Annotated in this window: 216 protein-coding genes, 1 tRNA gene and 2 pseudogenes; 124 read left to right on the top strand and 95 right to left on the bottom strand. The window is 71.3% G+C overall.

Going from position 1 to position 229,062, the window contains the following annotated elements; genetic code table 11:
* Positions 1–1,357, bottom strand: a pseudogene (locus HP445_RS04430) (hypothetical protein); the annotation flags it as partial.
* 86 nt (positions 1,358–1,443) lie between these two features.
* On the opposite strand from HP445_RS04430, the gene HP445_RS04425 reads away from it, so the two are divergent.
* Both HP445_RS04425 and HP445_RS19110 read left to right on the top strand, forming a co-directional pair.
* Positions 1,444–1,740, top strand: coding sequence for a hypothetical protein (locus HP445_RS04425; protein WP_128781505.1), 297 nt, complete (start codon positions 1,444–1,446; stop codon positions 1,738–1,740).
* Between the two features lie 105 nt (positions 1,741–1,845).
* On the top strand, positions 1,846–2,991 hold the full coding sequence (locus HP445_RS19110) for a class I SAM-dependent methyltransferase (protein WP_128781506.1): 1,146 nt from the start codon (positions 1,846–1,848) through the stop codon (positions 2,989–2,991).
* A 61-nt stretch (positions 2,992–3,052) separates the two neighbouring features.
* Here HP445_RS19110 and HP445_RS04415 read toward each other — a convergent pair whose 3' ends face one another.
* The gene (locus tag HP445_RS04415) at positions 3,053–3,883 is read right to left on the bottom strand and encodes an aldo/keto reductase (RefSeq protein ID WP_128781507.1); all 831 of its coding nucleotides are present in this window, start codon (positions 3,881–3,883) and stop codon (positions 3,053–3,055) included.
* Between the two features lie 73 nt (positions 3,884–3,956).
* A complete protein-coding gene (locus HP445_RS04410; protein WP_027464885.1) occupies positions 3,957–4,376 on the bottom strand; it encodes a hypothetical protein in 420 nt (139 codons plus the stop codon).
* 238 nt (positions 4,377–4,614) lie between these two features.
* Here HP445_RS04410 and HP445_RS04405 point away from each other — a divergent pair, with 238 nt between their 5' ends.
* From HP445_RS04405 to HP445_RS04330, 17 genes are all read left to right on the top strand, one after another.
* Positions 4,615–7,293, top strand: coding sequence for a glycoside hydrolase family 2 protein (locus HP445_RS04405; RefSeq protein ID WP_128781508.1), 2,679 nt, complete (start codon positions 4,615–4,617; stop codon positions 7,291–7,293).
* A gap of 148 nt (positions 7,294–7,441) precedes the next feature.
* Positions 7,442–7,729 (top strand): twin-arginine translocase TatA/TatE family subunit, encoded by a 288-nt coding sequence (gene tatA, locus HP445_RS04400; protein WP_372496361.1) that lies wholly within the window; start codon positions 7,442–7,444, stop codon positions 7,727–7,729.
* Between the two features lie 104 nt (positions 7,730–7,833).
* Entirely contained in the window at positions 7,834–9,252 is a 1,419-nt protein-coding gene (locus HP445_RS04395) for an MFS transporter (protein WP_128781509.1), read from the top strand.
* A 53-nt stretch (positions 9,253–9,305) separates the two neighbouring features.
* Positions 9,306–11,474 carry an ATP-dependent Clp protease ATP-binding subunit gene (locus HP445_RS04390; RefSeq protein WP_084740532.1) on the top strand — a complete coding sequence of 723 codons (2,169 nt, stop codon included), beginning with the start codon at positions 9,306–9,308 and terminating at the stop codon, positions 11,472–11,474.
* Between the two features lie 74 nt (positions 11,475–11,548).
* On the top strand, positions 11,549–12,103 hold the full coding sequence (locus HP445_RS04385) for a DUF2231 domain-containing protein (protein WP_128781510.1): 555 nt from the start codon (positions 11,549–11,551) through the stop codon (positions 12,101–12,103).
* A gap of 45 nt (positions 12,104–12,148) precedes the next feature.
* The gene (locus tag HP445_RS04380; RefSeq protein ID WP_128781511.1) at positions 12,149–12,802 is read left to right on the top strand and encodes a response regulator transcription factor; all 654 of its coding nucleotides are present in this window, start codon (positions 12,149–12,151) and stop codon (positions 12,800–12,802) included.
* Positions 12,799–14,007, top strand: coding sequence for a sensor histidine kinase (locus tag HP445_RS04375; RefSeq protein ID WP_128781512.1), 1,209 nt, complete (start codon positions 12,799–12,801; stop codon positions 14,005–14,007). The genes HP445_RS04380 and HP445_RS04375 overlap by 4 nt, the downstream gene beginning before the upstream one ends.
* Entirely contained in the window at positions 14,004–14,522 is a 519-nt protein-coding gene (locus HP445_RS04370) for a hypothetical protein (RefSeq protein ID WP_128781513.1), read from the top strand. Before HP445_RS04375 ends, HP445_RS04370 begins: the two co-directional genes overlap by 4 nt.
* The gene (locus HP445_RS04365; protein WP_128781514.1) at positions 14,519–15,637 is read left to right on the top strand and encodes a peptidoglycan-binding protein; all 1,119 of its coding nucleotides are present in this window, start codon (positions 14,519–14,521) and stop codon (positions 15,635–15,637) included. Before HP445_RS04370 ends, HP445_RS04365 begins: the two co-directional genes overlap by 4 nt.
* Positions 15,634–16,344: an ABC transporter ATP-binding protein gene (locus tag HP445_RS04360; RefSeq protein ID WP_128781515.1), complete on the top strand. Its 711-nt coding sequence runs from the start codon at positions 15,634–15,636 to the stop codon at positions 16,342–16,344. Before HP445_RS04365 ends, HP445_RS04360 begins: the two co-directional genes overlap by 4 nt.
* Entirely contained in the window at positions 16,341–17,525 is a 1,185-nt protein-coding gene (locus HP445_RS04355) for an ABC transporter permease (protein ID WP_241660477.1), read from the top strand. Before HP445_RS04360 ends, HP445_RS04355 begins: the two co-directional genes overlap by 4 nt.
* 287 nt (positions 17,526–17,812) lie before the next feature.
* A complete protein-coding gene (locus tag HP445_RS04350; protein WP_206647633.1) occupies positions 17,813–19,138 on the top strand; it encodes a sugar ABC transporter substrate-binding protein in 1,326 nt (441 codons plus the stop codon).
* A gap of 3 nt (positions 19,139–19,141) precedes the next feature.
* The gene (locus HP445_RS18340) at positions 19,142–20,167 is read left to right on the top strand and encodes a carbohydrate ABC transporter permease (RefSeq protein ID WP_206647634.1); all 1,026 of its coding nucleotides are present in this window, start codon (positions 19,142–19,144) and stop codon (positions 20,165–20,167) included.
* Positions 20,164–21,051, top strand: coding sequence for a carbohydrate ABC transporter permease (locus tag HP445_RS04345; RefSeq protein WP_241660478.1), 888 nt, complete (start codon positions 20,164–20,166; stop codon positions 21,049–21,051). The genes HP445_RS18340 and HP445_RS04345 overlap by 4 nt, the downstream gene beginning before the upstream one ends.
* Positions 21,052–21,163: 112 nt before the next feature.
* A complete protein-coding gene (locus HP445_RS04340; RefSeq protein WP_071404329.1) occupies positions 21,164–21,952 on the top strand; it encodes a DeoR/GlpR family DNA-binding transcription regulator in 789 nt (262 codons plus the stop codon).
* Complete coding sequence (locus tag HP445_RS04335) at positions 21,949–22,944, top strand: 1-phosphofructokinase family hexose kinase (RefSeq protein WP_128781517.1); 996 nt, start codon at positions 21,949–21,951, stop codon at positions 22,942–22,944. The genes HP445_RS04340 and HP445_RS04335 overlap by 4 nt, the downstream gene beginning before the upstream one ends.
* 79 nt (positions 22,945–23,023) lie before the next feature.
* Positions 23,024–25,111, top strand: coding sequence for a PTS fructose transporter subunit IIABC (locus HP445_RS04330; RefSeq protein WP_111053861.1), 2,088 nt, complete (start codon positions 23,024–23,026; stop codon positions 25,109–25,111).
* 96 nt (positions 25,112–25,207) lie between these two features.
* On the opposite strand, the gene HP445_RS04325 is transcribed toward HP445_RS04330, so the two are convergent.
* Positions 25,208–26,242 (bottom strand): UDP-N-acetylglucosamine 4,6-dehydratase family protein, encoded by a 1,035-nt coding sequence (locus HP445_RS04325; RefSeq protein ID WP_110864239.1) that lies wholly within the window; start codon positions 26,240–26,242, stop codon positions 25,208–25,210.
* Positions 26,243–26,303: 61 nt separating this feature from the next.
* Positions 26,304–28,001, bottom strand: a complete 1,698-nt coding sequence (locus HP445_RS04320; protein ID WP_128781518.1) for a beta-N-acetylhexosaminidase — start codon at positions 27,999–28,001, stop codon at positions 26,304–26,306.
* Between the two features lie 62 nt (positions 28,002–28,063).
* On the opposite strand from HP445_RS04320, the gene HP445_RS04315 reads away from it, so the two are divergent.
* Together HP445_RS04315 and HP445_RS04310 are read left to right on the top strand one after the other, a co-directional pair.
* On the top strand, positions 28,064–29,215 hold the full coding sequence (locus tag HP445_RS04315; protein ID WP_164941271.1) for an ROK family transcriptional regulator: 1,152 nt from the start codon (positions 28,064–28,066) through the stop codon (positions 29,213–29,215).
* Between the two features lie 51 nt (positions 29,216–29,266).
* Positions 29,267–30,037, top strand: coding sequence for a DedA family protein (locus tag HP445_RS04310; protein ID WP_241660479.1), 771 nt, complete (start codon positions 29,267–29,269; stop codon positions 30,035–30,037).
* A gap of 3 nt (positions 30,038–30,040) precedes the next feature.
* On the opposite strand, the gene HP445_RS04305 is transcribed toward HP445_RS04310, so the two are convergent.
* The gene (locus tag HP445_RS04305; protein WP_071404335.1) at positions 30,041–30,244 is read right to left on the bottom strand and encodes a hypervirulence associated TUDOR domain-containing protein; all 204 of its coding nucleotides are present in this window, start codon (positions 30,242–30,244) and stop codon (positions 30,041–30,043) included.
* 198 nt (positions 30,245–30,442) lie between these two features.
* Here HP445_RS04305 and HP445_RS04300 point away from each other — a divergent pair, with 198 nt between their 5' ends.
* On the top strand, positions 30,443–31,495 hold the full coding sequence (locus tag HP445_RS04300; protein ID WP_111022754.1) for a serine/threonine-protein kinase: 1,053 nt from the start codon (positions 30,443–30,445) through the stop codon (positions 31,493–31,495).
* 55 nt (positions 31,496–31,550) lie between these two features.
* The gene (locus HP445_RS04295; RefSeq protein ID WP_111099870.1) at positions 31,551–32,171 is read left to right on the top strand and encodes a phosphoribosylanthranilate isomerase; all 621 of its coding nucleotides are present in this window, start codon (positions 31,551–31,553) and stop codon (positions 32,169–32,171) included.
* A gap of 100 nt (positions 32,172–32,271) precedes the next feature.
* On the opposite strand, the gene HP445_RS04290 is transcribed toward HP445_RS04295, so the two are convergent.
* The 3 genes from HP445_RS04290 to HP445_RS04280 all read right to left on the bottom strand — a co-directional run bounded on the left by HP445_RS04290 (position 32,272) and on the right by HP445_RS04280 (position 34,226).
* Positions 32,272–33,030 carry an HAD-IIB family hydrolase gene (locus HP445_RS04290; RefSeq protein WP_128781520.1) on the bottom strand — a complete coding sequence of 253 codons (759 nt, stop codon included), beginning with the start codon at positions 33,028–33,030 and terminating at the stop codon, positions 32,272–32,274.
* A gap of 82 nt (positions 33,031–33,112) precedes the next feature.
* Positions 33,113–33,547: an acyl-CoA thioesterase gene (locus tag HP445_RS04285; RefSeq protein ID WP_017886352.1), complete on the bottom strand. Its 435-nt coding sequence runs from the start codon at positions 33,545–33,547 to the stop codon at positions 33,113–33,115.
* An 82-nt stretch (positions 33,548–33,629) separates the two neighbouring features.
* Positions 33,630–34,226: a nitroreductase family protein gene (locus tag HP445_RS04280; RefSeq protein ID WP_027464865.1), complete on the bottom strand. Its 597-nt coding sequence runs from the start codon at positions 34,224–34,226 to the stop codon at positions 33,630–33,632.
* Between the two features lie 84 nt (positions 34,227–34,310).
* On the opposite strand from HP445_RS04280, the gene HP445_RS04275 reads away from it, so the two are divergent.
* Both HP445_RS04275 and HP445_RS04270 read left to right on the top strand, forming a co-directional pair.
* The gene (locus HP445_RS04275; protein ID WP_128781521.1) at positions 34,311–35,234 is read left to right on the top strand and encodes an AEC family transporter; all 924 of its coding nucleotides are present in this window, start codon (positions 34,311–34,313) and stop codon (positions 35,232–35,234) included.
* 365 nt (positions 35,235–35,599) lie between these two features.
* Positions 35,600–36,007 carry a four-helix bundle copper-binding protein gene (locus HP445_RS04270; RefSeq protein WP_128781522.1) on the top strand — a complete coding sequence of 136 codons (408 nt, stop codon included), beginning with the start codon at positions 35,600–35,602 and terminating at the stop codon, positions 36,005–36,007.
* A 33-nt stretch (positions 36,008–36,040) separates the two neighbouring features.
* On the opposite strand, the gene HP445_RS04265 is transcribed toward HP445_RS04270, so the two are convergent.
* On the bottom strand, positions 36,041–36,289 hold the full coding sequence (locus HP445_RS04265) for a hypothetical protein (protein ID WP_027464862.1): 249 nt from the start codon (positions 36,287–36,289) through the stop codon (positions 36,041–36,043).
* 157 nt (positions 36,290–36,446) lie between these two features.
* Complete coding sequence (locus tag HP445_RS04260; protein ID WP_110864246.1) at positions 36,447–37,283, bottom strand: exodeoxyribonuclease III; 837 nt, start codon at positions 37,281–37,283, stop codon at positions 36,447–36,449.
* A 115-nt stretch (positions 37,284–37,398) separates the two neighbouring features.
* Between HP445_RS04260 and HP445_RS04255 the strand changes: the two genes are divergently transcribed.
* From HP445_RS04255 to HP445_RS04230, 6 genes are read left to right on the top strand one after another with little or no spacing between them, the layout of a single operon-like run.
* Complete coding sequence (locus HP445_RS04255) at positions 37,399–37,905, top strand: Asp23/Gls24 family envelope stress response protein (protein ID WP_128781523.1); 507 nt, start codon at positions 37,399–37,401, stop codon at positions 37,903–37,905.
* Positions 37,902–38,093 carry a DUF2273 domain-containing protein gene (locus HP445_RS04250; protein ID WP_128781524.1) on the top strand — a complete coding sequence of 64 codons (192 nt, stop codon included), beginning with the start codon at positions 37,902–37,904 and terminating at the stop codon, positions 38,091–38,093. Before HP445_RS04255 ends, HP445_RS04250 begins: the two co-directional genes overlap by 4 nt.
* Positions 38,090–38,461, top strand: a complete 372-nt coding sequence (locus HP445_RS04245) for a hypothetical protein (protein ID WP_111089400.1) — start codon at positions 38,090–38,092, stop codon at positions 38,459–38,461. The genes HP445_RS04250 and HP445_RS04245 overlap by 4 nt, the downstream gene beginning before the upstream one ends.
* Complete coding sequence (locus HP445_RS04240; protein ID WP_128781525.1) at positions 38,458–39,072, top strand: hypothetical protein; 615 nt, start codon at positions 38,458–38,460, stop codon at positions 39,070–39,072. Before HP445_RS04245 ends, HP445_RS04240 begins: the two co-directional genes overlap by 4 nt.
* Positions 39,069–39,671, top strand: coding sequence for a hypothetical protein (locus HP445_RS04235; protein ID WP_128781526.1), 603 nt, complete (start codon positions 39,069–39,071; stop codon positions 39,669–39,671). Before HP445_RS04240 ends, HP445_RS04235 begins: the two co-directional genes overlap by 4 nt.
* A gap of 10 nt (positions 39,672–39,681) precedes the next feature.
* On the top strand, positions 39,682–40,491 hold the full coding sequence (locus HP445_RS04230) for a phosphotransferase (RefSeq protein ID WP_308201636.1): 810 nt from the start codon (positions 39,682–39,684) through the stop codon (positions 40,489–40,491).
* Here the strand turns inward: HP445_RS04230 and HP445_RS04225 are convergent.
* Both HP445_RS04225 and HP445_RS04220 read right to left on the bottom strand, forming a co-directional pair.
* Entirely contained in the window at positions 40,488–41,840 is a 1,353-nt protein-coding gene (locus HP445_RS04225; RefSeq protein WP_128781527.1) for a M23 family metallopeptidase, read from the bottom strand. The two genes, HP445_RS04230 and HP445_RS04225, sit on opposite strands and share 4 nt — an antisense overlap.
* Positions 41,841–41,914: 74 nt before the next feature.
* The gene (locus HP445_RS04220; RefSeq protein ID WP_128781528.1) at positions 41,915–43,582 is read right to left on the bottom strand and encodes a hypothetical protein; all 1,668 of its coding nucleotides are present in this window, start codon (positions 43,580–43,582) and stop codon (positions 41,915–41,917) included.
* A gap of 96 nt (positions 43,583–43,678) precedes the next feature.
* On the opposite strand from HP445_RS04220, the gene pyrE reads away from it, so the two are divergent.
* Positions 43,679–44,230 carry an orotate phosphoribosyltransferase gene (pyrE, locus tag HP445_RS04215; protein ID WP_071404348.1) on the top strand — a complete coding sequence of 184 codons (552 nt, stop codon included), beginning with the start codon at positions 43,679–43,681 and terminating at the stop codon, positions 44,228–44,230.
* A complete protein-coding gene (locus HP445_RS19105; RefSeq protein ID WP_128781529.1) occupies positions 44,227–46,503 on the top strand; it encodes a septum formation family protein in 2,277 nt (758 codons plus the stop codon). Before pyrE ends, HP445_RS19105 begins: the two co-directional genes overlap by 4 nt.
* 235 nt (positions 46,504–46,738) lie before the next feature.
* Here the strand turns inward: HP445_RS19105 and HP445_RS04205 are convergent, their stop codons facing one another.
* Positions 46,739–47,692 (bottom strand): aldo/keto reductase, encoded by a 954-nt coding sequence (locus tag HP445_RS04205; RefSeq protein ID WP_111029748.1) that lies wholly within the window; start codon positions 47,690–47,692, stop codon positions 46,739–46,741.
* A gap of 108 nt (positions 47,693–47,800) precedes the next feature.
* On the opposite strand from HP445_RS04205, the gene HP445_RS04200 reads away from it, so the two are divergent.
* A complete protein-coding gene (locus HP445_RS04200) occupies positions 47,801–48,445 on the top strand; it encodes a HEAT repeat domain-containing protein (protein WP_128781530.1) in 645 nt (214 codons plus the stop codon).
* Between the two features lie 416 nt (positions 48,446–48,861).
* Here HP445_RS04200 and HP445_RS04195 read toward each other — a convergent pair whose 3' ends face one another.
* Positions 48,862–49,551: a metal-dependent transcriptional regulator gene (locus tag HP445_RS04195; protein ID WP_128781531.1), complete on the bottom strand. Its 690-nt coding sequence runs from the start codon at positions 49,549–49,551 to the stop codon at positions 48,862–48,864.
* A gap of 37 nt (positions 49,552–49,588) precedes the next feature.
* On the opposite strand from HP445_RS04195, the gene HP445_RS18485 reads away from it, so the two are divergent.
* Positions 49,589–50,479, top strand: a complete 891-nt coding sequence (locus HP445_RS18485; RefSeq protein ID WP_164941272.1) for a CPBP family intramembrane glutamic endopeptidase — start codon at positions 49,589–49,591, stop codon at positions 50,477–50,479.
* A 221-nt stretch (positions 50,480–50,700) separates the two neighbouring features.
* On the opposite strand, the gene HP445_RS04185 is transcribed toward HP445_RS18485, so the two are convergent.
* The 4 genes from HP445_RS04185 to HP445_RS04170 form a co-directional block, all read right to left on the bottom strand.
* On the bottom strand, positions 50,701–52,683 hold the full coding sequence (locus HP445_RS04185) for a phospholipase C (protein WP_241660480.1): 1,983 nt from the start codon (positions 52,681–52,683) through the stop codon (positions 50,701–50,703).
* Between the two features lie 94 nt (positions 52,684–52,777).
* Positions 52,778–54,217 carry an iron uptake transporter deferrochelatase/peroxidase subunit gene (gene efeB / locus HP445_RS04180; RefSeq protein WP_241660481.1) on the bottom strand — a complete coding sequence of 480 codons (1,440 nt, stop codon included), beginning with the start codon at positions 54,215–54,217 and terminating at the stop codon, positions 52,778–52,780.
* The gene (locus tag HP445_RS04175; RefSeq protein WP_128781533.1) at positions 54,214–55,407 is read right to left on the bottom strand and encodes an EfeM/EfeO family lipoprotein; all 1,194 of its coding nucleotides are present in this window, start codon (positions 55,405–55,407) and stop codon (positions 54,214–54,216) included. The genes efeB and HP445_RS04175 overlap by 4 nt, the downstream gene beginning before the upstream one ends.
* A gap of 199 nt (positions 55,408–55,606) precedes the next feature.
* A complete protein-coding gene (locus HP445_RS04170) occupies positions 55,607–56,404 on the bottom strand; it encodes an HAD-IIA family hydrolase (RefSeq protein ID WP_128781534.1) in 798 nt (265 codons plus the stop codon).
* A gap of 178 nt (positions 56,405–56,582) precedes the next feature.
* On the opposite strand from HP445_RS04170, the gene HP445_RS18480 reads away from it, so the two are divergent.
* Both HP445_RS18480 and HP445_RS04160 read left to right on the top strand, forming a co-directional pair.
* The gene (locus tag HP445_RS18480; protein WP_163343243.1) at positions 56,583–57,281 is read left to right on the top strand and encodes a TetR/AcrR family transcriptional regulator; all 699 of its coding nucleotides are present in this window, start codon (positions 56,583–56,585) and stop codon (positions 57,279–57,281) included.
* A 64-nt stretch (positions 57,282–57,345) separates the two neighbouring features.
* Positions 57,346–57,993 (top strand): TrmH family RNA methyltransferase, encoded by a 648-nt coding sequence (locus HP445_RS04160; protein WP_128781536.1) that lies wholly within the window; start codon positions 57,346–57,348, stop codon positions 57,991–57,993.
* Between the two features lie 103 nt (positions 57,994–58,096).
* On the opposite strand, the gene HP445_RS04155 is transcribed toward HP445_RS04160, so the two are convergent.
* Complete coding sequence (locus tag HP445_RS04155; RefSeq protein ID WP_128781537.1) at positions 58,097–59,086, bottom strand: LacI family DNA-binding transcriptional regulator; 990 nt, start codon at positions 59,084–59,086, stop codon at positions 58,097–58,099.
* Positions 59,087–59,351: 265 nt separating this feature from the next.
* Here HP445_RS04155 and HP445_RS04150 point away from each other — a divergent pair, with 265 nt between their 5' ends.
* Both HP445_RS04150 and HP445_RS04145 read left to right on the top strand, forming a co-directional pair.
* Entirely contained in the window at positions 59,352–60,248 is an 897-nt protein-coding gene (locus HP445_RS04150; RefSeq protein ID WP_128781538.1) for an endonuclease domain-containing protein, read from the top strand.
* A gap of 10 nt (positions 60,249–60,258) precedes the next feature.
* A complete protein-coding gene (locus HP445_RS04145; protein ID WP_128781539.1) occupies positions 60,259–61,080 on the top strand; it encodes an NAD-dependent epimerase/dehydratase family protein in 822 nt (273 codons plus the stop codon).
* A 64-nt stretch (positions 61,081–61,144) separates the two neighbouring features.
* Here the strand turns inward: HP445_RS04145 and HP445_RS19100 are convergent, their stop codons facing one another.
* Genes HP445_RS19100 through HP445_RS04130 form a run of 3 tightly spaced genes read right to left on the bottom strand, consistent with a single transcriptional unit; the run spans position 61,145 to position 64,817 of the window.
* Positions 61,145–63,379, bottom strand: coding sequence for a YhgE/Pip family protein (locus tag HP445_RS19100; protein ID WP_128781540.1), 2,235 nt, complete (start codon positions 63,377–63,379; stop codon positions 61,145–61,147).
* The gene (locus HP445_RS04135) at positions 63,376–64,164 is read right to left on the bottom strand and encodes a hypothetical protein (RefSeq protein WP_128781541.1); all 789 of its coding nucleotides are present in this window, start codon (positions 64,162–64,164) and stop codon (positions 63,376–63,378) included. Before HP445_RS04135 ends, HP445_RS19100 begins: the two co-directional genes overlap by 4 nt.
* Positions 64,161–64,817, bottom strand: a complete 657-nt coding sequence (locus HP445_RS04130; RefSeq protein WP_128781542.1) for a TetR/AcrR family transcriptional regulator — start codon at positions 64,815–64,817, stop codon at positions 64,161–64,163. The genes HP445_RS04135 and HP445_RS04130 overlap by 4 nt, the downstream gene beginning before the upstream one ends.
* A 160-nt stretch (positions 64,818–64,977) precedes the next feature.
* Here HP445_RS04130 and HP445_RS04125 point away from each other — a divergent pair, with 160 nt between their 5' ends.
* Positions 64,978–68,649, top strand: coding sequence for a S8 family peptidase (locus tag HP445_RS04125; RefSeq protein ID WP_164941273.1), 3,672 nt, complete (start codon positions 64,978–64,980; stop codon positions 68,647–68,649).
* A 163-nt stretch (positions 68,650–68,812) separates the two neighbouring features.
* Positions 68,813–68,977, top strand: a complete 165-nt coding sequence (locus HP445_RS04120) for a hypothetical protein (protein ID WP_156155336.1) — start codon at positions 68,813–68,815, stop codon at positions 68,975–68,977.
* Positions 68,978–69,081: 104 nt separating this feature from the next.
* Here HP445_RS04120 and HP445_RS04115 read toward each other — a convergent pair whose 3' ends face one another.
* Positions 69,082–69,255, bottom strand: a complete 174-nt coding sequence (locus tag HP445_RS04115) for an antitoxin (RefSeq protein ID WP_071404361.1) — start codon at positions 69,253–69,255, stop codon at positions 69,082–69,084.
* Between the two features lie 210 nt (positions 69,256–69,465).
* On the opposite strand from HP445_RS04115, the gene HP445_RS04110 reads away from it, so the two are divergent.
* The 6 genes from HP445_RS04110 to HP445_RS04085 all read left to right on the top strand — a co-directional run bounded on the left by HP445_RS04110 (position 69,466) and on the right by HP445_RS04085 (position 75,273).
* Positions 69,466–70,800: an adenylosuccinate synthase gene (locus HP445_RS04110; RefSeq protein ID WP_017886319.1), complete on the top strand. Its 1,335-nt coding sequence runs from the start codon at positions 69,466–69,468 to the stop codon at positions 70,798–70,800.
* Positions 70,801–70,802: 2 nt separating this feature from the next.
* Positions 70,803–71,363 carry an arsenate reductase/protein-tyrosine-phosphatase family protein gene (locus HP445_RS04105; protein ID WP_239001418.1) on the top strand — a complete coding sequence of 187 codons (561 nt, stop codon included), beginning with the start codon at positions 70,803–70,805 and terminating at the stop codon, positions 71,361–71,363.
* A gap of 255 nt (positions 71,364–71,618) precedes the next feature.
* The gene (locus HP445_RS04100; RefSeq protein ID WP_111033706.1) at positions 71,619–72,110 is read left to right on the top strand and encodes an SRPBCC family protein; all 492 of its coding nucleotides are present in this window, start codon (positions 71,619–71,621) and stop codon (positions 72,108–72,110) included.
* 154 nt (positions 72,111–72,264) lie between these two features.
* Positions 72,265–73,239 (top strand): CPBP family intramembrane glutamic endopeptidase, encoded by a 975-nt coding sequence (locus HP445_RS04095; RefSeq protein ID WP_111099893.1) that lies wholly within the window; start codon positions 72,265–72,267, stop codon positions 73,237–73,239.
* Entirely contained in the window at positions 73,226–74,605 is a 1,380-nt protein-coding gene (locus HP445_RS04090) for a sensor histidine kinase (RefSeq protein ID WP_128781545.1), read from the top strand. The genes HP445_RS04095 and HP445_RS04090 overlap by 14 nt, the downstream gene beginning before the upstream one ends.
* Complete coding sequence (locus HP445_RS04085; protein WP_128781546.1) at positions 74,602–75,273, top strand: response regulator; 672 nt, start codon at positions 74,602–74,604, stop codon at positions 75,271–75,273. Before HP445_RS04090 ends, HP445_RS04085 begins: the two co-directional genes overlap by 4 nt.
* Before the next feature lie 31 nt (positions 75,274–75,304).
* Here HP445_RS04085 and HP445_RS04080 read toward each other — a convergent pair whose 3' ends face one another.
* Together HP445_RS04080 and HP445_RS18845 are read right to left on the bottom strand one after the other, a co-directional pair.
* Positions 75,305–75,799, bottom strand: a complete 495-nt coding sequence (locus HP445_RS04080) for a hypothetical protein (RefSeq protein ID WP_128781547.1) — start codon at positions 75,797–75,799, stop codon at positions 75,305–75,307.
* Positions 75,800–75,831: 32 nt separating this feature from the next.
* Positions 75,832–76,683: a GDSL-type esterase/lipase family protein gene (locus tag HP445_RS18845; protein ID WP_128781548.1), complete on the bottom strand. Its 852-nt coding sequence runs from the start codon at positions 76,681–76,683 to the stop codon at positions 75,832–75,834.
* Between the two features lie 206 nt (positions 76,684–76,889).
* On the opposite strand from HP445_RS18845, the gene HP445_RS04070 reads away from it, so the two are divergent.
* Complete coding sequence (locus HP445_RS04070; protein ID WP_128781549.1) at positions 76,890–77,528, top strand: TetR/AcrR family transcriptional regulator; 639 nt, start codon at positions 76,890–76,892, stop codon at positions 77,526–77,528.
* 177 nt (positions 77,529–77,705) lie between these two features.
* On the opposite strand, the gene HP445_RS04065 is transcribed toward HP445_RS04070, so the two are convergent.
* Together HP445_RS04065 and HP445_RS04060 are read right to left on the bottom strand one after the other, a co-directional pair.
* Positions 77,706–78,989, bottom strand: coding sequence for a PP2C family protein-serine/threonine phosphatase (locus HP445_RS04065; RefSeq protein WP_128781550.1), 1,284 nt, complete (start codon positions 78,987–78,989; stop codon positions 77,706–77,708).
* Between the two features lie 74 nt (positions 78,990–79,063).
* Positions 79,064–79,786 carry a CPBP family glutamic-type intramembrane protease gene (locus tag HP445_RS04060; RefSeq protein WP_111024275.1) on the bottom strand — a complete coding sequence of 241 codons (723 nt, stop codon included), beginning with the start codon at positions 79,784–79,786 and terminating at the stop codon, positions 79,064–79,066.
* Positions 79,787–79,938: 152 nt separating this feature from the next.
* Here HP445_RS04060 and HP445_RS04055 point away from each other — a divergent pair, with 152 nt between their 5' ends.
* The 10 genes from HP445_RS04055 to HP445_RS04010 all read left to right on the top strand — a co-directional run bounded on the left by HP445_RS04055 (position 79,939) and on the right by HP445_RS04010 (position 91,473).
* Positions 79,939–81,390: a tyrosine-protein kinase domain-containing protein gene (locus tag HP445_RS04055; protein ID WP_110864273.1), complete on the top strand. Its 1,452-nt coding sequence runs from the start codon at positions 79,939–79,941 to the stop codon at positions 81,388–81,390.
* A 14-nt stretch (positions 81,391–81,404) separates the two neighbouring features.
* Positions 81,405–82,352, top strand: a complete 948-nt coding sequence (locus tag HP445_RS04050) for a beta propeller repeat protein (RefSeq protein ID WP_128781551.1) — start codon at positions 81,405–81,407, stop codon at positions 82,350–82,352.
* Positions 82,336–83,832, top strand: coding sequence for a sugar transferase (locus tag HP445_RS04045; RefSeq protein ID WP_128781552.1), 1,497 nt, complete (start codon positions 82,336–82,338; stop codon positions 83,830–83,832). Before HP445_RS04050 ends, HP445_RS04045 begins: the two co-directional genes overlap by 17 nt.
* A gap of 47 nt (positions 83,833–83,879) precedes the next feature.
* Positions 83,880–84,647: a WecB/TagA/CpsF family glycosyltransferase gene (locus HP445_RS04040; protein WP_128781553.1), complete on the top strand. Its 768-nt coding sequence runs from the start codon at positions 83,880–83,882 to the stop codon at positions 84,645–84,647.
* Positions 84,648–84,649: 2 nt separating this feature from the next.
* Positions 84,650–85,744: a glycosyltransferase family 4 protein gene (locus HP445_RS18840; protein ID WP_128781554.1), complete on the top strand. Its 1,095-nt coding sequence runs from the start codon at positions 84,650–84,652 to the stop codon at positions 85,742–85,744.
* Between the two features lie 4 nt (positions 85,745–85,748).
* On the top strand, positions 85,749–86,315 hold the full coding sequence (locus tag HP445_RS04030) for a serine O-acetyltransferase (protein ID WP_128781555.1): 567 nt from the start codon (positions 85,749–85,751) through the stop codon (positions 86,313–86,315).
* On the top strand, positions 86,312–87,463 hold the full coding sequence (locus HP445_RS19095) for a glycosyltransferase (protein WP_128781556.1): 1,152 nt from the start codon (positions 86,312–86,314) through the stop codon (positions 87,461–87,463). Before HP445_RS04030 ends, HP445_RS19095 begins: the two co-directional genes overlap by 4 nt.
* A 3-nt stretch (positions 87,464–87,466) precedes the next feature.
* Positions 87,467–88,738, top strand: a complete 1,272-nt coding sequence (locus HP445_RS04020) for an oligosaccharide flippase family protein (protein ID WP_128781557.1) — start codon at positions 87,467–87,469, stop codon at positions 88,736–88,738.
* A 194-nt stretch (positions 88,739–88,932) separates the two neighbouring features.
* Positions 88,933–90,234, top strand: a complete 1,302-nt coding sequence (locus HP445_RS04015) for an O-antigen ligase family protein (RefSeq protein ID WP_164941274.1) — start codon at positions 88,933–88,935, stop codon at positions 90,232–90,234.
* Between the two features lie 135 nt (positions 90,235–90,369).
* Positions 90,370–91,473 carry an acyltransferase family protein gene (locus tag HP445_RS04010; protein WP_128781559.1) on the top strand — a complete coding sequence of 368 codons (1,104 nt, stop codon included), beginning with the start codon at positions 90,370–90,372 and terminating at the stop codon, positions 91,471–91,473.
* Here the strand turns inward: HP445_RS04010 and HP445_RS04005 are convergent.
* Positions 91,441–92,325 (bottom strand): glycosyltransferase family 2 protein, encoded by an 885-nt coding sequence (locus HP445_RS04005; protein WP_128781560.1) that lies wholly within the window; start codon positions 92,323–92,325, stop codon positions 91,441–91,443. The genes HP445_RS04010 and HP445_RS04005 overlap by 33 nt on opposite strands.
* Before the next feature lie 276 nt (positions 92,326–92,601).
* Between HP445_RS04005 and HP445_RS04000 the strand changes: the two genes are divergently transcribed.
* From HP445_RS04000 to HP445_RS03980, 5 genes are all read left to right on the top strand, one after another.
* Positions 92,602–93,513 carry a polysaccharide pyruvyl transferase family protein gene (locus HP445_RS04000; protein ID WP_164941275.1) on the top strand — a complete coding sequence of 304 codons (912 nt, stop codon included), beginning with the start codon at positions 92,602–92,604 and terminating at the stop codon, positions 93,511–93,513.
* Between the two features lie 109 nt (positions 93,514–93,622).
* Positions 93,623–94,651 carry a GDP-mannose 4,6-dehydratase gene (gene gmd / locus HP445_RS03995; protein WP_128781562.1) on the top strand — a complete coding sequence of 343 codons (1,029 nt, stop codon included), beginning with the start codon at positions 93,623–93,625 and terminating at the stop codon, positions 94,649–94,651.
* A complete protein-coding gene (locus HP445_RS03990; RefSeq protein WP_128781563.1) occupies positions 94,651–95,622 on the top strand; it encodes a GDP-L-fucose synthase family protein in 972 nt (323 codons plus the stop codon). Before gmd ends, HP445_RS03990 begins: the two co-directional genes overlap by 1 nt.
* Before the next feature lie 35 nt (positions 95,623–95,657).
* Complete coding sequence (locus tag HP445_RS03985) at positions 95,658–97,478, top strand: DUF4012 domain-containing protein (protein ID WP_128781564.1); 1,821 nt, start codon at positions 95,658–95,660, stop codon at positions 97,476–97,478.
* A 379-nt stretch (positions 97,479–97,857) separates the two neighbouring features.
* Entirely contained in the window at positions 97,858–98,421 is a 564-nt protein-coding gene (locus HP445_RS03980) for a hypothetical protein (protein ID WP_111024264.1), read from the top strand.
* A 69-nt stretch (positions 98,422–98,490) separates the two neighbouring features.
* Here the strand turns inward: HP445_RS03980 and HP445_RS19090 are convergent, their stop codons facing one another.
* The gene (locus tag HP445_RS19090) at positions 98,491–98,955 is read right to left on the bottom strand and encodes a VanZ family protein (RefSeq protein WP_128781565.1); all 465 of its coding nucleotides are present in this window, start codon (positions 98,953–98,955) and stop codon (positions 98,491–98,493) included.
* Positions 98,956–99,214: 259 nt separating this feature from the next.
* On the opposite strand from HP445_RS19090, the gene HP445_RS03970 reads away from it, so the two are divergent.
* From HP445_RS03970 to HP445_RS03960, 3 genes are all read left to right on the top strand, one after another.
* The gene (locus HP445_RS03970; RefSeq protein WP_071248415.1) at positions 99,215–99,544 is read left to right on the top strand and encodes a hypothetical protein; all 330 of its coding nucleotides are present in this window, start codon (positions 99,215–99,217) and stop codon (positions 99,542–99,544) included.
* A 101-nt stretch (positions 99,545–99,645) separates the two neighbouring features.
* A complete protein-coding gene (locus HP445_RS03965) occupies positions 99,646–99,975 on the top strand; it encodes a hypothetical protein (protein ID WP_217499688.1) in 330 nt (109 codons plus the stop codon).
* 300 nt (positions 99,976–100,275) lie between these two features.
* Positions 100,276–105,876 (top strand): Ig-like domain-containing protein, encoded by a 5,601-nt coding sequence (locus tag HP445_RS03960; RefSeq protein ID WP_128781567.1) that lies wholly within the window; start codon positions 100,276–100,278, stop codon positions 105,874–105,876.
* 86 nt (positions 105,877–105,962) lie between these two features.
* On the opposite strand, the gene HP445_RS03955 is transcribed toward HP445_RS03960, so the two are convergent.
* The 3 genes from HP445_RS03955 to HP445_RS03945 all read right to left on the bottom strand — a co-directional run bounded on the left by HP445_RS03955 (position 105,963) and on the right by HP445_RS03945 (position 108,137).
* Positions 105,963–106,694, bottom strand: coding sequence for an SOS response-associated peptidase (locus tag HP445_RS03955; protein ID WP_128781568.1), 732 nt, complete (start codon positions 106,692–106,694; stop codon positions 105,963–105,965).
* 108 nt (positions 106,695–106,802) lie between these two features.
* Positions 106,803–107,447: a hypothetical protein gene (locus HP445_RS03950; RefSeq protein WP_128781569.1), complete on the bottom strand. Its 645-nt coding sequence runs from the start codon at positions 107,445–107,447 to the stop codon at positions 106,803–106,805.
* A gap of 3 nt (positions 107,448–107,450) precedes the next feature.
* Entirely contained in the window at positions 107,451–108,137 is a 687-nt protein-coding gene (locus tag HP445_RS03945) for a hypothetical protein (protein WP_128781570.1), read from the bottom strand.
* A 237-nt stretch (positions 108,138–108,374) separates the two neighbouring features.
* Between HP445_RS03945 and HP445_RS03940 the strand changes: the two genes are divergently transcribed.
* Together HP445_RS03940 and HP445_RS03935 are read left to right on the top strand one after the other, a co-directional pair.
* Positions 108,375–108,800, top strand: a complete 426-nt coding sequence (locus tag HP445_RS03940; protein ID WP_071404380.1) for an organic hydroperoxide resistance protein — start codon at positions 108,375–108,377, stop codon at positions 108,798–108,800.
* Positions 108,801–108,810: 10 nt separating this feature from the next.
* On the top strand, positions 108,811–109,197 hold the full coding sequence (locus tag HP445_RS03935; protein ID WP_128781571.1) for a YchJ family protein: 387 nt from the start codon (positions 108,811–108,813) through the stop codon (positions 109,195–109,197).
* A gap of 52 nt (positions 109,198–109,249) precedes the next feature.
* Here HP445_RS03935 and HP445_RS03930 read toward each other — a convergent pair whose 3' ends face one another.
* On the bottom strand, positions 109,250–110,116 hold the full coding sequence (locus HP445_RS03930; RefSeq protein WP_164941276.1) for a shikimate dehydrogenase family protein: 867 nt from the start codon (positions 110,114–110,116) through the stop codon (positions 109,250–109,252).
* A gap of 58 nt (positions 110,117–110,174) precedes the next feature.
* On the opposite strand from HP445_RS03930, the gene HP445_RS03925 reads away from it, so the two are divergent.
* Positions 110,175–111,182, top strand: a complete 1,008-nt coding sequence (locus HP445_RS03925; RefSeq protein WP_071404382.1) for an iron-siderophore ABC transporter substrate-binding protein — start codon at positions 110,175–110,177, stop codon at positions 111,180–111,182.
* A gap of 114 nt (positions 111,183–111,296) precedes the next feature.
* Here the strand turns inward: HP445_RS03925 and HP445_RS03920 are convergent, their stop codons facing one another.
* Positions 111,297–111,701 (bottom strand): DUF1304 domain-containing protein, encoded by a 405-nt coding sequence (locus tag HP445_RS03920; RefSeq protein ID WP_111099921.1) that lies wholly within the window; start codon positions 111,699–111,701, stop codon positions 111,297–111,299.
* A gap of 60 nt (positions 111,702–111,761) precedes the next feature.
* On the opposite strand from HP445_RS03920, the gene HP445_RS03915 reads away from it, so the two are divergent.
* Both HP445_RS03915 and HP445_RS03910 read left to right on the top strand, forming a co-directional pair.
* Positions 111,762–112,085 carry a chorismate mutase gene (locus HP445_RS03915; RefSeq protein WP_111024253.1) on the top strand — a complete coding sequence of 108 codons (324 nt, stop codon included), beginning with the start codon at positions 111,762–111,764 and terminating at the stop codon, positions 112,083–112,085.
* A complete protein-coding gene (locus tag HP445_RS03910; RefSeq protein ID WP_128781573.1) occupies positions 112,082–113,170 on the top strand; it encodes a lactonase family protein in 1,089 nt (362 codons plus the stop codon). Before HP445_RS03915 ends, HP445_RS03910 begins: the two co-directional genes overlap by 4 nt.
* A 16-nt stretch (positions 113,171–113,186) precedes the next feature.
* On the opposite strand, the gene HP445_RS03905 is transcribed toward HP445_RS03910, so the two are convergent.
* From HP445_RS03905 to purS, 4 genes are read right to left on the bottom strand one after another with little or no spacing between them, the layout of a single operon-like run.
* The gene (locus HP445_RS03905; RefSeq protein ID WP_128781574.1) at positions 113,187–114,107 is read right to left on the bottom strand and encodes a 2-hydroxyacid dehydrogenase; all 921 of its coding nucleotides are present in this window, start codon (positions 114,105–114,107) and stop codon (positions 113,187–113,189) included.
* Between the two features lie 13 nt (positions 114,108–114,120).
* On the bottom strand, positions 114,121–116,502 hold the full coding sequence (gene purL / locus HP445_RS03900; RefSeq protein WP_241660482.1) for a phosphoribosylformylglycinamidine synthase subunit PurL: 2,382 nt from the start codon (positions 116,500–116,502) through the stop codon (positions 114,121–114,123).
* 17 nt (positions 116,503–116,519) lie between these two features.
* A complete protein-coding gene (gene purQ, locus HP445_RS03895; RefSeq protein ID WP_027465024.1) occupies positions 116,520–117,215 on the bottom strand; it encodes a phosphoribosylformylglycinamidine synthase subunit PurQ in 696 nt (231 codons plus the stop codon).
* A gap of 5 nt (positions 117,216–117,220) precedes the next feature.
* On the bottom strand, positions 117,221–117,472 hold the full coding sequence (purS, locus tag HP445_RS03890) for a phosphoribosylformylglycinamidine synthase subunit PurS (RefSeq protein WP_017886272.1): 252 nt from the start codon (positions 117,470–117,472) through the stop codon (positions 117,221–117,223).
* A 178-nt stretch (positions 117,473–117,650) separates the two neighbouring features.
* Between purS and HP445_RS18825 the strand changes: the two genes are divergently transcribed.
* The gene (locus HP445_RS18825; protein ID WP_164941277.1) at positions 117,651–118,259 is read left to right on the top strand and encodes a PadR family transcriptional regulator; all 609 of its coding nucleotides are present in this window, start codon (positions 117,651–117,653) and stop codon (positions 118,257–118,259) included.
* Complete coding sequence (locus tag HP445_RS03880) at positions 118,256–119,800, top strand: DHA2 family efflux MFS transporter permease subunit (RefSeq protein ID WP_027465025.1); 1,545 nt, start codon at positions 118,256–118,258, stop codon at positions 119,798–119,800. The genes HP445_RS18825 and HP445_RS03880 overlap by 4 nt, the downstream gene beginning before the upstream one ends.
* A 73-nt stretch (positions 119,801–119,873) precedes the next feature.
* Here the strand turns inward: HP445_RS03880 and HP445_RS03875 are convergent, their stop codons facing one another.
* On the bottom strand, positions 119,874–120,695 hold the full coding sequence (locus HP445_RS03875; protein ID WP_128781577.1) for a cytochrome c oxidase assembly protein: 822 nt from the start codon (positions 120,693–120,695) through the stop codon (positions 119,874–119,876).
* Positions 120,696–120,861: 166 nt separating this feature from the next.
* Positions 120,862–122,175: an acyltransferase family protein gene (locus HP445_RS03870; RefSeq protein WP_128781578.1), complete on the bottom strand. Its 1,314-nt coding sequence runs from the start codon at positions 122,173–122,175 to the stop codon at positions 120,862–120,864.
* Positions 122,176–122,344: 169 nt separating this feature from the next.
* On the opposite strand from HP445_RS03870, the gene HP445_RS03865 reads away from it, so the two are divergent.
* Complete coding sequence (locus tag HP445_RS03865; RefSeq protein WP_175330780.1) at positions 122,345–122,851, top strand: Fur family transcriptional regulator; 507 nt, start codon at positions 122,345–122,347, stop codon at positions 122,849–122,851.
* Positions 122,852–122,946: 95 nt separating this feature from the next.
* On the top strand, positions 122,947–124,464 hold the full coding sequence (locus tag HP445_RS03860; protein WP_128781579.1) for a catalase: 1,518 nt from the start codon (positions 122,947–122,949) through the stop codon (positions 124,462–124,464).
* 78 nt (positions 124,465–124,542) lie between these two features.
* On the opposite strand, the gene HP445_RS03855 is transcribed toward HP445_RS03860, so the two are convergent.
* The 3 genes from HP445_RS03855 to HP445_RS03845 form a co-directional block, all read right to left on the bottom strand.
* Positions 124,543–125,109, bottom strand: a complete 567-nt coding sequence (locus tag HP445_RS03855; protein WP_071405850.1) for a GNAT family N-acetyltransferase — start codon at positions 125,107–125,109, stop codon at positions 124,543–124,545.
* Positions 125,110–125,219: 110 nt separating this feature from the next.
* Positions 125,220–126,089, bottom strand: coding sequence for a VOC family protein (locus tag HP445_RS03850; RefSeq protein ID WP_128781580.1), 870 nt, complete (start codon positions 126,087–126,089; stop codon positions 125,220–125,222).
* A gap of 68 nt (positions 126,090–126,157) precedes the next feature.
* Complete coding sequence (locus HP445_RS03845) at positions 126,158–126,943, bottom strand: SDR family oxidoreductase (RefSeq protein WP_128781581.1); 786 nt, start codon at positions 126,941–126,943, stop codon at positions 126,158–126,160.
* A gap of 127 nt (positions 126,944–127,070) precedes the next feature.
* On the opposite strand from HP445_RS03845, the gene HP445_RS03840 reads away from it, so the two are divergent.
* The 4 genes from HP445_RS03840 to HP445_RS03825 are packed head-to-tail and all read left to right on the top strand — an operon-like array spanning position 127,071 to position 130,001.
* On the top strand, positions 127,071–127,646 hold the full coding sequence (locus HP445_RS03840; RefSeq protein WP_128781582.1) for a hypothetical protein: 576 nt from the start codon (positions 127,071–127,073) through the stop codon (positions 127,644–127,646).
* Entirely contained in the window at positions 127,643–128,290 is a 648-nt protein-coding gene (lepB, locus tag HP445_RS03835; protein WP_128781583.1) for a signal peptidase I, read from the top strand. Before HP445_RS03840 ends, lepB begins: the two co-directional genes overlap by 4 nt.
* On the top strand, positions 128,266–129,105 hold the full coding sequence (locus HP445_RS19085; RefSeq protein WP_128781584.1) for a helix-turn-helix transcriptional regulator: 840 nt from the start codon (positions 128,266–128,268) through the stop codon (positions 129,103–129,105). Before lepB ends, HP445_RS19085 begins: the two co-directional genes overlap by 25 nt.
* A gap of 38 nt (positions 129,106–129,143) precedes the next feature.
* A complete protein-coding gene (locus HP445_RS03825) occupies positions 129,144–130,001 on the top strand; it encodes a helix-turn-helix domain-containing protein (RefSeq protein ID WP_128781585.1) in 858 nt (285 codons plus the stop codon).
* Positions 130,002–130,052: 51 nt separating this feature from the next.
* Here the strand turns inward: HP445_RS03825 and HP445_RS03820 are convergent, their stop codons facing one another.
* Complete coding sequence (locus tag HP445_RS03820) at positions 130,053–130,592, bottom strand: MmyB family transcriptional regulator (protein WP_111029819.1); 540 nt, start codon at positions 130,590–130,592, stop codon at positions 130,053–130,055.
* A 282-nt stretch (positions 130,593–130,874) separates the two neighbouring features.
* On the opposite strand from HP445_RS03820, the gene HP445_RS03815 reads away from it, so the two are divergent.
* Positions 130,875–131,606 (top strand): alpha/beta fold hydrolase, encoded by a 732-nt coding sequence (locus tag HP445_RS03815; RefSeq protein ID WP_128781586.1) that lies wholly within the window; start codon positions 130,875–130,877, stop codon positions 131,604–131,606.
* 81 nt (positions 131,607–131,687) lie between these two features.
* Positions 131,688–133,307 carry an MFS transporter gene (locus tag HP445_RS03810; protein ID WP_164941278.1) on the top strand — a complete coding sequence of 540 codons (1,620 nt, stop codon included), beginning with the start codon at positions 131,688–131,690 and terminating at the stop codon, positions 133,305–133,307.
* A 22-nt stretch (positions 133,308–133,329) separates the two neighbouring features.
* Here HP445_RS03810 and HP445_RS03805 read toward each other — a convergent pair whose 3' ends face one another.
* Positions 133,330–133,647, bottom strand: a complete 318-nt coding sequence (locus HP445_RS03805; protein ID WP_071405843.1) for a hypothetical protein — start codon at positions 133,645–133,647, stop codon at positions 133,330–133,332.
* A gap of 88 nt (positions 133,648–133,735) precedes the next feature.
* Here HP445_RS03805 and HP445_RS03800 point away from each other — a divergent pair, with 88 nt between their 5' ends.
* Positions 133,736–134,959, top strand: a complete 1,224-nt coding sequence (locus HP445_RS03800; protein ID WP_128781588.1) for a PP2C family protein-serine/threonine phosphatase — start codon at positions 133,736–133,738, stop codon at positions 134,957–134,959.
* Positions 134,960–135,595: 636 nt separating this feature from the next.
* Here the strand turns inward: HP445_RS03800 and HP445_RS03795 are convergent.
* Both HP445_RS03795 and purD read right to left on the bottom strand, forming a co-directional pair.
* On the bottom strand, positions 135,596–136,465 hold the full coding sequence (locus HP445_RS03795) for a phosphoribosylaminoimidazolesuccinocarboxamide synthase (RefSeq protein WP_111024227.1): 870 nt from the start codon (positions 136,463–136,465) through the stop codon (positions 135,596–135,598).
* Positions 136,462–137,730 carry a phosphoribosylamine--glycine ligase gene (gene purD / locus HP445_RS03790; RefSeq protein WP_110864321.1) on the bottom strand — a complete coding sequence of 423 codons (1,269 nt, stop codon included), beginning with the start codon at positions 137,728–137,730 and terminating at the stop codon, positions 136,462–136,464. Before purD ends, HP445_RS03795 begins: the two co-directional genes overlap by 4 nt.
* 57 nt (positions 137,731–137,787) lie before the next feature.
* Here purD and HP445_RS03785 point away from each other — a divergent pair, with 57 nt between their 5' ends.
* A complete protein-coding gene (locus tag HP445_RS03785; RefSeq protein WP_111033718.1) occupies positions 137,788–138,159 on the top strand; it encodes a sterol carrier family protein in 372 nt (123 codons plus the stop codon).
* Positions 138,160–138,479: 320 nt separating this feature from the next.
* Here the strand turns inward: HP445_RS03785 and HP445_RS03780 are convergent, their stop codons facing one another.
* The gene (locus HP445_RS03780) at positions 138,480–141,068 is read right to left on the bottom strand and encodes a helix-turn-helix transcriptional regulator (RefSeq protein ID WP_128781589.1); all 2,589 of its coding nucleotides are present in this window, start codon (positions 141,066–141,068) and stop codon (positions 138,480–138,482) included.
* A 108-nt stretch (positions 141,069–141,176) separates the two neighbouring features.
* Between HP445_RS03780 and HP445_RS03775 the strand changes: the two genes are divergently transcribed.
* On the top strand, positions 141,177–141,578 hold the full coding sequence (locus tag HP445_RS03775; RefSeq protein ID WP_110858851.1) for a hypothetical protein: 402 nt from the start codon (positions 141,177–141,179) through the stop codon (positions 141,576–141,578).
* Positions 141,579–141,662: 84 nt separating this feature from the next.
* On the opposite strand, the gene purF is transcribed toward HP445_RS03775, so the two are convergent.
* Positions 141,663–143,120 carry an amidophosphoribosyltransferase gene (gene purF / locus HP445_RS03770; RefSeq protein WP_042539088.1) on the bottom strand — a complete coding sequence of 486 codons (1,458 nt, stop codon included), beginning with the start codon at positions 143,118–143,120 and terminating at the stop codon, positions 141,663–141,665.
* 74 nt (positions 143,121–143,194) lie between these two features.
* Between purF and purM the strand changes: the two genes are divergently transcribed.
* On the top strand, positions 143,195–144,310 hold the full coding sequence (purM, locus tag HP445_RS03765; protein ID WP_128781590.1) for a phosphoribosylformylglycinamidine cyclo-ligase: 1,116 nt from the start codon (positions 143,195–143,197) through the stop codon (positions 144,308–144,310).
* A gap of 528 nt (positions 144,311–144,838) precedes the next feature.
* Here purM and HP445_RS03760 read toward each other — a convergent pair.
* Entirely contained in the window at positions 144,839–145,057 is a 219-nt protein-coding gene (locus HP445_RS03760; RefSeq protein WP_017886249.1) for a DUF3073 domain-containing protein, read from the bottom strand.
* 158 nt (positions 145,058–145,215) lie between these two features.
* On the opposite strand from HP445_RS03760, the gene HP445_RS03755 reads away from it, so the two are divergent.
* Positions 145,216–146,361, top strand: a complete 1,146-nt coding sequence (locus HP445_RS03755) for an NAD(P)-binding domain-containing protein (protein WP_128781591.1) — start codon at positions 145,216–145,218, stop codon at positions 146,359–146,361.
* A gap of 135 nt (positions 146,362–146,496) precedes the next feature.
* Here the strand turns inward: HP445_RS03755 and HP445_RS03750 are convergent, their stop codons facing one another.
* The 4 genes from HP445_RS03750 to HP445_RS03735 all read right to left on the bottom strand — a co-directional run bounded on the left by HP445_RS03750 (position 146,497) and on the right by HP445_RS03735 (position 150,451).
* Positions 146,497–146,937, bottom strand: a complete 441-nt coding sequence (locus HP445_RS03750; RefSeq protein WP_071405836.1) for a DoxX family protein — start codon at positions 146,935–146,937, stop codon at positions 146,497–146,499.
* Between the two features lie 120 nt (positions 146,938–147,057).
* On the bottom strand, positions 147,058–147,333 hold the full coding sequence (locus HP445_RS03745; protein WP_017886246.1) for a DUF3072 domain-containing protein: 276 nt from the start codon (positions 147,331–147,333) through the stop codon (positions 147,058–147,060).
* 107 nt (positions 147,334–147,440) lie between these two features.
* Complete coding sequence (locus tag HP445_RS03740; protein ID WP_111033655.1) at positions 147,441–148,196, bottom strand: hypothetical protein; 756 nt, start codon at positions 148,194–148,196, stop codon at positions 147,441–147,443.
* Positions 148,197–148,207: 11 nt separating this feature from the next.
* The gene (locus tag HP445_RS03735) at positions 148,208–150,451 is read right to left on the bottom strand and encodes an APC family permease (protein ID WP_111033654.1); all 2,244 of its coding nucleotides are present in this window, start codon (positions 150,449–150,451) and stop codon (positions 148,208–148,210) included.
* A 130-nt stretch (positions 150,452–150,581) separates the two neighbouring features.
* Here HP445_RS03735 and HP445_RS03730 point away from each other — a divergent pair, with 130 nt between their 5' ends.
* A complete protein-coding gene (locus HP445_RS03730) occupies positions 150,582–151,034 on the top strand; it encodes a MerR family transcriptional regulator (protein WP_128781592.1) in 453 nt (150 codons plus the stop codon).
* Positions 151,035–151,174: 140 nt separating this feature from the next.
* Here HP445_RS03730 and HP445_RS03725 read toward each other — a convergent pair whose 3' ends face one another.
* The 3 genes from HP445_RS03725 to yczE form a co-directional block, all read right to left on the bottom strand.
* A complete protein-coding gene (locus tag HP445_RS03725) occupies positions 151,175–151,756 on the bottom strand; it encodes a PadR family transcriptional regulator (protein WP_071405831.1) in 582 nt (193 codons plus the stop codon).
* Entirely contained in the window at positions 151,753–152,622 is an 870-nt protein-coding gene (locus tag HP445_RS03720) for a DUF4097 family beta strand repeat-containing protein (protein WP_111033652.1), read from the bottom strand. The genes HP445_RS03725 and HP445_RS03720 overlap by 4 nt, the downstream gene beginning before the upstream one ends.
* 156 nt (positions 152,623–152,778) lie before the next feature.
* Positions 152,779–153,459, bottom strand: a complete 681-nt coding sequence (gene yczE / locus HP445_RS03715; protein ID WP_128781593.1) for a membrane protein YczE — start codon at positions 153,457–153,459, stop codon at positions 152,779–152,781.
* Between the two features lie 61 nt (positions 153,460–153,520).
* Between yczE and yczR the strand changes: the two genes are divergently transcribed.
* The 3 genes from yczR (at position 153,521) to HP445_RS03700 (ending at position 159,436) form a co-directional block, all read left to right on the top strand.
* Positions 153,521–154,972, top strand: a complete 1,452-nt coding sequence (gene yczR / locus HP445_RS03710; RefSeq protein ID WP_241660483.1) for a MocR-like transcription factor YczR — start codon at positions 153,521–153,523, stop codon at positions 154,970–154,972.
* Positions 154,973–155,150: 178 nt separating this feature from the next.
* Entirely contained in the window at positions 155,151–155,825 is a 675-nt protein-coding gene (locus HP445_RS03705; protein WP_128781594.1) for a DUF6518 family protein, read from the top strand.
* A 113-nt stretch (positions 155,826–155,938) separates the two neighbouring features.
* Positions 155,939–159,436 carry an efflux RND transporter permease subunit gene (locus HP445_RS03700; protein WP_128781595.1) on the top strand — a complete coding sequence of 1,166 codons (3,498 nt, stop codon included), beginning with the start codon at positions 155,939–155,941 and terminating at the stop codon, positions 159,434–159,436.
* Here the strand turns inward: HP445_RS03700 and HP445_RS03695 are convergent.
* Positions 159,433–159,729 (bottom strand): hypothetical protein, encoded by a 297-nt coding sequence (locus tag HP445_RS03695; RefSeq protein ID WP_111034007.1) that lies wholly within the window; start codon positions 159,727–159,729, stop codon positions 159,433–159,435. The genes HP445_RS03700 and HP445_RS03695 overlap by 4 nt on opposite strands.
* 165 nt (positions 159,730–159,894) lie before the next feature.
* Positions 159,895–160,911: an alpha/beta hydrolase gene (locus tag HP445_RS03690; RefSeq protein ID WP_128781596.1), complete on the bottom strand. Its 1,017-nt coding sequence runs from the start codon at positions 160,909–160,911 to the stop codon at positions 159,895–159,897.
* Between the two features lie 106 nt (positions 160,912–161,017).
* Here HP445_RS03690 and HP445_RS03685 point away from each other — a divergent pair, with 106 nt between their 5' ends.
* Both HP445_RS03685 and HP445_RS03680 read left to right on the top strand, forming a co-directional pair.
* Positions 161,018–161,872 carry a polyphosphate kinase 2 family protein gene (locus HP445_RS03685; RefSeq protein ID WP_084741266.1) on the top strand — a complete coding sequence of 285 codons (855 nt, stop codon included), beginning with the start codon at positions 161,018–161,020 and terminating at the stop codon, positions 161,870–161,872.
* Positions 161,873–162,142: 270 nt separating this feature from the next.
* Positions 162,143–164,272, top strand: coding sequence for a DEAD/DEAH box helicase (locus HP445_RS03680; protein ID WP_111088703.1), 2,130 nt, complete (start codon positions 162,143–162,145; stop codon positions 164,270–164,272).
* A 141-nt stretch (positions 164,273–164,413) separates the two neighbouring features.
* On the opposite strand, the gene HP445_RS03675 is transcribed toward HP445_RS03680, so the two are convergent.
* Positions 164,414–164,923, bottom strand: coding sequence for a mycothiol transferase (locus HP445_RS03675; RefSeq protein ID WP_111024957.1), 510 nt, complete (start codon positions 164,921–164,923; stop codon positions 164,414–164,416).
* A gap of 36 nt (positions 164,924–164,959) precedes the next feature.
* Positions 164,960–165,538 carry a MarR family winged helix-turn-helix transcriptional regulator gene (locus tag HP445_RS03670; protein WP_111034011.1) on the bottom strand — a complete coding sequence of 193 codons (579 nt, stop codon included), beginning with the start codon at positions 165,536–165,538 and terminating at the stop codon, positions 164,960–164,962.
* Between the two features lie 208 nt (positions 165,539–165,746).
* On the opposite strand from HP445_RS03670, the gene HP445_RS03665 reads away from it, so the two are divergent.
* The 4 genes from HP445_RS03665 (at position 165,747) to HP445_RS03650 (ending at position 171,826) form a co-directional block, all read left to right on the top strand.
* On the top strand, positions 165,747–166,346 hold the full coding sequence (locus HP445_RS03665) for a M73 family metallopeptidase (protein WP_110864334.1): 600 nt from the start codon (positions 165,747–165,749) through the stop codon (positions 166,344–166,346).
* Between the two features lie 68 nt (positions 166,347–166,414).
* Positions 166,415–167,611 carry a S24/S26 family peptidase gene (locus tag HP445_RS03660; protein ID WP_164941279.1) on the top strand — a complete coding sequence of 399 codons (1,197 nt, stop codon included), beginning with the start codon at positions 166,415–166,417 and terminating at the stop codon, positions 167,609–167,611.
* A 61-nt stretch (positions 167,612–167,672) separates the two neighbouring features.
* Positions 167,673–168,836 carry a metallophosphoesterase family protein gene (locus tag HP445_RS03655; RefSeq protein ID WP_128781597.1) on the top strand — a complete coding sequence of 388 codons (1,164 nt, stop codon included), beginning with the start codon at positions 167,673–167,675 and terminating at the stop codon, positions 168,834–168,836.
* The gene (locus HP445_RS03650; RefSeq protein WP_128781598.1) at positions 168,836–171,826 is read left to right on the top strand and encodes an AAA family ATPase; all 2,991 of its coding nucleotides are present in this window, start codon (positions 168,836–168,838) and stop codon (positions 171,824–171,826) included. Before HP445_RS03655 ends, HP445_RS03650 begins: the two co-directional genes overlap by 1 nt.
* Positions 171,827–171,848: 22 nt before the next feature.
* Here the strand turns inward: HP445_RS03650 and HP445_RS03645 are convergent, their stop codons facing one another.
* Positions 171,849–172,025, bottom strand: coding sequence for a hypothetical protein (locus tag HP445_RS03645; RefSeq protein WP_156463787.1), 177 nt, complete (start codon positions 172,023–172,025; stop codon positions 171,849–171,851).
* Entirely contained in the window at positions 172,022–172,831 is an 810-nt protein-coding gene (locus HP445_RS03640) for a class E sortase (RefSeq protein WP_241660484.1), read from the bottom strand. The genes HP445_RS03645 and HP445_RS03640 overlap by 4 nt, the downstream gene beginning before the upstream one ends.
* Before the next feature lie 94 nt (positions 172,832–172,925).
* Here HP445_RS03640 and HP445_RS03635 point away from each other — a divergent pair, with 94 nt between their 5' ends.
* The gene (locus HP445_RS03635) at positions 172,926–173,405 is read left to right on the top strand and encodes a GNAT family acetyltransferase (RefSeq protein ID WP_128781599.1); all 480 of its coding nucleotides are present in this window, start codon (positions 172,926–172,928) and stop codon (positions 173,403–173,405) included.
* A 175-nt stretch (positions 173,406–173,580) separates the two neighbouring features.
* On the opposite strand, the gene HP445_RS19080 is transcribed toward HP445_RS03635, so the two are convergent.
* A complete protein-coding gene (locus HP445_RS19080) occupies positions 173,581–174,504 on the bottom strand; it encodes an EamA family transporter (RefSeq protein ID WP_128781600.1) in 924 nt (307 codons plus the stop codon).
* A gap of 36 nt (positions 174,505–174,540) precedes the next feature.
* Between HP445_RS19080 and HP445_RS19075 the strand changes: the two genes are divergently transcribed.
* From HP445_RS19075 to HP445_RS03600, 6 genes are all read left to right on the top strand, one after another.
* The gene (locus tag HP445_RS19075; protein ID WP_128781601.1) at positions 174,541–175,689 is read left to right on the top strand and encodes a CPBP family intramembrane glutamic endopeptidase; all 1,149 of its coding nucleotides are present in this window, start codon (positions 174,541–174,543) and stop codon (positions 175,687–175,689) included.
* 9 nt (positions 175,690–175,698) lie between these two features.
* Complete coding sequence (recQ, locus tag HP445_RS03620; protein WP_128781602.1) at positions 175,699–177,567, top strand: DNA helicase RecQ; 1,869 nt, start codon at positions 175,699–175,701, stop codon at positions 177,565–177,567.
* 87 nt (positions 177,568–177,654) lie between these two features.
* A complete protein-coding gene (locus HP445_RS03615) occupies positions 177,655–178,401 on the top strand; it encodes a lysophospholipid acyltransferase family protein (RefSeq protein WP_111030846.1) in 747 nt (248 codons plus the stop codon).
* Positions 178,402–178,536: 135 nt separating this feature from the next.
* Positions 178,537–178,893, top strand: a complete 357-nt coding sequence (locus HP445_RS03610) for a hypothetical protein (RefSeq protein WP_111030844.1) — start codon at positions 178,537–178,539, stop codon at positions 178,891–178,893.
* Between the two features lie 229 nt (positions 178,894–179,122).
* Entirely contained in the window at positions 179,123–179,833 is a 711-nt protein-coding gene (locus tag HP445_RS03605) for a M23 family metallopeptidase (protein WP_128781603.1), read from the top strand.
* A gap of 61 nt (positions 179,834–179,894) precedes the next feature.
* On the top strand, positions 179,895–180,743 hold the full coding sequence (locus HP445_RS03600; protein WP_259555915.1) for an NAD(P)-dependent oxidoreductase: 849 nt from the start codon (positions 179,895–179,897) through the stop codon (positions 180,741–180,743).
* Between the two features lie 54 nt (positions 180,744–180,797).
* On the opposite strand, the gene HP445_RS03595 is transcribed toward HP445_RS03600, so the two are convergent.
* Positions 180,798–181,001, bottom strand: a complete 204-nt coding sequence (locus tag HP445_RS03595) for a hypothetical protein (RefSeq protein ID WP_027465064.1) — start codon at positions 180,999–181,001, stop codon at positions 180,798–180,800.
* Between the two features lie 10 nt (positions 181,002–181,011).
* Positions 181,012–181,530: a MarR family winged helix-turn-helix transcriptional regulator gene (locus HP445_RS03590; RefSeq protein ID WP_111030838.1), complete on the bottom strand. Its 519-nt coding sequence runs from the start codon at positions 181,528–181,530 to the stop codon at positions 181,012–181,014.
* Positions 181,531–181,661: 131 nt separating this feature from the next.
* On the opposite strand from HP445_RS03590, the gene HP445_RS03585 reads away from it, so the two are divergent.
* Positions 181,662–182,555 (top strand): alpha-E domain-containing protein, encoded by an 894-nt coding sequence (locus HP445_RS03585; RefSeq protein WP_128781604.1) that lies wholly within the window; start codon positions 181,662–181,664, stop codon positions 182,553–182,555.
* Between the two features lie 196 nt (positions 182,556–182,751).
* On the opposite strand, the gene HP445_RS03580 is transcribed toward HP445_RS03585, so the two are convergent.
* The 5 genes from HP445_RS03580 to HP445_RS03560 all read right to left on the bottom strand — a co-directional run bounded on the left by HP445_RS03580 (position 182,752) and on the right by HP445_RS03560 (position 187,236).
* On the bottom strand, positions 182,752–184,089 hold the full coding sequence (locus tag HP445_RS03580; RefSeq protein WP_372444931.1) for an MFS transporter: 1,338 nt from the start codon (positions 184,087–184,089) through the stop codon (positions 182,752–182,754).
* Positions 184,086–184,496: a MarR family winged helix-turn-helix transcriptional regulator gene (locus HP445_RS03575; protein WP_128781605.1), complete on the bottom strand. Its 411-nt coding sequence runs from the start codon at positions 184,494–184,496 to the stop codon at positions 184,086–184,088. The genes HP445_RS03580 and HP445_RS03575 overlap by 4 nt, the downstream gene beginning before the upstream one ends.
* Before the next feature lie 219 nt (positions 184,497–184,715).
* Positions 184,716–185,660, bottom strand: coding sequence for an acetamidase/formamidase family protein (locus tag HP445_RS03570; RefSeq protein WP_128781606.1), 945 nt, complete (start codon positions 185,658–185,660; stop codon positions 184,716–184,718).
* A 137-nt stretch (positions 185,661–185,797) separates the two neighbouring features.
* Positions 185,798–186,067 carry a hypothetical protein gene (locus HP445_RS03565; RefSeq protein ID WP_128781607.1) on the bottom strand — a complete coding sequence of 90 codons (270 nt, stop codon included), beginning with the start codon at positions 186,065–186,067 and terminating at the stop codon, positions 185,798–185,800.
* Between the two features lie 11 nt (positions 186,068–186,078).
* On the bottom strand, positions 186,079–187,236 hold the full coding sequence (locus HP445_RS03560) for an inorganic phosphate transporter (protein ID WP_071406018.1): 1,158 nt from the start codon (positions 187,234–187,236) through the stop codon (positions 186,079–186,081).
* A gap of 105 nt (positions 187,237–187,341) precedes the next feature.
* Here HP445_RS03560 and HP445_RS03555 point away from each other — a divergent pair, with 105 nt between their 5' ends.
* The 3 genes from HP445_RS03555 (at position 187,342) to HP445_RS03545 (ending at position 189,887) form a co-directional block, all read left to right on the top strand.
* Positions 187,342–188,211, top strand: coding sequence for an alpha/beta hydrolase (locus tag HP445_RS03555; RefSeq protein ID WP_175330779.1), 870 nt, complete (start codon positions 187,342–187,344; stop codon positions 188,209–188,211).
* A 131-nt stretch (positions 188,212–188,342) separates the two neighbouring features.
* Complete coding sequence (gene lplAB / locus HP445_RS03550; protein WP_128781608.1) at positions 188,343–189,392, top strand: lipoate-protein ligase LplAB; 1,050 nt, start codon at positions 188,343–188,345, stop codon at positions 189,390–189,392.
* A gap of 165 nt (positions 189,393–189,557) precedes the next feature.
* Entirely contained in the window at positions 189,558–189,887 is a 330-nt protein-coding gene (locus tag HP445_RS03545) for a hypothetical protein (RefSeq protein ID WP_111024936.1), read from the top strand.
* A 37-nt stretch (positions 189,888–189,924) separates the two neighbouring features.
* On the opposite strand, the gene HP445_RS03540 is transcribed toward HP445_RS03545, so the two are convergent.
* Positions 189,925–190,161, bottom strand: coding sequence for a GNAT family N-acetyltransferase (locus HP445_RS03540; protein ID WP_258727626.1), 237 nt, complete (start codon positions 190,159–190,161; stop codon positions 189,925–189,927).
* A 169-nt stretch (positions 190,162–190,330) separates the two neighbouring features.
* Between HP445_RS03540 and HP445_RS03535 the strand changes: the two genes are divergently transcribed.
* Positions 190,331–191,221, top strand: coding sequence for a DNA-methyltransferase (locus HP445_RS03535; RefSeq protein WP_111234079.1), 891 nt, complete (start codon positions 190,331–190,333; stop codon positions 191,219–191,221).
* Between the two features lie 211 nt (positions 191,222–191,432).
* Here the strand turns inward: HP445_RS03535 and HP445_RS03530 are convergent, their stop codons facing one another.
* From HP445_RS03530 to HP445_RS03495, 8 genes are all read right to left on the bottom strand, one after another.
* Positions 191,433–193,898: an MDR family MFS transporter gene (locus tag HP445_RS03530; protein ID WP_128781609.1), complete on the bottom strand. Its 2,466-nt coding sequence runs from the start codon at positions 193,896–193,898 to the stop codon at positions 191,433–191,435.
* A gap of 222 nt (positions 193,899–194,120) precedes the next feature.
* Positions 194,121–195,740 (bottom strand): phosphoglucomutase (alpha-D-glucose-1,6-bisphosphate-dependent), encoded by a 1,620-nt coding sequence (gene pgm, locus HP445_RS03525; RefSeq protein ID WP_128781610.1) that lies wholly within the window; start codon positions 195,738–195,740, stop codon positions 194,121–194,123.
* A 145-nt stretch (positions 195,741–195,885) separates the two neighbouring features.
* Positions 195,886–196,131 carry a hypothetical protein gene (locus tag HP445_RS03520; protein ID WP_128781611.1) on the bottom strand — a complete coding sequence of 82 codons (246 nt, stop codon included), beginning with the start codon at positions 196,129–196,131 and terminating at the stop codon, positions 195,886–195,888.
* Between the two features lie 126 nt (positions 196,132–196,257).
* A complete protein-coding gene (locus HP445_RS03515; protein ID WP_071406012.1) occupies positions 196,258–196,920 on the bottom strand; it encodes a class I SAM-dependent methyltransferase in 663 nt (220 codons plus the stop codon).
* Positions 196,917–197,576 (bottom strand): TIGR04282 family arsenosugar biosynthesis glycosyltransferase, encoded by a 660-nt coding sequence (locus HP445_RS03510; RefSeq protein ID WP_128781612.1) that lies wholly within the window; start codon positions 197,574–197,576, stop codon positions 196,917–196,919. Before HP445_RS03510 ends, HP445_RS03515 begins: the two co-directional genes overlap by 4 nt.
* The gene (locus tag HP445_RS03505) at positions 197,573–198,322 is read right to left on the bottom strand and encodes a glycosyltransferase family 2 protein (RefSeq protein WP_027465082.1); all 750 of its coding nucleotides are present in this window, start codon (positions 198,320–198,322) and stop codon (positions 197,573–197,575) included. Before HP445_RS03505 ends, HP445_RS03510 begins: the two co-directional genes overlap by 4 nt.
* Positions 198,323–198,602: 280 nt before the next feature.
* Positions 198,603–199,673, bottom strand: coding sequence for an NAD-dependent epimerase/dehydratase family protein (locus tag HP445_RS03500; RefSeq protein WP_128781613.1), 1,071 nt, complete (start codon positions 199,671–199,673; stop codon positions 198,603–198,605).
* Positions 199,670–200,602: an MTAP family purine nucleoside phosphorylase gene (locus HP445_RS03495; RefSeq protein ID WP_128781614.1), complete on the bottom strand. Its 933-nt coding sequence runs from the start codon at positions 200,600–200,602 to the stop codon at positions 199,670–199,672. Before HP445_RS03495 ends, HP445_RS03500 begins: the two co-directional genes overlap by 4 nt.
* A 106-nt stretch (positions 200,603–200,708) precedes the next feature.
* Here HP445_RS03495 and HP445_RS03490 point away from each other — a divergent pair, with 106 nt between their 5' ends.
* From HP445_RS03490 to HP445_RS03455, 9 genes and pseudogenes are all read left to right on the top strand, one after another.
* Positions 200,709–201,953, top strand: a complete 1,245-nt coding sequence (locus HP445_RS03490) for a molybdopterin molybdotransferase MoeA (protein WP_241660487.1) — start codon at positions 200,709–200,711, stop codon at positions 201,951–201,953.
* A complete protein-coding gene (gene moaC, locus HP445_RS03485; protein WP_276340779.1) occupies positions 201,950–202,465 on the top strand; it encodes a cyclic pyranopterin monophosphate synthase MoaC in 516 nt (171 codons plus the stop codon). Before HP445_RS03490 ends, moaC begins: the two co-directional genes overlap by 4 nt.
* Complete coding sequence (locus HP445_RS03480) at positions 202,462–202,974, top strand: MogA/MoaB family molybdenum cofactor biosynthesis protein (RefSeq protein WP_071406005.1); 513 nt, start codon at positions 202,462–202,464, stop codon at positions 202,972–202,974. Before moaC ends, HP445_RS03480 begins: the two co-directional genes overlap by 4 nt.
* Positions 202,971–203,411, top strand: a complete 441-nt coding sequence (locus tag HP445_RS03475) for a molybdenum cofactor biosynthesis protein MoaE (protein WP_128781616.1) — start codon at positions 202,971–202,973, stop codon at positions 203,409–203,411. Before HP445_RS03480 ends, HP445_RS03475 begins: the two co-directional genes overlap by 4 nt.
* The gene (locus tag HP445_RS03470) at positions 203,408–204,085 is read left to right on the top strand and encodes a hypothetical protein (protein WP_128781617.1); all 678 of its coding nucleotides are present in this window, start codon (positions 203,408–203,410) and stop codon (positions 204,083–204,085) included. Before HP445_RS03475 ends, HP445_RS03470 begins: the two co-directional genes overlap by 4 nt.
* Positions 204,082–204,480 (top strand): PLDc N-terminal domain-containing protein, encoded by a 399-nt coding sequence (locus tag HP445_RS03465; RefSeq protein ID WP_042537802.1) that lies wholly within the window; start codon positions 204,082–204,084, stop codon positions 204,478–204,480. Before HP445_RS03470 ends, HP445_RS03465 begins: the two co-directional genes overlap by 4 nt.
* A gap of 2 nt (positions 204,481–204,482) precedes the next feature.
* Positions 204,483–205,157, top strand: a complete 675-nt coding sequence (locus HP445_RS03460) for a hypothetical protein (RefSeq protein ID WP_128781618.1) — start codon at positions 204,483–204,485, stop codon at positions 205,155–205,157.
* A gap of 204 nt (positions 205,158–205,361) precedes the next feature.
* Positions 205,362–205,830 (top strand): annotated as a pseudogene (locus HP445_RS19305) (ATP-binding cassette domain-containing protein); the annotation flags it as partial.
* 56 nt (positions 205,831–205,886) lie between these two features.
* Entirely contained in the window at positions 205,887–207,209 is a 1,323-nt protein-coding gene (locus HP445_RS03455; protein ID WP_411913885.1) for an ABC-F family ATP-binding cassette domain-containing protein, read from the top strand.
* 6 nt (positions 207,210–207,215) lie between these two features.
* Here HP445_RS03455 and HP445_RS03450 read toward each other — a convergent pair whose 3' ends face one another.
* A complete protein-coding gene (locus HP445_RS03450) occupies positions 207,216–207,692 on the bottom strand; it encodes a VOC family protein (RefSeq protein ID WP_128781620.1) in 477 nt (158 codons plus the stop codon).
* A 47-nt stretch (positions 207,693–207,739) separates the two neighbouring features.
* Positions 207,740–208,234 carry a MarR family winged helix-turn-helix transcriptional regulator gene (locus tag HP445_RS03445; RefSeq protein ID WP_027465090.1) on the bottom strand — a complete coding sequence of 165 codons (495 nt, stop codon included), beginning with the start codon at positions 208,232–208,234 and terminating at the stop codon, positions 207,740–207,742.
* A 79-nt stretch (positions 208,235–208,313) separates the two neighbouring features.
* Between HP445_RS03445 and HP445_RS03440 the strand changes: the two genes are divergently transcribed.
* Positions 208,314–208,385: transfer RNA gene (locus tag HP445_RS03440), tRNA-Gln, on the top strand.
* Positions 208,386–208,588: 203 nt separating this feature from the next.
* Here the strand turns inward: HP445_RS03440 and HP445_RS03435 are convergent.
* The gene (locus tag HP445_RS03435) at positions 208,589–209,449 is read right to left on the bottom strand and encodes an Abi family protein (protein WP_164941280.1); all 861 of its coding nucleotides are present in this window, start codon (positions 209,447–209,449) and stop codon (positions 208,589–208,591) included.
* 196 nt (positions 209,450–209,645) lie between these two features.
* Positions 209,646–210,689, bottom strand: coding sequence for a hypothetical protein (locus HP445_RS03430; protein WP_128781622.1), 1,044 nt, complete (start codon positions 210,687–210,689; stop codon positions 209,646–209,648).
* A 324-nt stretch (positions 210,690–211,013) separates the two neighbouring features.
* Here HP445_RS03430 and HP445_RS03425 point away from each other — a divergent pair, with 324 nt between their 5' ends.
* Entirely contained in the window at positions 211,014–214,886 is a 3,873-nt protein-coding gene (locus HP445_RS03425) for a P-loop NTPase (RefSeq protein WP_164941281.1), read from the top strand.
* A 397-nt stretch (positions 214,887–215,283) separates the two neighbouring features.
* On the opposite strand, the gene HP445_RS03420 is transcribed toward HP445_RS03425, so the two are convergent.
* The 4 genes from HP445_RS03420 to HP445_RS03405 form a co-directional block, all read right to left on the bottom strand.
* Complete coding sequence (locus HP445_RS03420; RefSeq protein ID WP_128781624.1) at positions 215,284–216,750, bottom strand: SDR family oxidoreductase; 1,467 nt, start codon at positions 216,748–216,750, stop codon at positions 215,284–215,286.
* A gap of 30 nt (positions 216,751–216,780) precedes the next feature.
* Positions 216,781–217,236, bottom strand: a complete 456-nt coding sequence (locus HP445_RS03415; protein ID WP_241660488.1) for a GNAT family N-acetyltransferase — start codon at positions 217,234–217,236, stop codon at positions 216,781–216,783.
* A 61-nt stretch (positions 217,237–217,297) separates the two neighbouring features.
* Positions 217,298–218,275 (bottom strand): SDR family NAD(P)-dependent oxidoreductase, encoded by a 978-nt coding sequence (locus HP445_RS03410; RefSeq protein ID WP_128781626.1) that lies wholly within the window; start codon positions 218,273–218,275, stop codon positions 217,298–217,300.
* Positions 218,272–219,246 carry an alpha/beta hydrolase family protein gene (locus HP445_RS03405; RefSeq protein ID WP_128781627.1) on the bottom strand — a complete coding sequence of 325 codons (975 nt, stop codon included), beginning with the start codon at positions 219,244–219,246 and terminating at the stop codon, positions 218,272–218,274. Before HP445_RS03405 ends, HP445_RS03410 begins: the two co-directional genes overlap by 4 nt.
* A 155-nt stretch (positions 219,247–219,401) precedes the next feature.
* Between HP445_RS03405 and HP445_RS03400 the strand changes: the two genes are divergently transcribed.
* Both HP445_RS03400 and HP445_RS03395 read left to right on the top strand, forming a co-directional pair.
* Positions 219,402–220,004 carry a TetR/AcrR family transcriptional regulator gene (locus HP445_RS03400; RefSeq protein WP_128781628.1) on the top strand — a complete coding sequence of 201 codons (603 nt, stop codon included), beginning with the start codon at positions 219,402–219,404 and terminating at the stop codon, positions 220,002–220,004.
* 155 nt (positions 220,005–220,159) lie between these two features.
* Entirely contained in the window at positions 220,160–220,453 is a 294-nt protein-coding gene (locus HP445_RS03395; protein ID WP_128781629.1) for a hypothetical protein, read from the top strand.
* Between the two features lie 8 nt (positions 220,454–220,461).
* On the opposite strand, the gene HP445_RS03390 is transcribed toward HP445_RS03395, so the two are convergent.
* The 4 genes from HP445_RS03390 to HP445_RS03375 all read right to left on the bottom strand — a co-directional run bounded on the left by HP445_RS03390 (position 220,462) and on the right by HP445_RS03375 (position 223,239).
* Positions 220,462–220,653, bottom strand: a complete 192-nt coding sequence (locus HP445_RS03390; protein ID WP_128781630.1) for a hypothetical protein — start codon at positions 220,651–220,653, stop codon at positions 220,462–220,464.
* Complete coding sequence (locus HP445_RS03385) at positions 220,650–221,672, bottom strand: arsenic resistance protein (RefSeq protein ID WP_164941282.1); 1,023 nt, start codon at positions 221,670–221,672, stop codon at positions 220,650–220,652. Before HP445_RS03385 ends, HP445_RS03390 begins: the two co-directional genes overlap by 4 nt.
* The gene (locus HP445_RS03380) at positions 221,672–222,799 is read right to left on the bottom strand and encodes an NAD(P)/FAD-dependent oxidoreductase (RefSeq protein WP_164941283.1); all 1,128 of its coding nucleotides are present in this window, start codon (positions 222,797–222,799) and stop codon (positions 221,672–221,674) included. The genes HP445_RS03385 and HP445_RS03380 overlap by 1 nt, the downstream gene beginning before the upstream one ends.
* 107 nt (positions 222,800–222,906) lie before the next feature.
* Positions 222,907–223,239: a hypothetical protein gene (locus tag HP445_RS03375; protein WP_111025009.1), complete on the bottom strand. Its 333-nt coding sequence runs from the start codon at positions 223,237–223,239 to the stop codon at positions 222,907–222,909.
* Positions 223,240–223,305: 66 nt separating this feature from the next.
* Between HP445_RS03375 and HP445_RS03370 the strand changes: the two genes are divergently transcribed.
* Positions 223,306–224,262, top strand: a complete 957-nt coding sequence (locus HP445_RS03370) for a serine hydrolase domain-containing protein (RefSeq protein ID WP_128781632.1) — start codon at positions 223,306–223,308, stop codon at positions 224,260–224,262.
* A 57-nt stretch (positions 224,263–224,319) separates the two neighbouring features.
* Entirely contained in the window at positions 224,320–225,027 is a 708-nt protein-coding gene (gene mtnN / locus HP445_RS03365) for a 5'-methylthioadenosine/S-adenosylhomocysteine nucleosidase (protein WP_110864380.1), read from the top strand.
* A gap of 41 nt (positions 225,028–225,068) precedes the next feature.
* On the opposite strand, the gene HP445_RS03360 is transcribed toward mtnN, so the two are convergent.
* Positions 225,069–225,947 (bottom strand): serine hydrolase domain-containing protein, encoded by an 879-nt coding sequence (locus HP445_RS03360; RefSeq protein WP_128781633.1) that lies wholly within the window; start codon positions 225,945–225,947, stop codon positions 225,069–225,071.
* Positions 225,948–226,133: 186 nt separating this feature from the next.
* Between HP445_RS03360 and HP445_RS03355 the strand changes: the two genes are divergently transcribed.
* Positions 226,134–226,289 (top strand): hypothetical protein, encoded by a 156-nt coding sequence (locus tag HP445_RS03355; protein WP_155896774.1) that lies wholly within the window; start codon positions 226,134–226,136, stop codon positions 226,287–226,289.
* Positions 226,290–226,343: 54 nt separating this feature from the next.
* On the opposite strand, the gene HP445_RS03350 is transcribed toward HP445_RS03355, so the two are convergent.
* Positions 226,344–228,767, bottom strand: coding sequence for an excinuclease ABC subunit UvrA (locus tag HP445_RS03350; protein ID WP_128781634.1), 2,424 nt, complete (start codon positions 228,765–228,767; stop codon positions 226,344–226,346).
* Between the last annotated feature and the right edge of the window lie 295 nt (positions 228,768–229,062).

Raw genomic sequence — 229,062 nt, 5'->3', positions numbered from 1 at the left:
TGACGATGTCGAGCTTGGCGGCGCCCTTGGAGACGACGCGGTCGAACGACCAGGAGCCGTCGGTGGCGACCGTGTGGGTGCCCGGGACGATCTGGGTGCCGCTCGGGTTGAGGACGCGGAAGGTCGCGCCGGGGGTGGCGGCGCCGGTGATGTGGTTCGAGATGCCCGCGGTCACCGTCTTCGTGGTGACCGTGACCGGCTCGACGGTCTGCGCCTCGGCGTCGAACGCGATGTTCCGCATCACCGACGTCCGGCCGTCGGCGGTCTTCTGCGTGAAGGTGAGCTCGTACCCGGCTGCGCTGGTCAGGTCGGCCGAGGCCTTCCATGTCCCGACGCCGGAGCGGGTACCGGTCACCGGTGCCGTGAAGAGCTCGCGGCCGCGCTGGTCGGTCGCGGTGATCGTCGCGCCCGCCTCGGCGGTGCCGGCGAAGGCGCGTGCGCCCGGCGTGTAGGTGTTGTTGTTGGCGAGGCCGTCGACCTGCAGGAGGCGGGGGAGTGCCACACGCTCGGACAGGGACGAGAAGCCCTTGCCGTCGAAGCCGACGTTGGCGATCTCGAGCTGCTTGCCGGTCTCCTGCGCACGGATGACGTAGCTCCAGATCTCGTTGTGCCCGACGCCGGCGACGACGCGGTCGCCGTCGAGGATCCAGAGCGCCGCAGCGCCGTCCGGTTCGCCGACGACCTGCACCCGGCCGTCGGTGTGGACGTACACGGAGCTCACCGTCGGCTTCGGCACCGAAGTGTCGGTGGGGAGCTGCGCCAGCGGGGCTGCGGTTCGGCTCGAAGGCGTGCCGTCGGCGGCCTTCGCGACGACGTAGACGGTCGAGCCGAGGCGGTCCTGGGGGACCCGGGCGATGTAGCCGGTCTCCTCGAGCGTCGCATCGGCGATCGTGGCACCGGCAGCGTCCTGGACGACGACCGAGTCCACCGAGTCGTCGTACTTGCCGGTCAGCACGAACGAGCCGTCGAGCCGTCGTTCGGTCGTCTGGAGCGTGGGGGCGGTCGGCCCGTCGGACGCGGCCGGCGAGAAGCGGACGTCGCGGAGCTCGTTCGTGCGGCCGTCGGTCGTCGTCTGCGTGAGGGTGATCACGTGGTCGGCGTCGGCGAGGTCGGCATCGGCGCTCCAGGTGCCGGTCCCGGTGCGGGCTCCGCTGACCTCGGTCGTGAACAGGGTGGCGCCCGAGGTGGTGTCCTTCGCGACGATGGTGGCACCGGCGGTCGCGCTGCCGGCGAAGTGGGTGGTGCCGGGCGTGAACGTGTTCTGCTGCTGTAGTCCGTCGACACGGATGCTCCGCGGCATCGGGATGCGCTCACCGCGGGTCTGGGTGCCGTCGGCGGCGGTGTGGACCCGGATCACCTCGAGTCCAGCGTCCTGGTGTCGGTCCTGCACGTTCAGGAAGAACAGACCGCCCCCCCGTGGAGCGGTCGTAGGCGGTGTTGCCGATGACGAGCCAGACGTCGTCGCCGCCGGCATCCCCGACGACGATGCGGGAGCCGAACGGCGTGCTCCAGTCCTGGTGGAACTTCGGGGCTGTCAGCGAGGGATCGACGGGGATGGAGTCGAAGTCGGGATTGGCCTCCTGCGCCGTGGAGTCCGACGACGACGCGGCTGCGGGGGTCGTGGTGGCTGCGGTCGCGACGGCCGGCGTCAGCAGGCCGAAACCGAGTGAGGCGGTCAGGACACCGCAGACGACTGCAGCGCTCCGGAACGAGGTGGATGCCATTGGGGGCTCCTTCTGATGGGGGACTCCCAGTGTATTGACATGTGAAATACACAGCCTGTTCACATCGTGAGTGCGATGACGCCGTGCTCCGGCGCCGATCGCCGCCGGGTACGCTGACGCGGTGCCAGACTTCGCCGACCTCTTCCGCCGACGCGACGACGACGCGCCCGACCTCATCGCGATCGACGGCACCGACCGCTTCCTGCTCGACGAGGCCCCGCATGTGCACGGCGACGCACTCCGGCAGCCCGGCGAGGTCGCGGTCGTCGACGACCGCTACGGGGTGCTGACGCTCGGCCTCATCACGCAGTACGGCGCGAGCGACATCCGGGTCATCCAGGACTCCCTGGTCGGGGAGCGGGCGCTCGAGGCCAACGCCGGCACGTTCGGGCTGCGCGGCTTCCACCACCCCGACTCGCTCGAGGACGCCTTCCGCGACGTGCGGCTCGTGGTGCTGCGGCTCTCGAAGTCGCACGACCGGCTCGACGAGATCGCCCGCGCGGTCGCCCGGTTCGCGGCGCCCGACGTGGTGCTGCTCTGCGGCGGCAACGTGAAGTACATGCACGTGACGCAGAACGACGTGCTCCGGCGCTCGTTCGGCGAGGTCACGGCATCACGAGGCCGTGGCAAGTCGCGACTGCTCATCGCGCAGGACCCGCTCCGCGCACAGGCGAACCGCGCCGCGACGACGAACCCCTGGCCCCGGTCGGTGCACGTCGACGACCTGGGCATGACCCTGGTCGCCCACGGGGGTGTGTTCGCCGGGACGTCGCTCGACCAGGGCACGCGGGTGCTGCTCGACGCGATGGACCAGGCGGTCCCCACCGCGCGCACGATCGTCGACCTGGGGAGCGGCAACGGCGTCATCGCGACTGCGGTCGCTCGTCGGCGACCGTCGGTTCGGGTGATCGCCACCGACGTGTCCCGGATCGCGGTCGAGTCGACGCGCGCGACGGCGGAGGCCAACGGCGTTGCCGACCGGGTGACGGTGCTGCGGACCGACGCGGGCGACGAGCTGGCTGAGGGGTCCGCACAGCTCGTCCTCTGCAACCCGCCGTTCCACGCGGACACCACGGTGACCACGGACACGGCCGAGGCGATGTTCCGGAACGCGGCCACGATCCTCCAGGCCGGTGGTGAACTGTGGTGCGTCTGGAACACGCACCTGCGCTACCGGCCGGTGCTCTCGCGCCTGGTCGGTCCGACCCGCGAGGTCGTCCGGACCCCCAAGTTCACGGTCACGGCCTCGGTCGCGACCAACCGCTGACGGCGAGAGCCGCCCGGGCTGACCCGGACGGCTCTCGCGACGTGGTGCGGTGGGGGACCGATCAGGCCGGCACGTAGTCGAACGTGTCGGGGTCGGGGCCCGTGCGGTGACCCTTGTCGAGGGCCGTGATGTCCGTCATGTCCTCGTCCGAGAGCTCGAAGTCGAAGATCGCGAAGTTCTCCTCGACGCGGGCACGGGTGACCGACTTCGGGAACACGATGTCGCCGCGCTGGATGTGCCAGCGGAGGACGACCTGGGCCGGGGACTTGCCGACCGACGCGGCGACGCGGGTGATGGTCTCGTCGTCCAGGACGAGACCCTGCGCGATCGGGGACCACGCCTCGGTCGCGATGCCGTGCTCACGGTTGTAGGCGCGGAGCTCGTCCTGCGCCAGGTACGGGTGCACCTCGATCTGGTTCACCGCCGGGGTGATGGTCGCCTCGGCGGCGAGGCGGTTGAGGTGGTTGGTCTGGAAGTTCGAGACGCCGATCGACCGCGCGGTACCGGCGGCGTAGAGCTCCTCGAGGGCCTTCCACGTCGGGACGAAGTCCGAGACGGTGGGCAGCGGCCAGTGGATGAGGAACAGGTCGGTGTAGCCGCCGAGCAGGTCGGCCGACTTCTTGCCGTTCTCCAGCGCAGCCTCGGGGGCGTGGAAGCCGTTGTTGAGCTTGGAGGTGACGAAGATCTCGGAACGGTCGATGCCGGACTCGGCGATCGCCTCACCGACCTCCTTCTCGTTGCCGTACATCTCGGCGGTGTCGATGTGGCGGTAGCCGACCTCGAGCGCGGCCAGTGTGGCGGCCTTCGTCTCGGAGGGGTCGATCTGGAAGACACCGAAGCCGAGCTGCGGGATGGTCTTGCCGTCGTTCAGGGTGATGTTCGGAACGGTCATGGTGTCATGCAACCAAACGCCCCTCAGCGCCCATTCCGCCAATACCCAGGAACGGCGACCCCGGGCGCGCCGTTCAGGCGAGCGCAGCCGTGATGTAGGCCTGGAGCGCCTGGCCGTACGCGATCGCCGGGACCTCGGACGCGAAGCTGCGGTCGGCCCCGCCGATCGTCGCCGTCACGGTGAAGACCACGCGACCGCCGACCTGCACGCGGGTCAGTCCGATGAACGACGGCCCGAGCAGTTCGCGCAGCTGGTCCTCACGGGGCAGCCAGAGCGACTCGGTGGCGGTGACCGAGTCGAGCGCCCACTCGGTGGTGCCGTTGAAGCCGAGGATCGTGCCGGTGGGGGAGTCGTGCCGTTCGACGGTCATCTCGGACACCGTGTAGACGTCGTCGTCGATGCCGGGCTTGTCGATCACGAACCGGTCCCCGGTCTCGGGGTGCCAGCGGAGGCCGGCGTCACGGAGGGACCTGGCGAGTTCGACGGTGATCACGTTCCCACCTTGCCCGCGCGACCCGCCCCTGTCACCACCTAGGTTGCCGAAAGCATCCCGTACTAGCATCGCCGAGCACCCCTCGCGCGAGCGCAACCCGTTCGTGCGCGCGACGTGACGACGCCCGGGCAACCGGTGCCGTGCCTCCAGGCCGTGGGAACCGGCCGCGGGTCGGACCGCCGGTCGACGTCCCCGACCGAGGCTGACGGACACCCTGCCGCCGAAGAGAAGGACCCGCATGACCCTCGAACGCGAGGAACTCCGCGACGACTGGACCGTGACGATGGCCGGAGGAACCGGTGCGCCGGACGGCGTCGCGGGCCGCACCATCCCGGCGACGGTGCCGGGTCAGGTCCACACCGACCTGGAGCGGGAGGGGCTGCTGCCCGACCCGACGTTCCACCTGAACGAGCAGGCCGCGAAGTGGGTCGGCCGCGCCGACTGGGCCTACCGCCGCACGGTCGACGTCGACCCGCGGGGCCACGAGCGCGTCGACCTGGTCTGCGACGGCCTGGACACGGTCGCGGAGCTCAGCCTGGACGGCGTCGTCGTGGGCACGACCCGCAACATGCACCGCCGGTACCGGTTCGACGCCCGCGTGCAGACGGGGTCCGGCGGCACCACGAAGGACCTCGAGATCCTGTTCGAGTCGCCCTACCGCGAGGCCGGCCGGGTCGCGGCGAAGGCCGGCAGCATGCCCGGTCCGTACGACGAGCCGTTCCCGTACGTCCGCAAGATGGCGTCGAACTTCGGCTGGGACTGGGGTCTGACGGCGGTCACGAGCGGCCCCTGGCGGCCGGTCGCGATCGAGCGCTGGTCGACCGCGCGCCTGCGCGAGGTCCGCCCGCTCGTCGACGTCGAGGCCGGCGAGGGCGTGCTCGATGCGCACATCACCGTCGAGCGCTCGGGCATGAACGACCTGGACCAGGACGGCGAGGACGACGACCTCGTGCTCGTCGTCACCGTGAGCGGCGAGACCGAGGACGGCGGCACCACGCGCCAGCGGTCCCGCGCGCAGCTGACCCCGAAGGACGACGAGACCGTCGTCACCGTGCGCGTCCCCGAGGCGCGGCGCTGGTGGCCGCGCGGCTACGGTGCGCAGCCGCAGTACGACGTCGTGGTCGAGCTGCAGACCGTCGACGGCGAGGTGCTCGACCGCGACACGTTCCGCACCGGGTTCCGGTCCACCCGCATCGAGACCCAGGTCGACGGCATCGGCCGCCCCTTCGCCGTGCACGTCAACGGCACGCTCATCGACGTCCGGGGCGTCAACTGGATCCCCGACGACGTCATCGTCTCGCGCGTCGACCGTGCCCGACTCGAGTCCCGGTTGGGTGCCGCGGCCTCGCTCGGCACGAACCTCGTGCGCGTCTGGGGCGGCGGCGTGTACGAATCGCGCGACTTCTACGAGGTCTGCGACGAACTCGGTCTGCTCGTCTGGCAGGACTTCCCGTTCGCGTGCTCGGCCTACCCGGAGGTCGAGCCGATCCGCAGCGAGGTCATCGCCGAGGCACGCGACAACGTCGCCCGGCTCGCCCGCCACCCCTCGCTGGTGGTCTGGAACGGCAACAACGAGAACATCTGGCTGCACGACGCCGACGGCTGGGGCGCGGAGCTGGGCGATCGGGGCTGGGGACTCGACTACTACCTCGACCTGCTGCCGACCATCGTCGACGCGGTCGACCCGTCGCGCTTCTACACGGTCGCGTCGCCGTGGTCCGGCTCCGAGTCGCTGCCCGCGAACGAGGTCGACCACGAGACGCACCACTCGTGGGACGTCTGGAACCGGCTGCCCGACACCGCCTACCGCGAGTCGGTGCCGCGGTTCGTGTCGGAGTTCGGCTGGCAGGCGCCGCCCGCCTGGCGCACGCTGCGCGACGCGGTCACGGACGCGCCGCTGCGGGTCGACTCGCCCGGTGTGGTCCACCACCAGAAGGCCGCGGACGGGATGGCCAAGCTGGCCCGCGGGCTGGAGCCGCGCTTCGGCGCGGTCGACCCGGCCGCGTTCGACGCGTGGCACTACCTGACGCAGCTGCAGCAGGCGCGGGCGATCGCGACCGGCATCGAGCACTGGCGCACGCACTGGCCGCGCAACACGGGCGTCGTGGTGTGGCAGCTGAACGACCTGTGGCCGGTGTCGTCGTGGTCGGCGATCGACTCGGCGGGGCGGCTGAAGCCGCTGGCGCACGAGCTGCGCCGCCTGTACGACGACGTGCTGCTGACGATCCGTCCGGTGTCGTCGGTGGCGGTGACGCCGGGTGCGGCCGGTACCGCTGGTGCGTCGGGTGCGGAGCGGACTGGAGGCCCGGATCACCCGGGTGCGTCGCCTGCGGTCGGCGAGACGGCCGACCTGGGCGAGCTCGCGGACACGCTCTCGCTGGGCGTCTCGCCCGGTGCGTTCGGGTCCTCGCCCGTCGAGGTGGCCGTCCGGTCGACCCGCACCGGGCACGACAGCGTGGTGCGGGTGCGCCGGATCACCACGGCCGGCACGATCCTGGCCGAGGCGTCGCTGCCGGTCCGGCTGTCGTCCGCCGGCGTCGCGGTCGTCGCCCTGCCCGAGTCGGTCGGTGTCGTCGACGACCCGGCCAACGAGCTCGTCATCGCGGACATGGACTGGCGCCGCGCGGTCTGGACCCCTGGTCCCGACGCCGCGATGCGGTGGGAGCCCGCGCGCTACCGGACCTCGTTCGCGGTGGTCGACGGTGGTCTGGACCTGACCGTCGAGGCCGACTCGCTCGTCCGCGACCTGCTGGTGCAGCCCGACCGGGTCGCGGCCGGTGGAACGGTCGACCGCGGGTTCATGACGCTGCTGCCCGGCGAGCGGGTGGTGTTCCGGCTCGGCGGTGTGACCGAGGCCGACATCCCGGCGCTCCGTGAGGCGCCGGTGCTGTGGAGCGTCGACGGCGTCCTGCGGTGACCGGAGCGCTTCCCTGGGCGAACGGTGTCCGTTCCGGGGACCGGCCTGGGCATCCGGGGGCGGGGGAGTTACCATGGGGGGACACGGACTTCCGCCGCGGTGATCGACGACGATCAGCGGACGGCGACCAGTTCCAGATCAAGGAGTCATGATGATTGGTAACCTGACCGGCCTTCACCTGCTGATCATCCTCGGGATCGTCATCCTGCTGTTCGGCGCGACCAAGCTCCCGGCGCTCGCCAAGGGCCTCGGCCAGTCGATCAACATCTTCAAGAAGGAGATGTCCGACGACGAGAAGAAGGCCCAGGCCAACGGCACGGCTCCGGACGGCACGGTGCAGAACAGCACCGTCCAGAACGTCCCCGCCGAGCCCGCCGCCGGTCCGGTCCTGAACCCGGGGCCGACCGCGCAGCCGAACACCGACTCCCGGCGTTAGGACACCCAGCCCCGTCCTGTCGGCAGCCCCCGCGACCACTTCGGTCGCGGGGGCTTCGTCGTGCGGGATCGACCGCGGGGTACCCGGTGCCGCAGGATGAGCACATGACCGCTCCCGTTCCCGTTCCGGCGCCCGTGCCGCACGGTGTCGCGCCGCTCCGGGACGACCGGCGGATCGTGCTGGTGGTGGCGATCCTGGCGTCGTTCGTCGTCGGGCTCGACTCGAGCGTCGTGAACGTCGCACTCCCCGCGATCCGGCAGGAGCTCGGCGGCGGACTCGTCGTGCAGCAGTGGGTCGTCGACGCGTACCTGGTCACTCTCGGCTCGCTCATCCTGGTCGCCGGCAGCCTGTCCGACCTGTTCGGCCGCGTCCGGATCATCACGTGCGGGCTCGTGGTCTTCGGCATCGCGTCCGTGGTGTGCGCGATCGCCCCGACCGGCGAGGTGCTCATCGTCGCCCGGGCGCTGCAGGGCGTCGGCGGGGCGCTCGTCATGCCGAGCGCGCTCGCCCTCATCGTCGCGGCGTTCCGTGGAGCGGCGCAGGCGAAGGCCATCGGCACGTGGACGGCGTGGTCGAGCGCGGCAACGATCCTCGGCCCCGTGGTCGGCGGGCTCGTCGTGGACGGCATCGGGTGGCGGTGGGTCTTCGTGCTCACCGCGGTGCCGATCGCCGTGACGATCCCGCTGGTCCTGCGCATCACCGGTGACGTGCACCCCGCTGTCCGCCCGCGCATCGACGTCGCCGGGGCCGTGCTCGCCGTGGTGGGTGTCGGTGGTGTCGTGCTCGGGCTCATCGAGCAGGAGCGGTTGGGGTGGGGTGCGCCCGTGGTGGTCGGCGCGCTCGTGCTCGGCGCCGCCGCACTGGTGGCGTTCGTGCCGTGGGAACTGCGGGTGACGCGGACCGCGGGTTCGCCGCTCGTGCCGCTCGAGCTGTTCCGGGCGCGGAACTTCACGGTCGGCAACCTCGCGACGCTGTCCATCTACGGGGCGCTCGGCATGGTGTTCTTCGTCGTCACCCTGTTCCTGCAGGAGGTCTGGCGGTTCCCGGCCTGGCTCGCCGGCCTCGCGACGCTGCCGCCGACGATCATGCTGCTCGCGCTGTCCACCGCCGTCGGGTCCTTCGCCGGTCGGTACGGCCCGCGGTGGTTCATGGCCGCGGGTCCGGCGGTCGGCGCGGTCGGGGCGCTCCTGCTGCTGCTCGCCGGCGACGACCCGACCGGTTACTGGTGGTCGGTGTTCCCCGGACTGGTGCTGATCGGCGTGGGCATCGCCCTGATGGTCACACCCCTGACCAGTGCGGTGCTCGGATCGGTGCCGCAGTCCGAGGCCGGGTCCGGTTCGGCCGTGAACAACGCGGTCGCGCGGATCGCCGGACTCGTCACGGTGGCACTGGCCGGCGTGGTGCTCGGCGGTGAGGTGAGCGTCGACGGGCTGCACCGGGCCATGGTGGTGATGGCGCTCCTGCTGGCGGCCGGTGCCGTCGTCTGCGCCGTCGGGATCCGGAATGTCCCGGAGCGCACGTAAGTTGAGTGGAGTAGACTCAACTCCAGGACCACCGCAACGAAAGGACGGAACGCATGGCGAACCTCCAGGGCGCTCCTGACTCGCAAGAACGACAGAAGACCGCCCTCGAGCAGTACGGCATCGACCTCACGGCGATCGCCCGCAGCGGCAAGCTCGACCCCGTGATCGGCCGCGACTCCGAGATCCGACGCGTCTCCCAGGTGCTGACGCGCCGCACCAAGAACAACCCCGTGCTCATCGGCGAGCCCGGCGTGGGCAAGACCGCCGTCGTCGAGGGGCTCGCGCAGCGCATCGTCGCCGGGGACGTCGCCGACTCCCTCAAGGACAAGCGGCTCATCTCGCTCGACATCTCCGCCCTCATCGCCGGCGCCAAGTACCGCGGCGAGTTCGAGGAGCGGCTCAAGGCCGTGCTCAAGGAGATCAACGACTCCGACGGGCAGGTCATCACGTTCATCGACGAGCTGCACACCCTGATGGGTGCCGGTGGCGGCGAGGGGTCCGTCGCGGCGTCGAACATGCTCAAGCCGATGCTCGCCCGCGGTGAGCTCCGGCTCATCGGCGCGACGACCCTCGACGAGTACCGCGAGTACATCGAGAAGGACGCCGCGCTCGAACGACGCTTCCAGCAGGTCTACGTCGGTGAGCCGAGCGTCGAGGACGCCGTGGCGATCCTCCGTGGGCTCAAGGAACGCTACGAGGCGCACCACAAGGTGACGATCAACGACTCCGCACTGGTCGCGGCCGCGAGCCTGTCGAACCGGTACATCTCCGGCCGTCAACTGCCCGACAAGGCCATCGACCTGATCGACGAGGCCGCGAGCCGACTCCGCATGGAGATCGACTCCAGCCCCGTCGAGATCGACGAGCTGAAGCGGAACGTCGACCGTCTGCGTGTCGAGGAGTTCGCGCTCAAGCAGGAGAAGGACGACGCCTCGAAGGCCCGCCTCGAGACCCTGCGCAACGAGCTGCGCACCCGCGAGGAACGGCTGGCCGAGCTCGAGCAGCGCTGGCAGGCCGAGCGCGCGAGCCTGAACCGGATCGGTGAGCTCAAGCAGCAGCTCGACGACCTGAACATGCGGTCGCAGCGAGCCCAGCGCGAGGCCGACTACGAACTCGTCTCCCGGCTGGAGTACGGCGAGAAGCCCCGCATCGAGGCCGAGCTCGCCGCCGCCGAACAGGCCGAGAGCGCAGACCGGATGGTGAACGACAGCGTCACCGACGAGGACATCGCCGCCGTCATCGCGCAGTGGACGGGCATCCCGCTCGGCCGACTGCTGCAGGGTGAGACCGAGAAGCTCCTGCACCTCGAGAGCGAGCTCGGCCGCCGCATCATCGGGCAGCGCACCGCCGTGACCACCGTGTCCGAGGCGGTCCGTCGCACCCGCGCCGGCATCTCCGACCCCGACCGCCCGACCGGTTCGTTCCTGTTCCTCGGCCCGACGGGCGTCGGCAAGACCGAGCTGGCCAAGGCGCTCGCCGAGTTCCTGTTCGACGACGAGAAGGCCCTCGTCCGCATCGACATGAGCGAGTACGGCGAGAAGCACTCCGTGGCCCGCCTGATCGGTGCCCCGCCCGGGTACGTCGGGTACGAGGCCGGTGGACAGCTCACCGAGGCGGTCCGCCGCCGTCCGTACTCGGTGATCCTGCTCGACGAGATCGAGAAGGCCCACCCCGAGGTGTTCGACGTGCTGCTGCAGGTACTCGACGACGGGCGACTGACCGACGGCCAGGGGCGCACGGTCGACTTCCGGAACACGATCCTCGTGCTCACGTCGAACCTGGGATCGCAGTTCATGACCGACCTGTCCCTGAGCGACGCGCAGCGGGAAGAGGCGGTCCGTGAGCTCGTGCAGCAGGCGTTCCGGCCGGAGTTCATCAACCGCCTCGACGACATCGTTGTGTTCCAGGCCCTGACGGCCGACGACCTCGGGCAGATCGTGTCGCTCTACGTCGACCGGCTGGCCCGTCGGCTGACCGACCGCCGACTCGAGCTCGCCGTCACTCCCGAGGCACGCGGCTGGCTGGCCGAGCGCGGGTACGACCCGCTCTACGGTGCGCGGCCGCTCCGCCGCCTGATGCAGCGGCAGATCGACGACCGGTTGGCGCGCGCCATCCTGTCGGGTGACGTCCGCGACGGTGACACCGTCCGGGTGGACGTCGCGGCGGACGGCGACGGCCTGACGGTCGAGCCCTTCGAGCTGGCCGAGATCGTCGAGGAGTAGCCCACCAAGACAGACAGGAGGCCCGTCACCGGTTCCTGGGACCGGTGACGGGCCGGTCGTCTACCGTCCACGGCATGCCTGAGATCCGCGCGATCCGTCGCCTCACCGACGCCGTCGAGCACGCGAGCGTGCTCGACAAGGCCGTCGACATCGACCGTGCCGTCGTGAACGCCCTCGCCAAGCCGAAGGCCCTGCGCCAGCTGCTGCACGGCGTGCCGTTCGGTCACCCGATCCACCCGCTCATGGTGCAGGTGCCCCTCGGTGCCTGGATCTCCGCCGCGGTGCTCGACCTGGTCGGCGGGAAGGGCAACGCGAAGGCCGCCAAGACCCTGGTCGGCGTCGGGGTCGTCTCGGCGAGCAGTGCCTCGGTCGCCGGCTACGTCGACTGGTCCGAACTGAACCGCGAGCAGCTCCGCACCGGATGGGTGCACCAGGCCGTGAACTGGACCGGTCTGTCGCTGTACGGCCTGTCGTGGCTGCAGCGGAAGCGCGGCAACCACGGTGCCGGCAAGCTGCTCGGCTTCGCGGGTCTCGCCGTCGTCAGTGTCGGCGGGTACCTCGGTGGGCACCTGTCCTACCGCCGGCGCGCCGGCGTGAGTGACCACGGCGAGGTGCCGTTCGACGCCTGATTCGGCTCCCAGGTCCGGCAGAGGTACGTCACGTGTGATGTATCGATGCGCGTACTCGTGGTGGACGACGAACGAGCCCTCGCCGACTTGATCGCGACGGGCCTGACACGGCAGGACATGGCGGTGGACGTCGCCTATCGCGGCGACGACGCCGACGAGCTGCTGGCGGTGCACGACTACGACGTCGTCGTGCTCGACCGTGACGTCCCCGGGCTGCACGGCGACGAGGTCGCACGGCGGCTCACCGCACGCGGAGCCCTCACACGGATCCTCCTGCTCACGGCCGCGACGACGGTGAACGACCGTGTGCACGGGCTCGAGCTCGGTGCCGACGACTACCTGACCAAGCCGTTCGAGTACCCGGAACTCGTCGCCCGGGTCCGCGCACTCGGTCGGCGGAGCGTCGCACCCGTCGCCCCGGTGCTCGAGCGTGCGGGGTTCGTCGTCGACACGAACCGGCGGATGGTCACGCGCGACGGACGGCCGCTCGATCTGACCTCGAAGGAACTCGGGGTGCTCGAGACCCTGCTCCGCGCGGACGGTCGGATCGTCTCCGCCGAACACCTGCTCGAGAAGGTCTGGGACGTGAACACCGACCCGTTCACCGCTGCGGTCCGCGTGACGATGTCGAAGCTCCGCCGGAAGCTCGGGGACCCGGACCCGATCCGGACGGTGCCCGGCCAGGGCTACGCGCTGTGAGCCGGTGGGCCAAGGGCTGGAGCATCCGGACCCGGACGGCCCTGACGTTCGCGCTCGCGGCCATGGCGCTGGCGACCGGGGTCGTCGTCTTCACGAACACCATGTCGCTGGCCGGTGTCGGGGCCGGCCTCGACACCGCGGCCGTGCAGCGCCCGCCGTCCGGATCGCCGGGTGCCACGACCGCTCCGGCCCCGATCGAGGTCGACGGAACCGACGACGACGGTGCGGTGGCGGTGATCCGGTTGGTGGCCGTGCAGCAGTGGCAGTGGTCCGCGATCGGGATCGCGGGCGCCGGGCTCGCGGCCGGGGGCATCGGCTGGCTCGTGAGCCGCCGGGTGCTCCGCCCCATCGACCGGATCACCGCGACCACGAACCGCATCTCGGCGTCGAACCTGCACGAGCGCATCGCGCTGGACGGTCCCGACGACGAGCTCCGGCGGCTCTCGCGCACCGTCGATGACCTGCTGGCCCGCCTGGAGACCGCGTTCGAGAGTCAGCGCCGGTTCGTCGCCCAGGCGTCCCACGAACTCCGGACGCCGCTCGCGGTGCAGCGCGCAGCGGTGCAGATCGGCCTGCACGACGACGCCGACCCCGCGGACGTCCGAGCGGTCCGGGCGGAGCTGCTGGAGCAGAACCGCCGGACCGAGCGGCTGGTCGAGTCGTTGCTCGTGCTCGCCGAGGCCGATCGTGGCCTGGCGGGCGCGACGCGCGCCGTCGACATCGACGAGGTGACCGTCGAGGTCGTCGCGGGGGCGGCCCGGGACGCGGCCGAGGCGGGGGTGACGCTGACCCACGAGTGCCGCACCGGGCCTCCCGGCCTGGTCGTCCCGGGGGAGCCGACGCTGCTGCGGCAGCTGCTCGGCAACCTGGTCGGCAACGCCGTCGAGTACAACGAACCCGGCGGCGCCGTCCTGGTGACCACGGAGCCGGACGGCTTCGTCGTCGAGAACGGTGGGCCGGTGGTCGCGGCGGACGAGGCGGAGTTGCTCGTCGAACCGTTCCGCCGCGGCGGGACGGACGACGCACGCGGGCAGCACAGCGGTCTGGGCCTGTCGATCGTGGCCGCGATCGTGCATGCGCACGGGTGGCGACTGTCGATCGCCGCACGGCCGACCGGCGGGCTGTTCGTGCGGGTCCGTGTTTCGTCGGTGCAACCCGACGTGCACGCGGGGCGAAACAGCCGTTCCGGTGTGCTGGAGGCATGAACCACACCACGAAGACGACCACTCGGCGCACCCGGTCCCTGATGAGCGCGGCCGCGGCCGTCGTCCTGCTGCCCCTGTTCCTGGTCGGCTGCTCGGACGCGTCACCGGACAACGACACGACGACGGCGTCCGGTGGTGCGGCACCCGGCGTCACCCTCGCCGAGTGCATGCGCGATCGCGGCTACGACATGCCCGACCCCGGCACCGGCGGCGGGTCGATGCAGCTCAGCGCACCCGACGGCGTCGACCCCGAGCAGTACCAGGAGGACCTCACGGGCTGCCTCGACGACTCCGCAGCGGCCGGGGACGCGCAGGCCGCGCAGCCGATGCCGGGCAGCGAGGAGATCGCGAGGAAGACGGCGGAGTGCCTGCGGGAGCAGGGGTTCCCGGACTTCCCGGACGACCAGGAGGCGCAGACCCGGTTCCAGCCGGACGACCAGCAGGCGTTCGACGAGGCCGCCCACACCTGCACCGACGCGGCCTTCGAGGCCGTCCAGGGCGGAGCCGGGTCGTGAGCCACCGGCGCGTCCGTCGCCGGGTGATCGTGTCGGTGTGCCTCGTCGCGGCGGTGGCCGCGGGGGTCGGGACGTGGGCCCTCGCCACGGTGCCGAGCGGTCCGGGAGCCTCGGCCAGCAGCGGGTCGCGAGGCGACACCGCGCCGACCGGAGCCACCGCCGCGGTCACGCGCGGCGACCTGACCGACTCGAAGGTGTTCGCCGGGACGCTCGGGTACGGCTCGGCGACGGGGGTCCCCGGTGCCGCCGCCGGCACGATCACCTGGCTGCCCGGGGCCGGTGACGTCATCGAACGCGACGGGGCCCTGTACGCCGTCGACGAGCGGGACGTCCGGTCGATGTACGGCACCGTGCCGCTCTGGCGGGACCTGGAACGGGGGCTGCAGGGCGCCGACGTGCGGCAGCTCAACGAGAACCTGGCCGCGCTCGGGTACGACGTGTCCGTGGACGACCGGTTCGGTCCACGGACCGAGCGAGCCGTCCGGCAGTGGCAGCATGACCGCGGACACGACGTGACCTCGGTGCTGACGGCGGACGACGTCGCCTTCGTGGACGGCGCGGTCCGGGTCGCCTCGGTCGACGGTCGGCTCGGGGAACGGATCGCCGGCGGAGCCGGAGCGGGAGCGGGTGTCGGTGGCGCTGGTGCTGGCGCGGGTGCGGCGGCCGACGTGCTGCAGGTCACGAGCACCCGTCGCGTCGTCACGGCGACCGTTCCCCAGCGCGATGCGGAGCGGCTCGCGGTCGGCACCGACGTCGAGGTCCGGGTGAACGGTGCCGGGGCGGCGATGCCGGGTTCGGTCGTCGGCGTGCAGCCGACGACGAGCGAGGACGGCGGCACGGCCGTCGACGTCTCGGTGTCGTTCGACCCGGGGAAGCGCACGCTGCCGGCGGCAGCGTCCGCGCAGGTGGACGCGGAGGGCACCACCGAGCACGACGTCCTGTCCGTGCCGGTCGCCGCACTCGTCGCGGGTGCCGGTGGCCGGTACGCCGTCGACGTCGTGCAGCGGGACGGCACGACGGAGCGGGTCCGGGTCGAGCCCGGCTTCAGCGCGGACGGACGGATCGCGGTCACTGGCGCCCTGACCGCCGGCGATCGCGTGGTGGTGCCCGGATGAGCGCCGCCGTGCGGCCCACCGCCGCCGTGCTGTCGCCCGACTCCGTCCTGTCGCTCCGGGACGTCACGAAGACCTACGGCGACGTCGGGGCCCTGCGCGGGGTGTCGCTCGAGGTCACCGCCGGCGAACTCGTCGCGGTCGTCGGCCCGTCGGGGTCGGGCAAGTCGACGATGCTCAACGTCGTCGGGACCCTCGACCGTCCGACGTCCGGCACGGTGACGATCGCCGGCAACGACGTCGCGACGATGTCCGACGACGCCCTGTCCGGACTCCGTGCTGACCACATCGGGTTCGTCTTCCAGCACTTCCACCTGCAGGCCGGCGCGACCGCCACCGAGAACGTCGCCGACGGCGTGCTCTACCAGGGCGTGCCCCGGCGCGAGCGGCACCGACTGGCGGTCGAGGCCCTGGGCCGCGTGGGCCTGGCGCACCGGGTGGACCACCGACCGCACCAGCTCTCCGGCGGGGAGCGCCAACGCGTCGCCATCGCGCGGGCCGTCGTCGGCGACCCGACGATCCTGCTCGCCGACGAACCGACGGGTGCACTCGACACGGCGTCCGGTGCCGCGGTGGTCGAGCTCCTGCGCGAGCTCAACGCGGCGGGCACGACGGTCGTGGTCATCACGCACGACCTCGACCTGGCGGCGTCGCTGCCCCGGCAGGTCCGGATGCGCGACGGCATGATCGAGCCCGAGGTCACCCGGTGAGCCGGCGTCGGTCCGTGGGCGCGGTCGACCTGCTCCGCCTCGGCGTCTTCGGGCTGCGGACGCGGCCCGGACGTGTCGTGCTGTCGGCGCTGGGCATCGCGATCGGCATCGCGGCGATGCTCGCGGTCGTCGGGATCTCGTCGTCGAGCAAGGCGAAGGTCGACCAGGTGCTCGACACGCTCGGCACGAACGTGCTCACCCTCACCCGGGCGCAGGGCCTCGGCGAACCGGTCCCGTTGCCGCCCACCGCACTCGAGTCGGTGCTGCGGCAGGACGACGTCGAGTCGGCCGCCGCCGTCGGCACCGTGCCGGACACCGGCGTGTACCGGAACGACCGCGTCCCGGCGCCCGAGACGAAGGGCCTCGGGGTGCTCGCCGCGTGGGGCGACGTGCCACGGGTCCTCGGCGGGCAGCTCGCAGCCGGGCGGTGGATCGACGACGCCGCCGGGGCGCCGCAGGTCGTGCTGGGGGCACGGGCGGCCGCGGTCCTCGGCATGGAGGACCTGCATCCTGACAGCCGGCTCTGGATCGGCGGTCGGTGGGTGCAGGTGGTCGGGGTGCTCGACCCCGTCGCGCTCGCCGAGGACCTCGACTCGCGGGTGTTCGTGCCCCGCGGGTTCGCCGGGCAGCTGGGCTTCGACGGAGCCCCGACCGCGGTCTACACGCGCGTCGACCCGGCGAACGTCGAACGGTCGCGGGACCTGCTCGCCGGTGCGGTCCGACCCAGGGCACCGCAGGACGTCGGCGTGACACGGCCGTCGGACGCGCTGGCCGCGAAGGACGCCACGGACGACTCCTTCACCGGGCTGCTGGTCGGCATCGGCGGGGTGGCCCTGCTCGTCGGGGGTATCGGGGTGGCGAACACGATGGTGATCACCGTCCTGGAACGCCGCGCCGAGGTCGGCGTCCGCCGTGCGCTGGGGGCCCGTCGTCGGAGCATCCGCGACCAGTTCCTGGTCGAGTCGTTGCTGCTGTCGTTCCTGGGCGGCTTGGCCGGCGTCGTGCTCGGCGTCGCGGTGACGGTCGTCTTCGCCGTCACGCAGGGATGGCCAGTGGCACTGCCGGTGTGGGCCGTCGTCGGGGGACTCGGTGCCACGGTCGTGATCGGCGGGGTCTCTGGGCTCTACCCGGCGGCACGCGCGGCGCGGATCCCGCCGACGTCCGCCCTGGCGGCCGTCTGACGCGTGCGGTGGACGCGCGCACTGGAGGCCCGGTGCCGGTCCGGCGGACCGGCACCGGGCCTCCAGGCGGTCGCTTCCCCACACCGGACGCGAGTCGCAGATCATGCCTGGTCATGACCACCTGGTCAAGCATCTGCGTCGATCTGTTCGACATCCGTGATGCCCCGGAAACACGCGGATCGAAAGCGGTCACAGGGACCGATCCAACGGTTGACAAGGGGCCGTGCAGGGTCTTCTATTGCGAATACGCAACGTCCTTTCATAAAGGTCGGACCAAGGGAGTCATCGTGACACGAACGCGTTTCGCCGCACTCGGTGCGCTCGCCCTCGCAGGCGCGCTCGCCCTCACCGGGTGCTCCGCCGGGAGCAACGCCGCTTCCGACGGCGGCACGAAGTCCATCGGCACACCCGATGGCAAGGGCAAGACCATCACCGTCTGGATGATGAACGGCGACCTGAGCGACAAGGTGCTCGACGCCGCCGGCAAGCAGTTCACCGCCGACACCGGGGCGAAGGTGAAGATCCAGACCCAGCAGTGGGACGGGATCACCACCAAGCTCACCACGGCGCTCGCGCAGAGCGACGCCCCCGACGTCGTCGACCTCGGCAACACGCAGGTGCCGGTCTACGCGGCCGCCGGCGGGTTGACCGACCTGACGCCGTACCGCGACGAGCTCAAGGACGGCCAGACCTGGCTCACCGGGCTCGAGGGACCGGCCACCGTCGACGGCAAGCTCTACGGGGCACCGCTGTTCGCCGGCAACCGGGCCGTGGTCTACGACAAGCAGGTCTGGAAGGACGCCGGCGTGACCGACGTGCCGACCACCTACGACGAGCTCACCGCCGACCTCGACAAGGTCAAGGCCGCCAACCCGGCCAGTGACTTCTCCGCCTTCTACATGCCCGGGCAGTACTGGTACGGCGGGCTGCAGTGGGTCTGGGACGCCGGCGGCGAGATCGCCACGGACAAGGGCGGCAAGTGGACCGGCACGCTCGACTCCGCGGATGCGGTCAAGGGGCTGACCGCCTGGAAGGACTTCCAGAACGCGTACTCGGCGAAGTCCACCCAGGACATCAACACCGACAAGCCCTCGCAGAGCGACGTCTTCGCACAGGGCAACACCTCGGCGTTCCTCGGGTCCGCCTGGGAGATCGGCTCGATCACCACGGCGAAGCCGGAGCTCGCGGACCGCATCGGCACGTTCCCGATGCCGTCGTCCACGGCGGGGAAGACGCAGCCGGTGTTCCTCGGCGGCTCCGACCTGGGGATCCCGGCCAAGGCGGAGAACCAGGAGCTCGCGCTGTACTACCTGAAGATCCTGACCTCGAAGGAGTTCCAGCAGGACCAGGTGTTCGGGGTCGACGGCTGGGAGCCGAACTCCACCGAGATGCTCGACGCGGTCGCCGGCGACGTCGACGAGCTGCACAAGCCGTACTTCGAGGCGGCCGGCACGAGCCGACCGACCCCGGCCACCCCGGGTTGGGCCACGATCGAGGGTGACGCCTCGTTCCAGTCGATGTTCGCCGACGTCGCCACCGGTCGGAAGTCGCCGGAGCAGGCCGCCGAGGGCTTCTCGAAGCACCTCACGACCGCGCTGAACGCGCAGCCGTAGGCGATGACGTCCACTGCGGAGCCGGTGACCGACGCGGAGCAGCCCGCGCCGGTCACCGGCGGGCAGGCCGGCGGACCGGTTCAGGGGCCGTCGGGGGATGCCCGTCGAGGCGGGCGGGGCACGGGTCGTCGGTCGCCGGTCGGGTCGCGGGCGCCGCTCGTCCTGCTGGCCCCGGCGGCACTGCTGCTCCTGGCCCTCGTCGTCTACCCGCTCGTCCGGCTCGTCGTCATCTCGTTCCAGGACTACGGGCTGCGGGCGATCTTCACCGGGCAGGCCGGGTTCACCGGGCTGACGAACTACACGGACGTCCTGACCGACGCGTCGTTCTGGCCGGTCATCCTGCGCACCGTGCTCGTGACGGGCGCGATGGTCCTCGGCACGATCGTCATCGGCATGGGGGTGGCGCAGCTGCTCACCCGTCTCGGGGTCGCGATGCGCACGGTCGTCAGCGTCGTGCTCGTGCTGGCCTGGGCGATGCCGAACGTGGCCTCGAGCCTGGTCTGGCAGTGGCTCTTCCAGCCGTTCTACGGCGTGCTCAACTGGCTCATCACGCAGCTGCGGGTGTTCGGCGACCACACGCAGGACAACTGGGCCTCGCATCCGGGGCAGGCGTACACGATCGTGCTGACGCTCGTGATCTGGCAGGCCGTGCCGTTCGTGGCGCTGACGCTGTACGCCGCGCAGTCCCAGATCGCGCCGGAGTACTACGAGGCCGGTGCGCTCGACGGGGCATCGGTGTGGACGATGTACCGCGCGATCACGCTGCCGGCCCTCGCGCCGACGCTGCTGCTCGTGTCGATCCTGTCGGTGATCTGGGACTTCAACGTCTTCAACCAGATCTGGCTGCTCACCCGCGGCGGACCGGAGGAGGCCACGCTGACCCTCGGCATCTGGACCTTCGTGCAGTCGTTCGTGTCCAACGCCTACGGGCAGGGCGCGGCGATCGCCGTGATCTCGACCCTGATCCTCGGGGTGCTCACCAGCTACTACATCCGCCGGCTCGTCCGCAGCGGCGAGGAGGACCTGTGACCGTCTCGAGAACGGCGCCCCGTGCGGGGAGCGCATCCGCGCCGGGCCCCGTGCGGGTGCGCAAACGCAAGCCGCGCATCGTCGCGAACACCATCGCCGTGGTGTTCTGCCTGGTCTGGGTGTTCCCGATCTACTGGATGGTGAACACGGCCTTCAAACCCGCCGACGAGGTCACCACGATGACCCCGATCTGGGCGCCGCTGCACCCGACGCTCGACAACTTCACGCGGGCGCTCACGCAGGAGGGCTTCCTGGTCTACCTGCGGAACTCCACCATCGTCGTGGTGGCGGCCGTGCTGCTGTCGATCGTCGTCGGGTTCCTGGCGTCGGCGGCACTGTCGCGGTTCCGGTTCCGCGGCCGCCGGGCGATCCTGGTCGCGATCCTGTTCGTGCAGATGATCCCGTCGGGCGCACTGCTCATCCCGCTCTTCCTGTCGTTCCAGACCCTCGGGCTGCTGAACAGCTACGTCGGGCTGATCCTGGCGTACGTGGCGAGCGTGCTGCCGTTCTCGATCTGGGTGATGCGCGGCTTCTTCGTGGCCGTCCCCGTCGAGATCGAGGAGGCCGCGAAGGTGGACGGCGCCGGCACGTTCCGGATCCTGTGGAGCGTGCTGTTCCCGCTCGTCATGCCCGGGGTGATCGCCACGAGCGTGTTCGCGTTCATCGCGGCGTGGAACGACTACCTGATCGCGTACGTGATGCTCAAGGACCAGGGGATGTACACGCTGCCGGTCTGGCTCGCCGGGTTCTCGACGAACAAGGGCACGGACTTCGGTGGGCTGATGGCGGCGAGCGTGCTGTTCTCGATCCCGGTCGTGGTGTTCTTCCTCATCGTGCAGCGCCGGCTGGTCAGCGGGATGACGGCGGGTGCCGTGAAGGGGTAGCGCTCGGACGACCGGCACCTGTGAACGTGTTGGTTGCATGACGGAACGGTTGCGTTCTTGTGGGTTTCAGACGTACAGTGCTCGAAACCCAACGGAACGAAGGAGTTCGGGCATGTACGCAACCGAGCGGCACACCGCCATCGCCGCCGAGCTGCAGTCCGCCGGTCGAGTGTCGGTCGCGGGGCTGGCCGAGCACTTCGACGTCACCACCGAGACCGTTCGCCGTGACCTCGACGCCCTCGAATCCGCCGGGGTCCTGCGCCGGGTGCACGGGGGAGCGGTCCCCGTCGGCCGCTCGAGCGTCGTCGAACTGAGCGTCGCCGAGCGCGAGGGGCAGCACGGCACCGCGAAGTCCGCCATCGCCCGCGCCGCGATGCGCCTGGTGCCGCCGACCTTCACCGGCTCGATCGCCCTCGACGCCGGCACCACCTGCGCCGCCGTCGCCTCCGAGCTCGCCCGCTGGGAGCCCGAGGTCGCCGGCTCGACCATCACCGTCATCACGAACTCGGTGCCGATCGCCGCGACCCTGCAGCACAGCGAGCACCTCGAACTGCACCTGCTCGGCGGCCGCGTGCGTGGCGTCACGAGCGCCGCGGTCGGCACGGCCACCGTCGAGCAGATCGGCGCGCTCCGGCCCGACGTGGCGTTCATCGGCACGAACGGCCTGTCCGCCGGCTTCGGTCTGAGCACCCCGGACGAGTACGAGGCCGCCGTGAAGGGCGCCTACGTGCTCGCCGCCCGACGGGCCGTGGTGCTCGCCGACGCCGCCAAGCACGGCGTGGAGGCCCTGATGCGGTTCGCGCGCCTGGACGAGATCGACACGCTCGTCACGGATGAGCAGCCCCCGGCCGACCTCGCGGGCGCACTCGCCGACGCCGACGTCGAGGTGGTCGTCGCATGAACGCCCGCATCGTCACGGTCACCCCCAACCCGTCGCTCGACCGCACGATCGAGCTCGCCGGCGAACTGCAGCGCGGCGCCGTGCAGCGTGCGACCCGGTCCACCGCGGAACCCGGCGGCAAGGGCGTCAACGTCTCCCGCGTGGTCGTCGCGAGCGGCGGGGACACCGTCGCCGTCCTGCCCGGCGACGAGCTCGACCCGGTCCTGCTCGGCCTGGCCACCCGCGGCATCCCGACGGCCGCGCTGCCGATCGGGGCGCCCCTCCGCTCGAACGTCACCGTGACCGAGCCGACCGGCACCACGACGAAGCTCAACGAACCCGGGCCCTCGCTCGCCGGTCGCCTCGACGACCTCGCTGCCCTGGTGGCCGACACCGCCGCTGCGACCGCCACCGGCCCCGCCGCCCGCTGGGTCGTGGTCGCCGGGTCGCTGCCGCCCGGTCTGCCCGACGACGCGCTCGCCGTGCTCGTTCGCGCCGTCCGTGCCCGCCACGGTGCGGACGTCCGGATCGCCGTCGACTCGTCCGGGGTGCCGTTCACCGCGCTGCTGCAGTCGGGCGAACGGATCGACCTGGTGAAGCCGAACGCCGAGGAACTCGCCGAGGTCGTCGGCGGCGACCCCGAGGAGTACGAGCGCGACCTCGACGCCGCGGTGGCCGGAGCCCAGCGGCTGCGGCGGAAGAACGTCGGCACGGTCCTGCTCACCCTGGGCAGCGCCGGCGCCGTGCTGGTCTCCGACGAGGGCGCGTTCGCCGCCGCTGCACCGAAGATCGTCGCCCGGTCGACCGTCGGAGCGGGGGACTCCTCCCTCGCCGGCTACCTGCTCGCCGAGGTCGCCGGAGCCTCACCCGCGCAGCGTCTCGCACAGGCCGTCGCCACCGGTGCCGCGGCCGCAGCCCTGCCCGGCAGCGACGTGCCAGCACTCGACCACACCGACCCGACGGCGGTCTCCGTCCGGGTGCTCGACACGCACCCGGCCCCCGAACCCGCCTGATCCCCTCCCCACCCCGCCCGACCACCCCACGAACACCTGCACCACCGCGCGATCAGCGCAATTGCGAAGGAGCAAGCACATGTCCGCAGACTCGAGTCCGCGCCTCATCAGCGCACAGCTCGTCGGCCTCGACGAGGACCTCGGCGCCACGTCGACCGACGTCATCCGGGTGCTCGCCGATCGCGTCGCCGCGACCGGCCGCGCCGCCGACGGTGCGACGCTGGCCGACGACGCCATCAAGCGCGAGGCGAGCGTCGGAACGGGCGTCCCCGGTGGCATCGCCATCCCGCACGCCCGGTCGGCGTCGGTGTCCGAGCCGACGCTGGCGTTCTCGCGCCTGGCCCGGAAGGTACCGTTCGGCGCGCCGGACGGCGACGCCGACATCGTCTTCATGATCGCCGTGCCCGAGGGGGCGGACAAGGACCACCTGACGGTCCTCTCGACCCTGGCCCGCGCGCTCATCCGCGAGGACTTCACCGCCGCGCTCCGGGCCGCGACCACCCCCGACGAGATCGTCCGGTTGGTCGACAACGAGGTGAGCGGCGAAGTGGCCGAGGCCGGCGTCGGGAAGGCGAGTGGTGCCTCCGAACCGGCCACCGCGCCGGAGGCGGGCCGCAAGGTCTTCGTCGGCGTCACCGCCTGCCCGACCGGCATCGCGCACACCTACATGGCGGCGGACGCCCTCGTCGCCGCAGCCCAGCGTGCCGGTGCCGAGATGCACATCGAGACGCAGGGGTCCTCGCAGGTCGAACCCCTCGACCCGGCTCTCATCGCCCGTGCCGACGCCGTCGTGTTCGCGGTCGACGTCGACGTCCGCGACCGCGGTCGGTTCGCCGGCAAGCCGCTCGTGTCCGGACCCGTCAAGCGCGGTGTCGACGAGCCCGACAAGATGATCGCCGAGGCCATCCGCGCCTCGGAGGACCCGCACGCCGCACGCGTGCAGGGTGGTGCCGCCGTCGAGGGCGAGTCCACCGCCAAGAACGAGCACTTCGGCCAGTCGCTCAAGCGCTGGCTCCTCACCGGCGTCAGCTACATGATCCCGTTCGTGGCCGGCGGCGGACTGCTCATCGCGCTCGGCTTCCTGCTCTCCGGGTACGGCATCGCGCTGAACCACGGCGACTCGGGCATGAGCAACGCCGCCTACACGCTGACGAACTCGACGCTGCTGAACCTGCCGCCGGAGGGCCTCGGCTACTACCTCGGCGCCGCCGCGTTCCAGATCGGACAGGTGTCGCTCGGGTTCCTGGTCGCAGCACTCGCCGGGTACATCGCCTACGCCATCGCCGACCGTCCGGGCATCGCCCCCGGCTTCGTGGCCGGGTCGATCGCCGTGTTCATGAACGCCGGGTTCCTCGGTGGTCTGGTCGGCGGTCTCATCGCCGGTGCCGCCGCGTACTGGATCGGGCGCATCCCGACCTGGCGCTGGCTGCGTGGTCTGATGCCGGTCGTGATCATCCCGCTGTTCGCGTCGATCATCGCCTCGGGCCTCATGCTCCTGGTGCTCGGTGGCCCGATCGCCTGGGTCATGACCGAGCTCACCGCCTGGCTCAACTCCCTGTCGGGTGCCTCGGCCGTCCTGCTCGGGATCATCCTCGGTCTGATGATGGCGTTCGACCTCGGTGGTCCGGTGAACAAGGTGGCGTACGCGTTCGCCGTCGCCGGGCTCGGTGCCGGGACCGCCACGAACGTGGTGCCGTTCGAGATCATGGCCGCCGTCATGGCGGCCGGCATGGTGCCGCCGCTCGCACTCGCGCTCGCCTCGACCGTGCTCTACCGCAAGGGCTTCACGAAGCCGGAGCGCGAGAACGGCAAGGCCGCGTGGCTGCTCGGTGCGTCCTTCATCTCCGAGGGGGCGATCCCGTTCGCCGCAGCCGACCCGCTGCGCGTCATCCCGGCGTCGATGGTCGGTGCCGCGATCACGGGTGCGATCTCGATGGCTGCCGGCGTGACCTCGCGAGCGCCGCACGGCGGGATCTTCGTCTTCTTCGCGATCGGTGACGTCCTGATGTTCGTCGTCGCGATCCTGGCGGGGACCGTGGTGTCCGCGCTGGTGCTCGTCGCCCTGAAGAAGTGGGTCCGTCGTCGCCCCGTCGACGAGGCCGCTGCGGCCGGTGAGGCTGCCGTGGCCGGCGAGACGGTGGGCCAGCGCGCACCGGTCGCCGCGTAGTCGACGCGACCCCGGGAACGACGGGAGGCCCGGTGCCAGCTGGCACCGGGCCTCCCGTCCGTCGTCCGGTCGCGTCGCGGGCCGGACCTGGGCCGGTCAGGCGGCCATCGCGAGTGCCGACGGGTCGACCTGGCCGGGGACGCACTCGTCGACGTCGCACGGAGCAATCGGCGCGACCGAGGTGTGGGTGATCTTGGGGTGTACCGGGCGGCGTTCGGTCTCGCCGCGTCCGATGAGGTCCTCGTGGAGCTTCTCGCCCGCCCGCAGGCCCGTGAACACGATGTCGGACGGGCTCCCCGTCGCCTGGAGCATGCGCCGCGCGATGTCGAGGATCCGGACCGGTGCACCCATGTCGAGCACGAGGACCTCGCCGGGGTGGGCGATCGCAGCCGACTGGATCACGAGGTGGCACGCTTCGGGGATGGACATGAAGTAGCGGGTGGCGTCGGGGTGGGTGACGGTGAGGGGCCGTCCGGCACGGATCAGCTCCGCGAAGAGCGGGAGCATCGAGCCGCGGCTGCCGAGGACGTTGCCGAACCGGACCGACACGTAGTCGTGGCCCGTGTCGGCGGCGGTCCAGGCGGTCAACCGCTCGGCGATGCGCTTGGTCGACCCGAGCACGCTCGTCGGGTTCGCGGCCTTGTCGGTCGAGATGTTCACGAGTGTCCCCACGCCCGCGGCAGCAGCGGCGCGGAGGACGTTCAGGGTGCCGAGGACGTTCGTCTTCCAGCCTTCGTCCGGGTACTGCTCGAGCATCGGCAGGTGCTTCAGCGCCGCGGCGTGGAAGACGACGTCGGGCCGGCGGGTCAGCATGATGTCGCGGATGGCGTCGGCGTCGCGGATGTCGGCGAGGACGACGTTCTTCGTGTCGAGGAGCCCGTGACCGTCCACGGAGACCTGCACCTGCTGCAGGGCGGTCTCGTCGCGGTCGAGCATGATGATCTCCGCCGGCTCGAACCGGACGAGCTGTCGGCAGAGTTCGCTGCCGATCGAGCCGCCGGCGCCCGTGATCAGCACCGACCGGCCCCGGACGAAGTCGACGGTGATCTCGAGCTCGGCCTCGGGCTGTCGATCCCCGATCAGTGCGTCGATGTCGAGCCCGTCGAGGCCGGGGATGCTGCGCTGTGGCATGGGGGTCTCCTCCGTGAAGTCCTCCCCAGTGTGAACCTCTCACATGTGAAATGTCAACAGGTCAGTCGGCGATGTTCGCCGTCACCGCCTCGATGTACGCCGCACGCTCCTCACGCGAGTGCGGGCGCCCCGGGACGCCCGGTCGCTGCTCCCACGGGAACGGCCCGGCCTCGTGCCGGTACTCGATGCCCATGGCCTCGAGGCGGGCGGTGTGCTCGGCCAGGCGTCCGCGGAACTCGGCGAGGTCGCGCGGCCCGGTGACGTCGGCCGACCACAGTGCCTCGGCGAGGGCGGCGACGCGGGGGAAGAGCTGGTAGTCGAGCCGACGGGCGGTGTCGACGTGCTCCGTCCACATGTTGCCCTGGCCGCCGATGACGTGGGCGCGCTCGGCGTCGGTGAGCCCCGACGGCACCGGGTCGAAGGCGAAGACGTCGTCGACGGTGAGCACGATCGACACCGGGATCGGTTCGGTCGACAGGTCGCTCTGGCGGTAGTCGAGGTACACCTGGTCGTCCGGCGAAGAGATGACGTCGTGCCCGCGGCGGGCGGCGGTCCGTGCGCCGGTCAGTCCGCGCCACGAGACCACGGTGGCGGAGGGGTCGAGCGTGCCGCCCTCGAGGATCTCGTCCCACCCGAACGCCCGCCGGCCGTGCGACTCGACGTGTGCGGCGAGCTGCCCGATGATCCAGGCCTGCAGCTGTTCCTCGTCCTGCAGCCCGAGTTCGCGGATGCGCTCCTGGGTGCGGGGGTCGGTCTCCCACTGCACCTTCGGGCACTCGTCGCCACCGATGCCGATGTAGCCGGAGGGGAAGAGCGCGATGACCTCGTCGAGGACGTCCTTGAAGAAGTCGATCGTGGCGTCCTCGGCGTTCAGGACGTCGTCGGCGATGCCCCACTCCGTCCACACCTCGACCGGTTCACCCGTGACGCCGAGCGACGGGTAGGCCGCCAGTGCCGCACGGACGTGCCCGGGGGTCTCGATCTCGGGGACGACGGTGACGAACCGGTCGGCCGCGTACGCCACGATCTCGCGGACGTCGTCCTGCGTGTAGTACCCGCCGTGCGGGCGGCCGTCGAACCCGGCGACGACGAGTGTGCCGTCCGGCCCGGGGACGTGCGCGCCGACCTGGGACTCCCGACGCCAGGAACCGACCTCGGTCAGGCGCGGGTACTTCCGGATCTCGATGCGCCACCCCTGGTCCTCGGTGAGGTGGAAGTGCAGGCGGTTGATCCGGTGCGCGGCGAGCTGGTCGACCACCCGCATGACCTCGTGCTTCGTCCGGAAGTGCCGGGCGACGTCGAGCATCACGCCGCGCCAGGCGAAGGCGGGGGCGTCCTCGACGACCACGGCGGGGACGGACCACGGACCGGTCGCGACCCGGCCGCGGCGGTACACGTCCGGGGGCAGCAGCTGCAGCAGTGCCTGCACGCCGTAGAAGACCCCGGCGGGCGAACCGCCGACGACGTCGACGCCGTCCGGCGTCACCGTGAGGCGGAACGACTCCGCGCGGTCGCCCTCCGGCGTCGTCGGGCCAGCGGGCAGGGACGGCTCGTCGGCGACGCGCAGCGCGATCGTGCCGGCCCCCGGTGCCGTGTCGTCGAGGGCGTCCCGCACCGGCAGCCCGGTCGATGCCCGCAGGGTCTGCTGCAGGTACAGTCGGACGAACTCACTCGCCGGGTCGGCGGCGATCCGGGTCGACGGGGTGATCTCGAAGGCCCCGACACCGGGAGCGGTGCGGCGCGGTCGTGGGACGAGCATGTCGGAGCCACCATTCCTCAATGATCTTTCGTAATGTGGAGGCTATGACCGTGGAGCAGACCGTGTCAACGACCCCCGGTGTCGTGGGGACGACCCCCGGCGTCCTGCGGCAGATGAACTCACGGGCGATCCTCGACGAGCTCCTGCGCGACGACGTCTCCCGCACGGTCACCGAGCTCGGCCGCACGGTCGGACTCTCCCGCCCCACGGTCGAGGCGGCGCTCGCCGACCTGGTCGACGAGGGCTGGGTGACCGAGGCCGAGGCGATCGCGACCCCGAACAAGGCCGGTCGTCGGGCCAAGCGCTTCGCGGCCGACGCGTCGGCCGGCTCCGTGCTCGGCGTGGACCTCGGCCTGCACGGGATCGTCGGCGTGCGCGCGGACCTGCGCGGCGTCACGCTCGCCCGCGTCGAGGAGCGCTACACCGACCTCGCCGACGCCGAACAGGCCTGGTCGAGCGTGCAGGACGTCGTCCGTCGGCTGACGGCGCCCGTCGGTGGCACGGTCGGCGGCTCCGCCGGTGGTGCGCCGGTGCTCGGTGCCACGTTCGGCGTCCCGGCGGTCGTCGACCGCGACGGTGCGATCGACTACACGGTCGCGGTACCGGAGTGGGTCGAGCGACGGGTGCCCGGCCGGATCCAGGACCTCTTCCCCGGGGTCGCCACCTTCTTCGACAACGACGCCAAGCTGGCGGCCACGGCCGAGGCGCGGTGGGGGCGGTTCCACGGCGTCCGGGACGGCCTGTACCTGGTGATGGGTCGGCAGATCGGTGCCGCCCTGGTGGTCGACGGTTCGTTGGCGCGCGGTGCGCGCGGTGCGGCCGGCGAGATGGGCGGCATCGCCTCGACCGGCTGGCCCGCCGCGCCCGCCCGCCTGGAGGCCCGGATCCCGTCCGGCACGGACCTCGAGTCCGTCTTCGCGGCGGCGGCCCAGGGCTCGGTGTCGGCCGTCGAGACCGTCCGTGCGTTCGCGGCCGACGTGGCACCCGGCGTCGTGCAGCTCGTGACGACGATCGACCCCGAGGTCGTCGTCGTCGGTGGCGAGGTCCTGCCGGCTGCCGAGGTGTTCTGCGCCGCGCTCGACGAGATCGTCACGCCGCAGCTCCGGCACCCGGTGGTGTTCGCCCCGTCGACCGTCGGTCGCGACGCCGTCGCCCGGGGTGCGCTCGCCCGGTCGCTCGCGCACGTCCGGTCCGCCCACATGGGACTCGGCTGACACCCAGGGAGCGTGCCGGGTCCTGACAGGGCGTTCAGGGATGCTGGGGGCATGACGACTGCCGTGACCACCCGTGCCATGACCGTCGCCAGTGGCGACTCCACCGCCCCGTCGGACCTCGGTGGACTCTCCGGCCTGGTGCTGCAGCTGATCGACGCGCTGGGGGAGTGGGGCGTCGGGCTGATGCTCTTCGTCGAGACGGTGTTCCCGCCCATCCCGTCCGAGGTCATCCTGCCGCTGGCCGGGTTCCTGGCGGGTGCCGGCCAGATGAACCTCGTGCTGGTCCTGGTGCTGGCGACGATCGGTTCGTACCTCGGGGCGCTCGTGCTCTATTGGCTCGGCGCGAAGATCGGGTTCGAACGCACCACGCGGTGGTTCGGCAAGCTGCCCCTCGTCGACGAGGACGACTTCCGCAAGGCGGCCGGCTGGTTCCACCGGCACGGCAAGAGCGCGGTGTTCTTCGGCCGGTTCGTCCCGATCGTCCGCAGCCTCATCTCGTTGCCGGCCGGCGCCGACCGCATGCACCTCGGCACGTTCTCGGTGTTCACGATCATCGCGAGCGGCATCTGGAACAGCGCACTCGTGCTGCTCGGTGCCGCGTTCGGGTCGCAGTACGACCAGGTCGAGGCGTACACCGAGTGGATCGACCGCGTGCTCTACGTCGCGATCGCCGCGGTCGTGATGACCTTCGTCGTGCGTCGGATCCGCCGTGTCCGCGCCGAGCGGCGTACGGGCGGCCCCGATGACCACGACGACGCCGCCGGCAGCCCGGCCGTGGGCGGTGCCCGGGGTCGTCGTCGCGCCGAGCCCGCCCGCGACTGAGCCTCAGGCCTTCGTCAGCGCCGACTCCTTGTGGGCGGCCTGCTTGCCGCTCTTCTCCGACTCGACGATCCAGTACGGGTCGTCGTCGGTCGGCGTGAAGTGCTGCCCGTCGAACTCGAAGTCGCTCGTCCGCTTGCGCACGAGCGTGCCGGTCGTCCTGCCCTGCGAGGTGTTCCAGTGCACCTCGTCACCCTTCGACAACGCCATGCTGTCCTCCTTGCGCGATTCCTCGTCCTGGTGGAGGTCGGACTGTACCCCGTCGATCCCCGGGAACTCAGGGAAGTACGGCGATCACGATGTCGTAACGGCCATGCGGATCGAGAGTCGGACGCGTACCGTTTCCCATGAGCCCACACGCCGGCAGCGGCCGCGGAACCACGGGCTCCGGACGGGACGACGGACACCATGACCCTGCTGGACAGCGCGCGGGCGGACACCGTCCTCTCTGCGCGGTACCGGCTCGTGAAGCTCATCGGCACCGGCGGCATGGGATCCGTCTACGAAGCCCGTGACGAGCACACGTACCGGGCCGTGGCCGTGAAGCTCTTCGCGACCCCGGACAAGATGACCACCGCCGACCGTGTCCGCCAGGAGCGCGAGATCCGGCTGCTCAGCATGCTCTCCCACCCGGGCCTCATCCCGCTGTACGACGCCGGCACCCACGAGTTCGAGGACGGCCCGCACCGGTTCATCGTGATGGAGCTGATCGCCGACACGACGCTGCTCCGCCGCCTGTCCGAGGGCGCCCTGCACAACTACGAGGTGGCCGACCTCGGTGCGCAGCTCGCCGACGCCCTGGCCTACGTGCACTCCCGCGGCATCGTGCACCGCGACGTCAAGCCCGCCAACATCCTGATCAGCGACGAGGGCTCGTCCGGGTTCGCCCGCACGGTCAAGCTCACCGACTTCGGCGTCGCCCACTTCGTCGACGGTTCCCGCCTGACGAACGACGGCACCGTCATCGGCACCGCCGCCTACCTCAGCCCCGAGCAGGTCGCCGGCGAACCGATCAGCTTCGCCACCGACGTGTACTCGCTCGGGCTCGTCCTGCTCGAGGCGCTGACCGGCAAGCAGGAGTACTCGGGCACCCTCATCGAGGCCGCACTCGCCCGGCTCCGCCGCGACCCCGAGGTCCCGGACGACGTCGCCGACGAGTGGCGCGAGCTGCTCAGCCGGATGACGGCCCGCGACCCGGAACGCCGGCCCACTGCGGTCGCCATCGCCAACGCGCTGCGCGGCGGCTCCACCCAGATCACCGGCCCGGTGCCGCTCGGTCCGGAACGCGTGAAGCACCAGCGCGACCACCGCATGCACCGTGCGGCACACCGGCACGCCAGGCGCGGCACGTTCTCGGCGGTGCGTCGCTGGCGTCGGCGGAACGTCCTGGTCGGGTCCTTCGCGGCCTTCGGCGTCACCGCGGCGTGCGTGGCCGCCTACGTCGCGGGCGCCCTGCACTGACCCCTCCGGCGGCTCCGTGCTCCGGGCACCGGAGCACCCTGGCAGGATGGACAGCATGACCGACCAGCGCTGGATCAAGATCTGTGGCCTGTCGACGCCCGACACCGTGGACGCCGCCGTCGACGCGGGTGCCGACGCCGTCGGGTTCGTCTTCGCGGCGGGCAGCCCCCGGACCGTCACCGCCGACCTGGCGAAGGAACTCGTCGAGCGGGTGCCGGACGGCATCGACGCCGTCGGGGTCTTCCGCGACCAGAAGATCGACGAGATCGTCGGCATCGCCTCCGAGGTCGGGCTCACGACGCTGCAGCTGCACGGTGGCGAGTCGGCGTCCGACTTCGCCCGCGCGCGCGACGCCGGCTTCTTCACCATCCGGGCCATCGCGGCCGAGGACTACCTGCGCGAGACGCCCGAACAGCGCGCCGCGTTCGACCACGACCTGCTGCTGCTCGACGCCGCCGTGCCCGGCAGCGGTCGGCTCGTCGACCCGGCCACGATCGAGGGCGTGGACGAGGCCTGGATCCTCGCCGGCGGGCTGACCCCGGCCAACGTGGTCGCCGCGGTCGAGGCGCTCGACCCCGACGGCGTCGACGTGTCGAGCGGTGTCGAGTCCGAGCGCGGCGTCAAGGACCCCGCCAAGATCCGCGCCTTCGTCGAGGCCGTCCGCAGCCTGGGCTGAGCGCCCGGCCGCGTCGGTCGCGTTCGCGGCTCTGGACGCGACCGCGGACGGACAGGAGGCGCGGTGCGGGCCCGCCACGGGCCTCCCGTCCGCCGCGCCGTCAGCGCAGGGTGGGGATGAGCTCCGTCAGGAACGCGTCCGTGTCCTCCCAGCCCTGCACCGCGTGGCAGGGGACCCCGAGTGCCTTCACCGGGTAGTCGTTGCCCTCGGGGTCGAGCCGGTCGCCCACGAAGAGCATGTCGTCGAGCGCGATGCCGGTGATCTCGGCCAGACGCTGCATGCCGTAGGCCTTGTCGATGCCCTTGCGGGTGATGTCGATGCTGGTGGAGCCGCCCGAGCGGACCTCGAGGTCGGGCAGGTCCTGCTGCACCAGGCGGCGCAGGTGGTCCTTCTTCTCGCCGGTCGGGTCCCACTGCTTCTTGACGTCCACCGGGGCGGACTGGCCGAGGGCGGAGAACGTGATCTGCGACCCGCGGTCCTCGAGGATGGCCCCCCAGGTCTCGGACTCCCAGTACCCGGCTTCCTTCGCACGGGCCTCGACCGCGGCGAGGGCACGGTCCTTCTGCTCGTCGGTGAGGTCCTCGGCGTACTGCAGCGCCCAGTCCTGGCCCTCCCAGCGGTAGTACCGGGTGCCGCAGGTGGGCAGGAGGTGCAGGGCGTCGAGCGTCAGGCCGTCGCGCTGCCGGAGCGGGGTGACGAGCTGCTGCTCGAACTGGGTGAAGTTGCCGCCGGAGATGACCGCGACCGGCACGACCTCGAGCAGGGACGCGAAGGTCTCGAGCATGCGGGGGTCGAGGGAGGACTTCGACGGGGCGAGCGTGTCGTCCAGGTCGAAGGCGACGAGGCGGGGCGTGGTCATGCCCCCGATCCTGCCAGAGCCCGCCGACCACGCGCAGGGTGCGACCAACGGGGTGCCCCGGTGCTGCGCGATGTCTGCGGGGTCACGCGCGGTGCGTGGCGGGGACCCGGTCGCGGGCGTAGGTGATGTCCGTGTAGCCGTGCGGGGCGGGGTTGCCGTCCTCGTCGAGGTTCACGAACACGACCTCGTCGATCGTCAGGATGCTGCGGTGCGTGAAGAGGTTGCGCGCCTCGGCCCGCATGGTCAGCGACGTCCGGCCGAACCGGGTGGCGACGAGGCCGATCTCGACGATGTCGCCCTCCTTCGCCGAGGACAGGAAGTTGATCTCCGACATGTACTTCGTGACGACCTTGCCGTTGCCGAGCTGGATGATGGCGTAGACCGCGGCTTCCTCGTCGATCCAGCGGAGCAGGCTGCCGCCGAACAGGGTGCCGTTGGCGTTGAGGTCCTCCGGTCGCACCCACTTCCGGGTGTAGAAGTTCATCTCCGGCGGGGCGTCGTCCTGGTGCTGATCCATGTCACGTCATGGTACGCCGACGGCCGCGCCCCCGCAGGGACGCGGCCGTCGTGGCGATCGCGGGCGGCGGTGCCGCCGGTGCTCACTCCTTGACGAGGACGACCTCGTCGAGGGGGATGCGGGTGCGCGGGGCGACCTCGCGCTCGGCGGCCTTGTCGTCGAGCTGCGACGGGTGCGCGACGGTGCCGACGGCCGTGACCGTGTACGGCAGGAAGCGCTCGGGCAGGTCGAACGCGGCACGGAGCCCGGCGGCGTCGATGCCCGCCATCTGGTGCACGTGCAGGCCCTCGGCGTGCGCCTGCACGGTCAGCGCGGCGAGCGACTGGCCGAGGTCGTACTGCGCGAAGGGGCGCTCCTCGCCGTCAGCGGTCACGGTCTCGAGCACGCCGACGACGAGGGCGCTGGCGCGGAAGGCCCAGGCGGCGTTGAAGCCGAGCAGGTTCTCGTTGATCTTCCGGAACGTCTCGGTGCCGCGGCGGCCGGCGATGAAGCGGCGGGGCTGGAAGTTCATGGCCGAGGGTGCCCAGCGAGCGGCCTCGAGGACGGCGTCGAGCTGGTCGTCCGAGATCGTCGCGGTCTCGTCGTAGGAGCGGGGGCTCCAGCGCTCCTCGAGCAGCGGCACGAGCGGCTGGCTGGAGTCGGTGGACCGGGTGAGGGTGTCGGCGTTCGTCGAGGTCATGGTGCGCTCAACGGTATTCGATGCGTCCGCATTTCCGACCTGAGTGACGTCACATCACCGCCGGCAGGTGCCAGGATGGAGGTGATGGGTGGCGTGTTGACCGGCTTCGCGATCATCGGCGCGATCATCGCCGGTGGGTACGTCGTCGGACGCATCGGCCTGCTGGGCCCGCACGCGCAGTTCGTGATGAGTCGGCTCGCGTTCTTCGTGCTGATGCCGTGCCTGCTGTTCCACACCATCGCGACCGCCGACATCGCGTCGCTGCTGTCCTCGATGCTCTGGGTCTCGCTGCTGAGCGCCGCCGTGGTTGCCCTCGGTGCCGCCGCCGTGTTCCGCTTCGTGCTGCGCCGCCCCGTCACCACGACCACCGTCGGCGCCCTGGCGTCGAGCTACGTGAACGCGAACAACATCGGGTTGCCGGTGGCCGTGTACGTGCTCGGCCAGGCGACCGCGGTCGTCCCGGTGATCCTGCTGCAGCTCGTCGTGATGGCCCCGATCGCGCTGACGATCCTCGACGCTGCGACCGCGGGTGGCGGCGGATGGGGGAGGCGGATCGCGGGGCCGTTCCGGAACCCGATCATCATCGCCTCGCTCGTCGGGCTCGTGTGCTCGGCGACGGGGATCACGCTGCCCGACCCGGTGCTCGAGCCGTTCTCGCTCGTCGGCGCGGCCGCGGTGCCCGTCGTCCTGCTGTCGTTCGGGATGAGCCTGCACGGTGCGACCCCGCTGCGGGACCCGGCCATCCGCACCGACGTCATCGTGGCGTCGTCGATCAAGCTCGTGGTGATGCCGGCGGTGGCGTTCGTGTTCGCCCGGTTCGTGTTCGGGCTCGGCGACCAGGACGTCTTCGTGCTCACCACCCTCGGTGCCCTGCCGGCGGCGCAGAACGTCTTCAACTACGCGCAGCGGTACGGGGCCGCGGTGCCGGTGGCGCGCGACGTCGTGCTCATCTCGACGCTCGGCTCGGTGCCCGTGCTCGTCGCGATCGCCGCCCTGCTGCACCCGTAGCGATCGTCGGGACGCCGGCGTGTGGCCTTCCCGAAGACACCGTCGTGTTGTCGAGACGCCTCGATGTCGCCGAGGCGCCGCCGTATTCGGCGGCGTCTCGCGCACTTGCGGGCGTCGTGCGGACACGCCGGCGTCTTACGCGCCCCGGACGCGCGTCCGGGCGGACGGGAGGCCCGTGGCGGGGCCGCACCGGGCCTCCCGTCCGGCCGTGGTGGCGACCACCGCGGATGGTGAGCAGATCTGGTCGGGTCGCGTCCGCCGACCCGACCGGATCTGCTCACGAAGCGCGGACGGCACGCGCGTACCCTGGCGGGCACGCGGGGCGGACCGCCCCGTGACCGATGACCACGACGAGGAGACCGGCGATGGACACGATGGCGATGATGCAGAACATGTCGATGACGGACATGCCCATGGAGATGGACATGGACATGATGCAGGACACGATGATGGCGATGAACGCCGCGTCGATGGCGGCGACGATGTGCTCCGCGGCCGACATGCGGATGGGCGGCGAGATGGCCACCTGCGCCGCGATGTGCTCGAACACCGCGATGCTCGCCGACACCGGCATGCGGATGATGATGCGTCCGATGGGGATGGACGCCACCGTGATGCAGGCGATGCTCATGGCCGTCGTCGCGATGGGCACCGCGTGTGCCGCCGAGTGCCGCCAGCACCAGGACATGGACGAGTCGTGCCGCTACTGCGCCATGGCCTGCGACGAGATGGTGTCGAAGTGCCAGTCGATGCTCGACTCGATGGCGGCCTGACCCGCTCCGCCTGCGCGCCCCGACGCGTGCGCGCTACGCGACGCGTGCGGTGGTCTGTCGACCGCCGGCGCTGAGGATCTCCGCGACCGGGTGGTGGGCGACCGGCTCGCCGACCGACAGGACGCCGTCGGCGTCCGCCACCCGCAGCTGCGTGATGCTCCCGTCGAGGAACAGCACCACGGCGTCGGCTGCGCGGGTCTCGACGACGATGCCGTCGCGCCACGCACCGGGGGCCGCGGTCGCCATGAGGCGCTGGATGGGAAGGATCGTCGTGCGGGACATGGCTTCACCTGCTCTCGAAGGGGTTCGGTGCAGGAAACCTACGTCGGCGTGACGGACGGCTCAATCACGGCGGACGCCGGGCGTAACAGAGCCGGACGGGCGCTGCCGATCAGGGCTGGCCGGGCTGGGCTGGGCCGGGCCGGTGACCCGGCCCCGATCAGAAGATCATCGGGCGGTCGTCGTCGAGCGACGTGTCCAGGTCGAGGTCGACCACCACGGGCACGTGGTCACTCGGGGCGTCGCCCTTGCGCTCGTTCCGGTGGATCGAGGCGTCGGTGACGACGTCCGCGAAGGCCTGCGAGCCGAGCACGAAGTCGATGCGCATGCCTTCGTTGCGCGGGAACCGCAGCTGCTTGTAGTCCCAGTAGGTGTAGCCGTCGGGCACGATCGGGCGCACGACGTCCTGCAGGCCCCGTGCCTCGAACTCGCGGAACGCTGCCCGCTCGGGTTCGCTGACGTGGGTGGACCCCTCGAAGACCCGCATGTCCCAGACGTCCTGGTCGAGCGGTGCGACGTTCCAGTCGCCCATCAGCGCGAGCGGGGTCTCCGGCGACGCCTCGATCCACTCCGAGGTGCGGTCGGCCAGCTGGGCGAGCCAGTCGAGCTTGTACGTGTAGTGCGGGTCGCCGAGCTCGCGGCCGTTCGGGACGTAGAGGCTCCAGAGCCGCACACCGTCGACCGTGACGCCGATCGCGCGGGCCTCGACCGGCAGGTCCGGCCCCTCGTGGCCCTTCAGGAACCCGGGCTGGCCGGGAAAGTCGCGGGTGACGTCCTCCATCGGCAGCCGGCTGGCGAACGCGACGCCGTTCCACTGGTTCAGGCCGTGCGCCTCGACGTGGTACCCCGCAGCCTCGAACTGCTCGACCGGGAACTGCTCCGGCTTGCACTTGATCTCCTGCATGCCGAGGACGTCGACGTCCTCACGCACCAGCCAGTCGACGATCCGACCCACTCGGGTGCGGACGGAGTTCACGTTCCAGGTCGCGACGCGCATGGAACAAGAACCTACCGGTGCCGACTGACGACGAGGTCGGCACGTGCGCCGCCTGTGCGGCGTACGGCACGATGGTGTTCGCTGGAGGCCAGCAATCGACCGCACGGAGGCAGCAATGGCATCGACGACCAACCGCGTCGACGGGACCCCGACCGGGACCACGACCGGGGCCACGCTCGGCACCGGGACCGGGAACGCCCAGCCCGCCGGCACCACCACGACGCAGGTCACCGCCAAGGGCAGGACCATCATCGACGACACGGTCGTCGCGAAGGTCGCGGGCATCGCCGCCCGAGACGTCCCCGGCGTCTTCGCGCTCGGCGGCAACGCCTCGCGGGCATTCGGCGCCATCCGCGACGCCATCGGCTCGAGCGCGCTCGGTCAGGGCGTCCGCGTCGAGGTCGGCGAGACGCAGGTCGCCGTCGACCTGACCATCGTCGTCGACTACCCGACGCCGATGATGGAGGTCGCCTCCGCTGTGCGCGCCGCCGTCACGAACGCCGTCACCGAACTCGTCGGCCTCGAGGTCACCGAGGTCAACATCGCCATCAACGACGTGAACATCCCGGCGCTCAACGGCGTCGCGGACGAGCTCGACACCCGGGACGGTCGAGTCCGGTGAACGCCACCGTCGTCGGGATGGGCACCGGCGCCCTGCTCGCGATCGTCGCCGTGACGCTCGGGTTCTGGGCGTTCGTCGTCGTCGCCGTCTGCATGGCGGCCGGTGCACTGGTCGCCCGCATCGTCACGGGTGACGTCGACTTCCGCCGCCTGCTCGACGTGCTGCGCGGACGCCGGAGCTCGTCGTGAGCGACGCCGCCGTCGCCACGGCCGGCGACAGCGGCGTCCGGCTCCGCGGCTCCGACCGCATCGGTACGTCCGCGCTGGTGCACACCGCCCAGGCGGTCGCCGCCGAAGCGCTGCGCGTTGCCTTCCGGGAGGTCCGTGCCCGGGTCGCGGACGACGGCCGCGGCGCGCTGGCGGTCGAGATCACCGCCCCGCTCGCCCTGCCGGTGCTGGGCTCGCACGCACTCCCCGACGAACCCGTCGTCGCCACGGCGCACCGGGCTCGCGGCACGATCGCCGAGCGCTTCCGGACCATCACCGGCCGACAGGTCGCCCGCGTGACGGTGACCTTCGCGTCGTCAGTCGTGGACACCCCGCGGAGGGTCCGGTGACCGCCCCACCCCTCGTCGGCGCGCCCACCGGGGACCACGCTGCCACCCACCGCCGCCTGCTGCGCCGTGAGACCCACGTCTCCCGCTCCGGTGCCGTCGTCGTCGCGATGCTCGTCGCCCTGGTGCTCGCCGCCGCCGCGGTCTTCGCCGGTGCGCTCGTCCTGCTCGACCAAAACGTCCTGGGCGTCGACCCCCGTGCCGTGGTCGACGCCGCGCTCGCCGCTCCGAACGGCCTCGACACCACCATCGTGATCGGCATCGGCGCCGTCGTGGCCCTGATCGGCCTCGTCCTCCTGCTGCAGGGGATCCTGCCCCAGCGCCGTCCGCGGCACGTGATGTCGTCCGACCGGCTCGCAGTGGTCGTCGACGACGAGGTCCTGGCCTCTGCTGCGGCCCGCGCCGCCCGATCCGCGACCCGTCTGGGCGCCGACGCCGCCGTGGGCACCGTCGGCCGCCGCACGGTCGACGTCGTGCTCCGTCCCGCAGCCGGGGTGGACGTCCCCGCGGTCGCCGCGACCGAGGCCGTCGAGCGGGAGTTCGCCGCGATCGACGCGCAGCCGACGCTGGCCGCGCGGGTCCGGGTGCAGCCGACCGGGCGGGTGGACGGATGAACGCCACGAACCGCGCGCTTGGCCGCGCGGCGCTCGTCGTGCTCGGGCTCGTCCTGCTCGTCGCCGGGGTCGCCGCGATCCTGGTGCAGACCGCCCAGGGGCTGCCCCTCGTCGCATCGTGGTGGCGCACGGTCGGCGATGCCCTCGCCGGACTCGGCACCGGGGCGTCGCGTGACGACTCGGTGTTCGCGTGGACCTGCGTCCTCGGCGGTGGCGTCGTGCTCGGTGTGCTCGCACTCGTCGTGCTGACGACGCTCGGCGGTGGCCGCGAGAGCACCGTCGTGGACAGCGACGGTTCGGCCGACGGCGTCGCCGGCTCGGTGCGCATCGAGTCCACGGCCGTGCAGCACGCGCTCTCCTCGGCCATCGGCGACATGCCCCAGGTCGGCTCGCTCGCCGTCGACGTCTACCGGGTCCGTGGTGGTCGGGCGATCCGGGTGCGGGTCCGTCCGCGCCGGGGTGCCGCGCCGCGCGAGATCACCGAACGCGTCGAGGCCGTCGTCGCCGACCTGGACGCCCTGCTCGGTGAGCGCCTGCCCGTGCTCCTCGAGATCGCCTGTGGTGGGTCGGGGTCGTCCCGCCCGGACCGCGTGCACTGAGCGTCCCCTGGTGCGCTCGATCGGTGGACTGCCCCGGCCGGGTGAGACCGTCCCGGTGCCGCGCGTGGTCACCGACGTCGCCCGAGGGCGTGAGGTCGCGCTCGTCTGGCACAACCAGATCGGCGGGACGACGTTCCGCATCGGATCTGATGCGCACGCCGAGGAGTTCGTGAAGGTGCTGCCGCGCGCCTACGGTTCGTGGATCAGCGGCGAGGCCGAGCGGCTGACGTGGGCGTCCCGGTACGCCCGGGTCCCCGAGGTGCTCGACCACGGCGCCGACGAGGCCGGCGTCTGGCTGCACACCCGTGCCGTGCCCGGGTGGAGTGCCGTCGACCCGCGCTGGCACGACGAACCCCGGACCGCGGTGGTCGCCGTGGGCGAGGGCCTGCGCGCGCTGCACGACACCCTGCCCGTCGACGACTGCCCGTTCACGTGGGCGACCGCGGACCGGCTCCGTCGCGCGCGCGAGGCGAGCGCCGACGCCGACGCCGTCCGCGGCCCGGGCGGTCTCGGTCCGGAGCCGCCGACGGACCGGATCGTCGTCTGCCACGGTGACCCGTGCACGCCCAACACGCTCATCGGTGCGGACCGGCGGTGGAGCGGGCACGTCGACCTGGACGCGATGGGCGCCGCGGACCGCTGGGCCGACATCGCGGTGGCGACGATGGCGATCGGGTGGAACTACGGACCCGGGTGGGAGCCGTTGTTCCACCGGGCCTACGGGCTGCCGGACGACCCGGAGCGCACCGCGTGGTACCGGGCGCTGTGGAACGCCGGCGACGACGGGATCGACGAGCCGGAACCGGGGTCGATCGGCTAGAAGGCGACCCCGCGAGCGCCCATGAAGGGCACCGGGTCGGTGGTGGCCCCGTTGATGTGCACCTCGACGTGGCTGTGGCAGCCGGTCGACGCCCCGGTGGAGCCGACGAGCGCGATGAGCTGCCCCGCGGAGACCTGCTGCCCGGTGGCGACCCGGAAGCCGCCGTCGACGATGTGGCCGTACGCGGTCTGCACGCCGCCGCCGTGGTTGATGCGGACGTAGTTGCCGTAGCCGCCGTACCAGCCGACGTAGTCGACGGTGCCGGCCGAGGCCGCGACGATGGGCGTGTAGCAGCCGCTCGCCAGGTCGGTGCCCTCGTGCATGGTGACGACGCCGGTGATCGGGTGCACGCGGTACCCGTAGGGGCTGATGACGTAGCCGCTGGCCGGGCGGACCCAGCCGGTCCCGGAGCCCGCGCCGACGGAACCGCCGCCGCCCGAGCCGCTGCTGCCGGTCGAGCCGCCGCCTGACGGCGCGCCCCCGCCGGAGTTCGCGGCGGCCTGTGCGGCAGCTGCTCGCTGCGCGGCGGCGGCGCGCTCTGCGGCTTCGCGTGCCGCCTTCTCCTCCGCCGCCTTGCGGACGCGCTCACCCTTGGCGAACTCGGCTTCGGTCCGGACGCGGCCGGAGGTCAGGGTCGCGAGCTGGGCGTCGAGTCGGGCCTTGTTCGACTGCTGCTCGTCGTAGGCGGCCTGCACGGCGTCGGACGCCGCCTGGGCTTCCTGCATGCGGTCTTCGGCTTCGGCAGCGAGGTCGCCCAGCGCTTCGGCGGCGCGGTCGGCCTGCGCCTCGAGCGAGCTGGCGACGGCGGCGTCGGCGCTCGCGGCGGCCTGCACACGCTCGGCCTGCTCGGAGAGCTTGCTCAGCGCACCGAGGTTGTACAGCAGATCACTGGCGTCTTCGCCCTGGGTGATCACCGAGGTGGTGACGTCGGCGCCACCGGAGCGGGACATCTGCGCGGCGAACTGCCCGGCCTGCGCGGCGCTCTGGTCGGCGACCTTCGCGTGGTCCTTGGCGTCGGCGCGGAGCTGCTGTTCCTTCTCCGCCGCGGTCTGGGCCTTGCGCTGTGCCTTGTAGAACACGTCGCCGAGCTTCTGCGCCTTCGTCTCGGCAGCCTCGACCTTGGCGTCGAGCTCGCTGATGATGCCCCGGATCTCGGTGATCTGCCCCTGCTTGGCGGATTCCTTGCCGCGGGCGGACTTCACTTCGTCCCACGTGGGGTAGGTCACCGCCTGGGCGGCCGGAGCGTCGGCGATGACCGTGCCGACGAGGCCCGCGAGTGCCAGGCCGGTGACGGCGAGGCGCAGGCGCACGGGGACACGGTGGGCGCGGGGGCTGGTGGGACGAGACATCGAGCACGAGCCTATACATCCGTACAGCGAGCATCGGACGGCAACGCGCCGCTGTGGACAACTTCAGCAGTGGATCAGAAGCCGCGGTCGCGCCGGATGATGTCGGCGCTCCCGACGACGTCGCGCCGCAGGATCGCCTGCCCGGCGGTGCCGGCGTAGTCGTAGACGTCGAACCCGGTGCAGTGGGTGATCGTCGCCGGGGGGCCGAGGGAGTCCTCGACCGCGGTGGTCCAGAGGTCGTGCGAGCCGACCACCACGAAGCTCGGGTCGGCGTCGCGGTAGGCGCCGAGGTCGACGAGCCAGGGGTACGTCTCGAAGGTGTCGCGGACCTGCAGCAGCCCGACGTTCGTCGACGCGTAGGTGGCGAGGGGCCGGACCGTCCAGAACTGTCCGACGCCGGTGACCTGGCGCCCGTCGGCCCAGCGGTCCAGGCACGCGGCCGCCGGGTACCGCGCGGTCGACACGGCGTGGGCGGTGCCGGGGGCCACGGCGATCCCGGTCGCGAGGACGGCGGCCATCGCGACCGCCACCCCCGCCCGGACCCCGCGGTGCGGGCGGTGCACGCGGGTGCGACGGACCGCGGTGCGGGTGAGCTCGGCCACGGCGACGAGGGCGAGCAGCGGTGCCGTCACGATCGGCTGCAGGTAGCGCGGGGTCTCGGACCCGGCAGCGACGACCCCGACGGACACGGCGACGACGGTCACCAGCGGCAGCAGCGTCGCGACCAGCACGGTGCGTGCGGTGCGGACCCGCCAGGCCCAGACCGTGCCGCCGACGGTGACGAGCACCCCGGCGAACAGCAGCAGGAGCCCGAGGTCGCCCGGTGCCGTGCCCGCCCGGTCGTCGGTCAGTGCCGCGAAGAACCGCAGGGTCTCGCCGGCCCGCGACGGCTGCACGTACGTCGCCGGGTCGAGGGAGACGAACGGCCGGAGTGGGATCCGCACCAGGTACCCGACGACCGATCCGACCGTCACGGCACCGGCGAGCAACGCAGCGGGGCGCCACGGCACCCGCCGCGCCAGCACCAGGAGCCCGAGGGTGACGACGACGGGAGCGGCGGACCAGGGCACGTACAGCGGGTTCGACGCGGTCGTGCACACGGCGACGAGGCCGAGCACCACGAGCAGCGGCACCGACGCCCGACCGAGGCGCACCGCCCGCAGCACGAGCACCGCGGTGCCGAGAACCGCCAGCACGGCGCCGTAGTAGTAGGTCGTCGTGAGCAGCAGGGACGCCAGCTCCAGCGAGGTCGCGGTCGCCGACGACTCGGTCAGCACCAGCAGCGTGACCAGGCCGAGTGCCCCCGCCGACACCGCGATCCGCGCAGGGCGCCCGGCGGACGGCATCAGCTCGTTCGCGGCGGCCCGCACCAGCGCGTAGACGGCGAGCAGCACGAGCACCCCGTTCAGCGCCAGGGCCTGCTGCGGGGTCCCGGTCACCAGCGAGCAGAACAGGTACACGGGCAGCTCGGGGAAGAAGAACAGCGCGGGCGACATCGCCCACTCGAACGGCTGGCCGGCCTGCAGCGAGCGCTCGACGAGCGGCAGCAGCACCGAGTCGCCGTCGTACCAGAGCAACGCCACCCGTTCCGTCGCGACGACGTGGCGCAGGGCGATGACGGCCAGGGCCAGCGCGACCAGGCCGCCCAGGGCCTCCCGTCCGATCGTGACGGCCACCCCACCGGTCCGGCGGCCGCCGGACGGAGCCGGCTCCACGGCGGGGCGACGCGGTGCTCGGGACATGCCCCGGAGCGTACCGAGGCCGCCTCGGTGCCGGTACGCACAGACCCACAGGCTGGGGGAGCGCGTTGCGGGCCCGACCGACTACCCTTGTGCGCTGTGACCGACGCGCGCGAACAGTTGATCCAGTACATCTCCTCCGAAGCGGTGTTCCACGGCGACTTCACCCTGACCAGCGGGAAGAAGGCGACGTACTACATCGACCTGCGGAAGGTCAGCCTGGACCACCGCGTCGCGCCGCTGATCGGCCAGGTCATGACCGAGCTCGTGCAGCAGGTGCCGGACGTCTCCGCCGTCGGTGGCCTGACCATGGGCGCCGACCCGATCGCCAGCGCCGTCCTGCACCAGGCCGCAGCCCAGGGCCTGACCTACGACGCCTTCGTCGTCCGCAAGGAGCCGAAGGACCACGGCCGCGGCAAGCAGGTCGAGGGACCGGACCTCAAGGGCAAGCGCGTCGTCGTGCTCGAGGACACCTCCACCACCGGCGGCTCGCCGCTCAAGGCGGCCGAGGCGCTCGAGCGCGAGGGCGCGATCATCGCCGCCGTCGCGGTCGTCGTCGACCGGGACACCGGTGCCAAGGAGACGATCGAGGCGGCTGGCTACCCGTACTTCGCGGCCATCGGGTTGGCTGATCTGGGGCTGACCGCGTGACCGAGGAGCGTCCGGACGACGCACGCGAACCCGACGGCACCGCCGGCCCGGCAGACGGGGACGACGGCCTGGAGGCTCGGCGTGCGTCCGGATCGGACGCTCCGTTCCACGGTCTCCGCAGCGCTGCGGACATCTTCGGGGCTCCGCGCGGCGAGGAGGACTGGCCGTCGCGGCGGGAACGCCGCGAGGCCGAGCGCACCGCCCGTGAGACGGGCGCGCCGCTGCCGGAGCCGTTCGTGGCCGAGGGGGAGGCGGAGGCTGCTGCTCCTGGGCCTGCCGCGCCTGCACCTGCTGCTCCGGCGCTCGACGACGGCGCGACCCAGGCCATCTCGATGCCACCCGAGCTGCTCGCGCCCTCCGAGAACCCCGACGCCGTCGTCGAGCACGAGCGCTCCACTCTGCACGACCGGATCCCGGCCGCCGCCGACGTCGCGCCGGACTCCACCGCGCCGCACCCGTCGTCGATCGTGCTGCCGACGGCACAGACCCACCGCGACGAACGAGCTGCCGCGTCGAAGGCGATCGAGGACGAGCGTCGCCGCGTCGACCCGTTCGGCGAGGGCCGCGCCGACGTCGACTGGCTCGGCCGCGCGACCGGGAACCACCCGGAGTCCGTGGCGCCGGTTGCTCCCGCTGCGCCGCAGCCCCTCGGTGTCGAGAACGTGCTGCCCCCGACCGAGGAACCGCCGACCTTCACCGACCTGTTGCGCATCACCAGCACCGGGCCGGTCCCCACGCAGACCGGTGCCCACGACCGGCCGTTCGACTGGGCGATCGGCGACGACGACGAGCCCGGCGAGGTCCCGGCGACGCTGACCACCGACTCGTTCGACACCACCGCGCTGTCCGCCGGGTCCTGGTCGCTCGCCGACGAGTTGGACGACGAGGACGAGGTCGTCGCAGGCGAGGTCGACACCCCGGCCTCCGGGCTGCCGCAGGCACCGCGGACCTACCCGGTGCCGCCGGCGGTCCCCGCGCCGCCGGTGGTTCCCCCGGCGGTCCCGGGTGTCGGGGCCGGTGCAGGTGCTGCTGCTGCTGTCGCTGGTGCCGCTGGCGCCGCTCCGTCGGAGGCGACCGAGGCCGTGGACGTGCCCCGTGCGCCCGCCGGAGGCGACGTGCCGGACGCGACCGAGGGCCTCCAGGCCGATGCCCCGACCACCGCGATGCCGGCGGCCGGGACGCCCTGGTGGTCCGAGCCCGACGCGACCGTGCCGCCGACCACCGCGCCGCCGCTCGTCGAGCCGACCGCCGGCGCCCAGGAGCACCCGGCGCACCTGCCGCCGTCGGTGGGGCAGGACCTCGACGCCGTGCTCGGGCTGCGTGGGAACGACACCGGTCCGCAGCCGGAGTCCCTGCCCGCCGCGGCGCCGGACGACCTGGACCAGTCCGAGTGGGACGGCCGCGAGACCAGTGACACGAGTGCCATCAAGGACCTGTTCGGCACCGAGGCCGTCGGGCAGCTCGGTGGCACCGGCTACGACCCGGAGGACACCGGGACGCGGATGATGCCGGCGGCTGCCGTGCCCGCGGCTGCTGCCGCTCCTGCCGCTGCCCCCGCGCCCGCTGCTGCTGGGCGGCCGGCCGGCGGTCCGGACCGGCAGCCCGGCGATCGCGACAACTTCATCAACGAGGGCTTCGCGCGGCTGCGGAACGAGGGCAAGCGCGGCAAGCAGCTGCTGATCTACGGGTCGATCGCGCTGATCCTCGTGCTCATCGTGCTGGTGTTCTTGCTGTCGAAGTGGATCCTCGGCAACAACATCGCCGACCAGGCCGTGCCGACGAAGTCGCCGGTGGCTGCCTCGTCGGCGCCGGCGACCCCGAGCGCTGCGGCGTCGGCGTCGGCCTCGCAGCCGGGTGGCGCCGCAGCACCGGCCGCCACGCTGCAGTTCGCCACGACCCCGGCCCTGCCCGGCGAGCACCCGTGGACCGACCTGGCTGGCGGGGAGTGCCTGTCGCCGTTCACGAACGCGTGGTCGCAGACCTTCACGGTGGTGGACTGCGCGACGCCGCACATCGGGCAGCTGACCGCACGCCTCGCCGTCGAAGGTGACACCTACCCCGGTGCCGAGGCCCTGGCGACCCAGGCGGCCGACCAGTGCCAGTCCGACACCGCGCTGAACGCCTCGGCCGCCGCTGCCGTGGGGGACGTGCAGGTGCAGGGTTCCTACGCGCCGGACCAGGCGACGTGGGACCAGGGTGACCGGTTCATCGCGTGCTTCGTGACGCGGTCGTCGGGGCAGCCGCTGACCGGGTCGTTGGCGCCGGGGGCGTAGGGGCGGGTCGGGCGGGCGGGCGGCGCGGGTCGGGCGGCCGGCGCGGGTCGGGCGGTCGACGTCCGACGTCCGACGTCGAACGACGATGTCGACGTCGTACGACAACGACACCGTCGTTCCTCGCGCCCCGGGACTGTCCGCGTGTGCAACGAACGACATCCCCGATGTCGTGCGACGTCGGGGATGTCGTTCTGCATCGGCGGCGGTGCGTGCCGCGGTGCGGACAGCGCCGGCGTCAGGCGCTCGCGGGCACCTTCGCCGACACGTCGGACAGCGTCTGCAGCTCGTCGGCGGTGAGCTCGAGCTCCGCCGAGGCCAGCAGCGCCGGCAGCTGCTCGGTGTTCCGGGCGCTCGCGATCGGCGCGACGACGTCGGGCTGCGCCTGCAGCCACGCGAGCGCGACCGTGGCGATCTCGGAGCCGTGCGCATCGGCGATCGAGGACAGGGCGTCCACGACGGCGAGCCCCTCGTCGGTGAAGTAGCCGGACACCTGGCCCTCGCGGTCCTTGCCCGCGAAGTCGTCCTTCGAGCGGTACTTGCCGGTCAGGAACCCCGCGGCGAGCGAGAAGTACGGCACGACGCCGAGTCCGTGCTCGTGCGCGAGCGGTGCGATCTCGGCCTCGTACGGCTGGCGGGTGACCAGGTTGTAGTGCGGCTGGATGGCGACGGGCTGGGCGAGGCCGTTCTCCGTCGCGATGCGGATCCACTCCGCGGCACGGTCCTTCGAGTAGTTCGAGATCGCGGTGTAGCGGACCAGGCCGTCCTGCACGAGCTGGTCGAAGGCGCGAACGGTCTCCTCGAGCGGGGTCGACTGGTCGTCGAAGTGCGCGTAGTACAGGTCGATCCGGTCGGTGCCGAGGCGCTCGAGGCTCGCGCGGGCAGCTGCGGCGACGGTGTCCGCGGCGAGGCCCTGGAACTCCGGGTGCTGCGAGCCCTTCGTGGCGATGACGACGTCGTCCCGCTTGCCCGAGGCGCGCAGCCACGAACCGATGACCCGCTCGGACTCGCCGCCCGAGTTGCCCGGCGCCCAGGCCGAGTAGACGTCCGCGGTGTCGATGAAGTCGCCACCGGCTGCGGTGTAGGCGTCGAGGACCTGGTGCGAGGTCGACTCGTCCGCCGTCCACCCGAAGACGTTGCCGCCGAGGGCGAGGGGGAACACGTGCAGGTCACTGGTACCGATGCGGGGCATACGGAGGTCCTTTCGTGGTCGGGGGTGCGGTGGGAGCGAACCGCACGTCTCCCGACGCTATGCCCCGATGCTTGACACGGCCCCGGCGCGAGGGGCTTCGATGGACGGATGACCACGCTCACCGATGCCCTCGCCGATCCGCGATCCTCCGCCCGGCTGCAGGCCGTGATGGCCGCGGGGACCACCCCGGACCCCGCGGACCTCGAGGTTCTCGTCGCGCAGTGCGCCGTCGAGCCGGACTTCTTCGTCCGCGACATGCTGACGTGGGCGCTCACCCGGCACCCAGCCGACGACGTCGTCGCCCGCGTGCTGCCCGAGCTCGAGCGCCCCGAGCCGCAGGCCCGCAGCCAGGCGCTCCACACCCTGTCGAAGATCGGCGACCCGGAGGCGTGGCCGGCGGTGCGCCCGCTGCTCGAGGACCACGACGACGGGGTGCTCCGCGCCGCCTGGCGGACGGCCGTCGCACTGGTGCCGGACGACGAGCGGGCGTCGCTCGCGCGGACCCTCGCCGTGCAGCTCGGCATCGGCGACCGCGAGCGTCGGCTCAGCCTGTCGCGTGCCCTGGTGGGACTCGGCGAGGACACCGTCGGACCGGTCCTCGCCGCGGCCGCCGACCGGGGGACCGAGGCCGTCCGGGAGCACGTGCGCGAGACCGAACGCCTGCTGCACGACCCCGGCGTCGCGTCCGAGTACGCGCTCGAACGGGCTCGGCGCGAGGTCGCCCTCGGCCGGACGCGGTCCGTCAAGGGCTAGGGCCGGCCGGCGCGCGCGGCCGGGCGGGCTGAGTGGTCGAGAACCGTCGGCGTCGCGGTGGTGGGGTGGGCGCGTCGCGCGGTCACGACGCCTCGTGGCCGGGGTGCCGAGTGGTCGCGGACCGTCGGTTGCGGGGCTGCCGGGCGACAGGTGGTGACCGCTCGGCGGAGGTGAGCGGGGTGTCGTGACCGGTGGGGGCGCCGGACGGGAGGCGCGTGGCGGCCGCGCACCGGGCCTCCCGTCCGACGCCACGCGCGTTCGCGGGCCGTGGTGCGGTCACGACGCCCCGTGCGCTGGGCACCGAGTGGTCGCGGACCGTCGGTTGCGGGGCTGTCGGGCGACAGACCGTGACCAGTCGACGGGCGTGAGCGGGGTGTCCCGGCCAGCCGACCGGCCGGCCCGCACACGCAGCGCGGTCAGTCGCCGTCGGGTGCGAGCCAGATGGAGGACGCGGCGGCGGCCGGCAGGTCGACGAGGGACTCCGAGCCGTCGGTCGCCCGCCGCGACACTGCGATGACGCCGGCGTAGTCCCGCACCCGCTCGACCCGCAGGTGCGTGCCCAGTCCCACCCCGAGCTCGTCGAAGTACCGCAGCAGCGAGGGGTCGTCGTCCGAGACCCGGTCGACGGTGCCGCACGCTCCCGGCTCGATCGCGCCGAGGAGCGTGCCGGGGGAGTCCGGCACGATGCCGTCCGCCCCGGGGATCGGGTCACCGTGGGGGTCGTGCGTCGGGTGGCCGAGGTCGGCGTCGACCCGGTCGAGGAACTGCTCGGACACGGCGTGCTCCAGGGCCTCGGCCTCGGTGTGGACCTCGTCCCACGAGTAGTCGAGCCGCTCCACCAGGAACGTCTCGATCAGCCGGTGTCGCCGGACCATCGCCACCGCGACCTGCTGCCCGAGCGGGGTGAGCACGACGCCGTAGTACGGGGTGTGCTCGATCAGGCCGTCACGGTCGAGCTTCTTGAGGTTGCCCGACACCGTCGACGCCGACACCTTCAGCGACGCCGCGATGTCCCGCGTCGCCAAGCCGGGCCCGCCGCGCTCGCTGGCCTTCCAGATGAGCTTGACGTAGTCCTCTGCCATGGTGGACAGGGATGGCAGGCGCATACCGCCAATCGTACGACCCGCCTGGTACAACCGGGAGGTGACCACCACCGCCCCCGTCCGAGCCCGCCGCCGTCGCTGGCCGGTGCCCCCGTCGCTGCTGCTCGGGCTCGCGCCGATCGTGGTCTTCGCGGCGATCAGCGCCTGGCGGTCTCGGCCGAGCGACGACTACGCGACCCTCGCGCAGACGGTCGACAGCGTCGTGCACGCCCTGGTCATCCCCGAGGGCATCGCCGTCGTGGCACTCGCCCTGTTCGTCACGGCGCTCGGCTGGTGGCGGATCGCCACGGTCGACCCGGTCCGGACGCGGCTGCGGTGGACGATGCTCGCACCGGTCCTCGTGCTCGTGGTGTGCGTCGTCCGGCTGCCCCTGATCGACTGGACGGCGCTGCCCGCGCACTACTTCCTGCTGCTCGCCGTCGGGGTGCTGTTCGTCGGGGTCTTCGAGGAGCTCATGGCCCGCGGGACCCTGCTCGTCGGGCTGCGGCGGCGCCTGCCGGAGATGGGGGTCTGGGCCCTGTCGTGCGCACTGTTCGGGCTGCTGCACCTGCTCAACGCGCTCGCCGGTGCCGGGATCGGGCCGACGCTCATCCAGGTCGTGTTCGCGGCGTCGTTCGGGTCGACGCTGTACGTCGCGCGCCGGCTGACCGGCTCGCTGCTCGCCCCGGTGCTGCTGCACGCCTTCTGGGACTTCGGGTCCATCGGGTTCTCGGCGACCGCGGACACGGGCGACTTCGGCAAGCTGACGCTGCTCGGCCTGATCGGGCTGTTCTCGTTCGGGGTGCTCGCGTTCGGCATCGTGGCCGGCGGGGTCATCGCCTGGTACGACGACCGACCCCGTCGGCTCGTGAAGCGGTGGCGGACGGTACCGCCCATGGGGGCGGTCGTGGTGCCGGGAGGCGAGCCGCGCCTCCCGGCCGACGTGGTCTGAGGGAACGGACGCGACGGCCGCTGCACTGGCGGACGATGTGCCGACCGGCGCGTGGCGACCCCGCGCGGACGCGACGGTGCCCCGGAGCGCAGCACGCTCCGGGGCGCCGTTCGGTCGTGTCGGTCGACGCGACGCGTCGTGTCGGTCGACGCGACGCGTCGTGTCGGTCGACCCGACGCGTTGTGTCAGTCGACGCGACGCGTCGGTCGACCCGCGTCGTGTCAGTCGGCCCGACGCCGGAGCTGTCGACGGCGGACGACGACCAGCGCGATGCCGGCCATCAGGAACACGATCGCGGCGATCGTGACCCCGGTGAGCTGCACGCCGGTGAACGCCAGGCGCGTCGCGGACGGGTCGGTCGCGGACGGATCGGCGGCAACGGTCTGCCCGGCGGCTCCGGCTCCTGCTGCGGCGCTCGAGGCAGTCGCGGCCCCGCTGCCCGTGCCGGCGCCCGTGCCGGCCGTACCCGCCGTGCCGGCCGTGCCCGCCGTTCCTGCCGTTCCACCGGAACCGGGGCCCGCGCCCGTGCCGCCGGTCCCCGTGTGCGGCTTCGTCGTGGGCTTCGGGGTCGGCTTCGGCGTGACGACCGTGGACACGATCCGCGAGACCGCACCGCTCTTCGTGTTCAGGAGCACCTCGCGGTGCTGCGGGTGCGTGAAGTCGAACATGCTCCGGATGGACCCGGCCCGGGCGTCGAACGACTGGTCACCGATCCGCCCGGTCGACCAGTTGTCCTCGATGAACTTTGTGGTCGACGTCTGCTCGATGGCGGTGTGGTCGACGTGGTTCTGCTTGGCGAACGGCGAGATGACGAGGTACGGCAGCCGCTGCGAGGGGCCACAGCGGTCGAGGTACCCACCGGCGACACCGACCTTGGTCGCGGCCGTGGTGCAGACCGTGGTGTCGTTCGAGGAGTCCGTCGAGCCGTTCAGGATCGTGGGCGCGACGTGGTCGTACCAGCCGTCCGAGTCGTCGTAGTTGATGACGATGGCCGTGCTCGACCACTCCGGCGACCGCTCGATCTCGTTGATCTTCGACGTCAGGAACTTCTGCTCGTCGAGCGGGTCGGAGTACGCGGCGTGGCCGTCCTGGGCCTCGGGTGCCTTGAGGAAGGACACGGCGGGCATCCGGTGCTCGGCGAGGGCCGTGTCGAACGCGGACAGGTCGTACTGGTGGTTCGCCCGGTCGGTGGAGCCGATCATGCGGTCGCTCGTCGGTGCCAGGTGGTGCGGGTTCGACGTCGACGCGTAGTACGCGAACGGGTTGTGGTGCGGCGAGTAGTCGTTGCTGACCGAGCCGCCGACGTTCGTCGTGGTGGCGTCGCACTTGGCGAGCGTGCCGGTGCCCGCGTAGGCCGTCGTCGGGGTGAAGCCGCCCTGGAACCAGCCCCAGGTGACGCCCTTCGCGTTGAGCAGGTCGCCGATGTTCTTGCCCGACATCTTCACCAGGTTCGACGTCGACGTGTGGTCCTTGTCGGAGCAGTCGTCGTAGGCGGGGTCCGGGTCGGCGGTGACGGTGCCCTGGCCCGCGGCGTCCTTCGCGACGACGGCGGTCGAGGTCGGCACCGTGGCACCGGTGACGGAGTCGACGCCCGTGCCGCCGTGGGTGTTGCCGCTGATCAGGTTGAGCGCCCCGGGGGTCGAGGGGCCGAAGCCGGTGTCCCAGGCGTTGTCGCTCATCGCGTAGTTCTGGGCGTAGTTCCACAGCCCGGTGGTGGTGTTGCCGTCGTAGTAGTCCATCGTCAGGCCGGGGGACCCGTACAGGCCGGTGCAGGTGTCCACCGAGGTGCTCTCGACGAACTTGTCCATGGCACCCCCGTCGACGGCCTTCTGCTCGGGCAGGTAGTTGTGGTTCTGGTCGCACGTGAGCGCCTGGGCGGGCGTCAGCCGTGACGGGGCGTAGGCGTTCGGGTTCTTCGTCAGGGTGCCGGAGGACGCGAGCGTGTTCACCTTCGGAGTGCTCCGCGCCGCGGTGAAGCGGGTGCCGTCGGTGTTCGCGGCCTTCGGGTAGGTGCCGAAGTAGTGGTCGAACGACACGTTCTCGTCGTACATGACGACGACGTGCTTGATCGGGGTGGTGGTCTTCAGGGAGTTGTCCGCGGCGGACGCCGACTGCGGGATGGCGAGGGCCGTCCCGGCGACGGCCGCCAGGGCCATGATGGCGAGCGCGCCCTGTTGGACGCGTCGTTCGGAAGGTCGGAACACGTGGAACCTCTCACTGGTCGGGACGGTGGGGCGGTGGGGGAGCGGTGGGGCCCTGCGGCGGGCGGGCGTGTGCGAGCGACGGCCCGGCGCCCGGCTAGGTCCGTGCGAGCAGCCGACGGCCCAGCCAGTCGTCCGCGTGGCGGACCCCGGGCAGGGCGAAGTAGTAGCCGCCGCCGACGGGTGACACGTAGTCGACGAGCGGCTCGTCGACCAGGCGCTTCTGCACGGCGACGAACTGCCGTTCCAGATCGGCCTGGAAGCACGCGAACAACAGGCCCATGTCGAGGTCGCCGTTCGTGTCGGTGCCGTTGTCGTAGTTGTACGGACGACGGAGCATCTGCTGCGCACGGGCCTCGGCGGTGCGCGGGTTCGCCAACCGGATGTGCGCGTCCATCTGGATGACGTCGCCGGTCGGGTCGTCCTGGTACCGGGGGTCGTCGAACTCGCCGCTGCGGGTGAGCGGGGCACCGGAGTCGCGATGCCGGCCGATCATGTTCTCCTGCTCGTGCAGTGAGACGCGGTCCCAGAACTCGACGAACATCCGGATGGTCCGCACGACGTGGTAGCTGCCCCCGGTGACCCAGTCGGGTTCGCCGTCCTGTCCGCCGCGGGTCCAGACCAGGTCGTCCATGACGCTGCGGTCCGCGGTGGAGGGGTTGCCGGTGCCGTCCTTGAACCCGAGCAGGTTGCGCGGGGTGCCGGAGGGGCGCGGCGGGGACGCGAAACCGTCCTGCCGCCAGCGCACCTGCATGCCGCCGCGAGTGGCCCGGGCGATGTCGCGGACGGCGTGCAGGACGCTGTCGGTGTTGTGCGCGCACACCTGCAGCAGCAGGTCGCCGTCCGAGATCGACCGGTCGAGGTCGTCGTTCGGGAAGTCCTCCATCGTCCGCAACCGCGCCGGGCGCTGCACCGACAGGCCGTACCGGTGGTCGAAGAGCGAGGCGCCGACGCTCGCCGTCACGGTGAGCCCGTCGGCCGCGACCTCCGGTCCGAGCACGCCGGAGTCGGCCGGCGGGGCGGTGATCCCGACGTCGGCAGGCGTGCCGCCGCGGGTGAGGAACCGGGCCCGCTCGGTGATCGTCCGGAGCAGGTCGGCGAGCTCCCCGCGGCCGGCCGCGGTCACGTCGAACGCCAGGAACGCCGACTGTCGCTGCGCGGGCGTGGTGATCCCGGCCTGGTGCGCCCCGTGGAACGCGTACGACGAACCGGGCGGAGCGTCGGCACCGCCTGTGGTCGCGGCGGCTGCCTGGAGGCCCGTCCCACCCCCGGCGGTCAGGCTCGCCGCCGCCGCGGCGGCTCCGGCACCTGCCCCGACCGCGCTGGTCAGGAACGCGCGGCGGCCGACGCCGCGGGTGGGGCCGGTCGGCGGCTGCTGGTCGTCCGGCGCACCGGCGGGACACGCGCTGCCGTCGGCGGACAGGCCGAGGCGGGCGTGCGCCTCGGTCATCCGTCGGTACGTCGCCGCGTCCATCCCGCGTGGGAGTTGCCGGCTCTGGAAGCCCTGCCGGCCCTGGCGCTGCGGTCGTTCGGTCACGAGGTCCTCCTCGGGTCGCAGATGGCGGCGACGGGGGCGAGTCGTTCGAGCGCAGCGTCGAGGTCGGCGTCGAGGTGCTCGCGGGCGGTGCGGTCGAGACTGTCGAGGGTGTCCCAGCTGCCGTCGGGCCGTCGGTGTGATTCCAGGTCGGCGCGGAGGGTCGCCAGCGCACGATCGGTGGCCCGGAGGCCCGGGTAGCGGGTCCGCAGGATCGACCGGAGCGGCTCGAGCGCGTGTTCTGTCCCGCTCGTGTTCGCGTCGATCGTCGCCAGTGCGGTGTGGCTGCCGGCGTCGGTGGCCCCGGTCGCCTCGAAGCGGAGCGCGTTCTCGAGGATCTCGTGCGAGCGCAGGCCGATGTCGAGCGGGTCGACCCGTTGGGTGGGGAACGTCCGGCGCAGGTGTGCGACGGCGGCGACCAGGGCGTCGGCGGGCGCGACGGCGCGACGGCTGGGCGCACCCGACCACAGCAGCGCCTCGACGCGGTGGAAGCCGGCCAGGTGCGGGTCGTCGAGTGCGGTCCGTCCGGCGGCCGGGAGCCCGTTGATCGCGGTGTCGTCGTCCCCGAACGCACCGTAGGCGGCTCCGAGCTGCTCGTACTCGCGGTGCCCGGTCAGCCAGTCCCGCCGTGCAGCGCGGACGTCACCTGCACGGACGTCGGCGTCCAGCGCACGCACGTCGTCGAGCAGCGCCGGCAGGCGACTCTCGATCCAGGCGCCGTACGACTTCACGGCGGGGATCAGGTCGTCGCGGGTGACCGGGACGATCCCCGGGGTCTCGTCGCTGACGTGGGTGGCGCCGCGCAGGTGGACGACGGGTCCGGTGCTCGGGTTCGCGTCGGCGGGCAGGCAGCGGAACCGGTACTGGCCGCGGGGGAGCCGGACGCCGTAGGCGTGCGTCGCACCCGATCCCAGGCCCTCCGCGTCGAGGTAGACCGCGCCGTTCGTGGGGTCGACCAGCTGCACCTCGATCCCGGCGACGGAGGTGTTGTGGATCCGGAACGTCTGGGGGCCGGCGAGGGCGCGGTCCGGGCTCGCAGGCCACCCCGTCCCGCAGGCGTCGGTGCCGGCCTGCACGGTGACCGCCGACGTCTGCGGCGCCGGCGAGGGGACCAGGTGCGGGGCGACGATCGCGGTTCCCACGAGCGCCCCGAGCGCGCCGACGACCACTGCCGTCGTGGCACGAACCGACATCGGCACCGATGACCCCATCCTGTAGTAACTCACAGAAAACCCTGATCAGAGCCACTTTCGGCTCGACCAGGGCAACCATAGAGTCGCCCCAGGGGCAGTTTTCCCGTCGTTCACCGCAGGGCGGTTCTGTTCACCGGATCGTCATCGAGCGATCTGTGGCGAACGGGCGCACCCGGGTCGGGGGCCGCTCGAGCTCGAGCTAGACCTCAACCTCGAACGGCTCGGTGCGCACGAGCTCGTGCACGCCGGAGATGACCTCGCTCGGGCGGAACGGGTACCGGTCGATCTCGGCCTGGTCGCTGATCCCCGTCATCACGAGCACGGTGTGCAGCCCCGCCTCGATGCCGGCCTGCACGTCGGTGTCCATGCGGTCGCCGATCATGCCGGTGTTCTCGGAGTGCGCGCCGATCCGGTTCATCGCGGAGCGGAACATCATCGGGTTCGGCTTGCCGACCACGTAGGGCTGCTTGCCGGTGGCCTTCTCGATCATCGCCGCGATGGCGCCGGTGGCCGGCAGGACCCCCTCGGCGCTGGGGCCGGTGGCGTCGGGGTTCGTCACGATGAAGCGGGCGCCGGCGCGGATGAGCCGGACGGCCTTGGTGATCGCCTCGAACGAGTAGTTGCGGGTCTCGCCGACGACGACGTAGTCGGGCGCGGTCTCGGTCATGATGAACCCGGCCTCGTGCAGGGCGGTGGTCATGCCGGCCTCACCGATCACGAACGCCGAGCCACCGGGCATCTGCGACTTGCAGAAGTCGGCCGTGGCGAGCGCACTCGTCCAGATCCGCTCCTCGGGCACGTGCAGGCCCGAGCCCCGCAGCCGGGCGCTGAGGTCGCGCGGCGTGAAGATCGAGTTGTTCGTCAGCACGAGGAACTCGGTGCCGTCGTCGAGCCACTGCTGGATGAGTTCCGGCGCGCCCGGGAGCGCCTGGTTCTCGTGGACGAGCACGCCGTCCATGTCGGTCAGCCAGCACTCGACGTCGTCTCGGGTCGCCATGGCCCTCACCCTACTGCGCAGGGGTTCAGGCCCGGCTCGCGGCCGGCTCGGAAAGGGCCGGGAGGCCCGGGGCGGCTCTTGCGCGCTGCTCCGAGACCCGAGAAGGTCGAGACACCGAACCGTGGTCGGCTTTTGCCCTACGCTTTTCGGGACACGTACCGAATCAAGGAGGCCCCTCGTGCTCGTCGAACCCGGAACCCCGTCCGCCGCGCCCCGACCCACCCCGGTGTCGGAGACGGAGCTCGAGGTGACGCCGCGACGACGCCGAGGCCGCCCGAACGTGCTCTCCCGCGAGCAGGTGATCGACGCCGCCACGACCATCGCGAACGAGGACGGCCTCGACCGGCTGTCCTTCCGAGCCCTGGGCGTGCGGCTCGGGGTCGCCCCGATGACCGTGCACCGGACCATCGGCGGGCTGGACGACCTGCACGCCGAACTCGTCCGCCGCACCGTCGACGAGTTCACCGCCACCTTCGTCTGGCCGGACGAGTGGCACGCCGTCGTCCGCACCTTCGCCACGACGTTCCGCGACCTGATGCGCACCCACCCGCTCGTGCTGGAGTCGCACAGCCAGCGCGCCCCGCTCGCCTCGACCGAGTCCGACGCCGTCGTGGCGAAGGTCGTCGGTGCCCTGCAGGACGCCGGGCTGCCGCCGGCCGAGGCGATGTACACCTTCTTCGTCGTCTACGACTTCGTGGTCGGGCACGCCGGGGTGCAGGTCGGACGCGGGGATTCCGAGGCCGGACGCCCCGAGCGGCACCGGCTGGTGGGCGAGATCCTCGGCGAGCACTCCTACGACGACCGGTTCGCGCTCGGCCTCGACATCCTGATCGCCGGCATCGAGTCGCGCATCGCCCACGGGGCCGGCACCGCCTGAGCCCGCGCCGCCGCAGGGCGCTGCCGTCGTCGGGCCGGTGCCGTGTGCGCCGTACGCTGGTCGGGTGACCACTGCGCCCGAACCGTCGCACGAGCTGACGACCAACGGGGTGGGGCCGCACCCGGAACCCTGGCCCGACGACCCGCGGCTCGACCCGGAGCTGCTGGCCGCCGGCGACTCCCGGAACGTGCTCGACCGCTACCGGTACTGGTCGATGGACGCGATCGTCGCCGAGCTCGACACCCGACGGCACGCGTTCGACGTGGCGATCGAGAACTGGCAGCACGACCTGAACATAGGGTCGATCGTGCGGAGCGCCAACGCGTTCCTGGCCGGCACCGTGCACATCATCGGGCGACGCCGGTGGAACAAGCGCGGAGCGATGGTCACCGACCGGTACCAGCACGTCCGCTACCACCCCGACGTCGAGGCGTTCCTCGCCGCGATGGCGGAGGAACAGCGTCCCGTCGTCGCGATCGACAACACCCCGGGTGCCGAACGCATCGAGACCGCGACGATCCCGGAGCGCTGCGTGTTCCTGTTCGGGCAGGAGGGCCCCGGGCTCACCGAGCAGGCGGTCGCCGGTGCCGACGCACACCTCGAGATCACGCAGTTCGGGTCGACGCGGAGCATCAACGCCTCGGCCGCGGCGGCGATCGTCATGCACTCGTGGATCGTCCAGCACGCGGAGTTGCCGGGCGCGACTTCGTGAGCAGAAATGGTCGGGTACGGGCCCTGGACCCGACCATTTCTGCTCACGAAGCGGGCGGGGCGGAGACAAGGCGGGCCTCCCGGCCAGGGTCCGTGCTGGCGCGTCAGCGCGCGGCGGTGGTGCGGCGCGCGACCAGGCGGGGTTCGACGAGGAGTTCCGTGGCGGCGATCCGCGGATCGGCGATGCGGGCCAGCAGGCGCTCGCCGGCGCCGCGGCCGATCTCGACACTGCGGTCGTCGATGCTCGTCAGGCCGACGTACCGCATCGCCGCCACCGGGGTGTCGTCGTAGCCGATGACGGAGACGTCCTCGGGGACGCGCAACCCGCGTTCGGCGAGCTCGGACAGGGCACCGAGGGCCATCACGTCGTTCGCGGCGAAGACGGCCGTGACGTCCGGGTGCTCGTCGAGGAGCATGCCGAGGGCGCGGGAACCGGCCTCCTCGGTGGGTTCACCCGGCAAGACCGTCGTGACGACAGAGGCGCGTGCTGCTGCGGCCTGCTCGAACCCGGACTGGCGTTCGGCCGAGGCCGCCGAACTCGCACCGACGAACCCGAGTCGGGTGTGGCCGAGGCCGAGCAGGTGCTGCGCCGCGATGCCGCCACCGGCGTGGTCGTCGTTCGCCACGGTGTCCGCGCGGGGGATCGCGACACGGCCACCGGCGATCACGAGCGGCATCGAGGCGGGGATCGCGAGGTCGGTGGTGGGCTCGCCGGCGATCACGATGCCCTCGACGCGCATGGAGAGGAAGCCCTCCACCGGAGAGGCATCGAGCCCCGTGTTGAGGAACCGGTCGGCGACCACGAGCCGGTGCCCCTGGTCCTGCAGGCTCTCGCGCAGGCCGGTGAGCAGGTCCACGAACCACTGGTTGCGGAAGTCGTCGAGGACCACGCCGATGGTGCGGCTGCGCGTGCCGGCGAGGGAGACGGCCGCGGTCGAGGGCCGGTAGTCGAGCTCCTGGATCGCCTTGAGCACGGCGGCCCGGCGCTGGTCGCTGACCCGCGGGGAGCGCTGCAGCACGAGGGAGACGAGGGACTTCGAGACCCCGGCGCGTGCGGCGACGTCGTAGATGGTCGCGGGCTTGCCGTCTCCCATGATGCGCTTCGACCTCCGTTGGCTCGTGCGTCGATCGTAGCGGTTGACGTGACATGGGCCGGGCGGTGGGGTGCGGGGTGGGGGTCGTTCGGTGGGTCGGTTTCGGTTCGTGAGCAGAAAAGGTCGGGTGCGGGGCGGCGACCCGACCTTTTCTGCTCACGATCCGCGCGTGGCTGGTCCTCCACACGGGAGGCCCGGGGCGCGTTGTGCACAGAAGTCGCGTTCGGCGCGCGGGCAGTGGGCGCGGGGCGCGAACGTGGTCGTCATGCGAGCACGACCACTTCCGACACCGCTGCGCGGGCGCGCGTTCGACGTCGGTGCCGCCGACCGCGCGGGCGTCTCCCGACAACGACTCCGACGGCGTGACCTGATCCGGCCGACCCGGTCGATCCGATGGGCCCGTGACCGTCCGCCCGACCCGGTCCACCGGATCCGGGCGTTCCGGCCGGTCCTGGCTCCCGGGCAGTTCATCAGCCACGTCTCGGCGGCGGTCCTCTGGCAGCTGCCGGTCCCTGCCGCCGACGACGGACCGGTGCACGTCACGAGTCCCCTGCCGATCGCACAACCACGACGCCACGGGGTCGTCGGGCACCGCATCACACCGGACCGTGCCCGGGTGACGGAGCGGTGGGGGATGCCGACGAGCACACCCGCGGCGCTGTGGGTGGACTGCGGTGCGATGCTCTCGGTCGACCAGCTCGTCGTGCTCGGGGACGCCATCGTCACGGAACGGCGGTGCGAGACGACGATCGACGACCTCGCTGCCGCCGTGGCCCTGGCCGGAGCGCGATCGGGTGTCCGACGACTGCGCGTCGCACTCGAGCTCGTGCGGGTGGGGGCCGGGTCGCCGCAGGAGACCCGCGCGAGGCTGGCGATCGTCCGCGCGGGGCTGCCCGAGCCCGAACTTCAGGTCGACGTGCTCGACGAAGCCGGCCGGTTCGTCGGCCGCGTCGACCTGGCCTATCCGGAGCACCGCATCGTCATCGAGTACGAGGGCGACCACCACCGGACCGACGCCGAGCAGTGGGGCCGTGACCTCCGCCGCTACCGCGAGATGGAACGACTCGGCTGGGCAGTCGTCCGGTGGACCAAGTCCGACCTCGACACCCCGGCGTTCGGCGCGGTCGCACAGCTGAGGTCGCTGCTCGCGCGCCGGGGGTAGCGTCCGCGGCATGGCGACGCTGCTCATCACCGGAGCCGCGGGCCGGATCGGGAGCGCCCTGCGTCCTCGACTGCGGTCCGCGGGACACGACCTCGTGCTGCTCGACGAACAGCGGCCCCACGATCCGGTCGTCGCCGGGGAACGGTTCGTACCCGGATCGGTGAACGACCCGGCTGCGCTGGACGATGCGCTCGCCGCGGTCGACACCGTGGTCCACCTGGCGGGCATCCCGACGGAGGCCGCCTGGGACGACCTGATCGCGGCGAACCTGACCGGCACGAAGAACGTGCTCGAACGGGCCGCCGCCGCCGGGGTGCTCCGGGTGGTGCAGGCCAGCTCGATCCACGCGGTGGGGCTGGTGCCCGAACCCCTCGACCAGCCGGGGAGCGTGCCCGGCGACCGGCTGCCCCGTCCGGACACGTACTACGGCGTGACGAAGGCCGCGATGGAACTGCTCGGCAGCCTGTTCGCCGACCGGTACGAGATGTCGATCGTGTCCGCGCGGATCGGTGCGTTCGGTGCGCTGCCGCCGACGACCCGGGGGCTACTCATGTGGACCTCGCCCGACGACCTGACGCGCCTGGTCCTCGCGACCGTGGCACTCCGCGACCCCGGGCACCACGTGGTCTGGGCCCTGTCGCGGAACACCGGGTCGCCGGCTGACCTGTCCGCCGGGGAGCGCATCGGGTTCCACCCCCTCGACGACGCGTCCGCCGTGCTCGATGCGGACGCCCGTGCGGCCCTGCCGACCGACGACCTGAGCACCCTCGGCGGCGGGATGGTGCACCAGCCGCTCGGCGAACGCACTTCGCGAGCAGAAGAGGTCGGGTGACCTGATGTCACCCGACCTCTTCTGCTCACGAAGCGTGCGCGCGGGCGCCCGCCCCCCGGCCCCGCTACCCGATCAGGCTCGGGCGCAGGTCGCGCAGCGTGCGGGAGCGGGTCTGCCGCGCCGTGACCACGAAGGACACCAGGAGCGCCCCGAGCAGCCAGCAGAGCAGCACGCCCGCGTCCGACCACGCGGCGCCGAGGTTCCCGCCGTACATCGTCTGCCGGATCGCGTCGACCGAGTACGTCATCGGCAGCGCGAAGTGCAGCGCCGCCAACGGCCCCGGCAACGTCTGCCACGGGAACGTCCCGCCAGCGGTGACGAGCTGCACGAGCATCAGCACCAGGCCGAGGAACTGCCCCACCGATCCGAGCAGCACGTTGAGCGCCATGATGATCGCCGCGAAGGTCGCCGAGGCCAGGACCATGATCCCGATCGTGCCGCCGACGTGCACCACGTTCAGGTCGAGGGCGAAGCGCACGATGAAGAACAGCGCCACCATCTGCACCAGGCCGAGGAGTGCCGGGGTCAGCCAGCCGCCGAACACCACCGCGAGAGGCTTCCGCACCGCCGTGATCGCGCGCTTCGAGATCGGCTTGAGGATGAGGAACAGCGCGTACATGCCGATCCAGGCCGCGAGCGAGATGAAGAACGGCGCGAGGCCGGCACCGTAGTTCGACGCGGCGGCGACGTTGTCGTCCCCGACCTTGACCGGGTCCGAGATGACCGAGGCCTGCGACGCACGCTCCGAGGCGTTCGACGCCGGGATCTTCGTGCGGCCCTCGTCGAGCGACGACGCGAGCTTCGACGAGCCGGTCGTGAGCTTGTCCAACCCTGACGCGAGCGACGAGGCGCCCTGGTCGGCGGTCTTCGCACCGGTCGCGAGCTGCGACGCACCGGACGACAGCGTCGGAGCGGCCGAGGCCAGCTTCGATGTACCGGCGGCCACCTTCGACGCTCCCGACGAGAGCGTCGAGGCGCCCGTGGCCGCGTCCGCGATCCCGGACGACAGCTCCGGGGCCTTCGCGGCGAGCTTGCCGGTGCCGGCGGCGAGCGTGTCCGAACCGTCGGAGAGCTGCTGGATGCCGCTCGTCAGCGCCGGGGCCTGCTCGGCGAGCTGGGAGGCGCCCGCGGACACCTGCGCGCTGCCGGTCTTGAGCTTCTGCAGGTTGCCGGACAGGTCGCCGGCACCGGTACCGAGCTTGGTGCTGCCGGCCTGCAGGTTGTCGAGCCCGGTGAGCAGCCGGGTCTTCTCTTCCGCGGAGAGCACCGTGGAGGCTTGGACGACGGGCTTCAGCGATGCGACGAGTTCGGGCGACTGCGCAGAGAGCTGCTGGACGCCCGCGATGAACGGTGCGGCCTTCTCGACGAGCTCGGCGTTCCCGGTCGCGACCTGCGACGCACCACTGGACAGGCGCGCAGAGTCCGACGGCAGCGAAGCCGTCTGGTCACGGAGCTGGTGCAGCCCGGACTGCAGCTGCTGCGCCCCACTGTCCAACTGCTGCGTCTGCGACGGCAGTGCCGCCGTCTGCTGCTGCGCGCTGGCCAGCCCGGACGCCAGGGTCGACGCCCCCGACGCCACCTGCTGCGCCCCGCTGTTCAGCTGCTGGGTCTGCGACGGCAGGTCGGCCGTGCCGGACGCGAGCTCCGCCGCCCCGGACGACAGCTTGCCGGTACCGTCGGCGAGCTGGTGCGCACCCCTGTCCGCCTTGGCGGTTCCGGACGCGAGTTCATCGGCCCCGTCGACCGCGTCGCCGAGGCTGTCCCGCACGTCGGCGAGCCCGACGAGCAGGGTCTTCGCCGCCTGCTTGCCGACGCGCTCGGCGACGGCGGTGCGCATGGTCTTGCCCGCCTGCTCGGCGATGGTCGAGGCCAGGTACGAGTTCGTGTCGGCGGTCGTCATGACGAGCTTCGCCTGCGTGGGGTCGTCGGACTGCGCGGACACCAGGTGCTCCGAGAAGTCGTGCGGGATGGTGACGACGAAGTCGTAGGTGCCGTTGCGGACACCGGAGCGGGCGTCGGCGGCGCTCGTCTTCGTCCACTTGAAGTCGGCGCCGTCGATGGCCTCCTTCGTGACGTCCTTGCCGTAGTCGACGTGGTCGCCGTCCAGCGTGGCGCCGGCGTCGAGGTTCACGATCGCGGCGGGGATCTGGTCGAGCTTCGCGTACGGGTCGCGGTTCGCCCACAGGTAGGCGCCGCCGTAGAGCAGCGGCACGATCATCAGCGCGATGAACGCCAGGCGTGCGAGCGGGGTCGCGGTGAGCCGCGCGAGTTCTGCGCGGACGAGCGAGGTGGTGGTCACTTCTGTGCCTCCGTCGGGACGGTTGCGGATGCTTCGGTGACGGAAGGAGCGGCCGGGAGGCCCGGCTCGGTTCCGTCGGTTCGGGCCACGTCCTCGGGGTCCTCGGTCTGGGGCGTCGCGAGCGTCGCGACGTCGTCGTGCGTTTCGACGCCGCCGTGCGTCTCGACGCCGTCGTGCGTGTCGATCGTGTCGAGCAGGTGCTCGACGGTGGCGGCGGCGGCCTTCGAGGTCACGAGGACCACGGTCACGCCCCGTCGTGCGACGTCGCGGACCACCTGGAACCAGTCCTCGACGGCGCCGCCGTGCCGCTCGGGCGAGGTGATCACGATGCCGGTCACACCGTCGCGGAGCAGGGCGAGTTCGACCAGTAGCCGGACGCGCACGACGGTCGGCACCCGCTGCACGGCGGTGTCGAAGTAGTCCCGCAGTCCGAGCTCGTCGAGCACGGTGTCGACGTGTTCACGGTTCGGGCGCTGCCCGGCGAACGCGAGCTCCTCGCGCACGATCTGCTTGAGGGTCATGACGGGGAAGGGCTCGGCGACCCCGGGGGTGTCCACGAGGGCGAACGAGCGGCGGACGGCTGCCGGGTCCTCGTGGCCGTCGAGCAGCAGCCGGCCGGTGTCGGGCTGCATGCGGCCGCCGGCGACGAGTGACGCGAGCACGGGCGCCTGCTCGGTCTCGACGGCGAGGACCCCGGGGCGTCCCGGGGCGGCGACGGCGGAGACGACGGGCAGGGGTGCGCCGGGCTCCTCGCCGATGCCGACGTGGTCGAGTTCGAGCGTCATGCGTGGTCCTTCGGGGCAGGAGTGGGAGTGGGAGCAGCGGGTTCGGAGAGCAGTGCCGTGCGCCAGTCGATGCCGGCCATGCCCAGCGCCGACACCACCACCATGCGCCGTCCGTCCTCGTCGCTCGTGCCGGAACGGGTGGCCTCGTCGAGGACGGCGATGCACGCGCCCTCGACCAGACGGCCGAGGGTCTCGGGGTCGACGTCGTCCCGCATGGCGCCGTCGGCGATCCCGAGCGCGCACGCCTGGCGTACCTGCGAGCGCAGAGGCGCGAACACCTCGGCGACGGGTTCGGCGAACGGGCTGCGCACGGCGACCCGGGCCATCGAGCGGACGTGCGACACCTCGGTCCAGAGCGTCACCGCGATGGCGGCGAGGCGTGCGGCCGGCGGGAGCTCCTGCAGGTCCGATGCGGTGGGCATGGCCGCGGCGATCCTGGCCGCGCCGGCGGTCACGACCTCGCGCACCAGGTCGTCGCGCGAGGGGAAGTGTCCGTACACCGCACGGCGCGAGAGTCCCGCAGCCGCGGCGATCGTCTCGATCGAGGCGTCCGGGTCCTGCTGCAGACAGGTCTTCGCCGCGTCGAGGAGGGCTGCCCGGTTCTCCGTGGCGTCGCGGCGGGGCGCGCGGGAGGGCTGCTCGGAGGTGGTCACGCACCCCATCGTAATAACGTGCACACGGGTGTGCAACTTAACAGGTTCCGCCCCTCGGACGAGGGGAGTCCCCCAAAGAGCGGACTGTCTTCCCTGAGAACGAACGCATAGCTTCACAGGAATCTCATGCGAACCACGGACTGAGCCAGGAGTGCCCTCTTTGAACCGTGCAACACCGAACACCGACCCGAACCCAACCCCCCATCGCTTCACCCGCGTCCTGACCGCCGGCATCGCCGTCGCGGCCCTCGCGTGTGGCGGTCTCGCAGTCGGGGGCGCGGCCTCCGCAGCTCCGGCCGGGATCTCGGTGGCCGACCTCAAGCTCTCCGCCCCGCTCCGTGACGCCAAGCCGACGAAGACCGTCGCCGCGTTCGTGCGCACGACCGGCCAGGGTGCCCTCGAAGTGGACGCCAAGGCGAAGGGCGGGGACCTGACGAAGTCGCGGACCCAGTCCTCCGCGGCCAAGAACCGCGTCGAGGCGATCCAGTCGACCGTCGCCGCGGTGCGGTCGGCCGTCAAGCGCGCCGACGCCGACGCGACCGAGCTCTACTCGACCGAGTACACCGTCCCTGGCGTCGCGGTCGTCGCCGACGTCGACGCGTTCCGGCAGATCGCGAAGCGCTCCGACGTCGAGAGCATCATCCCGCTCACGCCGAAGAAGATCGTCGAGCCGACGGTCAACGAGAACGCCGACGCCGCTCCCTCGGGCGTCGACCCCAGCCTGGTCCAACCCGGCGCCGACGGCGTCGCGCCGAAGAACGCCGCGAGCGACGTCTACACGCGCTCGCTCAACGCCTGGCAGCAGACCGGCCACACCGGCAAGGACGTCAACGTCGCCGTCCTCGACACCGGTCTCGACTACACGCAGGCCGACTTCGGTGGACCCGGCACCACCGAGGCGTACCAGCAGGCCCTGGCGAACGCGAGCAGCGGCGCCCCGGACCCGAGCCTGTACGACGCGTCGAAGTTCCTCGGCGGGTACGACTTCGCCGGTGCGACCTACAACGCCGACCCGTCGGACCCGGACGCCTACGACCCGGTGCCGGCTCCCGACGACAACCCGATCGACGGCAAGGGCGGCGACCACGGCACGCACGTGTCCGGCTCGATCGCCGGCTACGGCCTGACCGCCGACAAGCAGCAGTTCGACGGCGACTACACCAAGCTCACCACGCAGCAGGTGCAGGACATGTGGATCGGTCCGGGCACCGCGCCCGAGGCCGGCCTGTACGCCCTGAAGGTCTTCGGTGACAACGGTGGCTCGACCGACGTCACCGGTGCCGCGCTCGACTGGGTGGGCCAGGCGCTCACCGAGGGCAAGGACATCAACGTCCTGAACCTGTCGCTCGGCTCCGACTACGGCGCACCGGACGACCCCGACAACGCAAAGATCGACGCACTGACCGCTCGCGGCGTGCTCCCCGTGATCGCCTCGGGCAACGCCGACGACTTCACCGACATCGGTGGGTCGCCGGGCAACGCCGAGGGCGCGCTCACCGTCGCCGCGAGCGCCACCGGCCAGTCGCTCTACGACGGCGTGCAGGTCACCGCACCGGCCGACGTCGCGAAGACCTACCGCTCGCAGTACTCGTCCAACTTCAAGGGCACCCTGCCGGTCGAGGGCGACGTCGTCGTCCCGACCGCGAACATCGACGGCTGTGCCGCGTTCAGCGCCGCTGACGCCGCGAAGATCAAGGGCAAGGTCGTCTGGCTGAAGTGGACGGACGCCGCGCTCGAGTGCGGTTCCGCCGTGCGCTTCGGCAACGTCGAGGCCGCTGGCGGCGTCGGCGTCCTGCTGGCGGGCACGCTCGACACGTTCGAATCCGGCATCGGTGGCAACGCGACCATCCCGGGTGCCGAGCTGACCGCGAAGAGCGTGGCGAGCCTCCAGGCCACTGCCAAGGCGGGGACCCTGCACGTGCGCTTCGCGGACGAGCTCAAGGGCTTCGAGGTCGCCATCGAGGCGGACGCCGTGAACACGCTCGCGTCGTTCACCAGCCGTGGTGTGCACGGATCGTTCGACGACATCGTCAAGCCGGACATCGCCGGCCCCGGGGTCAACGTGATCTCGGCGGCCAACGGCACCGGTGACGGCCGCATGTCGATGAGCGGTACCTCGATGGCCACGCCGGACGTCGCGGGCATCGCGGCGCTGACGTTCCAGTCGCACCCCACCTGGTCCGCCCCGCAGGTCAAGGCGGCCCTGATGAACACGGCGACGCACGACGTGAAGGACGGCAACCGTTCGGCCACCCTGCTCCGCCAGGGCACCGGTCGCGTGGACGCACTGCAGGCGGTCACCGCCGGCACCACGGTCCGCAGCGCCGAGAACGACCAGCTCGTCACCGCGTCGTTCGGCGTCGTCGAGGTCGCCAGCGGGACGAGCGAGACCCGCACCCTGCAGATCGACAACACCGACAGCACGGCGCACACGTACAACGTGTCGTACCAGCCGCAGGTGTCGCAGCCTGGTGTGACCTTCGCGCTCAGCTCGAAGCAGGTCACGGTGCCCGCCAACGGCACCGCATCGGTCACGCTGACGTTCTCGGTCGCCGACGCGACGAAGCTCCGCCGGGTCATCGACCCGACCCAGGAAGCCGTCCAGCAGGGCTACCAGCGCGAGTTCGTGGCCGCCGCTTCCGGCATCGTGGCGTTCGCGCCGACCGACAGCTCGCTCAACCCGATGCGCCTCGGGGCCTACGTGGCCCCGAAGCCCGTCAGCGCGGTCCGGGCCCGGACCACGGTCTCGTTCACGGGACCGGGCAAGTCGGCCGAGCTCACGCTCAAGGGCCGCACGCTCGACCAGGGCGGACTGACGACCGGCTACCACGCCGCCGTCGCTCCGTTCGTGCTCGGCGGCACCGACCCGGCCGAGGCGTTCCCCGAGGGTTCGGCGACGCGTTCGCTGCAGGCGGCCGACGTCCGTTCCTACGGTGCGTCGTACGACAAGTCCTCGGGAACCCTGGCGTTCGGTGTGCAGACCGCTGGTCCGGACGCGAACCCGGGCGCCGTGACCAACGTCGAGGTCCTCATCGACACGGACCGTGACGGCGAGCCCGACTTCCTGGTGTACAACGCGAAGTCGGCTGCCGTGGACGCCACGTTCGCCACGACGGTCGACCTGGCGAAGGCCGCCCTGGACGACCCGGACGTCGACCCCGTCGTCGACGTCCAGCCGCTCAACGGCGGTGCGCCCGGACAGGACGTGAACACCTTCGACAGCTCGGTGAAGGTGCTGACCGTCGCTGCGAAGGCCATCGGTTCGTCGAAGAAGTTCGACTACACCGTGCTGACGGAGTCGGCCTACGCCCCGGGTGCTGCCACCAGCGGTTCCTCGGTCGTGGACGAGACGAAGACGGCCACGTTCGACCCGTCGAAGCCGAAGCTGTCGTTCTCGCAGGACGGCACCCCCGGCGTGCTGTTCGCCGACGCCGACTCGCTCACGGTGACCCGTGCCTCGGGTGTCACCAAGGCGACGGTGCTGCTGCTCCACCTCGACAACGCGGCGGGCAAGCAGGCCGACACGTCGACGATCAACGTGGTCCCGCCGAAGCTCGCGCTGGCGAGGGGGAGCAAGGTCGCGGTGAGCGGGACGGCGAAGGTCGGCTCGACCCTCACCGCGAAGCACGGCACGTGGAGCACGACGAAGGCGACCTACAAGTACCAGTGGCTGCGTGACGGCAAGGTCGTCAAGTCGGCAACGGGTACCAAGTACAAGCTCGGCTCGTCCGACGTCGGGCACCGCATCAGCGTGCAGGTGACGGCCCACGCCTCCGGGTACAAGGACGGCACGGCCAAGTCCGGGGCGACCGCGAAGGTCACGCGCCGCTAGGACAGGTGCGCGCGCGGTTCACGCGCCACATGGTGAGCAGAAGAGGTCGGGGCCCGAGTGGGGATCCGACCTCTTCTGCTCACCAAGCGCGGGGCAGCCCCCTGAACGCGCGTTCGGGACAGGTAGTTAGACAAACTAGTGAAGTGGTGCCAGTGTGACTCCCATGCAGAGCACGCTGAACCAGCTTCGGTCCAACCCGGTCGAGTGGCGCCGTCGTGGACTCACCCCGCCGGACGTCATCCAGGCCATGATCGAGCAGCGCCTGGCCGAGCCGGGGCACTCCCAGCCCGTCGGTGACCCGTCGTACCAGGACTTCTTCCGGAGCTGATCCGGGGTCGGCCGGGTGGCTCGGGACGCACCGGCAGACAGACGGGAGGCGCGGTGCCAGCTGGCACCGCGCCTCCCGTCCCGTTTCTGGTGACGTCTCGGACGTCACTTGCCGATCTTGCCGTCGGCCGCGTCCTCGGCCTTGCCGATCTGGTCGCCGTGTCCGCCGCCGGTCGCCTTGTCGGCCGCGTCGCCGGCCTTGTCGAGGCCGGCGTCCGTTGCCTGCTCGCCCTTGTCACTGTCGGCGAAGTCCTTCGCCTTGTCTCCGATGCCGCTCATGTCGTGCTCCTTCCGCGTCGTGGATCTGGACGCGTCCGCCCGTGCTCCGACCGATCCGGACGGACATCCAGGTGCGCTGGATGTGGACACGCGGCCCGCCGTCCACAGGACGTCACAGCGGGTGACGCGCAGGTGACCAGCCGATAGACTCGGGTGGACCACCGGCCCGGAGGGCCGTGTGCGGTCCTCCGCCAACGTGAGGAGAACCAGATGCCCGCAGCAGTCATCATCGGAGCCCAGTGGGGCGACGAGGGCAAGGGGAAGGCCACCGACCTCCTCGGCTCCCGCATCGACTACGTCGTGAAGTTCAACGGCGGCAACAACGCCGGTCACACCGTCGTCGTCGGCGGCGAGAAGTACGCCCTGCACCTGCTGCCCTCCGGCATCCTGACGCCCGGCGTGACCCCGATCATCGGCAACGGCGTCGTCGTCGACCTCGAGGTGCTGTTCCAGGAGCTCGACGCCCTGCGCGCCCGCGGCGTCGACGTCTCGAAGCTGCTCGTGTCGGCCAACGCCCACGTCATCACGCACTACCACCGCACCGTCGACAAGGTGACCGAGCGGTTCCTGGGCAAGCGCCAGATCGGCACCACCGGTCGCGGTATCGGCCCGACCTACGCCGACAAGATCAACCGCGTCGGCATCCGGATCCAGGACATCTTCGACGAGAACATCCTGCGCCAGAAGGTCGAGGCGGCGCTCGACCAGAAGAACCACCTGCTGGTCAAGGTCTTCAACCGCCGTGCGATCGACCCGGAAGAAGTCGTCGAGTCGCTGCTCTCGTTCGCTGAGCGCCTGCGCCCGATGGTCGCCGACACCGCCCTCGAGATCCACCGTGCCCTGGAGCGTGGCGAGACCGTCCTGTTCGAAGCCGGCCAGGCCACGATGCTCGACGTCGACCACGGCACCTACCCGTTCGTCACCTCGTCGTCCGCGACCGCTGGTGGCGCCGCGACCGGTTCGGGCATCGGCCCGGGCAAGCTCGAGCGGATCATCGGCATCGTCAAGGCGTACACGACCCGCGTCGGTGCCGGTCCGTTCCCGACCGAGCTGTTCGACGAGTCGGGCGAGTTCCTGCGTGCCAACGGCTTCGAGTTCGGCACCACCACCGGCCGCCCGCGCCGCTGTGGCTGGTACGACGCCCCGATCGCCCGCTACACGGCACGCATCAACGGTGTGACCGACTTCGTGCTCACCAAGCTCGACGTCCTGACCGGGCTCGAGACGATCCCGGTGTGCGTCGCGTACGAGGTCGACGGCGTCCGCGTCGACGAGGTCCCGGTCAACCAGTCCGACTTCCACCACGCGAAGCCGGTGTACCAGGAGTTCCCCGGCTGGACCGAGGACATCACGGGAGCCCGCACCTTCGACGACCTGCCGAAGAACGCGCAGGACTACGTCCTGGCGATCGAGGCGATGTCCGGCGCACGGATCTCCGCGATCGGTGTCGGCCCCGGCCGTGACGCCATCGTCGTGCGGCACGACCTGCTCGGCGACGACGAGCGTGCCGACCAGCGCGCCGGCGAACGCACCGACGCAGCGTGACGATGCGGATCCTGTTCGTCTGCAGCGGCAACATCTGCCGGTCGCCGCTCGGCGCGCAGGTCCTGACGGCACGACTCGGCCCGGACGCCCCCGCGTTCGTGGTCGAGTCGGCCGGCACCATCGCCGACGACGGTGCCGCGATGGACGCCGCCGCGGCGGAACAGTCCGTCCGGCTCGGGGGCGACCCGTCGGCCCACCGGTCGCGGTACCTGACGGCCGAGATCGTCGAGCGCGCCGACCTGGTGCTGACCGCCGAGCGATCGCACCGTGCAGCCGCTGTCTCCCTGGCGCCCCGGGCCTCCAAGCGGACGTTCACGATCAAGCAGTTCGCGCGGGTGCTCGCGGGCCTCGAGCCCGGTGACCTGGCCGACGTGACGACCCCGCAGGAACTCGTGGAGCGTGTCGCGCGGCTGCGCGGGACGGTCCCGCCGCCCGCCGACCCGGCCGACGACGACGTGGACGACCCCTACCGTCGCTCGACGGCGACCCACCAGCGCGTGGCCGACGAGGTCGACGTGGCGCTCGCGCTCATCGCCGACGCACTCCGGGCGACGCTGCGCTGACGCCGCCGCTGACGCTGCCGCTGCCGCTGCCGCTGCCGCTGCGCACGGTGCGTGGTTGTCCGACCGGTGCGAGGTTGGCCGACTGGTGCAGGGCTGTAGCGGCGCACGGAGCGAGCAAGCTCGCACGGGCTGAGGGACGCCGCACGGTGCGAGTCTGGCGGTGCTCGCACGGGCCGACGCACACCGCACGGTGCGAGTTCGGCGGAGCTCGCACGGGCCGGCGCACGCCGCACCGTGCACGTGCGAGGATGACTCATGCCCGTCGTCGAGTCCCGCTGCGTCATCCCGGTCGAGCCCGACGTGGCCTTCGCCGTCTCGCAGACACAGGGAGCGATCCGGAAGCGGTGGGATCCCTTCATCCGCCGCCAGCACCTGATGGACGGCGCGACCGTGCCGGCGAAGGGCGTCCGGACGTACACGGTGCAGCGGTTCGGGCTGGCGATGGAGAGCGAGTACGTCTCGTACCACCCGCCGTCGAACGTGGGGATGAAGATGACGAAGGGGTCGTGGTTCTTCGAGCGCATGGGCGGCGGCTGGCGCTTCACGGCGGCGGAGGGACAGCCCGGACACACGCTGGCCGTCTGGCGCTACAACTTCACGTGCCGGCCGAAGTGGCTCGCACCGATCGCCGAGCGCATCGGCGTGCTCGTGCTGCAGCGGGACATCGACCGGCGCATCCTGGGGTTCGCCCGCGGCTGCGAGGACCCCGTCGTCCTGGCCCACGTGGCCGCCCAGCGCGCTGCCTGACCGGACCCGCGAGACGCCGGCGTCTGCGCACGACGACGGCGTGTTCAGGAGTGCCGAACCCACCCGCAGCGCGCTTGCATCCTTCGATGGAACTCCCGCAGGTGCATCCCGAAGCCGGTCGTCCCCGAGCGCCCTGTTTCCTAGCGTCGTGTGCATGACGAACACCACCGAAGTCCGGCCCACCGCCGGCACCGCAGCCCGCGACCGAGGGGGTGTCCGCGGCCTCATCGCCCGGCACCCGCTCGTGTCCTTCTTCACCATGGCACTCGGCCTGAGCTGGCTCGCGTGGGTGCCGTACATCCTGTCCCCGCACGGCATGGGCGTGTGGGACATCCACTTCCCCGAGGTCCTGGGCAGTGGACAGTTCACGGGCGTCCTGCCCGGGGCGCTCCTCGGCCCGCTGGGCAGCGCGTTCATCGTCACCGCGGTCGCCGACGGTCGCGCGGGGCTCCGCCGCTGGGTGGGACGGCTGTTCCGCTGGCGGGTCGCCTGGTACTGGTACGCGCTGGCGCTCGTCGTCGTGCCGGCCCTGATCGTCGTGTCCGCGCTGCCGTTCGCCGGTGGTGACGTGCGGGCCCCCTCGGCCTTGGCCTTCGCCATGCTCGTCCCCGGACTGATCATCCAGCTGTTCTCGACCGGCCTGAGCGAGGAGCCCGGCTGGCGCGACTTCGCCCTGCCCCGTCTGCAGCACCGCTTCGGGGGCCTCGGCGCCGCCGCGATCCTCGGCCCGATCTGGGCGCTCTGGCACATGCCGCTGTACTTCAGCGACTGGGGCGGCTGGCCGAACGCCCACTGGAGCGAGCCCGTCGTGTTCGCCCTGTTCACCATCACCTTCAACGTCGTGATGATCCAGGTCTTCAACAAGACCCGCGAGAGCCTGCCCCTGGCCCTGCTGCTGCACGTCGGCGTGAACAACACGATCTCGACGCTGTTCCCCGAGATGTACCCGAGCATGACCGCCGGCACGCTGATGATCGGCCTGACGATCATGTCGACGATCGCCGCCGCGGTGCTGCTCGTCGTGACCCGTGGCCGCCTGGGATACGACCCCGCCCGACGCGCCCTGCCCCTCGACGCACCGGTCCCCACCCGCGCCCGCCTCGTAGGATCCAACGATGGCACCCGCTGAGCACGACGCGCTGCGCGCACCGGCCGAGCCGGCAGCGCAGCGCGAGCCGGCAGCGCAGCGCGAGCCGGCAGCGCAGCGCGAGCCGGCAGCGCTGCGCGCCCGCCGCGTCGACGTCTTCGTCGCCCTCGGCACGGCCGTCGTCGCCCTCGGACTGCTGCTCGGCCTGCCGCCCCTGGACAGCCTCGAACCGGACGGCCCCGCCCTGGCACTGGGGGTCCCTGCAGTGTTCTCGGGCGCCTGGACCGTCTTGGCCCTCGGCCTGCTTGCCCAGTCGGCCGCCCTGCTCGCCGCTCGTCGGGCACCGCGCACCGTCCTGATCGTGATCGCCGCCCTGCCGGTGGTGGTCGCGGCGCTCGCCCCGGAGTCGTCCGACCTGTTCGGCCTCACCGCACTGCCCGTGGTCGTCGCGGTCGTCCTCGCCGCACTCCGCGTCCCGCTGGCCCGCCTGTGGCCGACGCTCCTGGTCGCCGGTGCACTGGTCGCCGCGGGCAGCGCGGTGCTGGCCGCCGTCGCCGGTGACACGACGGCCGCCGTGTCCGGCTCGCTCGGGCAGGGCGTGCTGCAGGCGATCGGCGCGGTCGGCCTGCCCCTGCTGGTCACCCTGCTCGTGCAGTCCCGCCGCGAGGTCCGCGTCGCCCGCACCGCCGAGGCCAGCGCCGTGAACCGGGAGCAGGACGCCCTGGTCGACGCCGCGGTGTCCCGCGAACGTGCCGCGATGGCCCGTGAGCTCCACGACATCGCCGCGCACCACCTGTCCGGCATCGCACTGATGGCCGCCGTCATCGACCGGCAGATCGACGCGGACCCGGAGCGTGCCCACGAGGGCGCCCGCCAGGTTCGGGAGCAGAGCACCGCCGTGCTCGAGGACCTCCGCCGCCTGGTCGGCCTGCTCCGCGACGACGCCCCTGCCGAGCGCGCCGTCGAGACGGTCGCCGGGATCGTCGACCTGGCCGAACGCGCCCGGTTCCGCAGCGACGTCCGGCTCGACGTGCTGCCGGGGGACCGCCCGCTGGCCGACGGCGTCGGCCCGCTCGCGCAGCTCGCCGCCTACCGCACCGTCCAGGAGGCACTGGCCAACGCCGCCCTGCACGCCCCGTCCGCCCCGTGCACCGTCACCATCGACGACCGCGACGTGACCCGGGTGGTGATCCGGGTGGAGAACGCACCGGCCACCGTGCCGGCAGCGCGGACCTCTCCCTCGGGCGGCAACGGCCTGCGGGGGATGCGCGAGCGGGCGGACCTGGTCGGGGCGCGCCTCCAGACCGGCCCGACCGCGACCGGCGGATGGCTGGTGGAGCTGGCGCTCGGCCGGGAGGCACCTGCCGCACCCACGCAGGCCGCCGACGGCCCCGGGGTGGTCGCGTGATCCGCGTGCTGGTCGCGGACGACCAGCCCCTGGTCCGCGCCGGGGTGTCCGCGCTCCTCGGGGCGGAGCCGGACATCGAGGTGGTCGGCGTGGCCGCCGACGGCGGCGAGGCGCTCGCGCTGGCGCGCGAGACGCGACCCGACGTCGCCTGCCTGGACATCCGGATGCCGGTGATGAACGGCATCGAACTCGCCCGGATCTTCTGCGCGCCGGACGCCGACCCGGCGATCCCCGCGCTCATGCTGACGACGTTCGACCTGGACGACTACGTGTTCGGGGCACTCGAGGCCGGGGCCTCCGGGTTCCTGCTCAAGGACGCCGAGCCGGACACCATCGTCGACGCCGTCCGGCAGGTCGCCGCCGGCAACGGCACGCTCGACCAGGCCCTGACCCGGCGGGTGCTGCGGGAGTTCGTGTCGCGGCGGAGCCTGCAGCCGGTCTCCGGCGACCGGGCCGACGGCGTGCTGACCGCCCGCGAGCACGAGGTGCTCCTGCTGCTGGCGCAAGGGATGTCGAACGAGGAGATCGCCGCTGCGCTCGTGCTCGAGGTGTCGACCGTCAAGTCGCACCTGGCGCGGATGCTGCCGAAGCTCGGGGTGCGGTCGCGGCTGCAGGCCGTGGTGTGGGCGTACCAGAACCGGATCGTGACGGTGCCGGAGCAGCCGTAGCGGCCCAGGTGTCAGCCGGCGGGCTGCTGCGTCAGCTGTCGGGCTGCGACTCCGCGGCGCCGGGGACGACGAGCTGCCAGACGTCGTCGTCTCCGTCGTGGGACAGGTACAGGCGGAAGGCGCCCTCGTCGGCGAGGGGGTCGCCCGAGAGGTACTCGACCGGTTCGCCGCTCGTCTCGCACTGGTCCGAGGTGCTGATGACCTGGATCGTGTCGCCGGGGGCGACGGCGTCGCCCTTCGTGACGTCCGTGACCGTCGCCTCGTACACCTCGTAGATGCCCTGCGGTTCCACGGTGCGGTCGGTCTTGGTGACGTCGGCGTCGACGACGAGCTCAGCGGCGTCGCGGCGTTCGGCCGGGGTCTTCAGCTGGACGTAGTCGGTGCACCCGGTGCTCTGCACGTTGTCGTCGTTGCTCGAGTTCGTGGGGGCGCCGGTGCCGCTGCCGACTTCGGGGGCGCAGCCCGCGAGGGTGCCGCCGATCACCACGACGAGTGCCACGACCGGTGCGATCCGTCCCCACTGCATGGGGCGAGTATGGCTCACGACGCGACCGGGGGCTAGCCCGCTGCGCCCTTGGCGCCCTCTGCGGCGATGTGGATCGCCTGCTGCATCCGGATCGAGACCTTCTTCGACATCGCGACCGTGGGGTGGACGCCGTCGTACGTGCGCGAGGACGGCCAGCCGCCGTCGAGCCGGCGGTCGGCTGCCCACGGGTCGACGAACATCCAGCCGCGGGTGAGTGCGTGGTTCTGCAGGTCGCGGTTCAGGATCTCGCCCTGCTTGCGGCGGTCGATGTGCTTCTTGCTGTAGTTCGTGATGTTCGACGGCGCGATCGCGGCGATCACGACGTGGCGCGCGCCGACCTTCTTCGTGATCTTGTCGATGTTGTTCAGGATCGACTTCGTGCTGTACCCGTAGCGCAGGTCGTTCGTGCCGGCCATCACGACGAGGACGTCGGCATCGTGCGCCGAGCTCCGTTCGAGGATCCGCGTCGAGGTGGCTCCTCCGATCGAGGTGCCCCCGACGTTGGCCATCGTCGGGTCCTTCAGCTGCCGCATCCACGAGGCGTCCATGGCCGTGAGCGAGTCGCCGGCGTAGGTGAACGTCAGCTTGCTCGGTGTCGGCGCAGGCGTCGGGGTCGGCACCGGTTTCGGCGTGGCCGTCGGGGCGGTGCTCGGCGTCGGGGCGCTGGTCGGAACGGGCGTGGGCTGGCTCGGCTGGCTCGTCGGCTCCGTGGTCGGGGACGGTGCCGGAACGTCGGTCGGCGCGGGGGTGGGGGCGCTCGTCCCGGTTCCCTCCACGGCGGTCGCGGTGTTCGGGACTGCGGCGAGCAGGGTGCCAGCGAAGACGGCGACGGATGCGGCTGCGGCGATGAAGGGCAGGCGGGAGGAGCGCTGGTGGTGAGGCAACGTGAGCTTTCGTTTCGGGTGCGAACTTCACCACCCTAGAAGTTCCGTGACATGTCATCGTCCCCCAGGTCTGGGGGCCTGCACGGCTCGCGCTCCGCGGACAGACAGATCGTTCCCCGTGCTACACGATCCGGTCGCTGTCCGGGGAACGCACGTTCCCGTTCGGGGGACTGTGCACGGGCGCGTCGGGCTGGTGCAGTGTATGCATGCACATCGAAACGCCGCCGGTGACCACCCCCGACGACCCCGCCCTGCGGGGTGAGGTCATCCACGGGATGATCACGGCGCTGCGTTCCCGTCCGCTGCACGAGGTGACCCCCGAGGTCGTCGCGGCTTCGGCCGGAGTGGACACCGACGTCGTCGGCCGCACGTTCCCGAGCTGGGACGGCCTGCTGCTCGCGACGATCGACCGGTGGAACGAGGACCGCACCGTGCCGCTCATGCCCCTGGCCGAGCAGCACGGCACCATCCGGTTCCTGCGCGCGATCGTCACCGCGAACGTGGCCGACCCGTCGCTCATGCGGTTCCTGACGGCGACGCTGAACATCGCCGCATCGCCCGAGCACCCGCTCGCGCCGATGCTGCACGCCCGGTGGCGACGCTTCCACGCCTTCGTGCAGCACGCCCTGGAGCGTGACGTCATGCTCGGGCGGGAGCCCAGCACGATGGAACCGGCCCGCGGCTCGGAGCAGCTGCTCGCAACCTACGAGGGGCTGCAGCTGCAGTCCATGGTGCGACCGGAGATGGACCTGCTCGAGGCCTTCGACCGCGCCGTGACGCGTCTGCGCGAGGGCTGGTCCCGCGCGTACGTGCCGCCCGTCTGGGACCTCGCCCGGGTCGGTTGACCCTCCGGGCGGCTCGTCGGGCCGCCCCCACAGACCGAGGACGCTAGGGCGTCCGAGGGCAGACGCTCACCGTCTGCACGCGTCGCCGCACGATTCGGGTTCGAGCGGCGGCGCGTACCAATCTCTGCGAGACGGACGTGCGTTGCCCACCGGCCGCCGGTCGCTCGTTCCGCGCCGTCAGTCCGCGTGCATCGCGAGCGGTCGCTCGGTGTCCACCTCGACCGGCTGCCGGCGGATCGCGATCACCGTGACGTCGTCGTCGTGCGGCACCTCGTCGGCGCGGGCCGACAGCGCGAGGACGACCGCGTGCGGATCGCGGCCGGCGCGGGCGATCGCGGCGACGGAGTCGATCGTGTCGTCCAGGTCGTCGTACAGGTCGAGCACGCCGTCGCTGAACGAGACGAGCAGGTCGCCCGGTTCGAGAGTGCCGTCGGTCGTCGCCCACTCCTCGCGGATGCCGAGCCCGAGCGGCATGTCGCCGGAGCGCAGCCGGTCGACGTGTCCGTCGGCCCGCAGGACGAAGCTCAGCCCGTGACCGGCGTCGGCCCACTGGAGGGTGCCGTCGTCGGAGATCCGAGCGTGGAACAGCGTGGTGAAGGCGAGATCGGGTCCGACGCCCTCGGCGGTCAGCCCGTCGGATGCCCGCTTCAGCGCCTCGCCGGGGTCCTCGACGGTCCGGGCGCTGCGCAGGGTCGCGCGCACCGCGGCCGCGATCAGCCCGGCGCCCACGCCCTTGCCCATGACGTCACCGAGGCTCACCGCCACGCCGGTCGGCGTCGGGTACCAGTCGAAGAAGTCCCCACCGACGCTCCTGGCCGGCAGGCAGGCGCCGGCGACGACGACGTCCTCGGTGATGCGGCCGGTCGTCGTCGGGAGCAGGGAGCGCTGCACCGCTGCTGCCCGGTCGATCTCGGCGCGGACCTTGCCCTCGCGCGCCTCGGCGGACCGCAGACTCCGTCGGTCCCGGCGGGAGAGCTCGTGCACGACGACGGCGACGGTGCCGAACACGACGACGAGGATGCCCAGACGGACGAGTTCACTCGCGCCGGGCGCGTCGGACGGGGTCAGGACGTACGGGGCGAGGATCACGACCACGATGCCCGCGATCGCGAAGAGCACGGTGCGACGGCCCTCGAGCGACGCCCACCAGACCACCGGGAGCACCACGATCGCCGTGAACAGCGAGGAGCCGGAGCCCGTCCCGGTGCGGAGCAGTGCGATCGTCAGGAAGTCGACGGTGAGCAGGACCGGCACCACCCAGGCCGCGCGGCGCACCAGCGTGGGGATCGCGCTCATCAGTGTCGCGACCACCACGCCCACCACGCTCGCGACGAACAGGTGGTGCTGGGTGATCGGCAGCGTCGGCATCACGACGCTCAGGAACGCCGACAGCGCCAACAGGCCGCTGATCGGAGCCTGACGGACGAGAGGGTTGTCGACGATGCTGGTTGGGCGAGTCATGCTCAGTGCAGGCTAGTGGTCCGCGCGGCCGAGCGACCGCCCCTGACCCGATCTGGGGACGCAGCCCTGGCCGCTCAGCGCGGCCAGGTGGCGACGACCGCGACCGCGTTGAACAGCACGTGCGCCAGGATCGCGCCGCCGATGCGGTCGGTCATCGCGACGAGTGTGCCGGTGAGCAGGCCGAGCAGGAACGTCGTGACGAACACCTGGAACCCGCCGAGCGACGTGCCACCCGCACCGAGCAGCAGGTGGAGCAGCGCGAACAGGAACGCCGTGACCAGCACCGCGAGGAACCGGGTTCGGGGCGTGAGCTCGGCGGCGAGCCGGCGCTGGAACAGCCCGCGGAACACCACTTCCTCGAGCACCGGGCTGACGACGACGATGCCGATCGCCGACACGAGCAGCAGCCCGACGTCGGGCGTGCCGAGGGACGGCGCGGGGACCAGCCCGGTCGTCCCCGTGAACGCGAGCGACATGACGACGTCCACCGCGCGGCACACGATCACGATGCCGATCGCGAAGACGACGATCCCCAGGTCGAGCCGCAGCCGCGACACCATCGCCGCACGCGGGGTCCGACGGAGCACCACGGCGGCCGCGACGACGAGCGGCACCCACACGGCGGCGTCCGCGGCGAGCACCTGCAGGACCGGCGAGGGGATGCCCCCAGTCCGGGTGACCTGTCCGACGATCCGGGTCAGGATCACGGCGACGCCGAGTGCGACGAGGATGACGATGAGGTCCCGCTGTCGCCGCACGCTGGGCTCGGTGGTGGTCGTGGCCGGCTCGGAGCGCATGGGGCCACCGTAGAGGACACCGCGCGCCGGATGGCGACTTCCCCCGAGCAGCGCTCGTTCCTGTGGCACTATTTGTATGCCGTGCGCTGGGAGTACCCCGGCGTGCCTGTGTCGGGACCACGGGGACGGCCATGATCGGGGAAGGCAAAGGCGTGGAACTCCGCGACTACATCACGGTGCTCCGCAAGGGATGGGTGCTGATCGTCGTACTCGCCCTGGTGGGAGTGGCCGCAGCCGCAGGGTTCTCCCTGCTGAAGAAGCCGGTCTACTCGGCATCGGCGCAGGTCTTCGTCTCCACGGAGACGTCCGGCAGCGCCAGTGACCTGGCGCAGGGCAACACGTTCACCCAGCAGCGGGTGCTGACGTACTCGAACCTGGTGTCGACGCCGATCGTGCTGCTGCCGGTGATCTCGTCGCTCAAGCTCGACATGAACGCGGACCAGCTCGCGACGATGGTGTCGGCGACGGCGCCGACGAGCACGACCCTCATCTCCATCTCGGTGGAGGGCACCGACCCGGTGCAGGCCGCCGACATCGCGAACGCGACCTCGCAGAGCCTGACCAACGTCGTGCAGGACATCGAGGCCACCGACGCGAGCGGCAAGAGCACGGTCAAGCTCACCCGCGTGAAGCAGGCCGACGTGCCGAGCGTCCCGGTCAGCCCGAACGTGCCCGTCAACGTGGCGCTCGGGCTGCTCGTCGGGCTCGCCCTGGGCATCGGGATCGCCGTGCTGCGCCAGACCCTGGACAACCGGATCCGCACCGAACTCGACGTCGAGAAGATCAGCGACAAGCCGGTCGTCGGCGGGATCGCCTTCGACGCCAAGGCCGCCGAACGTCCGCTCATCGTGCAGGTGGACCCGCGCAGCCCCCGTGCCGAGTCGTTCCGCACGCTCCGCACCAACCTGCAGTTCCTCGACATCGGAACCGGTGCCCGCACCTTCGTCATGACGTCGTCGATGCAGTCCGAGGGCAAGAGCACCACCGTCGCGAACCTCGCGATCGCCCTGGACAGCGCCGGGTTCCGCGTCATCCTGATCGACGCTGACCTGCGCCGGCCCCGCGTCGCCGAGTACATGGACGTCGAGAGCAACGCCGGCCTGACCGACGTGCTGATCGGCCGCGCCGACCTGGAGGACGTCGCCCACCCCTGGGGCCGCGGCAAGCTCGTCGTCCTGCCCGCCGGTCAGATCCCGCCGAACCCGTCCGAGCTGCTCGGCTCGCGCGCGATGCAGGACCTGATCGACCTGCTCGAGCAGCAGTTCGACTACGTCCTGTTCGACGCACCGCCGCTGCTGCCCGTCACCGACGCGGCGATCCTGGCCAAGAAGGCCTCCGGCGCGATCGTCGCGGTCGCCTCGGGACAGACGCTGAAGGGCCAGCTCGCCGCGGCCGTCGCCACCCTCGAGAACGTCGGGGCCCCGGTCTCCGGCTTCGTCCTGACGAAGATGCCGCTGAAGGGCCCGGGCGCCTACGGCCACGGCCGCTACGGCTACGGCTACAGCTACGGCCACGACGAGGACGACAACACCGTGACCACGTCGACGCACCCGCCGAAGCGTTCCGGCAAGAAGCTGGGCGTGCTCCGCCGCGCCGGGCGCTGAACGGGGCCGATCAGATGAAGAATCGCCGGGGGACCCGAAGCCTCGGCCGCGCACTGCCCCGGACCACGTTCATGCTGGTGGCCGTCGTGGTGGTGGTGCTGATCGTCGTCGACGTCGTGCTCGTCGCGCTCGCCCTGGGCCGGACGGCACCCGAGGAGAACGGACCCGCCGGCCCCATCCCCACCTTCTCGGGAACGCCCGACCGGCGCGAGACACCGCGACCGAGTGCGTCCGCTGACGCAGACGCCGCCTCCACCAAGCAGCAGGGTCGCCGCCTGTTGGCAGCGGTCGACGGCCAGGAGGCGTGGCGCGCGTCCGGGGGGTCGTGCGGCGGCCCGCGGCCGGTGCTGGAACACTCCGTGGACGGCGGGGCGACGTGGGTCCCGGTGGGACTCGGGACGGATGTCGGATCGCTCATGGCGATCCGGGCCTCCAGTGCGGAGCTCTCGGTCCTGGTGGGTGTCGGCGACGACTGCACCACGACGGCGCGGACCAGCACCGACGCCGGCGTGACGTGGGAAGCCGGGGCACCCGGCGCCGCCGGCGCCGGCATCAGCACCGACGGTGTCGTGCTCGCGAGCGGGACGGAGCAGTCGCCGTGCGGCGACCCCATCGACGCGTTCCAGGGTGAGAAGACCGCGGTCGTCATCTGCGACGGCCAGCTCGAGTGGCGCACCGGCGATGCCGCCTGGGTCGACGTGCCGATGGGTGGCGTCCGTTCGATCGGCGTCGACGGTGGCAACTACACGCTCGCCCGCGTCGGTGCAGCAGCGTGCGACGGCGTGCAGATCGAGACCATGTCCGCGTCGGACGTGACACCCTCGTCGTCGACCACGCCGATCGGCTGTGCCGACGGCGCGGACACCGACAACACCGTCACCATCGACCGTGCCGGCCAGGACGTGTGGCTGTGGGACGGCAAGACCGTGCGGGTCTCGTCGGACGGTGGCGCGACGTGGTGACCGGGTCGTCCTCGTGACGGCGGATGCGCTCAGCGCACCACGCGCGATCGGAGCCACCGACGAGTGGAGCCGCACGTACTCGCGCCGTGTGCTCTTCACCGACCTGCTGGCCCTGATCTGGGTGGTCTTCGGTGTGCAGATCGCCTGGCTCGGGCTCGAGTCGAACCTGGCGACCAACACCGCCGACCTGAGGCTCAGCTACTCCGCGATCTCCATCGTCGTGATCGTCGTGTGGATGAGCGCGCTCGCCCTGTACGACACCCGCGGTGCGCGGGTGATCGGCGTCGGCAGCACCGAGTACCGCCTGGTCGCGGACTCCAGCGTCCGCGTGTTCGGTCTGCTCGCGATCGCTGCGTTCCTGCTGCACGTCGACCTGGCCCGCGGCTACGTGCTCATCGCGTTCCCGATCGGGATCCTCGTCCTCCTGCTGTCGCGGTGGATCTGGCGGCAGTGGCTCGTGGCCCAGCGTCAGCAGGGCGCGTACTCGGCGACCGTGTTGCTCGTCGGGTCTCCGGCCAGTGTGCTGCACATCGGCCGCGAACTCGCGCGTTCCCCCGAAGCCGGCTACCGCGTGGTCGGGGCGGTCGTGTCGACGAACCACCGCGGTCTGCTGACGGGTTCGACCATCCAGAGCCACGGGGGCTTCGACGACGTCGGCTCCGCGCTGCGCGAGACCGGCGCCGACACCGTCGTGATCACCAGCTCCGACGACCTGCCGCCGGAGCGCGTCCGCGAACTCAGCTGGTCGCTCGAGCCGGGCAGGCAGCACCTGGTGGTCGCGCCGAGCCTGACCGACATCGGTGGTCCCCGCATCCACACCCGGCCGGTGCAGGGCCTGCCACTCATCCACGTCGAGACGCCGACCTACTCGGGGCGCAAGCTCTACACGAAGCGCGCCTTCGACCTGGTCGGCGCGGCGCTGCTCGTCGTCGTCCTGTCGCCGCTGTTGCTCGTGCTCGCCGTGCTGGTGAAGACCACCTCGACCGGTCCGGTCTTCTTCCGGCAGGAGCGCGTCGGCCTGAACGGCAGCACCTTCCGGATGATCAAGTTCCGTTCGATGGTCGTCGACGCCGAGGAACGTCTGCAGGAGCTCAGCGCGCTCGACCGGGCCGAGGGCAACGACGTCCTGTTCAAGATGCGGAACGACCCCCGGGTCACCCGCGTCGGTGGGTTCATGCGCCGCTACAGCCTGGACGAGGTGCCGCAGCTGTTCAACGTCCTGGCCGGCAGCATGTCCCTGGTCGGACCCCGACCGCCGCTCGCACGTGAGGTCGCCCGCTACGACACCCACGTCCACCGTCGGTTCCTGGTCAAGCCCGGCATGACCGGCCTGTGGCAGGTGAGCGGCCGATCCGACCTGTCGTGGGAGGATTCCGTGCGGCTCGATCTGTACTACGTGGAGAACTGGTCGATCACGGGCGATCTCGTGGTCCTTTGGCGGACTGCCAAGGCCGTGGTCGCTTCGCGCGGCGCCTACTGATCGCGCCAGGTCGTCCGGGTCCCCCTCACCGCACAAGGAAGGTCGTCATGACCGCTCACGCAGCGCCCGTTCTGGAATCACTACCTCGGCGTCGACTCGGTGGCCTTCCGATCGTCGCTGCCACGCCCGCGGTGGCCGCATCCGCTGTGATTCAAGCGGCTCAGTCTGATGCACCGACAGGAGCGGCGGTCCATCTCGTCAATGCCTATTCGATTGCTCTTGCTCAGAGCGATCGGGTGTTCCGCGAGTCGCTTTCGGGAGACGCGTACAACCTCCCAGACGGCAAACCGCTCAGCTGGGTGACCCGAATGTCGAAGCGCCGACTCTGGCAGGTCCGCGGCCCGCAGTTCTTCCACGACGTCATGGATCAGGGCCGGGAGTCCCGCGTCCGACACTTCCTTCTTGGTGGGTCAGAGGAGTTGTTGGTCAGGCTGCAGCGGAATCTGGAGGCTCGGCACCCCGGGGTGATCATCGCCGGTGCGTACAGCCCACCCTTTCGACCAATGTCAGCGGCAGAAGTCGCCGCTCAGGACGAGTTGATCCGGGATGCACAGGCTGACATCGTGTGGGTCGGTCTCGGAACGCCGAAACAGGATCTCGAGGTCCGTCGCCTCGCCGGGTCGCTGACCCTTGTTGCCTGCGCTGTTGGCGCTGCGTTCGACTTCACCGCCGGTACGAAGCGTGAAGCGCCGAAGTGGATGACGACTCTCGGCGTGGAGTGGGTGTTCCGTCTGTTGTCGGAGCCCAAGCGGCTTTGGCGTCGATACCTCATCGGCAACTTCGTGTTCCTTGCTGCCGTGATCAGGAATCGCTGATTATGTTCGGTCAACGGATCGTCGTCATCAGTCAGGTACCGCCGCCGATGCACGGCTCGACACTGATCACCAAGATCCTCCTCGAGGTACTCCGCGAGCTCGGGGAGACGCCCGTCCTCATCGACCGGCGCTTCAGCCGGGACATCGGTGAAGTCGGCTCAGTGTCGCTTCGGAAGATCATCGCTGCTCCGGCTCTTGCCGGGCGGCTCCTGATCGCGCTGTTCCAGGGCCCAGGCGCCTGTGTGTTCTTCTGCACGAACCGGCCGTTCTCGTTCCTTGTGGATGTCGTTCTCGGCGAGTTACTCCGGCTGTTCCGTGTACCAACCGTCAACTACGTCCATACGAGGGGGTACAGGGAACTTGCCCAGCGCGGCAAAGTGTGGCGCTTTCTTGTGAGCCGATTGCTCGGAGGCGGCAAGGTCACTGTTTGCCTCGGGGAATCCCTGGTGGCCGACATCGTCGAGTTCGTCCCCGCGGGGTCGATCACGATCATCAAGAACACCGTTGAGACGCCGCCGACGAAACGCGCGCAGCGACGACGCGGGCACGTCATCTTCCTGTCCAACCTCCTGGAGGAGAAGGGTGCTGACATCTTCGTGGAGATGGCGATCGAGATCTCCGCTGGCGCTGGCGAGGAGACGTTCTCCTTGATCGGCCCGACGGTCGACGAGGCTGTGACTTCCTCACTCCGCGACCGCGTTGCTCGAGTCGGGTTGTCCGACAGGATCGCTTTCCGTGGACCGCTCTTCGGCGAAGAGAAATGGGCTGCACTGGCGTCGGCGGAGCTGCTGGTGTTCCCGTCTCGGTACCGGTTCGAGGCGCAACCGCTCACGATCATCGAGGCGTTTAGTGTCGGTGTGCCGGTTGTCGCGTCCGATCTCGGCGCGATCGGCGAGCTCGTTGACGATGACTTCAACGGGCGGCTGGTCGGGGCGGCTAACGTCGACTCCGTGTCCGCTGCTGTTCAGAGCATCACCCGCGACGTCTCGACGTCGGATCGACTTGCCGAAGGTGCTCGGCGAACCTTCGACGAGCAGCATTCGCGAGACGCATTCCGCGCTGGCTGGGCCCGTGTTATCTCGAGCGTGAGGAAGTAGCGGCATGGTGACGGACGAACTAGTTCTGGGAGGTGGGACCGCGGAGGCGCAGGCCGCGTTGCTGCCATTCGAGTCGTTCGCAGGCTTCCGCACGACATTGCGCGCAGATCTGCGGGCCAACCGGGGTGACGTCAAGTCACAACTCGTGCTCGCCGGGCTGCGCGTTTGCCAATTCCTGATGCGGAGCCGCGCTCGACCGCGGAGGAGATCGTTGCCGGCGGTGATCCTGTACCGCCTCGCAACGGAGTTTGTGCTCGGGATCGAACTCCGCCCGAAGACGATGGTGGGTCCCGGGCTGACCATCTTCCACGGAACCGGCTTGGTGGTGAACGACCACGCGCTGATCGGTTCGGGAGTGACGCTGCGTAACGGCGTCGTGATCGGGCACAAACGACCGGGCGAGCGTGCGCCATTCGTCCGCGATGGGGTTGATGTCGGAGCCGCAGCGCTGATCATCGGCGCGGTGACCGTGGGACGGAGCGCCAAGGTCGGAGCTGGGGCGGTCGTTGTTCGGGACGTGCCCGACGGGGACACGGTGGTCGGGAACCCAGCGAGGAGCGTGCGCCGGTGAGCACAGCGCGCCGCTCTCACAACGACCTCGTCGTCGTTGCCTACGGGTATGCCGCGTCGGACCGCGACGCGGTCGCAAAGGCCGTCCATGATCTGGCCGGTGAGCTGCGGCGTCGCGGCGAGAGAGTCGCTGTCATCGCGATCCGGCCAGAGCAGATCGTCCTCTCCGGCGGCAACGCCGCAGCGAAGGCGAGACGTCTCTTGTCAGAGATCCGTTTTCTCGGATCTGCGGCCAGATTCGTCTGGCGTCGCAGGCGCGCAATCCGCGTCGTGATCACCGTAGATGTGCCGTCGGGGATCCCGTTCGTCGGAGCCCTGGCACGACGTCTCAGTCGTGGGCGTGTCACGGATGTTGCCTGGGTCATGGACCTCTACCGACTGACGCGTGATCAAGGCGGGCCTCTGTCGAAGGCCAGAGCTGCCTTTGAGCGAGCAGCGCTCCGAAGCAGTGGGAAGGTCGTCACGATCGGAGAGTGCATGGCAGACGTTCTCTCCGCGGTGGCCGGTGGCAAGGTGAGCACGATCCCGCTGTGGCACCGTGACATGGCTGCAACGCCGGTCGGCGACCGCGGTGGCCCGCTGAAGCTCCTTTACTCAGGTTCTGCTCGTGACCTTCACCCGCTACTGCCCTTGGTGAGGGCTGTAGCGAACCGGCGTGATGTCGAACTCTCGATCAATGGCTCCGGAAGCGAGGTCGATCGTGTCGCCGCGTACTTGGCAGGCACTCCGGCTAGCAATGTCCGGATCGGCGGTTTTGTCGATGAATCGCAACTGGAAGCAGCGTACGCAGCTGCCGACATCCACGTCGTCTCACTCGCCGAGAGCGCGACGGGCACGTGCGTTCCGTCGAAGGTGTACGCCGCTATGGCAGCCGGGCGAGGAGTGCTCTACCTCGGCTTAGGCTCCGGGCAGGCAGCTCGAGACGTCCTCGCCGCGAACGCCGGGCTGGTGGTTCCGACTGAGTCTGTATCCCTCATTTCGACGACCGTCTCGAAGCTCGTGTCAGATCGCGAAGCAGTGCAGGAGTACGGGGTCCAGGCTCGGAAGTTCTTCGAAGAGCGGCGCAACGTCCGAGCTGGCGGGGAGAAGTGGGTCGGTGCTGTCGGCAGGACCGAAGCGGCCACTGCGATCTCGGACTCAGCGAGCTGATCGATGCGCAGTCTGATCTGGTCGCTCATCGAACGGGTGTTTCCGAGGCTTGCCAGCGCCCTGTTGATGGTGTTGCTCGCGCAGTACGTGACGCCGGTCGTCATCGGACTCTACGCCTGGCCGATGCTCGTCCTCACCTTCTACTACTCGGCCCTGGACGGTGCGATCCGCCAGGTCGTTGTGCCGAGTCTGGCCAACAGGGACTCGTACCAATTCCTCCTCCGATACCGGAGGTGGGCGAGCGTCGGCGGAGTCGTTGCAATGCTGGTCACCATCGGGCTTCTCTGGATCATCTTCCCCGAAGACCTGCACACCCAGATCTTCGCTCTGCTCCCGCTCGTCGCGGTGCCGATTGCGAATTCCTACTCGATCATCCCGCTCGGATTCCTACAGCGGGGCGATGAATGGCGCCGCCTGGCAAACCTGCAGCTGCTGGTGTCTGGCCTCTCGCTCGTCGTGTCCGTCCCGATGCTTTTTCTCACGCGCAGTCTCGCGGCTGCGTCGCTGCAGGTTCTGCTCGCTGAGCTCCTGTTTGCGGTACTCGCTCACCGGGCTGCCGCCCGACTGGGCTTGCCCGCTCACGTTGAGGCACTGGGGGCAGGCACCACCCTCACCAGGGAGTTCCGTCACTCGTCCGGATTCTTCATCCTCGGTTGGCTGCAAGGGCAAGCTGATCGCATTCTGCTCGGCGCGATTGCCGGCACGGCTGCCCTCGGTTCGTACAATCTGGCGATGGCAGTGGCACGGAACCCGGGCGACGCAGTGTCTTCTTCCACGGCCAACGTGCTCCGAGTCCGGCTTGACAAGGCCGATGGCGTCGACGATGTGAGAGGTGCGGCCAACGCGCTCCTCGTGAGAGCCGCCCTGCTGTCGGCAGCTCTGGTCGTGGTGCTCAACGTCGGTACGGAATTCATACTGCGCCCGTTCCTCGGCGCGGCGTGGACGAAGCCGCTCGATGCCGTCTACCCCGCTTCACTCAGCATCCTCGTGACGACGATCACCTGGTCGCTCGCCCCGGTTCTGATGGCTCGCGGAAGGCTCGCGTGGGGGACGCCGATCAAAGCGGTGGGTGTCGTTCTGGCGATTCCGATCGCCGTTGCTGCAGCGCACAGCGTTGAATCAGCAGCGTGGGTCTACCTCGGCCGAGAGCTCGTGCTCCTCGTGCTCCTCGCCTTCGGGTGCGGCCGCGCGACTCCGTATCGAGCTGTCGGTTTGAGTCTCTTGCTCACGGTTGCACTTGGGGTGGCGCTCGGCGCTCTCAGCCAGCTCGGTTGAGCGAGACGATCTCGCTGACCCGACGGCGAGTCCTGGTGGGGAGAGGAGCGTACGTCGCTTTGCCGTTTGCGCTGGATGGCGGAGACGTCGGACCGGCGGAAGGCCGCAGGATGCACCGACCGTGCTAGCTTTCCCACATGGCTTCGGGGGACTTCCAGCGCCAGTCGACCCGAGTCGTCGTTGGTACGAGTGCCGTGGCGTTGATCCTCGCGGCGAGCCGCTGGGGCTCCTACATCGGCGTCCCCCCGCTCTTCTTGACCGACGTTCTTCTGTTCCTCGGGCTGGCGCAGTGGTTCATCTCGCGACACATGCGGGGCCAGCAGTTGCGCGACGATCTGTTTGCTCGTGACCAGCCCGGGCTCGCCCTGCACCTCTTCTTCGGCTACATCATCATCCGAGTTGCGTTTGCGCTGACCCAGGGCGAGCCAGTGAGCGACTGGATCCGTGACTCAGCCCCGTTCATCTATGTCTTCATCGCTTACGTCAGTGCGGCATCGATCGCGCGCTCGACGAAGAGTGCCCGGGACAGAACCGCTCGCATCTTCCGAGTCGCGTTGGCCTTCCATCTCGCGTGGGCGACCGTTTCAATCTTCACCGGCTTTACGGGCATCCCGCTCCCCGGCGGCGCTGCGGGGATCTTTCAGGTCCGGCCGGACATCGACATGGCAATCCTCGGAATCGGGGCAGGAACTTTCTTGCTCCGCGCGTTCCGCACGAAGAAGCGTTTCTGGTCCATCTTGGCGATCGTCGTGTCTCTGATCGACGTCTTCTCGCTTCAGTCTCGTGCTGGGTTGATCAGCGTCGTCGCCTCGATGTTCGTCGCCTACCTGATCTTCTACGTGAGCACTCCTGCTCGTAGCGGCCGTCGACTGTTCTCCCAGATGCTCGTGCCGATTGCCATCGCTGTTCTCATGCTTGTCTTACCGTTGACCGGTGCGGGACAGCGAATCATCGCCACGATCGATACCTCAGCGGCCACCACACAAGGCCAGCTGAGCGCGAAGGGTACAGAGAATGCCCGACGCTTGGTCTGGTCGCAGGTGATCGCTTGGACGAATGGATCGCCGTCCCGACAGATCATCGGCAGCGGATTCGGTAACGACTTCCTGACGGAATCAGGAACGTTGTCGTTCCTCGAGGGCACGACCTACGACAACGTACGGAGTCCGCACAACTACTTCGTCGGTATCTACGCCCGCATGGGCGCAGTCGGTCTTGTTCTTGCTGCGGCGGTTGTGCTCTCACTTGTGTTCACGCTGTTCCGGCGGCTGCGTGTCGCTGCTCAAGATGATGTCGTCGCGACAGCGGCCATGACGATCATCGCGATCCTGCCGGTAGCGTCACTCGGAGTTGTCCTCGAATCCCCGTTCGGAGCGGTGCCATTCTGGTGGTCGGCCGGGATCATTCTCGCCATCGCACCGCGAAGGATCGAAGGTGTCGACCGGCGAACGGCGGCGCCGTCGAGAGAGACGGTCACACTACCTGCTGGCCACTAGCCTTGAGGAGCCTCGTTGGCCTCGGGGATCCCGAACCTCGAGGTGTCGTAGGGCAAAGGCTGCAGCTCGCAAAATAGAGAAGCCGATGAGCGTCGTGCTGGCATTTCATCGCGGTAAGTTGTAAGCTCGCGCACCGTGGAAGAGTCTGCCAACAGGATTGGCGCATTAGATGGACTTCGTGGAATTGCTGCTCTGGTCGTTCTCATCCATCACTCGTTCGTCTCTGTAGCACCTCTCGGCGATGTCTACTTCGACAAGCCGGCGCCGGCGGCGCTTGCATGGTTGGTCGCGTCCCCAATTCATCTCGTCTGGGCGGGCCCCGAAGCGGTCTACGTCTTCTTCATCTTGAGTGGACTCGTGCTCACGCTGCCCGCGCTTCGTAGGCGCTACGACTGGAAGGCGTACTACCCGTCCCGACTGATTCGGCTCTACCTGCCCGTCGTGGTTGCCGTGCTCTTCGCGCTCGCCCTGTCGCTGGCGGTTCCTCGTGCGGGCACCGCTGGGCGCGGGACGTGGATGGAGAACCACGATCAAGCGCCCTCCCTCTTCGCTTTTGTCCGGAATGCGACACTGATCTCGCCAGATTGGCTGAACCCGCCTCTGTGGTCGTTGCGGTGGGAAGTAGCGTTCTCGGTTTTGCTCCCTCTCTATGTCTTCATCGCTCTGCGTTGCGCGCGATGGAGATTGCCGCTCCTACTGGGAGCTATTGCGTTGAGTGCTGTCGGAACGTTGATCGAGGACAAGGGTCTGCTGATTTACCTTCCGATGTTCTTGATCGGTGCGGTCCTTGCACCCGTGCTCTCTCAGGCTGAGGCCTCGACTAGCCGAAGGTGGCCATGGATCATGGGAGCGAGCCTCATCGGCATCACCTGCACATGGTGGCTCGGGCCGTCGGTTCCCGCTGATGACGCGGTCACGCTGCCGATCGTCCTGCTTTCGGCCCTTGCGATCGTTGTCTCGGCCGTCAGATGGCAGGGCGCCCGGGCGTTTCTGGAACGACCAGTGGTGCAGTGGTTCGGGAGGATCTCGTTCAGCCTCTACCTCACGCACGATCCGATCGTGGTAGCCACTGGGACGCTCCTGCCAGTCGACCTGGCCTGGTTGACGCCGCTCGTCTGCATCCCTGTTTCTATTGCAGTCGCCTACATCTTCTTCCGGCTCGTCGAGCACCCGGCTCACCTTGTAGCGAAGCGCGTCGCCTCCCGGCTAAAGTTCGCGCGCCGCGTCGCGATGGGCTGAGCGACCGCGCCGCATCAGGATCTTCAGCGCGAGGGCGTCGCGCGCGCTGAGTTCGTTCATGGCGCGCAAGATGCCGGGCAGGAGCAGAGCGCGCTTTTCCCCGATCGTCGACGCCGCGTTCACCTTGGTGAGCAGTGCGGTGTCTCCACCAAATTGACCCGTCACCTCGGCCAGTGCTGCGTACGACTCTTGCCACTCGGGCTCCCTGCTTGCTTTCTCCGCCCATCCTTTATTCGCCGTCACCTGATTGCCGTGCCTTCTCAGTGCGGTTACTGGTGACGCGAGACGGGCGATACGCGCGCCTCGAGCTGCGGCACGCAGCCAAAGGTCGTAGTCTTCGGCAAGGCAGTCTCGATAGCCACCGATCTCCAGGAGCAGGCCGCGACGTGCCATCATCGTCGAATGTGCGACTGGATTGTCGATCAGCAGGGCCGAGGGAAAAGCCTCTGGTCCGATGGTGAGTGGGGGTGAGGGGTAGGGGAGCCTGACATTTTCGCCGAAGTGGAGCACTCCGCCGAAGATGATGTCGAAAGGGCGGTTGAATCGAGTCAGCTGGTACTTAAACCTCCCCGGCAGAACGATGTCGTCGGCGTCCATTCTCGCTACGAACTCGCCGCGAGCGTTCGCCAGCAGCACGTTCAAAGCGCCTGCTACTCCCGAGGGGGAAGGAGAGCGGAGTACCTTGATCCGCGCATCTTTCATTTCGCTCGCGATTGTCGCCGTCCGATCGCTGCTTGCGTCGTCAAGGACGAGGACCTCGGCGTCCTTCGGAAGCGCACGAAGGGTCGATCTGAGGCTCGCCGTGATGGTGTTTGCGGCATTCCGGGCGGGCATGAGGACGGACAAGCGCATCGATGGCTTCCAGGTGCTGCTCAGGCGTGCTGCGGACGGACTCGGTGTGATGGTACTGGAGTTCCGGGTGAGGCCACGGCTGTCCCTCTGACAGCGACGGGCGCGATCGGGGATCGCTGCTCGCGGGCCTGCCTGGTCACACTTGGACGGCCGGCGACGTGCCCCGTGACGCCACCGCAGGATCAGCCGTGCAGGGATCGTTCAGTTTGCGTACCGATTGAGGATATTGTGCTGTGAATCCTTGAAGTATCGGCACGCTTCGGACACTCTTCACGTGTGAGTAATCCGGTTGCAACGCTGCGCGAGCAGACCTGGTCGAGCCTGTCTCAGCTGCATAGGGGTGTTGTGGAAGTCACGCTCACAGATTTCCCGGACCATGCAAACATCGGTGACTCCGCGATCGTTCTGGGTCAGCGCAGTTTCTGGGCTGAGGCCGGAATCGTTCTGACGAGGGTCAGCAGCCGTTCGACTCTGGATCGAGCGACTCTGAAAACAAGGACGCCAATCGCCATCCATGGCGGGGGGAACATCGGCGGTCTCTACCCGGACGCCGACCTTCATCGGTACCGTCTTGCGGAAGGTCTCGATCAGGAAACATTGCTGATCCAGGAGCCTCAGACTGTTCATTTCTCTTCGGAGACTTCGAAGTCCGATTTTGCGCGGAGGTTCGGAGCGCGTCCGAACACCCGGTTGGCCGTCCGGGACCAGCAGTCGGCTCGAGCAGTGGAGGGCATGATTGCCGGAGTTGTGATCAGTCCTGACGCTGTGCACATGCTCGGCGAGATCCCGGCGCCCGCGCCAGTAGCGGACGTGGTGACTCTCGTCAGGAACGACGGCGAGTCGACTGGTCATCTCTCCGACGGAGCAGACTGGCCGGCAGACCCGTGGGATCTTGATTGGCACCGGTGGTGGTCCAACCGCACCCAGCAGTTTCCGCCGCTCAAGTCCATGTTCCGACACGCGCCAGACGTCTGGATGTCGAAGGCGGAACGGCGCTTCCAGCGTGGCGTGCACTTTCTGTCGCGAGGGGAAACAATCGTTACTGATCGTCTCCACGCGATGCTCATCGCGCTGCAGATGGGGCGCCGCGTGATCGCTACGGACAACAACTACGGAAAGCTTTCCGCCTACGCCGAGACATGGTTGGCGCCCTTCGGCGATCAGCTGGAGCTCCGAGGTCCGGCCTGAGCCGAACTCGCCGCCGCTTGAGTCGTGAGCAGCCGTTATGCTCAAAATTGTTGCGTCCAACCACGTCTCGGGGCGGTTCCCCGAGGGCTGGCGCCTGAGCTGGGGAGACATGACGAAGCGCGCACTCATTACGGGCATCACCGGACAGGATGGGTCGTACCTTGCCGAGCTGCTGCTCCGGAAGGGATACGAGGTGCACGGACTCATCCGTCGTGCGTCCACGTTCAACACCTCGCGGATCGACCACCTGTACGTGGACCCGCACAACCCCGAAGCCAAGCTGTTCCTGCACTACGGAGACCTCGGCGACGGCGCGCGGCTCGTCAGTCTCCTCAGCGAGCTGAAGCCCGACGAGGTCTACAACCTCGCGGCGCAGTCACACGTGCGGGTGTCGTTCGACGAGCCGGAGCACACCGGTGACGTCACGGGCGTGGGCACGATGCGCATGCTCGAGGCCGTCCGGGTGTCCGGCATCCACACGCGCTTCTACCAGGCGTCCTCCTCGGAGATGTTCGGCGCCACCCCGCCGCCGCAGAACGAAGAGACGCCGTTCTGGCCGCGTTCTCCGTATGGTGCCGCAAAGGTCTACAGCTACTGGGTGACGCGGAACTACCGCGAGGCCTACGGGATGTTCGCCGTGAACGGCATCCTGTTCAACCACGAGTCACCACGTCGTGGTGAGACGTTCGTCACCCGCAAGATCACTCGTGCGGTCGCTCGGATCAAGGCCGGCCTCGAGGACCACGTGTACCTCGGCAACCTCGACTCCGTCCGCGACTGGGGGTACGCCGCCGAGTACGTCGAGGGCATGTGGCGGATGCTGCAGGTCGACGAGCCGGATGACTTCGTGCTGGCGACCGGCGGCGACTTCACGGTCAAGGACTTCCTCACCACGGCGTTCTCACACGCCGGGCTGAACTGGGAAGACCACGTCCGGTTCGACGAGCGCTACCTGCGACCGAGTGAGGTGGACGCCCTCGTCGGCGACGCCTCGAAGGCCAAGGAGAAACTCGGTTGGGAGGCGACCGTCGACACCGCCGAGCTGGCGAGGATCATGGTCGACGCCGACATCTCCGCCCTCGAGCACGAGGGTCGTCCCTGGATCGACACCGTTCGTCTCGAGAGCTGGGGTTCCTGATGACCACGACCGACTTCACCCCCGGTCCGATCGATCGAGCTGACCGCGTCTACGTCGCGGGACACCGCGGCCTGGTGGGTTCCGCGGTCTGGCGCAAGCTCGAGTCGGAGGGCTTCACCGACGTGGTCGGACGGACCTCCTCCGAGCTCGACCTGAAGGACCGCGGCGCGGTCTTCGCCTTCTTCGCGGACCAGAAGCCGAAGCACGTCGTGCTCGCCGCCGCCAAGGTGGGCGGGATCATGGCGAACAACACGTACCCGCACGATTTCCTGAGCGAGAACCTGCAGATCCAGGTCAACGTGATGGACGCCGCGGTGGAGCACGGTGTCGAACGGCTCGTGTTCCTCGGCTCGTCCTGCATCTACCCGAAGATGGCCGAGCAGCCGATCCACGAGGACGCACTGCTCACGGGCCACCTCGAGCCGACGAACGACGCCTACGCCATCGCAAAGATCGCCGGCATCCTGCAGGTGCAGGCCGTCCGTCGGCAGTTCGGCCGCCCGTGGATCTCGGCGATGCCGACCAACCTCTACGGCCCCGGCGACAACTTCTCGCCGACCGGGTCCCACGTCCTGCCGGCGCTCATCCGCCGGTACGACGAAGCCGCTCGCAGCGGTGCATCAACCGTTGAGAACTGGGGGACCGGGTCGCCTCGTCGTGAGTTCCTGCACGTCGACGACATGGCGGCGGCGGTGTTCCATCTCATGGAGCACTACGACGGTCCTGACCAGGTCAACGTCGGTACCGGGTCGGACGTCACGATCAAGGAGATCGCCGAGACGATCGGCAAGATCGTCGGGTTCGAGGGCGAGACGGTCTGGGACACCACCAAGCCGGACGGGACCCCGCAGAAGCTGCTCGACGTGTCGAAGCTGGCGGATGCCGGTTGGACGGCACAGATCGGCCTCGAGGACGGGCTCCGCAGCACCGTCGACTGGTACCGCGAACACGCGGACTCCGTCCGTCAGTGACGGGTGTGGGACGTACGGAACCGTAGGATCGCCTCATGTCCGACCAGCCCGAGTCGCGACGCACTGCAGTACGCCGGGGGTCCAGGGCCCGGATCGTCCTGTGGGTCGTCCTCGCCCTTGTCCTGCTGCTGATCCTCGCCGTCGCCTGGGTCGGTGTCCGCGGCATGCTCGCAAAGGGGCACCTGGAGCGGGCCGTCGGGGACGTCGACACCCTCCGGTCGCAGCTGACCAGTGGTGACACCGGCGCCGCGCAGAAGACCGCGAGGCATCTCGAGGACGAAGCAGCGTCGGCTCGATCACTGACCGGCGACCCCGTGTGGGGCGCGGCGCAGTCCGTACCCTTCTTCGGGACCAACCTGCGGGCCGTGCGCGACATCTCGGTGATCGTCGACGACGTCGCCAGCGATGCCGTCAGTCCCGTCGCCGGCGTCATCGACGGCCTCGGGTCGGATTCGTTCGCGCCGAAGAACGGCAAGATCAATCTCCAGCCGATCGAGGACGCGCAGCCGGCGGTCGCCGAGGCCACGAAGACACTCGAGCAGGCTCGTGCCGACGCAGCGCGGATCGACACCAGCGGAACGCTGTCGCCGGTCACCACCGCCGTGGGACAGCTGCGGAACGCGCTGTCGTCAGCGTCCGAGCAGGCGGTGGCGGCGAACCGCATCGTGCAGCTCGCGCCGGCCATGCTCGGTCACGACGGGGACCGGGACTACCTGCTGCTGTTCCAGAACAACGCCGAGTTGCGTGCGGGCGGGGGCATCCCCGGTGCCGTGGCGCTCCTGCAGGCGAAGGACGGAGCAATCAGCTTGGGCAGTCAAGCGTCAGGGTCGTCGTTCGGACCCTACGACAAGCCGGTGCTGCCGCTGACCGCCGACACGCGTGGGCTCTACGGGGACATCACGGGCGAGTACATGCAGGACGTCACCCTCACGCCGCGCTTCGACGTGTCGGCGAAGCTCGCCAGGGAGATGTGGAAGCAGCGGTTCGGGCAGCAGGTCGACGGCGTGCTCGCCATGGATCCTGTGACGCTGAGCTACCTGCTCAGGGCGACCGGCCCCGTGCAGCTGCCGACCGGCGACACCTTGACCGCGGACAATGCCGTCCAGCTGCTGCTGAGCGACGTGTACGCCAAGTACCCCGACCCGGTCGTGCAAGACGCGTTCTTCGCGTCCGCCGCCAGCGCGGTGTTCGACAAGGTCGCGTCGGGCGGGTTCGACACGAAGGCCTTCGTGTCGGCGCTGACCCAGAGCTCCAATGAGGGCCGGCTTCGCCTCTGGAGCGTCGACAAGGCGGAGCAGGGCCGGCTCAGTGGGACACCGGTCGCTGGAGAGCTGCCGACGGCGACCACGGACTCGAGCCAGTTCGCCGTCTACCTGAACGACGGCACCGGCGCGAAGATGGACTACTACCTCCAGAAGCGCGTCTCGGTCGGTAGTTCGGTGTGCCGGAAGGACGGGCGTCCGACGTCCGTCGTCCAGATCACCATCAAGAACACGGCACCGGCCGATGCGGCAACGAGCCTCCCCGAGTACGTCACCGGCGGTGGGGACTTCGGCGTGGAGCCGGGCAAGATCAAGACGCTCCTCGCCGCTTATGCACCGGAGAACGCGATCTTCCTCGGGGCCACGAAGGACGGCAAGACCACTCCGGTGCAGACAGCGACCGACGGCGGGCACCCGGTGGCCCAGCTGCAGACCCTGCTCGCCCCCGGCGAGAGCCTGACCTACCGCGTCGCGTTCCTCGGCGAGGCGAAGTACGCGAAGGCGGCGGTGCAGGCGGACTCGACTCCTGGCGTCCGGCAGACCGAGACGAAGCCCCTCACGTTCGACTGCGAGCGGCCGCTCACCGCGGGCTGACAACGGAACCTCCGCAAAGCGAACCGCGAGTGTGCCCCCACTCCGAGGGACAACGCGCCAACCTGTCCGGGTGCAAAGGTCCTTGATCGAACGCACAGTGTGCTCTGGTGCACACCGTTGAGCCCTCTCACCTGGGGTTTCTGTTATGTGAAGCCTCGATGGACCGAAGGTAGGGCCGTGCGACGGGTAGTTGGCGCGGATGAACACACGTCGACCAATGAACAAAATCCACGTGATCTGGTATCAAGCTGGGAAACTCCGCTAGATTGAGACAACTTCGCCATAACAACCGCCATTTCTGTGGCTGGGGTCAACCACCGGCGAACAGCGGGCTCTGGGTGTCAGGGTCTGGATTTTCAGATCTTTAGGGGAACCATTCATGAAGAAGCTCATCGCAGCGGTGGTGCTGGCTGGCGCCGCACTGCTCGCCACTCCGGCCGTCGCCAACGCCGCCGGTTACACGCCTGACTCCGACGTCTCCGTCTCCGGCACCGCCGTTGCCGGTGGCACCGCTTCGGTGAACTTCACCGAGGGTGCGTTCCAGGACAACGAGACCGTCAACGTCCAGGTCACCGGTGCCGGTGCGGTCACGCTCGGCGCGCTGCCGACCACGACCGTCTCGAAGACCTACACGGCCGCTTCGGACGGCTCGCTCGTCGTCAAGGTCACGTTCCCCCAGGGCGCCTCGGGCACCTACAACCTGACCGCCACCGGCGCCACCTCGGGCGTCGTCGGCTTCGCGGCCTTCACCGTCGCCCCGGCTGACGCTGCTGCGGTTCCCGCAGCCGGCGCCGGCGCTGGCAACGGCACCGACGGCACGCTGGCCTTCACGGGTTCGACCGTCTCCGCCCTGGCCCTCTGGGTCGCCGGCGGCGCAGTCGTCCTCGGTGGTGGCCTCCTGCTGGTCCGCGGCTCGGTCCGCCGCCAGCGCGAGTCCGTCTGAGTCTCGACGCACTGAACGAAGCCCCCGGAGCATCTGCTCCGGGGGCTTCGTCGTGTCCGGGGATCGTCCTCAGCGACGCCGGGCCGCCCGGCTGAGCAGCAGCACACCCACCACGGCCCCCAGGAGTGCCCCCACGCCGTTCGCGACGACGTCGTCGATGGTCGCGGTGCGGGCGGGCAGGAACAGCGCCTGACCGGTCTCGATGCACGTGCTGACGACGAGCCCCGCGGCGATGGCGGCCCACCACCAGCGGGCACCGGCGAGCAGCACCACGAGCAGGCCGAGCGGCACGAAGTAGACCACGTTCGCCAGGGACTCCACGGTGGCGTAGTCGATGCGCTCCGGCAGGCCGTGACGGTGCGCGGCTGCGAGGACACGGGTGAGCCACGGGGCCCCTGCGGTGTCGACGGGGGAGCCCCAGAACCCGACGAGCGCCAGGGCGACGCCGTAGGCGATCGCGAGCCCCGTCGCGAACCGACGGCTGCGCCAGGTGGCCGGGGCACGGTCGTCGACGCGGGGCTTGTCGGAGGTCACGTGCCGACGCTAGCGAGTCGCGCCTCCAGGCAGGTGTCCGCACCATCTCGTCCCCCGATCCCGGCAATCCGGAAAACGAGTACCCCGATCCTGGCGCTGTACCCCGGAAGTGCGACGCACCTGCCCGGAAATCCGGGGCTGCCCGATGGGTGGCATTGACGAAACCCGTGAATCCACGGGCCTGGCTGGCGATCCCCTCGGCACTTCTCGTAGCGTTCTGGTGTCAGCAGATGTACCCCGGATCGTGAAGGAGAGCGACATGAGCATCACCGTGAACAACGCGACGCAGGCCGAGGTCACCCTCGACACCGACACCGTGGACACCATCGCGATCCTCGAGGCCGATGCAGCGCTCTCCTCGCGCCCCAAGCGCGCCAAGGTCACCTGGGTGCAGGAAGACCAGGGCGAGTGGATCGCCGGCTACGGCGGGTACTTCGGCGGCAGCGTCGACAAGCGCGACGACCGCTACGTGGCCTCCGACACCTTCGGGCTCGTCGTGGGCGAGTTCTCCTCCCTCGAAGAGGCACAGACCAAGCTCGAGGACCAGCTGCACGTCATGCTCCCGCCGGTCATCCGGCCGGTCGAGTGACGACGACGGACACCAGCTCCACCGGCGTCGATCGCGACGCCCGCACCACCCGGAACCACCGGCACCACCCAGTACGCAGGACAGCACGAAGGAGCAGCACCATGAGCACGACCGTCGCCCACCGCCAGCAGGCCGAGGTGACCCTGGACACCCAGACGATCGAGGTCATCGCCGAGATCGAGGCCCAGGTCGTGGCTCCCGTGCAGGCAGCCCCCGTCCGCATCTCGTGGGCCCAGGCCGACACCGGTCTGTGGGTCGCGAACTACGGCGGCTACTACGGCGGCACCGTCGACCGCCAGGGCACCCACTTCTTCGTCTCCGACACCTTCGGTGAGTACGTCGGGGACTTCCGGTCCCTCGACGAAGCGAAGGCGCGTCTGTCCGAGCGCCTGCACGTGCTGCTGCCGGACGTGATCCGTCCGACCGCGTGATCCACTGCTGATCGCTCGCTGATCCTCGAACCCCCGCCGGCCTGCCGGCGGGGGTTCTTCCGTGTGCCGGGGCGCGAACGGGTCGCGACGGCGGGCGCTGACGGGCCGTGGCGTGCCGGGGTGCGGCGTGACGTGCCGGGCCGCGGCGTGGCCCCTGAACGAGTGGTCCCCCCTATTGGGGACCCCGATTGTCCCCACCCGAACACGAGGAACTGCCAGGATCAACCTGGCGCCAACGACCGTTCTCCCTGATCCTCCGGTCGGTCTCGGTGCCCGCATCGTCTCGACCCGAAAGTGATCATGCAGCGTACGAACCCGGGCACCGCTGTGCCCACCGACGGTCCCGACCGTCCTGCCGGCACCCGTGCCAACCGCCGACCCGGCCTGCGCGCCGTCGCCGTGCTCGGAGCCGCACTCCTGGTGGGCACCGGGCTGACCGCCACTTCGGCGGTCGTCGCGGCCGCGCCGGCCTCGGCCGTCAGCGCCACGAAGGACGGCGCCATGGTCTGCACCCCGCAGGAGACGCTGTACGCGATCGACGGCACCGGCAAGGTCGTCGCCGTCGACATCAGCACGGGAGCATCGCGGGGCACGACCGCCGACGTCACGAACCTCGGCACCGGCGCGAACAACGGTCTCGGCATCTCGCGTGAGGGCGTCTCGATGTTCGCGGCGTCGAACAACAAGACGGCGACGCTGCGACAGTTCGACCCGAAGACCGGCGTCGCGTCGGACCCGGTCGCGACGGAGTCCGTCCGCTCGGTGATCCGGGGCGCTGTGAACCCGGTGACGGGCATCTACTACTACGGCGACAACGCCGGGTGGCTCGGAGCGTACGACCCGTCGACGGGCAAGTACCTCGGACAGGTCGGCAAGATCAGCGGCCTGAAGGACGGCAACGGCGACTTCGCGTTCAGCTCGCGCGGCCTGTTCTTCGTCGTCGCGGCGGACACCGTGTACCGGGTGAACACGGACGCCGTCCCCACGGCCTCGGGCACGACCGCGATGACCACCAGCGCGATCGCCACCCTGCCCGCCGGCACGAACAGCCCCGGCATCGCGTTCTCGTCCGACGGCTACCTCTACGTCTCCAACACCCCGACGAACAGCACCGTCACGACGATCTACCAGCTCGACCCGACCTCGGGCAAGGAGGTCCGCAACTTCCGGATCGCCGGCGACTTCGCCGCGTCCGACCTGGCGAGCTGCAACTACGCCGACACCGTGACCGGCGCAGCGAGTGTCGACCAGCGCTGGAACAGCGGCGACCAGTTCGCCCTGGCCATCAGCGGCGGCGGCATCGACACCACCAAGCCGGGCAGCGCCGGCACGACCAGCGGATCCGCCACCGGCGTGCAGGCGCAGAAGGCCGGCGCCGTCCTGACGACGCCGAACAAGGACTACACGGTCAAGCAGACCGCCGCGGGCACGACCGACCTGGCGAACTACGACACCACGTGGAAGGCGGTCGACCAGACGACCGGCACGACCGTCGCCAGCGGCACCGGCACCACGGGGACCTTCACGTTCCCGGCAGCCACCACCGCGGACGGCACGGACGTCCTGGTCACCTTCACGAACACGCTGCAGGCCACGCACGTCACCACCAGCAGCGACACCGCCACGACCCCCACCGGCACGGCGCTGTCGGTGTCCGCATCCTCGGGCGTGCTCGCGAACGACCAGGGGACCGGCCTGTCCGTGGTCTCGAACACGACGCCGGCCCACGGCACCGCCACGGTCGCGGCCGACGGCTCGTACACGTACACCCCGGCCGGCGGGTTCTCCGGCTCGGACACGTTCCAGTACACGGCGAAGGACTCGTCCGGGCTGACCTCGACCAGCACCGTGACCGTCACCGTCGCACCGAAGGGCTCCGACGACGCGTACAGCGTGCACGCGGGCACCGTGCTCACGGCGAACGCCGCGGACGGCGTCCTGACGAACGACCGCGGGTCGGACCTGACCCTCACGGGTCATGGTCAGCCGTCGCACGGTCTGGTGAAGATCGCCGCCGACGGGTCGTTCTCCTACGGCGCTGACAAGGGGTACTCCGGCCCGGACTCGTTCACGTACACCGCGAAGGACGGCTCCGGCGCGACCGTCACCGCGACGGTGCGACTCACCGTGCTGCCCTCGGCGACGGCAGACGCCGCCACCGCGACGGCCGGGTCGACGACGACCGGCAACGTGCTCGACAACGACCTGGGCGCCGGCCTGACGGTCACCGGCAGCAGCGCCCCCGTCCACGGCTCGGCGACGGTGCGTCCGGACGGCTCGTACTCGTACACCCCGGCAGCCGGGTTCTCCGGCACCGACTCCTTCACGTACACCGTGACCGACGGCAGCGGCGGGACCGACACCGTCACGGTGACCGTGCAGGTCGCCCCTGCGGCACAGGACGACACCGTCAAGGTCGCCGCGGGCGGCACCGCCACCGCCGGCACCAGGGCGACCGGCGTGCTCGGCAACGACTCCGGCACCGGGCTCACCGTGGCGTCGAACACGTCCCCCTCGCACGGTGCGCTGACGCTCGACAAGGCCACCGGCACCTTCACGTACAAGCCGGCCGAGGGCTACTCCGGCCCCGACGCGTTCACGTACACGGCAGTCGACGGCTCCGGTTCGCCGAGCACCGCGACCGTCATCATCACGGTCAACCCGACCATCGGTGCCGACACCGCGTCGACGGACGCCGGCACCCCGGTGACGATCGACGTGCAGGCGAACGACCGTGGCTCGGACCTCGAGACCACGATCGTCGCCGGCCCGTCCCACGGCACGGCCGTCGTCGCAGAGGACGGCTCGGTCGAGTACACGCCGACCGCCGGCGCGTCCGGCAACGACTCGTTCACCTACACGGTGACCGACGGCAGCGGTGTCACCACCGGTGCGGCGACCGTCACGATCACCGTGCGGCCCGTCGCCACGGCCGACACGGTGTCGACCCGGGCCGACGAGGCGCTGACCATCGACGCCGCCACCCTGACCGGCAACGACCGGGGCACGGGGCTGACCGTGACCGACGTGACCGCAGGCGGGGCCGCGGGCGGCGGCAGCGGCACTGGCACCGGTGCCGGCACCGGCACCGGCGAGACCGGCGCCGCCCGCGGCACCGTCACGCTCGACCGTGCCACCGGCCGCGTCGTCTACACCCCGGCCGACGGCTTCTCGGGCACGGACACCTTCACCTACACGGTGGTCGACGGAGCAGGCCGCTCCACGACCGGCACGGTCACGGTCGTCGTCGGCCCGCGCGCCACGGCCGACACCGCCACCGCCACGGCCGGCTCGACGCTGACCGTCGCGAAGGCCGACGGCGTGCTCGCGAACGACCGGGGCACCGGCCTGACCGCGGCTGTCGACCAGCAGCCCGCACACGGCACGGTCGAGCTCGCCGCGAACGGCTCGTACACGTACACGCCGAAGGACGGCTTCTCGGGCACGGACACCTTCACCTACACGGCGACGGACCCCGCCGGCCGCACCACCACCGGCACCGTGACGGTCACGGTCCGCCCCGGCACGGAGCCCGACACCGTCACGGTCGCGGCGGGCGGCAGCACCACCGTCACCTCCGGCGCCCTGACGGGCAACGACCACGGCACGGGCCTGACGGTCGTGTCCGTCACGGACGGGAAGAACGGCACCGCGACCCGCAACGACGACGGCACGATCACGTACACGCCGAACGACGGCTTCTCCGGCACGGACACCGTCACCTACACGGTGACGGACCCGTCGGGCACCACGAACACCGGCACCGTGACGGTCACCGTCACCCCGGTCGCCGGTGGCGGGTCGACCTCGGCCGAGGCCGACGCCACCACCACCGTGCCGGCCGGCACCGGACTGCTCGACGGTGCGAAGGGCACCGACCTGGCGGTCACCGACCACACGAAGCCCTCGCACGGTGACGTGACGGTCGACGAGGACGGCTCGTACACGTACAAGCCCGAGCCGGGCTACTCCGGCCCGGACGAGTTCGACTACACGGTCACCGACGGCTCCGGCGGGACGACCACGGGCACCGTGACGATCGTCGTCGCCCCGAAGGCCGCCGCGGACACCGCGACGACGAGCGCCGCGACCCCGGTCGACGTCGCCGTCACCGGCAACGACTCGGGCACGAAGCTCGCCGTCACCGCGGTCTCGAAGCCCGGCCACGGCACCGCGACGATCACGGGCAGCACGACGGACGGCGGAACCGGCGGCGGCGCAACCGGCCCGACCGGTGCCAGCTCGGTCACGTACACGCCCGCCGACGGGTTCTCCGGCACGGACACGTTCACCTACACGGTGACCGACCCGACCGGCGGCACCGCGACGGCGACCGTCACCGTGACCGTCACGCCGACCGCGGTCGCCGACGCCCTGCGCACCGCGGCGAACACCGCGCTGCCGATCAGCGGCGCGACCCTGACCGGCAACGACCGCGGCACCGGCCTCGCCGTCACGGCGCACGGCCGCGCCGAGCACGGCACCGTGACCGAGGGCACCGAGCCCGGCTCGCTCGTCTACACCCCGGCGAAGGGCTTCTCCGGCGCGGACACGTTCGAGTACACGGTGACCGACGGCGCCGGACGGACCTCGACCGCGACGGTCACGGTCGTCGTCGGCGTCGCCGCGGTCGACCACTGGCACACCATGTCGACGAACCGCAGCATGCGCATGGCCGCCGACAAGGGCGTGCTGGTCGGCGACTCCGGTCGTGGGCTCTGGGCCGCCATGGAGACGAAGCCGTTCAACGGCACACTGTCGCTCGAGAAGGACGGCTCGTACGTCTACACGCCCACGTCGAACTGGTCCGGCCGTGACTGGTTCACGTACTCGGCCAACGACGCCGACGGCACCGCGGCGTTCGCGCGCGTCATCATCGACGTCGCCCCCGCCGCGAAGGACGACAAGGCCACGACCACGGCCGGCAAGACGGTCCGGGTCGCCGGCCACGGCGTGCTCGGCAACGACCACGGTGACGCTCTGACGGTCGTCGCGGTGGGTCAGGCCCGTCACGGCACGGCCTCCATCGCCGCCGACGGCACGTTCGTCTACACCCCGGCGAAGGGCTTCTCGGGCACCGACACCGTCACGTACCGTGCGCAGGACTCGATGGAGCAGCAGGCCGACGCCACCGTCACGATCACGGTCGGCATCGCCGCTGCGGACGACTCCGGGCGCACCGTGTCCGGCACGCCCGTCACCCGTGACGCCCGCCATGGCCTGCTCGCCGACGACCAGGGCACCGGCCTCACCGCCGCCCCGGCCCGGAAGCCCGCCCACGGCACCGTGACGATCCAGCGGAACGGCGCGTACGTCTACACGCCGGCCGCCGGCTTCACCGGCACGGACACCTTCACCTACACGGTGACGGACGCCTCGGGGCAGACGGCCACCGCCACCGCGACCATGACCGTGGTCGCCGCGGCGGTCGCCACCGACGACTCCGCCACCGGGATCGTCGGACACCGGGTCGTCGTGGACCCGCTCGACAACGACTCCGCCTCCGGCGGCGCCACGTTCGAGCCGGGCACGCTGCGCCTGCTCCACCCGGAGTCCGGCACACCGACCGACCGCGTGGTCGTCGCCGACCAGGGCACGTGGACCATCCGCGACGGCCGGGTCGTCTTCACCCCGCAGGAAGGCTTCACCGGAACCACCTTCGTCGGTTACGAGGTCACCGACAGCGCGGGACAGACGGTCAGCGCGACCGTCACGGTCCGGTTCCCGACCGGGCTCGCCGCGATCGTCCACGGCACCGAGCTCGCCTTCACGGGCGTGACCGGGCTGGTCGGCCTCGGGCTCGCGGCACTCGCGCTCATGCTGGCGGGCGTGCTCCTGGTGACCCGACGACGGATCGCGGTCCGCGTCGCGCCGGGCATCCGCCGCAGCGCACGTCCGTAACAGGGCACCGGACTGGAGGCCCGGATCACCGCAGCAGACCCGCTGCGGCGATCCGGGCCTCCTGTCTGTGCGCGGGGCGCGACCGCCTACGCGACGGGCGCGATGAGCTGCGGTCCGTCGTTCCGCACGCTGTTCACCGTGCGGGAGACCTCGTACTGCTCCAGGCCCGCGGCCACCGCCAGCGACTCGTGGTCGAGCAGGGACAGCAGGTCGTCTGACCGGAGGTCGCCGCCGAGCCAGTCGTCGTAGCCGTCGGGCGTCAGGAACGCGGGCATCCGGTCGTGGACCTCGCCCGGGGCGACGTGGGCGTCACGGGTGATGATCGCGAGCGACAGCCGCCACTTGTCCGGGTCGCCCTCGGGCTTCGTCGGGTCGGGCCAGGCGCTCACGACGCCGGCCATCGCCAGGGCGCCGCCGGGTTCGTGCACGAAGTGGGGTTCCTTGCCGTCCTCGCGCACGACCCACTCGTAGTACCCCTGCGCCGGGACGATGCAGCGGTTCGTGGCGAAGGCCCGCTTGAACATGCCGCTCGTCGCGACTGTCTCGATGCGGGCGTTGATCGGCTTCGGGCGCTGCTTCTGGAAGTCCTTCGCCCAGCTCGGCACGAAGCCCCAGCTGATCTGCGGCAGCTCGCGTTCGCCGTGCCGCTGGCGGACGGCGTACACGGGGTCGGTCGGGGCGACGTTCCAGCTCGGGGCGAGGCCGGGGTGCACCTCGCCGGTGTCCTCGTCGACGTGCTCGGTCCGGGCGGCGAGCTCGCCCATGAGCTCGGGCAACAGATCGGCCGTGGTGTCGGAGACGACGAACCTTCCACACATGCGCCCAGTGTGCCCGTCGCCGCCGACAGTGGTGCGCGTCGGGGTGCGCCGTTCACGCTTCGTGAGCAGGAATGGTCGAGTGCCCGACGGCGACTCGACCGCTTCTGCTCACGAAGTGGGGCGGGCGGGCGTCTCGGGTGCGGGCGTCTCCGGGATCGGGTCGAGGGACTCGGCGGCCAGCCGGGCTCGTTCGGAGCGGCCGAGGTGGGTGATGTGCTCGGTGAACTGCAGCGCCCACAACCCGACCCAGAGCAATGTGTACTGGGGCACTTCGCCGAGGACGAAGCCGCCCACGAGGGCGTTCGCTCCGGCGGTGGCCAGGGGAGCCGTCCGGGCGAGCGTGCCGATCAGTCCCCGCCGCAGCAGGACGGTGTCGGTGAGGACGATGTCGCGGTGTTCCGGCAGGACCGGCACCGGCCGACGCTGCACGTACAGCTGCGTGGCTCCCCGGGCGGCGAGCTGCCACGAGGGCCGCACCTGCCGACCGTTGATCGTCGTCGAGGGGTCCGGCGGCTGCCACGTCGGGATGCACGCGAAGGTGAGCAGTCCGACGCCGAGCGCCAGCAGCACCATCGCGACCACGCTGCGGACCGGAGTGGTCCCCGTCCAGTCGACCCGGGCCTCCAGGACGGCCATGCCGACCAGCGCGACGACCGCCGCGATGCCGGACCACAGGGCCGCACGACGGACGCGTGCCGGATCCAGCACGTCCGTGACGTGCCGGCGGAAGACCTGCCAGCCGAGCGTGAACACGGGTCACTCCTCCGGCAGGGCGAGCTTGCTGCCGCTCCGTGCGCCGGGACGGCCGCGCGGTGGCAGGGGCGGAGGGACCGGCGGGAGCGCTCCGGCCTCGATGCGGAGCTGCTCCTGGCGGCCGAGGGTGCGCAGTCCTCCGATCGCGGTGACGGCGCCGCTCAGGGGCACGACGAACCAGAAGGCGGACAGCCCGACGAGCCCGTCGCCGGCCGGCACGGTGGCGACGTTGACCACCACGGTCCCGACGAGTGCCAGGGCCCAGCCGCCGAGCATCAGGAAGCCCCGGAACGCGCCGCGGACGATCAGGTCGCGGGTCTCGGGCATGCGGTCGAGGACGGCGTCGCGGTGTTCCGGCTCGACCGGAGGCGGATTGCGGCGGTAGTACCGGGCGACGGCCTCCTGTGTGCGCCATCCGATGCCGGGGATCGGCGGGACCGCCCACCCCTTCGGGCCGATCGGGACGAAGCACGAAACGATGCCACCGACCCCGGCCGCGAACAGCGCCGATGCGACCAGCCACACCGCGAGGGGGACCGAACCGTCGTCGACGAGCAGCGCCAGCCCCTGGAACCCGATGAACGCGACCACCGTGACGACGGTGGCGACGACCACGACACGACGGCGGTACTGCGGCCCGATGAGTGCGGGGAACCGCTCCCGGAACACCTGCCACCCGATCTTGAACACTCATCATGTCTACCCGGTGGTGGTGCGGGGTGCCCGCGCGCTCGCGTTCGTGAGCAGAAGATGTCGGGTGCGGGCGGGGGACTCGACATCTTCTGCTCACCAAGCGACGCGTCCGCACCCGCACCGCGCCCCGCCCCGACCCGGACGCGCCCGAGCGCTGCGCGCCCGGAGCGGCCGCACCCGCGACGTGGTGCTGCCGCTCAGGATTCGTCCAGGCGAGCACGGTGACCTCGGACCATGAGTCTCGACATCGTCTACACCGCCGCTGCCCACGCCACCGGAGGCGGCCGCGACGGACACGTCCGCAGCGAGGACGACCGGCTCGACCTCGACACCCGCCCGCCCAAGGAGATGGGCGGCAGCGGCGAGGGCACCAACCCCGAGCAGCTGTTCGCCGCCGGGTACGCCGCGTGCTTCCTCGGTGCCCTGCACGCCGCCGGCAAGGAGCTCGAGGTCGACACCACCGGAGCCGAGGTCTCCGCCGAGGTCGGCATCGGCGGCACCGGCGACGGCGCCTTCGGCCTCGCCGTGGAGCTCGACGTCTACGCCCCGAACGCCCCGCAAGAGCAGCGGCAGCGCCTGGCCGAGCGTGCGCACGAGATCTGCCCGTACTCGAACGCGACCCGCGGCAACATCACCGTCACGCTGTCCATCGTCGACTAGCGTTCGGCCGGTGGTCACCGACACGACGCGCTGCCCCTGCCTGAGCGGCAACCCCTACGGCGAGTGCTGCGGCCCCCTGCACGCCGGGGCCGTGGCGCCGACCGCGGAACGGCTCATGCGCTCCCGCTTCAGCGCCTTCGCGCTGGGCCTGCCGGAGTACCTGCTGCTCACCTGGCACCCGCGCACCCGCCCCGCGGGTCTCGAGTTGGACCCGACCCAGCGCTGGACCCGGCTGGACGTGCTGGCGACCACCTCGGGAGGCCCGTTCGACTCCCACGGCACCGTCACGTTCCGCGCGTGGTGGCGTTCCGACGACGAGCGCGGCATGCTCGAGGAGACGAGCGACTTCGTCCGCGAGCAGGGACGATGGTTCTACGTGGACGGCGTGGTCGCCTGACCGTCTCCGTCTCCGTCTCCGTCTCCGTCTCCGTCTCCGTCGTCCGTGGCTCCTAGCAGCCGATGACGGCGGGCAGGTCGACCGCGGTGCGCATCGCCCGGCGGACCCCGGCCTCGTCGGGGAGCATCTCGTCCTCGTCACCGGTCAGGAAGAACCGGATCTGCCCGATCGCCTGCTCGGTGAGCATGTCGAGGCCGTTCAGCACGCGGCCCCCGGCCTCGGTCCACCGGCTGGCGACCACGGTGGGCCACGGTTCGTAGGCGACGTCGAACAGCACGGCGTCCGGCCCCGACGGACGGAACTCGAGCGGATCCGCGGCACCGCCCGGCAGCGTCGAGAGGACGAACCCGTGGTGGGTGCCGGCGAGTTCGGCCAACGGGTGGACCTCGAGCGTCACCCCGAGCCGGACGGCCAGGTCGACCAGCGCGTGCGTCTTCGCGGTGTCGCGGACGAACACCCGGACGAGCGATGCCCCGAGCCGGACGGCGGCGGTCAGGGCGCTCGCCGCGGTGGCTCCGCCGCCCAGGATCGTGGCCTCGCCGGGAAGGTGTCCGAGCGCCTCGACCGGGCGGACGAGCCCCTGCACGTCGGTGTTCGCGCCGGCTCGGACGATCGTGGAGCCCTCGTGGCGGAACGCGACGGTGTTGGCGACCCCGAGCTCGTCGACGAGCGGGGTGGTGCGGTCGAGCAGCGGCAGCACCTCACGCTTGAGCGGCATCGTGAGGCTCAGCCCACGCCATTCCGGACCCAGCCCCGCGACGAACGCGGCGAGCTCGCCGGACGCGACCTCGTGCCTCCCGTACGTGAAGGGCAGGTCGAGCGCATCGTAGGCCGCAGCGTGGAGCGTGGGCGAGAGCGAGTGTGCGATGGGGGAGCCGAGCACCGCGAGGTGCGTGCGGCCTGGATCGGTGAACGCCACGGTCACCCAGCCTAGCCAGCCGTGTTCCTGCGCACCCCGTTAGGTTAGGCTACCCTTCGTGAACCGTTCTCCCTTGCGTCTCCGACGCGTGCTCGCCGCAGCCGGCGCCGTCGTCGCAGCGTCCCTCGTCCTCGCCGGCTGCGCGTCCGGCTCCGGCTCCTCGACCGACTCGGCGTCGTCGGGGTCGTCCGATGCCGCGTTCCCGGTCTCGATCACGACCGGCCTCGGCACCACCACCATCGAGTCGGCACCGAAGCGCGTCGTCGCGCTCGGGTGGGGCGACGCCGAGACCGCGCTCGAGCTCGGTGTGCAGCCGGTCGGTGCGAGCGACTGGCTCGCGTTCGGCGGCGACGGTGTCGGTCCGTGGCTCAAGGGTGCGTACGACAAGTCCCCGAAGATCATCCAGACGCTCGAGCCGAGCTACGAGGACATCCTCAAGCTGAACCCCGACGTGATCCTCGACGTGAAGTCCTCGGGCGACAAGGAGCGGTACGACAAGCTCTCCGCGATCGCGCCGACCGTGGCGATCCCGAAGGGCGGCGCGAACTACCTCGCGTCGACCGAGCAGCAGACGACCATGATCGCGAAGGCGCTGGGCAAGGAGTCCGAGGGCAAGAAGCTGCTCTCCGGCCTCGACGACGCCTACGCCGCAGCACGCAAGGCGCACCCGGACTTCGAGGGCAAGACGGCCGTCGTCGGTGCCTACAGCTCCGAGGGCTTCGGGGCGTACGCCTCCACCGACAGCCGTTCGACCTTCATGCGGAACCTCGGCTTCGAGATCCCGAAGGCCATCGACGAGCAGGCCGGCAAGGAGTTCTCCGTGCACCTGTCCGACGAGAACCTCGACCTGCTCGACGCCGACCTGACGCTGATCCTGCCGATCTACGTCGACGCGTCGGAGGCCTCGTCGAACAAGCTGTTCCAGAAGGTGCCGTCGGTCGAGGCCGGGCACTCGATCGTCTTCGACGACAAGGACGTGTCGTCCGCCTTCTCGATGGGCACCACGGCTGCGATCGAGTGGGCGCTCGACAAGCTGCCGGCGCAGTTCGAGGAGAAGCTCGGCTAGGGCTGGTCGTCGCTGCTGGCCGGCTCCGCTGGTCAGCAACGCGAAAGCGACAGGGTGCCACCGATGTTCGGTTGCACCCTGTCGCTTTCGCAGTTCGGGGGAGGGGGAGCTGGGCTAGACGCCGACGGTCGAGCCCAGCAGCGCGAAGAGCAGCGCGATCAGCGGGAGCGTGCCCTGCTTGAAGGCGGAGTTGACGTACTTGCGGCCCGAGCCGACCAGGATCACCGCGGCACCGAGCATGCTCGCCGTCGAGAACACCACGAGGGTCCAGCCGCTCACGGTGTTGCCGGCCAGCACGAGCACGACGCCGAGGATCGCCCCGATCGCCAGGAACAGGTTGTAGAAGCCCTGGTTGAAGGCGAGCGAGCGGGTCGCCACGGCTTCGGTCTCGGAAGCGATGCCGAAGATCCGGCGCGCTTGCGGACTGGTCCAGATGACCGATTCGAGGAAGAAGATGTACACGTGGATGAGGCCCGCGAGGACCGCACAGACGCCCGAGATCACCAGCAGGACCGACATGTGCACATTCTCGCAGCAGCGGGCCGGGTTCCGCTGCACGTCCGCCAGTAGGCTCGGACCATGAACGACGACGTCACCCTGTCCGAGGCCGACGCGAGCGCCGTCGCCGAACTGCGGAGCATCCGGCAGAGCATCGACAACATCGACGCCGCCGTGATCCACATGCTCGCGGAGCGCTTCAAGTACACGCAGCGCGTGGGGCACCTGAAGGCCGAGTCGGGCATGCCGGCCGCCGACCCGGACCGCGAACGGATCCAGGTCGCACGGCTCCGGTCGCTCGCCGCCGACTCCCACCTCGACCCCGCCTTCGCCGAGAAGTTCCTCAACTTCATCGTCGCCGAGGTCATCCACCACCACGAGCGCATCGCGGGCCGCGACGAATGAGCGCCGAGCTGCCGTCGCTGCTCATCGGGTCGTACACGGCGACCGGTGGCGGCAACGCCACGGGCATCTCGCTGGTCGACGCCGGACCGGTCGGAGCCGTTCCGGCACCCCGGACCGTCGCGGTGCTCGACGACCCCTCGTTCCTCGCCGTCTCGGGTGACCGGGTCTACGCGGTCTCCGAGACGAACGACGGCGCCGTGTCGGCCTTCCGGCTGCAGGGCGGCGCACTCGAGCACCTGTGGGACGCCCCCGCCGGTGGGGACGCCCCGTGCCACCTGCGGGTCGACCCCTCGGGCGCGCTCGTCGTCACGAACTACGTCTCGGGCACGGTCACGGCGATCTCCCTCGCGCCGGCCGAGTCACACGCGGCGTCGGTGACCGCCAGCGACGGCGTGGTGCTGCACGGGGACGCCGACCAGCGTTCGGTGCCGGCCGAGGCCGTCGCGGTCGCCGTGCTGCCCGACGCCACGGGTCCTGACGACGACCGCCAGGACGGCCCGCACGCCCACCAGTCGATCGCCACCCCGGACGGCACGGTGCTCGTCGCCGACCTCGGCGGCGATGCCCTGCACGAGTTCCGCGTCACGGTCTCGGCCGACGGGGTCCCCGACATCGAGGCGCTCCGCGTGCACCATGTGACACCCGGCGCCGGCCCGAGGCACATGGCCTGGATCGACGGTGACCTGCTCGTCGCCGGCGAACTCGACGGGCGTGTGCACCGCCTGCGCCGCGACGACTCCGGGTCGTTCGTGACGATCGCTGCCGTGCCCACCTTCGACGGTGCCGTGGGGGAGTCGCTGCTCAGCCACATCGAGGTCGACGAGGCCGGCCGCGCGTACGTGGCGGTGCGCGGGCGGGACCTGCTCGTGGTGCTCGACGCACGTGACGGCGGGCTCGCCGTCGTCGGTTCGGTGCCCTGCGGTGGGGTCTGGCCGCGGCACTTCGCGCGGGTGCCCGGGTTCGTCCTGGTGGCGAACCAGATGTCCGACGCCGTCGCCGTGCTGCCGCTCGACGCCGAGGGCGTGCCCGGCGAAGCCGTCGCGCAGATCCCGGTCGGCACGCCGACCTGCATCGTCCCGCTCTGACGTCGGGACCAGCCGGCTAGAACTCGATCAGGTTCTCGAACGGGCGACCCTCGGCCAGTGCGGCGACCTGCTTGCGCATCAGCTCGATCGACCGCGGCACGCTCAGGTCGGTGTTGCCGCCGACGTGCGGGGTGAGCACGGTGTTCGGCGTCGTCCAGAGCGGGTGTCCGGCGGGCAGGGGCTCCGGGTCGGTGACGTCGAGGGCCGCGAACAGCCGCTCCGACCGCAGCTCGGCGACCAGGGCGTCGGTGTCCACGACCTTGCCGCGCGCCACGTTCACCACGAGGGCACCGTCCGGCAGCGCCGCGAGCAGGTCCGCGTCGACCAGGCGTTCGGTCTCGGCGGTGAGCGGCGCGATGAGCACGAGGACGTCGGTCGTCGGAGCCAGCTCGGGCAGCTCGCCGAACGCGTGCACGTGCCGGCCGTCCTGCTCACGAGCGGTCCGGGCGACCACCGTCACCTCGGTGCGGAACGCCTCGAACCGGGTGGCGATCGCGGACCCGATCGCCCCGTAGCCGACGACGGTCACCCGGCGGTCGGCGAGCGATCGGGTCTCGCGGGCGTCCCAGACGCCGTTGGCACGGTCGACCTGGAACGCCGAGATCTCACGGAGCGACGTCAGCGCGAGGCCGACCGCGAGCTCGGCGGTCTCGTCGTCGTGGATGCCGCGACCGTTCGCCAGCTGCGCGTGACCGGGCACGTGCGGGACGGCGTGCTCGTACCCGGCGCTCGGCAGCTGCAGGAGCTGGAGCTCGGGCAGGTCGTGCACGAACTGCCAGCGGTGCCGCCCCTCGAAGTAGAACGGCAGGAACGTGATCGCGACGTCGTCCGGGCGACCGTACGGCGACTCGACGTCCCAGACGTCCAGCTCGATGCCGTCCGGCACGGGGCCGAACCGGTCGACGAGCTCGGCGAAGGGCAGGGTGACGATCGGCATCCGCGACCCGGGCCTAGGCGTCGGTGCGCGGCGAGAAGGCACCGTCGGAGTCGAGCGGCCCGCGGCCGACGTACCCCTCGGTGACGTCCTCGACGATCACGTCGCCGAAGCGGGCCGGCAGCGTCGCGGCGTGGGTGCCGCGCAGCTCGTCGACCGTGGCCTCGAACGCGCCCTGGACCTCGAGCGTGCTCGACGTCGCGTCGGTCACGCCGATGCGCAGCACCGGGAAGCCCCGGCCGTCGCACATGCCCTGGAACCGCACGTCGTCCTCGCGGCGGACGGTCACGATGACGCGACCGGTCGACTCGGAGAACAGCGCGGTCGCGGTGTCGATGCCGTCGCGGGTCTCGAGCTCGTCGAGGACCACGCGGGCGCCGATGCCGAAGCGGAGCACGGACTCGGCGAGCGACTGGCCGAGGCCGCCGTCCGCCAGGTCGTGCGCGCTGGTGAGCAGCTGCTCACCGGACGCCGCGTACAGCAGCTCGGCGAGGGCCTTCTCGCGCTCGAGGTCGACCGCCGGCGGACGCCCGCCCAGGTGCCCGTGCACGGTGCCGGCCCACGCGGAGCCGTCGAGCTCGAGGCTCGTGGTGCCGAGCAGGTAGATGTTGTGGCCGTCGTCCTGCCACCCGGACGGGACGCGCTTGGCGACGTCGTCGATGATCCCGAGCACGCCGACAACGGGCGTCGGGTGGATGGGGGTCGAGCCGGTCTGGTTGTAGAACGACACGTTGCCGCCGGTGACCGGGATGCCGAGCTTCATGCAGCCGTCGGCCAGGCCCTCGACCGCCTCGGAGAACTGCCACATGACCTCGGGGTTCTCGGGGGAGCCGAAGTTCAGGCAGTCGGTGACGGCGGCGGGGACGGCACCGGTGACGGCGACGTTGCGGTAGGCCTCGGCCAGGGCCAGACGTGCACCCTGCTTCGGGTCGAGCTGGCAGTAGCGGCCGTTCGCGTCGGTGGCGATGGCGACACCGAGGCCCGTCTCCTCGTCGACGCGGATCATGCCGCCGTCGTCGGGGAAGGACAGTGCGGTGTTGCCGAGCACGTAGGTGTCGTACTGGTTCGTGACCCAGTTCTTCGACGCCAGGTTCGGCGAACCGAGCAGGCTGAGGAACTGTGCCTTCAGCGCGGGGCCGTCGGCCGGGCGGTCGAGCGAGGCAGCGGTGTCGGCCTGCAGCGCGTCGATCCAGGTCGGGTAGGCGACCGGGCGGTCGTAGACCGGGCCGTCGACGGCGACGGTGCGCGGGTCGACGTTCACGATCTCCTGGCCCTGCCAGTCGATGACGAGCCGGCCGGTACCGGTGACCTCGCCCAGCACGCTGGTCTCGACCTCCCACTTGCCGACGACGGCCAGGAACTCGTCGAGCTTGTCGGGGCGGACGACCGCCATCATGCGCTCCTGGCTCTCCGACATCAGGATCTCTTCGGCGGTGAGCGTGGGGTCGCGGAGCAGGACGTCGTCGAGCGAGATGTGCATGCCGCCGTCACCGTTGCTCGCGAGCTCCGAGGTGGCGCAGGAGATGCCCGCGGCGCCGAGGTCCTGGATGCCCTCGACCAGGTCCTTCTGGAACAGCTCGAGGCAGCACTCGATCAGGACCTTCTCGGCGAAGGGGTCACCGACCTGCACGGCCGGACGCTTGGTCGGCCCACCCTCGGTGAAGGTGTCGGACGCCAGGATCGACGCGCCGCCGATGCCGTCGCCACCGGTGCGGGCACCGAACAGGACGACCTTGTTGCCGGCGCCGGACGCGTTCGCCAGGTGCAGGTCCTCGTGGCGCAGGACGCCGACCGCGAGGGCGTTGACCAGCGGGTTGCCCTGGTACACCGGGTCGAAGTAGGTCTCGCCGCCGATGTTCGGCAGGCCGAGGCAGTTGCCGTAGAACGAGATGCCACCGACGACGCCGTGCACGACGCGTGCGGTGTCCTCGTGGTCGATCGCACCGAAGCGGAGCTGGTCCATCACGGCGACGGGGCGGGCGCCCATCGAGATGATGTCGCGGACGATGCCGCCGACACCGGTGGCCGCGCCCTGGTACGGCTCGACGTAGGACGGGTGGTTGTGCGACTCGACCTTGAAGGTCACCGCCCAGCCGTTGCCGACGTCGACGACACCGGCGTTCTCGCCCATGCCGACCATCAGGTTCTTCGTCATCTCCGGCGTGACCTTCTTGCCGAACTGACGGAGGTAGTTCTTCGAGGACTTGTAGGAGCAGTGCTCGCTCCACATCACCGAGTACATCGCCAGCTCGCCCGAGGTGGGGCGGCGTCCGAGGATCTCCTTGATGCGGGCGTACTCGTCCGGCTTCAGGCCCAGCGCGTCGTAGGGCTGCTCCTTGTCGGGGGTGGCTGCCGCGTCCTGCACGGTGTCGGGCTTCGGGCGAACGGGTGTCGTCACGGTGTCGTTGTTCCCTGTCACTTGACGAGCGCGTGCTCGATCACGGAGGTGAAGAAGGTCAGGCCGTCGGTGCCCGAGGCCATCGCAGCGGGGGTGTCCGGGCCGAAGCCGGCCTCGGTCGCGTGCTCCGGGTGCGGCATCAGGCCGACGACGTTGCCGCGCTCGTTCGAGACGCCGGCGATGTCGTCGATGGAGCCGTTCGGGTTCACGCCGACGTAGCGGAACACGACCTGGCCGTTGTCCTCGATGCGCTTGATGGTGTCGGCGTCCGCGACGAAGCGGCCGTCGGCGTTCTTCAGCGGGATGGTGATCTCCTGCTGGGCGCTGAAGCCGGAGGTCCAGGCGGTCGCGGTGGTCTCGACGCGGAGCTTCTGGTCGCGGCGGATGAACTGCTGGTGCGCGTTGCGGGTGTGTGCACCGGGGACCAGACGGGCCTCGGCCAGCATCTGGAACCCGTTGCAGATGCCGAGCACGGGCATGCCCTTGCCGGCAGCGTCGATGACCTCGGCCATGATCGGGGCCTTCGCGGCGATCGCGCCGGCACGCAGGTAGTCGCCGTACGAGAACCCACCGGGCAGCACGATGGCGTCGACGCCCTGCAGGTCGTGGTCGCCGTGCCAGAGGGCGACGGGGTCGGCACCGGCGAGACGGACGGCGCGCTGGGCGTCGCGGTCGTCGAGCGAGCCGGGGAACGTGATGACGCCGATGCGCATCCGGGTCACTGGCCTTCGACGGTCACGGACACGACGTCCTCGATGACCGCGTTCGAGAAGACGTCGGCTGCGATGTCGCGGACCTCGGCGAGCTTGGCGTCGTCGACGGGGCCGTCGACGGTCACCTCGAAGCGCTTGCCGATGCGGACGTTGGTCAGGTCGGCCTTGCCGAGGCGGGCCAGGGCGTTGCCCACGGCCTTCCCCTGGGGGTCGAGGATCTCGGCCTTGGGCATGACCTCGACGACGATCGTTGGCACGTGTTCTCTCCAGCACTTCAGGGGTGGGGGGACGCGACCAGTCTACGGGGCGCGCGCGACACGCCGGGACGGCCACGGGCCTCCAGGCCGGCCCTTGCTGTGCGGTTGTTCATGTCTGTTCCAACGCGTATATTCCACTTCGAATAGTCAACAACGAACAAGCGGACTGGAGGCACGTGTGCCGTCGCTCACGCCACTCGCGTTCGCCGCGCTCGGGCTCCTGGCCGAGGGGCCGACGCATCCCTACGAGATGTTCCAGACGATGACGCACCGACGGGACGGCCGGAACGTCAAGGTCCGGCCCGGCACCCTGTACCACCAGGTCGGCCGCCTGGTGGAGCTCGGCCTCGCCGAGGTCGTGGGGACCGACCGGGCGGGCAACCGTCCGGAACGCACCACCTACGCCATCACGGACGACGGGTGGACGGCCCTGCACGAGGGGCTCGTCCGGCTGATCGCCGAACCGGCCGAGGAGTACCCCGTCTTCCACCTGGCCGTCGCCGAGATCGAGAACCTGTCGGTCGACGAGGCCGAGTCCGCCCTCCGTGCGCGGGTCACCGCACTCCAGGCCCAGCGCGACGAGGCGGACGAGATCCTCGGGATCGTCCGAGCGAAGGACCTGCCCGAGCGGTACTGGCTCGACGTGTCGTACGTGCGTGCCATGCTCACGACGCAGATCGAGTGGCTCGCCGCCACGGCCGACCGGATCGCCGCCGGCCACATCTCCTGGGACGCCTCCGTAGCGTCCGCAGACACCACCACGAACAGCAAGGAAACCACTCGATGACCACCGTCACGCCTCCGCGGACGACCGAGAAGAAGCCGTGGCCTGCCCTGTGGGCACTCGTCGTCGGGTTCTTCATGATCCTCGTCGACTCGACCATCGTGTCGGTCGCCACCCCCACCATCGCCCAGAAGCTCGACGCGGACATCAACTCCGTGATCTGGGTGACGAGCGCCTACCTGCTCGCCTACGCCGTGCCGCTGCTCATCACCGGCCGGCTCGGTGACCGCTTCGGCCCGAAGGTCATGTACCAGATCGGCCTCGTGGTCTTCACGCTCGCCAGCCTGTGGTGCGGCCTGGCCGGCTCGATCGAGGTGCTGATCGTCGCCCGCGTCGTGCAGGGTCTCGGCGCCGCGATGATGAGCCCGCAGACCATGTCGGTCATCACGCGCATCTTCCCGCCGCAGAACCGCGGCGCGGCCATGGGTCTCTGGGGCGCCGTCGCCGGTGTCGCGTCGCTCGTCGGTCCGATCGTCGGCGGCCTGCTGGTCGACGGCTTCGGCTGGGAGTGGATCTTCTTCGTGAACGTCCCCGTCGGTGTCGTGGCCTTCGTGCTCGCGCAGCGCTTCGTGCCGTCGTTCGAGCGGCACGGACACCGCTTCGACTACCTCGGCATCTTCCTGTCGGCAGCGGGCCTGTTCCTGCTCGTCTTCGGCATCCAGGAGGGCGAGACCTACGACTGGGGCGTCATCGCCGGCCCGATCTCGGTGTGGTCGCTCATCATCGTCGGTCTCGTGGTGCTCGCCGGCTTCGTCGTCTGGCAGGGCGTGCAGAAGGGCGAGCCGCTGCTGCCGCTCGGCCTGTTCAAGGACCGCAACTTCACGCTGGCCAACGTCGCCATCACGGCCGTCGGTGTCGCGATCGCCTCGTTCGCGCTGCCGATCATGCTGTGGGCCCAGGACGTCCTGCGCTTCTCGCCGACCCAGGCCGCACTGCTCCTCGTGCCGCAGGCCGTGCTGTCCGCCGCGCTCGCGCCGATCGTCGGCAAGAACCTGAACCGCTGGAACCCGCGCTGGGTCGCCTCGTTCGGGCTCGCCTGCTTCTCGGTCGGCCTGTTCTGGTTCGGCGCCCTGCTGTCGAGCGGTGCCGAGTGGGGCTGGGTGCTCCTGCCGAGCGCGCTCCTCGGTCTCGCCAACGCCTGCATGTGGGGACCGCTGTCCGTCTCGGCGACGCGCAACCTGCCGCCGAAGCTGGCCGGTGCCGGCTCGGGTGTCTACAACACCACGCGTCAGATCGGTGCGGTGCTCGGTTCCGCCGGCATCGCCGCCCTGATGGAGGCCCGGATCACCGCGAACTTCCCGGCGTCGTCCGGTGGGGCCACGGCCGGTGGCGCGGAGCAGCAGGTCGGCGCGCTGCCGGGCTTCCTGCTCGAGCCGTTCTCCAAGGCCATGGGTGAGTCGCTCTACCTGCCGGCGATCGTGCTGATCGTGGCCATCGTCGCCGCACTGTTCCTGGCGAAGCCGAAGCAGACCGTCGCCTGGCAGCAGACCGGCTCGGTCACCACGCAGCCCGACGCCGAGCCCGCGGGGGCCCCGTCGAAGTAGGGCGCCAGCGCACTTCGTGAGCAGGAATGGTCGGGTCGCCTTCGGGCACCCGACCATTGCTGCTCACGAAGCGTCAACTGCGGCGCTGCAGGTGCGCTCGGGTGAGCTCGTCCATCTGTTCGTCGGTCAGGGCGTCGACGTCCCGGGCCTCGCGGCGGTCGGTCCGCTGCCACCGGATGAACAGGGCGACGAGGACTGGGATGTCCGCCACCTCGGCGATGAACCACAGCAGGTCGCCCGCCAGGTGCTGGTCCTGCAGGGGCGACGGGTACCAGGCCCGCCCGACCACGGGCACGAGGGACCCGTCGAGCACGTGGTTCGTGATCCGCAGCACGATGCCGGGCACCGCGTCGACGACGAGCTCGACGAACGCGAGCAGGAACTCGGCCGTGGCGAACGTCGACGAGACGAGCACGCCGACCTCGGACAGCGGCGCGAGCAGGCCGAACCCGAGTGCCGGCACGGTCACGGTGATGACGGCGGCCCAGGCGGGGGACTCCCGGATCACCGCCGAGAACGGGGTGAGCAGGACGGCGAACAGCGCGAGCGCGACCAGCGGGGCGACGATCGCGTTGCCGAGCAGGCGCACCGGTCGTGACCCCATGACCGCGTCGGCGACCTGCGCAAGGCGAGCCGGGCCTCCGATCCGGAGCAGTGCGACGGGCGCACCGAGCGCGGCGAAGGTGGGGACCGCGAAGAACAGCAGGGCGGCCCGCAGGACGAACGCCCAGCGCAACCGCTCGTCGTCGACACCGACGATGCCGAACTGCAGGACGCCGAACAGCACGAGCGCCGTGGCGAAGGCGAGCGTGCGCCACCACGGCCAGCGGGCACCCCGTCGAGCCGCGCCGACGACCCACCGGCCGTAGGCGACCGCGGCGACGACGAGGAGCACCGCCGCCAGGGGGTCGAACCGCCAGGTGCTCCAGAACTCGGGTGTCGACGGCGTGGGGAGCCTCCTGGGGATCAGGCGGACTCGTCCTTCGCGCCGCCGGAGCCATCCTCCGCCCGCCCGACGGCCACCGGGGGTCCGTCGTGGCCCCGCGACGGTGAGAACCGGTTCAGATCCGGTCGACCCCGGGTGCCGGGACGGTCCGTGACAGCAGCCAGACGCCCACCGGAACGGCCACGGCGCCGACGAGCGCGACGCCGAACGACAGGTGCAGCTGCATCACGAGGAACGCCGGGCCGATCGTGCAGAGGGCGGCGACCGCGACGACCGGCCACGACGGACGGTCGGCCGACGGCAGCAGCCGGGGGAGCGGCCGGTCGAACCAGCGCAGGGCCCGGGCCACCCCGATCGCGACGGCGAGCACCACCACGAGTGCGACGATGCGCGACGCCCACCACGGACCGGAGCCCGGTGCCGGGAACGGCACCCCGACGAGCAGGGCGACGCCGTTCAGCGCGATGAACAGCGGCAGGTGCCACAGGTAGATGGTCATGCCGTCGCGGCCGAGGACGAACACGGCCCCGAGGGCGGCCCGCGTGCGCATCAGCCGGGTGAGCGGCGCGTGCACGAGCTGGACCAGGCAGGCCTGCGCGATCGCCAGGAACGCCAGCGGGAGCATCGGCGGGTTGAGGTCCTGCAGCATGTCGGGTGCCCAGAGCCCCACCGAGGTCATCGGCACGAGCACGGCGTACGCGGCGACGGCGATGCCGAGCAGGAGCACCTTCGAGCGGCGAGCGAACCAGCCGTCGGCCCAGAGGAAGCCGAGCTGCTGCGCGAAGAGCCACACCGGTCCGAGGTTGAGCAGCCCGACCTCGGCCACACCGGTGGCCAGGCGGACGGCGTCGACCGCCCCAGCGAGCACGAGCAGCACGGCGAGGGTGGCCCACGGTGCTCGCTCGTGCAGGCGCATCATCACGGGGACGCAGCACTGGGTGATGCCGTAGGCGGCGAGGAACCAGAGGGGCGAACCGATGCCGAACGCGACCTCGGCCAGCAGCTCCGGCGGCGTGCCCGCGGCCGTGGCGACCCCGAGCCCGAGCGCGAGGAACACGAACAGCGGCACCGCGGGCCGGAACAGCCGCACCAGGCGGGTGGCCAGGTAGTCGCGGGCGGGGCTCGGCGCACCACGGGCGACGGTGCTGCGCCAGCCGACGGCGCTCGCGAACCCGCCGACCACGAAGAACAGCGGCATCACCTGTCCGACCCAGGTCGCGGCGACGTACCAGGGGAGTTCCTGCAGCGGGCTCGTGACCCGCACCCCCTGGTCATCGGCAGCGACGCCGACCATCGTGACGTGCACGATGACGACGAGGACGACGCAGGCCGTCCGGATGAGGTCGACGACCAGGTCCCGCTTCGCGATGATCCCCCGGACGTCCGCGGTGCTGTTCGCCTGTTCAGGCAGACCCTGGCTCGTGGACATGTCCGGACGTTAGCGTGCGGAACGGTCGGTCCAGTGTCGTCCCAGCTGATCGCGACCGGATCGTGACACTTCGTATTCCGGTAGCGGCATGTGGGTCCTCGCTGGTCGGCAGCAGAAGCTCGTGTACAGTGAACGCGTTGTCTTGATTCCTGCAAAAGAAAGGCTCAGCATGGACGCCGACGCCGATCTGCTCCGTTCCTCGGGGCTCCGGGTCACGACCCCGCGACTCGCGGTACTCCGAGCGACGGACTCGATGCCGCACGCCACCGCGGACGACATCGTCACCGCGCTCGCCGTGGAGCTGCCGACCACCAGTCACCAGGCCGTCTACGGCGTGCTGAACGCCCTGACCGGCGTCGGGCTCGTCCGCCGCATCGAACCGGCCGGCAGCCCCGCGCGCTACGAGCGCCGCACCGGTGACAACCACCACCACATCGTCTGCACCCTGTGCGGCGCGATCGAGGACGTCGACTGTGCGGTCGGCCACTCGCCCTGCCTGACACCGTCCGAGACCCACGGCTTCGCGGTCACCACCGCCGAGGTCACCTACTGGGGCATCTGCGAACGCTGCGCAGCGGCAGAGCGCGACGACGCGGAACACGACGACGCGGAGCGCGATCACCCAGACGCGCCCGGCGCGAGCGCGCAGGCCCCCGGCGCCCCCACGCCCGCCTGACGGCGACCGCCCACCGCACCGGCCGCACGACGCGCCGGACCCCGAACCACCCGAGCACCCCTGACCGAACCAACGTCCCACCTCCAGGAGGAACCGTGTCCGACCAGAACACGCCGACCGGCACCCCGACCACCACGACCAACAGCGGCGCACCCGTCTCGAGCGACGAGCACTCGATGGGCGTCGGGGCCGACGGTCCCCTCGCGCTCCACGACCACTACCTGGTCGAGAAGCTCGCCCAGTTCAACCGCGAGCGCGTCCCGGAGCGGGTCGTGCACGCCAAGGGCGGCGGCGCCTTCGGTACCTTCACCGTCACGCAGGACGTCTCCCGCTTCACCCGTGCCGCGTTCCTGCAGCCGGGCAAGCAGACCGAGATGCTGGCCCGCTTCTCCTCCGTCGCTGGCGAGCAGGGCTCCCCGGACACCTGGCGCGACCCCCGCGGCTTCGCGCTGAAGTTCTACACCGAAGAGGGCAACTACGACCTCGTCGGCAACAACACCCCGGTGTTCTTCATCCGCGACGGCATCAAGTTCCCCGACTTCATCCGCTCGCAGAAGCGCCTGCCGGGTTCGCACCTGCGCGACCACGACATGCAGTGGGACTTCTGGACCCTGTCGCCCGAGTCGGCGCACCAGGTCACGTGGCTGATGGGCGACCGCGGCCTGCCGGCGAGCTGGCGCGAGATGGACGGCTTCGGCTCGCACACCTACCAGTGGATCAACGCCGCGGGCGAGCGTTTCTGGGTGAAGTACCACTTCATCACCGAGCAGGGCCACAAGACCCTGACGCAGGAGGACGCCGACCGCATCGCCGGTGAGGACGCGGACTTCCACATCCGTGACCTGCACGCCGCGATCGAGCGTCAGGACTTCCCGCGCTGGACCCTCAAGGTGCAGGTCATGCCCTACGAGGACGCCGCGACCTACCGCTTCAACCCGTTCGACCTGACGAAGGTGTGGCCGCACGCGGACTACCCGCTCATCGAGGTCGGCACGATGGAGCTCAACCGCAACCCGGAGAACTACTTCGCGCAGATCGAGCAGGCGACCTTCGCCCCGTCGAACTTCGTGCCCGGCATCGCGGCGAGCCCGGACAAGATGCTCCTGGCGCGCATCTTCAGCTACGCGGACGCACACCGGTACCGCGTCGGCACGAACCACGCCCAGCTGCCGGTGAACGCCCCGAAGAACGAGGTCCACTCGTACTCGAAGGACGGCGGCATGCGCTTCGACTTCCAGAAGTCCGAGGTGCCGGTGTACGCGCCGAACTCGCTCGGTGGTGCGCACGCCGACCCGAACGCGACCGACGACGCCCCGGGTTGGGAGTCCGACGGTGCGCTGCAGCGTTCCGCCGCGACCCTGCACCCGGAGGACGACGACTTCGGCCAGGCCGGCACGCTCGTCCGCGAGGTCCTGGACGACGCCGCCCGTGAGCGCCTGGTCGGCAACATCGCCGGCCACGTCTCGAAGGTGACGCGCGACGACCTGCGCGAGCGCGTGTTCGCCTACTGGACGAACGTCGACGCGGAGCTGGGTGCGCGCGTGCGCGCCGCGGTCGCGCCGAGCGCGCCGGGCTCCAACGAGGACCCGGAGAAGGTCGCGGTCGAGGCGTAAGCCCCACTTGACGACCTGACGGACGGGAGGCCCGGTACCAGCTGGTACCGGGCCTCCCGTCCGTTGTCTGAAGCGGGTCTAGACCTGCTGGCCGTTCAGCCAGATCGGCCCGGCGGGCCAGTCCTCGAGCTGCGCTGCCACCGGCAGCGCCATCCAGCCGCCCTGCTCGGTGTTGCTGACGCCGGCGCCCTCGGCGGTGAACGCCGAGAAGGTGCCGACAGCCTCGGGGAACTCGTGCCAGCCGAGCTTCGCGTAGAAGGGGATCCGGTCCTCGCCCGCGCCGAGGAACCCGAAGGGCACGCGGAGTCCCTCGAGGACCGCCGCGGTCCGGGTCATCAGCTCGCGGCCGACGCCGGTGCCCTGCAGTCGGGGCGACACGGCGACCAGGCCGGTGTCGCCGACCAGGACGTCTTCGCCGCCGACGGAGATGTACATGCGGCGGATGCCGACGTGGGCCAGGACGACCCCGTCGGCGTCGTGCGCGAGCACCCGGCGTTCCGGCTGCATGCCGGACCAGCTCCGGCCGCCCACGTACCAGTGCGACCAGTCGGGGAAGGCCTGCCCGAGCAGCGCTGCGATCGCTTCGTGGTCGGGGAGCGACAGCGTGCTCTCCTCGACCACCTCCCACCGGATGTCGTCAGTCACGGGTCCATCCTGCCGCTCCGGCGGCCGGTGTGGGGAGGTTTCGCGCTGGGCGACACCTCGCGGGTCCGGGCGCGCGTGGGGTGTCGGTCAGCGCGAAGTGCCGCGACGTGTCAGCCGCGACCGGGCGTGGCCACCTCGATGCGGTTCGCCCAGGGGTCGTCGAACGCCACGGTCCGGCCGTCGTCGGCGAGCTCCACGCCGCCGTGCCGCATGCGTTCGGTCAGGGCGCCGAGGTCGTCGGCGCCGGGGACCTCGATCCGCACGAGCCCGAGGCCGAGTGCGAGCTGTCGACGCCCGGCGCCGCGGGAGTTCCACGTGTTCATGGCCATGTGGTGGTGGTAGCCGCCGGCGCTGACGAACAGGGCCTCGCCGAAGCCGGCGGTGGTCTCGAAGCCGAGGGTGTCCACGTAGAAGGAGCGCGCGGCGTCGACGTCGCCGACGGACAGGTGCACATGGCCGACCTTGCCCGGGCGGGCTGCGGCGGTGTCCAGGGAGTCTTGCGTCAGGTGGGACTGCAGGAATGCGTTCGGGTCGACGTACTTCGTGTCCATGTCGACCATGCCGTGCGTCCACGACCACTCGGTGCGGTCGCGGTCCCAGTACAGCTCGACGCCGTTGCCCTCGGGGTCGGTGAAGTAGAACGCGTTGCTCACCAGGTGGTCGGCGCTGCCGGTGAAGCCCGCCGGGTACTGCGTGGCGACCGAGTAGAGCGCGGCGGCCAGGTCGGCACGGGTGTCGAACAGGATCGCCGTGTGGAACAGCCCGGCCTCGCGGGGTCCGGCGTGCCGCATCGCGGGGGCGTGCTCGAGGACCACGATCGGCGTGCTGCCCCGGCCGAGCACGGCGACGCCGCCGTCGTGGGAGAGCAGCGACAGCCGCACGCCGTCGCGGTAGTACCGGATCATCGCGTCGAGGTCGGCGACGCGGAGCGTGACGGCGCCCATCCCGGTGTCGGCGGCGAGCAGTTCGTGCGTTTGCATGCACCTAGTGTGCGCCCCATTGGTTGACGCGTCAACCAATTCGATGACGCGTCAACCAGATGAGTGCATCAGGCGCTGTTCGAGATCCCGCCGTCCGACTTCAGCAGCTGCCCGTTCACCCAGGCGCCCTGCTCCGAGCACAGGAACCCGACGAGCGCGGCGGTGTCCGTCGGGCGTCCGAGCCGGCCGAGCGGGGTGCCCTCGACGGCCCAGCCCTTGACCTCGTCGGACATCCAGCCGGTGTCGTTCGGGCCCGGGTTCACCACGTTGGCGCTGACGCCGAGGCTGCCGAGCTCCTTCGCGGCGCCGAACACGATCCGGTCGAGCGCGCCCTTCGACGCCCCGTACGGCAGGTTGTACGCGATGTGGTCGCTCGTCAGGGCGACGATCCGGCGTCGGTCGCGCGGTGCGGCGTCACCGGCGCGCTCGAGCCCGGCCGCGTAGGCCTGCACGAGCAGGAACGGTGCGCGGGCGTTCACGGCGAAGTGGCGGTCCCACGACTCGACGGTCGTGGTGCGGAAGTCGGAGTCGACGGACTCGCAGTGCGACATGACGAGGGCGGTGACCGGCGCGCCGGCTTCCGTCTCGGCGCGGCCGACGAGCGCGGCCGCCTGTTCCGGGTCCTCCAGGTCGACCGGGAGGCGCGTCACGCGTGCTCCCGCCGCCTCGCACTCCTGCACCACCGACTCGACCCCGTCCGGGTCCGCCCCGCCGCTCACGCGGTCGTCGTAGGGTCCCCACCACGAGATGGCGAGGTCCCAGCCGTCGGTCGCCAGGCGGGTGGCGAGCGCTGCGCCGATGCCGGCTCTGCGGCCCACCCCGGTCACCAGGGCGAGGGGTCGTGCGGACGTCATGCGTGCCTCCTGTCCGGCGCTCCGTCGCACCGATCGGCACCCAGTCTGCCGGAACCGGCCACCCGTGTGACCATCGCACCCGGTGTCCTGTCGGCGGACGGCCGACCGCGGGGGCCAAGATGGACGGATGCCACGCACACGACGGCCCTCCCGACCGGGGCGCGGACCCCGCGGCGGTCGCCCGGACCCCCGCGACCTGCCGCTCGAGCACGTCCGCGACCGGATGTCGTCGTACATCTACGGCAACATCACGGTGCTCGCCGTCGCGATCGCGGTGAACCCGGAGCAGATCCACCACGGCGCCGCGGTGGCGACCGTCCTGGCGACCGCGGTGCTGACGTACCTGGCGCACGTGCTCGCGCACCTGGTCGCGCACGGACTCGGCGACGACGGCGAGGAGTCCGCTGCGGACCGCGCTGCGCGCCGCGACTCGGTCGCGACGATCGTCCGGAACGCCAACCCGATCGCGACCTCCGGGCTGATCCCGGCGGTCCTCTACGCGGCTGCCTGGATCGGGTGGCTGCCGGCGGAGTGGGCACAGATCGCGGCGACGGTGATCCTGGTCGTGCGCATCGGGCTGGTGGGCGTGTTCATGCAGCGGTTCAGCGGGAAGCAGCCCACGTTCCTCGGGCTGTGGGGCGGCATCGTGCTGGCCGCGGTGGCGTTCGTGATCGGTCTCGTCAAGGTGGTGCTGACGCATTGAGTGACACGCACGCACACGCCGGACCCCACTCGGAGCCAGCGGCCGAGGACGAGCCGAAGCGCGGCGGGCTGCGGTTCCTGCGTGACCTCGTCATCATCGTGGTCGTGGCGCTGTTGGCGTCCTTCCTGGTGAAGGCGTACCTGGTCCGTTCCTTCTACATCCCCTCGGCCTCGATGCAGAACACACTGCTCATCGGGGACCGGGTGCTCGTCAACGAGCTCGTGCCCGGGGTCGTCCCGCTGCAGCGCGGTGACGTCGTGGTGTTCCAGGACCCGGGCGGCTGGCTCAGCATGGGCCAGGGCGACGACCTGATCAAGCGGGTCATCGGCCTGCCGGGCGACACGGTGTCGTGCTGCGACGCCTGGGGCCGCCTGTCGGTGAACGGGCACGCGGTGGACGAGCCCTACGTCGTGCTCGAACGCGGGTCGGACCGTGTCGCCGGGAAGGACTTCGAGATCACCGTGCCGAAGGGGCGCATCTGGGTGATGGGCGACAACCGGTACGACTCCGCCGACTCGCGCGTGCACGGCACCGTGCCGGTCGACGACGTCGTGGGGCGGGCCTTCGTGACCACGTGGCCGATCTCGCGGTGGTCGGTGCTGTCCCGGTACGGCGACGAGTGGGACCGGGTCCCGAGGCCGTGACCGCGGACGACGAGGGCTTCCGCTACGAGACCGGCGGGGACGACGACCTGTCGATCCACCGGATCGCGACACCGGGCAAACGGTCGGGGACCATCGGTCCGCGCCCCGACCACGTCGTGTTCTGGCTCGCCGACGGCCGGGCCAGCCTGACCGCCGACGACGGCGAGCACTGGGAGGTCGGTGCCGAGCGGCCGATGATGCTCTCGGCGTCCGTCGCGTACGGGTTCGAGACCGACGCGACCGCCACGACGCTCCTGCACCTGTCGCCGTCGCTGCTCGGCGACACGGGGGAGTCCTCGGTGTTCGGGCAGCCGGACGCGGCCGATCCCGCACTCGAACCGTTGCGGGCACTGCTGCGCGAAGCCTCCGGGCGCATCCTCGACCCGGCCCTGCCCGCCGCCGATCGTGCGGCCCTGAACCGGCGGATCGCGACCGTCGTCCTGTCGACCTTCGCCCGGTCGCGATCGGACGTCGCGGACCGGATGCGGCGCGCGATCGGCTTCGTGCACGACCACGCCGACCGGGTGCTGACGGTGGCCGACGTCGCAGCGGCCTGCGACCTGAGCGAACGCGGCCTGCAGGACCTGTTCCGCCGTCGACTCGGCGTCACGCCCATGCAGTACCTGCGCGAGGTCCGGCTCGACCGGGTGCACCTGGAGCTGGGGCGGCCGGGTTCCCGCGCGCTGCTCGTCAGCGAGGTCGCGCGGCGGTGGCGGTTCACCCACCTCGGGCGGTTCGCGGCGCACTACCGGGAACGGTTCGGGGAGCAGCCGCACGAGACCATCGCGCGGAGCGGCACACCCGGAGAACGGTAGTTCTCGCGTTCTTTGCGGATTCCGGCTATCCTGCTCGCGTGGATGCGCGACGGTCCGAACTGGGGCAGTACCTCCGCGCCCGTCGGGCACTCGTCCAGCCCGAGGACGTCGGCCTCACCCGCGAGCCCGGACGACGAGTGGACGGCCTGCGCCGCGAAGAGGTCGCGCGGCTCGCGGGCATCAGCCCCGAGTACTACCTGCGGCTCGAACGCGGCCGCGACCACCAGCCGTCCGACCAGGTCCTCGTGGCGCTCGGCCGGGCCCTGCGGCTCGACCACGAGGCCGTCGACTACCTGCGCCGCCTCGCACATGCCGAACGCCGCCGCCCCGAGGGTGTCGTGCCGCCGGGGCTCGACGACTCGGTCCGGTCGCTCCTGGCGCAGTGGTCGCACACCCCGGCGTTCGTGATGGACCGCAACCAGGACATCATCCTGTCCAACGCCCTGGCGAGCGCCCTCGGCCCCGGCTACATGGAGCCGGGCGCGAACCTCGTCCTGCAGATGTTCTCCGAGGCGTCCCGGCAGCACGCGGCCGACTGGGACCGCACCGCGCACCGGGTCGTCGCCGCACTCCGGCTGCACGCCGAACCCGAGGACCCCCGGCTGCAGGAGATCGTCGGCACCCTGACCCTGCAGGACCCGGACTTCACCCGCATCTGGGCGCGGCACGACGTCGCCGTGCAGCGCACCGGGGTCTCGCGGCACTGGATCGACCCGATCGGGTGGGTCGAGTTCCGCTGGCAGAACCTCGCGATCCCGGGCAGCTCCCACGTGCTCGTCACCTTCTGGGCCGACCCCGGCACCCCCGCGGCCGCGGCCGTCGCGTACCTCGCCGCGCAGGTGCAGCAGGGCACCGCGCGCCGGGAACCGGTCGCGGGCGAGACCGCGGTGGGCTAGCCAGGCGATCGCCGCGCTCGCCGCGGTTGCCGTGGTGGCCGCGCTCGCCGGTCAGGCGGTCGTCGCGCCCTCGTCGAGCAGCCCCCGGAGCGTCGTGAGCCGAGCGGCGGACTCGTCGTCCGCCGCCGTCCACACCACGAGCACGTGCTCGGGGTCCTCCAGTCGACGCAGTTGCTCCCACCGCAGGTCGATCCGGCCCACCAGCGGGTTCTCGAACGCCGACTCCCCGCGGCGGGTCGGCCGGACCGCTCCGCCGGCCCACTCGGTCGCGAACGTCGTGCTCCGGGCCATCAGCTCGCCCAGGAGTTCCTGGAACCGGTCGTCGGCGTCGTGCTCGTCCAGCGAGTCCCGGAGCATCGCGGCGGTGCGGTGCGCCTCGGCCTCCCAGCCGTCCACCGAGTCCTCGACCCAGGGGTTCAGGAAGGTGAACCGCGCCAGGTTCGTGCCGACGGTGAGGGACGCGGACAGGGCACCGGCGAGCCGGTTCGCCGCCACGACGTCCAGGTGGCGGTCGAAGACCACGACCGGTTCGGCGAGCGCGTCCACGAAGTCCTGGGCCGACGTCGTCGTCGTGCCGTCCTCGTGTTCCATGCGATCACGCTAACCGGCCGCGCCGTGGAGCAGGGGGGAGAAGGGGGCCCCCGCGGGGACCCCGTCGCGGAGCTCCCGCCCTGCAGGGGGACCCCGGCACGGTGTGTCCGGCCGTCCGAGGGCACCGTGCGCAGCACCCGGGGCCGCCGGCACGCGCTGTCGTCGGGGGTGACGGGCAACGACAGGGACACGACGACGCAGCACCCCCAGCCCTAGCGTGACGACGCCGGGACCCCCGGTCCCCGCGCCACCCCAGACGTTCGTCACGAAGGAGACCCGCGCATGGCTGCACCGACCATCGTCCTCGTCCACGGCGCGTTCGCCGACTCCGCCAGCTGGGCACCCGTCACCCGCGAGCTGCTCGACCGCGGCCACACCGTCCTCGTCCCGCCGGTCTACAACCGGAGCCTCGCCGAGGACGCCGCCTCGATCCGCGCCGTCGCCGAGCACGTCGACGGGCCGGTCGTCCTCGCCGGTCACTCGTACGGCGGGGCCGTGATCACCGTCGCCGGCGAGGCCGAGAACGTCGTCGGACTCGTCTACGTCTCCGGCTACGTGCTCGAGGTCGGCGAGAGCCTCGGGCAGCTGCAGGGCGGGTTCCCCGACTCGGACCTCGCCGCGAACCTGGTGTACACGCCGTACCCGGTCGCCGGCGCCGAGGACGGCACCGACGTCTCCGTCGCGATCGACGCGTTCCCGCAGGTCTTCGCCGCCGGGGTCGACCCGCGCGTCGCCGAGGTGCTCGCCGTCTCGCAGCGCCCGTTGTCCGGCGCCGCCTTCGGTGAACCGTCCTCCGCCGCCGCGTGGAAGACCACCCCCGCGTGGGCGATCGTCTCGTCCGACGACCACACCATCAACCCCGAGGTGGAGCGCTTCGGCTACTCCCGCGCCGGCATCACCGACGTGACCGAGATCGCCGCCCCGCACCTCGTCATGCAGACCCACCCGAAGGACGTCGCCGACGTCATCGAGCGCGCCGTCGCCGCGACCAGCGCGACCGACGCCGCCGCCTGACCCGACCATCCCTGGAGGCGCGGCGTGCGCCCGGCGCACACCGCGCCTCCAGGATGTCCCCGTCCCACCCCAGGAGGCGACGTGACCACGGAACGCACCACCCCCACACCCCGCGGCGGCGCCCTGGCGCCGCTCGCGATCCCGGTCTTCCGCGCCCTGTGGATCGCGGTGCTGGTGAGCAACATCGGCAGCTGGATGCAGACCGTCGGCGCGCAGTGGCTGCTCGTCGACGAGCACGCCGCACCCGTCGTCGTCGCCCTCGTGCAGACCGCGTCGAGCCTGCCGGTGCTGCTCGTCGGGATCCCCGCCGGGGTGATCGGCGAGTTCGTCGACCGGCGGCGGCTGCTCATCGGCGTGCAGGCGTTCCAGGTGGTCGTCGGCGTGGTGATGACCGTGCTCACCGCGACCGGCGACATGACCCCGGCGCTCCTGCTCACCGTCACGTTCCTGCTCGGGACCGCCTCGGCGCTCCAGCTGCCCGCGTACCAGGCGCTCGTGCCCGAGATCGTGCCGCGCGCCGCGATCACCGACGCCGCGGCGCTCAGCTCCGTCGGCGTCAACGTCGCCCGGGCGATCGGACCGGCGCTCGCCGGGGTGGTGATCGCGCAGCTCGGCGTGCCGTTCGTGTTCGCCGCCAACGCGCTGTCGTTCGCGCTCTTCCTGGTGGTGCTCGTCGCCTGGCGCGGCTACCAGCGCCCCGAGACGCGGGCCGAACCGTTCATCGACGCGACCCGCGCGGGGCTGCGGTACGTCCTGCACGCGGCGGTCGTCCGGCGGCTGCTCGTGCAGCTCGCCGTCTTCATGGTGCCCGCGAACGCGCTGTGGGCACTCCTGCCGCTCGTCGCCGACGGCTCGCTCGGGCTGTCCTCCGGCGGGTACGGACTGCTGCTCGCCGCCGTCGGCATCGGGTCCGTCGGTGGGGCGTTCCTGATGCCGGCGGTCCGTGCGCGGCTCGGCATCGGCCGCACGGTCGGGGTCGCCTCGGTGGTGTTCGGCATCTGCACCACGGTCGTCGCGCTCGTCCCCGTGCTGGCGGTCGTCCTCGTCGCGCTGCTGGTCGGCGGGGTGGCCTGGATCGCCGTGGTGACGACGCTGAACGGCACCGTGCAGGCGTTCCTGCCCGCCTGGGTCCGGACCCGCGGGCTCGCCGCCTACCAGCTCGTGCTGTTCGGCTGCACCGCGATCGGTGCGGCGCTCGCCGGTGCGGTCGCCACGCCGCTCGGGGTGACGGGGGTGCTCGCCGGGGCCGGAGTCCTCACCGCGCTCAGCGCCGCACTGCTGCTCGTGTCCGGGTTCCCGGTGCTCACCGACCGGCAGCGTGCCGTGACGCCGATGCCGTTCGGGGACGAGGTGTTCGTGGCGGACGACCACGGCGCTGCGACGGGGGAGACCCTCGTGCTGCTGCACTGGACGGTCCCGGCGGACGCGGTCGACGAGTTCCGGGCGCGCGCCGAGCGGCTCGGGCGGAGCCGCCGGCGGACCGGTGCCCGTGACTGGAACCTCTACCGGGACGCAGCGACCGGGCCGGACGCCTGGGTCGAGGCGTTCCGGGTGGGGTCGTGGCAGGAGCACGTCGACCAGCACGAGGTCCGGCAGACCGGGGACGACGCGCGGACCCTGCAGGCGGTGCGCGAGGTCGCGGGCGAGCCGCGGGTGGAGCACCTGGTCGCGGAGGGGGTCGGCAGCCCGTCTACGGGGTGACGGGTGGGGTCAGCGGACGGTGTCAGCAGCCGGTCGTGGTGAGGGTCACCGTCGCGACCGTGCCGTCGGACACCTTGGTCGTCTGCGGGCAGAGGTCGCCAGCGCGGACCGTGACCTTGCCGAGGGGGACGCCCGCGAAGTCGGCCGTGCCGCCCGGGAACACCCGCTGGTGCTCGGAGAGCTTGCCGGTCGAGGCGAACACCTTGACCTCGTAGGGGTGGTCGGCGGCGTTCGACGACACCGTGACCGACACCTGGCCGGTGGAGTCGTGGGCGCCACAGCCGGCGAGGGCCAGGAGCGCGGCCACGCCGAGGACGGTTGCGGGGACGACTCGGAGCACGACGACCAGGGTACGCCGCCGCGCCCGACCACCTGCGCCCTCCGGACTGGGGCCAGGCCCTGTCCGTTCAGCGCGTTACCGTGGGAGCATGCAGCCGGAAACCGCGATGTCCGTGCCCGCGCCGACCGGGGCCCAGGCCGTTCGGCGAGCGGCCCTGATCGCGGCACTCGACGTGGTCGACGGTGGCGTCGAGGAACGGTTCGAACGGATCACCCGCATCGCGCGCGAGGCCCTCGGGGTCTCCGGCTCGTTCCTCAACCTGGCCGGCGAGACCACGCTGACGATCAAGTCGCAGCAGAGTGACGCCGCCTTCGGGCCGGTCATCCCGCTGCAGGACACCTTCTGCGGACGGACCCTGGGCGAGCAGGGCCCCGTGGTCGTCCCGGATGCCCGCGAGGACGCCCGGTACGCGGACCTGCCGATGGTGCTCGGCGACCCCAACGTCCGGTTCTACGCCGGTGTCGGGCTCCGTGCCGGCGACGACGACCTGAAGGTCGGCACCCTCTGCCTGATCGACCCCGAGCCGCGCACCCTCGACGCCGACGAACTCGAACTGCTGCAGGAACTCGGTATCTGGGCGGAGCGCGAACTGCTCGCCGGAGCCGACGAGGACCGCCTGCGCACCGTGCTCAACGGCCTGCAGCCGACCGAGGTGCAGGTGCCCGGGTACCGGATCACGGGGATGTCGATCCCGCACGGACTCGTCTCCGGTGACTTCCACGACTGGCACCGCTCCGGCGAGGACTCGATCCACCTGACCGTGTCCGACGTCATGGGCAAGGGGATGTCCGCCGGGCTCCTCGCCGCGAACATCCGCGGAGGCCTGCTCGCCCGCGGCGACCAGGACCCGGGCACCGCCGTCGCCGAACTCGAGGCGCAGGTCGCCCCCGAACTCAGCCGTGCCGAGTCCTTCGCGACGATGTTCCACGGCCGGCTGACCCCGTCCACCGGGCGACTCGACTTCGCCGACGCCGGCCACGGGCTCGTGCTGCAGCTCCGTGACGACGGTGCCGAGCGGATCCTGCGGTCGTCGGACCTGCCGATCGGGCTGCACCCCGCCGGGATGCCCCGCGCGGCCGGGTCGCTCGTGCTCCGTCCCGGTGACGTGCTCATCGTCGTGACCGACGGCGCGCTCGAGCTCTGGGACTCCACGCTCGCGTCGCTGTCGGAACTCGGGTCCCTGTACCGGGAGTCCCCGGACGTCGAGACGTTCCTGCAGCGGGTGCGCGCACGCGTTGCCGAGCACGACCCGGGCGACGACCTGACCGTCGTCGTCGTGGCGCGCGAGGCGCTCGGCGCGCTCGAGGCCTGACCGGTCGAGAACTGTCGGCTGGCTTGTCGGCGGGTCGTCGGCCGGCGGGCGCGGTGACTGGTCGCGACGTGTCGTGCGTGGGGCGCCGAGTGGTCGCGAGCCGTCGGTTGGCGGGGCCTCGGGCGACGGCTCGTGACCGCCCGACGGAGCTGAGCGGGGTGTCGTGACCGTCCGGCCAACACCGGGCGTCACGCGGCGAGGGGTCGCGACGTGTCGTGAGTGGGCCGCCGAGTGGTCACGAACTGTCGGTTGGCGGGGCCTCGGGCGACGGTTCGTGACCGTTCGCCGGACGTGAGCGGGGTGTCGTGACCGTTCGGCCGGCGACGGGCGTCACGCGGCGACTGGTCGCGACGTGTCGTGCGTGGGGTGCCGAGTGGTCGCGAACTGTCGGTTGGCGGGGCCGCGGGCGACGGTTCGTGGCCGTCCGACGGACGTGAGCGGGGTGTCGTGGCCGTCGGGCCGGCACCGGGCGTCACGCGGCGAGGGGTCGCGACGTGTCGTGCGTGGGCCGCCGGGTGGTCGCGAACCGTCGGTTGGCGGGGCCTCGGGCGACGGTTCGTGACCCTTCGACGGAGCTGAGCGGGGTGTCGTGACCGTCCGGGCCACGCCACACCACACCGCCGGCCGGGCGCCGCGTCAAGCGCCGAGGCGCTCGATCAGCTCGGCGTAGCGCGCAGCCGTGCGCTCGACGATCTCGTCCGGGAGCACCGGCGGCGTGCCCTGGCGGTCCCAGTGCGCGCTGAGCCAGTCCCGCACGATCTGCTTGTCGAACGAGTCGGTGCGGTCGGCGGAGCGGGCGTCCCAGTAGCGGCTGGAGTCGCTGGTCAGGACCTCGTCGGCGATGCGGATCCGGCCGGTGGCGTCCTGCCCGAACTCGAACTTGGTGTCGGCGATGACGACGTCCCGCTCGAGCGCGATGGCCGCGGCCTCGGTGTAGACGTGCAGCGAGAGCTCGCGCAGGGTGGCCGCGGTCTCGGCGCCGACCAGGTCGACGGTCTGCTCGTACGAGATGTTCTCGTCGTGCTCGCCCTGGGCCGCCTTGTACGCCGGCGTGTAGATCGGTTCCGGCAGGCGGTCACCGTTGGACAGGCCCGCGGGGAGCGCGACGCCGCACACGCTGCCGGTCTCCTGGTACTCGGCCCAGCCGCTGCCGACCAGGTACCCGCGCACGACGCACTCGACGGGGAACATCGTGAGCGGCATGACGTGCATCGACCGTGCCTCGACCTCGGCGGGCACCGGGGTACCACCGGAGGACGGGCCGATGATGTGGTTCGGGACGTCGCTCAGCTGGGTGAACCAGAACCGCGACAGGCGGGTCAGCAGTTCGCCCTTGCCCGGGATCGGCGGCTCGAGCGCGAAGTCGTACGCGCTGACCCGGTCCGAGGCGACGAGCAGCAGCTCGGACGCGCTCGCCAGGTCGGCGGTGCCCTCGGGCACGTAGAGCTCGCGGACCTTGCCGGACGAGACGTGCCGCCAGCCGGCGATCGGCGCGGGGGCGCTCACTTCGCGACCTTCGCGGCGATGTCGGTGCGGAACTGCGCGCCCTCGAGCGTGATGTCGCCGAGCCCGGCGTAGGCACGCTCACGGGCCTGGGCGAAGTCCGACCCGGTCGCGACGACACTGAGCACCCGGCCGCCCGTGGCGACGAGCGTGTCGTCGAGGACACCGGTGGCAGCGTGCGCGACCGAGACGCCGTCGCGGGCGTTCGCGTCGTCGATGCCGGTGATCGGTCGACCGGTCTGCGGGTTCTCCGGGTAGCCCTCGCTCGCCAGGACGACGGTGACGGCGACCTCGTCGCGGAACACGGGTGCGGGGACGGCACCGAGCTGCCCGGTGGCGGCGGCCAGCAGGAGTTCGCTGAGCGGCGTGGCCAGGCGGGGGAGCACGACCTGCGTCTCCGGGTCACCGAAGCGCGCGTTGAACTCGATCACGCGGACACCCTGCTCGGTGACGATGAGGCCGCAGTACAGGAGCCCGACGAACGGCGTGCCCTCGTGCTCGAGGCGGCGGACGGTCGGCAGCGCGACGAGCTCGGTGACCTCGTCGACGAAGGCCTGCTCGGACGGCCAGCGGTCGGCGAGCCACGGCAGCGGCGAGTACGCGCCCATGCCGCCGGTGTTCGGTCCAAGGTCGCCGTCGGCCAGGCGCTTGTAGTCCTGCGCGGGGCTGAGCGCACGGACGTCGTGCCCGTCGCTCAGGAAGAACAACGAGACCTCTTCGCCGTCGAGGAACTCCTCGACCACGACGTGTCCGTGCTGGAGCCAGTAGGTGGCGTGGTCGATCGCGGCCTGGCGGTCGTCGGTCACGAGCACGCCCTTGCCGGCGGCGAGCCCGTCCGCCTTGACCACGTACGGAGCGCCGAGCTCGTCGATCGCGGCGACGGCTTCGTCCGCCGTGCCCGCGTAGACCGGACGCCCCGTGGGCACACCGGCCTCGCCCATGATCCGCTTGGCGAACGCCTTCGAGCCCTCGAGCTGCGCGGCGGCCTTGCCCGGCCCGAACACGGGGATGCCGCGGGTGCGCACCGGGTCGGCCACGCCGGCGATGAGCGGGGCCTCTGGGCCCACGACGACGAGCTCGACGTCGTTCTCGATCGCGTACTCCGCGACGAGTGCACCGTTGGTGGGGTCGAGGGAGACGGTCTCGACGTCGGCGGCGATGCCGGCGTTGCCGGGCGCTGCCGTGATGACGTGACCCGCATGCTCCGCGAGGAGGGCCGTGATGATCGCGTGCTCGCGGGCACCGGAACCGAGGACGAGGATTCGCACCCGATCACCCTACCCAGCCCGACTCGCCGCCCGCGATGCGAGGGCTAGCCTGTGGAGATGCCACCCAGGAGGATCGAGGACGCCGACGGGCGCGCGGCACTGGCCGCGGTGCGTCGTGGGGAGACGGCCCGACCGGCCGTCGCGACCGCGGTTCGGTGGACGTTGCAGTGCCTGGCGGACGAGGTCCCGGGCAACAGCGTCGAGGTGAGGGTGCCGCCATTCGCCGCCGTCCAGGCCGTGCCCGGACCCCGGCACACCCGTGGCACGCCGCCGAACGTCGTCGAGACCGACGCCACCACGTGGCTCGCCCTTGCGTCCGGCGAGCTGACCTGGGCCGAAGCGGTCGCGCAGTCACGCGTCAGCGCCTCGGGCTCCCGCGCCGACCTGACGGCGTTCCTGCCGGTCCGGCTGCCCGCCTCCGGCGCCTGACCCTGCGAGCCGCCGGCACCGAGCCACCGGCACCGATCCGCCAGCACCGAGCCGCCGCGGCGAAAGCGCCTGCGGAGAACTCCCGCGCGAATTAGGTAGTGCCTACCGATGCGCCCGCTTCGACCGGGTTCCTAAGCTTGAAGTCGCCGGGATTCGGACCCGACCCGAACGGGTCCGAACCCGGCGACAGGCACCAAGGTACGCGATGTTCCACACAACGTGTCAATCGTGGCGGCGCGTCGTGCTGCAATCCGCAACGTTCTTGCGTGCGCGACAGCCGACGCGGAACGCGGAACCGGCCGTGCCGAGTACCGAGCAGCTCAGAGCAGCTCGCTGAGCTCCGACCGCGCGTGCAGGTCCCACTTCGCGAAGACACGGGACAGATGCGCGTCGATCGTCCGCGTCGAGAGCCCGAGGGACTCCGCGATCCGCCGGTTGCTCAGCCCCTGCGCGGCGAGTTCGGCGACCTCGTACTCGCGCTTCGTCAGCGGCGGTTTCGAGTGCCCCGCGGTCACGGAGATGCCATGTGCTGCGAGCAATCCCTGCGCCGCGATCACCCGCGTGCGGTCGCCGGCGCGCACGGCGTCGGCGTACTCGACCACCGCGGCCGCGAGCGGTCCGTCGACGCGAGTGGCGGCCTCGCGCATCCGCTCGAGCGAGCCGGTCGAGTCGCGTCCCTGTGCCATGCCGACCGCGTGGTGCAGGGCGTACCCGTACATCACGTGCGTCCACGAGCCGTTCGCCGTGCTGCGCTCGATGATCTCGTCGGCGTGCTGCAGTCCGGCCGGGTTGCCGAGCACGGCCTCGGTCCAGGCGATCGACACGGCGACCTGCTCGCCGGTGATGCGCATCGCCCGCTGCGGGGTGGTCCGGGCACGTTCGAGCGCGCTGGCGGCTGCTTCCGGGCGTCCGCCGTACGCGAGCGCCAGGGCCAGCCGCGCCCAGGGGTAGGCCGCGAACCCGCCGTGGTCGGCGATGTCGTACCGCTCGCACGCCGCCGAGAACGCGGCGACGGCGTCGTCCCAGCGGCGCTGTGCGAGCGCCAGGTTGCCCTGGCCGATGAGCTCGAGCGTGAAGTCGTACTTCAGGTAGGGGCTGGAACGCCCCGCGGGTACCTCGATGATCAGGTCGTCCAGGTCGCCGCGCCACATCTGCACCTGGTGCAGGACGGAGGAGTTCTCGCCGACGCTCCAGGGCGCTGCCTCGACGTGCGCCACCGCGGTGGCCAGGGCGCGGTGACCGAGCGCGGACGCGTCGTCCAGCCGGCCGGCGGTCGCCAACGCCATCACGGCGCAGGGGGCGACGGCGAGGAACGACATCGGCATCGTCGGGGCGTCCACGATGCCGCTGCGCTCGATCTCGGCCCGGACCTCGGCGAAGTCCCCGCCCCAGCCCTGGTGCGCCATCCGCAGCAGCCGCAGCCGTTCGACAGCCTCGTCGGACACGACCAGGCGCGTGGCGGCATCGGTCAGGGCGACCGCCGCCGTGACGTCGTCGTCGTGGAACTGGCGGATGTTCGCCAGGGTCTCGCACGCTTCGATGACGGCCTCGTCGGTGACGTCGCCGACGTGCCGCTTCGCCACGCCCCAGGCGGCTTCGGCGTCGGCGCGGCCGGCTTCTCGGCCGTCCGAGTACGAGTACGCCAGCGAGCGGAGGCAGTGCGCCGCGACCTGTTCGGTGGGGGTGAGCGTCGTGCGGAGCGCTGCCGAGGCCAGGGCGATCCCGCTCTCGTGCTCCTGCAGCCGCACGGCGACCTGCGCCGCGTCGAGCAGCTGGTCGACCGACGGGAGGACCCCGCACTCGAGCGACCACAGTGCGGCACGCAGGCGGGCGGCGGGCGGTGCGCCCTCGGGCCGGTCGGTGCGGAAGGCGTTGGCGCGCGCGAAGAGTGCCGTTCGCCGGGCCACCGGCACCAGGGTGCGGATGACCTCGCCGACGAGCGGGTGCGACGGCCGGACGACCGCGGCGCCGTCGTCGAGCGAGTCGATGCGGACCAGACCGAGCGCGACGACCCGGTCGACGTCCCCGCCGGTCACCAGGCCGAGCAGGCGAGCGAGCGGGATCGGGTCGGCGAGGGCGACGATGTCGACGACGTCGCGCAGGTCCTCCGGCAGCGACCCGAGCTCGGTGCGGTACATGTCCGCGAGGCTGTCCGACGCGGTCACGCGCCCGCGCCAGTACCACCCGGTCGCGGTGTGGTCGAGGGCGCCGGAGACCCGCGCCGCACGGACCACCTCGCGCAGGTACAGCGGGTTGCCGGCGGTGGCGCGGTGGACGCGCTCGGCCGAGGCGTTCTCGAGCGGCGAGCCCAGTGCCTCGGCCACGAGCGCCGCGGTCTCGTGCAGCGCCAGGGGCTGCAGGTCGATGCGCTCGAGCAGGTCGTCCTGCCACAGCGCGCGGAGCGGCTCGGGGAGCGCCGTGAAGTCGCGGCAGGTCAGGACGAGCCGAGCACCCTGCCGACGGACCAGCCAGGCGACGTACCGCGCGGAGATCGCGTCGAGGTGGTCGGCGTCGTCGACGCGGAGCAGGACGTCGCGGTCGACGAGGTCCTCGATCGCACGGAAGCGCTGCTCGGCGCCGGTGTCGTCGGACAGCTCCGAGATGGACGCCGGCAGCTCGCCGAAGCGCTCGGCGACGGCGCCGAAGGGCATCGACCGGCTCGCGGCGACCGCCGTGATCGGCACGACGACGGTGCGGCCGGTGCCGTCGCGACCGGCGACGCGGTCGGTGACCCGCGCCGCGGCGGTGCTCTTGCCGATGCCGGGGGCACCGACGAGCGCGACGCTCCACCGGTGCTCGGCGACGACGGCGACGGCGCGGTCCTCTTCCGCGCGCTGTGCGACGGGCCAGGCCACGCGGGCGGGGGCGGCCGGTCGGCGTCGGCGGGCGGGTGCGGTTCGCTCACGCATCCGACACACCTCCTCCGCTTGGGATACCGACCAGTAGCGTCCATCCTCTCCCGGATCGGTCGCCGCGCACAGGCCGCGGGACGTCCCACAGTGGGGGACAATGGACGGGTGAGCAACACCGATCAACCCGACGAGCAGCCGCTCCCCACGCCGGCACCGGCTCCCAGCGCGGTCGCCAGCCCCGACGAGGTCACCATCCGCCGTGCACCGAAGTTCGGCGTGTTCATCGTCGGCGGTGCCGTGCTCGGGTTCCTCGCGACCCTCGTCGTGGTCGCCCTCACCATGAACCTCGGCGGCCAGCGGGACCAGACCAGCTTCGGCAGCCTGGTCGGCTACTTCAGCCTGTGGGGCGTCACGATCGGCGCCTTCGTCGGTGCGGTCGTCGCCGTCGTGTTCGACCGGGTCTACGCCCGGCGGTCGGCCCGCCTGACGGCGGAGCGCGTCGAGGTCGAACTGCCGCCCGAGACGGTCGACGGTGAGCTCGACGACCATGGTGACCAGCGGCCGTAGCCGCCCCCGATCAACGGACTGGAGGCCCGGTGCCAGCTGGCACCGGGCCTCCCGTCCGTCGTCTGGTCGCGTCTCAGACGCGACCTAGCTGAGCTGGTTCGCCTCGACCCAGGACAGGTACTCCGGGCTCACGGTGCCCGTGACGTACTCGCCCGTGAAGCAGCTCATCTCGAGGTCGGTCACGTCCGAGCCCTCGATGATGGCGTCGCGCATGTCCCCGACCTCCTGGTAGATCAGGTGGTCGCTGCCGAGCACGCGGTTGATGTCCGGGATCTTCCGGTCGTGCGCGATGAGCTCGGCGCGGGTCGGCATGTTGATGCCGTAGACGTGCGGGAACCGGACAGGGGGAGCGGCGCTCGTGAACGTGACCTCGTTCGCGCCCGCGGCCCGGGCCATCTCGACGATCTCGCGGCTCGTGGTGCCGCGGACGATCGAGTCGTCGACGATCAGGATGTTCTTGCCCTTGAACTCGGACGACATCGCGTTGAGCTTCTGGCGCACCGAACGCTTGCGCTCCGCCTGCCCCGGCATGATGAAGGTGCGGCCGACGTAGCGGTTCTTGTAGAAGCCCTCGCGGTACTCGATGCCGAGCTTCCGGGCGACCTGCATGGCCGCCGGACGGCTCGAGTCCGGGATCGGCATGACCACGTCGATGTCACCGGTCGGCGCGTACTGCTCGATGGTGTCGGCGAGACGGTTGCCGAGGCGCAGACGCGCGTCGTAGACCGAGATGCCGTTCATCACCGAGTCGGGACGCGCCAGGTAGACGTACTCGAACGAGCACGGCACCAGGCGCGGGTTCTTCGCGCACTGGCGGGCGTGCATCTGGCCGTTCATCTCGATGAAGACGGCTTCGCCCGGGGCGATGTCGCGGACGATCTCGTAGCCGCCGGACTCGAGCACGAGCGACTCGCTCGCGACGACCCACTCCGGCTGCCCGGCCTCGTCGAACTTGTGGCCGAGGATCAGCGGGCGGATGCCGAACGGGTCGCGGAAGGCCAGCAGCCCGTGCCCGGCGATGGTCGCGATCGTAGCGTAGGAGCCCTCGACTCGCTCGTGCACGCGCTCGACGGCGTCGAACACCTGACCCGGGTCGAGGTTCGCGCCGCGGACCTGGCCCTGCAGCTCGTGCGCCAGCACGTTCACCAGGAGCTCGGTGTCGCTCGTCGTGTTCAGGTGGCGACGGTCGATGTCGAACAGTTCACGCGTGAGTTCCCGCGTGTTGGTGAGGTTGCCGTTGTGGACGAGGACGATGCCGTAGGGCGCGTTCACGTAGAACGGCTGGGCTTCTTCTTCGTTCGTCGCGGCGCCCTTGGTGGCGTAGCGGACGTGTCCGAGCCCCATGGTGCCGAGGAGGGCACGCATGTCGCGGGTGCGGAACGCCTCACGCACGTGGCCGCGGGTCTTGTGCATGTGGTGCACGTGACCCTCGACCGTGGCGATGCCCGTCGAGTCCTGCCCGCGGTGCTGCAGGAGGAGCAGTGCGTCGTAGATGGATTGGTTGGCGGGGCCCTGCGCAACAAGGCCGACGATGCCGCACATTCGCGGGTGTGCTCCAGATCAGTAGAATCGGGGGGTACCGCACAAGTCTGCCATGTCACCGCGAAGGACTCCGCATGCCCAACCCGTACGCCGAAGCCGGAGTGGACACCGCTGCCGGTGACCTGGCCGTCGAACTGATGAAGTCCGCGGTCGCGGCCACCCACAACGCCTCGGTCCTCGGTGGCGTCGGTGGGTTCGCCGGGCTCTACGACGTCTCGTTCCTGAAGGACTTCTCGCACCCGTTGCTCGCGACCTCGACCGACGGCGTCGGCACCAAGGTCGCCATCGCGCAGGCGATCGACAAGCACGACACCATCGGGCAGGACCTGGTCGGCATGGTCGTCGACGACATCGTCGTGGTCGGCGCGAAGCCGCTGTTCATGACCGACTACATCGCGTGCGGCCGCGTGGTGCCGGGCCGGATCGCCGACATCGTCGCCGGCATCGCCCGCGGCTGCTCGGAGACCGGCACCGCGCTGGTCGGTGGCGAGACCGCCGAGCACCCGGGGCTGCTCGGCCCGGACGACTACGACGTGGCCGGTGCGGCGACGGGTGTCGTCGAGGCCGACGCGCAGCTCGGCGCGCACCTGGTGCAGGACGGCGACGTGGTCCTGGCGATCGAGTCGTCGGGGTTGCACTCCAACGGATACTCGCTCGTGCGGCACATCCTGGCGTCGCGGGGCGTCGGCTTCACGGACCAGCTGCCCGAACTGAGCGGCGTCGGGTTCGGCGGCGCGGTCTCCGTCGGCGAAGCCCTGCTCGAGCCGACGCGCCTGTACACCGCACCGCTCCTGGCACTGCTCGAGCAGCACCCGGGCGCGGTGCACTCGCTCTCGCACGTGACCGGTGGTGGCATCGCCGCGAACCTGGCGCGTGTGCTGCCCTTCGGCTCCTGGGTCGAGGTCGACCGTTCCACCTGGCAGCCGCTCCCGGTGTTCCGGGTCCTGGCCGACATGGCCGGCACCCCGATCGAGGACACCGAGGGCACCTGGAACCTGGGCATCGGCATGTTCGCCGTCGTCTCGGCCGGGGCTGCTGCCGAGGTCATCGCCTCGCTCGGTGCCGCCGGCATGCCCACGTGGCCCGTCGGCACGATCGCCACGTCCGCGCGGGACCTGACCGGGTTCGAGCAGGGCGCCAAGGGTGTCGACGGCGGCGCGGTCCGGCTCGTCGGGAGCTACGCGGGCTGACCCGCTGGGCGGCGTGCTGCCGCCGCGCCGTTCTGCCTGCGGTGAGCGGTCACGAACCGTCGTTCGGCGGGCCCGCAACCGACGGTTTGTGACCGCTCGGCGTCGTGCACGCGGGGAGTCGTGACCACTCGAGGCCGTGACGGGGGCGCGCTGCCGCCGCGCCGTGGAGCCTGCGGTGAGTGGTCACCAACCGTCGCCTGGCGGGCCTGCAACCGACGGTTCGTGACCGCTCGGCGTCGTGCACGCGGGGAGTCGTGACCACTCGGGTGCGGTGCCGGGGCGCGGGACTCGGCCAGCCTTCCCCGTACCGCCGGTGCTTCGCGTGCCGGGGGCTCGCCGTAGTGCCTGCGGTGAGTGGTCACGAACTGTCGTCTGGCGGGCCTGCAACCGACGGTTCGTGACCGCTCGGCGTCGTGCGCACGGTGAGTCGTGACCACTCGAGGCCGGGATCCGAGCGCGCCAACGGGCGTCCGGGCACGCGGAAACGCCGCGCCGCCCGAGGGCTGCGCGGCGTGACTGCGAGAGAGGTCAGGCGGACTTGTTCTGGTCTGCCTGGGTCTCGAACTCGTCTTCGTCTTCCGCCGGTTCCGGACCGTACTGGTCCGCCCAACGGTCGACGTAGTTCTCGTCGGAGTGTTGTCCGGCGGAGAGCTCCTGCTCGAGCGCACCGTAGTTCGTCTGCGGGCTGAAGTACTTCAGCTCACGGGCGACCTTGGTGTGCTTCGCCTTCTGACGGCCGCGCCCCATGCGTGACCCCCTCGTTCGGCTCTGGTCCGGTCCTGGCGAATGACGGAAGATCACTCGGGGAACCAGACGGTTCGTGGTTTGAAATCTGCCGATCACTCTACCATGTACCTCGATCTGGACGTCGCGCGACGGCTGGCCCGCACAGCAGAATCGAAGTGATGACGGAACCCCTCGAGACCCCGGTCGACCAGCACGCCCGCGTGGTGGTGATCGGTGCGGGGCAGGCGGGGCTCTCCGTGGGATACCACCTGCGTCGCCTCGGGCTCGTCCCCGGCAGCGACCTGGTGATCCTCGACCGCGCGCCGAGCACCGGTGGGGCGTGGCAGTTCCGGTGGGAAGCCCTGCGGCTCGGAGCAGCACACCGGGTGCACGACCTGCCCGGCATGCGCGCGATGGGCCTGGAGTTCGACGACGCCGACCGGTCGCGGCCCGCGCGGGACGTTGTCGGGGAGTACTACCGGCGGTTCGAGCAGCACTACGACCTGCGGGTGCGGCGCCCGGTCACGGTGACGTCCGTCTCGCGAATCGGCGGCGTCGACGGCGTGGCGGGCGACGCCCCGGCGGACGACGGCCTGTGCGTCACGACCCGGAGCGCCGACGGCACCGTCACGCGCATCCGTGCCGACGTCGTGGTGAACGCATCCGGCACGTGGGGTACCCCCTTCGTGCCGTGGTACCCGGGGCGCGACGTGTTCCGCGGGCGCCAGGTCGACACGACCGAGTACCGCAGCGCCTCCGAGTTCGCCCGCCAGGACGTCGTGGTGGTGGGCGGTGGGACGAGCGCGATCGGGTTCCTGCTCGAACTCGACGGCGTCGCCCGTTCGGCGCGCTGGTTCACCCGGCGCCCGATGGTCTGGGCCGGGACCGCGTCGCTCGACGTCGAGTCCGCCGTGGCCGCCGTCGACGAACAGGACCGTGCCGCCCGCGCGGGCGAGGTCCTGCCGAGCATCGTCAGCGGCACCGGGGTCCCGGTGTCGCGACGGATCCGCGCCGGCATCGACCGCGGCGTGCTGCGCGACGAGCTGATGTTCACGCGGATGGACGAGACCGGGGTGGTGCGGGCAGACGGCACGCACGTGCACGCCGACGCGGTGATCTGGGCGACGGGGTTCCGGGCCGACCTGCGGCACCTCGCGCCGCTGCACCTGCGGACAACGGCGGGCGGGGTGGTGGTCGAGGACGGCCGGTCGGCCGAGGAGCCGCGCTTGTTCCTGGCCGGCTACGGTCCCCAGGCATCGACCATCGGTGCGAACCGGGCCGGCCGACGCACCGCCCGCCAGGTGATGGACACACTGGCGGGCTGAACGGCACTGCGGCCCCCCGCACGGTGCGAGGGGCCATGTGAACGGTGCGAGGTCCCGTTCCCGGTGCGGGCCTCGTGAGCTCTCACCGGGAACGGAACCTCGCACCGGACGGCCCGGACGGCCGGGACGCGCGGCTCAGGCGGGCAGGGGCTCCTCGACGCCACGACGACGGCGTGACGACTTGAGCACCAGGGCGTCGAGCGAGAACCGCCCGGGCCCGGTCAGCGCCACGGCGAGCGACGCCACCGCGAGCACGAGCACGTACTCGAACCCGCCGTCCTGCGAGTAGAAGCCCGCGGTGCCGTGGGCCAGGAACCCGGCGACGACCATGTCGACGGCCAGCAGCACGCCGACGACGCGGGTCGCGACGCCGAGCACGAGCAGGACGCCGCCGACGAGCTCGAGGCCGGCGACGAGGGGTGCTGCGACCTCGGCGAGGGGGACGCCCATGCCCGAGAAGCCCTGCACCACGTTGGGGATGCCCTGGGCGAACTTCTGGGCGCCGTGGGCGATGAACACCACCCCGAGGACGATGCGGAGCGCGGTCAGGCCGATGGAGGTCGATGTCGTTCGCATGGCCACGAAGGTAGCCGGTGACGCGTCATCGATCGTCCTCGAACAGGGGACTGACCGCGCTTCGCCAGAACATGCCCAGAGCATGCCCAGCCAGCGGTCCGCCGAAGGGCGGACTGCTTCTCAGGAATCGGCGCCGCGGCCCGTCTGCTGCTGGAGGCGGTCGATGTGCTCCGACGCCTGCGCCTTGGTGAGGTCGGCGGGGAGTTCCTCGCCGGCTTCACGGGCCAGGGTGTCGAGGTAGCTGCGCTGCGGTCCGGTCATCGGCTCGTCGCCGGTGACCCACTGCTCGGGGTCCTTGCTCGCGTCGGTGGAGGGGTCGGGTCGGGGGCCGCCCAGGGTCTCGCCCTGGATCGGTGCGTCCGGGGTCTGCTGCTGGTCGCGGTCTGCGTCACTCATGTCCGCGACGGTACGCCGCACCCCCGTCACGACACGCAGCAGCGACGTCCCCCGAAGCGGCTCAGCGGCACAGCGCGCACGACGGCACGCATCCGCACCGAAGCGGCTCAGACCTCGGTCGCCGCGTACCGCACCAGATCGGGCCCGACGGCACTCGTGGCGATCGGCACGACGCGGTCGTCCCGCCGGATCCAGATGGTCGCCGCACGCTCGTCGATCCGGTCGACCTCGTGCAGCTCGCCGTCGAGCAGCACCGACGCCGCGACCCGGACCAGACCGCTCGCCGGACGTGGCGGCAACCCGACCACGTCGTCGCCGTACGCCGGATGCTCGCCGGGCTGCAGGAACGGGGACACCGGGGCGGTGACGACTTCGAGTCCCTCGTCGACCGCGGTCACCGCCACCAGGCGGACGGCCTGGTCGGTCGGCAGCGGCACGTCGACGACGGGCTCGGCGGTGGGGCCGGCCAGTGCGCGGAAGGCGGGGCGACCGTCGGGGGCGAGGTGGGCCTCCAGGCCGTCGATCCGGACGCGACCGCGCCCACGGGAGTCGGCGTAGACACCGGGCTCGATGCCGGACTGCCGCGCCTCGAGCCGGGTGAGGACGACGCGGTCCGGGCGGTACCAGTCGCGGAGCGCGGCCGGGTCCACCCAGCCGACGCTCGGGACGCCGCGGGAGAGCGCGGCGGACTCGTCGGCGGCGCGCTCGTCGCGAGCGCCGAGGGGGTGCTCGCCGCGCACGGCGACGAGTCCTTCGAGCGGGCTGCCGGCCGGCGGCTCGTGGTCGAGCACCTCGACGCGCTTCGAGACCTTGCCGCCGTGTCCGTCGAACGTGGCGAACGTCCGCAGGTCACTGATGGTCATGGGGCCACATGCTACGACTCGTCCGCTCCCCGTCGCGGCGGGGAGGGCACGAGGGCGTGGATCTCTCCCGTGCAGAGCGCGGGGTCGACGCCCTCGGCGGGGCCCGCCGGACGGGTCGCGCGGCGCGGCTGGATGCTGTTGCGCTCGGCGGACCGGATCAGGCGGTCCTCGGCCGAAGCCGAGGCCGAGGCCGTGGCCTCGGCCGACGAACCGGGCTGCGCGGGGCGGCGGAGCGGGGGCCGGACGGGCTCGCCGCGGCGTTCCTGGCCGGGCAGCGGGCGGGATCGGCGGCCGTAGAGCAGCTCGGACGAGTCGAGCAGCCACGGCACCAGGGCCACGGTGACGCCGTGCACGAGCAGCAGCTTCTTGCGGATGCGGCGGCCGCGGTGGTTGTGGAGCAGGCCCTCCCACCAGTGCCCGACGATGAAGATCGGGGTGTAGACGGTGACGACCTCGGAGCCGTGCTCGTTCCGGTGCGCCTTGATGTACTTGATCAGGGGCATCGAGATGTCGCGGTACGGGCTGGGCACGATCGTCAGCGGCACCTGGATGCCGTACTCCGCCCACTGGTCGCGCAGGCGCTGGGACTCGGCGTCGTCGATCGCGACGTGCACCGCCTCGATGCTCGCGTGCTCGGCGGCGACGGCGTAGTCGAGCGCCTTGAGCACGGGCTTCTGCAGCTTGTTCACCAGGACGATGGCGTGGTCCCCCGTGGCGCCGAACTTCGTCTCGACGTCGGCCTCGATCTCGTGCGAGACGTCGCGGTAGTAGCGGTTCACGCCGAGCATGAGCACGTACAGCACCGGCATGATCAGGAAGACCAGCCAGGCGCCGTGGGTGAACTTCGTGATCGTGACGATGACGAGCACCACGAGGGTGAAGGTGGCGCCGATCGCGTTGATCGTGCGGGAGCGGACGACCTGCCCGCGGTTCACGGCAGGGTCACCCACGGGCACCGTCCCGTCCCGGTCTGCTCGGAGCAGTCGCGTCCAGTGCACGACCATGCCCGTCTGTCCGAGCGTGAACGACACGAAGACACCGATGATGTAGAGCTGGATGAGGCTCGTGACGTTCGCGCGGTAGACCACGAGCAGCGCCGCGGCGACGAGGGCCAGGACGATGACGCCGTTCGAGTAGATGAGCCGGTCGCCGCGGGTCGAGAGCGCCTTCGGGGCGTACGAGTCGCGGGCCAGGATCGAGCCGAGCAGCGGGAACCCGTTGAAGGCCGTGTTCGCCGCGAGGAGCAGGACCGCGGCCGTGGTCGCCTGGATCACGAAGAACAGCACGGAGTTGTTGCCGAACGTCGCGGCCGCGATCTGCGCGATGAGCGAGCGCTGCGGCGTGGTCGCACAGTTCGCGAAGCCCTGCAGGTCGCAGGCGCGCTCGGCGTAGTGCACGTGCGACACGAGCGCCAGGGTGATGAGCCCGATGAACAGGACGATCGCGATGCCGCCCATCGCGACCAGGGTGGCCTGCGCGTTCTTGATCTTGGGCCGGCGGAACGCCTGCACACCGTTCGCGATGGCCTCGACGCCGGTCAGGGCCGAGCAGCCCGAGGCGAAGGCGCGGAGGAGCAGCAGGATGAACGCAGCCTGCGTCGTGTGCTCGACGTTCTGCACGGTGTACGCCGCGGACTCGGCGACCGGGGCGTTGCCGGCGGCGACCCGGACGAGCCCGGTGACGACCATCACGAAGACGCTCGCCACGAACAGGTAGGTCGGGATCGCGAAGGCCTTGCTCGACTCCCGCACCCCCCGCAGGTTCGCGGCGGCGAGCAGCACGACGAACAGCAGGGCGAGCTCGACGCGGAAGTGGTCGAGCATCGGGAGCGCCGAGATGATGTTGTCGACACCGGAGGCGACCGACACGGCCACCGTCATCACGTAGTCGACGAGCAGTGCACTGGCGACGACCAGCCCGGCCTTCTCGCCGAGGTTCCGGTGCGCCACCTCGTAGTCGCCACCACCGGACGGGTACGCCTTGATGAGCTGCCGGTACGAGGCGACGACGACCACGAGCAGCAGCACGACGAGTGCGGCGACCCACGGCGCGAACGTCAGGAAGGCCATGCCGCCGAGCAGCAGGATCATCAGGAGTTCCTGCGGCGCGTACGCGACAGAGGACAGCGGGTCACTCGCGAAGATCGGCAGGGCCAGGTGCTTCGGGAGGAGCTGTCCTTCGAGCTTCTCAGAGGGGAGGGGATCCCCGATCAGTCGTGCTTTCAACGACCGGATCTCGTTCGTCACGAGCGGCAAACCTACTCAGTTCCGGGCGCGAGTCAACACGGTTCGCCTGCCGCACATTCCCGGTCGGCTGCGGGCGCTCCACCCTGGGTGTCGCACACCCCTTGCGGTTGACGCGGCGTCAAGCAGTACAGTCGCCAGCATGAGCGCATCGACAGGCCCGGGTGATGCAGCTGCGAAAGCTCCCCACGCCGTCACCGAGGTGGCGCGTTCCGCCGGTGTCTCGAGCAGGACGCTGCGGCACTACGAGGCCGTCGGGCTGCTGCCGGCGACGGCGGTGGGTGCGGGTGGCCTCCGGCGCTACGACGACCGTGCGCTCGTCCGGCTGCAGCGCATCCTGCTGCTGCGCGGGCTCGGACTCGGGCTGCCGGAGATCGCGCGACGACTCGACGAGGAAGGTGACGACGTCGCGGCGCTCGCGGCGCACCTGACGTGGCTCGAGCACGAACGGGACCGGCTGGCCCGGCAGCTGGCCGCGGTCCGCACCACCGTGGCGCGCGTCGAGCACGGGGAGGACCTGACGGCAGGCGAGGCGTTCGCCGGCTTCCCGCCGACGCGGCTGCCGGCCGCCGATCCGCCGGGTGCGGGTCGCTGAGGAACCAGGTTCCGGACACCGCACCGCGCATCTGCACGGTGCTGTGTCCGGAACCTGGTTCCGTGGGTGACGTCGGGCGCGACACGGTGCAGACGACGGCCGGGAGGCCCTGGTCGCCACCACCTGTCGGCCGCGGGCCGTCAGAGCGACTTGCGCAGGGCCTCCAGGCCGTCACGCAGACGCGTCACGGTGTCCGCACCGAGCGTGCCGCGGGTCGCCCGACGGCGCAGGTCCGCACGCACCTGCTGCCGGAACGACGACAGCGCCATCTCGAGCTCGCGCAGGGCGCGGGCACTGTCCGACGGGACGGACACGGGCTCCTCGGCGGAACCCGTCGCCGGGCTCTCGGCGGCGGCAGCCAGGTCGGCACGGAGCGAGCGCATGGCCTCGCCGACCGAGGCGCGCACGCCGTCGGCCAGCGACTTCACCGAGTCGCTCACGCCGGACTCGACCGTGGCGATCTCGTCGGCACGTGCCGCGAGCTCGGCACGGCCGGCGTCCGTGATCGCGTAGACGGTCTTGCGGCCGTCGGCGGTCTTCGTGACCAGGCCGTCGTCCTCGAGCTTGGCGAGCCGGGGGTAGACGGTGCCGGCGCTCGGCACGTAGGTGCCGCCGAAGCGGTCGCCGAGTGCCTGGATGAGCTCGTAGCCGTGCATCGGGTGGTCGGCCAGCAGGACGAGCAGGTAGAGGCGCAGGTGGCCGTGGGCGAAGACGGGGCTCATTCGGGCACCTCGCTCTCGTTCGTCGGGGTGGTCGGCGTGGTCGTCGTCGTCGGGGGTGTCGGCTCGGCGACCGGCGGGGCGTGCAGCACCGCGATGTCGCCGGAGACGGAGTTCACCCGCAGGTCGAGCCACTGGCCGGACAGCTCGCCGCCCTGCTTGACGTACGAACCGCGCACCCCGCGGATCTCGGCGTCGTCGAACTGCAGCTTGCCGGTCGCGGTGTTCACCGTGCACTTGTAGGCGACGCCGTCCGCCAGGCGGACGCTCACCGACCCGGACACCGTGTTGACGCGGGCGGACTCGGGGACCCCGTGCAGGTCGAGCACGACGTCGGCCGAGACGCCGTCGGCCTGGAACCGCGGGATCTCGCCGGTGGCCACGACGTCGCCGGAGACGGTGTGCACCGCGAGCGCGCCGTCGAGGTCGCGGATCGTGGTGGCGCCCGAGACGGCGTTGACCGTGACGTCACCCGCGACGCCGTCGACGACCAGGTCGCCGGACACCGTGTTGAGCGTGGCACCGCGGTTCGTGCCGGACAGCAGCGCACCGGCCGAGACGACACCGAGCGTGATGCCGGCGTCGCGGGGGACCAGGATGCTGACGTCGGCGTGGGCCTTGCCGCGGAAGGACTTCAGGAACCCGATGGGGTCGTCCCACCGGACCTGGGGGTGGTCGACGGTGAGGGTGTCGCCGTCGACCTCGATGAGCATCTGCTTGCCGGACACGCTGTGGATCTCGACCCGGGCCGTGGGTTCGTCGTGTGCGACGACGTCCACCTGCCCGCCGACGAGGCCGACACGCACGGTGCGCACGATGCCGGTGTCGATGACCTTGGGCTCGTCGACGAGCCACTTCTCCTGCGCCATGTTGCCTCCTGGAACTCGCGATGTATCGCGTCTGCGGAGGTCACGCTATATCGCGTTCCCCGCGGCCGCAAGGGGTCGCACGCGATCGCCGCGCGATCGCCGCGCGATCGTGAGCAGGAACGGTCGGGTCGGGGCAGTGGACCCGACCGTTCCTGCTCACGAAGCGGATGTGGCGGGGGTGGGGCGGGCCTCCAGGGTGGGTGTGGCGACGTTCGCTGCGGGCGCCGCCGTGCGCTCGGGGCTCCACGGGAACCGACGGAAGTGCGGCATGAGCGGCTGGACCATCGGGCCGATCGCGAACGCCGCGATGACGGTGCCGGCACCGACGTCCCCGCCGAGGATCCACCCGACGATCACCACGGTGACCTCGACCAGGGTCCGGGCGAGCCAGATCGGCCAGCCGAGCCGCTGGTGCAGGCCCACCATCAGGCCGTCCCGCGCCCCGGTGCCGAACCCCGCACCGATGTAGAACGCCGTCGCGACCGCGAGCAGCACGAGTCCCGCCGCGAACAGCCCGATCCGGGCGACGATCCCCGACGGCTCCGGCACCAGCCAGAGCACCAGGTCGGCACTCGGCCCGATCGCCAGGGCGTTCAGCAGCGTCCCGATGCCCGGCTTCTGGCGGAGCGGGATCCACAGCAGCAGGATCACGCCGCTCGACACCACCGTGATGACGCCGAACGACCACGGCACGACGTTCTCGAGCCCCTGGGTCAGCACGGTCCACGAGCTCACACCGACCACCGCGCGGACCTGCAGTGCGGTCGAGGCGCCGTAGAGGAACAGTCCGACGAAGAGCTGGACGAAGCGCAGGGTGAGGGCGGTGCGACGGGGCATGTAGCCATCGTCCCGACAGATTGGCCTGCTGGTCGAGAGCCAATCGCGCTACCGTGGACCCGTGCCCCCTGTCCTGATCAGTGCCCGTGCCGCCTCCCACCTGCTGACCGACTGGCGCGCCGGGACCGACGCCCCGGCCTACGAGGCGCTCGCCGATGCCCTCCGGGTCCTCGTCATCGACGGACGGGTCGCCCAGGGCGTCCGGCTGCCGGCCGAGCGCGGCCTGGCCGCAGCCCTCGGCGTCTCGCGCACCACCGTCGCGAACGCCTACGCCCGCCTGCGCTCCGACGGATTCCTGGTGTCCGTCCGTGGCTCCGGCAGCGTGGTCCACCTGCCCCGTGACCTGGTCGGCCGGCCCGACCCCGAACGCCTGGGCGGGGTCGTCGAGGGGGACCTGCTCGACCTGCGCAAGGCGGCCCTGCACGCAGCCCCCGGCATCGACGAGGCGGTCGAGCGGGCGGTCCGGCACGTGCCGGCGGCGCTCGCCGGCATCGGCTACGACACCGTCGGCGACCCCGGCCTCCGCGCCGCGATCGCCGCGCGCTACACCGAGCGCGGACTGCCGACGGAGCCCGCCCAGGTCATCGTCACCCTCGGCGCGCAGCACGCGATCGCCCTGCTCGCGCGCGTGCTCGTCCGCCGTGGCGACGCCGTGCTCGTCGAGTCCCCGACCTACCCGCACGCGCACGAGGCCTTCCGCGAGGCCGGCGGACGCCTGGTCGGCGTCCCCGTCGACGCGCGGACGGGGTGGGACGCCGCCGCGCTCGAGACGACGCTGCGTCGCACCGCGCCCTCCGTCGCGTACGTCATGCCCGAGCTCCACAACCCGACCGGTGCGACCATGTCCGCGTCGACGCGCCGGCTCCTGCTGTCGGTCGCGTCCTCGGTCGGCACGATCGTGATCGCCGACGAGACGATGGGGGAGCTGCGGATCGACGGGGAGCCGTCGCCGCCGTTGGCGGCGGCGGACCCGTCGGGGTCGTCGGTCGTGATGATCGGTTCCGCCGCCAAGGTCTTCTGGGGCGGCCTGCGGATCGGCTGGATCCGTGCCGACCCGGCGCTGCTGCAGCGGCTGCTGCTCGCCCGCCCGACGGGCGACCTCGGCACCCCCGTGCTCGACCAGCTGGTCGTGCGCGAGCTGGTCCCGCGCACGGCGGCCGTCCTGGAGGCGCGGCGTGCGTCCCTGCGCGAAGGTCGCGACGCGGTCGTGGGGGCGCTCCGGGCGCGGCTCCCGGAGTGGGACGTCCCGGCGCCGGCGGGCGGGTTGACGACGTGGGTGGGGCTCGGCCGACCGGTGTCGAGCGCGCTCGTGCTCGCCGCGCGGGCCGAGGGTGTGGTGCTGGCCTCGGGCGGGGTGTTCGGGCCGGACGGTGGGTTCGAGCGGTTCCTGCGGGTGCCGTTCACGATGGCCCCGGCGGACCGGGGGCGGTTGGTGGACGTGCTGTCGCGGTCGTGGGAACGGGTGGGCGGCGAGACGAGCGGGGTGCGGGGGTCGTTGGCGGCGGTGGTCTGAGCGGTGCGTCGTCCGAGGGTCGGCGTCGTCCGCCGGACTCGGTGTCATGCGGGGCTCGGTGTCTTGCCGGGCTCGGTGTTCTGCCGGGTTCGGCGTCATCCTCTGGGGTGAGGCCGGGTCGGGGGTTCTCGCTCCTCGGGGTGATGCGGCGTCGGTGGGGTCCGGCGAGGCTGGTGCCATGAACGCGACCCTGTCCGCCGGAACCCGCTCCGCTGTGCCGACATCCGTCGAGCCGCCCGCGGCGGTCCCCGCCGTGGTGCGGGTCACCATCGCGCTGAGCGGGGCGTTCCTGGCGGGCGTCCTGACCTCGTTCGGGCAGGCCGTGCCCGCACTCGCCTCCGTGTCGAACTCGGCCGGACCGTGGTTCCTCGTTGCCGCGCTGCTGTGCCTGGTCGCCGGAGCACGAGGGGGCCGGGTCGCCCTGCCGTCGGCGATGGTGCTCGGCGTCGTGCTCCTCGAGCTCATGCACGTCGGGTACTGGGCCACGACGGTCCTGCGCGGGTTCCCCGACGTGCTGTCGATCACGAACCCCTGGGTGCTGCTCGGGGTGCCGGCCGGGCTGCTGGCCGGAGCGGCCGCCGTGGCGGTGCGGTCCCGCGACGCCCGGTGGCGCGCGGGGGCGTTCGGTGTGACGGCCGCGGTGCTCGTCGGTGAGGGGATCCGCGGGCTGCTGCAGGTCGCCGCGACGACGGGGCACGTCACCTGGGCCGTCGAGATCGTCGTCGGGGTGGTGCTCCTCGGCATCGGGGTCGTCGGCACCCGCTCACCCGTCGGGCGCGTGGTGGCGCTCGGCACCGGGGTGGTCGGGACGGTCGCGGTGCTCGGGGCGTACCTGTTGCTCGGCGGGTTCTGATCCTGCAGTCCTGATCCGACGGCGGGTTCTGGCTGCTCCGTCTTGATCCGACGGCGGGTTCTGGCTGCCAGCCGAACGTTCGTCGGTCGGTCGGTCCTGCGAGGATCGATGACGTGCACCTCCTCTCGGTCTTCAGCCTGCGCAACCGGGCCCTCATCGCGCTCGTCACGATCGTGGTCGCGGTCTTCGGCGGCATCGCGCTCTCGAGCCTCAAGCAGGAGCTGATCCCCAGCGTCGAGTTCCCGCAGGTCGCGATCGTCAGCGCCTACCCCGGAGCCACGCCAGAGGTCGTGTCGAACGACGTCTCGACCAAGATCGAACAGGCGATCCAGGTCGTCCCGGACCTCGAGTCGACCAGTGCGACCTCGTCGACCGGGCAGAGCGTGGTGTCGGCGTCGTTCCAGTACGGATCGAACCTGGCCAGCGCCGAGGACAAGATCCAGACCGCGGTGAACGCGCTGTCGCTGCCCGACTCGGTGCAGACGCAGATCGTCACCGGGTCCTTCGACGACCTGCCGGTGCTGCAGGTCGCCGTCTCGGCGTCCGGCAACCAGGAACAGCTCGTCGACCGGCTGCAGGCCTCGGCGATCCCCGACCTCGAGAAGCTCGACGGTGTGCGGCAGGCGGACGTCTTCGGCAACCCGGGTCGTCGGGTCGTTATCACGCCGGACCAGGACGAGCTCGCCGCCCGCGGCCTCAGCCAGACGGCGATCTCGGACGCGCTCGACGACAACGGCACCCTGATCCCCGGCGGCACCCTCACCGAGGACGGCTCGACCCTGTCGGTGCAGACGGGCGAGCGGATCGCGTCGCTCAAGGACATCCGCGCCCTGCCGCTCACGAGCTCGTCGGGGTCGTCGAGTTCGGACGGGACCGGGTCGGGTGCCGCCGGTGCCGACGGGACGGCCTCGTCCGGTGACGGCACGGCTGCGGGTGCGAGCGGTACGGGGGCGACCGGCGCCGGTGCGACCGGGACCGGCGCCGGTGCGACCGGAACCGGCACGGGTACGGCCGGCACTGGCGCGAGCGGTGCCGCTCCCACCGGTGACGCCGCGGCGGGCGGGTCGACGACCGCGGCCACGCCGACGGACACCACCCTGGGCGACGTCGCGAAGGTCGCCATCGCCGAGTCGCCGCGCACCTCCATCAGCCGCGTGGACGGGCAGCAGGCGCTGACGATCTCGATCACGAAGACGCAGGAAGCCAACACCGTCGACGTCTCGAACACCGTCCGCGACGCCCTGCCCGGCATCGAGGACAAGATCGAGGGCGACCCCCGCTTCACCGTCGTCTTCGACCAGGCGCCCTACATCCAGCAGTCCATCGACTCCCTGGCCGAGGAAGGCCTGCTCGGGCTCGCCTTCGCGGTGCTCGTCATCCTGGTCTTCCTGCTGTCGTGGCGCTCCACGCTCGTCACCGCGATCTCGATCCCGACGTCGGTGCTCCTCGCGGCGATCGGCATGCGCGCCGCCGGGTACACGCTCAACATCATCACGCTGGCGGCCCTCACGATCGCGATCGGCCGCGTGGTCGACGACTCCATCGTCGTCATCGAGAACATCAAGCGGCACATGCTCCCCGGCGTCGACCGCGGCCAGGCCGTGCGGGACGCCGTTCGCGAGGTCGCCGGAGCGGTCACCGCCTCGACCCTGACCACCGTCGCGGTGTTCCTGCCGGTCGCCTTCGTCGCAGAACTCGTGGGGGAGCTGTTCCGACCGTTCGCCGTGACGGTCACCCTGGCGCTCGTCGCGTCGCTGTTCGTCTCGCTCACCATCGTGCCGGTGCTGGCGTACTGGTGGCTGCGCCCGCCGAAGGCGAAGCCGGGCGACGCGACGGCGGCAGCGGAAGCGCCCACGGACGCGGAAGCGGCACCGTCGGCGATCGATGCCGAGCGCGCGCACGAGGGCGACCGCTCGGAGGGTGCGCTCGCCTCCGCCGCGGACCTGCACGACGCCGGCCGGGTCGACCGTCTGCGCCGCGTCTACCTGCCGGTGCTCCGGTGGGTCGTCCGCAAGCCGGTCGTCGTCATCCTGCTCGCCGTGATCGTGCTCGGCGGAACGGTCGCCACGCTGCCGTTCGTCACCACGAACTACCTGGGCGACTCGGGGCAGAACACGTTCACGGTCACGCAGGACCTGAAGGCCGGTTCGAGTCTCGCCGTCCAGTCCGAGTCCGCACGCAAGGTCGAGCGGGCACTGCAGGACGTCGACGGCGTCGAGACCGTGCAGACCACCATCGGCACGAGCGGCCAGTCGATCCAGGCGGCGTTCGGCGGGGGCGGCAGCGCCTCGGTGCAGTACGCCGTCACGACCGACGCCGAAGCCGACCAGCCCACGATCCAGGCCGACGCCCGGAAGTCGATCGGGGCGATCGAGGACGTCGGCGAGGTCACCATCGCGTCGTCCGGTGGCGGGTTCGGTGGCAGCAGCGACATCGAGGTCGACGTGACCGCGCCGACCCAGTCGCAGCTCGAGACGGCGTCGCGCCAGGTGCTGAAGACCATGCAGTCGGTCCCGGACACCACGGGCGCCACGAGCAACCTGTCCGCGGCGGAACCGTTCCTCGCCGTCCGGGTCGACCGCCAAGAGGCAGCGTCACTCGGCCTCACCGAGACCCAGGTGGGTGGCCTCGTCGCCGCCGCGGTCTCGCCGCGGGACACCGGCAGCATCGAGATCGACGACGCGACGCTCGACGTCTACATCGCCGACCCGGAGCCGCCGACCACCATCGCCGCGCTCCGTGCACTCGACGTGCCGACGAGCACCGGCACGGTCCCGCTGTCCGACGTCGCCACGGTCGAGGAGTCCGAGGGCCCCACCACGGTCACCACGACGAACGCGGCCCGCACCGCCACGATCACCGTGACGCCGGACGCCACGAACCTCGGTGCGGCCGTGCAGTCCGTCACGACCGCCGTCGACGAGCTCGACCTGCCGAAGGGTGCGACCGCCTCGATCGGTGGCGTCGCCGCCAGCCAGTCGTCGGCGTTCTCGCAGCTCGGGCTCGCGGTGCTGGTCGCCGTGCTGATCGTCTACGTGATCATGGTCGCGACGTTCCGGAGCCTGCTCCAGCCGCTGCTGCTGCTCGTGTCGGTGCCGTTCGCGGCGACGGGCGCGATCCTGCTGCAGATCGCGTCGGGCGTCCCGATCGGTGTCGCGTCGCTGATTGGTCTGCTCATGCTCGTCGGCATCGTCGTGACGAACGCGATCGTGCTCATCGACCTCGTCAACCAGTACCGACGGCGCGGGTTGCGGGTGCGCGAGGCCCTGATCGAGGGCGCCACACGACGCCTCCGTCCGATCCTGATGACGGCGATGGCGACGATCTTCGCGCTGCTGCCCATGGCGATCGGGCTGACAGGCAAGTCCGGCTTCATCTCGCAGCCGCTGGCGCTGGTCGTGATCGGTGGCCTGGTGTCGTCGACGCTGCTGACGCTCGTGGTGTTGCCGGCGCTGTACTTCGTCGTCGAGCGGGCTCGCGAGCGCAACGACGACCGGATCGCCGCGGGCAAGACCCGGAAGCAGGCGCGCGCCGAGCGACGCCAGGAACGCGTGGAACTCCGGCAGGAACGACAGCGGCGACGAGCGGCGCGTTCCGGCAGCGCTGCCTAGCGGCGGTACTCGGCGTCGATCGCGGCGAGGGGCGACACGACGACGCGCTCGATCCGTTCCTCGCGCTCGACGGCCCGGAACCACGACACCAGCACCAGGGTCAGCGTCACGAGGAACACCACGGCGGAGACCTGCGACACGACGGCCAGCTGCCCGGTGACCGAGGCGTAGCCGCCGAACGACACCGCGGCGACGAACGACAGCCCGAGCAGCAGCTCCCCGAACGTCTGCAGCGCAGGGCGGTCCCAGCGGGTCGCAGCGGCGCGGGCAGGGCGGGTCGAGGTGTCGGTCACCCCCGAAGTCTGCGGCCAGGGGGTCGGCAGCGGCAGTCCCGACTCCGGGTGGCACCCACCCGGGGCACGCGGTCGGTCTCCTGCGCCGACAAGCGACAAGCGACAAGCGACAACCGGCAGCCGTTAGCCGGCAGCGCCAGCCGACAGTCGGTCGGCCGCCCGCGGTCAGCCCAACTGCGTCCGCAGGAACGTGACCACGCGGCGGCTCATCGCCTCGTCGAGCTGGGCGATCGAGTGCGCCGTGCCCTCGACCGCCACGAACGTCACCGGGACGTCGTGGGACCGGAGCGTCGCGGCGAACTCCTGCGACTCCCACATCGGGATGAACTCGTCGGTGGAGTGCCCGATGAAGAACGGCGCGGTGTCCGAGGTGACGTGGAACTCCGGCGACGCCCGCGTGGCCGCCGGACACCTGGCGTACGACCGGCACCCGAGGTAGAGCAACTGCTTGCGCTGGAAGGCCGCGGACACCCCGTCGGACTCGGTGGACCGGGTGGTCAGGTTCGTCGGCCCGCTCAGGTCCACCACGGCACGGATCCGGTCCCCGTCGGCGTACGCGGCGGAGTCGTGGTCGGTGACGGCGAGCATCGCGGCGAGGTTGCCACCGGCGCTCCCGCCGAACACGCCCACGCGCTGGGAGTCGACGTCGTAGGTCTCGAGCGTCGCGGGACGGAACACGTAGTCGAGCGCACGGCGCACGTCGTCGAGCCCCGCCGGGAACGGGTCCGTCGGCGCCAGCCGGTAGTCGACGTTGAACGTCACGAAGCCCTCGGACGCCAGGTACTTGCAAACGGACCGGTACGCGGCCGTCGCCTTGTCGCCGTGCGACCAGCTGCCGCCGTGGATCATCAGGACCGCCGGGCGTCCGGTGGTGGCCTCGACCGCTTCGGCATCGGGGTCGGCGGTGGCCGAGGCGGACGGCGTCGCAGTGGGCGTCGCCGTCGTCGCGGGGTCGCTGTCGGCGGGCAGGCACACGTCGAGGCGCTGCAGCGGGTCGGTGCCGTAGGGCACGTCGGCCACCACGTCGATGCCGTGGTAGCGCAGCGACAGCGGGTAGATGACGCTGTCCGCGGTCACGGTGGCGTTCTCGTCGCCGACCGGGTCCGTGCTGCAGGACGCCATCGCGCCGAGCGCCACGACCGCGGCGACGAGCGCGAGCACTGAGCGGCGGCCGGACTTCATCACGTCCACGCTAGCCGCCCCGGCGACCGCCCACGTCACCCGAGCGGAGGACGGCAGTGCGAGGATGAGCACGGCAGCCGCCGACCGGAGCACCGCAGGAGGACACGTGAGCAATCGCAAGGCCTGGAACGCCGATCCCGAACCACTGCTCCGCGTCGAACCCGGGTTCCGCCTCGACCAGGTGGACCCGGACGGCACCCCGGGCTTCCCCGGCCGAAAGATCGACGGCCTCGAGGCCCTCGCCGCCGGCGCCTCCCGTCTCGCCGCCCTGCAGGAGCGCCTGTACGCGGCATCGACGGCCGGCGACGAGCGCCGGGTGCTGCTCGTGCTGCAGGCGATGGACACCGCGGGCAAGGGCGGCATCGTCTCGCACGTCGTCGGTGCGGTCGACCCGAACGGCGTGCACTACGCCGGCTTCAAGGCCCCGACGGCCGAGGAGCGCGAGCACGACTTCCTCTGGCGCATCGAGAAGCAGCTGCCGGCAGCCGGGCAGCTCGGCGTGTTCGACCGCTCGCACTACGAGGACGTGCTCGCCCAGCGCGTCCGCGGGCTCGCCGCGCCGGACGAGATCGAACGCCGCTACGGCGCGATCACCGCGTTCGAGGACGGCCTCGCCGCCGCCGGCACGACCATCGTCAAGGTGATGCTGCACATCTCGAAGGACGAGCAGCGCGAGCGTCTCGGCGACCGGCTCGACCGCCCCGACAAGCACTGGAAGTTCAACCCGAGCGACATCGACGACCGCCTGCTCTGGGACCGCTACCAGCAGGCGTACCAGATCGCCCTCGACCGCACGTCGACCCCGCAGGCGCCCTGGTACGTCGTCCCCGCGAACCGCAAGTGGTACGCCCGCCTCGCCGTGCAGCAGCTCCTGCTCCGGGCGCTGGAGGACATGCACCTGTCTTGGCCGAAGGCGGACTTCGACGTCGCCGAGCAGCGTCGTCGGCTCGCGGAGTCCTGAGCGCACGACCTCCGGCCTGGAGGCCCGTCCCGCGCCCGGCACGCCGCCACCGGACCGCGTGGGGCTGGCGTCAGGGCACCGGCTCGCGTAGACTCGCTCGGTCGGCCTTCGACGTCGTGACATTGTGATCACGGAAATTCTGCTGGGTGTGTGTTGCTCGAGGGCTGGAATCACGTCGACTCGCGACGGGATGAACCCCCTCTCCGCAAGCAGCCCCCGCCGATGTCGCTGTCGGGCGCTGCGGTACGTTGCGCACCCGAGAAAGCAGCCATGGCCCCGTACAACAAGGGCGGCGCGGACAACCGCGCCTCCGACCGCGTCCGCCACCCGAACGGCACCCCCGCCGCCCGCAGCAGCAAGCACCGCGGGTTCCGCGCCGCCGACTCGTCGCAGCCGCGCCAGAAGCAGCGCTGGGACGCCGAGGAGCGTCGCGGTCGCGCGTCGCAGGGTGAGCGTCCGGCCCGTCCGAACTGGGAGCCGCGTGACAGTGGCGGCCAGCGTCGCCCCGACCGCGACGACCGTGGTGGTCGCGGCTTCAACCGTGACGACCGCGCCCCGCGTCGCTTCGATCGTGACGACCGTGCGCCTCGTCGTGACAACGACGACCGCCCGCGTCGCTCGTTCGACCGCGATGACCGTGCACCGCGTTCGTTCAACCGTGACGACCGTGCACCGCGCAGCTTCAACCGCGATGACCGTGCGCCCCGTCGTGACAACGACGACCGTCCGCGTCGCTTCGACCGCGACGACCGCGCCCCGCGCAGCTTCAACCGTGATGACCGTGCCCCGCGTCGTGACAACGACGACCGTCCGCGTCGTTCGTTCGACCGTGACGACCGTGCGCCCCGTCGGGACAACGACGACCGCCCGCGTCGTTCATTCGACCGTGACGACCGTGCGCCCCGTCGGGACAACGACGACCGTCCCCGTCGCAGCTTCGACCGTGATGACCGCGCTCCGCGCAAGTTCGACCGCGACGACCGCGCTCCTCGTTCGTTCAACCGCGACGACCGCGCGCCCCGCCGTGACAACGACGACCGCCCGCGTCGCTCGTTCGACCGCGACGACCGCGCCCCGCGCAAGTTCGACCGTGACGACCGCAGCGACCGCACCCCGCGCCGCTCGTTCGACGAGCCCGAGCGCGGCAAGTTCGTGCCCGCAGACGACGTCAAGCTCGAGAAGCTCCAGGCCGAGGCCACCATCGCGGCCGACGTCGAGGGCGTGACCTTCGGCGACCTGGGCATCGGCGGCAACATCTCCCGCGCCCTGCAGGAGCTCGGCGCCTCGAGCCCGTTCCCGATCCAGGCGGCGACGATCCCCGACGTGCTCGCCGGCAAGGACGTCCTCGGCCGTGGCCGCACCGGCTCCGGCAAGACCATCGCCTTCGGTGCGCCGCTGGTCGAGAAGCTCATGGAGCACGGCGGCGGCACCAAGCGCAAGATGGGCCGCGCCCCGCGTGCGCTCATCCTCGCGCCGACCCGTGAGCTCGCCCTGCAGATCGACCGCACGGTGCAGCCGATCGCCCGCTCGGTCGGCCTGTTCACGACGCAGATCTACGGCGGCGTCCCCTACGGCCGCCAGGAGGGCGCACTCGAGCGCGGCGTCGACATCATCGTCGGCACCCCCGGTCGTGTGCAGGACCTCATGAACAAGGGGAAGCTCGACCTCAGCGAGGTCATCATCTCCGTGCTCGACGAGGCCGACCACATGTGCGACCTCGGGTTCCTCGAGCCGGTGCAGGAGATCCTCTCCGCCACGGCCGAGGTGACCCCGCAGGGCAACCGTGCGCAGAAGCTGCTGTTCAGTGCGACGCTCGACACCCAGGTCGCGGCGCTCGTCGAGCAGTTCCTGCACGAGCCGAGCGTGCACGAGGTCGCGGGTGAGGACCAGGCGTCCTCGACCATCGACCACCGCGTCCTCGTGGTCGAGCAGCGCGAGAAGGACCGTCTCCTCGAGGAGCTGGTCGCCGGCGACGGCAAGACCATCGTCTTCGCCCGGACCCGCGCCTACGCCGAGCGGCTGGCCGACCAGTTCGAGGACGCCGGCATCCGCGCGACCTCGCTCCACGGTGACCTGAACCAGTCGCGCCGCACGCGCAACCTGCAGCTGCTCACGAGCGGCCGGGTGAACGTGCTCGTCGCCACCGACGTCGCGGCCCGCGGCATCCACGTCGACGACGTCTCGCTCGTCGTGCAGGCGGACGCCCCGGACGACTACAAGGCGTACATGCACCGCTCCGGCCGCACGGGTCGTGCCGGCAAGGAGGGCACGGTCGTGACGATCGTCCCGCGTGGCCGCATCCGCAAGATCGAGGGCATCCTCGAGCGCGCCGAGATCGAGGCCGACCTGGTGCAGGCCGCACCCGGTGACGGCATCGTGTCGGAGCTCGCCGCGCGGTAGTCGCGACCACACGACGGACGGGAGGCCCGGTACCAGCTGGTACCGGGCCTCCCGTCCGTCACATGGTGAGCACCAAGGGTCGGGTCGCGATGTCGGACCCGACCATTCCTGCTCACGAAGCGACCGCGCGACCGCGCGCGCTCAGCGGTTGAAGAACAGCAGCCCGCGCACGAAGCCGGCCTGTCCGGCGTGCTGCGTGCAGTCGTCCAGGATGCTCACGAGCCGCGCGCCGGCCGTCACGGGCGGGTCCCACGCGTCGTCGACGACGGGGTCGAGGTCGTCCGGGCCGAGCGTGCCGAGGTACGCGACCGTGCGCTCGTGCACGGCCCGCAGGTACCCGGTGAGCAGCTCGGCAGAGGCCCGCACCCGCCCGACGTCGTCGCGGGACATGCCGTAGCCGAGCGCCTCGGCCGGGAACGGCAGCCCGAACCGGTCGTACCAGCCGTCCGCCGTCCAGACCTGCTCGGAGCCGGCGAGGTCGGCGATCTGCACGTCCTGGCCGCGGGCGATGTGCCACGCGAGCCACGCGAGGGTGTTCGCCCCGGCTGCCGGTCGTGCCGCGAGCTGGTCTTCGGAGAGCCCGTCGACGGCCCGCTCGACGGTCTCGGGGATGCGGGAGAACGCTTCGGTGAGGAGTTCAGAGGGGGTCATGGCGCTCACGCTACGCGCGGGCCGTGACACCCGCTGTCACGCTGTGGACGACCTGTGGTGGCGTTCCAGGGCGGCGGCGAACCCCTCGAAGGCGGCCGCGACCACGGCGCGGTCCGACGGTGCGACGACCTGCTGGAAGGCCTGCGAGTAGACGGCACCGACCTCGCGGGCGACCGCCGTGCCCGACGGGGTGAGGTGCAGCAGCACGCTCCGGCGGTCCTCGGGGTTCGGGCGACGCTCCAGGTGTCCGTGCTTCTCGAGCCGGTCGATCAGCGACGTCATCGCCCCGGTGGTGAGCTCGAGGTACTCGCCGGCCTGCTTCGGGGTCACGCCGTGGCCGCCGGCTGCGTTGAGGAAGAACACGAAGCGGGTGTCCGTGGCGTTCAGTCCGCGGCTCGTGCTCTCGTGGTGCAGGACCCGCGCGTGCTGCATCTGGAGCACCCGGAAGGCGGTGAGCAGTCGTGGCAGGTCGGCGTCGGGGTCCGTGTCGACGGTGACGGGGTCCATCGCGGTGACGTCGGGCGACATGGGTGCCGGCGGTGTGGTGGGGGCGACGCGTGCCGTGGGGACGGCGGGTGCGTGCGGGGGGAGGACGACCGGGTCGGTGTCCGTCATGGGAGCTCTTCTCGGGTACAGGGTGGGAAGTTCAGTCAACAAGTAACTCACTCGTCAAGATACCCCCATCAGTGGGGACATCTCAGGTCTTGTGAGCTGCTCGAACGCCAAGTAGCTTGATCGTCGTACCACCTCGGCACGTAGCGCGACCAACCACCGCGGGCCCGTCCGAACCACCGATCAGATCTCTTCCTCACGGAGTCCAACCATGTCTCGTGTCACGCCTCGTGCTGCCCGCCTCGCCGCCTGGATCGCCATCCCCGCCGCCCTCGTCGCCTCGGGGGTCGTCGTCTCGACGGCCTCGTACGCGGCCTTCTCCTCGACCACCGTCAACCCGACGAACAACTGGACGGCCGGCAGTGTCGCCCTGTCCGACGACGACAACAACACCGCGCTGTTCACGGCGAACAACCTGAAGCCCGGCTCGACCGGTGCGAACTGCATCGCGGTGACCTCGACCGGTTCACTGCCCTCGGCCGTGAAGCTCTACGGCACGAACGTCTCGACCACGAAGGACCTGGCGGCGAACGTCAACCTGACCGTCGAGCAGGGCACCGGCGGCGGCTTCGGCTCCTGCTCCGGCTTCACCCCGGCCGCCACCGGCGGCTCGCTCTACAGCGGCACCGTCGCGGGCTTCGGCGCCGCCTCGACCAACTACGCGACCGGCGTCGGCACCTGGGCCCCGACCGGCACCGCGTCCGAGACGCGCGTCTACCGCGTCACCTACACGGTCTCGAGCACCGCCCCGAACACCGTGCAGGGCGGCACCGCAGCCCTCGGCTTCACCTGGGAGGCCCAGAACAGCTGAGCCGGGACCGGGGCCGAACCAGCCCCGTCCGTTCCCTCCCCGCAACGCGCCCCCGGTCGAAGGCAGTCATGAGCAGCATCGCAGTGCACGGTGGTCCCGCACCGCACGCAGCGGTCCGTGACGCCGTCGACTGGGGGCGCGTCGTCGTCGCCACCCTCGCCCGGGGCGTGGTCGCGACGCTGCTCGGCCTCGCGCTCTGGGCGGCCGCGCCGGCGCTCATCGGGTGGCAGCCGACCACCGTGATGACCGGTTCGATGGAGCCGCGGATCGTCCCCGGCGACGTGGTCGTCTCGCGTCCGGTCGGCTCGGGCGAGATCGCCACGGGCAAGGTCCTGCTCGCCGACGACCCGGACCAGGCGGACCACCTGCGCATGCACCGCTACGTCGAGGACGGCCCCGGCGGCACCATGGTCACGAAGGGCGACGCCAACCCCCAGCAGGACTCCACACCGATCGAGCGCTCGGCCGTGCACGGCATCGCCTTCCTGCGCATCCCGTTCATCGGGACACCGATCCGCTGGATCAGCGCGGGGGAGTGGGGCCTGGTCGCGATGCTCGCGCTCGGTCTGACCGCGGTGCTCGCGCTCTGCACGATCGACGGGTCGCTCCGGCGACTCGTCGAGGCCGACGACGACGACGCCGCCGCCGGTGGTCCGGACGGCGCGGCCGGCCCGGACGACGCCACCGGTCCGGTGGACGGTACGGACGACGGCCTGGAGGCGCGGGGCGGCGCCGCCACGGGCCTCCCGACCGCCGCGCCCACCGTCCTCACCCGTCGCGCGCTGCGTCGACGAGTCCGTCGCAGGCGGCGGCTGCGCCGCCTCGGTGGGGGCGCCGCGGTGCTCGCGCTCGCGGCGGCCACCGGCGTCCTGCTGCCCGGAGCGGCGGACGCGGCCCCGTGGTCGCGGACCACCGTCGCACCGACCGCGACCTTCACGGCGGGCACGGCGACCGGTGTCCCCACCCTGACCTGTGTGCCGGCCGGGTCGAACACGGTGACGATCGCCTGGACCTACGACAACGGCGCGACCGTGCCGGTGTCGTTCGACCTGATGAACGGGACGACACAGGTGGCCAGCACGACGACTGCCGGGGCCCGCTCAATGGTCTACGGGGGCGCCGGACTCCTGAACCTCGGCACGACGTACGAGCTGCGCCTCCGCACGAACCTCGGCAACAACTGGACCGCGACGAGCACACCGACGGTCAAGGTCCGGGTCGTCTCGGTGCTGGGCCTGGCGTCCGCGAGCTGCGTGACCGCCTGAGTCCTCCACAGGGCACCGCGAGGTGTCCGGAGATGTCCCCGGCCGGCGTTACCGTGGCGGCATGCGCATCCTGCACACCGGCGACTGGCACCTCGGCCGCACACTGCTGGGTGCCGACCTGCTCGAGCACCAGGCCGCGTTCACCGACTGGCTCGTCGACCTCGCCCGCGAGCGCGCGGTCGACCTCGTCGTCATCGCGGGCGACGTCTACGACCGTGCGATCCCGCCCGTCGACGCCGTCCGCATGCTCTCGCGCGTGCTCGAGCGGCTCGCCGAGACCACCACGGTGGTGCTCACCCCGGGCAACCACGACTCCGCCGCGCGGCTCGGCTTCGGGGCCGGCGTGATGGGGCAGCGCGTGCGCATCCTCGCCGAGCCGGCCCACGTGGCCGATCCGGTGCTCGTGCCCGACGACGACGGCCCGGTGGCCGTGTACGGCATCCCGTACCTGCACCCCGACCTCACGCGGTACGCCCTGGCGGCGGTCCCCGACGAACCCCTCGCCCGCTCACACCACGCCGTCGTGCACGCCGCCACCGAACGGATCCGCGCCGACCTCGCGACGCGGGCCGACACCCGCAGCGTCGTCGTCGCGCACGCCTTCGTCGGGGGCGCTGACCCGAGCGACAGCGAGCAGGACATCCGCGTCGGCGGGGTCGACCGTGTGGCCGAGTCGGTGTTCGACGGGTTCGACTACGTCGCCCTCGGGCACCTGCACGGCCCGCAGCGCGTCGGCGAGGGCGACCGGATCCGGTACGCCGGGTCGCCGCTGGCGTTCTCGTTCGGCGAGCGGCACCAGCGGAAGTCCGTGACCATCGCCGACCTCGACGCGGCCGGTGCCGTCACCGTCGAGCTCGTGCCGACCCCGGTACCGCGGCGGCTCGTCGACGTGCGGGGCAGCATCGACGCCATCGAGTCCGGCGAGTTCCGGGCCGACGCCGACGCCTGGGTGCGGGTCGCGGTGACCGACACCGTGCACCCCGAACGCATGTACGCCCGCGTGAAGGACCACTTCCCGCACGCCCTGGCGATCACGCACGAACCGGCGGACCGGCCGGCCGCCACCGCCGCGCGGGCCGTCACCGCGACGTCTGACCCGGTCGAGGTCGCCGGCGACTTCGTGGCCTTCGCCACCGGCGGGCTGCCCGACGACGACGAACGGGCGGTCCTCACCGAGGCGTACGAGGCCGCGGCGCTCGCCCTGCAGCGCGAGGGGGACCGCTGATGTACCTGCACCGACTCGAACTGCGCGCCATCGGGCCCTACCCCGACCTCGTGACCATCGACTTCGCGGCGCTGGCCGCGTCCGGGGTCTTCCTGCTCGAGGGGCCGACCGGTTCCGGCAAGTCGACGATCATCGACGCCGTCGTGTTCGCCCTGTACGGCGGACTCGCCGGTTCCGACGCCAGCTCCGACCGGCTGCACAGCCAGCACGCCGACCCCGCGGTCGAGCCGTTCGTCGAGCTCGTGTTCGAGACCGGTGCTGGCACGTACCGGGTCCGTCGCACCCCGCAGTACGACCGCCCGAAGCAGCGGGGGACCGGCACGGTGAAGCAGCAGGCGTCGGTGCAGCTGTTCCGGCTCGCCGCGCCGACCGACGTCGCCGGCGAACCCATGTCGTCCCGCATCCCCGAGGTCGGGGTCGAGATCGCCCGGATCGTCGGGCTCGACCGCGCGCAGTTCCTGCAGACCGTGGTGCTGCCGCAGGGCGAGTTCGCACGGTTCCTCCGCTCCCCGGGGGAAGACCGCCGGAAGCTCCTGCAGTCGCTGTTCGGCACCCAGGTCTACGACCGCACCGCCGACGAGCTCGCCGCTCGCCGCCGGGCCGTGCAGGCCGAGGTCGAGGGGGCCGACGACCGCGTCCGCGAGGCCCTGGCCCGGTTCGCGCAGGCGGCCGACCTCGCCGACGCCGACGAGTCCGTCGTCCCCGGCACGGTGGCGTCCCTCCGCGCGACGGCCGACGCCGCCGGGGCGGCCCGGACGGCTGCGGCTGCCGCTGCGACGGCGGCGACCGAACACGAACGATCGGTGACGGCCCGTGCGGCCGCCCTCGAACGGCGAGCGGCGCTGCTGCGGCGGCAGGCGCTCCTCGACGACGACGCCCCGGCGATCGAGCAGGCACGGGCCGCGGTCGCGACGGCCGAGCGCGCCGCCCGGGTCGCCGCGGTGGCCGACGGCCTCGACGCCGCAACCGTCCGGGCGGACGACACCGCCGCGGCAGCCGCCCGGTTGCGCGAGCAGCACGCACTCGGCGCCGTCGACGCACAGCAGGTCGCCCGGCGCCGCGACTCGCTGACCGACGCCCTGTCCGACGTCCGGCACCTCGTCGCGGTCGAGGCCGAGGCAGACACCAGGCGCACCGCCATCGCCGGGGCCACTGCGACCGCATCGCGCCTCACCGACGACCTCGCCGCCCTCGACACCGCGCTCGAGGCCCGGCCGACGGAACGAGCCCGGATCGTCGAGGCCGCCCGGACTGCCTCGACGACCGCTGCCGGCGCCGACGCCGCCGCGCACGAGGTCACCCGGGTGCAGTCGCTCCGCGCCGACCTGGCCGCCCGCGACCGCGCCGAACAGCGGGTCGCCGGTGCCGAACGCATCGTGGCCGATGCCCGCCGTCGGGCCACCGAGGCGCTCGACGCCGAACGCTCCCTGCGCGAGCGGCGGATCGCCGGACTCGCCGGAGAGCTCGGTGCCGCGCTGACCCCCGGCGACCCCTGCCCGGTGTGCGGATCGACGGCGCACCCGTCGGTGGCCGCGCCACAGGACGACCACCCGACGATCCAGGCGGTGGAGTCAGCGGGCGACGCCACGCGTACGGCCGACCAGCAGCTCGCCGACGCCGCGGCCGACCTGGCCGTCGAGCGCGCCGAGCACCTCCGGCTGACCGACGTCGTCGGCACCGTCGACACGGTCGCCCTCGACGCCATGGCGGTGGCCGCCGACGAGCGGGTCCGAGCGGCGCACGACGCGGCGGCGCTGGTGCTGGAGCACGAGCGCGAGCGGACGGCGCACGACACCGCGACGCGGGCGCTCGAGCGCGAACGGAACGACCTCGATGCCCGGCGCACGGTGCTCGCGTCGACCGCGGCCTCCGATGCCGAGCGGCTCGAGGCCGACCTGCGATCCGTGCACGAGGCAATCGTCCGGCTCGCAGCACTGCTCGACAGCGACGACGGCAGCTCGCCGGTGTCGTTCCGGGCCGTGGTCGACGAACTCGACGGACGGCTGACGGTGCTCCGCGCCGTCGCCGAGGCCGACGACCGCGCGGCCGCCGCAGCCCGCGCCCGCGACGAGCGCAGCGCCGAGGTCGCCCGGGTCCTCGACGAGCAGGGGTTCCCCGACGTCGACGCCGCACGAGCCGGCCTGCTCGACCCCGACACCGTCGCACACTTCCGCAGCAGCATCAGCGCCGCCGAGGCCGAACGCGCCGTCGTGCGGGCAGGGCTCGACGACCCCGCGGTGGTGCAGGCTGCCGACGACGATCCGGAGCAGCTCGACGTGCCGGCGGCCCAGGCCGAACGGGTCCGCGGAACGGCCGAGCTCGACGAGGCCACCCGGCTCGCGGTGACCGCTGCCCACCGCGCCGAGGCCGTCGAGCGGTGTGCGACCGAGGTCGACCGCACCGTCCGTGCGCGACAGGAGACCTCGGCCCGCAGCCGCGCGGTCGTCCGGCTCGCCGACGTCGCGAACGGGGTGGCATCGGTCAACCCGACCGGCATCACGCTCGGCACCTACGTGCTCATGCGTCGCTTCGAGGACGTCGTGGCGGCGGCGAACGACCGGTTGCGCGGCATGCTCGCCGGGCGGTTCACCCTCGAGACCTCCGACGAACGGGAATCCGGGTCACGGGCGCGACGGACGGGGCTCGCCCTCGCCGTGCACGACCACACGACCGACACCGTCCGCGATCCCCGCAGCCTGTCCGGCGGCGAGACGTTCACCGTGTCGCTGTGCCTGGCGCTCGGGCTGGCCGACGTCGTGCAGGCCGAGGCCGGCGGGGTCTCGCTCGGCACCCTGTTCGTCGACGAGGGGTTCGGCACGCTCGACCCCGAGACCCTCGACGACGTCATCGGGCAGCTGTCGCGACTGACCGCGGGCGGGCGACAGGTCGGGATCGTCAGCCACGTCGAGGAACTCAAGCAGCGGATCCCCGAGCGGATCGCCGTGCGACGCACCCCGGCCGGCGGGTCGCAGGTGACGACCACGGTCTGACCAGACCAGACCGGACCGGACGCTACGGGGTCGGCGTCGACTCCACCGTGCCGTCCGGCGGCGGCAGGATGTCCGCGGCGATCCACGGGAACACCCACTGGAACAGCACGAACACGATGGCGACGAGGAGCACGAGCAGCTCGAGCACCTTCAGGGCGGTGGGGCCGGGCAGCAGCCGCCAGACCAGGGGGAAGATCACTTGGCGGTCTCCGAGAGTTCCTTCGGGGTGCCCTCGGACGCGGGCATCCAGTAGTCGAGCTTCGCGTGCGTCACGAACCGCTCCGCCGCGGACCACATCGGGTGGCAGGCGGTCAGCGTGAGCCAGCGGTCCTGGGGGGTCGGTTCCACGCCGGGCTTGTTCGGCACCGGCGCGATCGTCTCGATCTTGTCGGGCGTGACGATCTGGCTGTCGGTGACCTTGTAGACGTACCAGACGTCGAACTTCGTCTTCGCGTCGGTGACCCGGACCACGACCGAGTCGCCCTTCTTGAGCTCCGCGATCTGGTTGAGGGGCTTGCCGTAGGTGACCCGGTGTCCGGCAACGGCGAAGTTGCCGGGGGCGCCGGGCATCGCGGTGTCCTGGTAGTGGCCGAGCCCGATCGTGTTGAGGACCTTCTCACGATCCGTGCCCTCGCCGATCGGCCGGTTGTAGTCCTTGCCGAACCGGGGGATCTGCATCGTGCCGAACACGTCCGACAACCCCGGCGGTTCGTCCAGCACGGGTGCGGTGCCGCGGTGCTCGGTGCCCTCGACCTTCGGGGTCTTGACCTGGTCGAGGCCCTGCACGAGTTTCGTCTGCTCGTTCACGGCGACCACGTCGGTCCACCACGCCGTCCACACGACGTACAGGCCGGTGCCGGCGCCCGCGATGATGAGCAACTCGGCGACGAGCGACACGATCGCGCCGCCGACCGTCTGCCGTCTGCGCGGGGAACGCCGGGACCGCGAACCGGCTTCGTCGTCCCGTGCGCTGCGGCGCGACGGGAGGGTGTCGTGTGCGGTCACGGGGCTCCTGATCGGCTGGGTGGTCGGACAGGTCTATCAGATCACGGCGACAGGCCGGTGACGACGTTCTCCCCACCCCCGTTAACGTGGGGGCATGGAGTACCGGATCCGCCCCTTCCGCACCGAGGACACCGACGCGGTCGTCGCCCTGTGGGAATCGTGCGGCCTCGTCCGACCCTGGAACGACCCCCGACGTGACATCGCCCGCAAGCTGACCGTCCAGCCCGAGCTCTTCCTGGTCGCCGAGCCCCAGGCCGACGACACCGGTACCGACGACACCGGTACCGACGACACCGACACCGCCGACGCCGGCGTCGTCGCCGCGGGCATGGCCGGCTACGACGGGCACCGCGGCTGGGTGAACTACCTCGCCGTGCGCCCGGACCTGCAGGGCTCCGGCCTCGGTCGCACCCTGATGGCCGAGTTCGAGCGGCTCCTGACCGACCTCGGCTGCCCGAAGCTCAACCTGCAGGTGCGTGCGGGGAACGAGCAGGTGCTCGGGTTCTACGCGTCCCTCGGCTACACCGACGACCGCACGGTCTCGCTCGGCAAGCGCCTCATCCCCGACGCCTGACCGCGCCCGCCCGTCGCACCGTGCGGGTTCGCTCATCCGGTGCGGCGTTGGCGGCTCGGTGCGGTGCTGCAAGTCCGCACCGGGCGGTCAACCTCGCACGGATCGAACGAATCGGCACCGTGCCCGGCCCCGCCCGGCCCCGCCCGACCTCGCCCGGCCCGCCGCGACCCGCGCCCTACGCCAACGCCAGCGCCACCGACGCGACGAACGCCAGCACGATGCCGATCCACTGCTGCGCCGTCAACCGCTCCCGCAGCACCACCCCGGCCAGCACCACCGTGCCGATCGGGTAAAGCGCGTTGAGCACACTCACGACGGGCAGGGTCGCCGGGTCGTCGCTGCTGTGCAGCCCCGCCTGGATGAACACGTTCGCCATCGCGTCGAAGACGCCGCACACGGCGACGGTGACCAGCAGCCGCGGACCCCATGCGCCACCCGGCCGAGGCTCGCGGACGGCGGCAGCCCGGTCGGGGCGGGCCGACGTCGGGGCGGACACCGGGCCTCCCGTCCGGAGCACGACGACGATCGCCGCCGCACCCAGCAGCACCGCCTGCAGCACCCGCGCGACCACGAGGGGCGCGATGCCCGAGTCGGACGGCGTCATGTCGTAGGCCAGCACGATCCCGCCGAAGCCGCACCCGGCGACGGCGGCGGCGAGCACGCCCCGGGCGGTGAGCCGCGCGCCCGAGGCGTCCCGGACCACCGCGACCAGGACCACCGCGACGACCGCAACCACGAGCGCGACGGTCGCCACGGGTGACAGCACCGTGCCGCGGAACACCGCGACGAGCACCGGCACGACGGCCGCGAAGACGGCGGTGACGGGGGAGAGCACGCTCATCGGTCCGATCGCGAGTGCGGCGTAGAGCAGCAGCACCCCGACACCGCCGGAGAGCCCGGCCACTGCACCCCAGACCGCGGCCGGCCACGAGAACACGCCGCCGAGGACCACCAGTCCGACGAGCAGCGGCAGGATCCCGATCGCGGCGGCCACCGCCGTGACGACGACCGGTCGGACCCGGCGCGAGGCGAGTCCGCCCAGGAAGTCGGCGAACCCGTAGACGATCGCGCCGGACAGGCCGAACAGGACGGTGAGCACGGCTCCCATCCTGCCCGGCCCGGTACCCTGCGGTGCGTGAGTGTTCCCTACCAGCGCCTGCCCCGGATCGACGGACGGTGGAGGTGGTGGCGGCCGCTCGTCGCCCTCGCGTTCCTGGCGGGGTGGTACCTCGTGTCGCAGATCGTCATCGCGGTCGCGTACTTCGTGCCGATCCTCCGCGCACAGGGCGCCGACGGTCTGATCCAGTTGCAGAACGACCTGGCGAGCGGTGCGCTCGACCCCACCGACCCGGTCGTGCTCTCGATGTCGCTCGTCTCGCTCGTGGTCCTGCTGCCGGGCATCCTGCTCGCCGTCAAGATCGCGCGGATCGGACCGGCCGGCATCCTGTCATCGACGCGGTTCCGGGTCCGGTGGGCCTGGACTGCCTGGTGCCTGCTGCCGACGCTCGTCATCGCGGCGTTCATGTTCGTCTGGCAGACCGGCCTGTTCTGGGACGGCGGGATGATCACGACCGACGGCGGCTTCGCCTGGAACCACGACGCGATCGGCCAGTCGACGGTCTCCCTCGGCACCCTCACCCTGACGATCGTCCTCGTCGTCCTGCTCGTCCCGTTCCAGGGCGCCGCCGAGGAGTACATCTTCCGCGGCTTCCTCATGCAGACCGTCGCGTCGTGGATCCCGCGTCGCGTCGGCACGATCATCGCCGTGGCGGTCTCGACGGTCGTCTTCGCGGTGCTGCACATCCCGAACGGCTACAACGTCTGGGGCATCCTCGACGTCGGCTCGTTCGGTCTGATCGCGGCGATCATCGTCCTCCGGACCGGCGGGCTCGAGGCCACGGTCCTGCAGCACGCGTTCAACAACATCATGATCTTCGTGCTGCAGGCGCCCGGCTGGTCCGGGATCGACCTGACCTCGTCGGACGCGAACGGCACGTGGCAGGGGACGCTCGTCACCCTCGTCACGTCGCTCGCGTTCTGGGGCATGGTCGAGTTCCTGGCGTGGTGGCGGGGGCTGGACCGCCGGTTCGCCGGCCACGAGGCCCCCCGGTTCCGCGGTGTGACCCCGGCCTGGGCGGGCGGCGTCCGCTGGACCCGGCCGGGAGGCACGGGCTGGGCGACCACGCCGGCCCGCGCCGACGACGTGGCCGGTTCCGACCACCGTGCCGGCTCCGGCACGGACGGTGCTGTGGACAGTGCGGTGGGTGTCGCCGGTCGCCCGTAGGCTCGTCACATGAGCACCACGCCCGCGTCCGCTGCCGTGCCTGCTCCCGCTGCCGTGTCCGCACCCCGTGCCGCTGCGCTCGACGTGCTGCACCGTGTGTGGGGCTACGACGACTTCCGCGGCGAGCAGGCGGCCATCATCGACCAGGTGGTGGCCGGTGGCGACGCCCTGGTGCTCATGCCGACCGGTGGCGGCAAGTCCCTCTGCTACCAGGTGCCATCGCTCGTCCGCGACGGCGTCGGGGTCGTGGTGTCGCCGCTCATCGCCCTCATGCAGGACCAGGTCGACGCCCTGGCCGCGAACGGCGTGCGCGCCGCGTTCCTCAACTCCACGCAGGGCCCCGACGAACGGTCCCGGGTCGAGCGTGCCGTGGTGCAGGGCGAGGTCGACATGCTCTACCTCGCGCCCGAGCGGCTGCGGCTCGAGTCCACCCGTGCGCTCCTCGACCGGGCGCGCGTCTCGCTGTTCGCCATCGACGAGGCACACTGCGTCGCCCAGTGGGGCCACGACTTCCGACCCGACTACCTCGAGCTGAGCGTTCTGCACGAGCGGTGGCCGACGGTGCCGCGCATCGCCCTGACCGCCACCGCGACGCCGCAGACCCACCGCGAGATCTCCGCACGACTCGGACTCGACGACGCCGCGCACTTCGTCGCCGACTTCGACCGGCCGAACATCCAGTACCGCATCGAGCCGAAGACCGGCGCGCTGCAGCAGCTGCTCACCTTCATCCGCACGGAGCACAGCGGCGACGCCGGCATCGTGTACTGCCTGTCCCGCAACTCCGTCGAGCGCACCGCGTCCGCCCTGGCAGAGCAGGGGATCAACGCCCTGCCGTACCACGCGGGCCTCGACGCCCGGGTGCGTGCCCGCAACCAGTCGACGTTCCTGCGCGAGGACGGCGTCGTCATGGTGGCGACCATCGCGTTCGGCATGGGGATCGACAAGCCCGACGTCCGGTTCGTGGCGCACCTCGACCTGCCGAAGTCGGTCGAGGGCTACTACCAGGAGACCGGCCGTGCGGGTCGTGACGGGCTGCCGGCCACCGCCTGGCTCGCGTACGGCCTGAACGACGTCGTGCAGCAGCGGCGGATGATCGACCAGTCCGAGGGCGACGCCGCACACCGTCGGCAGCTCAGCGCCCACCTCGACGCCATGCTCAGCCTGTGCGAGACGATCGAGTGCCGCCGGGTTCGGCTGCTCGCGTACTTCGGGCAGGAGAGCACGGCGTGCGGCAACTGCGACACGTGCATCGCGCCGCCGGAGTCGTGGGACGGCACGGTCCCCGCGCAGAAGCTGCTGTCCACCGTCGTGCGGCTCGAGCGTGAGCGCCGCCAGCGGTACGGCGTCTCGCACCTCGTCGACATCCTGATCGGCAAGCGGTCGCCCCGCGTGCAGGAACTCCAGCACGACACCCTGGCGACCTTCGGCATCGGCGCGGACCTGTCCGAGGGCGAGTGGCGCGCGGTCGCACGACAGGTGCTGGCCCAGGGCTACGCGGCGGTGTCGGGCGACGGCTTCGGCACGGTCGTCCTCAGTCCCACGAGCGCCGAGGTCCTGACCGGCAAGGTGCAGGTGCGGATGCGTCGCGACCCGGTCAAGGCTCCGCGGGCCGGACGCAGCAGTCGACGGACGGTCGTCACCGACATGCCGCAGGAAGCCGTCGGCCTGTTCGAGGCCCTGCGTGCCTGGCGTGCTGCCGAAGCCCGCGAGCAGGGCGTCCCCGCGTACGTGGTGTTCAACGACGCGACGCTCCGGGGCATCTCCGCCGTCCGACCGGCCGACGTCGACCAGCTCGGCGAGATCTCCGGCGTCGGCGCGGCGAAGCTCGAGCGGTACGGGCGCGCGGTCCTCGACGTCGTCGCCGCGGGCGACTGACTCCCGGCCACCACTGCATGCCGTTCCGGGCATGTGCCCTCCGCGCGGCTCATTACACTCGGTAGCTCGTCACCACGAGGAGGTCCGGTGTCCGGTTCGACGAAGTTCGCCACCGTGCTCAGTCGCGCGGTGGTGACCCCGCTCGCCCGGTTGCTGTGGCGCCCGAAGATCATCGGTCGTCGGAACGTCCCGAAGCGTGGTGCGGTGATCCTCGCGAGCAACCACCGCTCGTTCATCGACTCGCCCGCGATCACGCTCATGGCACCGCGCAAGGTGTCGTTCCTGGCGAAGCAGGAGTACTTCACGGGTTCGGGCCTCAAGGGAGCGGTCTCGCGCGCGTTCTTCGGGGGCATCGGCGCCATCGGGGTCGAGCGTGGCGCGGGTGCGGCGGCCCAGCAGGCCCTCGACCTCGGGCTGGCACGCCTGCAGGAGGGCGAGGCGTTCGCGATCTACCCGGAGGGCACGCGCTCGCTCGACGGCCGGATCTACAAGGGCCGCACGGGTGTGGCGTGGCTGGCGCTGACGAGCGGTGCCCCCGTGGTGCCCGTCGCGCTCACCGGCACCGAGGACGTCCAGCCGGTCGGGTCCCGGCTGCCGAAGCTCGCCCGCGTGACGATCGAGTTCGGGCAGCCGATCGACCTGTCGTCCTTCGGTGAGGCGTCGTCCGGTCGTGCTCGGCGCCACGCGACCGATGCCGTGATGGCGGCGATCCAGGAGCTCAGCGGCCAGGAGCCGGCGAACACCTACAACAACCCGCCCGCGACGATCGTGGAGCGGGTCCGTCGTGCGCTGCAGCCGGACGACCCGACCGCTGCCGCCGTCGACCCCGACTGATCACCGTGACTGTCCGGTCACTATTGCACATCTGAAATATCGATGGTTGAATGGCGGACGTGCCACTCGGCACGCCGCCATCGCCGGTCGCCCGAGAACGACCAGCCACGACATCCAGATCGGACCGTCCGCAGCATGTCCTCCACCCCGCTCTTCGACTCCATCGCCCAGCGTCGCGATCAGGCCGACGCTCCGCACTCCACCGTGCGCTCCACCCCTTCACCGGCGCTCGCCGTCGTGACCCCCGTGCCGACCTCGCCGATGTCCGCACCCGTCCGCCCGGGTGACTCCACGCTGGTGCCGGCCGCCCTCGTCGCCGCGATCGACGAGATCCCGGTCCGGGTGGCATCGGCCCTGGTGACCGAGGTCACGATCCGCCCCGAGCACCTCGTCCTGGTCGAGACCGTCGCCGACGCGATCACCCGCGCGGTCGTCGACGCCGTCGTGTGCGAGCTGGACCGGATCGCCCGTGACGGCGTCGTCCGCGTCTGACCGGGCTGGTCACCGCACGATGACGACCCCCGACGACGGCCTGCCCCGGCGCCCACGCGGTGCCGAGCGCCGCGCCGCCGCCCGACCGACCGCGCTCCGGCCGCGCCGTGCACGGCACGCTGCACAGCCGGGGCCGCTCCGAGCCGCCGGGGTGGCGGTGCCCCCTCCCGCCACCCCGGCTTCCACCCAGCCCGCACGACGCATCCGGCCCACGCAGCCTGCCGCTCCCATGCAGCCCGCCGCACCCGAGCATCCCGCCGCTCCCGCGCGCCGCCGCCCCGCGTCCTTCCGGATCCCCGCCCGGCGGACCCTCCCCGCCGCGGCGGTGACCGCCGTCACGTGCCTGTTCGTCGCGGTCGGCTCCCCGCAGACCGCCGTCGCCGCTCCGGCCGCTCCGGAACCCACGTCGGCAGCCATCGGCACGCAGCACTTCGTCGCCGACGGTTCGACCGGTCCGACCGCCGGCCGCGACGACTTCTCGGTCGGCCGTGCTGCCGCAGCGCTCCGGGTCCCCGGTGGCTCGGGCTCGACCGGTGGCGCCGCCCGCCCCACGGTCGGTGCGATCCCGGACGCCGGTGGCTTCGGCTCCCGCTGGGTCGTCGGCTGCGCGGCCTGCTCGTCGAACCACCAGGGGGTCGACTTCGCCGCGGCCATCGGGACCCCGGTCGTCGCCGCGCTGCCCGGCCGGGTCGTCTCGGCGGGTGTGCTCGGTGGCTACGGCAACCAGGTCCTCCTGCGGCACGCCGACGGCACCGCGACCCGGTACGGGCACCTGTCGGTGATCGACGTCCGTCCCGGCCAGGTCCTCGGCGCGGGGGAGCGCCTCGGGGCCGTCGGCAACACGGGCGTCTCGACCGGCGCCCACCTGCACTTCGAGGTCATCGTGGCCGGCACCCCGATCGACCCGGCCGCTTGGCTCAGGGCTCGCGGGCTCCTCTGACGGCGTCGGGCGTAGCGTCGGAGCGGTCGCGGCACGCTGTCGCGCCAGGACGGAGACGCACGTGCGAGTGACGGTGTTGGGGACGGGTGCGATGGGTGCCGGCGTGGCGGGCTCACTGCTCCGCGACGGCCACGAGGTGACGGTCTGGAACCGCAGTGCCGACAAGGCCTCGCCCCTGGGTGACCGCGGCGCGACGGTGGCGAGCGACCCGGGCACTGCCGTCGAGCACGCCGAGGTCGTCCTGCTCACCCTGTTCGACACCGATGCGGTCGTCGACGTCCTCGAGCAGGCTGCCGGCGACGCCCCGGCCGACGCCGTGTGGGTGCAGGCCTCGACGATCGGGGTCGACGGCACCGCGACGATCGTGCAGCTGGCCGAGAAGTACGGCATCACCCTCGTCGAGGCGATGATGCTCGGCACGAAGGCCCCCGCCGAACAGGGCACGCTCACGATGCTCGCGGCCGGACCGGCGGACCTGCTCGACCGTGTCGACCCCGTGCTCGACGCGATCGGCGCGAAGACCGTCCGTGCCGGCGATCACGTCGGCGACGGCACCGCACTCAAGCTCGCCGCCAACGCCTGGATCGCCTCGATCACCGCGGCGACCGGGCAGTCCCTGGCCCTCGCGGCGGCGCTCGGGCTCGACCCCGCGCTGTTCCTGCAGGCCATCGAGGGCAGTGCGAGCGACTCCGCCTACGCCCACACCAAGGGCGCCGCGATGATCGCCCACGAGTTCCCCGCCCAGTTCGCACTCGACGGGCTGCGGAAGGACATCGGGCTCATCACCGATGCCGCCCGGACCACCGGGGTGTCCACCACGCTGCTCGAGGCCCTCGGACGCGTCTACGCCGATGCCAGCGCAGCCGGCCACGGGGGCGACGACATCGCCGCGGTCGGCACCGCGTTCTGACGCACGCACGGGCGAACGCGCACGCACGGGCACATGCACGGGTCGGCCGAGCGATCAGCCTCGACGGAACAGCCGCCGCAGGCGCTTCGTGAGCCGCCCCACGGCCTCGTCGTTCATGGTGTTGGCGAGGTCGAACGCCTCACGAGCCGGATCGGACCCGGCCTGGATCCGTCGGAGCGCAGCGTCGGCACGGGCCCGCGAGTCGAGTTCGGCGAACGGCATGTCGTCCTCGGGGTGGTGCTCGCCGCGAGGGTCCATGCGGTCCAGGCTACGCGCGACGGAGGTGGTCCGACCCGGCGTCGAGTTCGTCCACGACACGGACCATCTCGTCCAGGAAGTCCACGACGACGGCCATCTCGTTGCTCGGCAGGTGCTCGGTGACCTCGAGCGCGCGGGCGTCGAGCTCCTCGATGACCCGGAGCGCGTGCCGCATGGAGGTGCCGGTGGCGGTGAGGATCACGCCACGGCGGTCGTTCGGGTCGGCGTGCCGTTCGACGTGGCCGCTGCGGACGAGCCGGTCGACGAGCGCCGACGTCGACGCCGCCGTGATCTCGAGCCGCTCGGCGAGGTCCTTCGCGTTGACGGTGCGGCCGTCGTGCTCGGCGTCGATCAGGAACCGGATCGCCAGCAGGGCGTTCTCGCCGATCCCCAGTGCCTCGCGCGCTCGGCGCTGCGCAGCGCTCTCGGCCGTCCGGTACCGCCGCAGGGCGTTGAGGACGTCCACGGCGGAGACCGCGGAGTCCTCGTACCAGTACCCCGCGGTGCTGGTCATCACCTCGGACGTCATGCCCCAATGCTAGACGCTCTAGTTAGATTGTCTAGCGAGCGCGGAGACGGGACACCTGCAACACCCGTGACGCGGTTCTGTAACACCCCGGCAACGCCGGCTCGTTAGGTTCTGGACATGCAGGAGCAGCCGTGCTGAGCCGCCTCGCGGGGAACGTCTTCCACGTGGGGAGCGCGGTGGAGCGCACCGACGTCGTCGCACGGTTGCTCGACGTCTACGTCGCCCGCCGCGAACCAGGCACCCTCGACGACGACCGGCTCGTGTCCACCGAGCTCCGCAGCGTCATCGGGACCACCGGCCCCGCGAACGACCCGGACCGTGCCGCCACCGTCGACGCCCTCGCGCTCGACCGGCACGAACCCGCGTCCATCGCCGCCGCGGTCGCCGTCGCCCGCGACCACGCACGCCGTGCCCGCGAGGTCGTCTCGAGCGAGCTCTGGGACTGCCTCGACGTCACGCGGTCGCGGATGCCCCGGAAGATCGCCCCCGACCGGGCGCACGAGTTCCTCGGCTGGGTGCGGGAGCGCAGTGCCCTCGCCATCGGGGTGGTCGAGGGGGATGCCAGCCGTGACGAGGTGTGGGAGTTCTTCACCCTCGGACGCTCGCTCACCCGCTGCGCCTCCACCGCACGGCTGTTGGCGTCGCGGCTGCTCGAGCCGGATGCGGTCACCTCGTGGACGACGGCGCTCCGGGCGTGCGGCGCGGGCGAGGCCTTCCTGCGCGGCCGTGACCACGCCCCGGTGCCGTCCGACGCCGCCGCCTTCCTGCTCCTCGACGCGCACAGCCCGCGGTCGTTGCGGTTCACCGTGCACCGCGCGGCCGAGTGCCTGGCCGACGTCGCCCCGTCCTGCGTCGCGGACGAGGTCGCCGGGTTCGACGAGGTCCGCGCCCTGCTCGACGGCATCCCCGAGGAGTCGGCGCTCGCGGTGGCGGGTGACGTCGGGCAACGGCTGGCGGTGGCTGCCGACCGCGTCGCCGCAGCACTTGACGAGCGCGTCTTCGCGTCGTCCGCACCCGTCCTCTGAGCCCACCCGGAGCCGGTGTTCGGCGCCGGCTCGGCGCACGTGCGGCGGAACCGGGTCGGTCCGCGCGTCGCGACCGCGGCCGTGTGCCCGGGTGGCGCCGGACGGGAGGCCCGTGGCGGCGCCGGTGCGGGCCTCCCGTCCGACGGTCGGTGCGTCACGGGCCGTCGGCCGACGGGCAGGGCGACCCGCCGGTCCGTCAGACGGCGCTGGAGCGGTCGGCGAGCGTCTCGTCGCGTTCCAGCTCGCGGCGGAGCGCCGCGCGCGAGCCGACCACCGGCACGGCGTGCGTGATCGCCAGGTGCAGCCGCGAGTCGGCGTCGTAGCGCAGCCGGACCCGCTGGTACCGGACGAGCCAGACGAGCGCGATCCCGAGTGCGACGAAGCCCGAGGCCGCGCCGACGACGATCGCCCAGCGTGGGCCGAAGGCGTCCGCGACGGCACCGACGAGCGGGGCGCCGATGGGGGTGCCGCCCGCGAAGATCGCCATGTAGAGCGCCATGACGCGGCCGCGCATCGCGGGCTTCGTCGTGGTCTGCACCAGGGCGTTCGCGGTCGTCATGAAGGTCAGGGACGCGAGTCCGACGAACACCAGCACGATCGCGAAGGTCCAGTACGTCGGGGCGAGGGCAGCGGCGGTGCACGCGAGCCCGAACCCGCCGGCGGCGAGCACGAGGGTGCGCATCCGCGGCTTGTCCCGCCGGGCGGACAGCAGTGCACCGAGCACCGAGCCGATCGCCATCACCGAGTTGAGCAGCCCGAACTCGCCGGCGCCCTGGTGGAACTCGACCCGCGCCATCGTCGAGGTGAAGATCGGGAAGTTCACGCCGAACGTGCCGACGACGAAGATCATGCAGAGCACGACGACGATGTCCGGTCGGGTGCGGACGTACCGGAAGCCGGCGACGATCTGCCCCTTGCCGCGGCCCGCCCGGACCCGTTCGGCGAGCTGGGCGGGGTCGACGAAGCGGAGTGCGAGCAGGACGGCCAGGAACGACCCGGCGTTGATGACGAACACCCATCCGGAGCCGATCGCCGCGATGAGCACACCGGCGACCGCGGGGCCGATCAGGCGTGCGGCGTTGAACGACGCGGAGTTCAGGGCGACGGCGTTCGAGACGTCCTCGCCCTGCACGACGTCGGAGACGAAGGCCTGCCGGATCGGGGCGTCGAACGCGGCGACGATGCCGAGTGCCAGGGCGAAGCCGTACAGCGCGAGCAGGGTGGCGGTGTGCGTAAGGACCATGACGCCGAGCCCCAGCCCGAGCAGTCCCATCAGGCCCTGGGTGAGCATGAGCATCTTCCGGCGGTCGAACCGGTCGGCGGCGAGCCCGGTGAGCGGCAGGAGCAGCAGCTGGGGGCCGAACTGCAGGGCCATCGTGATGCCCACCGCGACGGCGTTGTTGTCCGAGAGCTGGGTCAGCACGATCCAGTCCTGGGCGGTGCGTTGCATCCACGTGCCGACGTTCGACACCAGGGCCCCGGCGAACCAGATGCGGTAGTTGCGTCCGGCGAGGGAGCGGAACATGGCGGTCACTGCTGGGCCAGCCTCCTCATGATCTCGGTGGCGTCGGCGAGGGTGCTCCGCTCGTCGGCGGTGAGTGCTGCGAGTCGCGGGGAGAGCCAGCCGTCGCGGCGGCGTCGGGTCTCCTCGACGAAGGACGCTCCGGCGGGCGTCGCGCCGAGCAGCACCTTGCGGCGGTCGTCACCGTGCCCGCACTTCGACACCAGGCCCCGCTCGACCAGCACCGCGATGGTCTTCGTCATCGAGGGCGGGGTGACGCCGTCCTGCCGGCTCAGGTCGGCCAGGGTCATGGCGCCGTCGCGGTGCAGGCGGGCGAGGGCGGAGAACTGCGCGTCCGTGACGCTCGAGTCGGCCTTCTGGGCACGGAGGGTGCGGGACAGCCGGTTCACCGCGATGCGGAGGTCGGTGGCGTCGGTCATCGGTCGTTAGCCTATCTCATTAGTTCAGCGAACGAACTTGATTTCGGGCGTACCTGGTCGAAACGGGCGTACCTGGTCGAAACGGGCGTACCTGGTCGGTTCTTCCGACCAGGTACGCCCGTTTCCGCTTTCCAGCGCGGGTGCGATGGGAAGGAACGTCGGACGGGAGGCCCGCCCAGCGTCCGCCGGTCGGCTCGCGCTGGGCGGGCCTCCCGGCCTTCAGAGCCGCGCGTCCGTCAGGATCGCGTCGTGCGGGAGCAGGGCGTGCACGCCCCACGTGCGGTTCGCGACTTGCGTGATGCGCATGCTCACCGCCACGCTCGCCATCGCGAGGGCCTCGGCGCGGCCGATGCCGTGCAGCCCGGCGATCCAGTCGACCATCCGGTCGAGCGCCGTGGCCGTCGCGACGTTGAGGTCGGCATCGAAGCCGAAGCTGATGCGTCCGGCGGGGGTGTCGGCGTGCACACCCTCGACCGGAGCCGCATCGAGGAGCGTCAGGGTCATCGTCGTCGTCATGCCGCACTCGACCGCCGTGCCGGAGACCTCGCCGTCGCCCTGGGCCGCGTGCCCGTCGCCGACGTGGAGCAGGGCGTCCGGTACCGTCACGGGCAGGTACAGGCTGGAGCCGGCGATCAGCTCGCGGCAGTCGACGTTGCCGCCGCCGACCGCGCGGGGCGGGATCGTCGAGTGCTCCCCGGTGGGTTCGGGTGGGACGCCGACGACGCCGAGGAACGGTGCCGTCCGCACCCCGAGGCCGAGCTGGTTCACGGCGACGCCGGCGGACACGTCGATGTCCCAGAGGAGCGGGCCGCGCGACGCCGGATCGGTCAGGCCGAGTGCGCGGTTCACCGGGGAGTCGACCCCGCCCGAGGCCGTGTAGCCCCAGTCGTCGGGCACGAGGTCGTCGAAGTGCACCGCCAGGACCATCCCCGGACGTGCTCCCGCGACAGCGATCGGCCCGACCAGACAGTGGCCCCGGCGCGGGTCGATCAGGGTCGGAGCGTCCAGGCCCGGGCCCGGCTGGCGTTCCGTGTAGCCCGCGGCGCTCAGGGTGCGGACGGTCACCGTGTCGCCCGGTTCGACGGTCAGGACCGGCTGGCGTTCGGCGGTGAAGACGTCGACGGCGGAGTCGACCGTGGCGTCGAGGTGGTGGTGGGTGGTCACCGTTCGATCATCCCAGGCGGGGTGGGTGCGGGGCGGTTCCGGGCGTACCTGGTCGAAACGGGCGTACCTGGTCGGAAGTTCTGACCAGGTACGCCCGATTCCACCAGCCATCGCAGGTGTTCTGGGAAGGAACGTCCTCAGTGGAACTGGGGGATCGTGAGCCAGATGCCGGCCAGCACGGCAGCGATGCACAGCGCGAAGCACAGCACGGCTCCCGCCAGTGCCGACGGCGGAGTGTGCCCGGAGCGCGGGCTCTCGTCGGAGTACTGCGTGCGCTCGCCACCCGCGTCGTCCGGCTGTCCCGTCCCGAGCAGCCGGAGGCCGAGCGTGTACACGAGCACCAGGCCCACGGCGGCCACGAAGCCGACGCCGGCGACCGTGCCGATCGCGGTGAAGTCGATGTCCATCGTCGTTCCCCTCAGTTCGTCGCGCCGGTCGGCTGCGGCTCGGCCTGTTCGGCCGGCCCGGACTCGGTGGTGATGTCCTCGTGCGAGATCGGCTTGCGCTTGGCGAGGACGTAGAAGGTGAGCCCGCCGGCCAGGGCGAGGACCGCGACGAGCACCAGCCCGAAGGCCGAGGTCGACGCGAGCCAGGTGGCGAGCGCCCCGACCACCGCAGCGGCGGGCAATGTGATGACCCACGCGATGACGATGCGGCCGACGACCGACCAGTGCACGTCGGCGAGCTTCTTGCCGAGGCCCGAGCCGACGACCGCGCCGCTCGTCACGTGGGTCGTCGAGAGCGCGAAGCCCAGGTGCGACGAGATGAGGATCGTCGCCGCGGAGCTCGTCTCGGCGGCGAAGCCCTGCGGCGACTGCACGTCGGAGATCTTCTTGCCGACCGTCTGCATGATCCGCCAGCCGCCCATGTAGGTGCCGAGGCCGATCGCGAGCCCGCAGGCGAGGATCACCCAGAGCGCCGGACCGGTGCCGGCGGCCTGGTAGTTCGCGGCGATGAGGGTCAGCGTGATGACGCCCATCGTCTTCTGCGCGTCGTTCGTGCCGTGCGCGAGCGACACCAGCGACGCCGAGATCGTCTGCCCGTGCCGGAACCCGGTCGCGGCACCGTGCGTCGTCGCGTTCTTCGTGAGCACGTACGCCAGGTACGTCGCGACCAGGGCGATGACCCCGGCGATGACCGGGGAGAGCAGCGCTGGCAGCACGACCTTCGACACCACCGTCGCCCAGCTGATCGAGTTCAGACCCGCGCCGATGATCGAGGCGCCGATGAGCCCGCCGAAGAGCGCATGGGTGGACGAGGACGGCAGCCCGAGGTACCAGGTCGCCAAGTTCCAGAGCACCGCGCCGACGAGCCCCGCGAAGATCATCGTGGGCGAGATGTGGATGCCGTCCTGCCCCTCGCGGATGATGCCCTGCGAGACGGTCTTGGCGACCTCGGTGGACAGGAACGCGCCGACCACGTTGAGCACGGCGGAGATGAGCACGGCGGTCCGGGGCTTGAGCGCTCCCGTGGCGACCGACGTGGCCATGGCGTTCGCGGTGTCGTGGAAGCCGTTCGTGAAGTCGAACACGAGGGCCACGACGATCACCAGCGTGACGATGACGATGACGTCCATGCGCAGGACGCTAGGCCCGCCTGGAACCCCCTGCGTGAACGCCGGGTGAACAGGTCCGTGATGGAGCGCGTCTGCGAGGATGGCAGTGTCTGGAAGGATGCGGGTGTGCCCACCTTCTCCGCCGCTCGCGGCGACGCCTCGTTCACCGACGCCCACGGCGTCGAGATCGTCTACTCGACCTGGCGTGCGGCGCGGCCGAAGGGTGTCGTGCAGATCGCGCACGGGGTCGGGGAGCACGGGCTCCGGTACGAACCGCTCGCGCAGGACCTGGTGCGCGCCGGCTACACCGTGCACGCGAACGACCACCGCGGGCACGGACGCACCGGCCTGACCCAGTGGGACGGCGACCACGCCAAGCTCGGTCGGCTCGGCCCCGGCGGCCTGCGCGCGGCGATCGCCGCGGTGGAGCAGATGAGCGCGGTCGCGCGGGCCGACGAACCCGGGCTGCCGCTCGTGCTGCTCGGGCACTCGTGGGGGTCGCTCATGGCGCAGCGGATCTTGAACACCTCGTCGGACCGCTACGACGGCGTCGTCCTGTCCGCGAGCGCCTACCGGCTGCCCGGCTGGATGAACAGCGGCGACCTCAACGCCCGGCACGCGGGGTCCGGGCCCACCAAGTACGAGTGGCTCACCCGCGACCGGACGATCATCGACGCGATGGCGCTCGACCCCCTGGCGGTCGAGGCTGACGTCATCGGACTGTTCGGGCTCGCCGACACCCTCCGGCTGCTCGGTGTGCCGCGGCGGGGGATCCCGCACGACCTGCCGATGCTGCTGCAGGTCGGCTCCGACGACACCCTCGGGGGTCCGCGCTCGATCGAGCGTCTGGCGCAGGCGTACCGCCGACGCGGCCGGCTGTCCGACGTGACCGTGCAGGTGTACGAGGGCGCGCGGCACGAGGTCTACAACGAGACCAACCGCGCCGAGGTCATCGGCGACCTGGTCGCGTGGCTCGACCGGGTGACCGCGCGCTGACGGCGCTCGCCGCGTCCTGCGACGCGACCGGCGGCGGACTGGAGGCCCGTGGCGGTGCCGCCACGGGCCTCCAGGCCGTCACCAGGCAGGCCCACTGCCGGGCCGTCGGCCGTCCGGAATAGGGTTGCGGCATGCACGGTGAGTACAAGGTCCCCGGAGGCAAGCTGGTCGTCGTCGACCTCGAGGTCGTCGACGGCACGATCCAGCAGTTCCGCCTGGCGGGTGACTTCTTCCTGGAACCCGACGACGCGCTGCCGCTCATCGACGCGGCCGTGAACGGGCTCCCCGTCACCACCGACGCTGCTGGCGTCGCCGCAGCCGTGCGGGCGGCCCTGCCGACCGATGCGGTGCTGCTCGGCTTCACGCCCGAGTCCGTCGGCGTCGCGGTGCGCCGCGCGCTGTCGCGGGCCTCGACCTGGCGCGACCACGACTGGCAGATCGTGCACGAAGGGCCGATCAGCCCGAACGAGCACCTCGCGCTCGACCAGGTGCTGACCGAAGAGGTCGGTGCCGGCCGTCGTGGGCCCACGCTGCGCATCTGGGAGTGGGACCAGCCGGCCTTCGTGATCGGGTCGTTCCAGTCGCTCAAGAACGAGGTCGACCCGGCCGGCGCCGAGAAGTACGGCGTGCAGGTGGTCCGACGCATCTCCGGCGGCGGCGCGATGTTCATGGACGCCGGCGCCGTCATCTCCTACTCGCTGTACGTGCCGTCCGACCTGGTGCAGGGCATGACCTTCGCCGACTCGTACGCGTTCCTCGACGAGTGGGTGATCGAGGCGCTCAAGTCGCTCGGCATCGAGGCGTACTACCAGCCGCTCAACGACATCACCTCGACCAAGGGCAAGATCGGCGGGGCCGCACAGAAGCGCCTCGGCACCGGGTCCCTGCTGCACCACGCCACCATGAGCTACGACATGGACGGCGAGAAGATGGTGCAGGTGCTGCGCATCGGGCGCGAGAAGATGAGCGACAAGGGCACCACCAGTGCTGCGAAGCGCGTCGACCCGCTCCGCTCGCAGACCGGGCTGTCCCGCGCCGAGATCATCGAGCGGCTGATCGGCACCTTCACCCGCCTGTACGGGGCGACCGAGGGGCACGTGACCGAGGCCGAGCGCGAGCGTGCGCAGGAGCTGGTCCGGACGAAGTTCGCGACGAAGGAGTGGCTCGAGCGGGTGCCGTGAGTCCTGCTCGGTCGATGGTGACGCGACGGCCGGAGCTGAGGGGGGACGTCCCGGCCGCCGCTGCTGTCGAGTCTGCGCCTCGACCTCATGAACCAGACGTGTGGATGATGAGAATCCCCCGCGCGGCTGATCCGCTCGCCGCGCAGCCCACGTAGCGTCGCTGCCGTGAACTGGTTGATCTTCCTGGGGGCGGTGGCCGCCGTGGCCGTCGTGGTGTGGATCGCCGATCGCATGGGGTGGATCGACCTGTCGAACAAGTCCCAGCGGAGCGGCGGATCCGGAGGCATGGGCGGGATGCTGGACGAGGTGTTCGCACCGACCCGGCACGAGACGCAAGCCGAGTACGAACGGCAGGCGCGCCTGCCGAAACAAGCACCGTCACCGGCGGACCACGACCACGACCTGCTCAGCGGCAGCGTGCTCATCCGGGTGCCGACGGTGCGGAGCGCCGGGCGGCACGAGGCCCGCGCGGGGACGCACGACCGGTCGTACTGAGCTGACGGGTGCCGCGCTCGTCTGTGCGTCGCCCGCGTCAGCGCGTCGTGAGCTCCTGGTAGTCCGGGTGCCGCTCGATCCACGCGTGCACGTAGCTGCACTGCGGGACGACCCGGCGTGAGGAACTGGCACGGACGTCGTCGAGGGCGTGCTGCACCAGGATCGACGCGTGCCCACCGCCGCGGTGCTCGGGATCGACCTCGGTGTGCACGAAGCGGATCTCGTCGCCGTCGATCTCGTACGCCGCGAGGCCGATGACCTCGCCGTCCTCGATCAGGGAGTACTACTGCTTGTCGGTGTCGTTGCGGACCTCGGGTGCTGCTGCCATGCACTCGACCGTACGCCGGGGCCTGGGCGTGCGGTGCGTGCTCGCTCGGTGCGGTGCGGTGCGGTGCGGTGCGGTGCGCGTCGAGCGTGCTCGCTCGGTGCGCGACAATGGGTCCGTGCGCAGGGGAGACGACCGAGGCCCGGACCGCGTCGTCCTCGGCGACGCACTCGACGTGGTCCCCGCCTACCCGGACGGCTCCTTCACGCTGGTGTACCTGGACCCGCCGTTCAACACCGGCCGGTACCAGCGTCGGCACGCGACCTCCGCTGTACCGAAGGCAGACGGTCCCGTGATGGGGTTCCACGGCCGGACCTACGAGCGGGTGCGCGGCGACCTGATGCGCTTCGACGACCGGTTCGAGGACTACTGGTCGTTCCTGGAACCCCGACTCATCGAGGCCTGGCGGCTGCTCGCCACCGACGGCACGCTGTACCTGCACCTCGACTACCGCGAGTCGCACTACGCCAAGGTGCTGCTCGACGCGCTGTTCGGCCGCGAGTCGTTCCTGAACGAGATCGTGTGGGCCTACGACTTCGGCGCCAAGTCCAAGACGCGCTGGCCCACGAAGCACGACACGATCCTGGTCTACGTGAAGGACCCGTCGCGGTACTGGTTCGACTCCGAGGCCGTCGACCGCGAGCCGTACATGGCGCCGGGGCTCGTCACCCCCGAGAAGCGCGAGCGCGGCAAGCTGCCCACCGACGTCTGGTGGCACACGATCGTGTCGCCGACCGGCCGCGAGAAGACCGGCTACCCGACGCAGAAGCCCGAGGGGGTGCTGCGGCGGATCGTGCAGGCGTCCTCGCGCGAGGGGGACTGGGTGCTCGACTTCTTCGCGGGCAGCGGGACCACAGGTGCCGTGGCACAGGCACTGGGACGGCGGTACGTGCTGGTGGACGACAACCCGGCGGCGATCGACGTGATGCGGAAGCGGTTGCCGGGGGCGTCGTTCGAGGTGGCCGGAGCACCGGCGGCAGCGGCGGGGGACGCGGCGCCGGCCGTCTGAGGCCGGCGGGGTCTGCGACGATCCACGAGTCGTTCGACGCGTGGATCGTCGGAACATGCACACGCAACGAGCGACGATGTCGACGTCGCACGACATCGGCGGTGTCGCTCCCGCGCGGCCGCAACGGTTGCAGACGCGCAGATGCGACGAGGTCGCTGTCGTGCGACAGCGACCTCGTCGTTCGGCATCAGCGAGCCAGGGCCCGCACCGACTACTCCGCCGAGTGCCGCCCGTGCCCGTGCGCGTCGTCAGCGTCCGGCCGGGAGGCCCGGCTCGCCTCCGCCGCGTCGGCTCCGGCCCCGGGGGCGTCCGGCTCCACGACCGCAGCCGCGTGGGCAGCCCGGGTCCGGATGGCACCGGTCGTCGTCGGTGGCTCGTCGACCGGCGCAGCCGCCGAGTGCGCACCGTGCGTCGTGGCGTTCGGCAGCGGCGCACGGGTGTCGTCGACCCCGTGCGGCAGCACCGAGACGTCCGACGCTCCGGCGGCCCGGGCGGACCGCGGCTGCACGTCCGGCGACGTCGGCACGTCGGGCGAGGTCGGCACGCCGGCAGAGGCAGATGTCGACCCCGTCGGTACCGGACCAGCCCCGGGTGCCGCGGCGGCAGCGGCTGCGGCGGCGCTGCCGTCCGACCCCGCACCGGCAGCGGTGCGTGCGGCATCGGCCTGCTCCTGCAGCGCCGAGGTCTTGCGGAGCGGCGGCACCCGGAAGAACCACGTCAGCACGAACGCGAGCAGGATCACCGCGAGGCCGACGTAGTAGACGCGGACGGCCGAGTCGCTGAACCCGACCAGGAACGGACGGCTCAGCCGGGGGTCCGCCCCGTTCAGGAACGACGTGTCGCTCGTCGCCGAGTCGGTGGACGAGCTCGCGGCCGAGTCGCCGCTCTTCAGCTGCTTGATCAGCGTCGGGGCGACCTGGTCGACGACGTTCTCCCGCTGCGCCTTGTCCGAGTAGTCGATCTGCAGCGTGCCGTCGACGACCGAGGCGTTCGCCTTCGTGGCCGCCGTCTCGAGCGCCTGCTGCTCGGCTGCGAGCTTCGCGTCGTCGACCTGCTGGGCGATGATCGTGTCCGCTGCGGCGGCGGGGACCGTGCCCGCGGCGACCTGCCGCTGCACGGCGGCCGTCACCTGCTTGGTCACGGCGGCGTCGGCGGCCTGCTTCGCCTGCGCGGTGCCCTGGTCGAGACCGTCCTGCACGTTCTTCTGCACCGGGTCGACGATCTTCGTCCAGATCTCGTCCATCACGCCCTGGTTCTTCGACGCGTTCGCGACCGAGGGTGTCATCGCGGCGTTGAGCGCGCTCTTCAGGTCGGACTCGTTCTGCATCGCGGCGCTGATGTTCGTCGGCATCAGGGTGAACAGCACGGAGAGCAGGACGGCGGTACCCATGGTGCCGCCGATCTGGCGGAAGAACGTCGCGGCGCTCGTGGCGACGCCGATGTCCCGCGGCGAGACCGAGTTCTGCGCGGCCAGGGTCAGCGTCTGCATGAGCTGTCCGAGTCCGAGCCCGATGCCGAACATGCCGAGCATCAGGAACCACAGGGGTCGGTCGGCGGTCAGGAACGTCAGGACCGTGAATCCGATCGCTGTGAACGCCGTTCCGGTGATCGGGAAGACCTGGTAGTTGCCGGTGCGGGAGATGATCTGACCGGAGGCGATCGACGAGATCATCAGGCCGAGCACCATCGGCAGCATGGCGAACCCGGACTCGGTCGGGGTCACGCCCTTGACGATCTGCAGGTACAGCGGGATCGTCAGCATCGCGCCGAACATGCCGAAGCCCACGAGCACGGACAGGATCGCGGACATCGAGAACACCCGTGACCCGAACAGCTTCATCGGCAGGATCGCGTCGTCGCCCATGGCCCGCTCGACGATGATGAACGCGATCAGGCCGAGGGCACCGATGGCGTAGCAGGCGAAGGCGGCGGGGGAGTCCCAGCCCCACTCGCGGCCCTGCTCGGCGATGAGCAGCAGCGGCACGAGCGTGACGATGACGAGCGTCGCGCCCCACCAGTCGATGCGGGGCTTGCCGCGGTCGCCGAACTTCGGCAGGTGCAGGAACGTCAGCACCATGAACAGGGCGATGATGCCGATCGGCACGTTGATCAGGAACACCCAGCGCCAGCCGGCGATGAACAGCAGCTGGTCCGCGCCGGCGAAGACGCCACCGACGAGCGGCCCGATGACGGACGAGATGCCGAAGACCGCCAGGAAGTAGCCCTGGTACTTCGCGCGCTCGCGTGGGGCGAGCATGTCGCCCATGATCGCCAGCGGCAGGGACATCAGACCACCGGCACCCAGGCCCTGCAGCGCGCGGAACCCGGCGAGCATGAGCATCGAGGTGGAGAACGACGCCGCGAACGAGCCGACGATGAAGATGCCGATCGCGGTGATGAAGAGCGGCCGGCGACCGAAGATGTCGGAGAGCTTGCCGTAGATCGGGGTCGTCACCGTCGAGGCGATCAGGTACCCGGTGGTGACCCAGGCCTGCTGGTCGAGCCCGTGCAGGTCGTCACCGATGGTGCGGATCGCGGTGCCGACGATCGTCTGGTCGAGGGCACCGAGGAACATGCCGGCCATCAGGCCGTAGATCACCAACAGGATCTGTCGGTGGTTCATCACGACGTTGGACGCCGTGGTGGGGGCCGCGGGTGCGGTCGCCGTCTGGGTCATGAGCAGGGTCTCCCGGGTACCGATGCGCTGGCAGAACGATTTTTGCGCTGCCTGCAAAGTTACAACTGCCGCAAGTGCTCGGTCGCACCGAGACGGCTTCCTGAGTGGATCGGCAGTCACGGTACGCCCGGTGCGCCCCGGCGGCACACGGCCTGGAGGCCCGGCTCGGGTCCGGCGGACGGGCTGCGGTTGTCCGAGACCCGCAGCCCGGCCGAGGGGGCGCTACGCGCCCAGTGCTGCGTCGACGATCTCCTTGGCCTCGCGCTGCACCTGCTCGAGGTGCTCCTGCCCGACGAAGCTCTCCGCGTAGATCTTGTAGACGTCCTCGGTGCCCGACGGCCGCGCGGCGAACCACGCCTTGTCGGTGACGACCTTCACGCCACCGACGGCCGCGTCGTTGCCCGGGGCCTTCGACAGCTTCGCGGTGATCGGGTCGCCGGCCAGGGTGTCCGCGGTGATGGCGTCGCCGTCGAGCTTGCCGAGGCGGGCCTTCTGCTCCTTCGAGGCCGCGGCGTCGACGCGCTGGTAGACCGGCGCACCGAAACGCTCGGTCAGCTCGGCGTAGAGCTGCGAGGGGGTCTTGCCGGTGACGGCAACGATCTCGGACGCCAAGAGCGCCAGGATGATGCCGTCCTTGTCGGTGGTCCACGCGGTGCCGTCGGTGCGCAGGAACGACGCACCCGCGGACTCTTCGCCGCCGAAGGCCACGGAACCGTCGATCAGGCCGGGGACGAACCACTTGAAGCCGACCGGGACCTCCCACAGGCGGCGGCCCAGGGACTCGGCGACGCGGTCGATGATGCTCGACGACACCAGGGTCTTGCCGATCGCGGCGTCGTCGCGCCACTCGGGCCGGTGCGCGTAGAGGTACTCGATCGCGACCGCGAGGTAGTGGTTCGGGTTCATCAGCCCGCCGTCGGGCGTGACGATGCCGTGCCGGTCGGAGTCGGCGTCGTTGCCGGTCAGGACGTCGAAGTCGTCCTTCCGGGCGAGCACCGAGGCCATCGCCGAGGGGCTCGACGGGTCCATCCGGATCTTGCCGTCCCAGTCGAGCGTCATGAACGCCCACGTGGGGTCGACCTCGGGGTTCACGACGGTCAGGTCGAGGCCGTAGTGGTCGCGGATGGCGTTCCAGTACGGCAGCGAGGCGCCACCGAGCGGGTCGGCACCGATCTTCACGCCGGCACGCTTGATCGCGGCGATGTCGATGATGTTCTCGAGGTCGGCGACGTACGTGTTCAGGAAGTCGTAGCGCTCGGGCTCGGCGTCCTCGGTGCGCTGCACCTCGGCGTTGCCGCCCTCGATGATCGCGTTCGCCCGGTTCGCGATCCAGCTCGTGGCGTCGCTGTCGGCGGGTCCACCGTGCGGCGGGTTGTACTTGAAGCCGCCGTCGCGGGGCGGGTTGTGGCTCGGCGTGATGACGATGCCGTCGGCCGTGTCCGGGTTGCCGGCGCGGTTGTAGCGGATGATCGCGTGGCTCAGTGCGGGCGTCGGCACGAAGCCGTCCTCGCTGTCGGCGAGCACGCGCACGCCGTTGGCGGCGAGGACCTCCAGGGCGGTCTGCTCCGCGGGGGCGGAGAGCGCGTGGGTGTCGCGGCCGATGAAGAGCGGCCCGTCGGTGCCCTGGTCGCGGCGGTACTCCACGATCGCCTGCGTGATGGCGGCGATGTGGGTGTCGTTGAAGGCGGTGTCGAGCGACGACCCGCGGTGTCCGGACGTGCCGAACACGACCTTCTGCTCGGGGACCGAGACGTCGGGCACTCGGTCGTGGTAGGCGGCGAGGAGCTCGTCGAGGTCGACGAGGTCGTCTGCGGTCGCTGGGGTGCCGGCGCGGTCGTTCATGCGTCCATCCTGGCATCGGCCGCCCTGGCGCGTTCGGGGGAAGTGCACCGGAGGTCGGGGGAACGCGAGCGAGCGGTCGCCCCACCCGGGTTGAGGGGGGACCCCCGGGGTGGACGACCGCTCGCGGTCTGTGGAGGCAGGTGTCTCAGGCGGTGCGGAACGAACCGGTCGCCGTGCGGAACGAGCCGGTCACGGTGCGCGTCGAGGACGTCGCGGTGCCGGGACGGCGGAACTGCGTGTCGACGAAGCGGCCGAGTGCGCGGCCGATGCCGGTGCCGGTGTAGCTGCCGATCGGGCTGCGGGTCGCGTCGCCGGTGAAGGCGCCGAGCTCGGCGCGGGTCTCGAGGCCGGTCACGTAGGCGCCGCCCAGGGGGTTCTGACGGTTCTGCATGGGTGCTCCTCGTCGTCGTGCCGAGGTCCGCAGGTCACCGAGCCGGCGACCGCGACGCCGTCGGCTGGATGACCACCACTCTACCCGCTTGTCTTGTATCGTGCAAAACAAGCGCGTGTCGGGGCCTCAGGCGAGCAGCTCGCAGAAGTTCCGGCCCTCGGCCGTCCAGCTCTGCCGCGCGACCAGTCCGGCTTCCGCCGCGTGCCGATGCAGGGCGTCGAGGCCGACCTCGGCCCAGGGGAACCCGGCGCTCTCGTTGCCGTCGGCGTCGACCACCCGGGCGGTGTACACACGGTCGGCCGTGACCTCGGGGTTGGTCTCGACGATGACCCGGCCGCCGGCGCGGACGATCTCGCGGCAGCGGGCGAGCAGGGCCGTGGGGTCGCCGCCGATGCCGATGTTCCCGTCGATCACGAGCGCGGTGTCCCAGTGGCCCTCGTCGGGCACCGCGTCGAACACGGAACCCTGCAGGGCGGTGCCGCCGGAGCGCTGCGCGATGGCGACGGCCTCGGCGGAGACGTCCACGCCGAGCGCCGGGATGCCCCGGGACCGTGCGGCGACGAGCATCCGGCCCGGGCCGCAGCCGATGTCGATGACCCCGCCGTCGACGTCGTCGAGCAGCGAGCGGTCGACACGGTCGGCGGCGGCGCTCCAGCGGCCGACGTCCATCGTGGTGACGGCGTCGGGACGGTCGGCATCGGTCAGGCGCAGGTGGCCGTCGGTGCGGAGCGCACGGGCGTACGGCTCGCCGCCGCCGGCGCCGAACGAGACGGGTGCGTGCATGGTCATCGGGTGCTCCCCACGGTCTCGGCACGGAGTGCCCGGGTGAAGTCGGAGTCGGGTGCGAGGTCGGCGACCCGCTCGGCGTCCGGCATGGTGTCGACGTCGAGCAGCTCGCCGAGCACGCCCACGTCGAGGCCGGCATCGGTCAGGCGTGCGCGCTGCACGGCTCCGGTGTCGTCGCGCGACATGGGGACGCCGCGCAGCAGGTCGCCGGTGGGCTCTCGCAGGTACAGCGACCAGAAGCCGCCGTCCTCGGCCGGGCCGAACCAGGCATCGCGGGCGGCGTCGTCGAACACCGGTGCGAGGTCCGCGGTGGACACCTGCGGGGTGTCCATGCCGACGAGCAGCAACGGACCGTCGACGGCGTCGAACAGGAACCCGAGGCGCTCGTCGAGGCCGCCACCGGGCTGGTGCAGCACCTCGAACCCCTCGGCCACGGCGGGCACGACGTCGCCGTCGAAGAACAGGACCCGGCGTGCCGCGGGCAGTGCGCGGACGGTCGCCAGGGTGTCGGCGAGGCTCGCGGACGCGACGCGTGCGGCGCCCTCGGGGGAGAGCGCCGGCGTCAGCCGGGTCTTCACCTTGCCGGGCAGGCACTCCTTCGCCACGACGGCGACGGTCACGTCGGTGCGCGCAGCGCTGTGGGCGGGGGTGGCGGTCACGAGCGGGCCTCCTCGACCACGGGGGTGGACTCGGCCGCCTGGCGGAGCGGTCCCGGTGCGACGACCCGGACACGGGCCTCCCGGCGGTACGCACGGAGCAGACGTGACATGTCCCGCACCGCGTTGATCGTGCCGCGGAGCGTGCCGGTGACCTTGCTGTCGCCGATGCGCTGCGCGTACCCGATGTCGGACTCGTCGACGCGCCAGCCGGCGGCGTGCGCGGCCAGGACCATCTCGAGCGGGTAGCCGCTGCGGCGGTCGCGCAGGTCGAGGGAGACGAGGTCCTCGCGGCGCATCACGCGCATCGGGCCGAGGTCGCGCAGGCGGTAGCCGGTCGCGCGGTGCATGAGGACGGCGAGGACGCGGTTCGCGAAGCGCGCGTGCGGAGCCCATGCACCGCGGCCCGTCGGGACGCGGCGGCCGAGTGCCAGGTCGACGCGGCCACTGGCGACGCGGTCGACCAGGGGCGGGAGCTCGGCGGGGTCCATCGAGGCGTCGGCGTCGCAGAAGGCGACGAAGTCTGCGGTCGCCGCGGCGACCCCGGCGGCGCAGGCCGAACCGAAGCCCTTCACGGGTTCCGTCACCACGAGGGCACCGTGGGCGCGGGCGACGTCGGCCGATCCGTCGGTCGATCCGTTGTCGACGACGATGGCCCGGTAGCCCGTGGGGAGCCGTGCGATGACCTTCGGCAGGGCGTCCGCCTCGTCGAGGCACGGCAGGATCACGTCGACAGTCATGTCCGTCATTCGGTGCGGTCGGTCGGATCGACGGGTCTGTCCTGGCATGCACTCGACACAACACGACGACGCGCTGCGGGGTACAGGAAACTGCCGGGTCCTGGTCGTTCAGCGCGTCCGGTTCGCGGACGGTCCCCAGAACGGGGGACAGGGTGCGCGCGTGTCGCGCGTTCCGGGGGCGGGACTGCGGACGGGAGGCGCGGGGCGGGGCCGTCACGGGCCTCCCGTCCGGTGGCTGGTCGCGCTCTCAGGCGCGGCCAGCGGTGCGCCGCTCGCGCACGCGTTCCGGCTAGCGGACGGCGCTGCGGAGCGGAGCCGTCGCGAAGTCGCGCATCCCGGCCTCGAAGTCGACCCCGGCGTGCCATCCGAGCTCGGCGGCGATGCGTGCCGAACTCGCCGTGACGTGGCGGACGTCGCCCAGGCGGTACTCGCCGGTGACGACCGGCTGCGGGCCGTCGGGTCCGGCGATCGCGGCGGCCATGTCGCCGATGGTGTGCACGGTGCCGGAGCCGACGTTGTACGCGCGGAACGAGTCCGACGGCAGGTCGGCGGTCGCCGCGATCGAGGCGGCGTTCGCGCCGGCGACGTCGTCGACGTGCACGAAGTCGCGTCGCTGGGCGCCGTCCTCGAAGACGCGGGGTGCCTCGCCGCGGGCCAGTGCCGAGCGGAACAGGGACGCGACACCGGCGTAGGGGGTGTTCGCGGGCATGCCCGGTCCGTAGACGTTGTGGTACCGGAGCGCGATCGCGCGGCCCCCAGTGGCGCGGGCCCAGCTCGAGGCCAGGTGCTCCTGCGCGACCTTCGTCTGCGCGTAGACGTTGCGGGGGTCGAGCGCGGCGGACTCGTCGATCAGGCCGGGCAGCAGGGGCTGACCGTCGGGGCCGATCGGGTCGAATCGGCCGGCGTCGAGGTCCTCGCGGCGGCGGGCCGGCGGACGGGTGGGTTCGCCGGAGGCGGTGGTGTACGCGCCCTCGCCGTAGACGACCATCGAGCTGGCGACGACGAGCCGGCCGATGTCGTGCCGGTCCATGCCGGCGAGGACGTGGGCGGTGCCGGCGTCGTTCGACGAGACGTAGTCGGGGGCGTCCTGGAAGTCCACGCCGAGGCCGACCTTGGCGGCCTGGTGGCACACGACGTCGATGCCGTCGAGGGCGGCGTCGAGGGCGATCCGGTCACGGACGTCGCCGTGCACGAACTCGATGCCCTGGTGCTGGTGGGCGTGGATGACCTCGGCGGGGTCGCCGTGCACGTCGTCGCGCAGGGAGTCGAGGACGCGGACCTCGTGGCCGTCGGCCAGTGCGCGGCGGACGATCGCGGAGCCGATGAAGCCGGCGCCGCCGGTGACGAGGAGGCGGCTCATGCGGTGGCACCCGTGGTGGTGGAGGCGGGCTGGGCCTTCGTGGTGGCGGCGGCGGTCGGCTGGGTCTGCATGATGCTGGCGCTCGCGCTGGTCGGGACGAGCTCGCGCGGGGTGAAGTCGGCGGGGATCGCGGCGACGATCTGGCCGATGGCTCGGACGATGACCTCGTTGGCGCGAGCGAGGCGCTCCATGACGAGGGCGTGGGTGACGACGGCTCCGGCGTCGTCGACGTCGGGGCCGCTGGCTGCGGCTGCGGCGGCGGCTTCGTCCTCGGTCGGGGCCAGGCCGGCGTCGGCGTCGGTGACGAACGACAGGTTCACGGTGGCGATGCCGAGTTCGGCGGCCAGGGGGACCTCGGGCGTCATCGTCATGTTGATCGTGTGGCCGCCGGCCTGGCGGAGCCAGACGGACTCGGCGCGGGTGGAGAACCGGGGACCCTGGATGACGACGCACGTGCCGGTCGGACGGAAGGGCACGTTGAGTCCGGCGACGGCGTCGATCGCCGCGCGGCGGAGCGTCGGGTCGAACGGGTCGGCGAAGGACAGGTGCTGCACGTCGTCCTCGAAGAACGTGTCGGCGCGGCCCCAGGTGCGGTCGATGAGCTGGTCCGTCACGACGAAGGTGCCCGGGGCGTAGTCGGGGTGCAGGCCGCCGACGGCGCTCGAGGACACGATCGCGCGGACGCCGAGTGAACGGAGCGCCCAGACGTTCGCACGGTGGTTGATGCGGTGCGGGGCGACGGAGTGTTCACGGCCGTGGCGGGTCAGGAACGCGACCCGTCGTCCGGCCATCGTGCCGATGCTGATCGGGCTCGACGTCGGGCCGAACGGGGTCGGGACGTCGAGCTCGTCGGCGGTGCCCTCCTCGAACAGCTGGTAGAGGCCGGAGCCTCCGATGACACCGATCGTCACGGCTTCGTCGTTCTCCACAGGTCCTCCGGTTGGTCGTCGGCGCGGGCTGCGCGCTGGATACGCTACTGACGGCGCCACCGGACGAACCGGGAGCGGCGCCACCAACCCCTGTTCGGAGGCACCTGTGCGAACGATCGGTCAGCACCGCGACGACCTGGCGGCGTTGCTCGCGCCGGTGGTGGCGGGCCTCGGAGCAGAAGAACTGCCACTCGACGAACTCGCCGGTGCGGGCGCGGGCGCGGGTGCGCCTGTCGGGTTCGCTCACCGCGTGCTCGCTGCTCCCGTCGCGTCGCCCGTTCCGCTGCCGCCGTTCGACAACAGTCAGATGGACGGGTTCGCCGTGCGGGCAGCGGACGCGGGGCAGGCCCTCCGGGTCGTCGCCCCGATCCCGGCCGGCGTGGTGCCCGAACCGCTCGAATCCGGCACGGCCGCGCCGATCATGACGGGTGCGCGGATCCCGACCGGTGCCGACGCGGTGTTCCCGGTCGAAGCGACCGAACCCGGTGCGTTCCCGGCGGCGCTCGAGCTGCCCCGGGTGACGGTGCCCGCCGACCTGACCGCCGGCACCTTCGTGCGGGTGACCGGCAGCGACCTGCCCACCGGTGCCGAGCTCGCTCCGGCCGGCTCCCCGGTCACGCCGGCGCTGCTCGGGGCCCTGGCTGCTGCGGGGGTGACGACCGTGTCGGTGCGCCGACCGCTGCGGGTCCTCGTCGTGTCGACCGGGTCCGAGCTGCAGGGCGCCGACACGGACGCGGCGACCATCGGTGACGCGAACGGCATCGCGCTGCGGGCAGCTCTTGCCCAGGTCGGTGCGGACTCGCGGGCCGTCCGGGTGAGCGACGACGTCGAGGCCTTCGACCGGGCGCTCGATGCGGCCGTGGGGGACTGGGCCGACCTCGTTGTGACCACCGGGGGCATCAGCGCCGGGGCGTACGAGGTCGTGCGACAGGCACTCGAACCCCGCGGGCTCGCGGTGACGCCGGTCGCGATGCAGCCCGGTGGGCCACAGGCGTTCGGCAGCGTCGTGTTCGAGGACGGTCGCGCCGTGCCGGTCGTGTCCTTCCCCGGCAACCCGGTGTCGGCGCTCGTCTCGTTCGAGGTGTTCCTGCGCCCGCTGCTCGCTGCCGCCGTCGGACTCACGCCGGACCGCCCCACGCAGGTCCTGCCGGCGGCGTCCGCTGCCGGTTCACCCGTCGGCAAGCACCAGTTCCGTCGAGGCCGGGTGCAGGACGGTGCCGTGCACTTCGTCGGTGGGCCGAGTTCGCACCTGCTCGTGCACTACGCCGCCGCCACCCACCTGGTGCACGTCCCCGTGGGGGTCGACACCGTCGAACCCGGCGACCCCCTGACCGTCTGGAGCCTCCGATGACCGACCCGTCCGCTGACCAGATGGGGTCCGAACCGACGCCGACCGACGAGTTGTCGCACGTCCGCGCCGACGGCAGCGCGCACATGGTCGACGTCTCCGCGAAGGACGTCACCGACCGGTCGGCCACCGCCACCGCCACCGTCGTCACCCGTCCCGACGTCGTCGCACGCATCCTCGACGGCTCGCTGCCCAAGGGTGCGGTCGTCGGCACCGCCCGCATCGCCGCGATCATGGCGGTGAAGAAGACCTCCGACCTGATCCCGCTGTGCCACCCGCTGCCGATCGCCGGCGTGCAGGTCGACATCACCGGCTCCGACGACCGCGTGCTGATCGAGGTGTCGGTCCGCACGACCTCCCGCACCGGCGTCGAGATGGAAGCACTGACCGGCGCGAGCGTCGCCGCCCTGACGGTGTACGACATGGTGAAGGCCGTCGACCGAGCGGCCGTGATCACGGACGTCCGCGTGCTCGAGAAGCACGGCGGACGCTCCGGGGACTGGAGCAACCGATGACCGCCGAGCCGACCAGGGGCCGGGCCGCCGTCGTCGTGGTGTCCACGCAGGCCGCCGCCGACCCCGCACTCGACCGCACCGGACCCGTCATCGCCGACTGGCTGCGCGACCACGGGTTCACCACGAGCGACCCGATCATCGTCCCCGACGGCGGCGCGATCACCGAGACCGTCACCGCGGAGCTCCTGGCCGACGCCCGGGTCGTCATCACCACCGGCGGCACCGGGGTCACCCCGACCGACCGGACCCCCGAGGCCGTGGCGGGGCTGATCGACCTCGAACTGCCCGGCATCACCGAGGAGATCCGTCGACGCGGACTCGCGGGTGCCGGCCCCACCGCCCTGCTCACCCGCGGCGTCGCCGGGGTCACGAACGCCGGTTGCCTGCTCGTCACCCTGCCCGGGTCGCGCGGTGGGGTGTCCGACGGGCTCGCCGTGCTCGACGGAGTACTCGACCACGTGGTCGCACAGGTGCACGGCGAGGGCCACGCCCCGCGGAGCGCCTCGTGAGCACCACCGAGGCCGCCGCACGGGTCGTGCTGGCCGACGTCGTCGACCGCGACATCAGCGTCGACGAGGTCGCAGCCGTGGTGGCCACCGAGCAGGACGGCGCCGTGGTGACCTTCGCCGGCATCGTCCGTGACCACGACGGTGGCAAGGGCGTCACCGCGCTCGACTACGAGCGGCACCCCAGCGCCGGCGACGTCATCACCGAGGTCGCCCGGACCATCGCCGAGGACCACCCCGACGTCCGGATCGCCGTCCTGCACCGCGTCGGGGCGCTCGGCATCGGTGACGTCGCGCTCGCCGCAGCGGTGTCGTCGTCGCACCGGGCGCAGGCGTTCGCGGCGTGCGGTGCCCTGGTCGACCTGGTGAAGGAGCGCGTGCCGATCTGGAAGCACCAGCGGTTCACCGACGGGACGGACGAGTGGGTCGCGGCGCTGTGACCGCCGCCGCCCAGACCGACACCGAGCGCGCGGCGGCGGGGCGACGCTGGGCCGAAGCCGACGACCGTGCACACCTGCTCCTCGCGCAGACCTGGACACCCGGCCCGCCGGTCCTCGGGTTCGTCGTGGTCATCGGGCTGGTGCTGGTGGCGCTGTGCATCGCGGCGATCGCCGTGCCCGCCGGATCGGACGCTCGCTTCGCAGTTGCCGGCGTCGTCACCGCACTGGGCTTCGTCATCGGTCTCGGCGACGCCGTTCGGGTCCTGATCCGCCGGAGACGGAACGGCGAGGAAGCCCGCCGTGCGCCGGTGCTCGCGCCGCTGCAGCAACGCGAACAGCGCGCGGTGACGGCGGCGGCGACCGGGCGGCGGGCCGCGCCGGAGGACCGTCGGATCGTCGTGCAGGCGAGGGCAGTCGAACTGGGCGACGGCGGCGAACTGCCCAGTCTTGCTGGGTTCGTGATCGTGTGGTCTGCGGTCACGTTCGCCGGTGGTGCGTTCTGGCCCTTCGCCGTGGCGGGCGGCATCGCCACGGCGGCGCAGTTCGCCTTGACGGCACGGTCCGCGGTGCTCGCCCGCCGGTACCTCGACGCCCACCCTGTGCACCTTCGCAACCGGGACGCTCGTTCGGGGCATGGTGAGACTCCAAGCGGATCCATAGAATCGCGAACATGAGCGTCTTGCTGCCCGGGATCACCGTCATCCTGCTGGTCTTCGCCCTGATCGACATCCTGACGAAGACGGATGACCAGATCCGCGGCCTGCCGAAGATCGCGTGGGTGATCCTCGTGATCCTGGTCCCCGTCGTCGGCAGCATCGTCTGGTTCGCCATCGGCCACGACTGGGCTCCGGGCGAACGGAACCACGGTCGCTACATCGAGCCCACCCGCCACGAGGACCGGTACGCCACCCTCGGCGACGCCCGCAGTGCGCACGGCGCCAAGCGCGTCACCGGTACCGAGCAGGAGCTCGCCGAGCTCGAGCGCGAGATCGAGTACTGGGAGGCGCAGGCCCGCCTGAAGCGCGCGAAGGAAGCCGCGGGCGAGGGCGACACCGCCCCCGCGAGCTGACCGTGTCCACGCCGGCCCCGCATGAGTTCGCCGGAGCCACGGTCTCCGAGGAGACCTGGCAGCAGGTGGAGGACCGGCTCGCGGGGGCGCCAGTCGGACCGCGTGTCCGCCGTTCGATGGTCTGGCGGGTCATCTGGATCGTGCTGGCCGTCGTCGCCGCGGTTGCAGCCGGGTGGCTGAGCGCCGAACACCTGCCGCGCTTCGAGCTGCCCTCGACCGGAAGTGGCCTGCCGGACTGGGCGTTCTTCGTCATCGTCCCGCTCATGATCGTTGGCCCGGTCTGCTGGGTCACCGCAATCGTCCGAGGCGGTGGACAGTTCCAGAGCGCGCTGTCCGACCCGATGCTCGGGCTTCCTCGTGCCGTCCGCCGACGGATCGAGCGCATGGCTCGTGGGCAGCAGCCCGCCGATCCGCAGCACCGGACCGCGCTCGTCGCACTCGCCGGCCGTCGACTCGGTCAATCGACATCGACGTTCTGGCTCGCCCTCGGATGGACGCCGTTCGCGTTCGCGCAGTTCCTGCTCAACTGGGCGACGTTGTTCGGGCTGCTGTACGCGCTCCTCGCCGTGTTCTTCCTCGCGATGCTGCTCTGGACCGTCAGCAAGCGGAAGCAGTGGCGAGCGTTCCTGCAGGAGACCGAGCCCCGCGCCGGAGCCGAGCCGGCCCCCGCGAACTGACCCGGGCCTCCAGGCCGACGCACCGTGCGCGGTCTGTCGACCGGTGCGAGGTTGCGCGCTCCGTGTGCCGCTACAGGCTCGCACCGAGCGGGCAACCTCGCACCACTCGAACAAGCGCGCACCGTGCGCCCAGAGCCGGTCGGCCAACCCGCCCAGCCACCCGCCCCGCACCCACCACCCCGCCGCGCCACCTACCCTTGACGCGTGGCACATCTCCTCGGCGCCGAGAACCTGCATCTCGAGTTCCCCACCAAGGTCGTCTTCGACAACGTCACCCTCGGCATCGACGAGGGTGACCGGATCGGCGTCGTCGGCCGGAACGGCGACGGCAAGTCGACCCTCCTCGCACTGCTGTCCCAGCGCCTCGAGCCGGACGGCGGCCGCGTCACGCACCGCCGTGGCCTGACCATCGGGTACCTGGACCAGCGCGACATCCTGCCCGAGGGCGCAACCGTCGGCAGCACCGTCGTCGGCGACCTCGAGGAGCACGAGTGGGCCGGTGACCCGAAGATCCGCGACATCATCGGCGGTCTGGTCTCGGACATCCCGTGGGACGTCAGCGTCGACGAGCTGTCCGGTGGGCAGCGTCGCCGCGTGGCACTCGCGCGGCTGCTGGTCGGCGACTGGGACGTCCTGTTCCTGGACGAGCCGACCAACCACCTGGACGTCGAGGGCATCGAGTGGCTCGCCGGGCACATCAACCGCCGCTGGTCGTCGAACCAGGGCGGCATGGTCGTCGTGACGCACGACCGGTGGTTCCTCGACGCGGTGTCGACCGACACGTGGGAGGTCCACGACGGCGTCGTCGACCCCTTCGAAGGTGGCTACGCCGCGTACATCCTGCAGCGCGTCGAGCGTGACCGGCAGGCCGCCACGATCGAGCAGCGCCGGCAGAACCTGGCCCGCAAGGAGCTCGCGTGGCTCCGCCGCGGCGCCCCGGCCCGCACGAGCAAGCCGAAGTTCCGCATCGACGCGGCGAACGCCCTGATCGACGACGTCCCGCCGATCCGCGACACGGTCGCGCTGTCCCGGACGGCGACCGCGCGCCTCGGCAAGGACGTCGTCGACCTGCTCGACGTGAGCGTCTCGTTCGACGGCACGCAGATCCTCGACCGCATCGAGTGGCGCATCGCACCGGGGGAGCGGACCGGCATCCTCGGCCCGAACGGCGCCGGCAAGTCCACGCTGCTCAACCTGGTCTCCGGCCGGCTGCAGCCGACCAGCGGGCGGGTGAAGACCGGCAAGACCGTGCAGGTTGCCGTGCTCGACCAGCAGCTCGCCGACCTGCAGCAGTTCGCCGCCGACCGCGTTCGCGAGGTGGTGGCCCGCAAGAAGACGAGCTACGTCGCCGACGGCAAGGAGATGACGCCGTCGCAGCTGCTCGAGCGGCTCGGCTTCACCTCGGAGCAGCTCTCCACGCCCGTCAAGGACCTTTCCGGTGGGCAGAAGCGTCGTCTGCAGCTCATGCTCATCCTGCTCGACGAGCCGAACGTGCTCATCCTCGACGAGCCCACCAACGACCTCGACACCGACATGCTCGCCGCCATGGAGGACCTGCTCGACACCTGGCCCGGCACCCTGCTGGTCGTCAGCCACGACCGGTACCTGCTCGAGCGCGTCACCGACCAGCAGTACGCCGTGCTCGGCGGTCACCTGCGCCACCTGCCCGGCGGCGTCGACGAGTACATGCGTCTGCGCGAGGCCGGCACCGGTGGCGGGACCGCCTCTGCGGCTGCCGCCGCGTCTGCCGGGAGGCCCGACACCGTCGGCGGGACCGGCTCGGCCGGTGCCGTGGCCGGGTCCAAGGCCGCCGGTGCGTCCGCCATGTCGGGAGCGGACCGGCGGACGGCCGAGAAGGAGATGTCGGCGCTCGACCGGAAGATCGCGAAGGTCGGCGCGGACCGCAAGAAGCTGCTCGACCAGTTCGCGACGCACGACCAGTCCGACTACGCCGGGCTCGGCGAACTGCAGGCGAAGCTCGGTGCGCTCGAGGCCGAGGTCGAGCAGCTCGAGGAGCGCTGGCTCGAGGTCGCGGAGCTGCTCGGGGTCTGAGCCGGTCTACTCGACGGACGTGGGGTCGACCGCGTCCTGGCCGCTGTCCGTCGGCGTGGCGTCCTCGGGGGCCCCACCGCCGGGGTTCGCCACGACCTCCCACAGGTGCCCGTCCGGGTCCTGGAAGAAGCCGGACCACATGCCCCACGGGCGCGTGTACGGGGGCTCGGGCATCGTGGCGCCCGCTGCCTGCGCCCGTTCAAGGAACGCCTCCGCCTCTGCCTGACTGCTCGTGAAGTGCCCGATCGTGCTGCTCGGTGCCGTGGCCAGCGGCACGCCGGAGTCCTTCGCCATGTCGTCCCGGCCGTAGACGCTGACGATCAGGCCGTCGTCGAGGGTGAACATCGCCGTGGTGCCGCCGGCCTGCGTCTCGGTGGCGGGGTACTCGGTGCCGATGACGCCGCTGCCCTCGATGCCGAGCAGGGTGCGGTAGAACTCAGCCGATCGAGCGACGTCGGCGACGGCGAGGGTGATGGCGTGCATGCGCCGCACGCTACGCCGGCGCCGCTCGGCCCGTGCCACGCTTTCGGTCAGTCCCCGAGACCCAGGATGAGTCGGCGGAGCAGCCCGGCCAACTGGCCCTGCTCGTCGGCGGAGACCCCGGACAGGATGTCGCGCTCGGCGGCCAGCAGGTCCGCGATCGCCGCGTCCACCGCCACCCGGCCCTTGCCCGTCAGCGAGACGAGGATGCCGCGGCCGTCCTTCGGGTCGGTCCGCCGCCCCACGAAGCCGCGGGCCGCCAGGCGGTCCACCCGGTTCGTCATCGTGCCGCTCGACACCAGGGTCTGCTGCAGCAGGGTCTTCGGGCTCAGCTCGTACGGCTCACCCGCGCGCCGCAGGGCCGACAGGACGTCGAACTCCCACGGCTCCATGTCGCTCGCGTCGAACGCGGTCCGCCTGGCGCGGTCCAGGTGCCGGGCGAGCCGGTCCACGCGGGACAGCACCTCGAGTGGGCCGAAGTCGAGGTCGGCACGCTCACGACCCCACGCCGCGACGATGCGATCGACCTCGTCCTCATGCGGCATCCCACCATCTTGGCCGAACCCGGAGCGGACAGCCAGCCTCGTCGGTCGTGGGAGGATGGAGGAGCACCTTCGGGTGTGTTCCGCCTTGGTGTAATGGCAGCACGACGGCCTTTGGTGCCGTTAGGTCCGGGTTCGAATCCTGGAGGCGGAGCGGCCGTGCTCGCCGATCACATCGCTTCACCTCGACCGTGCAGGCTCGAAGCCGTGAGATCCGGGTTCGAATCTATGGTGAGCGTCATCGGCACCTCCGCCGCTTCGCCGGGCCCAGCGGCCGCTTCTCGTTTGCAAACGGCAGTCGGTCGTCGTGCCCCGCGACTTCACATCTGATCGTTCCCGGAAGCTGTCGAGCGGCGCCTACTTAGGGTCGGGTTGCAGGATGCCAGAGCGAAAGCCCGCATTGGAGTCAAGAAGCTCGTTCACGCGATCCTCCCAATCTGGTAGCCGTCCCATCGCTCGCAGGAAGCGCTTGGCCACCACGATGCCGCTGTACGCGCTCGCCCGGTCAAACTTCGGTTCGCGCTTCTTCTCCTTGGGGAGCGTCGCGAACATGACGTCGAACGGCCGATGCCACAGTTGGTTGTGATGGGCGCAGGCGTTCCGGAGCACGGCGAAGCTGTGCACAGCAGAGGTGAAGCCGGTGCGCTGGACCCCGAGCGAATCAGCGGTCAGAAGCGTTGGCTGCTGCGAACTCAGATACCAGAGCGTCTTCGCCAAGGCTCCGAACGTGATGAGCTCGATTGCGACCCATATCGGGACCGCGCTCAGGTCGTCTCCCACCTTGTACCGCTCGACCGTCCTCAGCTTCGGCCGTGAAAGCTCGCGTTCGACCTTCGCGATGTGTGCGCCGAGGTCTGGAGTCACATCGAGGTAAGCAGATTCGTCAAGGTAGAAGGCTTTCGAGCCCAATTCCAGTCCTGCCTCGTACGCAAAGCGCGAGCGCACACCGATCTCGATCTCACTGAGCGCTTCACTGAGGAGGCCCCGCAGTTGAGCGTCTAGCGCCATCAGCTCGAGGATCCGCGCGAGAGAGGCACCAGGTACAAAAGTCTCGTCGCCAGCGGACGGAGCGATCTGAAACTGCCTGCTGTATCCGCTGACACGGTAGTAGTTCAGCCGGCGAAGGTCGGCCGCCGCGATCCCAGGGTCTCCAACGTCAAGGCCCCGGGATCGAAGCAACGCAACCTGGTCGTCGAGGGTTAGAAACGGCTTAGTCACCCGCTGATGGTACGAGAAGGCCCCCCGCATTTGAGGAAGCCTTGCGGCTCTAGCCTTGGAGGGGCGCTGACGACGTTAGGTTAGCAGACTCGTACGACACCTGCTCTACCGCCGTGCTCAGCTTGGGGCTCCCAGCGCAACGAGGGGTAGTGGGATACTGCCCCGCTTGGCCCTGAGGCGGAGAGCGTTCATCGAACTACCGGTTCTCCGATCGGAAGAAGAAGTGTGAGCTCGTGACCTGCAGGAGCGTCTCCCAGTCTGCGTCGTTCAAGCCATCAGGCTTGGCGACCGTCGGGCGGCTGACGTTGAAGCCTTGTCCCTGCTCGCGGCGGTCCGGGAACTGCTCACCATCGATGACAAGGACTAAGCGATCCGGCCGCTGCAGACCGGCGTCAGTTACCGCCCAACCGTTCCAAAGCAACTCCGCGAGTGTCCTACCCTGCAACCAGTTGTCCTCATTCCCGCGTTTGGAGGCTATTGCAAGGTCGAGGGCTTGTCGCAAGTTCGTGACGAGCTTCGAGGGGCTATCGAGCGACTTTGCGGCCACGCCCTCACTCGCGCTGCGCATTGCTGCAATCAGGCTGATGACCGCGCCTTCGAACGTTTCCTCGGGCGCCCAGTTCACCCAAATGGCCTGATTCAGGCTTGTGTCAGGCAGGAACGTGAGGGTGATGTTTTCGTCCCAAGTCTGGTGATCGAATCCACCGGGCGGTCGGTACCCGAAGCCGATGCGCGGCGAAGTCGGCGTAGGCCCCGCCGGCACCACGACCTTGAACCTGTCGTGCGAGCCGACGGCCTGGATAGCATTTGCGTCCAATGCCGTTTGCAGCGCATCAGCGATAGACCTGAAGCTGACGTCTTGCTCGAGCCGTTCAATCCGAGAATCCGCTTCAACGTCGCGCGCGCGTCGGAGCTCGGCTATGCGGGCATCGAGCGACGTAAGGCGAGTCTCTAAGCGCTGCTCCACCGCTCCAACCGCTTGTGACGCGGCGCTTCGCGCAGCCTCGGCTTGCGTCGTCTCGACGCGCCGGAAGAAGTGACGTTCGACTAGCACAAGCCCGCTCGCGAGCAGAAGCGTGGTACCTACGTTCCCGGCGACCCCGGACCAATACGACCACGACTCCGGGAGGAAGTACCCGCCAATCGTGACGGCGGCGCCAAGCCCAACCAATGTCACGATTAAGCCAACCCGAGCGTGTTCCTTCGCAGGTTCAATCGTCCGCACTTGTTCCCCGCTCACAAGGCGATACTAGGGCAGGGGCCGTCGGCACCCTCTGCTCTCACCTCGCTCGGCCGAATGGTCCGCGCTGCGCGAGGACGTCCTGCCGCGCGTCATCGACTGGCGCGACGACCGAACCGACATGGACCTCGAACGCTACTTCCCTGTCTCCGACGATCGACGTCTCGTGATGCACGAAGATCTCGCCGCGCGCGACGGCCGACTCGTGCGAGTCAAGTCGTTGTCGGCCTACACACTGACTTGAGTAGCCCCGCACTGTCGGACACTCGAGACACTGCGGGCTCTCCTGCTGCGCGGGCATGGTTCATCGTCCAAGATGATGCTGTGACCGACGAAGACCTGCTGCGACCGGCAGCTGAGCTGTTGGACGGCCCCAATCATGACCTGCTACCCACGGCCTCTCTGACTGGCGACCAGTTTGAGGCGTTCACCGAGCGCCTGCTGGCGGCGCATCGACGAGCCCTGCCATCGGTCGGCCGCCGTATCGAACGAATCAAGCGTTGGGGCCGTTCCGGCGACAAGCAAGACGGCGTCGACCTCGTCGGCGCTTGGGACGACGGAACTACGGTTGCTTTCCAATGCAAGCGGTGGACAGCGCTGTCACCGTCGGCGGTGCGCACCATCGTCAACGAGACCACGTACAACGCGAGAGAGTTCAAGTTGGTCTTCTCTGGCGTGGCGTCGGCCGCCAGCCGGAAAGCGATGGAGGAGTTTCCGGCCTGGGATCTGTGGGACGCACGGGACCTCCGCCAGCTGCTCGGCGACCTTCCCCTTCACGTTCAGCGCGACGTACTCGACGAGACGTGGTCTGCCAGTGTCCGGAGGCGAATACTCAAGGGACTTCCGACGGACGCGTTCGTCGCCACGGCGACTGTACGCGCGAGCAGAGCGCGCGACGGTCAACTTCTCGACGACAACGCACCGTTTGTCGGCATGGGGTCGCGGCGACGAGAATTGACAAACTTGCTTCAGGCTGGGCCCGAGGTCAGTCAAGTCGTTCTCGTGCACGGACCTGGCGGCACTGGCAAGACGCGTCTCCTTATGGAAGCAGCGGAGGCTTTCGAGCGACTGCGCCCAGAGGTCCCCGTGTTGTGGCTTGGACCCGGCGTAGTTCTCGGCGAGGCCGCGCTCAGCGAGTTGCCCCTAGTCGCCTCCGTCGTCGTCGTTGACGACGCTCACCTGCAGGCCGATGATCTGACCGCGCTCTTGCGCCACGTCTTGGAGACACCTGGAGCGAGGCTGCTCCTCGGATCCCGTGACCCTGCCGTGCGCGAGCTTCGCCGGAAGCTGATCCGTGGTGGGGTCGTGAGTAGCAGGATCGGTGTTGTTCGGACTGACCGCATCAGTTTGAAGGCCGCCCGGCGACTCGTCGCGGCCCTCACGAAGGACCTTCCGGTTGCATACGGCTTCCGAGAAGCGCTCGCACGTATCGCGGTCGATGTGCCCGCCGTCGCAGTACTGGCTGTTGGTATGGTCCGCGCGGGAACACTGACCGACCCGTTTCCGCTGGATGAGCAGCTGCGCGAAGCGGTGCTTGCGCGTTTCGGCGAGGAGACGCTGGACGACGTGCCCGGAGCGCCCCCGCAAGCCCCACGGCGGCTCCTGTCGCTCATCGCCGCAATCGGCACGATCAATCGCGATGACGACGAGACACAGGCTCGTCTTCTCCAAATCACCGGGTGGAGCGTTGCCGACTACCTGTCAGTCTTCGCGGCGCTGGAGGCTCGAGGCCTAGTGACCGGCACTGGGGAGGTGTTCAGGGTTACCGCGGAATTGTTCGCCGATCAGATTCTTGAACATGAAGCGGTGATCTTCGGTCGCGACAGCCACCTTGTGTCCACGCTATGGGAGCAGTTCGGTGACGGCGAGCACCGCACGCTGCTTGTGAACCTGGCAGCACTGGCTGGTCGGCTGCACCGCCAAGGGGCGCCACGAGTCATGGATGCAGTCTGGGCAGACGTCCGGAAGCGGGTCACCGACATGACTCTCTTCGAACTAACGATGTTCCTTTCGGACGCCGCGCCAGCTGCGCAGACCCAGCCGGTCGAGTTCGTAGCCATTCTCGACGTCGTGTTGAGTATGCTCGATGGGCCACGCGAGACCATCACGGATGAACCAACGCGCTCTTGGTTCACCGAGGATGGTTTGCGCCACCACCTTGCCTCGCTGTACGCCGACGTCGGAGCGAACGATCCGGCCCTAGTTCCTCATGTACTCGATGTCCTCTGGGGCCTGAGCAAGCACGATAGCCGGCTGGAAAATAGGAACCCCGGGCATCCGCTTCGACTCATACAAGAACGATTCGCTGACTTCGCGTCGATTCCAAGCGGCCAAGCGCTACCGCAGGTCATCGATGCGGTCGAACGCTGGTTGGGCGAGGAGCCGACTCCGATACCTCTGCTCACGTCGATCATGACTAAGCACGGAACCCGAATGGTGATGACTGACCATCGCACCGTGACTTTTCAGCCATTTACTGTCTCTCCCGAGAAGACAAAACTTCTGAGAGAGCGAATTCGCGAGATCCTAGAACGCGATGAGGGGCACACTCGGGAGAAAATCGAGTTGCTGAAGGCGGCCCTCGCTCCACCACGACCGGGCTTTGGGACTGAGGTCACCGACGCAGGCGTTCTCGCATGGGCGGACGATGATCTAGCAACGGTGGCGACGCTGCGGCGCATCGCCGCGGAGACGAACAGCTCCGCGGTAAGGCGTCTCGTCCGTGACGCCGTCGACTGGCCCGCGACACATGCAATCTCACCGGCGGTGAAATCTGCGACCCACACCCTCGTCGCAGAGCTCGATGCAAGGCCGGAAGACGACTTCGCGGACTTGCTGGTCAGTTCGACGTACCTCACGGTCCATCAGCGCCTGGGACCAGACGCTTCCGGAGGCCGCGGCGCCGGCCGGTACATTCGGCTAGAGGCGCACTTTGCTGATGTCGTCAACGAGGTCTGGCCCGATCAGTTCACAACCGTAGGTTTCTCTCACCTCGACACACAAGTCCGTGAAGCCGCCGAGGCCGGCGGCCGGCAGCTCTGGATGCTCGGGCATTTGGCGACGGCACTGCATGCGGAGCGGCCGCAGCTCGTCGCACCCGTTACTGCAGCAATCATTGACAACGCTGCGGGGCCGCTCGACGACCTTCTGCCGATCCTGCTATCGGGTGTGTCCGATGAGCAGCTGAGGGACTTCACGCACGGGTACCCGACGCTTCGCCCTGGCGCCCGCCGAGCTTTCGGGATCGCTGCCACGAGCGATAGATGGCGTTCGAACCGATCCGCGGCGAACGCGCTCCTCGCGGCGGGTCGTCACGACGAAGACTCAATAGTCCGACAGTCGTTCCTCACCGCCTACGACAAAACGGCGACGCTGAGCGCAATCAGGGATGAGCTAATGGATTGCGCCGCAACGCCGCTAACGATCGAGTTCGTGCTCGACGACCTCGGGTTTGGGTGGCGTCACAACGAGGAAGATCCTGTCGTCGGCTCAGGTGAGGTTCCGGTGCTGCTGGACTTTCTCGAGCTGCTGCCCAGCAACGCTTCGACGGTCCCGCATGTCCTCCGAGCCGTGGCACGAGTCGACGTGGCGGCGGCTCTGACATTCCTAAACGAGGCAGAGGACCCGGAGTTCCACATCGAGATGGATGCGGTACTCGATGGCGATGCTAGTGACGTTGCGGATTGGCTCCTCCGGTGCGCCGCGACAGCTGAGGCAAGGCCCGTCAGCTGGAGGAGCGCACGGGCCATCGGAGAACCGATGCCGGCGAGCGTCGCTGACATCCTTGCCGCTCGGGTCTCTCAGCTTGCACCCGAGACAGTGGACCACCTGACCGAAGTTCTTGCAGCGTTCTCCGCCTGGGTGTCACATCATCCGACGCTCGCCGAGCGGCTCCTTGAGGACGGCAGCCCCGATCTCGAAGCACGCGGACAACGTCTGGCCCTGATCCAAAGCTCGGTGACCCCGACGAGCTGGTCCACTGGGTCCGAGGGGTCACCGGAGCTGAATCTCACGATCATTGCCGCGACGAAAGCCACCGCCTCAACACCCACTGCCGAGCTCCGCGAACTCCTCGAGGCGGGCATCAGCCGCATGCAGGGCTGGCTACGTGATGCAGAGGAACGCGACGAGGACGAGGACGACTTCGATGACGATGACGACGAATTGACGGACTCCTCCGCAGGTTCACTGGAGTAGCTTCCTGGCCACTTAGGCAGGAGCATTCCATGCCGAGGTACCTGACTGAGAGGCGTACCCCGCACCGGTGTGATGCGCGTGAGCGGCGCCGCAGGAGCATGATGTGGCGCTACTGTCGGAGTATCTCGGTCCTAGAGACGGGTACCCGGGCCGACTTCATGAACGCCGGTGAGAAGCGTGGAACGGAATCCCGAAACCCGTGGAACGCCCGTCGGCATCGGGATCGGAGAGCCGCGACCAACTGGCATCCACGAATGGACCGAACACCGCTTATCGGCGTCAAGGCAGCCACGCGACGACGACGTGTTGCGCGACTTCCTGATCCGTTTCGGCGAGGTGCTGCCGCAGGAGACGGCTCCGTCGAAGCGCTGACGGTCCCGCTCGGGGACACGGTTCGTCACCACGAACTCGGCGCGTAGTCCTTCAGGAAGACACCGAACACGTCCTCGCCCGCTTCGCCCCGGACGATCGGGTCGTAGACACGGGCTGCCCCGTCGACCAGGTCGAGCGGCGCGTGGAAGCCCTCTTCGGCGAGTCGGACCTTGGTCGGGTGCGGCCGTTCGTCGGTGATCCAGCCGGTGTCGACGCTCGTCATCAGGATGTTGTCGGTCTCGAACATCTCCTGCGCGCTCGTGCGGGTGAGCATGTTCACGGCGGCCTTCGCCATGTTCGTGTGCGGGTGACCCGGCCCCTTGTAGGCGCGGCCGAACACCCCTTCCATGGCGCTGACGTTCACCACGTAGGTGCGGCGTCCCGTGCTGGCGGCCATCGCGGGGCGGAGCTTCGAGATGAGGATGAACGGCGCCGTGGTGTTGGCCAGCTGGACCTCGAGCATCTCGAGCGGGTCGACCTCGTCGACCTGCTGGGTCCACGAGTTCTCGCCGTGCAGGTCGGGGACCAGGCCACCGGCGTCGATCGCGGTGCCCAGGGCGAGCCGCTCGAGCGAGCTCGAGCCCGGGGCCATGGCCTGTTCGGTCAGCTCGTCGGCACGGGCTGCGGCGGCCGCGAGGATCGGGTGCGCGGCAACTGAACGGGCGAGCGCCAGCGGGTGCTGGTCATTGGTGTGCCCGAAGGTCACGAGTTCGGGCAGTGGTCCGTCGGGCAGCGGCGCGAGTTCCGCGTCGACCAGCGGCTGGTAGGCCCCGGTCGACCGGCGCACGGTCTGCGTGGCGTTGTTGATCAGGATGTCGAGGGGGCCGGACGCGGCGACGTCCTCGGCGAGCCCGATCACCTGGGCGGGGTCACGCAGGTCGATGCCGACGACCTTCAGGCGGTCCATCCAGTCGGCGGAGTCGGGCAGGCTCGCGAACCGGCGCACCGCGTCGCGGGGGAACCGCGTGGTGATGGTGGTGTGGGCCCCGTCGCGCAGCAGCCGGAGGGCGATGTACATGCCGATCTTCGCGCGGCCGCCGGTGAGCAACGCCCGCTTGCCGGTCAGGTCCGTCCGGGCGTCGCGCTTCGCGTGGCTCATGCGAGCGCACGCCGGGCAGAGCTGGTGGTAGAACGCGTCGACGACCGTGTAGTGCTGCTTGCACATGTAGCAGGGCCGTGACTTCAGCAGCGTGCCCGCGGTGGTCGAAGCGGTCGAGGCGCTGATCAGGACGCCTCGGGTCTCGTCGTCGATCCGGTCGGCGGCCCCGGTGGCGGTGGCGGCGATCACCCGGCGATCGGCCTCGGCGATGACGCCGCGCTTCTCGAGACGGTGCGCACGCTTGACGGCCTTGAACATCTTCGCGGTGGCCTGGCGGACCCGGATGAAGTCCGGGTGCGTCTCGTCGATCGACGGCAGCTGCTCGAGCACCCGGAGCGCGACGGTCAGGTCGTCGGGGTCGATGCCGCTGGGTTCGGGGTGCTCGGAGCTCACACGCGATCCTACGTCGGGACCGACCACCGGTCAGACGAGCTGCTGCTCCATGCACACGCTCGTCGGGTCGTCGACGTACGGGCCGAACCGGGGGATGTCCGCGTACCCGGCCTTCCGGTACAGCGCGATGGCCGCGGCCTGCGGCAGGCCGGTCTCGAGCCGGACGGTCCCGATACCGACCGCGCGGGCCCGGTCGTGCAGGGCGTCGAGCAACCGCGTCCCCACGCCGAGCCCACGCGCGGCGTCGCTCACGAACATGCGCTTGATCTCGCCGGTGCCGTCGCCGGCGTCGACGAGCGCCACCGTGCCGAGGGCGGTGCCGTCCTCGCGCGCCACCAGGAACGTGACGTCGGGCTGGTCCAGGTCGTCGACGTCGAGGGCGTGGTAGTTCTCGGCCGCGTACAGGCTCAGTCCGTAGTCGTCACCCTGCTGCAGCAGGTGCAGGACGTCGTCCTGTCGGGGGCTCTCGATCCGCACGGTCAGCACCGTCACACAGTAGCGAGGACGACGAGAACAGTGGGCAGATGAGGCCCCCGGCCGACGGCGATCAGACCAGGAGTCCCTCGCTGACCTCCCACAGCCGCCGGGCATCGTCGGCGTCGAGCATCGCCGAGTTCGCGTCCGACGGGATGCGGTCCGCGGTCAGGGGCAGGACCCGGTCGTCGATCACGGCGACGTCGCTGTCCTTCAGGTAGACCCCGCCGACGCCGTCGAGCAGCGGGCTCGCGGCGCCGAACACGAGCGTCGCGGCGCCCTGCTCGACGGTCTTCTTGCCGACCTCGGGGTCGATGACGGTCACCCCGTGGTCGTCGACCAGACCCTGCTCGCGGTACGAGGCGATCCGAGAAGCGTCGTGGGGGCCGGGGCCGATGATGACGCCCGGGTGCGCGGCGAAGGCGCGGATGCCCTGGTCGGCGTACCGGCGGTCGAGTTCCACCGTGAACAGGACGTTCGCCCGCTTCGACTGCCCGTACGCGGTGACCGGGTCGTACCCGTGGGCGAACGTCAGGTCGTCCCACCGGATCTGCCCGAACCGCGCCGCACCGGAGGTGACGGTCAGGACCCGCGCACCACGGGCCTCCAGGAGGGCGGGGAGGAGCGCCCGCGTGAGCTGGAAGTGCCCGAGGTGCGTCGTCGAGAACGCCAGTTCGTTGCCGCGGCCGTCGAGTCGGCGGTCCGGGGTGAAGAGCATCGCGGCACTGTTCACGAGCATGTGCAGCGGGCGGCCGGAGGCCGACCAGCGCGCGGCGAAGGCGTCGACCGACGACGGGTCGGTGAGGTCGAGGGCCTCGACGTGGACGCCGGGGATGCCGGCGACGGCTGCGGATGCCCGGTCGACGTCGCGGGAGGCGACGGTGACGTCGGCGCCGGCCGCCGCGAGGGCGCGGCTGGTCTCGCGGCCGAGCCGGCTGTGGCCGCCGGTCACGACGACGTTCCGGCCGGTCAGGTCGACGCCGTCCAGGACGTCGGCGGCGGTGGACGCGGCGGTGAACGGAGTGGGCAGGGGGTGCTGATCGGTGATCACGAGCGGTGCTCCTTCGATTCGATGTGGCCGACGGCGGCAGCGGGGCCGGCCGCGACCGCGGCAGCAGAGCCGGCCGCGGCGGCGGCAGCAGGGCCGACGGCATCGGCGATCGCCGACCACGCGTCGGGGTCGAGGCCGAGCGCGGTCCGGAGGAACGCCGTCGTGGTGTGGCGGACGAGGTCCACACGCTCGGGGCTCTCGTCCGTGGTGGCGGTCGACTCGTAGTCCTGGATCCCGCCGAGCAGGTGCTCCCCGCCGTGGACGGTCACCAGGTGCCGCGCGCCGGGGCTCAGGTGGTAGACGTCGGTGAACCAGTCCGGGCCTCGGGTCGAGAGCTGGGACTGGTCGTGGTCGCCGGCGACCACGAGTGACGGGGTGTGCAGCTGGCTGAAGTCGGGGCTCATGAACGCGAAGTGCTCCTGCGCGAACGGCGCGAGGTCGCCGCGCGCGATCCCGGTGGTGGACAGCAGGACCCCGGCGCGCACGCGGTGGTCGGTGCGGTCCTCGCCCGGCCGCCCGTCGGCGTCCAGGACGCGGGCCCCGAGCAGCATGCCCACGGACTGTCCGCCCCACGAGTGTCCGACCGCGGCGATGCGCGCGGTGTCGACGCGTCCGCTCAGGCCGGGGACCGCGTCGATGATCTGGTCGAGGTCGTCGAGCACCCGCTCGAGGTCGTCGACCCGCGTCCGCCAGATGGTCGGGTAGCGCGGGTCGTCGAGCGTCAGCCCGTAGGCCTTCGCGTCGAGGAACGTCGGCTGGACGACGACGAAGCCGTTCGCGGTCCAGTGGTCGACGAGGGGGTCGCCGCCGGTCATGGACTGGCCGAAGCCGTGGGCGAAGACGATGACGGGCAGGTCCGTGCCGGTCGTCGGTGCGGTGATCCGGACCTCGAGGTCCTGACCGCGCGAGGGTGCGGGGAGTGTGACGGGGCGCACGCTGATGACCTGTGGTCGGGGTGCTGTGGGTGCCATGCGGGGCCTTTCCGGGATGCCGTGTCGCCCGAGGACGGAGCGACTGTCGCCCGAAACGGAGCGACGTTCCGGAACGATACGGAACAACGATCCGGATTGCAAGGGGAAGCGGAGCATCGTTCCGCATCGCGTCGTTGTCGTGCGATGATCGACGCATGAGCACCCCGTCGACCGACCCCGCGCGGCGTCGCCGTCGCGACGTCGAGCGCAACGAGCGCACGATCCTCGACGCCGCTGCCGCGGTCTTCGCAGCTTCGGGCGTCGGCGCACCGGTGCGCGAGGTCGCCACCGCCGCGGGGGTCGGGGTGGGCACGCTCTACCGGCACTTCCCGACCCGTTCGGACCTGGTCGTCGCCGTCTACCGGCACCAGATCGAGGCCCTGGTCGACGCGGGGCCTGCGCTGCTCGGCTCGGAGCCGACGCCGTTCGCCGCCCTGCTGCGCTGGGTGCACCAGTTCGTCGACTTCCTCGGCACCAAGCACGGTCTGGCGCGCGTCTGGGAGGGCGACGCCGACGGCTTCACGGCGCTGCACACCCTGTTCGTCGACGAGCTCGTGCCCGTGCTCGGCCGGCTGCTCGACGCTGCGCGGGCGTCCGGCGAGGTGGTCGCGCCGACCCCGCCGTACCAGCTGCTCCGGGCCGTCGGTGACCTGGTGGCGTGGAGTCCCCAGGACCCCGACTACGACGTCCGGACGATCGTGACCCTCCTGGTCACCGGGCTGCGGCAGGCGCAGCCGACGGTGGCCGACAGCGCGTAGCCGGCCACGTGCACTCGTCGCGACCGGCGCCGGACTGGAGGCGCGGTGCGGGCCCGTCACGCGCCTCCCGTCCGGCGTCGCGACCGTCTCGGGCCGCACCAGCGCCGTCGGGGCCGGTCCGGGCCCTACGATCGTCCCGACGGAGGGGGACCACCATGACGGAACTGGCGGACTGGGAGACCGAGGGGGCCAGGGCTCGTCCGGCTCGACCGGGTGACCACGAACCGGCGCCGGCCGCGCTGCGGGCCGTGACGATCATCGGGGTGTTGTTCCTGGTCGCCGCGGGCTGCGTGTTCGTCGCGACGGCGTTCCTCCCCACGTCCGACGAGACGGCTGTGCCGGACGGCCTTCGACTGCTGATGGCGACGGTCGTGTCGGTCGGCATCGCCGTGGTCGGCGTGGTCGCCCTGCTGCTCCGACTCGTCGCCGGGGTGCTCGTCCGCCGCTGACGGCCGGCTCAGCGTCGGCCCGGCTCCGCGGGGTCGGACTCGGTGTCCCCGTGCTCCGGCAGCACGTCGACGTCGGTGACCGCGTACCCGAGCGGCACCTGGCCCAGCGCGAGCAGGAGCGCCGTCCGCCGGTCGTCGTGCTCGGTCTCGATCACCCGTCGCTCGGTCGGGACGACGACGAGTCGGACCCGGTGCGTCACGGGTGCCCCCATGCGGCGGTGCCGCGCAGGCGTCGCCCGGCGTGCTGACCACGTCGCCGACGCAGCAGCAGGTGGCGGACCGCGAGCAGGTGCGGGAACTCGACGAGCATGCCGACGACGATCGCCGTGGTGACCAGCGGCTGGTGGGGGAGTGCGGCGCTCGTCAGCCCGATCATCAGGGGTGCGTTGCGGGCCGCCGTCGTCATCGCGAGCAGCGCCGACCGCGGGTACGACAGGGCGGCGAGGCGTGACGCCCACTCGGCTGCGATGAACGTGACGGCGAAGAAGACCACCGCGCACCCCAGCACGGCGACGAACACCGGCAGGTTCGCCAGCAGCAGCCCGATGTGCGAGGCGAAGAGCCCGGCGACCATCGCGCCCACGATCCAGGGGACCGCGCGGCCGGGCAGGGCGGCGGCGCGGGCTCGAGCGCCGTCCGGCAGGAGCGAGATCCCGAGGCGGATCACCACGGCGATCGCGGCGGGCAGGACGAACCACTGCAGCAGGGTGCCGATGGTGCCCACGGCGTCGATGCCGGCGTTGCCGCCCAGGACCGTGATCCACACCGGGAACAGCAGCAGCTGGGTGACCATGTTGATCGGCAGCAGGGTCGCCCCCACGGCGGTGTCCCCGTCGCTCAGGCGGGTGAACGCCAGGAACCAGTCGGTGCAGGGCGCCAGGAAGTACAGCATCGCGCCGAGCTGCACGGCCGGGTGTCCGGGCAGGGCCACGCGCGTGAGCAGGAACGCGACGAGCGGGGCGAGCAGGAAGTTCATGCTCCAGGCGATGCCGATGACCTTCCAGGCGCCGGGCGTCCGTGGCAGGCGGTGCAGGGGGACGTCGACGAACAGGGCGACGACCAGGGTGATCACCAACGCGTCCACCACCGAGCCCATCGCGTCGCCGGCCGAGGGCGAGACGCCGCCGATCACCGACCCGAGCAGGATGGCGCCGCCGACGATCGCGGGGGTTGCCCAGAGTCGTGCACCGGCGGGGCGGGCGGGCCGCGGTGCCGGCATCAGCACGCGCATTCGACACCACAGCAGCTCAGGTCGTCGGTGAGCATCCCGGCGTCGTCCCACTCCTGCAGGGCGCCGCAGTCGCGCCCTGCTCGTTCGCCGATGACGCGGGCGACGTGGGCGAACCGCTGCCGGAACTTGTACACGAAGCAGAACTGCAGCCCACCGTGCCGGAGCGCCGTGCCGGCCAGGAACAGCCCGGGCGTGGTGGTCGACTCGTCGTCCTCGGTGAGCAGTGGCCATCCGTCCGCGCGGGTGTCGAACAGGCTCGCGGCCGGTCCGAGCCCCGGGCCGTACCCGGTAGCGAGGATCGGTGGCGCGTCCGCGACCAGGGCGGTCCGACCGGCGACGCCGACGGTGAACCCGTCTCCGGACCGCTTGATGCCGGTGACCTGGCCGTCGTCGACCAGGGTGAGGCGTCCGCTGGCCCGCGCGGCCCCGAGCCGTTGACGGGTCCGCGGGGCGAGGCGGAACGACGGGTCCGACCCGCTGCCGGCGTCCCAGGGGTGGGACGGGTCGACGACCGTCACCGTCGCCCCCTGTTCGACGTGGTGGCACGCCAGGTCGATGCCGGACTCGAAGCCACCCACGACCACCACGTGTCCGGACCGCGCCACCCAGGCTGCCTCGGCGGACGCGTGCACCCCGAGCGAGGTGCCGGCGCAGCGGGGCAGGATCGGGTCGGAGAACTCGCCGCCGGCCCAGACCACGTTCCGGGTGATGACGGGGCCGCGGCTCGTGGTCACGCGGAAGCCGTCGTCGTCCGGCTCGATGCGCTCGACCTCGGTGTCGAGCAGGGTCGGCAGGTGGAAGGCCGCGACGACGCCCCGCAGGTACCGGGCGTACTCGGGCCCGGAGGGGTAGTCGGTCCCCAGGCTGTAGGCGGGTGAGGTGCGCGGGTGGACCGCGTTGAGGTCGGTCGCCCCGAACCCGTTGCCGGTGAAGGACGGCGTCAGGAACCGCTGGTGCTCCGGCCACCGACGGAACGTGTCCCCGACGACGCCGCGTTCGACGACGCCGAACAGCAGGCCGTCGACGGCGTGGAGTGCCAGGCCGGTGCCGACGCCGGCCGGTCCGGCTCCGACCACGAGGGCGTCGAGGGTCTCGGTGGGGTGTGGTGCTGGCATGGGGTCGGTCTTCCCAGCAGCTGCAGCTGCGTCGATGGAACGGCCACCGTGGTGTGGTCGCTGCACACCATCTTAGTGAGAACTGTTATCAACATGCCATCGCGGCATCAACCGACCGGCGTCGAGTACAGGACCGCCAGGGTCGCCACCAGTCCGACGACCACGATGCCGAGGTCGAGCAGGGCCAGGGTGACGAGTCGGGTGCGCTGCGGCCGGACGGCGGCCCGCACCACGACCATCGTCACGAACAACACGACGACGAGCACGAGCGCCGGCCAGCCGATCGCCGGCGCCCGGATCGCCATGAGGACCATCACCGCGGCGACGATCACGGCCGTGACGGCTCCCCACACGAGCCAGTTCGAGCCCGACGCCGTCCGGAGTGCGGGCTGGTCGCCGACGCGGGTGGGATCGGGGCGGCGGGGCTGTTCGTCGGACACGAACCGGACGGTACGCGGCGGCCCCTGCTCGTGCCCGCAGCCGCTCGGCCACGAGAGGATGGGGTTGTGCACACCGCCGCGACCATCCTCGACGCCGTCGTCCGGCACATCGACACCACCGGGTTCGCCGCACACGGCATCCACGTGCGCGCGCGGACTGCGGCTCCGGGCACCGACGGCACCGCGGACGACTTCGCCGAGCACCACTGGACCCCCGACGTCCGACGCGAGATCCACTCCGCCGCGAAGGGCGTCTGCGTCCTGGCCACCGGCATCGCCGCCGACGACGGCCTGGTCGACCTCGACGAGCCGATCGCGACGTCCCTGGTCGGCGCCGGCCTCGGTGCGGAGACCGGCCTCGCGCTCGGTGACGGCGTCGGCCGGGTCACCCTCCGCCACCTGCTCACCATGACCAGCGGGATCGACATGCCCTGGTCGGCGACCGAGCTGACGGACTGGCCGGACCTGGCGGCCGAGTTCCTGCGGCGACCGTCCCGCGGCCGGGTGTTCCAGTACGCGAACGCCAGCACCTACACGGCGATGCGCGTGCTCGAGACCCGGGTCGGCGACGTCGGCGCGTTCGTCACCGAGCGACTGTTCGCGCCGCTCGGCATCCAGGACGTCGAGTGGCAACGCTGCCCGAACGGGTTCGTCGCCGGCGGCGAGGGACTGTCGCTCCGCACCGAGGAGCTCGCCCGCATCGGACGCCTGATCCGCGACCGCGGGGTCGTCGACGGACAGCGGATCGTCAGCGCGCGGTGGTGCGACGCGATGCACACCGACTGGGTCGAGCGCGAGGGCACCGGCCCCGGCTACGAGCGGTACGCGATGGCCGGGTGGGGTGGTCCCGGCCGACTCTGGCGGCTGCACGGTGCGTACGGTCAGATGCTGCTGTTCGACGAGACCGGGGCGGGCAACGACGCCGGCACCGTCGTCACCATCACTGCCGACGACCACTTCGGCGCCGACGCGCTCGCCGCCTTCGTCGCCGACGAGCTGGCCCGCCAGGACCCCCGCCGGTAGCGACCGCGACCATCCGACCTGCACGTCCGCGCGCGCCCGGCGTGGGAGAATCGATCAGTGCAGCAGCAACCCGTCGCGATCATCATCGCGGCCATGAGCGAAGAGGTCTCGGCCTTCGCCGACCTGTTCGGCGGTGTCCCCGTCCTCGACGGCCCCGTCGGTGGCCACGACCCGCACCAGCTGCTCGACATCGGCGGCGCCACGGTCGTCGTGCGCCGCAGCGGCATCGGCTTCACGAACGCCACGGCCGCCGTTGCCCACGGCTTCCACGACTTCGGCCCGGGCATCCCGGTGATCAGCGTCGGGACCGCCGGTGGGCTCATGCACGGTGTCGCCATCGGTGACGTCGTGGTCGGCGACCGGTACGTCAACCTCAACGCCGACGCCACCGCGTTCGGCTACGCCCTGGGCCAGGTCCCCGGCATGCCGACCGGCTACGCGCCGGACGCCCGGCTCGTCGAGCTCGCGATGGGCGCCGACATCGCGTGGCCGCTGCGGTCGGCGACGATCGGCTCGAGCGAGGTCTTCGTGACCGAGGGCCGTGCCCGCGCACTCCGGGTCGCGTTCCCCGAGGTGGCCGCGGTCGACATGGAGTCGGCCGCGATCGCGCAGTTCGCCCACGTGCACGACATGCCGTTCGTGTCGGTCCGGTGCATCAGCGACCTCTGCGCGCCGGACGGCGCCGAGTTCCGTGAGCACCTGGACGACGCCGCGGCACGCGCAGCGCGCGTGGTCCACGACCTGGTGCTCGGCCTGCGTTCCTGAGTCAGCCCGAGCGCTCCCTCAGCCAGCTCGCGTGCCGGCGCTCACGCGACGACTCCCACGGCACGGAGGTGTCGGACGGCGAGCCGGTCGGCGGCTCCGGGCGCTGCGCCGAGGGCGTGCGACGCGATCGTGACGTCGCCGTGACGGAGCAGACAGACGCCGGCGTCCCGTGTCTGCCCGCTGTGCCAGATCAGCCCGTCGCGGTGCTCCCACGCCAGGAAGTCCGGCTCGATGCGTCCGATTCCCGCGCCGAACCGCAAGAGGTCGGACATGGTCGACCAGATCCCGCCGGCCGGTGCGTAGGGACCTGATCCGATGGTCCAGGGGTCACGGGGGCGGCCCCGCCACGACCGGAGCAGGGTTCGTCGTTCGGGTGCCGGGTCGAGGGTGGCGCTGGTGATCCCGAGCGGAGCCAGGACCGTCCGCTCGGCGACCGTGGACCATGCTTCCCGCGCGACGTGCTCGAGCAGCCGACCGAGCACCGCGTAGCCGAGGTTGGAGTAGTCCCGCTCACCCGGTGTCGTCGGGGTCTGGCGCAGCGCACGGGTGATGTCCGCCTCGGACACGTCCGCGTACGGGTCGCCGACGATCCCGGCCGACATGCCCTGGTGCACACGGGGCAGGCCCGAGCGGTGTCGGATCAAGTCGTCGACCGTGTAGGTGGCGTCGTCCGGGACGTCCGGCAACAGGTCCCGGGCGGGGGTGTCCCGTGGGATGTCCCGTTCAGCGAGGAGGACGAGCACGGCGGCGGCGGTCACGGTCTTCGTCACGCTCGCCCACTCCACCAGCGCGCCCGCTTCGTAGCGATCGCCGAGGTCGGCGGTGACGTCGCCCCCTGCGTCGATGATCACGGCTCGGTTCGCAGCGGTCACGCTCGTCCTCCTGATCTGGTCGAAGCCACCATGATCGCAGCCGGTCATGCGGGGATCCTCGTTCGGCGTGGACGCCCGCCCCGGTGCCGGAGGGGCGCGACCCGGCTCTCGGCACGGCCGGAATTGCGTTCCACGGACGTTCCGGGACGGATTGCGAACTCGCCTCCGAGCCCCTCGCTAGCCTCCATCCCGGGGGGCCAAGGAACCACGGCCAATCACACAGGGAGATCAGCCATGAGCGCCTACACGAGCGACGAGAACGTCGAACCTGCACGCATCACCACCTTCAAGCGCGTCCGCAAGCAGTGGCGTCGGACGGGTGAGGTCGGCTACACGCACAGTGGAAGCGACTTCTTCCGCGACGACGCCCCGGAAGCGGTCCAGCGGTAACCAGCGGCAGCCACGAAGTGCCCGTCAGGAGCGATCCTGGCGGGCACTTCTGCGTCAGCGACCGAGCTGGTCCCGCAGGTACGGCGCGGTCCGGCTGGTCGTCGAGGCGGCGACCTCGGCGGGCGTGCCAGAGGCGACCACCTGGCCACCCTCGACACCGCCGGACGGGCCCATGTCGATGACGTGGTCGGCGCTCGCGACGACGTCCATCGCGTGCTCGACCACGACGACGGTGTTGCCCGCGTCGGTCAGGCGGGCGAGCTGGGCGGTGAGCAGCTCGACGTCGGCCGGGTGCAGGCCGGTGGTGGGTTCGTCGAGCAAGTACAGGGTGTGGCCGGTCCGCGCACGCTGCAGTTCCGTGGCGAGCTTGATGCGCTGCGCCTCGCCGCCGGACAGCTCCGGAGCGGGCTGGCCGAGCCGCAGGTAGCCGAGACCGACCTCGCGGAGGGTCTCGAGTCCGCGTCCGGCTGCCGGCAGGGACGCCAGGAACGGCGCCGCTTCGTCGACGGTCATGCCGAGGACGTCGGCGATGGACGCCCCGTTCCACCGGACCTCGAGCGTCTCGGCGGTGTAGCGGGAGCCGTGGCACTCGGGGCACGGGGCCCAGCTGCCGGGCAGGAAGAGGAGTTCGACGGACACCGACCCCTCGCCCTGGCAGACCTCGCACCGGCCGCCGGCGACGTTGAACGAGAACCGCCCGGCGCCCCAACCGCGGGCCTTCGCTTCGTCGGTCTGAGCGAAGGCGGCCCGGACCGCGTCGAAGAGGCCGGTGTAGGTGGCGAGGTTCGAGCGGGGGGTCCGGCCGATCGGCTTCTGGTCGACCTGCACGACGCGGTCGATGAGCGGGTGCGACGTCGCGACTCCGGGCAGCACGCCGCCGACGAGCGACGACTTGCCGGACCCGCTGACGCCGGTGACCGCGGTGAGGACACCGAGCGGCAGGTCGACGTCGAGCCCACGGAGGTTGTGCAGGGTGAGGTCGCGGAGTTCGAGCGTGCCGATCGGGGTCCGGACGGCGCGGTCGGCGGTCGGCTGCCGGGGCTCCAGGAAGCGCCGGGTGACCGACGCCTCGACCTCGGCCAGGCCGGCGACCGGGCCGCTGTACAGGACGGTGCCGCCGCCGGTTCCTGCGCGAGGGCCGACGTCGACGATCCAGTCGGCTCGCCGCACGATGCTCATGTCGTGTTCGACGACGAAGACGCTGTTGCCGCCGGCTCGCAGGTCGTCGAGGACGTCGACGAGGGACTCGGCATCGGCGGGGTGCAGCCCGGCGCTCGGTTCGTCGAGCACGTAGACGACGCCGAACAGGCCGGAGCGCAGCTGCGTCGCGATCCGCAGCCGCTGGCTCTCGCCGGGGGAGAGCGTCGGGGTGGCGCGGTCGAGCGCCAGGTACCCGAGACCCAGGCCGACCAGGACCTCGACGCGGGTGAGCAGGTCGCGGGAGATCGCCACGGCGACCTCGGTGTGTTCGCCGGACGATGCCCGCGACGTCGCCGCTGCCGCGTCGGTGATCGCTGCGATCGGGCGCAGGACTTCAGCCAGGCCGGTCAGCGGCAGCGCGTTCAGCTCGGCGATCGAGTGGCCGCCGATCGTCACGGCGAGGGCGGCTCGGGTCAGGCCCGTGCCGCCGCAGAGCCCGCACGGGCCGGACTCGACGAACTGCAGCACCTTCTTGCGCTGGGTCTCGCTCTGCGAGTCGGCGAGGGTGTGCAGCACGAACTGGCGAGCGCTCCAGAACCGGCCCTTGTATGGCTTGGCCACGCGGTCGCGCTTCGGCTGCACCTGCACGACGGGCTGTTCCTCGGTGAAGAGCAGCCAGTCACGGTCCTCGCGCGACAGCTCACGCCACGGGCGCTCGATGTCGTAGCCGAGCACCGCGGTGACGTCCCGCAGGTTCTTGCCCTGCCACGCACCGGGCCAGGCGGTGATCGCGCCGTCGCGTATGCTCAGCGACGGATCGTGCACCGCCGATGCCTCGGTGACCTCGTGCGCGGTCCCGATGCCGTGGCACCGGGGGCAGGCGCCGGCGACGGTGTTCGGCGAGAAGGAGTCCGACTCGAGCCGGTCGGCGCCGGACGGGTACGTGCCGGCGCGCGAGTAGAGCATGCGCATCGAGTTCGACAGCGTGGTCATGGTGCCGACGGTGGAACGGGAGCTCGGGGCACCGCGACGCTGCTGCAGGGCGACGGCGGGCGGCAGTCCGGTGATCGAGTCGACGTGCGGGGTGGACCCCTGCGCGATCAACCGCCGCGCGTACGGGGCGACGGACTCGAGGAACCGGCGCTGGGCCTCGGCGAAGACGGTGCCGAAGGCGAGTGAGGACTTGCCGGAGCCGGAGACGCCGGTGAACGCGACGATCCGGTCGCGGGGGATGTCCACGTCGACGTCGCGCAGGTTGTTCTCGCGGGCGCCACGGACGCGGATGAAGTCGTCCGGCCCGGGTCGGTCGTCGGTCTGGGTCGAGCGAGGAGCGGGCATTCGCTCGATCGTAGGCTCGGCCACTGGGAGAAGCAGTACCGCCGCCGGGACCGCGAACGACGAAGAGCCGCTCCGCCCTGATCGGCGGAGCGACTCTTCGCGTCGTGCGGTGGTGCTCGTGGTGCGGTGTTGCGGCAGGTGTTACTTGATCTGGGCGGTGATGGTGGCGGTGCCGACGAGGAGGCCGCGCTTGACGGCGTCGGTGCCGAAGGTCTTGTTCAGCAGGCCGGCGGCGTCTTCGGAGATGTGGACGGTGGTGCCGGTGAGGATGGCGTTGTCGCCCTCGAGCTGGAGG

Origin of the sequence: Curtobacterium flaccumfaciens (genome assembly GCF_013359815.1) — a bacterium.
GTDB classification, from domain to species: domain Bacteria; phylum Actinomycetota; class Actinomycetes; order Actinomycetales; family Microbacteriaceae; genus Curtobacterium; species Curtobacterium flaccumfaciens.
This window is presented reverse-complemented; position numbering and strand designations above follow the sequence as displayed.

Coding starts and splice junctions, on each gene's coding strand:
- HP445_RS04425 (WP_128781505.1), top strand. CDS start 1,444: ATGACGAGCCAGACGTCGTCGCCGCCGGCATCCCCGACGACGATGCGG.
- HP445_RS04415 (WP_128781507.1), bottom strand. CDS start 3,883: ATGACCGTTCCGAACATCACCCTGAACGACGGCAAGACCATCCCGCAG.
- HP445_RS04405 (WP_128781508.1), top strand. CDS start 4,615: ATGACCCTCGAACGCGAGGAACTCCGCGACGACTGGACCGTGACGATG.
- tatA (WP_372496361.1), top strand. CDS start 7,442: ATGATGATTGGTAACCTGACCGGCCTTCACCTGCTGATCATCCTCGGG.
- HP445_RS04395 (WP_128781509.1), top strand. CDS start 7,834: ATGACCGCTCCCGTTCCCGTTCCGGCGCCCGTGCCGCACGGTGTCGCG.
- HP445_RS04390 (WP_084740532.1), top strand. CDS start 9,306: ATGGCGAACCTCCAGGGCGCTCCTGACTCGCAAGAACGACAGAAGACC.
- HP445_RS04385 (WP_128781510.1), top strand. CDS start 11,549: ATGCCTGAGATCCGCGCGATCCGTCGCCTCACCGACGCCGTCGAGCAC.
- HP445_RS04380 (WP_128781511.1), top strand. CDS start 12,149: ATGCGCGTACTCGTGGTGGACGACGAACGAGCCCTCGCCGACTTGATC.
- HP445_RS04370 (WP_128781513.1), top strand. CDS start 14,004: ATGAACCACACCACGAAGACGACCACTCGGCGCACCCGGTCCCTGATG.
- HP445_RS04360 (WP_128781515.1), top strand. CDS start 15,634: ATGAGCGCCGCCGTGCGGCCCACCGCCGCCGTGCTGTCGCCCGACTCC.
- HP445_RS18340 (WP_206647634.1), top strand. CDS start 19,142: ATGACGTCCACTGCGGAGCCGGTGACCGACGCGGAGCAGCCCGCGCCG.
- HP445_RS04340 (WP_071404329.1), top strand. CDS start 21,164: ATGTACGCAACCGAGCGGCACACCGCCATCGCCGCCGAGCTGCAGTCC.
- HP445_RS04335 (WP_128781517.1), top strand. CDS start 21,949: ATGAACGCCCGCATCGTCACGGTCACCCCCAACCCGTCGCTCGACCGC.
- HP445_RS04330 (WP_111053861.1), top strand. CDS start 23,024: ATGTCCGCAGACTCGAGTCCGCGCCTCATCAGCGCACAGCTCGTCGGC.
- HP445_RS04325 (WP_110864239.1), bottom strand. CDS start 26,242: ATGCCACAGCGCAGCATCCCCGGCCTCGACGGGCTCGACATCGACGCA.
- HP445_RS04320 (WP_128781518.1), bottom strand. CDS start 28,001: ATGCTCGTCCCACGACCGCGCCGCACCGCTCCCGGTGTCGGGGCCTTC.
- HP445_RS04310 (WP_241660479.1), top strand. CDS start 29,267: ATGACGACTGCCGTGACCACCCGTGCCATGACCGTCGCCAGTGGCGAC.
- HP445_RS04305 (WP_071404335.1), bottom strand. CDS start 30,244: ATGGCGTTGTCGAAGGGTGACGAGGTGCACTGGAACACCTCGCAGGGC.
- HP445_RS04300 (WP_111022754.1), top strand. CDS start 30,443: ATGACCCTGCTGGACAGCGCGCGGGCGGACACCGTCCTCTCTGCGCGG.
- HP445_RS04295 (WP_111099870.1), top strand. CDS start 31,551: ATGACCGACCAGCGCTGGATCAAGATCTGTGGCCTGTCGACGCCCGAC.
- HP445_RS04290 (WP_128781520.1), bottom strand. CDS start 33,030: ATGACCACGCCCCGCCTCGTCGCCTTCGACCTGGACGACACGCTCGCC.
- HP445_RS04285 (WP_017886352.1), bottom strand. CDS start 33,547: ATGGATCAGCACCAGGACGACGCCCCGCCGGAGATGAACTTCTACACC.
- HP445_RS04280 (WP_027464865.1), bottom strand. CDS start 34,226: ATGACCTCGACGAACGCCGACACCCTCACCCGGTCCACCGACTCCAGC.
- HP445_RS04275 (WP_128781521.1), top strand. CDS start 34,311: ATGGGTGGCGTGTTGACCGGCTTCGCGATCATCGGCGCGATCATCGCC.
- HP445_RS04270 (WP_128781522.1), top strand. CDS start 35,600: ATGGACACGATGGCGATGATGCAGAACATGTCGATGACGGACATGCCC.
- HP445_RS04265 (WP_027464862.1), bottom strand. CDS start 36,289: ATGTCCCGCACGACGATCCTTCCCATCCAGCGCCTCATGGCGACCGCG.
- HP445_RS04260 (WP_110864246.1), bottom strand. CDS start 37,283: ATGCGCGTCGCGACCTGGAACGTGAACTCCGTCCGCACCCGAGTGGGT.
- HP445_RS04255 (WP_128781523.1), top strand. CDS start 37,399: ATGGCATCGACGACCAACCGCGTCGACGGGACCCCGACCGGGACCACG.
- HP445_RS04235 (WP_128781526.1), top strand. CDS start 39,069: ATGAACGCCACGAACCGCGCGCTTGGCCGCGCGGCGCTCGTCGTGCTC.
- HP445_RS04225 (WP_128781527.1), bottom strand. CDS start 41,840: ATGTCTCGTCCCACCAGCCCCCGCGCCCACCGTGTCCCCGTGCGCCTG.
- HP445_RS04220 (WP_128781528.1), bottom strand. CDS start 43,582: ATGTCCCGAGCACCGCGTCGCCCCGCCGTGGAGCCGGCTCCGTCCGGC.
- HP445_RS04205 (WP_111029748.1), bottom strand. CDS start 47,692: ATGCCCCGCATCGGTACCAGTGACCTGCACGTGTTCCCCCTCGCCCTC.
- HP445_RS04200 (WP_128781530.1), top strand. CDS start 47,801: ATGACCACGCTCACCGATGCCCTCGCCGATCCGCGATCCTCCGCCCGG.
- HP445_RS04195 (WP_128781531.1), bottom strand. CDS start 49,551: ATGCGCCTGCCATCCCTGTCCACCATGGCAGAGGACTACGTCAAGCTC.
- HP445_RS04175 (WP_128781533.1), bottom strand. CDS start 55,407: ATGTCGGTTCGTGCCACGACGGCAGTGGTCGTCGGCGCGCTCGGGGCG.
- HP445_RS04170 (WP_128781534.1), bottom strand. CDS start 56,404: ATGGCGACCCGAGACGACGTCGAGTGCTGGCTGACCGACATGGACGGC.
- HP445_RS04155 (WP_128781537.1), bottom strand. CDS start 59,086: ATGGGAGACGGCAAGCCCGCGACCATCTACGACGTCGCCGCACGCGCC.
- HP445_RS04150 (WP_128781538.1), top strand. CDS start 59,352: ATGCGAGCACGACCACTTCCGACACCGCTGCGCGGGCGCGCGTTCGAC.
- HP445_RS04145 (WP_128781539.1), top strand. CDS start 60,259: ATGGCGACGCTGCTCATCACCGGAGCCGCGGGCCGGATCGGGAGCGCC.
- HP445_RS04135 (WP_128781541.1), bottom strand. CDS start 64,164: ATGACGCTCGAACTCGACCACGTCGGCATCGGCGAGGAGCCCGGCGCA.
- HP445_RS04120 (WP_156155336.1), top strand. CDS start 68,813: ATGCAGAGCACGCTGAACCAGCTTCGGTCCAACCCGGTCGAGTGGCGC.
- HP445_RS04115 (WP_071404361.1), bottom strand. CDS start 69,255: ATGAGCGGCATCGGAGACAAGGCGAAGGACTTCGCCGACAGTGACAAG.
- HP445_RS04110 (WP_017886319.1), top strand. CDS start 69,466: ATGCCCGCAGCAGTCATCATCGGAGCCCAGTGGGGCGACGAGGGCAAG.
- HP445_RS04105 (WP_239001418.1), top strand. CDS start 70,803: ATGCGGATCCTGTTCGTCTGCAGCGGCAACATCTGCCGGTCGCCGCTC.
- HP445_RS04100 (WP_111033706.1), top strand. CDS start 71,619: ATGCCCGTCGTCGAGTCCCGCTGCGTCATCCCGGTCGAGCCCGACGTG.
- HP445_RS04095 (WP_111099893.1), top strand. CDS start 72,265: ATGACGAACACCACCGAAGTCCGGCCCACCGCCGGCACCGCAGCCCGC.
- HP445_RS04090 (WP_128781545.1), top strand. CDS start 73,226: ATGGCACCCGCTGAGCACGACGCGCTGCGCGCACCGGCCGAGCCGGCA.
- HP445_RS04080 (WP_128781547.1), bottom strand. CDS start 75,799: ATGCAGTGGGGACGGATCGCACCGGTCGTGGCACTCGTCGTGGTGATC.
- HP445_RS04070 (WP_128781549.1), top strand. CDS start 76,890: ATGCACATCGAAACGCCGCCGGTGACCACCCCCGACGACCCCGCCCTG.
- HP445_RS04065 (WP_128781550.1), bottom strand. CDS start 78,989: ATGACTCGCCCAACCAGCATCGTCGACAACCCTCTCGTCCGTCAGGCT.
- HP445_RS04060 (WP_111024275.1), bottom strand. CDS start 79,786: ATGCGCTCCGAGCCGGCCACGACCACCACCGAGCCCAGCGTGCGGCGA.
- HP445_RS04050 (WP_128781551.1), top strand. CDS start 81,405: ATGAAGAATCGCCGGGGGACCCGAAGCCTCGGCCGCGCACTGCCCCGG.
- HP445_RS04040 (WP_128781553.1), top strand. CDS start 83,880: ATGACCGCTCACGCAGCGCCCGTTCTGGAATCACTACCTCGGCGTCGA.
- HP445_RS18840 (WP_128781554.1), top strand. CDS start 84,650: ATGTTCGGTCAACGGATCGTCGTCATCAGTCAGGTACCGCCGCCGATG.
- HP445_RS04030 (WP_128781555.1), top strand. CDS start 85,749: ATGGTGACGGACGAACTAGTTCTGGGAGGTGGGACCGCGGAGGCGCAG.
- HP445_RS04020 (WP_128781557.1), top strand. CDS start 87,467: ATGCGCAGTCTGATCTGGTCGCTCATCGAACGGGTGTTTCCGAGGCTT.
- HP445_RS04005 (WP_128781560.1), bottom strand. CDS start 92,325: ATGCGCTTGTCCGTCCTCATGCCCGCCCGGAATGCCGCAAACACCATC.
- gmd (WP_128781562.1), top strand. CDS start 93,623: ATGACGAAGCGCGCACTCATTACGGGCATCACCGGACAGGATGGGTCG.
- HP445_RS03990 (WP_128781563.1), top strand. CDS start 94,651: ATGACCACGACCGACTTCACCCCCGGTCCGATCGATCGAGCTGACCGC.
- HP445_RS03985 (WP_128781564.1), top strand. CDS start 95,658: ATGTCCGACCAGCCCGAGTCGCGACGCACTGCAGTACGCCGGGGGTCC.
- HP445_RS03980 (WP_111024264.1), top strand. CDS start 97,858: ATGAAGAAGCTCATCGCAGCGGTGGTGCTGGCTGGCGCCGCACTGCTC.
- HP445_RS03970 (WP_071248415.1), top strand. CDS start 99,215: ATGAGCATCACCGTGAACAACGCGACGCAGGCCGAGGTCACCCTCGAC.
- HP445_RS03965 (WP_217499688.1), top strand. CDS start 99,646: ATGAGCACGACCGTCGCCCACCGCCAGCAGGCCGAGGTGACCCTGGAC.
- HP445_RS03960 (WP_128781567.1), top strand. CDS start 100,276: ATGCAGCGTACGAACCCGGGCACCGCTGTGCCCACCGACGGTCCCGAC.
- HP445_RS03955 (WP_128781568.1), bottom strand. CDS start 106,694: ATGTGTGGAAGGTTCGTCGTCTCCGACACCACGGCCGATCTGTTGCCC.
- HP445_RS03940 (WP_071404380.1), top strand. CDS start 108,375: ATGAGTCTCGACATCGTCTACACCGCCGCTGCCCACGCCACCGGAGGC.
- HP445_RS03920 (WP_111099921.1), bottom strand. CDS start 111,701: ATGTCGGTCCTGCTGGTGATCTCGGGCGTCTGTGCGGTCCTCGCGGGC.
- HP445_RS03915 (WP_111024253.1), top strand. CDS start 111,762: ATGAACGACGACGTCACCCTGTCCGAGGCCGACGCGAGCGCCGTCGCC.
- HP445_RS03910 (WP_128781573.1), top strand. CDS start 112,082: ATGAGCGCCGAGCTGCCGTCGCTGCTCATCGGGTCGTACACGGCGACC.
- HP445_RS03905 (WP_128781574.1), bottom strand. CDS start 114,107: ATGCCGATCGTCACCCTGCCCTTCGCCGAGCTCGTCGACCGGTTCGGC.
- purQ (WP_027465024.1), bottom strand. CDS start 117,215: ATGCGCATCGGCGTCATCACGTTCCCCGGCTCGCTCGACGACCGCGAC.
- HP445_RS03880 (WP_027465025.1), top strand. CDS start 118,256: ATGACCACCGTCACGCCTCCGCGGACGACCGAGAAGAAGCCGTGGCCT.
- HP445_RS03870 (WP_128781578.1), bottom strand. CDS start 122,175: ATGTCCACGAGCCAGGGTCTGCCTGAACAGGCGAACAGCACCGCGGAC.
- HP445_RS03865 (WP_175330780.1), top strand. CDS start 122,345: ATGGACGCCGACGCCGATCTGCTCCGTTCCTCGGGGCTCCGGGTCACG.
- HP445_RS03850 (WP_128781580.1), bottom strand. CDS start 126,089: ATGCAAACGCACGAACTGCTCGCCGCCGACACCGGGATGGGCGCCGTC.
- HP445_RS03845 (WP_128781581.1), bottom strand. CDS start 126,943: ATGACGTCCGCACGACCCCTCGCCCTGGTGACCGGGGTGGGCCGCAGA.
- HP445_RS03840 (WP_128781582.1), top strand. CDS start 127,071: ATGCCACGCACACGACGGCCCTCCCGACCGGGGCGCGGACCCCGCGGC.
- HP445_RS03820 (WP_111029819.1), bottom strand. CDS start 130,592: ATGGAACACGAGGACGGCACGACGACGACGTCGGCCCAGGACTTCGTG.
- HP445_RS03815 (WP_128781586.1), top strand. CDS start 130,875: ATGGCTGCACCGACCATCGTCCTCGTCCACGGCGCGTTCGCCGACTCC.
- HP445_RS03800 (WP_128781588.1), top strand. CDS start 133,736: ATGCAGCCGGAAACCGCGATGTCCGTGCCCGCGCCGACCGGGGCCCAG.
- HP445_RS03785 (WP_111033718.1), top strand. CDS start 137,788: ATGCCACCCAGGAGGATCGAGGACGCCGACGGGCGCGCGGCACTGGCC.
- HP445_RS03780 (WP_128781589.1), bottom strand. CDS start 141,068: ATGCGTGAGCGAACCGCACCCGCCCGCCGACGCCGACCGGCCGCCCCC.
- purF (WP_042539088.1), bottom strand. CDS start 143,120: ATGTGCGGCATCGTCGGCCTTGTTGCGCAGGGCCCCGCCAACCAATCC.
- purM (WP_128781590.1), top strand. CDS start 143,195: ATGCCCAACCCGTACGCCGAAGCCGGAGTGGACACCGCTGCCGGTGAC.
- HP445_RS03760 (WP_017886249.1), bottom strand. CDS start 145,057: ATGGGGCGCGGCCGTCAGAAGGCGAAGCACACCAAGGTCGCCCGTGAG.
- HP445_RS03755 (WP_128781591.1), top strand. CDS start 145,216: ATGACGGAACCCCTCGAGACCCCGGTCGACCAGCACGCCCGCGTGGTG.
- HP445_RS03750 (WP_071405836.1), bottom strand. CDS start 146,937: ATGCGAACGACATCGACCTCCATCGGCCTGACCGCGCTCCGCATCGTC.
- HP445_RS03745 (WP_017886246.1), bottom strand. CDS start 147,333: ATGAGTGACGCAGACCGCGACCAGCAGCAGACCCCGGACGCACCGATC.
- HP445_RS03740 (WP_111033655.1), bottom strand. CDS start 148,196: ATGACCATCAGTGACCTGCGGACGTTCGCCACGTTCGACGGACACGGC.
- HP445_RS03730 (WP_128781592.1), top strand. CDS start 150,582: ATGAGCGCATCGACAGGCCCGGGTGATGCAGCTGCGAAAGCTCCCCAC.
- HP445_RS03725 (WP_071405831.1), bottom strand. CDS start 151,756: ATGAGCCCCGTCTTCGCCCACGGCCACCTGCGCCTCTACCTGCTCGTC.
- HP445_RS03720 (WP_111033652.1), bottom strand. CDS start 152,622: ATGGCGCAGGAGAAGTGGCTCGTCGACGAGCCCAAGGTCATCGACACC.
- yczE (WP_128781593.1), bottom strand. CDS start 153,459: ATGCCCCGTCGCACCGCCCTCACCCTGCGCTTCGTCCAGCTCTTCGTC.
- HP445_RS03705 (WP_128781594.1), top strand. CDS start 155,151: ATGAACGCGACCCTGTCCGCCGGAACCCGCTCCGCTGTGCCGACATCC.
- HP445_RS03690 (WP_128781596.1), bottom strand. CDS start 160,911: ATGAAGTCCGGCCGCCGCTCAGTGCTCGCGCTCGTCGCCGCGGTCGTG.
- HP445_RS03680 (WP_111088703.1), top strand. CDS start 162,143: ATGGCCCCGTACAACAAGGGCGGCGCGGACAACCGCGCCTCCGACCGC.
- HP445_RS03675 (WP_111024957.1), bottom strand. CDS start 164,923: ATGACCCCCTCTGAACTCCTCACCGAAGCGTTCTCCCGCATCCCCGAG.
- HP445_RS03670 (WP_111034011.1), bottom strand. CDS start 165,538: ATGACGGACACCGACCCGGTCGTCCTCCCCCCGCACGCACCCGCCGTC.
- HP445_RS03665 (WP_110864334.1), top strand. CDS start 165,747: ATGTCTCGTGTCACGCCTCGTGCTGCCCGCCTCGCCGCCTGGATCGCC.
- HP445_RS03660 (WP_164941279.1), top strand. CDS start 166,415: ATGAGCAGCATCGCAGTGCACGGTGGTCCCGCACCGCACGCAGCGGTC.
- HP445_RS03655 (WP_128781597.1), top strand. CDS start 167,673: ATGCGCATCCTGCACACCGGCGACTGGCACCTCGGCCGCACACTGCTG.
- HP445_RS03650 (WP_128781598.1), top strand. CDS start 168,836: ATGTACCTGCACCGACTCGAACTGCGCGCCATCGGGCCCTACCCCGAC.
- HP445_RS03635 (WP_128781599.1), top strand. CDS start 172,926: ATGGAGTACCGGATCCGCCCCTTCCGCACCGAGGACACCGACGCGGTC.
- recQ (WP_128781602.1), top strand. CDS start 175,699: ATGAGCACCACGCCCGCGTCCGCTGCCGTGCCTGCTCCCGCTGCCGTG.
- HP445_RS03610 (WP_111030844.1), top strand. CDS start 178,537: ATGTCCTCCACCCCGCTCTTCGACTCCATCGCCCAGCGTCGCGATCAG.
- HP445_RS03605 (WP_128781603.1), top strand. CDS start 179,123: ATGCAGCCCGCCGCACCCGAGCATCCCGCCGCTCCCGCGCGCCGCCGC.
- HP445_RS03595 (WP_027465064.1), bottom strand. CDS start 181,001: ATGGACCCTCGCGGCGAGCACCACCCCGAGGACGACATGCCGTTCGCC.
- HP445_RS03590 (WP_111030838.1), bottom strand. CDS start 181,530: ATGACGTCCGAGGTGATGACCAGCACCGCGGGGTACTGGTACGAGGAC.
- HP445_RS03575 (WP_128781605.1), bottom strand. CDS start 184,496: ATGACCGACGCCACCGACCTCCGCATCGCGGTGAACCGGCTGTCCCGC.
- HP445_RS03565 (WP_128781607.1), bottom strand. CDS start 186,067: ATGGACATCGACTTCACCGCGATCGGCACGGTCGCCGGCGTCGGCTTC.
- HP445_RS03560 (WP_071406018.1), bottom strand. CDS start 187,236: ATGGACGTCATCGTCATCGTCACGCTGGTGATCGTCGTGGCCCTCGTG.
- lplAB (WP_128781608.1), top strand. CDS start 188,343: ATGCACGGTGAGTACAAGGTCCCCGGAGGCAAGCTGGTCGTCGTCGAC.
- HP445_RS03530 (WP_128781609.1), bottom strand. CDS start 193,898: ATGACCCAGACGGCGACCGCACCCGCGGCCCCCACCACGGCGTCCAAC.
- pgm (WP_128781610.1), bottom strand. CDS start 195,740: ATGAACGACCGCGCCGGCACCCCAGCGACCGCAGACGACCTCGTCGAC.
- HP445_RS03520 (WP_128781611.1), bottom strand. CDS start 196,131: ATGCAGAACCGTCAGAACCCCCTGGGCGGCGCCTACGTGACCGGCCTC.
- HP445_RS03515 (WP_071406012.1), bottom strand. CDS start 196,920: ATGACCATGCACGCACCCGTCTCGTTCGGCGCCGGCGGCGGCGAGCCG.
- HP445_RS03505 (WP_027465082.1), bottom strand. CDS start 198,322: ATGACGGACATGACTGTCGACGTGATCCTGCCGTGCCTCGACGAGGCG.
- HP445_RS03500 (WP_128781613.1), bottom strand. CDS start 199,673: ATGAGCCGCCTCCTCGTCACCGGCGGCGCCGGCTTCATCGGCTCCGCG.
- moaC (WP_276340779.1), top strand. CDS start 201,950: ATGACCGACCCGTCCGCTGACCAGATGGGGTCCGAACCGACGCCGACC.
- HP445_RS03480 (WP_071406005.1), top strand. CDS start 202,462: ATGACCGCCGAGCCGACCAGGGGCCGGGCCGCCGTCGTCGTGGTGTCC.
- HP445_RS03465 (WP_042537802.1), top strand. CDS start 204,082: ATGAGCGTCTTGCTGCCCGGGATCACCGTCATCCTGCTGGTCTTCGCC.
- HP445_RS03455 (WP_411913885.1), top strand. CDS start 205,887: ATGGTCGTCGTGACGCACGACCGGTGGTTCCTCGACGCGGTGTCGACC.
- HP445_RS03450 (WP_128781620.1), bottom strand. CDS start 207,692: ATGCACGCCATCACCCTCGCCGTCGCCGACGTCGCTCGATCGGCTGAG.
- HP445_RS03445 (WP_027465090.1), bottom strand. CDS start 208,234: ATGCCGCATGAGGACGAGGTCGATCGCATCGTCGCGGCGTGGGGTCGT.
- HP445_RS03405 (WP_128781627.1), bottom strand. CDS start 219,246: ATGGCACCCACAGCACCCCGACCACAGGTCATCAGCGTGCGCCCCGTC.
- HP445_RS03400 (WP_128781628.1), top strand. CDS start 219,402: ATGAGCACCCCGTCGACCGACCCCGCGCGGCGTCGCCGTCGCGACGTC.
- HP445_RS03395 (WP_128781629.1), top strand. CDS start 220,160: ATGACGGAACTGGCGGACTGGGAGACCGAGGGGGCCAGGGCTCGTCCG.
- HP445_RS03385 (WP_164941282.1), bottom strand. CDS start 221,672: ATGCCGGCACCGCGGCCCGCCCGCCCCGCCGGTGCACGACTCTGGGCA.
- HP445_RS03380 (WP_164941283.1), bottom strand. CDS start 222,799: ATGCCAGCACCACACCCCACCGAGACCCTCGACGCCCTCGTGGTCGGA.
- HP445_RS03360 (WP_128781633.1), bottom strand. CDS start 225,947: ATGACCGGCTGCGATCATGGTGGCTTCGACCAGATCAGGAGGACGAGC.
- HP445_RS03355 (WP_155896774.1), top strand. CDS start 226,134: ATGAGCGCCTACACGAGCGACGAGAACGTCGAACCTGCACGCATCACC.
- HP445_RS03350 (WP_128781634.1), bottom strand. CDS start 228,767: ATGCCCGCTCCTCGCTCGACCCAGACCGACGACCGACCCGGGCCGGAC.